The organism is Bradyrhizobium sp. USDA 10063 (assembly GCF_054063735.1).
Map to the genome: position 1 here is coordinate 6,423,194 of NZ_JBSSGP010000002.1, position 230,686 is coordinate 6,653,879.

Annotated in this window: 197 protein-coding genes, 1 tRNA gene and 7 pseudogenes (1 of these 205 only partly in view); 102 read left to right on the forward strand and 103 right to left on the reverse strand. The window is 63.4% G+C overall.

Going from position 1 to position 230,686, the window contains the following annotated elements; all coding sequences use genetic code 11:
- Positions 1-35 precede the first annotated feature (35 nt).
- The 11 genes from dapE to rpmH all read right to left on the reverse strand — a co-directional run bounded on the left by dapE (position 36) and on the right by rpmH (position 10,175).
- Complete coding sequence (dapE, locus tag ACVJGD_RS32370; RefSeq protein WP_456638013.1) at positions 36-1,202, reverse strand: succinyl-diaminopimelate desuccinylase; 1,167 nt, start codon at positions 1,200-1,202, stop codon at positions 36-38.
- 126 nt (positions 1,203-1,328) lie between these two features.
- The gene (locus ACVJGD_RS32375; RefSeq protein WP_456638014.1) at positions 1,329-2,543 is read right to left on the reverse strand and encodes an MFS transporter; all 1,215 of its coding nucleotides are present in this window, start codon (positions 2,541-2,543) and stop codon (positions 1,329-1,331) included.
- A gap of 51 nt (positions 2,544-2,594) precedes the next feature.
- Positions 2,595-3,440 (reverse strand): 2,3,4,5-tetrahydropyridine-2,6-dicarboxylate N-succinyltransferase, encoded by an 846-nt coding sequence (gene dapD / locus ACVJGD_RS32380; protein ID WP_028167328.1) that lies wholly within the window; start codon positions 3,438-3,440, stop codon positions 2,595-2,597.
- A gap of 216 nt (positions 3,441-3,656) precedes the next feature.
- Positions 3,657-4,340, reverse strand: a complete 684-nt coding sequence (locus ACVJGD_RS32385; protein WP_456638015.1) for a pyrimidine 5'-nucleotidase — start codon at positions 4,338-4,340, stop codon at positions 3,657-3,659.
- Between the two features lie 178 nt (positions 4,341-4,518).
- Positions 4,519-5,505, reverse strand: a complete 987-nt coding sequence (locus ACVJGD_RS32390) for a DUF1036 domain-containing protein (protein WP_456640447.1) — start codon at positions 5,503-5,505, stop codon at positions 4,519-4,521.
- Between the two features lie 158 nt (positions 5,506-5,663).
- On the reverse strand, positions 5,664-6,557 hold the full coding sequence (gene argB / locus ACVJGD_RS32395; protein ID WP_456638016.1) for an acetylglutamate kinase: 894 nt from the start codon (positions 6,555-6,557) through the stop codon (positions 5,664-5,666).
- 79 nt (positions 6,558-6,636) lie between these two features.
- Positions 6,637-7,014 carry a DUF423 domain-containing protein gene (locus ACVJGD_RS32400; protein WP_456638017.1) on the reverse strand — a complete coding sequence of 126 codons (378 nt, stop codon included), beginning with the start codon at positions 7,012-7,014 and terminating at the stop codon, positions 6,637-6,639.
- Entirely contained in the window at positions 7,011-7,664 is a 654-nt protein-coding gene (gene yihA, locus ACVJGD_RS32405; protein ID WP_456638018.1) for a ribosome biogenesis GTP-binding protein YihA/YsxC, read from the reverse strand. Before yihA ends, ACVJGD_RS32400 begins: the two co-directional genes overlap by 4 nt.
- A 111-nt stretch (positions 7,665-7,775) precedes the next feature.
- Positions 7,776-9,614 carry a membrane protein insertase YidC gene (gene yidC, locus ACVJGD_RS32410; RefSeq protein WP_456638019.1) on the reverse strand — a complete coding sequence of 613 codons (1,839 nt, stop codon included), beginning with the start codon at positions 9,612-9,614 and terminating at the stop codon, positions 7,776-7,778.
- 19 nt (positions 9,615-9,633) lie between these two features.
- Positions 9,634-10,014, reverse strand: a complete 381-nt coding sequence (rnpA, locus tag ACVJGD_RS32415; RefSeq protein WP_456638020.1) for a ribonuclease P protein component — start codon at positions 10,012-10,014, stop codon at positions 9,634-9,636.
- Between the two features lie 26 nt (positions 10,015-10,040).
- Complete coding sequence (rpmH, locus tag ACVJGD_RS32420; protein ID WP_008542748.1) at positions 10,041-10,175, reverse strand: 50S ribosomal protein L34; 135 nt, start codon at positions 10,173-10,175, stop codon at positions 10,041-10,043.
- 407 nt (positions 10,176-10,582) lie between these two features.
- Here rpmH and ACVJGD_RS32425 point away from each other — a divergent pair, with 407 nt between their 5' ends.
- Both ACVJGD_RS32425 and ACVJGD_RS32430 read left to right on the forward strand, forming a co-directional pair.
- Positions 10,583-12,028: a sensor histidine kinase gene (locus tag ACVJGD_RS32425; protein WP_456640448.1), complete on the forward strand. Its 1,446-nt coding sequence runs from the start codon at positions 10,583-10,585 to the stop codon at positions 12,026-12,028.
- A 194-nt stretch (positions 12,029-12,222) separates the two neighbouring features.
- Positions 12,223-12,299 (forward strand) — tRNA-Arg (locus tag ACVJGD_RS32430).
- Between the two features lie 48 nt (positions 12,300-12,347).
- On the opposite strand, the gene ACVJGD_RS32435 is transcribed toward ACVJGD_RS32430, so the two are convergent.
- From ACVJGD_RS32435 to ACVJGD_RS32470, 8 genes are all read right to left on the reverse strand, one after another.
- The gene (locus tag ACVJGD_RS32435) at positions 12,348-12,629 is read right to left on the reverse strand and encodes a helix-turn-helix domain-containing protein (RefSeq protein ID WP_456638021.1); all 282 of its coding nucleotides are present in this window, start codon (positions 12,627-12,629) and stop codon (positions 12,348-12,350) included.
- A 51-nt stretch (positions 12,630-12,680) separates the two neighbouring features.
- Positions 12,681-12,992 carry a type II toxin-antitoxin system RelE/ParE family toxin gene (locus ACVJGD_RS32440; RefSeq protein WP_456638022.1) on the reverse strand — a complete coding sequence of 104 codons (312 nt, stop codon included), beginning with the start codon at positions 12,990-12,992 and terminating at the stop codon, positions 12,681-12,683.
- 313 nt (positions 12,993-13,305) lie between these two features.
- Positions 13,306-14,124, reverse strand: a complete 819-nt coding sequence (locus ACVJGD_RS32445; protein WP_456638023.1) for a pentapeptide repeat-containing protein — start codon at positions 14,122-14,124, stop codon at positions 13,306-13,308.
- A gap of 284 nt (positions 14,125-14,408) precedes the next feature.
- On the reverse strand, positions 14,409-14,681 hold the full coding sequence (locus ACVJGD_RS32450) for an OsmC family protein (protein WP_456638024.1): 273 nt from the start codon (positions 14,679-14,681) through the stop codon (positions 14,409-14,411).
- Complete coding sequence (locus ACVJGD_RS32455) at positions 14,678-15,457, reverse strand: alpha/beta fold hydrolase (protein ID WP_456638025.1); 780 nt, start codon at positions 15,455-15,457, stop codon at positions 14,678-14,680. The genes ACVJGD_RS32450 and ACVJGD_RS32455 overlap by 4 nt, the downstream gene beginning before the upstream one ends.
- A gap of 57 nt (positions 15,458-15,514) precedes the next feature.
- Positions 15,515-15,766, reverse strand: coding sequence for a malonyl-CoA decarboxylase domain-containing protein (locus tag ACVJGD_RS32460; protein WP_456640449.1), 252 nt, complete (start codon positions 15,764-15,766; stop codon positions 15,515-15,517).
- A 152-nt stretch (positions 15,767-15,918) separates the two neighbouring features.
- Positions 15,919-16,983, reverse strand: a complete 1,065-nt coding sequence (locus ACVJGD_RS32465) for a ketopantoate reductase family protein (RefSeq protein WP_456638026.1) — start codon at positions 16,981-16,983, stop codon at positions 15,919-15,921.
- A 156-nt stretch (positions 16,984-17,139) separates the two neighbouring features.
- Positions 17,140-17,442, reverse strand: coding sequence for a BA14K family protein (locus ACVJGD_RS32470; RefSeq protein ID WP_456638027.1), 303 nt, complete (start codon positions 17,440-17,442; stop codon positions 17,140-17,142).
- A gap of 522 nt (positions 17,443-17,964) precedes the next feature.
- Here ACVJGD_RS32470 and ACVJGD_RS32475 point away from each other — a divergent pair.
- Entirely contained in the window at positions 17,965-18,108 is a 144-nt protein-coding gene (locus ACVJGD_RS32475) for a hypothetical protein (RefSeq protein ID WP_456638028.1), read from the forward strand.
- A 421-nt stretch (positions 18,109-18,529) separates the two neighbouring features.
- On the opposite strand, the gene ACVJGD_RS32480 is transcribed toward ACVJGD_RS32475, so the two are convergent.
- From ACVJGD_RS32480 to ACVJGD_RS32490, 3 genes are all read right to left on the reverse strand, one after another.
- Positions 18,530-18,691 carry a hypothetical protein gene (locus ACVJGD_RS32480; RefSeq protein ID WP_456638029.1) on the reverse strand — a complete coding sequence of 54 codons (162 nt, stop codon included), beginning with the start codon at positions 18,689-18,691 and terminating at the stop codon, positions 18,530-18,532.
- A gap of 315 nt (positions 18,692-19,006) precedes the next feature.
- Positions 19,007-22,117, reverse strand: coding sequence for an efflux RND transporter permease subunit (locus ACVJGD_RS32485; RefSeq protein ID WP_456638030.1), 3,111 nt, complete (start codon positions 22,115-22,117; stop codon positions 19,007-19,009).
- The gene (locus tag ACVJGD_RS32490) at positions 22,114-23,298 is read right to left on the reverse strand and encodes an efflux RND transporter periplasmic adaptor subunit (RefSeq protein WP_456638031.1); all 1,185 of its coding nucleotides are present in this window, start codon (positions 23,296-23,298) and stop codon (positions 22,114-22,116) included. Before ACVJGD_RS32490 ends, ACVJGD_RS32485 begins: the two co-directional genes overlap by 4 nt.
- Positions 23,299-23,422: 124 nt before the next feature.
- Between ACVJGD_RS32490 and ACVJGD_RS32495 the strand changes: the two genes are divergently transcribed.
- Positions 23,423-24,169 carry a hypothetical protein gene (locus ACVJGD_RS32495; protein ID WP_456638032.1) on the forward strand — a complete coding sequence of 249 codons (747 nt, stop codon included), beginning with the start codon at positions 23,423-23,425 and terminating at the stop codon, positions 24,167-24,169.
- Positions 24,170-24,507: 338 nt separating this feature from the next.
- Here the strand turns inward: ACVJGD_RS32495 and ACVJGD_RS32500 are convergent, their stop codons facing one another.
- Both ACVJGD_RS32500 and ACVJGD_RS32505 read right to left on the reverse strand, forming a co-directional pair.
- On the reverse strand, positions 24,508-24,762 hold the full coding sequence (locus ACVJGD_RS32500; protein ID WP_456638033.1) for a hypothetical protein: 255 nt from the start codon (positions 24,760-24,762) through the stop codon (positions 24,508-24,510).
- Positions 24,763-24,959: 197 nt separating this feature from the next.
- Complete coding sequence (locus ACVJGD_RS32505; protein WP_456638034.1) at positions 24,960-26,042, reverse strand: HD domain-containing phosphohydrolase; 1,083 nt, start codon at positions 26,040-26,042, stop codon at positions 24,960-24,962.
- A 297-nt stretch (positions 26,043-26,339) separates the two neighbouring features.
- On the opposite strand from ACVJGD_RS32505, the gene ACVJGD_RS32510 reads away from it, so the two are divergent.
- From ACVJGD_RS32510 to ACVJGD_RS32555, 10 genes are all read left to right on the forward strand, one after another.
- Entirely contained in the window at positions 26,340-26,657 is a 318-nt protein-coding gene (locus ACVJGD_RS32510) for an STAS domain-containing protein (RefSeq protein WP_456638035.1), read from the forward strand.
- Positions 26,657-27,022 carry a response regulator gene (locus ACVJGD_RS32515; protein WP_225115730.1) on the forward strand — a complete coding sequence of 122 codons (366 nt, stop codon included), beginning with the start codon at positions 26,657-26,659 and terminating at the stop codon, positions 27,020-27,022. The genes ACVJGD_RS32510 and ACVJGD_RS32515 overlap by 1 nt, the downstream gene beginning before the upstream one ends.
- Complete coding sequence (locus ACVJGD_RS32520) at positions 27,019-29,061, forward strand: chemotaxis protein CheA (RefSeq protein ID WP_456638036.1); 2,043 nt, start codon at positions 27,019-27,021, stop codon at positions 29,059-29,061. The genes ACVJGD_RS32515 and ACVJGD_RS32520 overlap by 4 nt, the downstream gene beginning before the upstream one ends.
- Positions 29,062-29,532, forward strand: a complete 471-nt coding sequence (locus tag ACVJGD_RS32525) for a chemotaxis protein CheW (protein WP_456638037.1) — start codon at positions 29,062-29,064, stop codon at positions 29,530-29,532.
- A 38-nt stretch (positions 29,533-29,570) separates the two neighbouring features.
- Entirely contained in the window at positions 29,571-31,268 is a 1,698-nt protein-coding gene (locus ACVJGD_RS32530; RefSeq protein ID WP_456638038.1) for a methyl-accepting chemotaxis protein, read from the forward strand.
- Positions 31,269-31,351: 83 nt separating this feature from the next.
- On the forward strand, positions 31,352-33,160 hold the full coding sequence (locus ACVJGD_RS32535; protein WP_456638039.1) for a methyl-accepting chemotaxis protein: 1,809 nt from the start codon (positions 31,352-31,354) through the stop codon (positions 33,158-33,160).
- A 59-nt stretch (positions 33,161-33,219) separates the two neighbouring features.
- On the forward strand, positions 33,220-33,705 hold the full coding sequence (locus tag ACVJGD_RS32540; protein WP_027580053.1) for a chemotaxis protein CheW: 486 nt from the start codon (positions 33,220-33,222) through the stop codon (positions 33,703-33,705).
- A 16-nt stretch (positions 33,706-33,721) separates the two neighbouring features.
- Positions 33,722-34,564 (forward strand): CheR family methyltransferase, encoded by an 843-nt coding sequence (locus ACVJGD_RS32545; RefSeq protein WP_456638040.1) that lies wholly within the window; start codon positions 33,722-33,724, stop codon positions 34,562-34,564.
- A gap of 19 nt (positions 34,565-34,583) precedes the next feature.
- On the forward strand, positions 34,584-35,675 hold the full coding sequence (locus ACVJGD_RS32550) for a protein-glutamate methylesterase/protein-glutamine glutaminase (RefSeq protein WP_456638041.1): 1,092 nt from the start codon (positions 34,584-34,586) through the stop codon (positions 35,673-35,675).
- A 4-nt stretch (positions 35,676-35,679) separates the two neighbouring features.
- Positions 35,680-37,413 carry a chemotaxis protein gene (locus tag ACVJGD_RS32555; RefSeq protein ID WP_456638042.1) on the forward strand — a complete coding sequence of 578 codons (1,734 nt, stop codon included), beginning with the start codon at positions 35,680-35,682 and terminating at the stop codon, positions 37,411-37,413.
- A 14-nt stretch (positions 37,414-37,427) separates the two neighbouring features.
- Here the strand turns inward: ACVJGD_RS32555 and ACVJGD_RS32560 are convergent, their stop codons facing one another.
- From ACVJGD_RS32560 to ACVJGD_RS32570, 3 genes are read right to left on the reverse strand one after another with little or no spacing between them, the layout of a single operon-like run.
- Entirely contained in the window at positions 37,428-38,891 is a 1,464-nt protein-coding gene (locus tag ACVJGD_RS32560) for a hypothetical protein (protein ID WP_456638043.1), read from the reverse strand.
- Positions 38,892-38,946: 55 nt separating this feature from the next.
- Entirely contained in the window at positions 38,947-39,588 is a 642-nt protein-coding gene (locus ACVJGD_RS32565; RefSeq protein ID WP_456638044.1) for a NeuD/PglB/VioB family sugar acetyltransferase, read from the reverse strand.
- Positions 39,578-40,795 carry a DegT/DnrJ/EryC1/StrS family aminotransferase gene (locus ACVJGD_RS32570; RefSeq protein ID WP_456638045.1) on the reverse strand — a complete coding sequence of 406 codons (1,218 nt, stop codon included), beginning with the start codon at positions 40,793-40,795 and terminating at the stop codon, positions 39,578-39,580. Before ACVJGD_RS32570 ends, ACVJGD_RS32565 begins: the two co-directional genes overlap by 11 nt.
- A 158-nt stretch (positions 40,796-40,953) precedes the next feature.
- Here ACVJGD_RS32570 and gmd point away from each other — a divergent pair, with 158 nt between their 5' ends.
- The 5 genes from gmd to ACVJGD_RS32595 all read left to right on the forward strand — a co-directional run bounded on the left by gmd (position 40,954) and on the right by ACVJGD_RS32595 (position 48,028).
- Positions 40,954-42,042 (forward strand): GDP-mannose 4,6-dehydratase, encoded by a 1,089-nt coding sequence (gene gmd / locus ACVJGD_RS32575; protein WP_456638046.1) that lies wholly within the window; start codon positions 40,954-40,956, stop codon positions 42,040-42,042.
- A gap of 558 nt (positions 42,043-42,600) precedes the next feature.
- Complete coding sequence (locus ACVJGD_RS32580) at positions 42,601-43,338, forward strand: ABC transporter permease (RefSeq protein WP_456640450.1); 738 nt, start codon at positions 42,601-42,603, stop codon at positions 43,336-43,338.
- A complete protein-coding gene (locus ACVJGD_RS32585; protein WP_456638047.1) occupies positions 43,335-44,084 on the forward strand; it encodes an ABC transporter ATP-binding protein in 750 nt (249 codons plus the stop codon). Before ACVJGD_RS32580 ends, ACVJGD_RS32585 begins: the two co-directional genes overlap by 4 nt.
- Positions 44,085-44,177: 93 nt before the next feature.
- Positions 44,178-46,388, forward strand: coding sequence for a glycosytransferase (locus tag ACVJGD_RS32590; RefSeq protein ID WP_456638048.1), 2,211 nt, complete (start codon positions 44,178-44,180; stop codon positions 46,386-46,388).
- The gene (locus tag ACVJGD_RS32595) at positions 46,385-48,028 is read left to right on the forward strand and encodes a glycosyltransferase (protein WP_456638049.1); all 1,644 of its coding nucleotides are present in this window, start codon (positions 46,385-46,387) and stop codon (positions 48,026-48,028) included. Before ACVJGD_RS32590 ends, ACVJGD_RS32595 begins: the two co-directional genes overlap by 4 nt.
- Before the next feature lie 48 nt (positions 48,029-48,076).
- Here ACVJGD_RS32595 and ACVJGD_RS32600 read toward each other — a convergent pair whose 3' ends face one another.
- From ACVJGD_RS32600 to ACVJGD_RS32640, 9 genes are all read right to left on the reverse strand, one after another.
- Complete coding sequence (locus ACVJGD_RS32600) at positions 48,077-49,210, reverse strand: glycosyltransferase family 4 protein (protein ID WP_456638050.1); 1,134 nt, start codon at positions 49,208-49,210, stop codon at positions 48,077-48,079.
- A 283-nt stretch (positions 49,211-49,493) separates the two neighbouring features.
- Positions 49,494-51,266 carry a hypothetical protein gene (locus ACVJGD_RS32605; RefSeq protein ID WP_456638051.1) on the reverse strand — a complete coding sequence of 591 codons (1,773 nt, stop codon included), beginning with the start codon at positions 51,264-51,266 and terminating at the stop codon, positions 49,494-49,496.
- A 79-nt stretch (positions 51,267-51,345) separates the two neighbouring features.
- Positions 51,346-51,678 carry a hypothetical protein gene (locus tag ACVJGD_RS32610; protein WP_456638052.1) on the reverse strand — a complete coding sequence of 111 codons (333 nt, stop codon included), beginning with the start codon at positions 51,676-51,678 and terminating at the stop codon, positions 51,346-51,348.
- Complete coding sequence (locus ACVJGD_RS32615; protein WP_456638053.1) at positions 51,675-52,379, reverse strand: class I SAM-dependent methyltransferase; 705 nt, start codon at positions 52,377-52,379, stop codon at positions 51,675-51,677. The genes ACVJGD_RS32610 and ACVJGD_RS32615 overlap by 4 nt, the downstream gene beginning before the upstream one ends.
- Before the next feature lie 42 nt (positions 52,380-52,421).
- Complete coding sequence (rfbF, locus tag ACVJGD_RS32620) at positions 52,422-53,192, reverse strand: glucose-1-phosphate cytidylyltransferase (protein WP_456638054.1); 771 nt, start codon at positions 53,190-53,192, stop codon at positions 52,422-52,424.
- Positions 53,189-54,241: a glycosyltransferase family 2 protein gene (locus ACVJGD_RS32625; RefSeq protein ID WP_456638055.1), complete on the reverse strand. Its 1,053-nt coding sequence runs from the start codon at positions 54,239-54,241 to the stop codon at positions 53,189-53,191. The genes rfbF and ACVJGD_RS32625 overlap by 4 nt, the downstream gene beginning before the upstream one ends.
- A gap of 16 nt (positions 54,242-54,257) precedes the next feature.
- Positions 54,258-55,280 carry an NAD-dependent epimerase/dehydratase family protein gene (locus ACVJGD_RS32630; protein ID WP_456638056.1) on the reverse strand — a complete coding sequence of 341 codons (1,023 nt, stop codon included), beginning with the start codon at positions 55,278-55,280 and terminating at the stop codon, positions 54,258-54,260.
- A gap of 95 nt (positions 55,281-55,375) precedes the next feature.
- On the reverse strand, positions 55,376-56,467 hold the full coding sequence (gene rfbG / locus ACVJGD_RS32635) for a CDP-glucose 4,6-dehydratase (protein WP_456638057.1): 1,092 nt from the start codon (positions 56,465-56,467) through the stop codon (positions 55,376-55,378).
- Positions 56,468-56,667: 200 nt separating this feature from the next.
- The gene (locus tag ACVJGD_RS32640; RefSeq protein ID WP_456638058.1) at positions 56,668-57,105 is read right to left on the reverse strand and encodes a winged helix-turn-helix transcriptional regulator; all 438 of its coding nucleotides are present in this window, start codon (positions 57,103-57,105) and stop codon (positions 56,668-56,670) included.
- A 77-nt stretch (positions 57,106-57,182) separates the two neighbouring features.
- Here ACVJGD_RS32640 and ACVJGD_RS32645 point away from each other — a divergent pair, with 77 nt between their 5' ends.
- The 4 genes from ACVJGD_RS32645 to ACVJGD_RS32660 all read left to right on the forward strand — a co-directional run bounded on the left by ACVJGD_RS32645 (position 57,183) and on the right by ACVJGD_RS32660 (position 61,240).
- Complete coding sequence (locus ACVJGD_RS32645; RefSeq protein WP_456638059.1) at positions 57,183-58,055, forward strand: NAD(P)H-binding protein; 873 nt, start codon at positions 57,183-57,185, stop codon at positions 58,053-58,055.
- Positions 58,056-58,264: 209 nt separating this feature from the next.
- Positions 58,265-59,386 carry an MlaE family ABC transporter permease gene (locus ACVJGD_RS32650; protein WP_456638060.1) on the forward strand — a complete coding sequence of 374 codons (1,122 nt, stop codon included), beginning with the start codon at positions 58,265-58,267 and terminating at the stop codon, positions 59,384-59,386.
- A gap of 2 nt (positions 59,387-59,388) precedes the next feature.
- Positions 59,389-60,120, forward strand: a complete 732-nt coding sequence (locus ACVJGD_RS32655; protein ID WP_456638061.1) for an ABC transporter ATP-binding protein — start codon at positions 59,389-59,391, stop codon at positions 60,118-60,120.
- A 13-nt stretch (positions 60,121-60,133) separates the two neighbouring features.
- Positions 60,134-61,240, forward strand: a complete 1,107-nt coding sequence (locus tag ACVJGD_RS32660; protein WP_456638062.1) for an ABC-type transport auxiliary lipoprotein family protein — start codon at positions 60,134-60,136, stop codon at positions 61,238-61,240.
- A 17-nt stretch (positions 61,241-61,257) separates the two neighbouring features.
- Here the strand turns inward: ACVJGD_RS32660 and ACVJGD_RS32665 are convergent, their stop codons facing one another.
- Together ACVJGD_RS32665 and ACVJGD_RS32670 are read right to left on the reverse strand one after the other, a co-directional pair.
- On the reverse strand, positions 61,258-64,464 hold the full coding sequence (locus tag ACVJGD_RS32665) for an autotransporter outer membrane beta-barrel domain-containing protein (protein WP_456638063.1): 3,207 nt from the start codon (positions 64,462-64,464) through the stop codon (positions 61,258-61,260).
- 434 nt (positions 64,465-64,898) lie between these two features.
- A complete protein-coding gene (locus ACVJGD_RS32670) occupies positions 64,899-66,209 on the reverse strand; it encodes an adenylate/guanylate cyclase domain-containing protein (protein WP_456638064.1) in 1,311 nt (436 codons plus the stop codon).
- Between the two features lie 213 nt (positions 66,210-66,422).
- Between ACVJGD_RS32670 and ACVJGD_RS32675 the strand changes: the two genes are divergently transcribed.
- From ACVJGD_RS32675 to ACVJGD_RS32690, 4 genes and pseudogenes are all read left to right on the forward strand, one after another.
- Positions 66,423-69,257 carry a cation-translocating P-type ATPase gene (locus tag ACVJGD_RS32675; RefSeq protein WP_456638065.1) on the forward strand — a complete coding sequence of 945 codons (2,835 nt, stop codon included), beginning with the start codon at positions 66,423-66,425 and terminating at the stop codon, positions 69,255-69,257.
- Positions 69,258-69,333: 76 nt separating this feature from the next.
- Positions 69,334-70,009 (forward strand): annotated as a pseudogene (locus tag ACVJGD_RS32680) (response regulator transcription factor).
- Positions 70,006-71,391 carry a sensor histidine kinase gene (locus ACVJGD_RS32685; protein WP_456638066.1) on the forward strand — a complete coding sequence of 462 codons (1,386 nt, stop codon included), beginning with the start codon at positions 70,006-70,008 and terminating at the stop codon, positions 71,389-71,391. The pseudogene ACVJGD_RS32680 and the gene ACVJGD_RS32685 overlap by 4 nt, the downstream one beginning before the upstream one ends.
- Before the next feature lie 409 nt (positions 71,392-71,800).
- Complete coding sequence (locus tag ACVJGD_RS32690; protein ID WP_456638067.1) at positions 71,801-72,478, forward strand: class I SAM-dependent methyltransferase; 678 nt, start codon at positions 71,801-71,803, stop codon at positions 72,476-72,478.
- 380 nt (positions 72,479-72,858) lie between these two features.
- Here the strand turns inward: ACVJGD_RS32690 and ACVJGD_RS32695 are convergent, their stop codons facing one another.
- From ACVJGD_RS32695 to ACVJGD_RS32705, 3 genes are all read right to left on the reverse strand, one after another.
- Positions 72,859-74,538 (reverse strand): methyl-accepting chemotaxis protein, encoded by a 1,680-nt coding sequence (locus ACVJGD_RS32695; protein ID WP_456638068.1) that lies wholly within the window; start codon positions 74,536-74,538, stop codon positions 72,859-72,861.
- A gap of 156 nt (positions 74,539-74,694) precedes the next feature.
- Positions 74,695-75,870 carry an NnrS family protein gene (locus tag ACVJGD_RS32700; RefSeq protein WP_456638069.1) on the reverse strand — a complete coding sequence of 392 codons (1,176 nt, stop codon included), beginning with the start codon at positions 75,868-75,870 and terminating at the stop codon, positions 74,695-74,697.
- A gap of 322 nt (positions 75,871-76,192) precedes the next feature.
- Complete coding sequence (locus ACVJGD_RS32705) at positions 76,193-76,375, reverse strand: hypothetical protein (protein WP_456638070.1); 183 nt, start codon at positions 76,373-76,375, stop codon at positions 76,193-76,195.
- 359 nt (positions 76,376-76,734) lie between these two features.
- Here ACVJGD_RS32705 and ACVJGD_RS32710 point away from each other — a divergent pair, with 359 nt between their 5' ends.
- Positions 76,735-76,875, forward strand: coding sequence for a hypothetical protein (locus tag ACVJGD_RS32710; protein ID WP_456638071.1), 141 nt, complete (start codon positions 76,735-76,737; stop codon positions 76,873-76,875).
- Between the two features lie 16 nt (positions 76,876-76,891).
- Here the strand turns inward: ACVJGD_RS32710 and ACVJGD_RS32715 are convergent, their stop codons facing one another.
- Positions 76,892-77,842, reverse strand: a complete 951-nt coding sequence (locus ACVJGD_RS32715) for a hypothetical protein (RefSeq protein WP_456638072.1) — start codon at positions 77,840-77,842, stop codon at positions 76,892-76,894.
- A gap of 841 nt (positions 77,843-78,683) precedes the next feature.
- Between ACVJGD_RS32715 and pcaB the strand changes: the two genes are divergently transcribed.
- Together pcaB and ACVJGD_RS32725 are read left to right on the forward strand one after the other, a co-directional pair.
- A complete protein-coding gene (pcaB, locus tag ACVJGD_RS32720) occupies positions 78,684-80,045 on the forward strand; it encodes a 3-carboxy-cis,cis-muconate cycloisomerase (RefSeq protein ID WP_456638073.1) in 1,362 nt (453 codons plus the stop codon).
- A 55-nt stretch (positions 80,046-80,100) separates the two neighbouring features.
- Complete coding sequence (locus ACVJGD_RS32725; protein ID WP_456638074.1) at positions 80,101-81,357, forward strand: aminopeptidase; 1,257 nt, start codon at positions 80,101-80,103, stop codon at positions 81,355-81,357.
- A gap of 63 nt (positions 81,358-81,420) precedes the next feature.
- On the opposite strand, the gene ACVJGD_RS32730 is transcribed toward ACVJGD_RS32725, so the two are convergent.
- From ACVJGD_RS32730 to ACVJGD_RS32740, 3 genes are all read right to left on the reverse strand, one after another.
- Positions 81,421-82,233, reverse strand: coding sequence for an MBL fold metallo-hydrolase (locus ACVJGD_RS32730; protein ID WP_456638075.1), 813 nt, complete (start codon positions 82,231-82,233; stop codon positions 81,421-81,423).
- A 248-nt stretch (positions 82,234-82,481) separates the two neighbouring features.
- A complete protein-coding gene (locus ACVJGD_RS32735; protein WP_456638076.1) occupies positions 82,482-84,005 on the reverse strand; it encodes a permease in 1,524 nt (507 codons plus the stop codon).
- A complete protein-coding gene (locus tag ACVJGD_RS32740; RefSeq protein ID WP_456638077.1) occupies positions 84,002-84,754 on the reverse strand; it encodes an ABC transporter ATP-binding protein in 753 nt (250 codons plus the stop codon). Before ACVJGD_RS32740 ends, ACVJGD_RS32735 begins: the two co-directional genes overlap by 4 nt.
- Positions 84,755-85,050: 296 nt before the next feature.
- Here ACVJGD_RS32740 and ACVJGD_RS32745 point away from each other — a divergent pair, with 296 nt between their 5' ends.
- From ACVJGD_RS32745 to ACVJGD_RS32770, 6 genes and pseudogenes are all read left to right on the forward strand, one after another.
- Positions 85,051-85,926 (forward strand): branched-chain amino acid ABC transporter permease, encoded by an 876-nt coding sequence (locus ACVJGD_RS32745; RefSeq protein WP_454621590.1) that lies wholly within the window; start codon positions 85,051-85,053, stop codon positions 85,924-85,926.
- Between the two features lie 5 nt (positions 85,927-85,931).
- Positions 85,932-87,083: a branched-chain amino acid ABC transporter permease gene (locus tag ACVJGD_RS32750; protein WP_456638078.1), complete on the forward strand. Its 1,152-nt coding sequence runs from the start codon at positions 85,932-85,934 to the stop codon at positions 87,081-87,083.
- On the forward strand, positions 87,080-87,838 hold the full coding sequence (locus ACVJGD_RS32755; protein ID WP_456638079.1) for an ABC transporter ATP-binding protein: 759 nt from the start codon (positions 87,080-87,082) through the stop codon (positions 87,836-87,838). The genes ACVJGD_RS32750 and ACVJGD_RS32755 overlap by 4 nt, the downstream gene beginning before the upstream one ends.
- A gap of 4 nt (positions 87,839-87,842) precedes the next feature.
- Positions 87,843-88,631, forward strand: a complete 789-nt coding sequence (locus tag ACVJGD_RS32760) for an ABC transporter ATP-binding protein (RefSeq protein WP_456638080.1) — start codon at positions 87,843-87,845, stop codon at positions 88,629-88,631.
- A gap of 90 nt (positions 88,632-88,721) precedes the next feature.
- Positions 88,722-90,560, forward strand: coding sequence for an AMP-dependent synthetase/ligase (locus tag ACVJGD_RS32765; protein WP_456638081.1), 1,839 nt, complete (start codon positions 88,722-88,724; stop codon positions 90,558-90,560).
- 76 nt (positions 90,561-90,636) lie between these two features.
- A pseudogene (locus ACVJGD_RS32770) lies at positions 90,637-91,836 on the forward strand (ABC transporter substrate-binding protein).
- Between the two features lie 105 nt (positions 91,837-91,941).
- Here ACVJGD_RS32770 and ACVJGD_RS32775 read toward each other — a convergent pair.
- The gene (locus tag ACVJGD_RS32775; protein WP_456638082.1) at positions 91,942-92,676 is read right to left on the reverse strand and encodes a transglutaminase-like cysteine peptidase; all 735 of its coding nucleotides are present in this window, start codon (positions 92,674-92,676) and stop codon (positions 91,942-91,944) included.
- Between the two features lie 701 nt (positions 92,677-93,377).
- Between ACVJGD_RS32775 and ACVJGD_RS32780 the strand changes: the two genes are divergently transcribed.
- Together ACVJGD_RS32780 and ACVJGD_RS32785 are read left to right on the forward strand one after the other, a co-directional pair.
- Positions 93,378-98,438 carry a cadherin-like domain-containing protein gene (locus tag ACVJGD_RS32780; protein WP_456638083.1) on the forward strand — a complete coding sequence of 1,687 codons (5,061 nt, stop codon included), beginning with the start codon at positions 93,378-93,380 and terminating at the stop codon, positions 98,436-98,438.
- A gap of 83 nt (positions 98,439-98,521) precedes the next feature.
- Positions 98,522-100,750: a CHASE2 domain-containing protein gene (locus tag ACVJGD_RS32785; protein WP_456638084.1), complete on the forward strand. Its 2,229-nt coding sequence runs from the start codon at positions 98,522-98,524 to the stop codon at positions 100,748-100,750.
- Positions 100,751-101,175: 425 nt separating this feature from the next.
- On the opposite strand, the gene ACVJGD_RS32790 is transcribed toward ACVJGD_RS32785, so the two are convergent.
- Together ACVJGD_RS32790 and ACVJGD_RS32795 are read right to left on the reverse strand one after the other, a co-directional pair.
- The gene (locus tag ACVJGD_RS32790) at positions 101,176-102,351 is read right to left on the reverse strand and encodes an IS110 family RNA-guided transposase (protein ID WP_456632918.1); all 1,176 of its coding nucleotides are present in this window, start codon (positions 102,349-102,351) and stop codon (positions 101,176-101,178) included.
- Between the two features lie 86 nt (positions 102,352-102,437).
- The gene (locus ACVJGD_RS32795) at positions 102,438-104,045 is read right to left on the reverse strand and encodes an ABC transporter substrate-binding protein (RefSeq protein WP_456638085.1); all 1,608 of its coding nucleotides are present in this window, start codon (positions 104,043-104,045) and stop codon (positions 102,438-102,440) included.
- Positions 104,046-104,256: 211 nt separating this feature from the next.
- Here ACVJGD_RS32795 and ACVJGD_RS32800 point away from each other — a divergent pair, with 211 nt between their 5' ends.
- From ACVJGD_RS32800 to ACVJGD_RS32840, 9 genes and pseudogenes are all read left to right on the forward strand, one after another.
- The gene (locus tag ACVJGD_RS32800) at positions 104,257-105,912 is read left to right on the forward strand and encodes an ABC transporter substrate-binding protein (protein ID WP_456638086.1); all 1,656 of its coding nucleotides are present in this window, start codon (positions 104,257-104,259) and stop codon (positions 105,910-105,912) included.
- Positions 105,913-106,101: 189 nt separating this feature from the next.
- Entirely contained in the window at positions 106,102-107,055 is a 954-nt protein-coding gene (locus tag ACVJGD_RS32805; RefSeq protein ID WP_456638087.1) for an ABC transporter permease, read from the forward strand.
- Between the two features lie 167 nt (positions 107,056-107,222).
- Positions 107,223-108,110: an ABC transporter permease gene (locus ACVJGD_RS32810; protein WP_456638088.1), complete on the forward strand. Its 888-nt coding sequence runs from the start codon at positions 107,223-107,225 to the stop codon at positions 108,108-108,110.
- A 12-nt stretch (positions 108,111-108,122) separates the two neighbouring features.
- Positions 108,123-109,181 (forward strand): ABC transporter ATP-binding protein, encoded by a 1,059-nt coding sequence (locus tag ACVJGD_RS32815; protein WP_456638089.1) that lies wholly within the window; start codon positions 108,123-108,125, stop codon positions 109,179-109,181.
- A complete protein-coding gene (locus ACVJGD_RS32820; protein ID WP_454621577.1) occupies positions 109,178-109,375 on the forward strand; it encodes a hypothetical protein in 198 nt (65 codons plus the stop codon). The genes ACVJGD_RS32815 and ACVJGD_RS32820 overlap by 4 nt, the downstream gene beginning before the upstream one ends.
- A pseudogene (locus ACVJGD_RS32825) lies at positions 109,372-110,785 on the forward strand (amidase). The gene ACVJGD_RS32820 and the pseudogene ACVJGD_RS32825 overlap by 4 nt, the downstream one beginning before the upstream one ends.
- Entirely contained in the window at positions 110,782-111,759 is a 978-nt protein-coding gene (locus tag ACVJGD_RS32830; protein WP_456638090.1) for an ABC transporter ATP-binding protein, read from the forward strand. The pseudogene ACVJGD_RS32825 and the gene ACVJGD_RS32830 overlap by 4 nt, the downstream one beginning before the upstream one ends.
- Positions 111,760-111,925: 166 nt before the next feature.
- Positions 111,926-113,671 (forward strand): type I secretion system permease/ATPase, encoded by a 1,746-nt coding sequence (locus tag ACVJGD_RS32835; protein WP_456638091.1) that lies wholly within the window; start codon positions 111,926-111,928, stop codon positions 113,669-113,671.
- Complete coding sequence (locus ACVJGD_RS32840; RefSeq protein ID WP_456638092.1) at positions 113,668-114,975, forward strand: HlyD family type I secretion periplasmic adaptor subunit; 1,308 nt, start codon at positions 113,668-113,670, stop codon at positions 114,973-114,975. Before ACVJGD_RS32835 ends, ACVJGD_RS32840 begins: the two co-directional genes overlap by 4 nt.
- 168 nt (positions 114,976-115,143) lie before the next feature.
- Here the strand turns inward: ACVJGD_RS32840 and ACVJGD_RS32845 are convergent, their stop codons facing one another.
- On the reverse strand, positions 115,144-115,626 hold the full coding sequence (locus tag ACVJGD_RS32845; protein WP_456638093.1) for a CinA family protein: 483 nt from the start codon (positions 115,624-115,626) through the stop codon (positions 115,144-115,146).
- A gap of 159 nt (positions 115,627-115,785) precedes the next feature.
- On the opposite strand from ACVJGD_RS32845, the gene ACVJGD_RS32850 reads away from it, so the two are divergent.
- The 3 genes from ACVJGD_RS32850 to ACVJGD_RS32860 are packed head-to-tail and all read left to right on the forward strand — an operon-like array spanning position 115,786 to position 118,387.
- Entirely contained in the window at positions 115,786-116,868 is a 1,083-nt protein-coding gene (locus tag ACVJGD_RS32850) for an amidohydrolase family protein (RefSeq protein ID WP_456638094.1), read from the forward strand.
- Positions 116,865-117,974 carry an amidohydrolase family protein gene (locus tag ACVJGD_RS32855; RefSeq protein ID WP_456638095.1) on the forward strand — a complete coding sequence of 370 codons (1,110 nt, stop codon included), beginning with the start codon at positions 116,865-116,867 and terminating at the stop codon, positions 117,972-117,974. The genes ACVJGD_RS32850 and ACVJGD_RS32855 overlap by 4 nt, the downstream gene beginning before the upstream one ends.
- Positions 117,974-118,387: a Rieske (2Fe-2S) protein gene (locus ACVJGD_RS32860; protein WP_456638096.1), complete on the forward strand. Its 414-nt coding sequence runs from the start codon at positions 117,974-117,976 to the stop codon at positions 118,385-118,387. The genes ACVJGD_RS32855 and ACVJGD_RS32860 overlap by 1 nt, the downstream gene beginning before the upstream one ends.
- A gap of 114 nt (positions 118,388-118,501) precedes the next feature.
- Here the strand turns inward: ACVJGD_RS32860 and tcuC are convergent.
- Positions 118,502-119,813 (reverse strand): annotated as a pseudogene (gene tcuC, locus ACVJGD_RS32865) (tricarballylate/proton symporter TcuC).
- Between the two features lie 134 nt (positions 119,814-119,947).
- A complete protein-coding gene (locus ACVJGD_RS32870; protein ID WP_456638097.1) occupies positions 119,948-120,847 on the reverse strand; it encodes a transcriptional regulator GcvA in 900 nt (299 codons plus the stop codon).
- A gap of 119 nt (positions 120,848-120,966) precedes the next feature.
- Here ACVJGD_RS32870 and ACVJGD_RS32875 point away from each other — a divergent pair, with 119 nt between their 5' ends.
- Both ACVJGD_RS32875 and ACVJGD_RS32880 read left to right on the forward strand, forming a co-directional pair.
- Positions 120,967-121,182 (forward strand): DUF1127 domain-containing protein, encoded by a 216-nt coding sequence (locus tag ACVJGD_RS32875; RefSeq protein ID WP_456638098.1) that lies wholly within the window; start codon positions 120,967-120,969, stop codon positions 121,180-121,182.
- Positions 121,183-121,248: 66 nt separating this feature from the next.
- The gene (locus ACVJGD_RS32880) at positions 121,249-121,869 is read left to right on the forward strand and encodes an N-acetyltransferase family protein (RefSeq protein WP_456638099.1); all 621 of its coding nucleotides are present in this window, start codon (positions 121,249-121,251) and stop codon (positions 121,867-121,869) included.
- Positions 121,870-122,078: 209 nt separating this feature from the next.
- On the opposite strand, the gene ACVJGD_RS32885 is transcribed toward ACVJGD_RS32880, so the two are convergent.
- Positions 122,079-122,780 carry an SDR family NAD(P)-dependent oxidoreductase gene (locus ACVJGD_RS32885; protein WP_456638100.1) on the reverse strand — a complete coding sequence of 234 codons (702 nt, stop codon included), beginning with the start codon at positions 122,778-122,780 and terminating at the stop codon, positions 122,079-122,081.
- 161 nt (positions 122,781-122,941) lie between these two features.
- On the opposite strand from ACVJGD_RS32885, the gene ACVJGD_RS32890 reads away from it, so the two are divergent.
- Positions 122,942-124,723, forward strand: coding sequence for an acyl-CoA dehydrogenase family protein (locus tag ACVJGD_RS32890; protein ID WP_456638101.1), 1,782 nt, complete (start codon positions 122,942-122,944; stop codon positions 124,721-124,723).
- 195 nt (positions 124,724-124,918) lie between these two features.
- Positions 124,919-126,006, forward strand: a pseudogene (locus ACVJGD_RS32895) (Zn-dependent alcohol dehydrogenase).
- A gap of 193 nt (positions 126,007-126,199) precedes the next feature.
- Here the strand turns inward: ACVJGD_RS32895 and ACVJGD_RS32900 are convergent.
- From ACVJGD_RS32900 to ACVJGD_RS32925, 6 genes are all read right to left on the reverse strand, one after another.
- Positions 126,200-126,553, reverse strand: a complete 354-nt coding sequence (locus tag ACVJGD_RS32900) for a nuclear transport factor 2 family protein (protein WP_456638102.1) — start codon at positions 126,551-126,553, stop codon at positions 126,200-126,202.
- A gap of 131 nt (positions 126,554-126,684) precedes the next feature.
- Positions 126,685-128,157 carry an amidase gene (locus ACVJGD_RS32905; protein ID WP_456638103.1) on the reverse strand — a complete coding sequence of 491 codons (1,473 nt, stop codon included), beginning with the start codon at positions 128,155-128,157 and terminating at the stop codon, positions 126,685-126,687.
- Positions 128,158-128,302: 145 nt separating this feature from the next.
- Positions 128,303-129,274, reverse strand: coding sequence for an iron exporter MbfA (mbfA, locus tag ACVJGD_RS32910; protein WP_456638104.1), 972 nt, complete (start codon positions 129,272-129,274; stop codon positions 128,303-128,305).
- A gap of 78 nt (positions 129,275-129,352) precedes the next feature.
- On the reverse strand, positions 129,353-130,507 hold the full coding sequence (locus ACVJGD_RS32915; protein WP_456638105.1) for an alpha/beta fold hydrolase: 1,155 nt from the start codon (positions 130,505-130,507) through the stop codon (positions 129,353-129,355).
- Positions 130,508-130,674: 167 nt separating this feature from the next.
- The gene (locus tag ACVJGD_RS32920) at positions 130,675-132,216 is read right to left on the reverse strand and encodes an acyl-CoA synthetase (RefSeq protein WP_456638106.1); all 1,542 of its coding nucleotides are present in this window, start codon (positions 132,214-132,216) and stop codon (positions 130,675-130,677) included.
- A gap of 116 nt (positions 132,217-132,332) precedes the next feature.
- Positions 132,333-133,505 carry an acetyl-CoA C-acetyltransferase gene (locus ACVJGD_RS32925; RefSeq protein WP_456638107.1) on the reverse strand — a complete coding sequence of 391 codons (1,173 nt, stop codon included), beginning with the start codon at positions 133,503-133,505 and terminating at the stop codon, positions 132,333-132,335.
- A gap of 155 nt (positions 133,506-133,660) precedes the next feature.
- On the opposite strand from ACVJGD_RS32925, the gene ACVJGD_RS32930 reads away from it, so the two are divergent.
- The 4 genes from ACVJGD_RS32930 (at position 133,661) to ACVJGD_RS32945 (ending at position 138,042) form a co-directional block, all read left to right on the forward strand.
- Positions 133,661-134,320: a TetR family transcriptional regulator gene (locus ACVJGD_RS32930; RefSeq protein ID WP_456638108.1), complete on the forward strand. Its 660-nt coding sequence runs from the start codon at positions 133,661-133,663 to the stop codon at positions 134,318-134,320.
- A gap of 89 nt (positions 134,321-134,409) precedes the next feature.
- Entirely contained in the window at positions 134,410-135,168 is a 759-nt protein-coding gene (locus ACVJGD_RS32935) for an SDR family NAD(P)-dependent oxidoreductase (RefSeq protein WP_456638109.1), read from the forward strand.
- Positions 135,169-135,318: 150 nt separating this feature from the next.
- Complete coding sequence (locus ACVJGD_RS32940; protein ID WP_456638110.1) at positions 135,319-136,125, forward strand: enoyl-CoA hydratase/isomerase family protein; 807 nt, start codon at positions 135,319-135,321, stop codon at positions 136,123-136,125.
- Between the two features lie 42 nt (positions 136,126-136,167).
- A complete protein-coding gene (locus tag ACVJGD_RS32945; protein WP_456638111.1) occupies positions 136,168-138,042 on the forward strand; it encodes an AMP-binding protein in 1,875 nt (624 codons plus the stop codon).
- 21 nt (positions 138,043-138,063) lie between these two features.
- On the opposite strand, the gene ACVJGD_RS32950 is transcribed toward ACVJGD_RS32945, so the two are convergent.
- A complete protein-coding gene (locus ACVJGD_RS32950) occupies positions 138,064-138,204 on the reverse strand; it encodes a hypothetical protein (protein ID WP_456638112.1) in 141 nt (46 codons plus the stop codon).
- Between ACVJGD_RS32950 and ACVJGD_RS32955 the strand changes: the two genes are divergently transcribed.
- The 4 genes from ACVJGD_RS32955 (at position 138,203) to ACVJGD_RS32970 (ending at position 142,666) form a co-directional block, all read left to right on the forward strand.
- Positions 138,203-139,330, forward strand: coding sequence for an acyl-CoA dehydrogenase family protein (locus ACVJGD_RS32955; protein WP_456638113.1), 1,128 nt, complete (start codon positions 138,203-138,205; stop codon positions 139,328-139,330). The genes ACVJGD_RS32950 and ACVJGD_RS32955 overlap by 2 nt on opposite strands.
- A 21-nt stretch (positions 139,331-139,351) precedes the next feature.
- Entirely contained in the window at positions 139,352-140,602 is a 1,251-nt protein-coding gene (locus ACVJGD_RS32960) for an acyl-CoA dehydrogenase (RefSeq protein WP_456638114.1), read from the forward strand.
- Between the two features lie 103 nt (positions 140,603-140,705).
- Complete coding sequence (locus ACVJGD_RS32965) at positions 140,706-141,950, forward strand: acyl-CoA dehydrogenase (RefSeq protein WP_456638115.1); 1,245 nt, start codon at positions 140,706-140,708, stop codon at positions 141,948-141,950.
- Positions 141,951-141,952: 2 nt separating this feature from the next.
- Positions 141,953-142,666, forward strand: a complete 714-nt coding sequence (locus ACVJGD_RS32970; RefSeq protein WP_456638116.1) for a nitroreductase — start codon at positions 141,953-141,955, stop codon at positions 142,664-142,666.
- A gap of 24 nt (positions 142,667-142,690) precedes the next feature.
- Here ACVJGD_RS32970 and ACVJGD_RS32975 read toward each other — a convergent pair whose 3' ends face one another.
- The 3 genes from ACVJGD_RS32975 to ACVJGD_RS32985 all read right to left on the reverse strand — a co-directional run bounded on the left by ACVJGD_RS32975 (position 142,691) and on the right by ACVJGD_RS32985 (position 145,437).
- Complete coding sequence (locus ACVJGD_RS32975; RefSeq protein WP_456638117.1) at positions 142,691-143,095, reverse strand: hypothetical protein; 405 nt, start codon at positions 143,093-143,095, stop codon at positions 142,691-142,693.
- A 121-nt stretch (positions 143,096-143,216) separates the two neighbouring features.
- Positions 143,217-144,617 carry an ankyrin repeat domain-containing protein gene (locus ACVJGD_RS32980; protein WP_456638118.1) on the reverse strand — a complete coding sequence of 467 codons (1,401 nt, stop codon included), beginning with the start codon at positions 144,615-144,617 and terminating at the stop codon, positions 143,217-143,219.
- A 34-nt stretch (positions 144,618-144,651) separates the two neighbouring features.
- Complete coding sequence (locus tag ACVJGD_RS32985; RefSeq protein ID WP_456638119.1) at positions 144,652-145,437, reverse strand: enoyl-CoA hydratase/isomerase family protein; 786 nt, start codon at positions 145,435-145,437, stop codon at positions 144,652-144,654.
- A gap of 11 nt (positions 145,438-145,448) precedes the next feature.
- On the opposite strand from ACVJGD_RS32985, the gene ACVJGD_RS32990 reads away from it, so the two are divergent.
- The 3 genes from ACVJGD_RS32990 (at position 145,449) to ACVJGD_RS33000 (ending at position 147,353) form a co-directional block, all read left to right on the forward strand.
- Positions 145,449-145,658, forward strand: coding sequence for a hypothetical protein (locus ACVJGD_RS32990; RefSeq protein WP_456638120.1), 210 nt, complete (start codon positions 145,449-145,451; stop codon positions 145,656-145,658).
- Between the two features lie 136 nt (positions 145,659-145,794).
- Positions 145,795-146,457 carry a Crp/Fnr family transcriptional regulator gene (locus tag ACVJGD_RS32995; RefSeq protein WP_456638121.1) on the forward strand — a complete coding sequence of 221 codons (663 nt, stop codon included), beginning with the start codon at positions 145,795-145,797 and terminating at the stop codon, positions 146,455-146,457.
- A complete protein-coding gene (locus tag ACVJGD_RS33000) occupies positions 146,454-147,353 on the forward strand; it encodes a DUF6537 domain-containing protein (RefSeq protein WP_456638122.1) in 900 nt (299 codons plus the stop codon). Before ACVJGD_RS32995 ends, ACVJGD_RS33000 begins: the two co-directional genes overlap by 4 nt.
- A gap of 9 nt (positions 147,354-147,362) precedes the next feature.
- Here ACVJGD_RS33000 and ACVJGD_RS33005 read toward each other — a convergent pair whose 3' ends face one another.
- The 3 genes from ACVJGD_RS33005 to ACVJGD_RS33015 all read right to left on the reverse strand — a co-directional run bounded on the left by ACVJGD_RS33005 (position 147,363) and on the right by ACVJGD_RS33015 (position 148,109).
- Positions 147,363-147,602, reverse strand: coding sequence for a hypothetical protein (locus ACVJGD_RS33005; protein ID WP_456638123.1), 240 nt, complete (start codon positions 147,600-147,602; stop codon positions 147,363-147,365).
- Positions 147,603-147,666: 64 nt separating this feature from the next.
- Positions 147,667-147,882, reverse strand: a complete 216-nt coding sequence (locus ACVJGD_RS33010; RefSeq protein ID WP_456638124.1) for a hypothetical protein — start codon at positions 147,880-147,882, stop codon at positions 147,667-147,669.
- Positions 147,879-148,109: a hypothetical protein gene (locus tag ACVJGD_RS33015; protein WP_456638125.1), complete on the reverse strand. Its 231-nt coding sequence runs from the start codon at positions 148,107-148,109 to the stop codon at positions 147,879-147,881. Before ACVJGD_RS33015 ends, ACVJGD_RS33010 begins: the two co-directional genes overlap by 4 nt.
- A gap of 229 nt (positions 148,110-148,338) precedes the next feature.
- Between ACVJGD_RS33015 and ACVJGD_RS33020 the strand changes: the two genes are divergently transcribed.
- Positions 148,339-148,545, forward strand: a complete 207-nt coding sequence (locus ACVJGD_RS33020) for a hypothetical protein (RefSeq protein ID WP_456638126.1) — start codon at positions 148,339-148,341, stop codon at positions 148,543-148,545.
- A gap of 66 nt (positions 148,546-148,611) precedes the next feature.
- Here ACVJGD_RS33020 and ACVJGD_RS33025 read toward each other — a convergent pair whose 3' ends face one another.
- Positions 148,612-148,791, reverse strand: a complete 180-nt coding sequence (locus ACVJGD_RS33025; RefSeq protein ID WP_456638127.1) for a hypothetical protein — start codon at positions 148,789-148,791, stop codon at positions 148,612-148,614.
- Positions 148,792-149,006: 215 nt separating this feature from the next.
- On the opposite strand from ACVJGD_RS33025, the pseudogene ACVJGD_RS33030 reads away from it, so the two are divergent.
- From ACVJGD_RS33030 to ACVJGD_RS33040, 3 genes and pseudogenes are all read left to right on the forward strand, one after another.
- Positions 149,007-149,745 (forward strand): annotated as a pseudogene (locus ACVJGD_RS33030) (Crp/Fnr family transcriptional regulator).
- Positions 149,746-150,375: 630 nt separating this feature from the next.
- Positions 150,376-150,723 (forward strand): DUF3307 domain-containing protein, encoded by a 348-nt coding sequence (locus ACVJGD_RS33035; protein WP_456638128.1) that lies wholly within the window; start codon positions 150,376-150,378, stop codon positions 150,721-150,723.
- 157 nt (positions 150,724-150,880) lie between these two features.
- Positions 150,881-151,279, forward strand: a complete 399-nt coding sequence (locus tag ACVJGD_RS33040) for a hypothetical protein (RefSeq protein WP_456638129.1) — start codon at positions 150,881-150,883, stop codon at positions 151,277-151,279.
- Positions 151,280-151,423: 144 nt separating this feature from the next.
- Here the strand turns inward: ACVJGD_RS33040 and ACVJGD_RS33045 are convergent, their stop codons facing one another.
- Positions 151,424-151,732, reverse strand: a complete 309-nt coding sequence (locus ACVJGD_RS33045; RefSeq protein ID WP_456638130.1) for a YkgJ family cysteine cluster protein — start codon at positions 151,730-151,732, stop codon at positions 151,424-151,426.
- 16 nt (positions 151,733-151,748) lie between these two features.
- On the reverse strand, positions 151,749-152,447 hold the full coding sequence (locus ACVJGD_RS33050) for a helix-turn-helix transcriptional regulator (RefSeq protein ID WP_456638131.1): 699 nt from the start codon (positions 152,445-152,447) through the stop codon (positions 151,749-151,751).
- 144 nt (positions 152,448-152,591) lie between these two features.
- On the opposite strand from ACVJGD_RS33050, the gene ACVJGD_RS33055 reads away from it, so the two are divergent.
- Both ACVJGD_RS33055 and ACVJGD_RS33060 read left to right on the forward strand, forming a co-directional pair.
- Positions 152,592-152,864 carry a hypothetical protein gene (locus ACVJGD_RS33055; RefSeq protein WP_456638132.1) on the forward strand — a complete coding sequence of 91 codons (273 nt, stop codon included), beginning with the start codon at positions 152,592-152,594 and terminating at the stop codon, positions 152,862-152,864.
- Between the two features lie 34 nt (positions 152,865-152,898).
- On the forward strand, positions 152,899-153,627 hold the full coding sequence (locus ACVJGD_RS33060) for a glutathione S-transferase family protein (protein WP_456638133.1): 729 nt from the start codon (positions 152,899-152,901) through the stop codon (positions 153,625-153,627).
- On the opposite strand, the gene ACVJGD_RS33065 is transcribed toward ACVJGD_RS33060, so the two are convergent.
- Positions 153,624-154,250 (reverse strand): pyridoxamine 5'-phosphate oxidase family protein, encoded by a 627-nt coding sequence (locus ACVJGD_RS33065; protein WP_456638134.1) that lies wholly within the window; start codon positions 154,248-154,250, stop codon positions 153,624-153,626. The two genes, ACVJGD_RS33060 and ACVJGD_RS33065, sit on opposite strands and share 4 nt — an antisense overlap.
- Before the next feature lie 119 nt (positions 154,251-154,369).
- On the opposite strand from ACVJGD_RS33065, the gene ACVJGD_RS33070 reads away from it, so the two are divergent.
- Positions 154,370-155,263 carry a LysR family transcriptional regulator gene (locus tag ACVJGD_RS33070; RefSeq protein ID WP_456638135.1) on the forward strand — a complete coding sequence of 298 codons (894 nt, stop codon included), beginning with the start codon at positions 154,370-154,372 and terminating at the stop codon, positions 155,261-155,263.
- 6 nt (positions 155,264-155,269) lie between these two features.
- On the opposite strand, the gene ACVJGD_RS33075 is transcribed toward ACVJGD_RS33070, so the two are convergent.
- A complete protein-coding gene (locus tag ACVJGD_RS33075; RefSeq protein ID WP_456638136.1) occupies positions 155,270-155,704 on the reverse strand; it encodes a PaaI family thioesterase in 435 nt (144 codons plus the stop codon).
- Between the two features lie 220 nt (positions 155,705-155,924).
- Between ACVJGD_RS33075 and ACVJGD_RS33080 the strand changes: the two genes are divergently transcribed.
- Positions 155,925-157,262 (forward strand): IS1182 family transposase, encoded by a 1,338-nt coding sequence (locus ACVJGD_RS33080; RefSeq protein ID WP_456633186.1) that lies wholly within the window; start codon positions 155,925-155,927, stop codon positions 157,260-157,262.
- Between the two features lie 303 nt (positions 157,263-157,565).
- On the opposite strand, the gene pobA is transcribed toward ACVJGD_RS33080, so the two are convergent.
- Entirely contained in the window at positions 157,566-158,735 is a 1,170-nt protein-coding gene (gene pobA / locus ACVJGD_RS33085) for a 4-hydroxybenzoate 3-monooxygenase (RefSeq protein ID WP_456638137.1), read from the reverse strand.
- 138 nt (positions 158,736-158,873) lie between these two features.
- Between pobA and ACVJGD_RS33090 the strand changes: the two genes are divergently transcribed.
- The 3 genes from ACVJGD_RS33090 (at position 158,874) to ACVJGD_RS33100 (ending at position 161,898) form a co-directional block, all read left to right on the forward strand.
- Entirely contained in the window at positions 158,874-159,890 is a 1,017-nt protein-coding gene (locus tag ACVJGD_RS33090; RefSeq protein ID WP_456638138.1) for a TRAP transporter substrate-binding protein, read from the forward strand.
- A 172-nt stretch (positions 159,891-160,062) separates the two neighbouring features.
- Entirely contained in the window at positions 160,063-160,572 is a 510-nt protein-coding gene (locus ACVJGD_RS33095) for a TRAP transporter small permease (RefSeq protein ID WP_456638139.1), read from the forward strand.
- 6 nt (positions 160,573-160,578) lie between these two features.
- A complete protein-coding gene (locus tag ACVJGD_RS33100; protein ID WP_456638140.1) occupies positions 160,579-161,898 on the forward strand; it encodes a TRAP transporter large permease in 1,320 nt (439 codons plus the stop codon).
- Between the two features lie 17 nt (positions 161,899-161,915).
- On the opposite strand, the gene ACVJGD_RS33105 is transcribed toward ACVJGD_RS33100, so the two are convergent.
- From ACVJGD_RS33105 to ACVJGD_RS33140, 8 genes are all read right to left on the reverse strand, one after another.
- Complete coding sequence (locus tag ACVJGD_RS33105) at positions 161,916-162,542, reverse strand: glutathione S-transferase family protein (RefSeq protein WP_456638141.1); 627 nt, start codon at positions 162,540-162,542, stop codon at positions 161,916-161,918.
- Positions 162,543-162,544: 2 nt separating this feature from the next.
- A complete protein-coding gene (glpK, locus tag ACVJGD_RS33110; protein ID WP_456638142.1) occupies positions 162,545-164,047 on the reverse strand; it encodes a glycerol kinase GlpK in 1,503 nt (500 codons plus the stop codon).
- Positions 164,048-164,187: 140 nt separating this feature from the next.
- Entirely contained in the window at positions 164,188-164,961 is a 774-nt protein-coding gene (locus tag ACVJGD_RS33115) for an SDR family NAD(P)-dependent oxidoreductase (RefSeq protein WP_456638143.1), read from the reverse strand.
- A gap of 142 nt (positions 164,962-165,103) precedes the next feature.
- Positions 165,104-166,246: a pimeloyl-CoA dehydrogenase small subunit gene (gene pimD / locus ACVJGD_RS33120; RefSeq protein ID WP_456638144.1), complete on the reverse strand. Its 1,143-nt coding sequence runs from the start codon at positions 166,244-166,246 to the stop codon at positions 165,104-165,106.
- A gap of 167 nt (positions 166,247-166,413) precedes the next feature.
- A complete protein-coding gene (gene pimC, locus ACVJGD_RS33125; RefSeq protein ID WP_454621523.1) occupies positions 166,414-167,604 on the reverse strand; it encodes a pimeloyl-CoA dehydrogenase large subunit in 1,191 nt (396 codons plus the stop codon).
- Positions 167,605-167,737: 133 nt separating this feature from the next.
- A complete protein-coding gene (locus tag ACVJGD_RS33130; protein WP_456638145.1) occupies positions 167,738-168,925 on the reverse strand; it encodes an acetyl-CoA C-acyltransferase in 1,188 nt (395 codons plus the stop codon).
- Positions 168,922-170,616 (reverse strand): dicarboxylate--CoA ligase PimA, encoded by a 1,695-nt coding sequence (gene pimA / locus ACVJGD_RS33135; protein WP_456640451.1) that lies wholly within the window; start codon positions 170,614-170,616, stop codon positions 168,922-168,924. Before pimA ends, ACVJGD_RS33130 begins: the two co-directional genes overlap by 4 nt.
- 136 nt (positions 170,617-170,752) lie before the next feature.
- Complete coding sequence (locus tag ACVJGD_RS33140) at positions 170,753-172,849, reverse strand: 3-hydroxyacyl-CoA dehydrogenase NAD-binding domain-containing protein (RefSeq protein ID WP_456638146.1); 2,097 nt, start codon at positions 172,847-172,849, stop codon at positions 170,753-170,755.
- Between the two features lie 187 nt (positions 172,850-173,036).
- Between ACVJGD_RS33140 and ACVJGD_RS33145 the strand changes: the two genes are divergently transcribed.
- The 11 genes from ACVJGD_RS33145 to ACVJGD_RS33195 all read left to right on the forward strand — a co-directional run bounded on the left by ACVJGD_RS33145 (position 173,037) and on the right by ACVJGD_RS33195 (position 185,575).
- Positions 173,037-173,900: an IclR family transcriptional regulator gene (locus ACVJGD_RS33145; RefSeq protein ID WP_456638147.1), complete on the forward strand. Its 864-nt coding sequence runs from the start codon at positions 173,037-173,039 to the stop codon at positions 173,898-173,900.
- A 72-nt stretch (positions 173,901-173,972) separates the two neighbouring features.
- On the forward strand, positions 173,973-174,770 hold the full coding sequence (locus tag ACVJGD_RS33150; RefSeq protein ID WP_456638148.1) for an ABC transporter ATP-binding protein: 798 nt from the start codon (positions 173,973-173,975) through the stop codon (positions 174,768-174,770).
- Positions 174,767-175,480: an ABC transporter ATP-binding protein gene (locus ACVJGD_RS33155; RefSeq protein ID WP_456638149.1), complete on the forward strand. Its 714-nt coding sequence runs from the start codon at positions 174,767-174,769 to the stop codon at positions 175,478-175,480. Before ACVJGD_RS33150 ends, ACVJGD_RS33155 begins: the two co-directional genes overlap by 4 nt.
- Before the next feature lie 13 nt (positions 175,481-175,493).
- On the forward strand, positions 175,494-176,372 hold the full coding sequence (locus ACVJGD_RS33160) for a branched-chain amino acid ABC transporter permease (protein WP_456638150.1): 879 nt from the start codon (positions 175,494-175,496) through the stop codon (positions 176,370-176,372).
- 2 nt (positions 176,373-176,374) lie between these two features.
- On the forward strand, positions 176,375-177,391 hold the full coding sequence (locus ACVJGD_RS33165; protein ID WP_456638151.1) for a branched-chain amino acid ABC transporter permease: 1,017 nt from the start codon (positions 176,375-176,377) through the stop codon (positions 177,389-177,391).
- A gap of 31 nt (positions 177,392-177,422) precedes the next feature.
- Positions 177,423-178,652 (forward strand): ABC transporter substrate-binding protein, encoded by a 1,230-nt coding sequence (locus ACVJGD_RS33170; RefSeq protein WP_456638152.1) that lies wholly within the window; start codon positions 177,423-177,425, stop codon positions 178,650-178,652.
- Positions 178,653-178,790: 138 nt separating this feature from the next.
- The gene (locus ACVJGD_RS33175; RefSeq protein ID WP_456638153.1) at positions 178,791-180,017 is read left to right on the forward strand and encodes an ABC transporter substrate-binding protein; all 1,227 of its coding nucleotides are present in this window, start codon (positions 178,791-178,793) and stop codon (positions 180,015-180,017) included.
- A gap of 183 nt (positions 180,018-180,200) precedes the next feature.
- Positions 180,201-181,430, forward strand: a complete 1,230-nt coding sequence (locus ACVJGD_RS33180; RefSeq protein ID WP_456638154.1) for an ABC transporter substrate-binding protein — start codon at positions 180,201-180,203, stop codon at positions 181,428-181,430.
- Between the two features lie 166 nt (positions 181,431-181,596).
- Positions 181,597-182,823: an ABC transporter substrate-binding protein gene (locus tag ACVJGD_RS33185; RefSeq protein ID WP_456638155.1), complete on the forward strand. Its 1,227-nt coding sequence runs from the start codon at positions 181,597-181,599 to the stop codon at positions 182,821-182,823.
- A gap of 245 nt (positions 182,824-183,068) precedes the next feature.
- Positions 183,069-184,295: an ABC transporter substrate-binding protein gene (locus ACVJGD_RS33190; RefSeq protein WP_456638156.1), complete on the forward strand. Its 1,227-nt coding sequence runs from the start codon at positions 183,069-183,071 to the stop codon at positions 184,293-184,295.
- Positions 184,295-185,575: a glycerate kinase type-2 family protein gene (locus tag ACVJGD_RS33195; RefSeq protein ID WP_456638157.1), complete on the forward strand. Its 1,281-nt coding sequence runs from the start codon at positions 184,295-184,297 to the stop codon at positions 185,573-185,575. The genes ACVJGD_RS33190 and ACVJGD_RS33195 overlap by 1 nt, the downstream gene beginning before the upstream one ends.
- A gap of 153 nt (positions 185,576-185,728) precedes the next feature.
- Here the strand turns inward: ACVJGD_RS33195 and ACVJGD_RS33200 are convergent, their stop codons facing one another.
- Positions 185,729-186,247 carry a MarR family winged helix-turn-helix transcriptional regulator gene (locus ACVJGD_RS33200; protein ID WP_456638158.1) on the reverse strand — a complete coding sequence of 173 codons (519 nt, stop codon included), beginning with the start codon at positions 186,245-186,247 and terminating at the stop codon, positions 185,729-185,731.
- A gap of 176 nt (positions 186,248-186,423) precedes the next feature.
- Here ACVJGD_RS33200 and ACVJGD_RS33205 point away from each other — a divergent pair, with 176 nt between their 5' ends.
- From ACVJGD_RS33205 to ACVJGD_RS33215, 3 genes are read left to right on the forward strand one after another with little or no spacing between them, the layout of a single operon-like run.
- Positions 186,424-187,464, forward strand: a complete 1,041-nt coding sequence (locus ACVJGD_RS33205) for a branched-chain amino acid ABC transporter permease (RefSeq protein ID WP_456638159.1) — start codon at positions 186,424-186,426, stop codon at positions 187,462-187,464.
- A gap of 5 nt (positions 187,465-187,469) precedes the next feature.
- Positions 187,470-189,239 carry a branched-chain amino acid ABC transporter ATP-binding protein/permease gene (locus tag ACVJGD_RS33210; RefSeq protein WP_456638160.1) on the forward strand — a complete coding sequence of 590 codons (1,770 nt, stop codon included), beginning with the start codon at positions 187,470-187,472 and terminating at the stop codon, positions 189,237-189,239.
- Entirely contained in the window at positions 189,236-189,967 is a 732-nt protein-coding gene (locus ACVJGD_RS33215; RefSeq protein ID WP_456638161.1) for an ABC transporter ATP-binding protein, read from the forward strand. The genes ACVJGD_RS33210 and ACVJGD_RS33215 overlap by 4 nt, the downstream gene beginning before the upstream one ends.
- A 22-nt stretch (positions 189,968-189,989) precedes the next feature.
- Here ACVJGD_RS33215 and ACVJGD_RS33220 read toward each other — a convergent pair whose 3' ends face one another.
- The 7 genes and pseudogenes from ACVJGD_RS33220 to metF form a co-directional block, all read right to left on the reverse strand.
- Positions 189,990-191,141, reverse strand: a complete 1,152-nt coding sequence (locus tag ACVJGD_RS33220) for an ABC transporter substrate-binding protein (protein WP_456638162.1) — start codon at positions 191,139-191,141, stop codon at positions 189,990-189,992.
- A 92-nt stretch (positions 191,142-191,233) separates the two neighbouring features.
- Entirely contained in the window at positions 191,234-191,653 is a 420-nt protein-coding gene (locus tag ACVJGD_RS33225; protein WP_456638163.1) for an acyl-CoA thioesterase, read from the reverse strand.
- A gap of 9 nt (positions 191,654-191,662) precedes the next feature.
- On the reverse strand, positions 191,663-192,424 hold the full coding sequence (locus tag ACVJGD_RS33230; protein ID WP_456638164.1) for an SDR family NAD(P)-dependent oxidoreductase: 762 nt from the start codon (positions 192,422-192,424) through the stop codon (positions 191,663-191,665).
- Between the two features lie 15 nt (positions 192,425-192,439).
- Positions 192,440-194,324, reverse strand: a pseudogene (locus tag ACVJGD_RS33235) (feruloyl-CoA synthase).
- 1 nt (position 194,325) lies between these two features.
- Positions 194,326-195,129, reverse strand: coding sequence for a crotonase/enoyl-CoA hydratase family protein (locus ACVJGD_RS33240; protein ID WP_456638165.1), 804 nt, complete (start codon positions 195,127-195,129; stop codon positions 194,326-194,328).
- A 989-nt stretch (positions 195,130-196,118) separates the two neighbouring features.
- A complete protein-coding gene (gene metH, locus ACVJGD_RS33245) occupies positions 196,119-199,973 on the reverse strand; it encodes a methionine synthase (RefSeq protein ID WP_456638166.1) in 3,855 nt (1,284 codons plus the stop codon).
- A gap of 19 nt (positions 199,974-199,992) precedes the next feature.
- The gene (metF, locus tag ACVJGD_RS33250) at positions 199,993-200,889 is read right to left on the reverse strand and encodes a methylenetetrahydrofolate reductase [NAD(P)H] (protein WP_456638167.1); all 897 of its coding nucleotides are present in this window, start codon (positions 200,887-200,889) and stop codon (positions 199,993-199,995) included.
- A gap of 395 nt (positions 200,890-201,284) precedes the next feature.
- Here metF and ACVJGD_RS33255 point away from each other — a divergent pair, with 395 nt between their 5' ends.
- A complete protein-coding gene (locus tag ACVJGD_RS33255; RefSeq protein ID WP_456638168.1) occupies positions 201,285-202,304 on the forward strand; it encodes an LLM class flavin-dependent oxidoreductase in 1,020 nt (339 codons plus the stop codon).
- A 161-nt stretch (positions 202,305-202,465) separates the two neighbouring features.
- Here ACVJGD_RS33255 and ACVJGD_RS33260 read toward each other — a convergent pair whose 3' ends face one another.
- Positions 202,466-203,326: a prephenate dehydratase gene (locus ACVJGD_RS33260; protein ID WP_456638169.1), complete on the reverse strand. Its 861-nt coding sequence runs from the start codon at positions 203,324-203,326 to the stop codon at positions 202,466-202,468.
- A gap of 21 nt (positions 203,327-203,347) precedes the next feature.
- Entirely contained in the window at positions 203,348-204,088 is a 741-nt protein-coding gene (locus tag ACVJGD_RS33265; RefSeq protein ID WP_456638170.1) for a 3-deoxy-manno-octulosonate cytidylyltransferase, read from the reverse strand.
- Positions 204,089-204,291: 203 nt separating this feature from the next.
- Between ACVJGD_RS33265 and ACVJGD_RS33270 the strand changes: the two genes are divergently transcribed.
- The 6 genes from ACVJGD_RS33270 (at position 204,292) to ACVJGD_RS33295 (ending at position 212,743) form a co-directional block, all read left to right on the forward strand.
- A complete protein-coding gene (locus ACVJGD_RS33270) occupies positions 204,292-204,837 on the forward strand; it encodes a c-type cytochrome (protein WP_456638171.1) in 546 nt (181 codons plus the stop codon).
- A gap of 202 nt (positions 204,838-205,039) precedes the next feature.
- Positions 205,040-206,935, forward strand: a complete 1,896-nt coding sequence (locus ACVJGD_RS33275; RefSeq protein ID WP_456638172.1) for an extracellular solute-binding protein — start codon at positions 205,040-205,042, stop codon at positions 206,933-206,935.
- Positions 206,936-206,949: 14 nt separating this feature from the next.
- Positions 206,950-208,815: an extracellular solute-binding protein gene (locus ACVJGD_RS33280; RefSeq protein WP_456640452.1), complete on the forward strand. Its 1,866-nt coding sequence runs from the start codon at positions 206,950-206,952 to the stop codon at positions 208,813-208,815.
- 3 nt (positions 208,816-208,818) lie between these two features.
- Positions 208,819-209,928 carry a microcin C ABC transporter permease YejB gene (locus ACVJGD_RS33285; protein WP_456638173.1) on the forward strand — a complete coding sequence of 370 codons (1,110 nt, stop codon included), beginning with the start codon at positions 208,819-208,821 and terminating at the stop codon, positions 209,926-209,928.
- Complete coding sequence (locus ACVJGD_RS33290) at positions 209,928-211,106, forward strand: ABC transporter permease (protein WP_456638174.1); 1,179 nt, start codon at positions 209,928-209,930, stop codon at positions 211,104-211,106. The genes ACVJGD_RS33285 and ACVJGD_RS33290 overlap by 1 nt, the downstream gene beginning before the upstream one ends.
- 11 nt (positions 211,107-211,117) lie before the next feature.
- Positions 211,118-212,743: an ABC transporter ATP-binding protein gene (locus tag ACVJGD_RS33295; RefSeq protein ID WP_456638175.1), complete on the forward strand. Its 1,626-nt coding sequence runs from the start codon at positions 211,118-211,120 to the stop codon at positions 212,741-212,743.
- A 148-nt stretch (positions 212,744-212,891) separates the two neighbouring features.
- Here the strand turns inward: ACVJGD_RS33295 and ACVJGD_RS33300 are convergent, their stop codons facing one another.
- Positions 212,892-213,734, reverse strand: coding sequence for a C40 family peptidase (locus tag ACVJGD_RS33300; protein ID WP_456638176.1), 843 nt, complete (start codon positions 213,732-213,734; stop codon positions 212,892-212,894).
- Positions 213,727-215,109 carry a leucyl aminopeptidase family protein gene (locus ACVJGD_RS33305; protein ID WP_456638177.1) on the reverse strand — a complete coding sequence of 461 codons (1,383 nt, stop codon included), beginning with the start codon at positions 215,107-215,109 and terminating at the stop codon, positions 213,727-213,729. The genes ACVJGD_RS33300 and ACVJGD_RS33305 overlap by 8 nt, the downstream gene beginning before the upstream one ends.
- 115 nt (positions 215,110-215,224) lie before the next feature.
- Here ACVJGD_RS33305 and ACVJGD_RS33310 point away from each other — a divergent pair, with 115 nt between their 5' ends.
- The gene (locus tag ACVJGD_RS33310) at positions 215,225-216,034 is read left to right on the forward strand and encodes a tetratricopeptide repeat protein (protein ID WP_456638178.1); all 810 of its coding nucleotides are present in this window, start codon (positions 215,225-215,227) and stop codon (positions 216,032-216,034) included.
- 125 nt (positions 216,035-216,159) lie between these two features.
- On the opposite strand, the gene ACVJGD_RS33315 is transcribed toward ACVJGD_RS33310, so the two are convergent.
- From ACVJGD_RS33315 to ACVJGD_RS33355, 9 genes are all read right to left on the reverse strand, one after another.
- The gene (locus ACVJGD_RS33315; RefSeq protein ID WP_456638179.1) at positions 216,160-217,134 is read right to left on the reverse strand and encodes a type II secretion system F family protein; all 975 of its coding nucleotides are present in this window, start codon (positions 217,132-217,134) and stop codon (positions 216,160-216,162) included.
- 10 nt (positions 217,135-217,144) lie between these two features.
- Positions 217,145-218,122 (reverse strand): type II secretion system F family protein, encoded by a 978-nt coding sequence (locus ACVJGD_RS33320; RefSeq protein ID WP_456640453.1) that lies wholly within the window; start codon positions 218,120-218,122, stop codon positions 217,145-217,147.
- Positions 218,123-218,133: 11 nt separating this feature from the next.
- Complete coding sequence (locus ACVJGD_RS33325; RefSeq protein ID WP_456638180.1) at positions 218,134-219,597, reverse strand: CpaF family protein; 1,464 nt, start codon at positions 219,595-219,597, stop codon at positions 218,134-218,136.
- An 18-nt stretch (positions 219,598-219,615) separates the two neighbouring features.
- On the reverse strand, positions 219,616-220,881 hold the full coding sequence (locus ACVJGD_RS33330; protein WP_456638181.1) for an AAA family ATPase: 1,266 nt from the start codon (positions 220,879-220,881) through the stop codon (positions 219,616-219,618).
- Positions 220,878-221,627 (reverse strand): CpaD family pilus assembly protein, encoded by a 750-nt coding sequence (locus ACVJGD_RS33335; RefSeq protein WP_456638182.1) that lies wholly within the window; start codon positions 221,625-221,627, stop codon positions 220,878-220,880. The genes ACVJGD_RS33330 and ACVJGD_RS33335 overlap by 4 nt, the downstream gene beginning before the upstream one ends.
- Positions 221,628-221,636: 9 nt before the next feature.
- Positions 221,637-223,085 carry a type II and III secretion system protein family protein gene (locus ACVJGD_RS33340; RefSeq protein WP_456638183.1) on the reverse strand — a complete coding sequence of 483 codons (1,449 nt, stop codon included), beginning with the start codon at positions 223,083-223,085 and terminating at the stop codon, positions 221,637-221,639.
- 41 nt (positions 223,086-223,126) lie between these two features.
- A complete protein-coding gene (cpaB, locus tag ACVJGD_RS33345) occupies positions 223,127-223,924 on the reverse strand; it encodes a Flp pilus assembly protein CpaB (RefSeq protein WP_456638184.1) in 798 nt (265 codons plus the stop codon).
- Positions 223,925-224,052: 128 nt separating this feature from the next.
- Positions 224,053-224,577, reverse strand: coding sequence for an A24 family peptidase (locus ACVJGD_RS33350; RefSeq protein ID WP_456638185.1), 525 nt, complete (start codon positions 224,575-224,577; stop codon positions 224,053-224,055).
- A 174-nt stretch (positions 224,578-224,751) separates the two neighbouring features.
- Positions 224,752-224,916, reverse strand: coding sequence for a Flp family type IVb pilin (locus ACVJGD_RS33355; protein ID WP_456638186.1), 165 nt, complete (start codon positions 224,914-224,916; stop codon positions 224,752-224,754).
- Between the two features lie 302 nt (positions 224,917-225,218).
- Here ACVJGD_RS33355 and ACVJGD_RS33360 point away from each other — a divergent pair, with 302 nt between their 5' ends.
- Positions 225,219-226,049 carry a sterol desaturase family protein gene (locus ACVJGD_RS33360; RefSeq protein WP_456638187.1) on the forward strand — a complete coding sequence of 277 codons (831 nt, stop codon included), beginning with the start codon at positions 225,219-225,221 and terminating at the stop codon, positions 226,047-226,049.
- Between the two features lie 209 nt (positions 226,050-226,258).
- On the opposite strand, the gene ACVJGD_RS33365 is transcribed toward ACVJGD_RS33360, so the two are convergent.
- Complete coding sequence (locus tag ACVJGD_RS33365; protein ID WP_456638188.1) at positions 226,259-227,767, reverse strand: hypothetical protein; 1,509 nt, start codon at positions 227,765-227,767, stop codon at positions 226,259-226,261.
- A 303-nt stretch (positions 227,768-228,070) separates the two neighbouring features.
- On the opposite strand from ACVJGD_RS33365, the gene ACVJGD_RS33370 reads away from it, so the two are divergent.
- From ACVJGD_RS33370 to ACVJGD_RS33380, 3 genes are all read left to right on the forward strand, one after another.
- Positions 228,071-228,583, forward strand: a complete 513-nt coding sequence (locus ACVJGD_RS33370) for a pilus assembly protein N-terminal domain-containing protein (RefSeq protein WP_456638189.1) — start codon at positions 228,071-228,073, stop codon at positions 228,581-228,583.
- A gap of 156 nt (positions 228,584-228,739) precedes the next feature.
- Positions 228,740-229,324, forward strand: coding sequence for a TadE/TadG family type IV pilus assembly protein (locus ACVJGD_RS33375; protein WP_456638190.1), 585 nt, complete (start codon positions 228,740-228,742; stop codon positions 229,322-229,324).
- Positions 229,325-229,332: 8 nt separating this feature from the next.
- Positions 229,333-229,974 (forward strand): TadE/TadG family type IV pilus assembly protein, encoded by a 642-nt coding sequence (locus ACVJGD_RS33380; protein ID WP_456638191.1) that lies wholly within the window; start codon positions 229,333-229,335, stop codon positions 229,972-229,974.
- A 124-nt stretch (positions 229,975-230,098) separates the two neighbouring features.
- Here the strand turns inward: ACVJGD_RS33380 and ACVJGD_RS33385 are convergent, their stop codons facing one another.
- Positions 230,099-230,311: a cold-shock protein gene (locus ACVJGD_RS33385; protein ID WP_225702472.1), complete on the reverse strand. Its 213-nt coding sequence runs from the start codon at positions 230,309-230,311 to the stop codon at positions 230,099-230,101.
- Between the two features lie 265 nt (positions 230,312-230,576).
- On the reverse strand, positions 230,577-230,686 hold the 3' end of the coding sequence (gene infA / locus ACVJGD_RS33390) for a translation initiation factor IF-1 (protein ID WP_027579226.1). The gene runs 181 nt beyond the window's last position; the window shows 110 of its 291 coding nt (coding positions 182-291); its start codon lies beyond the right edge, outside the window; it ends in the stop codon at positions 230,577-230,579.

Sequence of the window (230,686 nt, forward strand, 5' to 3'; positions counted from 1 at the left end):
TGGCGACGGCGGAGCAAGCGCCTCAGTCGTAGAGATTACTCAAAATACCTGTCCAGCACGCCGCGATAGACTTGCGTCAGTTTTTCCAGGTCCGCGATCGGCGTGCGTTCGTCGATCTGGTGCATGGTCTGGCCGACCAGGCCGAACTCGATCACCGGGCAATAGCTGGAGATGAAGCGCGCATCCGACGTGCCGCCCGAGGTCGAAAGCTCGGGCTTGCGTCCGGTCACCGATTCGATCGCTGCCACCGCAAGGTCGGTGAACGGGCCGGGCTTGGTCACGAACACGTTGGAGTTCGACGGCTCCCAGGCGATGCGGGCGCGGATGCGGTTGCCGCAGGCCTTGGCGAGCCGCTCCTCCACCAGCTTGCGCAGGCTCTCCTGGGTGTGGTTGTTGTTGTAGCGGATGTTGAATTTCGCCCGCGCCTGGCCGGGGATGACGTTGCTCGCGGCATTGCCGACGTCGACGGATGTGAATTCGAGGTTGGAAGCCTGGAATTGCGCGTTGCCGTGGTCGAGCGGCTCGTCGCTGAGCGCCACGATCAATCGCGAAATGTCCGGCACCGGATTGGAAGCGCGGTGCGGATAGGCGACATGGCCCTGCACGCCATCGACATAGAGCGTGCCGGATTGCGAGCCGCGGCGGCCGACCTTGATGGTGTCGCCGAGCACCTCGACATTGGAGGGCTCGCCGAGCACGCAATGATCGAACTTTTCGCCGCGCTCCGCCGCCCACTTCAGGAGTTTGACGGTGCCATTGATGGAAACGTCTTCCTCGTCGCCCGTGACCAGGAACGAGATCGAACCTTTACCGTCCTCTTGCGGCCTGCCGCCATGGTCCTTCAGATATTCCAGCACCGCGGCGACGCTGCAGGCGATGCCGCCCTTCATATCGACGGCGCCGCGGCCGTAGAGAAAGCCGTCCTTCACCTCGCCGGAGAACGGGCCATGGGTCCAGGCGGACTCGTCGCCCGGCGGCACCACGTCGGTATGGCCGGCAAAGGTGATGTGCGGCGCCTGATCGCCGATGCGCGCATAGAGGTTGTCGACATCAGCGGTGCCGGGCTCGCTGAACGTGACGCGATGCACCTCGAAGCCGGCGGCTTTCAGGATGTTCTCGAGCACGCCGAGCGCGCCGGCGTCGGCGGGGGTGACGGAAGGGCAGCGGACAAGGTCGCGCGTGATGGAGATCGCATCAGTCATGCTACGGACTTAACACGCCACCGCAGCGGCGGGCCAGCCTTCTACGGCACGATTTCGTGTTGCTGGTCCAAGATCGGTTTCCACTTTTTCCGGATCATGCTCTAGCCGGCGTTGCCGCGGCGCCTATCAGCTTGTCTTCGATGTGGCGCGGCCCCGGACGGTGAGCAAGCCGGCCAGCGCGACCAGCGCAAAGCCGGCACCCGCGAAGAACGTGACTTGCGGTCCGGCATTGTCCCACAATGCGCCCGCGATCACGCTGGCCGCAAGCATCGCGATCCCACAGAGCAGGTTGAAAAAGCCGTAAGCCGTACCCCGCAGCTCGGCCGGCGAGGTATCCGCGACAAGCGCCGCCAACAGCCCTTGCGTGAAGCCCATATGCAGTCCCCACAGCGCAATGCCCAGTGCCACGCCGGTAATGCTGGGCAGGAGCGCGAGCAAAAGATCGGCGAGGATCAAAAGCACGATGCCGAATGCCAGCACGGTTGTGCGGTCCATGCGATCGGACACCACGCCAGCCGGATATGCCGCGCCGGCGTAAACGACATTCATCAGGACCAGCACGGCCGGTGTGAGCGTTACTGGCAGTCCGACATTTTGCGCGCGCAGGATCAGAAACGCCTCGCTGAAGCGGGCCAGCGTGAACACGCTTGCTATCGCCACCACCCACCAATAGGCCGCGCCAAGATTTCTGATTTCGCTGAGGCTGATTGGATTGCGCACCTCGCGCAATCCAATCGCCCGGGCAGGTTCACGCACCGCAAACGCGATAAGTGCGAACGACAGAAAGCCGGGAATGACTGCAAACCAGAACACGGCCGTGAAATGATCGGCGGTCAGCCACATCAGGCCGATGGCGATCAATGGCCCGACGAAGGCGCCAACCGTATCCAGCGACTGCCGCAGGCCAATGCTGGCGCCACGCAGATGGGCCGGAGCAATGTCCGCTACCAGCGCGTCGCGAGGAGCGCCGCGAATGCCTTTTCCGATCCGGTCGATGAAGCGCGCGGCCATCAGCCAGCCGACCGTCGGCGCCAGCGGAAAGATCGGTTTGGTAAGCGCTGCAAGGCCATAGCCGAACGCCGCGAGCCATTTTCGCTTGCCAAGCCAATCGGAAAGCGCGCCGGAAAATATCTTGGTGATCGATGCCGTCGCTTCGGCGATGCCTTCGATGACGCCGACGGTTACCATCGAGGTGCCGAGTACCGTCACCAGATAGATCGGCAGCAGTGCATGGATCATCTCCGAAGAGATATCCATCAGCATCGAGACAAAACCGAGCGCCCAGATACCCGCTGGAATCTCGCGAAGGGAGCGGGCTGGTCGGGTGCTCGCCTCAGCCATAGAGCTGACCTTTCAAGCGATCATGCCCCATGAGCGGCCTTGGCTGCGTCCTTAGTCGCGCAGCAATTCGTTGATGCTGGTCTTGGCTCGGGTGCGCTCGTCGACGCGCTTGACGATGACGGCGCAGGCGGTGGCCGGACCCGGCTGGCCGTTCTTCATCGGCTTGGGCGGCAGCGTGCCGGGCACGACCACCGCATATTCCGGCACTTCGCCGACAAAAGTCTCGCCGGTCTCGCGGTCGACGATCTTTGTCGACGCGCCCAGGAACACGCCCATCGACAGCACGGCGCCCTTGCGCACGATCACGCCCTCGGCGACCTCGCTGCGGGCGCCGATGAAGCAATCGTCCTCGATGATCACGGGCTCGGCCTGCAGCGGCTCCAGCACGCCGCCGATGCCGACGCCGCCGGAGATATGCACGCGCTTGCCGATCTGCGCGCAGGAGCCGACGGTCGACCAGGTGTCGACCATGGTCGCTTCATCGACATAGGCGCCGAGATTGACGAAGGAGGGCATCAGCACGACGTTGCGGGCGATGAAGGCCGAGCGGCGCACGATGGCGCCGGGCACCGCGCGAAAACCAGCGTCGCGAAAGCGGTTCTCGCCCCAGCCGTCGAACTTCGACGGCACCTTGTCCCACCATGACGCCTTGCCGGGACCGCCGGGAATCTGGCCCATGTCGTTGAGGCGGAACGACAGCAGCACCGCCTTCTTCAGCCATTGGTTGACCTTCCATTTGCCGCTCGTCTCGCGCTCGGCAACGCGCGCCTCGCCCTTGTCGAGCAGTTCAAGCGCGTAATCGACGGCCTCGCGCACCTCGCCTGTGGTCGAGGTCGAAATGCCGTCGCGGGCTTCGAACGCGGCGTTGACGATGGACTCGAGGGCGGACAGCGACATCGGGCGATTCCTTAAGGCGAGCGGCGGGAAGGTATCTAGGGCTTTTTCGGGATTTGGGGCAGGAGAGTCAAGGCTAACTCGCCGTCGTCCCGGCCTTGAGCCGGGACCCATAACCACAAGTGTCGATGTGGCGCGAAGCCGGGGCCGCCGCCCTACGTAACAATCGGGTCCTGTGGTTATGGGTCCCCGCTTTCGCGGGGGACGACGCGGAAAATGCTACGCGAGCCTCTGCAAGAACCCCGTCAGGTCGTCGGTGACATGGTCGACATGGGCGGCGTCGCGGCCCTCGAGCTCCCAGTCCTCGCGCACCACTTCCTGCGTTCCGTCGGGCACCACCAGCACCGTGGTCATGCCGAGCTGGTGCGGTACGATCAGGTTGCGCGCGAGGTCTTCGAACATCGCGGCCTTGCCTGGATCGACGCCGTGGAGCGCCAGGAAGCGCCGATAGGTCTGCGGTGCCGGCTTCGGCTCCAGCTCGGCGGCGATGATGTCGAACACCGCCTCGAAATGCTCACCGATGCCGAGACGCGCGAGCACCGCGTCGACATGGTCGGTCGAGCCGTTGGTCAGGATCAGCTTGCGGCCGGGCAGCCTTGCGATCGCAGCCCCCATCGCCGGGTTCGGCTCCAGCGGCGAGTGATCGATCTGGTGGACATAGGCGAGGTAATCGTCGGCGCGGACGCCGTGCTCGGTCATCATGCCGCGCATGGTGGTGCCGTAGCGGAGATAATAGTCCTTCTGGATGCGGCGGGCTTCTTCCGCCGTGACGCCCAGCCAGTTGCTCACGAACTCGCCGATCCGCGCATCGACCTGCTGCCACAGGTTGACGTGATGCGGATACAGCGTGTTGTCGAGGTCGAACACCCAGGTGTCGATATGGTCGAAGGGGCGGGGAGCCATGATGCCTACTCTCCGTCATGCCCGCCACCGGGTCGGCGCGCAGCGCCGCCCGATGACAGGCTCCGGCGGGCATCCAGTATACGGCGGCGGACGAGGGATGCGACAGGCGCCGCGGAATACTGGATCACCCGCTTTCGCGGGTGATGACGCCTGAGTGTGCCGGGCCATCGAGCCTTCATCACGGCATCGCAAAGCGCAGCGTCTTGCCGCCGCTGGTCATATCGACCGGCGCAAAGCCGATCGCGGCAAGGCCCCGGGTGGCGCAATCGCCCTGCTCGGCGATCTCGAACTTGCTTTCGCGGGTGCAGAGCTGTGTCGCGCCGCCCCAGTTCAATGGCTTGTCCTTCAGGCGGATGGTGCGGTTGTCGGCATCGACGGCTTCGGCGAAGGAGAAGATCTGCTTCGGCTGGCCGGTGACGTCGGGATGCAGGCATTTGCCGGGATCGATGCGATACCAGCCGCGGCTGGTGACGACCTTGCCGTCGCCGGTCGCCACCGCCGCCATGATCTTGTGCGGCGTGTCGTTGCACCAGGTCAGTCCGGTCGCGGATGGCTTCTGCACGGCGTCGATCATCGTGGTGAAGAAATTCGGCGATTGCACGACGTCGCTGGAGAGGCCGCGGCTTTTGAGGAACGCCGACAGCGCTCCTTGCGTCTTCGGCCCGTCGACGCCGTCGATCGGTGCGGCGTCGTAGCCGGCGATCACGAGCAAACGCTGAATGCCGGCAAGCCGTGCCTGCTCCTCGTCGTATTCGGAGCCCTCGGCGAGATAGGCGACGAGGTTGCCGTCCTCGGTCTGGGTCGGTGTTATCTGCGTGAATTGCGCCGGCGTCTGGCCGCTGCGGCACTGGCGGGCGGCGGCGATGACGAAATTGTCCTGCGCGACGCAGAGCGTGTCAGTGCCGTTTTGCGGGATCGGCGAGGAGCCGTAGACGCCGAGCGCGCGGGCGTTCAGAAGCACGCGATCGGCCGAGAGCGCGCCTTGCACCACCACGCGGCAGGCGGCGGGATCGATGCGGAACCAGCCCCGCGTCGCGGTCGCCGATTTCTCGTCGATCCCGATCGCGGCCTCGACCACGTAACTCATGCGGTTGCAGAGTTTCAGGTCCGCCAGCGCCGGCGCGGAGGAAAACAGGAGCGAGAGCGTCGCGGCAGGCAGCGCCATCAGAAGACGCGTCAGCCCGGAACGACGCTTCGTCCTAAGCTCGTCATGGCCGGGCCTGACCCGGGCATCCATGCCTTTCTTACTGTCGGCAAACCGGACGTGGATGGCCGGGTCAAGCCCGGCCATGACGGCTCCGGTGTGCGTGACCGCTTTCGGCATCACTTATGGATCAGCGTGCCGGTGCCCTGATTGGTGAACAGCTCCAGCAGGACCGCATGCTGCGTCTTGCCGTCGATGATGACGACGCCCTGCACGCCCTGCTCCAGGGCATAGATGCAGGTCTCGACCTTCGGGATCATGCCGCCCGAAATGGTGCCGTCGGCGATCAGTTTGCGCGCGTCCTTCACCGACAGCTCCGGGATCAGCTTCTTCGACTTGTCGAGCACGCCCGGCACATCGGTGAGCAGCAGCAGGCGCTTGGCCTTCAACGCGCCCGCGACCGCACCGGCAAAGGTGTCGGCATTGATGTTCAGCGTCTGGCCGTTCGCAGACGTTGCCAGCGGCGCCAGCACCGGGATCAGTTCATAGCCGATGAGCTGGTTGAGCAACGTGAGATCGACCTTCTCAGGCTCGCCGACGAAGCCGAGATCGATCGCCTTCTCGATGTTGGAATCCGGATCGATCATGGTGCGCGTCGTCTTCGACGCCTTCACCATGTTGCCGTCCTTGCCGGAGAGGCCCACCGCCTTGCCGCCGGCCTCGTTGATATAACCGACAAGCTGCTTGTTGACGGAGCCGGCCAGCACCATCTCGACGATCTCGATCGTCGCCGCATCGGTGATGCGCAGGCCCGCCGCGAACTCCGACTGGATGCCGAGGCGCTTGAGCATGGTCGCGATCTGCGGCCCGCCACCATGCACGACCACCGGATTGATCGCGGTCTGCTCCAGGAGCACGATGTCGCGCGCAAACGCCTTGGCGGTGTCCTCCGCGCCCATGGCATGGCCGCCATATTTGATGACGATGGTTTCATCGTCATATTCCTGCATATGCGGCAGCGCCTCGGACAGGATGCGGGCCTGGTCGAGCGGGCTGATCTGTGTATCGGTCATGGAGCGGGTCTCGCTATTCCCAAGAAGGCGGCGTCGGGCGCGGTTCTATCTGATTGGCCGGCGAGGCGCAAAGCGCGTCTCACGCCTTGTCCTGCCGCGGCCATGCTGCCGCAAGCGCCAGCACCAGCCAGCTCACGATCGATAGCGTTCCGCCCGTCGGCGCCGCCATCGGAAACAGGCCGTAACCGGCCTGTTGGCGCAGGCTGAGATCGCCGGCGAACAATGAAGGTCCGATGACAAGCCCGATCGCCGCAACGGTCCCGATTATGCGGTTCAGCGGGCCGCGGTCGCTGAGTGCGACCGTTCCGAGCACGGCACCGGCATGAAACAGCAGCATCGATGACGCGGCCGCGAGCCGCGTCGCGTCCGGGAGATGGGCGGAGGCCGCCGCCAGCGTCACACCACAGGCGCCCATGATGCCGGCCAGGACCAGCAGGATGCGATGCAGGCGGATCATCCACGGCGCTCCTCGAGCAGGCGCACCATCGCACCGCGCAGCTCCGGCATGCCGGCACCGGTGCGCGAGGAGGTCGCCAACACCTCCGGAAAGGCGGCCGGGTGTTTTGCCAGCGCGGCCGCTGTCTCCTCGATGCGGGTCGTGAGTTCGGAGGCTTTCACCTGGTCCGCCTTGGTCAGCACCACCTGGTAGCTGACGGCTGATTTGTCGAGCGTCTTCAGGACGTCGAGATCGACATCCTTGATGCCATGGCGGGCATCTATCAGGACATAGACCCGCGCCAAGGTGGCGCGGCCCTGCAGGAATTTATGGATCAGCGCGGTCCAGGACGCCACCTTCGACTTGGGCGCGGAGGCGTAGCCATAGCCGGGCATGTCGACCAAACGGAAGCCCGCTTTCTCCGGGCCTTCGAAGAAGATCAGCTCCTGGGTGCGGCCGGGCGTGTGCGAGGTCCGCGCCAGCGCGCTGCGGCCGGTGAGCGCGTTGATCAGGCTCGACTTGCCGACATTGGAGCGGCCGGCAAAGGCAACCTCGAGCCCCGCCATCGGCGGCAGCGTCTCGATCGACGGCGCGGCCCAGATGAAGTGCCAGTCGCCGGCGAACAGTTTTCGCCCCGCTTCGATCAGCTCCGCATCGGTTTCGGCGGTCATGTGGGGAAGGGCCTCACTCGTCCTCGTCATTGCGAGGAGCGAAGCGACGAAGCAATCCATGTCTCCGCAAGCGGTGAAATGGATTGCTTCGCTTCGCTCGCAATGACGTGGCTACGTCGCCTTCTTCGGCGTGAAGGTGGCCTTGAGGTTGTCGAACAATTCCACCTTCACCCCGTTGCGGTGCATGATGTAGCTCTGCTGCGCCACCGAAAGCAGGTTGTTCCAGGCCCAGTAGATCACCAGGCCTGCCGGGAAGCCGGCCAGCATGAAGGTGAAGATCAACGGCATCCAGTCGAAGATCATCTTCTGCGTCGGATCCGGCGGCGTCGGATTGAGCTTCATTTGGACCCACATCGTGATGCCCATGATGATCGGCCAGATGCCGAGCCAGAGATAATGGCCGAACACCGGGATCGTGGTGGGGTCGAACGGGATCAGGCCGAACAGGTTGAACAGGTTGGTCGGATCCGGCGCCGACAGGTCCTTGATCCAGCCGAAGAACGGCGCATGCCGCATCTCGATGGTGACGAACAGGACCTTGTAGAGCGAGAAGAACACCGGGATCTGCAGCGCGATGGGAAGGCAGCCCGCGATCGGGTTGATCTTCTCCTTCTTGTAGATCTCCATCATCTCCTGCTGCTGCTTCACCCGGTCGTCCGGATAGCGCTCCTTCAGCGCCGCCAGCTGCGGCTGGATCGACTTCATCTTCGCCATCGAGGCGTAGGACTTGTTGGCGAGCGGGAAGAACAGCAGCTTCACGATCACCGTCACCAGCAGGATCGAGACGCCGAAATTGCCGAACAGGCGATAGAACCAGTCGAGCGCCAGGAACATCGGCTTGGTGATGAAGTAGAACCAGCCCCAGTCGATCAGGAGATCGAAGTGGTTGAGGCCGAGCTCCCTGTTGTAGCCGCCGGGTCCGAGGGGGAAATTGATGCCGACGACGCCGGCTTCCTTGGCGCCGGCGAACAGCCGCGCGTTGGCGGTGATGGTGCCGCCGGTCGCGAGCGTCATCGGCTCCTGCAGATAGTCGGTCTGGTAGGTCCTGGTCGTGCCGACGAGATTGGACGAAAAGCGCGCCTGCAGCTTTGCAGTGGTCTCCGGCAGCAGCGCGGAAGCCCAGTATTTGTCGGTTATGCCGAGCCAGCCATCGGTGACGTTGAAATTCACCGTCTTGGCGTCATCGATCTTCTTGTAGCTGTATTCCTGCAGACCCTGGTCGCCGAGATAGCCGATCAGGCCTTCGTGCAGGATGTAGTAGCCGGAGACCTGGGGCGCGCCGTGTCGCGAGATCAGCGCGAAGGGGTAGAGGCTGACGGGCGCGCTGCCCGTATTGGTGACTTCATCCTTGATGGTGAAGAGATAGCGGTCGTCGATCGCAATGGTGCGGCGGAACGTCAGGCCTTCGCCATTGTCATATTTCAGCGTGACCGGATTCGCCTGCGTCAACGCTCCGGAACCCTCCTGCTGCCACATCGTGGTCGCGTCGGGCATGCGCAACGTGGCGCCGGTCGCCGGTACCCAGCCGAACTCGGCGTAATAGGGCGCGGCCGTCTGCGACGGCGAGAACAGCACGATCGGCGGTGATTTCGGGTCGACCGTCTCGCGGTATTTCTCCAGCGAGAGGTCATCGATACGCGCGCCCTTCAGCGAGATGCTGCCGGACAATGTGGGCGTGTCGATCTTGACGCGCGGGGTGCCCTCGATGGCGGCTTCGCGGCTGATGACCGCCGCGGCGGAGGCCGGTTGCGTGACCGAAGGCGAAGGCGCCGATCCGGGCTGCGGCGCGGTGCCGGGGGTCGCTTGCGGCGCCGGCTTCTGTTGTTCCGTCTGCGCCTGCTGCTGTGCGCGCTGCTTCTCCATCTGCGGCACGTTGTAGAAATATTGCCAGGCGATCAGCACAAGGCCGGACAGAATGACGGCGAGGATGGTGTTGCGGTTGTCGGTCATCTCTTCAAGGTCTCGTCATTCAATTCCGGTTGCCGCCGCTCTTTATATTATTCTGGCTGCCGCCGCTTTTGGCCGATTGCCGGTCGAGGCGGCGGAGCGCCGCGCGGAGGTCGTCGAGCATGGCCGCGAAGTCGCGGGTCAGTGCATCCCGGCGGCCCACTAGCACATAATCATGGTGTGGTCGCATCGGTATGACGTCGAGCCGCTGCACCAGCGCGCGAAGCCTGCGCCGGATGCGGTTGCGCTCGGTGGCGGTGCCGTTCTTCTTGGTGACGGTGAAACCGACGCGGATCGGGCCATCATCGTCGCGGGCGCGGCCCTGCAGCACAAAGGCCGGGCTGGCCGCCCGCGCACCATTGGCAACGGCGACGAAGTCCGCCCGCTGCCTTAGCCGATCCATTTAGAATCTCCGGAAGACGCCCGGGCTCAGGCGCTCAGACGCTTGCGGCCACGCGCGCGGCGCGCAGCGAGGACCTTGCGGCCACCGGCCGTGGCGAGACGGGCGCGGAAGCCGTGGCGGCGCTTGCGCACCAGTTTGCTGGGTTGATAAGTCCGCTTCACGGGTAGTTCTCCGCTGAACAGGCAATCTGCCGATGAATTGAGATAGGGTATCCGGTGATGCTGGCTGGCCCAAAATGGGCCATTCGCGGCCCCAAATGAGCCGCCCCCGGCAAACCGGGCCATCGCGGACAATTGGCGCGGCTTATACGGGAGCGCCTCCTTTTCGTCAATGTCGCCCGGCGCGGTAAAAGCGGTTCCTCGAAAGGTCGCAATTCGCGGAAATAGTCCTGATTCTGCGGGGTTGTTGCATGTGTGGGCCGGCGTTAGTCGGCTCGGTCCGGGGTTCATGGAACCGGCTTACATTAGCGATCCGTAATTTGACCGGCGATGGTGCACGGCAGCATGCTGAACATGCGCCATAGAAGGCCTATATCGTGTCAGTGACCGACGATCAGCCGACGACGGAGATGTCTCGGGCGCAGCCGGTGTACCGGCTTGGGCTGTCCGGCAAGCTCCTTCTGCTCACGATTCCCCTGGTGATGATCGCCGGGATGCTGATCTATGTGCCCGCGATCGCCAACTTCCGGATGAACCGGCTGAACGACCGATTGGCCGCGGCCAACACTGCGGCGCTGGTGCTCGATGCCGCGCCGTCCGGCTACGTCCCGGAGTCGCTGGCGCGCCAGATCCTGACCAGCATCGGCGCCCGCGCGGTGGCGATCAAGATGGGCCAGCAGCGACGGCTGCTCGCCAGCGCCGACCTGCCGGCTGCGATCGACCATGATGTCGACATGCGAGACATGTCGGTGTGGTCGGCCATCGTCGATGCGTTCGAGATCATGCTGGAGCATGGCGACCAGACCATCCGCGTGGTCGGGCCGGCGCCGGGCCAGGCGCAGTTCATCGAGGTCGTGATCGACGAGAAGCCGCTGCGCCAGGCGATGTACCGTTTCTCACGCAACGTCTTGATCGTCGCGCTCCTGATCGCTGGCCTGACCGCGGGCCTGGTCTATCTCGCCCTGCATTACCTTTTCGTACGCCCGATGCGGCGGCTGACCGCGAGCCTGATCGGTTTCCATGAAAACCCCGAAAGTTCGGCGCGAATCATCGTGCCGAGCCAACGCGGCGACGAGATCGGCGTCGCCGAACGCGAGCTCTCCGACATGCAGCGCGACCTGGTCTCGATGCTGCATCAGAAGAGCCGGCTCGCGGCGCTGGGGCTCGCCGTCTCCAAGATCAACCATGATCTGCGCAACCTGCTTGCCTCCTCGCAGCTATTGTCCGATCAGCTCGCAAGCGTCCCCGATCCCAGGGTGCAGCGTTTCGCGCCGAAATTGCTGCGCTCGCTCGAACGCGCCATCGCCTTCTGCCAGTCGACGTTGTCGTACGGCCGTGCCCAGGAAGCGGCGCCCGACCGCCGCATGATCCTGGTCGAGCCGGTCGTCGTCGAGGTGCGCGAATCGGCGGGGCTTGCGTCCGACGCCTCGATCACGTGGATCAGCGCGATCGAGCGGGGGCTCGCGATCGACGCCGATCCGGACCAGCTATTCCGCGTGCTGCTAAACCTCGTGCGCAACGCGGCGCAGGCGCTGGAGACCCGTCCGGCGAGCGATGGCGGCGCCCAGCAGATCCGGATCACCGGCCGCCGCGAGGGGACGGTTGCGATCATCGAGGTTGCCGACACCGGCCCCGGCGTGCCCCAGAAGACTCGCGATCACCTGTTCGAGGCGTTCCAGAGCTCCGGCCGCCCCGGTGGCAGCGGGCTAGGCCTTGCAATCGCCGCCGAGCTGATCCGCGCCCATGACGGCGAAATCAACCTTGTCGAGGGCACCATCGGCGCCACCTTCCGCATCGCCATTCCCGACCGGCCGGTGGAACTCCAGATCATCCGCACCGAGCGCGCGCGGGCGTGATGGCCCGCCCGGAATAACCGGAAACCCCGGACTTTCACCGCCCCGGGGGACGCTTCCGGCTCAAATCAACCCTGGAACCCCTTATTCCAGACCTTGCCAACCGGACCCGGAGCCTGTAGCTAGAGCGCTCTTTCGCTGGTGCTTCCGAGCCTTCTCGGATAGTCCCCGGGCCCTCAAGCCCCTCACGCGAAAACGCGCCCGTAGCTCAGCTGGATAGAGCATCAGACTACGAATCTGAGGGTCGGACGTTCGAATCGTTCCGGGCGCGCCATTTTGCGATTTTCCCCGATATCGCGGCCTGTAGCGCGCAATCGCCGCATCAAGCGGCCGATAGCCGCACGTGGAACTTGTTGCCGGTCGCCTCGGCATAGCGCAAGAGCGTCTTCGTGCTCGGCAGCGTTTGGCCGCTTTCAAGTCGAGCGATCGCGGACTGGCTGGTGCGCATGCGTGCCGCCAATTCGGCTTGGGAGAGGCCTGCTCGCAAGCGAGCCCTGAGCAACTCTGCGGCTATCTCAAACTCCGGAGCAAGTGCCTCGTACTCGGCCTTGACTTTGGGGTTGGCCAAAAGACGAGCTTTGAGTTTTTCGAACGGGATTGTCATTTGATTACCTTTCCAAATGCGCACGATCGCGCGGTTCTTCGAACGGGATTGTCAGGTGATCTCAGTCGCTCTCCGTAAGGCGAGTTCGATCTCGGTGCGCGGCGTCTTTTGCGTCTTCTTCACGAACGCACGGACCACGACGACTCTCCGGCCGATTGCCGTGACATAGAGAGCGCGTGCAATTCCATCTCGACCTGTGAGTCGCAACTCCCAGAGCTTACCTTCCAGGTGCTTGACATGCGGCTCACCCAGGCTCTCCAGTCCGGCCGAGGTAATGCGCTCGCCCAGCCGCAGAAACCGCGCCTGCATATCGGCCGGCAAGGCGGCGATCTCTGCAGCGACGGTTTCGTCGAGGATTTCCACCCGCCAAGGCATGGTGGCTCATATCTCAATTTTGAGATACTCGCAAGGACAGAGCTGCACAATGGCGTAGTAGCTCCGGCGGCAGGCGGCGCACTAGGGCGAACGCCCCGAGGGAAGATCGCGCTTCTTCATAGCGCCACGGCGAAGCGATAGTGCCCATCTTCATCGGCCGTGGCGCGCCATGTCGGTCTCGGCCAGCCAGTTCAAACCCTTGTTTCTTGATCTGAAGGCTGTTGGCACCGCCACATTGGCGCCGGTACGCAAATCGCTTCAGTTGCTGGCTGAACTGCCAGGTTTCGGACCACTGCGATCACTAAGGTAGGCGCCGCGCCAGGTTCAAGTTCCTGGCCTTGTCCAGATTGCGGGCCTTTTCCAGCGCGGCTGCGCTCGGCAAGAGGGCCGACGAGAGGTCGGTCTCGGTGAAATCGGCGCCCGCGAGATTGGTGTTGGACAAGTCGGCTCCCGAAAGGTCGGCACGGCTAAGATTGCAATTCGCCAGATTGGCGTTCTGCAGTTGCGCGAATTCGAGATCCGCGCGCGCGAGATTGGCGCCGTTCAGATCGGCATTCCTGAGATCGGCGGATTTGAGCACGCCACGCATCAAGCCCATCGATTGGTTGCGCATATCAGCGCTCAAATCGGCGCCAGCAAGCTTCGCCCCGATCAAGCTGGCACCAGAAAGATCCGCGGTTATGCGAGCGCTGTTCAAATCGGCGCCGCCAAGCTTGGCGCGCTGCATCTGCGTGCCGAGGAGTGATGCCTTTACGAGAGACGCCCCGGTCAAATCCGCGTCGATTAGCCAAGCCTGGTTGAGGATGGCACGATCGAAGCGTGCGCCTTTCAGGCTGGTCCGGTTGAGCTTGACGAGGCGGAGATTGCTGCCGGAGAAGTCGAGCCCCGAGAGATCGAGGTGCGACAGCCGCTTTCCTTGCAAATCCGCAGAGCTCTGGCCCGCGGCGTCTTGAGGCGCCGCCTTGAGGAGCGTCTCGACCTCGGCCCGCGTCATCTCGGATGTCGACATTTCGGGGCTGTTGAGGTCGACGCTGCGCAGCATGTCCTGCGCCACGGCGTCGATGGGATCAACCAACAGCGCCGTCATCGACACAAGAGCAAACGCGAGACGAAACAGCATCGCTGTCTCTCCGCCTTCCAGTAACCCGGCATTGTCGCTAGCATTTTTTGGGTTGGTCGCACCGTCACGTTAGCCGGTCGAGGTGCGCCTCCGGGCTACGCGAGAGTATGAAACCGGATTACGGTCCTCGCAATGCCCGTGATCGCCCCGTCCGAGGAAAAGCTGCCCGCGAAGGCGAAGTGCCAGACCGCAGTCTATAGCAGTCCCGGCGATTTGAGCGCGCAACCCCGGTCACGTGGGCCAAATACGGCGTTCATCCGCGTTGCGCCCCTTTTCAGGCAGCCTCACGAAACGAGGGTGGCGCCAAACTGAATCTCGACCTTCATCAGCTTGGAGACGGGGCAGCCGGCTTTTGCGCTTGCGGCGACCGACTGGAATGTGTCGTGGTCGATGCCTGGTATCTTCGCTGTGGTGGTGAGATGCGCCGAGGTGATCGAAAAGCCGTCCCCGTCCTTCTCGATCGTGATTTCTGATTTGCTGTCCACCTGCTCCGGCACGAAATTCGCCATACCGAGCTGCCTGACGAATGACGGCCATCCCAGGTGTGTTCGCCTCATGGGCGTTGGCCGGCAGCCTCCAGGATCAGTTGCGTGATTTCATCAGGGTGAGAGATGAGCGACAGGTGGCTCGCCTTGACCTCTATGGTTTTGGCCCCCATGCGCTTCGCCATGAATCGCTCGAGGTCCGGATTGATCGTGCGGTCCTCGGTCGAGACGGCGTAGTAGCTCGGCTTTGAGCGCCAGGCCGCGTTTGCGGTCTTGCCGGTGAGCAGTGCCTTGTGGAACGGCTGCTGGACCGCATAGAGCACCTTGGCCTTCGCCGTCGGCAAGTCGCCCGCGAAATCGCGCAGGAAAGCCTCCTCGGAAAGCCGTCCTTCATCGCCGTCGAACACGATACCGGCGGTCGCCGGCGGAGTCGGATAGGTCTTCGCGAGCGCCGTGTAGTCCTCACCGGCATCCGGCGCGCGGGCCGCCACATAGACGAGCGCCGACACGTTCGGATGCACGCCGGCCTCGGTGACGATCATGCCGGAGAAGGAATGGCCGACCAGAACGGTCGGGCCATCCTGCCGTGCCAGCACGCGCTCGGCTGACGCGACCGCTTCAGGCAGCGTGGTCAGCGGATTTTGCACGGAGGTCGCGTTGAGGCCGGCCGTCTGCAATCGCGCGATCACCTCGGACCAGCACGAGCCGTCGGCGAACAGTCCATGCACGAGCACGACGTTGCGCGCCTTCGGCGGGGTTGCGTTTGCAGCCATGCCGCGAGTGGAGACCAGCGAAGCCGCCGCGCCGGCAAGCAGAGCAGTCGAAAAAGTTCGCCTGTTCATCATCATGATGTCTCTTCCTTTGATCGCGAGGGGATCGTCTTGAGGGCGCGTGGCCGCGCGGTTTCAAGCAAATCCTTGCATCAGCGCATCGGCATCGGGCGAACGCACCATGGTGCCGCCGCGCACGAAGGCCTCGTGGCTGTTCTCGATGCTGTAGTGGTCGTAAAGATAGTTGACCACGATGCCGAAGGATTTCTGGATCGCACGAAGCTCGGCGTTGCCGAGCCAGTTGATCAGCTCGAGCCGCATGCCGTTGCCGAGGTAAAAACGCGCTACCGCGTCTATGCGATTTCCACGTGATGCCGGTCGCGTCAGGTACGTCGCAAAAAGGCGCGCATCAAGGCTGCGTGCAGCGGTTCGCTTTGTTCAGGATCGTGCCAACTGCCGTCGCGTGGGAGATTCGGCAGCAGCGCGACACATACCGAACTACGTTAGGCAATCGAGCGCTTGGTGGAATCAGCAGCACGTTACTGCGCGCTGGATCCGCCCTCCACGATCTTCTCGTTGAGTTTCTGATCCACGATCTGGACCGTTCGGTCGATCTCGGCATTGGGCGCGTCAAGCTGATGCGAAATCAACTTCACCAGGAGGTCGACGCGCTCAATGAAGGGCGCGCCGCTCGCCACCGCGCGGGCCGCCGATGAGGGCTTGAGAAGGCCTTCGGCCGCTTTGGCGTATTTCTCGAAGGGCACCTGATCCTTCGGGTCGGCTCCCAGACGCCGGGCGATCGCGTCGACATGCTCATAGATCGACTGCGAGCGCTTCAGATCGGCGTGCACGGCGTCGCGGATCGACTGCGGCTCCTGCGGCGTGATGCAGCGGTAATTGCCGGTCAATAGCATCGACCATTTGGCCAGGGGGACGAACAGCGAATCGAACACCTTGAGCTTCACCGGAACGTCCTGGCCATCCAGCTTCACCGCATCGATATCCGCTTCCAGCTCGCGAAGCAGCCTGTTGTGTGTCTCATCCGCAAATGCCGCGGCCTTGAAGTTCGTCGGCAGCCCGACATGGAGCACATTCGCCGCTTCTTCCGGTGGGCGGAAGGCCTGCGGATCAGGCGAGCAGAGCGATACCAGCCCCGGCTTGAACCGCTCCCATACCTGGGCATTGGTATAGGCCTCTTCGAGGTCCATGTCCGCCAGCGCCGGAATCCGTTTGAGATAGGGCAGGGGCGGCATGTTCATGATCGAAAGGCAAGGCAGCTTCGCCTCGGCGATCTTGATCATCAGCACCCGGATCGTATGGTTGGTGTATTGCGGCTCCTGCATGGCAAGACCGACCAGATCGTAGCGGGAGAGATCGACGTCCGCGGGCGGTGTCGCGTCCAAGGTCCCTGGCAGATCGCGCGAAAAGATCGACCGGTGCGTCGGCTTGTCACGCAGCTTGATGCGAACTTCGGTGCCGTCGCGATTGATGAGCTCTGCCGTCTTCTTCCGACAAACCAGGGTCACGTTGTGACCGGCCATCAGCAGCTTCGTCGCAAGCAATGAACCGTATGAGGCTCCAAGGATCAGAATGTTGCGCGCCATGCTCTCTCTTCTACGGATGTGTGCTAGCGTACTTATCTATCGCTAATTGATAGCCATTACAATCATACAGCGGTTCTCGCTTTCATCCGCATCCGGCCCGGCAAGGCGTCAAAACGCCTCACCAGGCCGCAGAATGAGTCCGTCCCTGAACCCGCATCATTCGCACCGATAGCGACGACGGTCACGGCCAAGGAACGTGCCGGTCGCGGGATTGTACGAGCGGTGGCGCTGCGCGCAGGTGCCGATGCCGCTGGCCGCTTCGTTATAGTTTTGCAGAACATAAGGTGGCTCTGATGCCAGCCTGGCGGCGGGCGTGGGCGCGCCGCCGTTCAGGATGTCCGCATTGGGATGATAGAACGCATACAGTCCGGGCTCCTGGATGGCGGCCTGGGCGAATACTGGTGTTGCGGCTGTCGCCGATAGCAGCGCGGCGGCCGCGAGGATCTTGAGTGAGGTCATTGAGATTCTCCATCGATCGATACGAAAGCTCGATCGGCGCGCGCAGGTTCGCGTGACGCACCGCCAGGCGGTGCGCGCCGTCAAACGCGAGCTTCTCGTGTTGGGGCTATCCGAACGCTCGGATCTTTCGATTCAGCATCTAAGTGGCCTGCGAGCGCATCCCATTAAATTCGCCTTTACGATTCCTCAACTCGAGTTGACGGCGCGAGCGAGCGCCAACGGGATCCGTGGCGCGACTGTCCATCACGAAGCAGCGAAATGCGAACGAGCAAAGCGCTTTCACGCAATGTCACCGGCCAGCGATTCTCTGGGCTCGTTGTGCAGCGGCCTTAAACGCGAATTTAGTGGGACCGCCGAGAAAGAACCCCACCTTGTCCTTTGTCTGACGTTCCTTGTGTCACCACCCGAAAGGACAAAGCCATGAAAGTCGCAATGATCGCAGTGGTCGCTGCGTCCATGCTCTCAAGCACGTATGCATTCGCCAATACGGTGCGTCATGAACCGTTGGTCAGGAGCTACCCCATGTACAGGGACGCTGCTCCGCCGGTGGTCCTGCATCCGAACTACGGCAATCCGAACGGAGATCCGGACGGTCCGACCACGTTGAGCGGTACCGGCGATTCTCAATTCGGCGGCTCGTCGCCCGGCACCAGCGGTTACAACTAAGTGAAAGCCGCGTTTCTTGGGCCTTTGATTGAAAGTCATCATGCTCCCGCGATGTAACGACGCGCGAAGCTCGCGCGTCGTTGAAGCGGCGCGAGACTGCGTTACATTGATCGGTTGATTGATCTCCCCTTCCGCGCTTTCGCGGAGACTTCAAACTTTTTTTGTCCAGGAGAGAAGTTGAATGATCAGGCGGCACGTGTTGCTGCCGCGCTGTCGTCGCTATTTCCAATTTCCTTGCCGATCTACCGTTCGACACGATCGCAAGTGACCCAACAATTCACATGCGACTGCGTGTCGCTAGGCCCCCACGGCTGTAAAATTCGACGTCCCACACACTCTGAACGGAGCAGCGAACAAGCCGTTGGCATTCGCAGGCGAGTTTGATCGCGCCTCAAGCTCGGCCGCAATCGGCCGCCCGAACCTAATGCTTGGCCGAATCGGCATCGACGTGTGCTGCCATCTCAGCCCGCCGCTCATAGCTCTCGGCAAGAACCTTGAGACGATCGGCGATTGCCGGATCGCTCGTGCTTTGCGCGACCCGGCGCAAGGTCTGGGCTGTGCTCGAATATTCCTTGCTCAGCATCGTCTCACTCCGCAACTAATAGTTTCAAACAACCATGTAGGTACGCAGTACACGATGACGAGTTCACAAAGTCGGGAGTGAGTCATCTGTGTTGGAACGATGCGTTGCGCGCTTGCTCGGTCGTTCGTTTTGGCAATCGTCGTGCCGACGGGAAATACACGTGCAATGTCCCCCACCTAGGCTCACACCGTTCGCGCTCTAGTACCCTAGTCTCCCCGCACTAACGGGTACGACCTGGCGGTGGACCATGCACGGTCCGCCGCCTTTTGTTTGATCGCCTTGCACTGGACGTGCGTAGCGGCGGCCGGCGTCGTCTCATTCCGCCGGCGTTGCCTGGGGATGGGCGGAGGCTGCTGCGTCCTTCTCCCCGAACAGCCAGATTTGCAGCCGGTCGAGATAGAGATAGACCACTGGCGTGGTGTACAGCGTGAGGATCTGCGACAGCGCGAGACCGCCGACAATGGCATAGCCGAGCGGCTGCCTGATCTCCGAGCCGGCGCCCGTGCCCACCATCATCGGTACCGCGCCGAGCATTGCCGCCATCGTGGTCATCAGGATCGGCCTGAACCGCTTGATGCAGGCCTGGTAGATCGCTTCTTCCGTGCTGAGCCCTTCATTGTGCTCGGCATGTATCGCGAAATCGACCAGCATGATGCCGTTCTTCTTGACGATGCCGATCAGCAGGATGAGACCGACAATCGCGATCACGGTCAGATCGAGATGGGCCGCCATCAGCAGGAGCAGCGCGCCGACGCCGGCCGATGGCAGGGTCGAGATGATGGTGATCGGATGGATCGTGCTTTCATAGAGGATGCCGAGGATCAGGTAGATCACGAACAGCGAAGCGAGGATCAGGATCGGCGTGCTCGACAGCGAGGCGCCGAAGGCCTGGGCGTTGCCCTGGAAGCTGGTCTGCAGCGAGAGCGGCGGATGCAGCTCCTTCTCGACCGCCTGGATGGCGCTCACGGCCTGGCCGATCGCAGCACCCGGCGCGAGGTTGAACGAGATCGTCACCGACGGGAACTGGCCCTGGTGATTGACGACGAGCGGCGAGACCTTCACGACCGAATCGACCAGCGTCGATAACGGCACCTGCTGCCCGCTCGAAGATTTCACATAGATGCCGTTGAGCGCGTCGGGCGAGTACTGGAACTTCGGGTTGACCTCCATGACAACATGGTACTGCTGCAGCGTGGTGTAGATCGTCGAGACGATGCGCTGACCGAACGCATCGTCCAGCGTGTTGTCGATGGTGTAGGGCAGGATGCCGTAGCTCGAGGCGACCTCGCGCTTGATGGTGATGTCGAGCAGCGGCCCGGCATTGAGCTGGTCGGTCGTGACATCGGTAATCGACGGGATGGTCCTGATCTTGTCGAGGAACAGGGACGCCCAACGGGTCAGCTCGCCCGGATCGGCATCGTTCATCGTGTACTGGAACTGAGTCTTGTTGAGCCGGGCTCCGACCGTGATGTCCTGTGCAGGTTGCATGTAGAGCGTCACGCCCTGGATCTTCGCGAGGTTGGTCCGCAGCCGCGCGATCACCTTGTCGATCGGATCACGCCGGTCGGCAGGCTTGAGCTGGATGTAAACCCGCCCGTCATTGACGGTGTAGACACCACCGCCGGCGCCCACCGCGGCCCCGACCGAGGCGACAGCCGGGTCCCGCATGATGACATCGAGCAGGGCTTGCTGGCGCTGGGCCATCGCCCTGAATGAGATATCCTGCGAGGCTTCCGACTGGCCGAGGATTAGCCCGGTGTCCTGCTCGGGAAAGAAGCCCTTGGGAATGACGACGTAGAGATAGCCGGTCAGCGCGATGGTGCCGAGCATCACCATCAGCGTGATGAAGCGGTGACGCAGCACGATCCTGAGGCCCGCCTCATAGAGGTTCAGCAGCGCGTCGAATCCGCGCTCGGACAATCGATAGAGCCGGCCGTGCGATTCGCTCTCGGGCTTGAGCAGGTATGCGCACATCATCGGCGTTAGCGTGCGCGAGATCACCAGCGAGAGAACGAGCGCCACGCTCACCGTGATCGCGAACTCGCGGAACAATAGTCCGACGTAGCCGCTCATCAGGAACAGAGGGATGAAGACGGCGATGAGCGAAAACGTGATCGCCATGACGGTGAAGCCGATCTCGCCGGATCCCTTCATCGCCGCGTCATAGGGCGAGAGGCCTTCCTCGATGTGCCGCGTGATGTTCTCGATCTCGACGACGGCGTCGTCCACCACGAAGCCGACCGCGATCGACAGGGCCATCAGCGACAAATTGTCGAGGCTGTAGCCCATTTCGTAAAGGATCGCGAAAGTGCCGATCAGGGACAGCGGTACGGTGACGGCCGGAATGATGGTCGCCCAGAAGCTGCGCAGGAAGATGAAGATCACCATGACGACGAGCGCGACCGTCAACAGCAGCGTGAACTGCACGTCGGCGATCGATGCGCGGATGGTGTCGGTGCGGTCTGAAATGACGTTGATCTTGATGCCGGCGGGAATCGAGGCCTGCAGCACCGGCATCATCGCCTTGATGCGCGCGACCGTATCGACGACATTGGCGCCGGGCTGGCGCTGGATCGCCAGGATGATCGCCCGCTGGTTGTTGTACCAGCCGGCGATCAGATCGTTTTCCGGCGCACTGATCGCGCGTCCGATATCGCGGATGCGGACCGGAGATCCATTGCGATAGGCGACGACGAGGTCGGCGTACTGGTCGGGCTTGAATAGCTGGTCATTGGTGTTGAGCGTGTAGGTCTGGCGCGGGCTGTTGAGCGTGCCTTTTGCCAGATCGACATTGGCCTGGCCCAGCACCGTCCGCAGATCCTCGAGATTGATGCCGCGGGCGGCCAATGCCTCGGGGTCGACCTGTATGCGGACGGAGGCTTTCTGCTGGCCGCCGACGCCGACCAGGCCGACGCCGGAAATCTGCGAGATCTTCTGCAGCAGGATGTTCTCGGCATAGGCGTCCACCGTGGTGAGCGGCAGGCTGTCCGAGGTGATGCCGAGCACAAGGATCGGCGTGTCGGCGGGATTGACCTTGCGGATCGTCGGCGGATACGGCAGGCCCGTCGGCAAATACGGAGAAGCGGCGTTGATGGCCGACAGCGTGTCGCTCACCGCGCCGTCGATCTGGCGGTTGAGGTCGAACTGAAGCGTGATCTGGGTGTAGCCCAGCGCACTTGCCGAGGTCATCTGGGTGAGGCCCGGGATTTCGCCGAACTGCAATTCGAGCGGCGATGCCACCGAAGACGCCATGGTCTGGGGATCGGCGCCGGGCAACTGTGCGGTCACCGTCAGCGTGGGATAGTTGACGTTCGGCAGCGCCGCCACCGGCATCAGTGGATAGGCGACGAGGCCTGCTGCCAACAACCCCACCATGAGCAGGGCGGTCGCGATCGGCCGTCGGATGAACGGTGCGGAAATATTCATGGGATTGGCGTCTGCATTGCGTCCTGCGCGGCGGCTTCCTCGGCTGCCTTGCCGTGGAGAGCGATGACATGTGTACCCGGCTGCAGCTTGTATTGGCCGTCGACGACCACCCGCTCATTTGCCGAGAGCCCGGAATCGATCAGCGCCTGTCCGTCGCTGATTTCCGCCACCTTGACCTGACGGATCGCAACGGTGTTGTCGGGGTTGACGACCCACGCATAGGCGCCGTTCGGACCTTGCTGGATGACCGCCGCGGGCACGGTGAGGCCGTTGTGCCGGGTGTCGAGCAGCAGCCGCGCGTTGACGAGTTCGCCCGGCCAGAGCTTGTTCTGCTTGTTGGAGAAATTGGCCTTGAGCTGGATCGACCCCGTGGTCTGCAGGATCTCGTTGTTGACGAGGCCGAGCTGGCCCTGACCGAGCTGGATCGTGTCGTCCTGGTTATAGGCGAGGACCGTCAGCGGCGCCTTGGTGATCTGCTGCTGCTTCTGGATTTGCGGCAGAACCGTCTCCGGTAGCGTGAAGATCAGGGAAATCGGATCGAGCTGGGTCACGACGCAAAGACCGTTCGTGCTCGACGGGCTGATGATGTTGCCGACGTCGATCTGGCGGATCCCGACCACACCGTCGATCGGTGAAGTCAGGCGCGTGAAGCTGAGCTGCACCTTTGCGGCCTCGATCAACGCCTTGTCGGTTGTGATCGCGCCCTGCAGCTGCCCGACTTGCGCTTTCTGGGTTTCGATCAGTTGCGGCGTCGCCCAGCCCTTGGCTCCCAACTGGCTGTAACGGACGAGGTTGGCATTGGCGTTGGCGAGTTGCGCCTGATCGCGTTCGAGCGCTCCGGTGTACTGATCGATCAGCGCCTGATAGGGGCGCGGATCGATCTGTGCCAGCAGGTCACCGGCATGCACATGCTGGCCTTCGGTGAAGTTGATGGTGAAGATCTGGCCCTGGATCTGGGCGCGCACCACGTCGGTGTTGTAGGCGATCACGGTGCCGACGCCGGTCAGATAGATCGGCACGTCATGCTGGGTGACCGTTCCGGCGACGATCGGTACCGGGGACGGCCGAGCCGGCGCGGCGGCGGCCGTCTCGAACGGGAAGTCATGCATGGCGTGGAGCAGGCCGACCGTCGCCACTGCGGCGGTCAGCATGACGGCACCAACAACGATCTTCTTCTTCATGGCCTGGCTTCGCTGAGTGGTTTGTTAGCAACCCGGAATAGCTGCCGCTGACGTAACGGTGCCCGCCGTGAGGATTGAGCAGGCACTCCCCGCCATCGTGGAGGTGGAGGCGGTTGGAGCAGGAGTGAGAACCGTCGGCACGGTCGGGAGGGCCGCAACCGGTCCAACGACGCCTGGGAGAGGCGATACGCCGGGTGTCGGCACCGGCGCCGCCGAGCTGACGCCGAGATTGCTGATCTCGGACGAGTCGAGGGGAATGCCGGTTCGATTGACGCCGCCTATTGTCGTGGGCGAGGTCGATGACGGCGTCGATGATGCAGTGACGCTGGTCGACCCCGAGCCGCACATCCCCGACGTGCCCGACGTGTCGATGATGCCGGACGCGGTCGCCATTCCCGAGCTCTCCAGCGTGCCTGACGTCGTCGACACACCCGATGTCGTTGAGATCGCAGGTGACATGCCCGGCGTTGCGGCCGTATTGCCCGCCATCGCCGCGGTCGCAGGCGCGTTCGATCCGATTGCCATCCCGGCGCCGTCGAAGGTGGCGGTCGATCCGAACATTTGGGCAGGCGCTGTTCCAACCGTCGAGCAGACCGTGCCGCTGCTTGGAATGGCGATGGTGCCGGTCGCAGGAGCGGCGAGCGGACTGACTCCCGGAGATGAGAGCTCGGTCGCACCCAACGGAATTCCCGTTGGCGAGATCGGCGAGCCCGCGCTGCCCAGCGGCGAGGTTGCGTCGAGCGTCGGAGTCGGGGTCGCCATGCCCGTCACTTGCGCGACAGCGGCATTCCCCGCGAACAATGCAGGAAGAAGGGCCGTCACCAAGACCGCCGTCAATCGTCTCGTCATGACACTTGCTCTCCGCGAATGAAGCGCCCGGCTTCGACGGCGCCGGCCAGTCAGCCGACCGAGTTCTCCGACGGGCTGAACGTAGGCGCGTTCGGCCACGCATCCACTAAATTCGTCTTTAGGAATGCAGCGAGATATCGCTTGGAATTTTTGTGTGCGGCCAACGCGCGGCGCGGAGCGATAACGCGGCGCTAATCGACGGACCTTCGGGCTTGAATCTACGATACTATGAATAAAGAAAGCGGCCGGGACCGCATCAGCGGTCCGGCCTCTTCAATTTCGACTGTCAGCTTGACTGACAGGACACTCGATTTCCAGCCAGTGACGGCCAGCGTTCGACCGTGGCACAAAGCGACCGGATCAATAATAGCCGTAGCCGTAGTAGCCGTAGCCGGTGCCAGGTTCACAGGGAACGTTGCCGTCGGTCCAGGGCTGCGACGCAAACGCGCCGACGCGCGGGGCAGGAACGCAGCCCGGTCCGCCGACATAGACTTGCTCCGGCGCCGCAACGGCGGCGGCACGCGCCACGTGCCGCGTGTGTTCGCGAGCCATAGCAGGAGTCGCAAGCGTCGCCGCAGCGACCAGCGCGATCGACAAGAACTTGATTGCAGACATAGGTGTTCTCCATCAGGAAGCGGAGCCAATGGAGCGTGGCTCCCCTTCGCAAGTGCGGATTGCGGCGCGCTGTTTAAAGAGAGAATCTCCTCACGTTCTCTCAATGGCGCGTGAGCGCATTCGTGAGCACGTTGCGAAGAGGAGGCGCCTGCTCGCAACGATGTTACACAGCCGAGCAGCTTTGATTTCAGTTGAAACTAGACGGCCGTCGAAAGCGTACGCATTTCGGCCTGCCATGGCGCCATTGCATGTTGCGCGGTGGCGATCGTCACGACTTCGTTCCAGCGCGACAGGAAGGCCTCGACGCAGGCGGGATCGAATTGGCGCGCCTTGTTGTCCTCAAGGTAACGACGGGCGTCCGCAAGCGGCATCGGGTCCTTGTAAGGGCGCTTCATCGTCAGCGCATCGAAGACGTCGGCGACCGCGACGACGCGGGCCGCGATCGGAATGTCAGCTCCCTTGAGCCCGCTCGGATAGCCGCTGCCATCCCAGCGCTCGTGATGAGCGGCAGCGATCTCGGCTCCGAGCTGGATCAGCTCGCAATGGCTGTCGGCAAGGATGCGCCCGCCAATCGCAGCGTGGGTGCGTATGATCGCGATCTCCTCCGCATTCAGCCGGCCCGGCTTGAGCAGGATGCTGTCCGGTATCGCGACCTTGCCGACGTCGTGCAGGGGGGCCGCAAGGTAGATGTCGCGGATGAGTCGGGACGGCAGGCCCAGCTCTTCGGCGATCATGCGGCTGTATTTTGCCACGCGAAGCGTATGCTCCCCGGTGTCGTTGTCGCGATATTCGACGGCGAGCGCGAGACGCAGAATGATCTCCTCCTCGCGCTCCTGCAGCTTCTGCGTGGCGCTGGCGACTTCCCGGGCGAGGTCGGCAGCGCGGTCATTCAGTTGCCGAACGGCAATGCCGAGCCGAATGAGATTTCTCAGCCGAACCCGGGTTTCCAGGGTTTGCGGATGCTTCGGCAGGAAATCGGTGGCGCCGGCCTCGAGCGCCTTCATCCGCACGTCATCCGTCTGTATCGAGGTGATCATCACGATCGGAATGTTGGCGAAGTTCTGGAGCGCGCGAAGTTCGCGGATGAATGTGACGCCGTCCATTCTCGGCATCTCATAGTCCACGAGGACGATGTCGTACTGGCGTTGCATCGCCGACGTCATCGCCTGCAGCGGATCGGTGTACGCCGTGACCTGCACGGTGCCGTCGGCTTCCAGGAGCCGCTTGAGGAAGTCGAGGACAGAACGGCTGTCGTCAACGAGAAGCGCTTGTGTAAGCATCGGTGTCCGGGTACGCAACGGTCGGTTGTACGAGATCAAGAGCTACAGTGGGGGCTCTTAACGCCGACCTAAGCGCGACAATCGTCAATTGCGTAGCCTTCTCGATGCGCGCGAATGCATGCGCGAATCGTACCAGGCTACCCATCGAGTCCTCGGCACCGTATTCGTACGGGCGTCTCGCCTGGAATCGAGATCGCAGTTGATTAACATCTTAATCACCATCTCTGCCGATACTTCAGCCGAAAGAGATTCGCATTCGCACTCAAAGCGAATCACTGGGAATGCGGGGGACGGCGAATGGCTGAAGTGACAGAGCCCAAACGGTGGCTACAATTGCCACCGGATTGCAGCATCGCGTCGATCCGTCAGGTCTATGAAACGATCCGCGAGGCCTTCAGCCGCAATGATCGGCTCGAGATCGACTGCTCCGCTGTCGACAAGGCCGACGTCACGTCGATCCAGCTTTTGCTTTCCACCGCGGAAACCGGCAAGGCGCAGGGCCGTCCGGTCGTCCTGACTGCGTTCTCGCAAAGCCTTCGCAACACCCTTCGCCGCGCGGGCTTCTCCAGCGAGGCGATGATCGACCAGCATTTTCACAAGAAGGATGGCGCGTGATGGCTACAGTCCTGACGGTCGATGACTCCCCCAGCATCCGCCAGATGATCAAGGTCGTTCTCGAGCCGGCCGGTCACAATGTGATCGAGGCGGGCGACGGCGCGCAGGGCCTGGCGAAGGCGCAGGCGGGCAAGCTCGATCTCGTGATCACCGACCTGAACATGCCGGTCATGAACGGCCTCGAATTGATACGGGCGCTGCGCAAGCTGCCGTCGCAGGTCGGCCTGCCGATCGTCTTCCTCACCACGGAGTCCAACGACGCGCTGAAGCAGGAAGCCAAGAGCGCCGGCGCCACCGGGTGGATCACCAAGCCTTTCAAGCCTGAGCAACTGCTCGCGGTGGTCAACAAGCTGGTGCGGTCATGAGCAGCATGGACCCGACGGAGATATTCCGTCAGGAGGCGAGCGAGCTCTTCGAAACCCTCGAAGCGGCCTTGCTGGATCTTGGCCTGCGTCCCGATGACCGCGAACTGGTGGACTCGGCGTTTCGCGCCCTGCACACCATCAAGGGCTCCGGCGCGATGTTCGGCTTCGACAAGGTCGCCGCGTTCACCCACGAATTTGAGACAGCCTTCGAGCTGGTCCGCAAAGGCGAGATCAAGCCGACCCAGGAACTGATCGCGGTCGCGCTGGCCGCAAAGGACTACATCCGCGCCCTGATCGAAGCGCCTGATAGCGCCGATTCGATCATCGGCGACGCCATCCTGGATGATCTGAAGCGCTTCGTCTCGCCCGTCGAGCAGGTGCTGCCGGTCGAGTCCGAGGCCGACACGCCGGTGGTAAGCGAGAGCCGGCCGGCGGGCTGGCAACTCCGCCTGGAGTTCGAGTCGCATATTCTCCGCAACGGCTCCAATCCGCTCGACCTCCTGGATGATCTCTGCAAGCTTGGCCCCTGCTTCGTCGTACCGCTCACCGACGGCGTGCCGCTGTTGGACGATCTGGAGCCCGAAGACTGCTACCTGAAATGGGACGTCACGCTGCATAGCGGTTGCGACAAGGCCGCCATCGACGACGTCTTCATGTTCGTGCAGGACGAGATGAAGCTGACGCTGGTGCCGCTGGCGCAGGTCGAGCGCGCCGCGCCGCCGCTCGCAATGCCGGCGGCGGAAGCCCAGCCGGTGGCTCCTCCGGCCCCAGTGCCGGCTGCTGCCCCGGTCTCCGCTGCGGCGGAGCCGGCCATGCCGCAGGAGCGGAAGCGCGAGGAGCCGAAGCGCGCGGAAGATCGTGGCATCGCCACGGTCCGGGTGCAGGCTGAACGTCTTGACGAGTTGATGGACCGGGTTGGCGAGCTCGTCATTGCCCAGGCGCGGCTCAGCCAGTTGGCCGCGGCCGGCTCTGATCTTTCGATCAAGATGATCGCGGAGGAGATCGAGCGGCTGGCGGCGAGCCTGCGCGACACCACCATGGGCGCGCGGATGGTTCCGATCGGCTCCCTGTTCGGGCGCTTCCGACGACTGGTCCACGATCTGTCCCGCGACCTCGGCAAGCCGGTCGAATTCGTCACCTCGGGCGAGGACACCGAGCTCGACAAGACCATGATCGAATGTCTCGCCGATCCGCTCGTGCACCTGATCCGCAATGCGATCGATCACGGCATCGAGGATTCCGAGACTCGCGCGACGGCCGGCAAGACCGAGCAGGGACGGATCGAGCTCTATGCGATCCATTCCGGCGCGCAGGTCCTCGTCACCGTCAAGGACAATGGCGGCGGCCTCAACACGGCGCGCATCCGCGCCAAGGCGGAAGAGCAGGGGCTGATTGCGCCCGGCGCGGCGATGTCGGATCACGAGATTCATCAATTCCTGTTCCATCCGGGGTTCTCGACCGCCCAGACCATCTCGGCGCTGTCCGGGCGCGGCGTCGGCATGGACGTGGTCAAGCGCACCATCGAAAACATGCGCGGCTCGATCGATCTGTCGACGAAAGCCGGCGAGGGGACGTGCGTCACGCTGCGCCTGCCGCTGACGCTCGCGATCATCGAGGGGCTTTTGATCCGGGTCGGCGAGGGACGCTACATCATTCCGCTCTCGGCAGTCGAAGAGTGCGTCGAGCTCACGGCGGAGGACGAGCGTTCGCGCGGGCGCAATTTCCTCAACGTGCGCGGTAATCTCGTGCCCTTCCTGCGGCTCCGCGACATTCTCGACGTGCCTGGCTCGCCCGGACAGCATCAGAAGACGATCATCATCTCGACCGGGGAGACCCGCGTCGGGCTGGTTGCCGATCAGATCATCGGCAATCACCAGACCGTCATCAAGTCGCTTTCGAAGCTGCATTCCGACGTCACGATCTTTTCCGGCGCGACCATCCTGGGTGACGGCACCGCGGCGCTTATTCTCGACGTGGCGCAGCTCGTTGCGCTGGCGCAGTCGCGAGCGGAAAAGCAGCAGATGAGCGAGGCGGCATAGATGGCGACAGATTCGCAGCAAGACGCCGGGGCCGTCCAGGACGGTTCGATGCAGGTGGTCATGATCGGGCTCGGCGACGAGAAATTCGCGCTCGATGCCGGCTTGGTGCGGGAGATCATCGATCCGATTCCGGCAACGAAGGTCGCCGGTGCGAAGTCGTTCGTGGCCAGCGTCATCAACGTACGCGGCAACGTCATTCCGCTCGCCGACCTGCGCATCCGCTTCGGAATGCCTCGGACAGAGGACTCCGCGGAGACGCGGATCGTGGTGATCGAAGTCGAGATCGACAACGAGCCGGTCCTGCTCGGTGTCACCGCCGACAAGGTCTACGAGGTCACCGAGATCTCGCGGACTGACGTGCAGCAGACGCCGCGCGTGGGCATGCATTGGAAGCCGGAGTTCATCCGCTTCATCACCAAGTGGCGTGAAGAGTTCGTCATCGTACCGAACATGGAACGTATCCTGAATTGAGGAAGTCTCGGGGGCGAGACTGGGGTTAGGGGCTGCACATGAGATTTACGGTCAAGGCCAAGCTGGCCACAGCGTTCGGCCTAATCATCACCCTGTCCGCGGTCGCGGGCGGCGTAGCGTACATGAAGCTCGGCGATATGATGGCGACCGCCGACAGCATGGTGCTGCGCGCCACGCGGATGGAGAAAGCGACCCAGATCGAGAAGGACATCCTGCTCCAGCTTCGAGCGGAGAAGAATGCGATTCTGGGGACGGAAGCTGACGCCGAACAGTTTGCCGCGGAGGCAGCGAAGACTCGCGAAGCGGCGATGAAGACCAGGGACGAGGTCTATGCGCTGGCGAGCGAGACCGGCAGGAAGCTGCTCGACACGTTCGCGGCAGCCTACGCCAAGATGAACGCCTTCCAGGAAGATACCTTCAAGCTGGCGAAGACCGACAAGGCCAAGGCCACGGAGCGTTCGATGCACGAGGGACGCAAGGTCGTCGCCGATACACTCGACGCGATGGGCGCCTATGTCACGAACACAAAGAAGCAACTGGCTCAGCAGGCGGCCCAATCGAAGGAGGAGGGCCATCAGGCGCAGCTATTGCTGATGACCCTGATCGGCGTCTCGCTTGCGGTTGCGATCGCGGCGGCGCTCTGGATTTCGATCAGCATCAGCCGCTCGCTGGGACGCGCGGTCGGTCTTGCAGGCGCAGTCGCCGACGGCGATCTCAGCCAGACTATTCCCAATGCCAGCAATGACGAGATCGGCGATCTCGTCAAATCGCTGAACGTGATGGTAGAAAAACTCCGGCAGATCGTGTCGGAAGCCCTGACCGCGGCGCAGAATGTCTCGGCCGGAAGCCAGGAGCTTTCCGCCAGCGCCGAGCAGCTCTCGCAGGGCGCGACCGAGCAGGCGTCTTCGGCTGAAGAAGCCTCCTCCTCCATGGAGGAGATGGCCGCCAATGTGAAGCAGAATGCCGACAACGCCAACCAGACCGAGAAGATCGCGGCGCAATCGGCCAAGGACGCCGAAGCCAGCGGCGGCGCCGTCGGCCGGGCTGTCGAAGCGATGCAAACCATCGCGGAAAAGATCACCATCGTGCAGGAGATCGCGCGGCAGACCGATCTCCTGGCCCTGAATGCGGCGGTCGAGGCCGCGCGTGCTGGCGAGCATGGCAAAGGCTTTGCGGTGGTCGCCTCCGAAGTGCGCAAGCTCGCCGAACGCAGCCAGGCAGCGGCCGCCGAGATTGGCACGCTGTCGACGGAAAGCGTGAAGGTCGCGCAAGAGGCGGGCAGCATGCTTGCGAAGCTCGTGCCCGATATCAAGAAGACCGCGGACCTGGTGCAGGAGATCACCGCGGCCTGCCGCGAGCAGGATGTCGGCTCGGCGCAGATCAATCAGGCGATCCAGCAGCTCGACAAGGTCGGCCAGCAGAATGCCAGCGCATCCGAGCAGGTTTCCTCGACCTCGGAAGAACTCGCCTCGCAGGCCGAACAGTTGCAGTCGACGATCGCCTTCTTCCGCATCGACCATGGCCGGAAGGCCGCCACCGCGCCGATCGACAAGGCGGTCAGCCAATTGCGCGCAAAGGCCGCGACAATGGCCGCCGCGGATCGCGGCGCCAGGAAGCCGCCCGTCACCGAGACCAAGCCGCAGGGCCGCCGCGCGCTCAAGGTTGCCAATGGCGGTGGTTTCGCTTTCGCGCTGGATGAACACGGGGACGATCGCGACGCTGACTTTCAGCGCTGAGGGGCGACGCGTCAGTTGGTGATTAGCAGGTCGGATTGCTCGCAATCCGGCCAACGACTCGGGCATTTCTCTTGGGGGTTGAAATGAGACTTACCGTCAAAGCAAAGCTGGCCGGCGCCTTTGGCCTTGTCATCCTGTTATCCATGGTCGCGGGCGCGGTGGGCTATCTCAAGCTCGGCGACATGGTCAACACGGCCGAGATCCTCGTTTCGCGGGCCGGACGCATGGACAAGGCCGCCGAGCTTGAAAAGGGCATCCTGCTTCAGGTGCGGGCGGAGAAGAACGCCATCATCGCTTCGGAAAAGGACTATGATCAGTTCGTCGCTGAGTTGGCGAAGATTCGCGAGCCGCTGCTCAAGACCAGAGACGATATCTATGCCGGAGCGACCGACAGAGGCAAAAAGCTGATCGATGGCTTTTCGGCCGCCTACGTCAAGATGAATGCCTATCAGGACGAGACGATTCGCCTCGCGAGGGTCGACAAGCTGGCGGCGACCGACCGTTCGATGAACGATGGCCGCAAGGTCGTGGCTGACGCACTGGCGGCCGCAAATGCCTACATCTCTCTCGTGAAGCAGGCCATGGCCGACCAGACCGAACAGGCAAGGCAGGACGGGGCGCGTGCGGAGATGCTGTTGATCATCCTGGTGATCGCCTCCTTCTTGATCGCGGTGGCGGCGGCGACCTGGATTGCGCTCAACATCAGCCGCGGGCTCAGCCGTGCCGTAAACCTCGCCGATGCGGTTGCGATCGGTGATCTCAGCCAGAAGATAGACGTCGTCAGCAACGACGAGATCGGCGACCTCGTCAAGTCGCTGAATGCGATGACCGTGAACCTCAACGGAACGGCGGCCATGGCCAACGAGATCGCGCAGGGCAATCTCATCGTCGATGCCAAGCGCCTGTCGGACAAGGATACGCTCGGCATGGCGCTGGAGCGCATGGTCGAGAAGCTCCGCATGATCGTCGCGGAAGCGCTGACGGCGGCACAGAACGTCTCGGCCGGCAGCCAGGAGCTTTCCGCCAGCGCCGAACAGCTCTCGCAAGGCGCGACGGAGCAGGCGTCCTCGGCCGAAGAAGCATCCTCCTCGATGGAGGAAATGGCGGCCAATGTGAAGCAGAATGCCGAGAACGCCAATCAGACCGAGAAGATCGCGGCGCAGTCGGCGAAGGATGCCGAAGCGAGCGGCGCGGCGGTCGGCCGCGCCGTCGAGGCGATGCAGACGATCGCCGAGAAGATCACCATCGTGCAGGAGATCGCGCGCCAGACCGACCTCCTGGCCCTGAACGCCGCGGTCGAGGCGGCCCGTGCCGGCGAACACGGCAAGGGCTTTGCGGTGGTCGCTTCCGAAGTCCGCAAGCTCGCCGAACGCAGCCAGGCGGCCGCGGCCGAGATCGGCACGCTGTCGGGAGAGAGCGTAAAGGTGGCACAGGAGGCCGGCGGCATGCTGGCCAAGCTGGTGCCGGATATCAAGAAGACGGCGGAGCTGGTGGAGGAGATCACCGCGGCCTGCCGCGAGCAGGATGTCGGCTCGGCGCAGATCAACCAGGCGATCCAGCAACTCGACAAGGTCGGCCAGCAGAACGCCAGCGCATCCGAGCAGGTCTCCTCGACCTCGGAAGAACTTGCGTCCCAGGCCGAACAGTTGCAGTCGACGATTGCCTACTTCCGCATCGACCAGGCAAAGGACAAGCCGGCGGCAGCGATGCCGGTCGACCGGGCTGTCGGCCAGCTCCGCGCGAAAGCCGCAAGCATGGCAGCCGCTGATCGCAACACCAAGAAACCTGCCGCCAAGCCGGCGCGTGCGCTCAAGGCGGCCGCCGGCGGTGGCGGCTTCGCCTTCGCGATGGAAGACGGCGAGGACGATCGCGACGCCGATTTTCAGCGCTAGCCACACGCGGGGCCGGTCTTCAAGGCCGGCCCCGCGATCTCTGATCGGAAGGACGCAACATGGCCGGAACCGCTCAATATCTGACGCTTGGTCTCGCCGGGGAGACCTTCGGCATCAGCATCTGCAACGTTCGCGAAATCCTCGACATGCGCCCGATTTCGCGTCTGCCGCACGCGCCGCATTTCATGCTCGGCATGATCGACGTGCGAGGGAGCGGCTATCCGATTGTCGACCTCAGGCTGAAGCTCGATCTGCCGAGCGTGCCGGCGACGGAGGCGACGCGCATCATCATCCTGGACGTGCCGATGAACGACCGCCTGGTCGGCGTCGGCTTCGTGGCGGACTGCGTGTTCGAGGTCACCGACATCGACGAGGGCTCGATCGGTCCCGTGCCTTCGGTCGGCGGACGCTGGCAATCGGACTATATCGCCGGCATCGGGCGCAAGGGAGAGAAGTTCGTCATCATCTTCGATCTCGCACGATTGATGGCTGATGCGGAAGTGCCCGCCGACGAAGCCCGGGTCGACGCATCAGCCGCAGCCTAGATTTGCGAAATCGGCGATGCTGGGGGCCGGGATACATCTATCCGATCGTCAATTCCGCACGATCGCAGAATTGATCGAGGGGCAGGTGGGCATCAAGCTGCCTGCCGGCAAGCGGCTGATGCTGGAAGGGCGGCTGCACAAGCGCGTCCGTGCGCTCAACTATTCCGGGCTCAACGAGTATGTCGAGCATCTGTTCGATAAAGCCTTGCCCGACAACGAGCTCACCCATCTGATCGATGTGGTCACGACCAACAAGACGGATTTCTTCCGCGAGCCGGCGCATTTCACCTTCTTGAAGGAGGTCGCGGTGCCGGCGCTGCTGAAGTCCCGCGGCCGCGGATCGCACGGCCTGAAGATCTGGAGCGCGGCCTGCTCGACCGGCATGGAAGCCTATACGGCGGCGATGGTTCTCGACGACATGGCGAGATCCGGCACCAGGTTCCAGTTTCGCATCCTTGGAACGGATATTTCGACCGCGGTCCTGCGGCTTGCCAAGACCGCGATCTATACGCGGGACGTCGTCGCGCCGGTCCCGTCCGAATTCGTCAAGCGCTACTTCCTGTCGTCGAAGGACCGGTCAAGCAACGAGGTCCGCGTGGTGCCGGAGTTGCGGCGACTGACGAATTTCATGCGGATGAATTTGATGGACTCCAGCTATCCCGTGGACCGCGACGTCGACATCATCTTTTGCCGGAACGTCCTGATCTATTTCGACAGGCAGACGCAGCGCAAGGTCGTCGATCAGCTTTGCTCCCATCTGCGGCCGGGAGGCTATCTGATGGTGGGGCATTCCGAATCGATGATCCACAACACGGTGCCGACATTGAAGCAGGTACAGCCCACTATTTTTAGAGTCTAGCAACGTGGAGCGCACGGCAATGCCCAGGCAGAAACTTCGCGTGCTGATCGTGGACGATTCGGCGTCGGTGCGCCAAATTCTCACGACCATCCTGAGCGAGGATCCGGATATCGAGGTGATGGCGACCGCGTCCGATCCGTTCGCTGCGGCACGCCGGCTGCAGAACGAACTTCCCGACGTCATCATCCTCGACATCGAGATGCCACGCATGGATGGAATCACCTTCCTGCGCAAGATCATGGCGCAGCGTCCGATCCCGGTGATCATCTGCTCCTCGCTCACCGAGGAGGGATCCGATCAGATGTTCGAAGCGTTCGAAGCCGGCGCGGTGGATATCGTTCCCAAGCCGCGGATCGATACGCGGCAGGCACTGCTGGAATGCTCGAGCCGGCTGCGCGAAGCCGTGAAGTCGGCCGCGCGTGCGCGCGTGCGGCCGCGCCTGCAGCGGCGCATCGTCGAGAAGAAGCTGACCGCGGATGCCATCATGCCGCCGCCGATCCAGGGACGTTCGCGGCCGACCACCGAGCGCATCGTCTGCATCGGCGTCTCGACTGGCGGCACCGAGGCGCTGCTCGACGTGCTGGAGATGTTGCCGCCGAATTGTCCGGGGATCCTGATCGTCCAGCATATGCCGCAGGGCTTCACCGCGGCATTCGCGAGGCGTCTCAACGCCGCCTGCCAGATCACGGTGAAGGAGGCGGAGGACGGCGAGCCGGTGCAGCCGGGCTGCGCCTATATCGCGCCCGGCGCCCGCCACATGCTGCTGCAGCGGACCGGCCTGCGTTACAGCATCGCCATCAAGGATGGTCCGCCGGTGTCGCGGCATCGGCCCTCGGCCGACGTGCTGTTCCGTTCTGCGGCCCAATATGCCGGCCGCAATGCGCTCGGGATCATCATGACGGGAATGGGCGATGACGGCGCGAGGGGCCTTTTGGAGATGCGCAAGCTTGGCGCTGCGACGCGCGCGCAGGACGAAGAGAGCTGCGTGGTGTTCGGCATGCCGAAAGAGGCGATCGCGCACGGCGCCGTGGAGAAGGTGGTCTCGCTCGGCCAGATTTCGCGAGAGATCATGCTCTGGCACCAGGCCGGACAACCTGCGCTGACGGAATGATGCGATGATCTCTCCCAACAACCAGACAGATACGGTTGCTGCGGCGGTTGCGTCCGTCGAGGACGTGTCGTCCCGCATCGAGGATAGTTTTGCAAAGGTCGGCAATCATCTCGGTCGCGGTCACGCCCTGTTCAAGGAGCTGGAGGGCGCGCTCACCGGGCTCTCGCGCGAAATGTCGGGAGCGGAAATCGAAGGCACCTCGACGGCGCTTCAGGATATTGCCGGCCGGCTGAACGCGCTTGCCGAGGCCCTGCCCGCGGAAAGCGCGCTTCTCGGCCGGATCGGCGAGGATGCCGAGGCGGCATCCGCGCAGATCGCGCCGCTCTTCAAGCACATCCAGATGATTTCCATCATCGCGCGCAGCGCGCGCATCGAGGCGGCGTCGCTGGATGGCGAACGCGACAGTTTCCTTGATTTCACGAAAGAGGCGTTTGAGCTCGGGCAATCAGTCCAGCATTCGATCGAAGGCTGCGCGCGCGACCAGAAGCTGTTGTCGGTAGCGGTCGAGACCGCGCTCAATCGGCAGAAGGAATTCGAGAAGCTCTATCGGGAGCAACTCCTCTCGGCGAGCGCCGGGCTGATCTCGGCCTACGCGGGCATGCGCGAGCAGCAGGACAAGAGCGTCCATCTCGTCGAGTTGGCGGGCAGGAGCACCAGGAAGATCGCCGATGCCGTCGGCAGCGCGATCATCTCGCTGCAGTCGGGCGACAGCACGCGACAACGTCTGGAGCATGTCTGCGGCGGCTTGCGGCGTGCCACCGGGGCGGCGAGCATCGTTCCAGGGTTGGACGCGGGTGCCAACGGGCAAAGTGCCCAAATCGTCTGTCAGCTCCAGGCCGCGCAACTAAAGGATGCGGAGCGCGAATTCGGCGATGACATCGGAGCGATCGTCCGCTCGCTGAATGCCATTGTTGCCGATGCCACCGGCGTCGTCGCGCAAGGTCGCTCGGTGTATGGCGGACGGGACGGCGAGGCGCCGTCGTTCCTTGCCGTCATCAAGCAAACGCTGGCGCAGGCCTCGGAACTGATCGCGACCTGCGAGAGCTCGGGCCGATCGGTCGATGCTGCCGTCTCCGTCGTGGAGGACACGCTTGGAAAGTTTCGTCTCGCCATCGCGGGCCTTGGCGAGGCCGTCGTTGACATTATTCTTATTGGCATGAACGCCAGCCTCAAGGCCGGCCATCTGGGCGTGAAGGGCAATGCGTTCGTCGTGATCGCCAACGAGCTCAAGATGACCGCGGATCAGGTCTCCGCCGGCGCTTCCAGGCTGAAGCCGATCCTCGACCGCATCGAACGCGCTGCCGGCGATCTCAAGGAGCTGCGCGATCACGGAAATCCCGCGCAATTGACCAGGCTCGAGCCTTCCATCCTGCAAATGCTGGCGGAGATCGAGGCCGGCAACGAGCGGCTCGGTCGGCTGATGGACCGGCTTGTCCGCGAAGGTGCCGAGTTCGAGGCCTTGATGGGTGGTGCGCAGGATCTAATGACGGCACTCGGCGAGGCGTCGGCGTCCCTTCCGGCCGCTGCCGCGCGCCTCGAGGCGTCGAGCGCAATCGCCGGAAATCTATCGCTGACGTCGAGCGATGAGGAGGTGCTGGACGATCTGTTCGCTCAGTACACGATGGAACGGGAGCGGCAGGTTCATCGGGATGTTCTGCAGCGCTTCGGCTTGATGTCAAAATGCGCGCCGCACCGGCCCGAAGCCGAGGTGATCGATGATGGCGTGCTGCTGTTCTGAGATGGTGCAAGAAGTCATTGGCGAAGAAACTTGAAGAAATCTACCCAGCTCTCGAACACGACGACCCGGCCGTCGACGATAGCGTCTATGACGCCGTCGCGGCGGCAGTGAACAGGCACCCCCTCCACGATACAATCGGCACGAAAATCCGCCGCTGAGCGGTTGGGCTGTTCCGAGTAATAGCGCTTCTCGTCTTGCTCACCAGGGCAGAGGTACCAAAGAAGGAACAGCAGAAATAGTCCATTGCTGAGCAGAGTTGTGCTCAGGGGAACATTGAGCAGCGCCATCAGGGTAAGTGGGGATGATGTTGCGATCATCAAAGGCGAGAGATGCCGCGAGCAGCTATTGCCGATGGAGAGCACCAATCCGCACATGAACATGACCAAAGGCAGCCAGATCAAGCCCGTCGAAGCGATGCCTTCGGTCGCGAACAACGACGCATTCAGGTTTCCGACGCCGTACTGACCGGCGAAAATGACGCCGAGCTGCCCGGAATATGCGCAGCCGGAGATCATTCTGACGATGTTGATCTGGCAGAAATAGGTCTTTGGATGAACAGCGAAGAAATCAGCATAGTAGTCCATCGCGATCGAAGGGATCGCAAACATTCGTTCGTTCGCATAGCCGAACACGAAATGGGCAATTGGGTTTTCCGCGGGCAGGATCGAATGGATGAATAGTCCGAGTGCGAGCGGGGCGCCCAGGGAGATGACAGACGCCTGCTTCGGCTCGAAGGAGCGAAAGATCAGAAAGACGAAGGGAAGCCATACTGCGGCGAACAGAACCGTCTTGTTCAGCAACGCCGGATAGAAGCATGGTATCAGCAGCAGACTGGCCGCGGCCAAAAGGCGTGATCCGCGCTGCGCGTAGAACGCAAATGCAAACGGCAGCACGGCGTAGATGACGTTGTTCGTCGCGTAGCTCAGCAGAGTTGGTTGCGCGATATTGGCACGCAACTGCTCTGCTGCGCGCAATCCCACAAGAGCGAAACCGTAGCGGAAATTCAGCACAAGAAGCAGGACCGCGATGACAAGCAAAACCTTGACGCAGACATCCATCGTCTTCGGCTTGATTCTGAACAGTCGCGGCGCGGGCCAGTTCTGAAGCAGAATCGGCACCAGGAACACCAACAAAGAGGCAAGCGCTGACCAGCGCACGATCGCGGGATCATATCGCGACGAGGTGAAGTAGCTAAGCCAGACAAAGCCAACAACCATCCCGGTGAACGCCACGCCCACCAAGTATCCGAAGCTGAAGCTGGTGAAGGCGAACAGCGGCAGCAGGCACAGCGAGATTGCCGTACCAAGCACGGCGCTCCAGGTGGGGTGAAGGGTTATCCCCGCGGCAAGCTCCACCGCGGTCAACGACACCACGGCCAGCGCCAAATAGAATGCGAGCAGCGCCTGAGCGGCCAGTTCGCTGGATCCGGTCAGCTCAAGATGCCATCGATGTGGAAAGGACCGGTCCGCGTACTGCATGTGATGCCCAAGGCTGGGATAGAGCCTGCTCGTATCTGTGTCCTCAAGTCAAAGTTCAGTGAACTGCGCGGCCGGCTCTCGGGAGAGGTCTTGCCGGGCAGCCCACATACGTTCCCGGTGTGTCCAAGGATTCGACCACGGCCGCGCCGGCACCGATCGTGATGTTGTCGCCGACACGGACGCCATCGATCACCGTCGCGCCCGTCCCGAGGAAAACAAAGCGCCCGACGCGGCTTCGCCCTGCCACCACTGAATTTACCGAGATATGCGAAAAATCGCCTACTGCAGATTCGTGCTCGACGATTGCGCCGGTGTTGATGATGCAGCCTAGTCCCACGCGCGCCGAGGGACCAATGTGGGCGTGATGTCCCACAAAGCACCCGGGCGATATGGAGGCGTTCACATCCACCGTTGCATGGCTCGAGATGACATTTGCCAAATCCCAACTCGCTGATTGGGCGAACTCAACTTGCTGCTTTCGCCTGACGTTGTCGCCAACCCCGGGGATGCACGACCATCCCGGCGGAATGCTCTCAGGGAGTTCACGCCGCACCGGAAAGCCGAGGAAGGACTCGTCATCCCTCGCATTCTCGTCCACGAACAGGAGTGACCGCACACCATTTGCGACCGCGACCGCGGCGACGCTTCGGGCGTGTCCGCCGAACCCCAGGATCAGGAGCCCGCTGTCACCTTTCATTGGCTCCCGACCGGAAGAAGGAGCGAATCACCGTGCAGATGGTCGTGACGCCTTCCAGCGAGAGTTCAGGAAAGCTCGGAAGGTTCAAGCCTCTTGCGCTCAAGGACTGAGCAACGGGGTGCGTCTCGTCGGCTTTGCAGTGCGGAAGCGTGTGACACGGGTGGAACAGGGGGCGCGTTTCGATATTCGCCGCCTTCAACCAATCTCTGAGCGGCTGTCGAACGTCCGGATCGTCGACAACGATCGAACACATCCAATATGAGTTCGTCGTGTCGGGGAACTCTCCCAGCAATCTCAATGGAAGTCCATCGAGGCCCTGCTGGTACCACGCGGCAATCTGGCGCTTCTTTTCGAGAATCGGGCTCGCATTTTCCAACTGAGCCAAGCCGATCGCCGCGCAGATGTTGGTCATCCGATAATTGTATCCAACCGCGTCATGCCAGTATTCGCGGTGCCGCGAAACAGCTTGAGTCTTGAGGTGATACGCCCGATCCAGGAGATCCTTGTTCTTTGCGACCACCATGCCGCCTTCGCCCGTCGTGATGGTCTTGTTTCCGAAAAAGCTGAAGGTGGCGAAATCCCCGAAGGTTCCGACATGTCGGCCCTTGTAGTAAGTGCCGAATGCTTCTGCGCAGTCCTCGATCAGCCACAGATCGAATTCTTCACATATGTTAACCAACGCGTCCATGTCGCACGCCTGCCCGTACAAATGGACGGCCATGAGAGCCTTTGTTCGCGGGGTAATCTTGCGGCGCACGTCCTGGGGATCGATCTGCCAGGTATCCTCACGTGAATCCACGAAGACCGGCGTCGCACCCGCCTGGATGATGGTGTTCACGGAGGCAACATAGGTTAACGTCGGCACGATGATTTCATCGCCCGCTGCGAATCCAAGAGTCTCGAGCGCTAAATGAAGCGCAACAGTTCCATTGCAAACGCTGGTGACGTGAGCAGTTCCGGTCAGCGCGGCGAACTTCGCCTCGAAGCGCTCAACGAACGCTCCGCGCGAAGATATCCAGGAGGAATCCAGGCACTGATTGACGTACTCTTTCTCTTTTCCGCAAAGATAAGGCCGGTATAGCGGGATAAATTCGCTAGGCGCGCCTCTCGGGGAACCGATCGGATTCACATACGTTACTTGCGACCGCTTTTGCAGGCTTGCCGCACTGGCAGCGCTCACACTTTCGTCTTGCAGGGTGTCCCTCATGACGATTGGTCCCCATCATTGCTCGCGCCATGTTGACTATTGCTACAACAATCAATTGAAAATACAAGGGAGCACCACCGAGAGGGAACTCGACGTGTCATCGCAGCATCGGCTGCAGGTGCACTGGGTGGCAACCAGCCAAAACTAAAGATCTTCTCATGCATGTTGAAAACTCCAAGCGACGTGTGGCGCTGATCACGGGCGTCACCGGTCAGGACGGCGCCTACCTCGCCGAATATCTGCTCGGCCGTGGCTACACCGTGCACGGCATCAAGCGTCGCTCGTCGTCGTTCAATACGGCGCGCGTCGATCATCTCTATCAGGATCGCCATGTCGGCAACGTGCCGTTCCTGCTGCATTATGGCGACATGACGGATTCGACCAACCTGATCCGGCTGGTGCAGCAGATCAGGCCGACCGAGATCTATAACCTCGCCGCGCAAAGCCATGTCGGGGTGAGTTTCGAGAGCCCGGAATACACCGCCAATGCCGATGCGGTCGGCGTGCTGCGCCTGTTGGAGGCGATCCGCATCCTCGGCATGGAACAGGAGGCGCGATTCTATCAGGCCTCGACCTCGGAGCTTTACGGCCTGGTCCAGGAGGTGCCGCAGCGGGAAACCACGCCGTTCTACCCGCGTTCGCCCTATGGCGTCGCCAAGCTTTACGGCTACTGGATCACGGTGAACTACCGCGAGGCCTACGGCATGTATGCCTCCAACGGCATCCTGTTCAACCATGAGAGCCCGATCCGCGGCGAGACCTTCGTCACCCGCAAGATCACCCGCGGCGTCGCCCGCATCGAGGTCGGACTCGAGGAGACGCTCTATCTCGGCAATCTCGAGGCCAAGCGCGACTGGGGCCATGCGCGGGACTATATCGAGGGTATGCACAAGATCCTGCAGGCGGATGCTCCCGGTGATTTCGTGCTGGCGACCGGCGAAACACGCTCGGTGCGCGAATTCGTGGAACTTGCGTTTGCCGAAGTCGGCCGCGGAATCGCCTGGCGCGGGAAGGGCATCGACGAGACCGGTGTCGACATAAAATCCGGCAAGACTGTGGTCCGCATCGATCCGACTTATTTCCGCCCGACCGAGGTCGATCTTCTGATCGGCGACGCCAGCAAGGCGCGCGAGACGCTCGGCTGGAAGCCGAAGACCAGCTTTGCCCAACTCGTGAAGGAAATGGTTGCGAGCGACCTGGCGGAGGCAAGAGCGGAGGCCGCAAGGGCAACAGACCTTTCAAGATGAAATGAAACCAAGGCCGAGCCGCGAACCGACACGCGGCTCAGCTCTTTCGTTGCTGCGTCATTTCGTTCCCTGTGAGGTCTCACATCATCGATCGATATCGCCGCGATCAATCCGCCTCCGCTCGAAATGGCGGAACGTCGCCCGGAACTCTCGACGACGAACAAAAGTCTTATTCAGTTCATAGGCACTTCCATGAAGCCGCAGAAGGTCGCGGTTCCACTGGAACTCGCGGGCTAATATGATGAATAATCAGCCGTTCTGCGGATCGCGAAAGGTTGTGAGTCGGCATCGCCAGGGGCAAGATCCGGCCTATAATGCAAGATGCTTCGGGACTTGCGGGGCAAGTCCACGATCTCTCGCAGGCACGCCGCCCGCGTTCGACCCGAAAGTCCTTCCTGTATCCGCTCTGAACGAGCTCGATTGGGGTTCAAGATGGCCATAGCGTCGTACAGCTCTGGAGATCGGTTCCACGAGCCCGCCAAGATCAAACCGTCACCTGGATCTGACTCGTCGGGGTGGAACTACATTCGCGGCATTTGGGCAGCGCGCTATTTCTGGATGCACCTGTCGCTGTCGGATCTTCGCTCCAAATGGCGACGGTCCTTCTTCGGCATCCTGTGGACCGTTATCCAGCCTCTTGGTCTGACGATCCTCCTGTCGATCGTATTCGGCAAAATATTCCACAGCGACATCACCGACTATGCGCCTTTCATATTGTCGGGAATGATCCTGTGGGACTTTGTGGTTACCTCCGCGGTGGGCGGCTCGCTCACCTTCGTGCAGGCCGACGCCTACATCAAGCAATGCAGACATCCTCTGGCCATCTACAGCTTGAGGACCGTCTTGACCAACCTGATCGTGTTTCTGTGCGCGAGCACAAGCCTGCTCGTCTGGGTGCTGATCTGGCGCCCCCAGAACTTCGGTTGGGCGTGGCTCGCGGTGCCCACCGTCATTCCGCTCCTGGTGCTTATCGCATGGCCGCTCGCGACCTTGCTCGGTTACGTCGGCGCGCGGTTCAGGGATTTGCCGCACGCGCTCGGCCTTGTGCTGCAGGCGCTGTGGTTCATTTCACCGATCTACCTCGAACCAAAGGTGTTTCGAGGCGGGGGGCTGCACTTTTTGGTGGACGCAAATCCAATCTATCATTTGCTTCAGATCGTTCGCGCTCCCCTGCTGCAGGGCGAGTGGCCGACCTGGCAGAACTATGGATTCAGCTTCGGCCTGCTCGCGGGGCTGACATTGCTGGCCGTTCTGGTCGGCCGCTCCGCGGAAAAGAAGGTCATCTACTATCTATGAACCGGATATCCCTGAACAACGTCGATCTTCATTATCATTCCGCGGCCTTCAAGGAGCGCTCACTGAAGAGCCTCCTGGCGGGCGCGGTTGCGGGAAAGAAGATCCGGCAGGGACAGATACACCACATTCATGCGCTGAAGGGCATCAGCGTCGAGATCAAGGCCGGTGAGAGGGTCGGATTGCTCGGACACAACGGCGCCGGCAAGTCGACGTTCCTCAAGATGGTCGCCGGCTTGTATCCGATCTCGGGCGGAGAGCGGATCGTCGAGGGCAGGATCAGATCTCTCTTCGATCTCAGTCTTGGATTCGAGCCCGATGCATCCGGTCGCGAGAATATCCTCTATCGCGGCCTGCTGCTTGGCATGTCGCCGAAGCGGATGCGCCAGATCGAAGACGAGATCGTGCGGTTCGCCGATATCGGAGAGTTCATCGACTATCCGATCAAGACCTATTCGGCCGGCATGCAGGTGAGACTGGCTTTCGCGGTATCGACGGCGGTGGAAGGCGATGTACTGTTGCTCGATGAAGTCATCGGAGCGGGCGATGCGGCCTTCATCTCGAAAGCGCAAAATCGCATCCGCGCGCTGATCGAAAAATCCGAGATTCTCGTCCTGGCGTCTCACGACTTTGTTTCGCTCAGATCGATGTGCGATCGGGGGCTGGTGTTTCACCACGGTGAAATCGTTTTCGATGGAAATATTGAAACGTCGATAGATCAGTACAAACGTGTCAACGGCTTGGCTTAGCGACCGAAAGTCCGGAGTGTGCGAGTGAAGAACCGTCCTCTACGCGCGATGTGGTTGCTCAATCACACCACCGCGCGGAATTTCGAGGTCCCCATGCTGAAGCGTATCGGGGTCCAGGAGATATTCCTGCCCAAGAAAGTGTCGGCTGGCCCCACGTTCAGGTCGGCTTCGGTGGACTGGTCGGAAGATGAGAGGCTGACGATCCCGAAGGAAGACCTGGCGATCTTGAACGCTGCCGACTGGTATGATGAACCGGGTGTCGACGCCTGGCGGATCGCAAACGAGCATTTCCAACTGATCTTTTTTATCGTTCTGAACGCGCACTTCTTCCGGTCCGTGATGCGTAATTTTTACGGAGCCAAGATTTGGCGGACCTACGGACTCTCGGACCCGCCGCAAAGCTATGCGCGATTGTTGTCTCTGTTCGGTTGGCGCAGAGGATCGACCTGGTCGGCTCATGCGGCAGGATCTCTTTGGTTTGGCCAGGCATACGACCATCTCGCCGACGTCGAGCCGCGTTGGCTTGCCGAACGAGCGGTCAACCTGCCGGTCGGGTTACAGGATACGGACATTCGCGACGATTGGACCGGCAGCGACCGGCGGATATTCTTTGTCTGTCCCGATCTCGCATTCAACGAATACTATCAGGACATCTATCGAGACTTTAAGCGGACATTCGCAGGCCTGCCTTACGTGGTAGCCGGCGCTCAACCGCTTCGGGTCCAGGACGACGATCACGTCCTCGGCTATGTCTCTGGCGAGCAGCATCGCCGGAACATGCGATCATTCGCGGTCATGTACTACCACAGTTCCGAGCGATACCATGTGCACTATCATCCCTTCGAAGCGGTGCGCGCTGGAATGCCGCTGGTCTTCATGGGCGGTGGCTTGCTCGACCGGCTGGGCGGTCTCAGACTGCCGGGGCGATGCAAGACCGCCGAGGAGGCAAAGAGCAAGATCGAGCGGATACTGGCAGGCGACAAGCGGCTGATTGGTCAGATCAGGGAGTCGCAAACGGTCCTGCTCGACTCAATGAAGGTCGAACACTGTGAACCGAGCTGGCGCACGGGAATTGAACTGATCCTCAAGAGGACTGAGGACGAGCGCTCCACAGCTCCGATCATCCGGAAGAAACGCGTCGCCGTCCTTCTGCCTGTCGCCTACCGCGGAGGCAGTCTCCGAGGCGCGAAGCTGCTCGCAAACGCTGTCGCGCTCGGCAGTCAGCAGTTCGGCTCGCCGGTGGACGTTGTCTTCGGGCATCTGGACGATCCGGAGTCTTATCCGGATAGGGAATTTGAGGATCTGCACGGCGACATTGAGCGGCGGGCCTTTCATTGGCGAACGCTGCCTCCGGGCGAGGCGCTTCGCGCCTGTGCCTATGCAGGCATGGATCAGCCGCTGTCAGGCACGTACGCCGTACCCGATGACGGGATCAATCAGTTCTTCGATTGCGATCTGTGGATCTTTGTGTCCGACCGGTTGCGCTTTCCCGTCCTTCCCGTTCGCCCTTATGTGCTCATGGTCTACGACTATCTGCAGCGGTATGTTCCCATCATGGATGAGAAGGCCAGTCAGCGCGTCATTGATAGGGCCCATGCTGCGGAGGCGGTCCTGGTCACGACCGACTTCACGGCGAATGACGCGCGTCAGTTTGCTGGGCTGCCAGCCAGGAAGGTGAAGAAAGTTCCGCTTCTCGTCCCCACATTCAGCGCGGCAGGCGGTTCGGCTCGAGGTGGGCCTCCGGCGTCGGAGTACTTTGTCTGGACGACCAACCTCGCTCTTCACAAGAACCATCGAAATGCTCTGGAGGCGCTCCGAATCTACTACGAGGAATATGACGGTCGATTCGAATGCCATGTGACCGGGGTGGACACGGACAAGCTGTTCACGGGCAAGCTTCGACACCTCGTGGCGGCGCGAGAGATTCACAGCGCCAGCAGGGCGCTCAAGGCAAGTTTGAAGACGGAGGGCGATCTGCCCGACTCCATCTATCGCCGAAAGCTGCGTGATGCTGCCTTTCTCTGGCATCCCGGACTGATCGACAATGGCACTTTTTCCGTTGTCGAGGCTGCGTCGGTCGGCGTTCCCGCGCTTTCAAGCGACTATCCAGCGATGAGGGAGATCGATCGCCAATTCGAGCTTGGTCTGACCTGGTCTGATCCGAACGACCCGACGGACATGGCCGGCAAGCTGAAGCAGATGGAAACAGCGCAGCGCAACACGCCACGGCCGGAGGTCTTAGCGCGGCATTCTCTGGACCGGTCGGCCGGCGCGTACTGGCAAGTGATCGAAGAGTTTCTATGAAGACCTTCGGCATCTATCTTTGTTATCCCCCCAAGGTCGATCTGCGAGCTCAGGGGCTGGGACGCTATCTCGCGGAATTCCTGAAGGAAGCGAAGGTCCGCGCAGACGTGAAATTTGTGATTGCGTGTCCAAGCTGGATGCGGGAATCGCTCAAGGAATGGAGCCGGTCTGTCGGCCTGCAGCCCGACGCCTTCGAAGTGATTGGACCCGAAAAGGTCCCGACATTGTTGCGCTACTACGAAGCGTATCAGAAATACAGGGCGTACAGGCTCCGAAAGCGGAAGAAGGTCCGCGACTATCTGTCGAGCGTAAGAGCCGTCTACGGAGCGCTCGTAGCTTACGTGGCGCGCACCGCCGCGACCACGCGCAGCACGGCCGCGCTGGTATTGATAGGGCTGATCGCTTCTCCCGTGCTTCTGGCTTACTATGCCATTCGCTTGATCAATCGGCCTGTCCGGAGAGTTTATCGGGCTCTTCTTCGACGTTACCGCTTCCGGGGTGTGGCGCCAAATGTAGGCGCGTTGGTCGCGCGTCCGCAGGATAACGGCCTCGCCCTGCGACTGTATCGCTACATGGAGACGGCGGAAGCCAGGCTGCTCTCCGTCGAGATCGAAAAGCGCAAGGAGATTTCAGCCTGGTTCGCTCCGACGGCCTTCTGGCCCCATTTCAACGACATCAAGGCGCCTCGGTTGATCTGCGTGCCGGACGTTGTGCTTTCGGACTTTCCGGTGGCGTTTTCGTCGGTCAACGATGAACGATTCCTCGAGACATTCAGGTTGGTCGAGAAGACGATCCAGGGCGGGGATCAGTTCGTGACCTACAGCCTTGATGTCAAGCAGCGGACCCTGGTCGAGCGCTACGGCGTGCCGCCGGAGGCGGTCAGTGTGATCCCGCATGGCGTCAACAGGCTGGATGAGCTGGTCAGAATTGAAGGGCCCTCCAACGAGGAGGATGCGATTGACGCGTTCTGCGCCAAGTTCTTCGGTACCGCTCTGGGAAAGGCAACGACAACATCAAGCCCGCTTCGATTTGCGAACGAAGGCACCAAGTTTATTTTCTACGCCAGCCAGTTTCGCCCGAACAAGAACGTTCTCACTCTTCTTCGTGCCTATGATCACCTGCTCAAGCGGCGTTATCTGCCTCACAAATTGATCATGACCGGAAACCCCTACGGTCTGCCTGAGATCGCCAAGTTCATCGAGGAGCACAATCTCGAGGACGACGTGCTCTGCCTGCAGGGCTTGTCGGACCGCGAACTCGCGGCCTGCTATCGGCTGGCTGCTCTTTCGGTGAATCCGAGCCTGAGCGAAGGCGGCTGCCCGTTCACGCTCACGGAATCCCTGTCAGTCGACACGCCTGTCGTGATGGCCCGCATTGCCGTCACTGAAGAGGTCGTTACCGATCCCGCGCTGCGCGATCTCATGCTTTTCGATCCCTATAGCTGGAAGGACATGGCCGACAAGATCGAGTGGGCGCTTTGCAACAGAGCGCATCTGTTGCAGAAGCAGCGGGAGCTCTACGATCAGTTGACGAAACGATCCTGGACCAACGTCGTTGATGAATACATCACGCTGCTGGATCACATTTCGTCGGATCACGTCGATCGCATTTCTGAGCCAGTGTCAAAGCCGGCCGCGTAAGGCGCGGAGACCTCCGTCATCCCGCGTCACTGCGAGCAGATCAGTCGGTCAAGCCTGTTCGGAGCGCTTTGACAGGATCTCCCTGTAGAGCTCCAGATGACGATCCACCATCTGACTGGCCGTGAAATAGCTCTCATATCTCTGCCTGGCTCGCTCGCCCATCTGCGCGGCCAATTCGTTGTTCTCGAACAGAGCCCGCATCGCTTCTCTGAGGGCGATCGGATCGCCGGGGGGAACGACAAGGCCGGTTTCGCCGTCGATATTGACATAGCTGGTGCCGGTGCCGACTTCGCTTGAGATCAGCGGCTTGCCATACATCGCGGCTTCCAGGAGCGAGATGCCAAATGCTTCCGAGCGAAGGTGAGAAGGAAAAATCGCTGCGTGGCAGAGATTCAACAATGCGACCTTCTCCCGATCGGTCGGTGCTCCCACGAAATGCACGTTCGTCAGGTTCAGATCGAGGGCATGTTGGCGCAGTTCCCCTTCGATCGGCCCCGCTCCCGCAATAGCGACCGGATAGTCGGTGCCGCGCAGGGCGTCGAGAAGGATGTGAAGTCCCTTGTAGTAGCGGAGAACCCCCACGAACAGAAAAAAGCGCTTGCCCGCCAGGCTCGGCCATTTTGCGCCAAGCGATGGGTCGTACTCGGGATAGGTTGAGCGATCCAGGCCGATTGGGATCACTTCGGTCTTCTTGCGGAAATCGGCCAGCGTTGCGCTGGTCTCCAGATAGTTTGGAGATGTCGCAACGATCCGGTCGACGCTGCCGAGAAACCGGTGCATCAAAGGCGCATAGACCTTCAGCAGCAGGCGCTGCCGAATGATATCAGAGTGATACGTCAGCACGACAGGCGTCGACACTTTGGTCGCGAAGTAGACCACGTCCGCAAATGGCCAGGGGAAATGCAGATGGATGATGTCGGCCTGCCGTGCGAGCTCCGAGAATTTTGCGAATGCCCTGAACGAGAAGCTCGTCGAGCTGATCTCGAAATCCCGCCTGATGCGGTGGCTGGTGTGATTGTCGAACCGCGCGGTTTCGTCAACGACATCCGGGCTCAGCGAAAGCACTTCGACGTCGACGCCGCGCTGGCTGCTGCCGTGAGCAAGTTGAAAGATGAACTGTTCAACGCCTCCATAGGAGTCCGGGACATAGGTTTTGAAGAAGTGCAGGACCTTCAAGTTCACTCCCAGATCACGATCAAGCCGGAGGCACGATCTCGCATTTGTTTCACGTCTTGAGAGCGGCTGCCCCAAGACTGTTGGATAGATGGCCTTGCCTGGAACGCCGCGCCATGGAGGGCAGGGTGGGTCGGAACTCCCGCAAGCCGGTCGTATTTAGCATCCCGGGCCATGAAGAGGCAGTCTTTTTGGGTTCCCGCCTGGTCGCTGCTGCAGTGCCCTCAGTCTTTTTCAACCCGCAATCGCGATCCAACTTCCTGTGGGCGGGTGAACCAAGACAACACGTCTGTCACCGCACCGGCCAGATCTGCAGATGCTGAAGCGCGATCGATAGACCGGATTTATCATCCAGCGGAACACTGAGTCCGAGCACGTTTGTGCGATCTCTCACCAACTCATATGGAATATTTGCTTCGATGCGACGCGGGTCGGTCCAGACCAGTTGCAGCGGCGAGCCGTTGAACGTCAATTGAAGCTGATCGAGCGCCGGGGTGAGGGCGTATTTCCCCAGTTGCAGGATCATCTTGTAGGACATGTTCGGCTCAAGAGTATCGATGATGAGCCCGGCATCCTTATTGTTCACCCATGAAATGGAGGCCGTCGCAGGGCCCGTCCACTCGCCCTCGTAAATGCCGAATGTGCGACAGGGAACGGCATAACCCCACATCGATTCAAATTTGCATTCATAGGCAAGCCCGGAATTGCGGATTCTGTTGAACCAGGAATCCGATGGCTCCCAGTTTCCATCCGTGAGCATCGGGGGGACTACCGTCCTCAGCGCCTGAACCGGAGGGTTGGCTTTGTTGTCATGAAGCGTAACGGTCCCGTCGCCCTCGATCACGGCAAAACGCGAGTAGCTCGTCTGTTTGCCGTCTGCAGCGACAATCGTCAGATTGTCCTGCTCGATGGTGCAGCTAGTTTTTGCCGGGGGGCGCACAAGCGGTAGCATTTGCCCAGTCCGTCCGTCGCACAGGATTGGCGGGCCGCTGGTCGGCAGCAAATAGACAGTGACCAGGGTGACGGCGACGCCCAAATCCCAGGTACCGTTGAGGCCGCCATACATGTTCACGATTGGGATCGGTTCCCCGGGACGAAATGCGGCCGTGGCTGTCGCTAGCGCCTTGACGATGGGGCGCTCAAACTGCGCATAGATCCGGTTGTACTGATCATGCTGATAGATCTGGGCAAGCAAAGCCGCGCTGACGATCGGCGCAGCGATCGCTGTTGCAACAATTCGAGCCGAAAGAAGATATCCGAAAGCCGTGATAACAGCGGCAACCACCATGGCGCCGCCGAATGCCGCCTCCAGATAGGTTCGCTGGGTGATCGCGACGTGGGGTAGCGAAACGAGAAAGGGAGAGTAGCCGGCTACGAAGAGAACAATCCCGGCAAGGAGAAGGCGGATAGGCGACGCCATTCGCGTCCATGGCCCGTCGTTCGCCTTTTCCTCCCTGGTCGCCAACAGGAAAAAACAAAGCGCGATGTTGGCAGCAATAAGCAGAAAGACCGCGCGAAAGCTGAGCTGCGTCCAGGCCAGAGAGTAGATCTGTTCCCACGCCTGCCAAAAACCGCGATAGAAGGCAGTAAAGACGATCGTGCGTGCCCAGGAGTCGAGCTTGGAGAACCAGCCGCCTGTCTGGCCGACAGCGAGTGACCCCTGATAGGAATCGCCTTGCTGTCCGACGATGACGACAAAGATGACGCATGAGACCAAAGCGCCGCCCCACATCAGCAGGACGGCGCGCTGCTTCATGCATCTCGCGATGGCCGATACCAGGCCGTACCGAACATACATCGCCAGAAAAGGCACCAGACCGAGCGGCAAGACCGCCTCATAGATGAGGCTTGCGGTAACAAACAGCGCTGCTGCTACAAGGCCAAGACCAAGACGTGTCACCGTGCTCGCGACATCCAGCGCCTTCACTGCGAGTGCCGCGGCCAGAAGCGCCAGCGCGATGGCGCAATCGATATGTAGGGTTCGAAGGTTGATCTGCATCGTGTCGGCCGGATAGAGCAGAGCAAGAGCGCCAATCAAGAGCCCGCCCGTCAGGCTGCGCGTCATGAACCGGCCAATGTAGCCGCTCGAAACAAACTTTATGAAGAGCGAAAGCGCGAGCAGCAGATGCCAGTAGAAGAAGCTCTCATGATCCAGGAAGTAGGCGAGAGCTTGCGGAGCAAAGGTGAGCGGACGGCCGCGAAACGTTGCCAGCGGCCCCGGCTTCGTCGACCAAAAAAATAGGTCCGTGTATCGCGAAAAGCCCCAGCTCCGTCCATTCCTCGATCAGTCCACCAAGCGCGAAGCCGAATGGCAGCCAGATGGCTGCCACGAGCGCCAGCCCGGCGATGATCCAGATGGACCATTCGGGCACGATTGCCTTGTTTGTCATTCCATGTACTGGTGGCGCCTGATGCGACCAAAGGCGGGCATCGGAAACTTTGGCGATAGCGCTCGCGGCGTCGCCTGCCGCCTTCATGCGGTCGCCTTCACGAAATACTGCGCGCCAAACGGCAGCCGTCCGAGAAGGAGATCAACCGAGCGCAGCAACTTTCCCGAAGGTGGTATCGAAATGATAAATCGTTCGAACAGGTCCTTGAAGCCGGCGTCCCGGATCAAGGCGCGGGTCACCTCTGAGCGAAGCAGGACTGCATTCTTGTCGAAAACGCAGTTTGAGACGATCCGCTGCGTCAGCGGATTGCGCGGGTTGTGCTCGAAGACTGCGACCATGCCTCCCGGCTTCAAGACGCGCTTCATCTCCGCCGCGAAGAGTGGCCATTGCGCCGGCGGAACGTGATGCATCACGCAAACAGTGAAGACGGCATCGAAACTGGCGTCGTCGAAGGGCAGTCGCTCTCCGCCATAAGACTCATAGCGAACTCCCGGATTTTGCTCGCGGGCGCGTTCGATACTGGCCTTTGACACATCCACGCCGGTGATAGGCCCGACCCGATCGGACAGCAGCTTGTGGAAGTTGCCGACGCCGCAGCCGACATCAAGCACCGAGACTTGGCGGGCATCCTTGAAGTGGCCCGTGATCAGGTCCATCAAATAATCGGCTTTGACGCGGGTAAAATAATCGACTTTCAACCCCGAGAACGCGATCGCCTCGTTCACCGCCGCATCATATGCGTGGGAATAGGCATCAAACTCGGCCTCGGCTTGATCTTGGTGAGTCATCGGCAGATGGATCCTCGTGAGAGCATGCTGATTGGCGCAGGATTACCAGGTCTTCCAAGGCGCTTGACCGCTCGCCCACATCTCTTCCAGTTCGCGCTTGTCGCGGAGCGTGTCCATCGGCTTCCAGAAGCCTGAATGCCGGAATGCGACAAGCTCATTGTCCGCAGCCAGGCGCTCCAACGGGCGGCGTTCGAATATCGTCGCGTCATCTTCTATGTATCCCAGGACGCGCGGTTCGAGCACGAAAAATCCGCCGTTGATATAACCCATTTCATTGTCGGGCTTTTCGTGGAACCGTTCGACGCTTCCGCTCGAGCCAATGTCCAGGATGCCGAAGCGGCCAGGCGAAGGAACCGCCGTTATCGTCGCGATCTTTCCGTGCGATTTGTGAAATTGCAGGGTTTCAGCGACCTTCAGGTCCGAAACACCGTCGCCATAGGTGAGGCAGAACGTCTCGTCGTTGATATGCGCAGCCACGCGACGCACCCGACCGCCTGTCATGGTCTCGATGCCGGTATCCACCAGCGTCACGCGCCATTTCTCGTCCGAGCGTCGATGATATTCGACCTTCTGCTGTCCGAGATCGACCGTTATGTCGGACGTCTTGATGAAGTAGTCCGAAAAGAACTGCTTGATCATCGCGCCCTTGTAGCCGCAGCAGATGACGAAGTCGTTCAGGCCGGCCTGCTCGTAGATTTTCATGATGTGCCAGAGGATCGGCAGTCCGCCGATTTCGACAAGCGGCTTGGGGCGCGTGTCGGTTTCTTCGGACAGCCGGGTGCCGAGACCGCCGGCGAGAATGACGACCTTCACCTTTGAGCCCCTTCGTTGTTGGCTGGAACGGGATTCTCGGCGCATGTGGGCGGCACGTATGACGGCGCGCCGCACTCCGTGGAAGCGGACGGCGAATGTTCAATGGCGCGTTCGACGATGCTCATCGGATGTCCGCGCACATTGTCGAACACGCGTCCCAGATATTCCCCGATCAGGCCGGCGACCGCTGCGTTGACACCCAAGGTGAGGAGCTGAAGGATAACAAGCGTCGTGAAGCCGGGACTGCGCTCGCCGAAGCCAAACAACCAAAGCACAGCGTAGGCGAGCCCGATGAACAAGGAAAGCCCGCACAGGGTGAAGCCCGCCAGCGCAACGAACTGCAGCGGCTTGGTCGATTGACTGGTCACGCCATCCATTCCCAGCGTGAGCAGTTTGATGAAATTGAATTTGCTCTGTCCCTGGGTACGCACCGTTCGCGCGTAGGGAATTCCGACCGAGGGATATCCGAAGGATGCGATGAGCCCTCGCAAATAGGGGTTGCGATCGGTCACATGTCGCAGATGCTCGATGATGATGCGATCGATCAGGCGGAAGTCGCCCGCGTCAACCGGAACATGAAACTCGGTGATGCGGTCGATGAATCGATAGAACGCCCTGCGCGCCAGGCGCAACACGAGGCTCTCGATACGCTGGATCCTCACGCCGTAGACGACCTTGAATCCCTTTTCCCAATACTCGAGAAACTTGAGAATCATCTCGGGCGGATCTTGCAGGTCGGCATCGATCTGGATCGCGGCCGCGCCGCGGGCATTGAGAAAGTTTGTCAGGATCGAGCGCTGGAAGCCGAAATTGCGCGAGAGTTTCAGCACGCGCACGCGCGGATCACGAACAACCTCTGCCTCCAGCAGAGCGAGAGTCCCGTCCTGGCTGTTGTTGTCGGTGAAGAGAAATTCGAAATCGTAGCGGTCGGCGACGCTGTCGGCGACCGCTCGCAGCCGCGCCATGAGGTTCGCGATATTGCCTTCCTCATTGAAGACGGGAATCGAAATCGTAATGAGCGTACGTGCCGATCTATCGACATCGTTCATGGTCGCTCCCTCGTCGTCAATCTTCCGTCGACGCCATCATGTGATGAACCACGCTCGGTAGGCCGACTTCCATGGGCAGCCGTGGCCGCCAGTCCGTGAAAGCATTGCGCGCGGCTGTCGATCCGACAAGGAACGAGACCTCGTCTGGATGCGCTGGCCGCTCCCCGAAGCCCAACAAGTGATCGCAATGGCCGATGATCCCGGCCACGGCGCGCGAGAACTGCGCGACACTGATGGGGGAACCGGAACAAAGGTTAAGTGCTGTCCCAACATTGTGGTCTCTAGCAGCAACCGCAAATGCGCACAACCCTTCGACGACATCGTCGAGATGCAGATAATCTTTGATGTGAGATCCAGCCGAGAGTGGAACCTGCTGGCGGCGTGCCAGATGATGAACGAGGCTTGGCAGCAGCCGTTGCTTCTTCTCGCCAGGTCCATAGACGTTGAAGATGCGGGCGACGATCAGCGGCGGGCCGCCTTCGCGCGCCAGGGTCAGGAGGGCCCGACCGGCCGTTGCCTTGCTCGCGCCATAGACGACGTTGTCGTTGTCCTCCCGCGATTCAAGTGGATCGGTCTCCAGTCGGAGTGTCCGGCCCTCCTGCGGAGCATACTCGGAACACGTTCCCGCCTGCAGGAAAATTCCGCAGCCGGTCTCGCGCGCATGGAGAAAAAGAGACTTGGCGGCATCGACATTGACGCGGCGGGCGAGGATGCGTTCGCGACAAAGCCCGTCCACCGATCGGTCGGCAGGGCGCGTCACGCCATAGGCGGCCAAATTGAACACGATGTTGAATTGCCGACCCTTCAATGCTGCCGCGATTTGCGCATCGGCATTGTCGGCGCTGAAATCTGCGATCAATACGTCTCGGGAGCGATCGATTGGATCTCCTTGCCGCTGGAGCAGCGTCACCTGCGCATTATGAGCCAGAAGGCGGGATGCGAGCCGCTGCCCGATGAATCCGTTCCCACCCGTGACCAGGACCGACTGGCCGGAAAGGCGGTCAATGTAGGGAGAGATGAAGTCCCTGCTGGTGATCAATCATCTGCCTCCATTCAACGACGCTTTGACGTCAGCCTCGTTCGCTGGCTGGCAATGCACCGATCGGTCTTGAAGCCCTGCGCGAACTTCGTCAGCTAGGCTCCGGCTTCCTGCAGCGCCATGGCGCGGTGGCGTTCGAACAGCCAATCAATTTGCTGCAGGCCGACCGTGCGCCGGGCGGTGCCGCGCGCAGCCGCGCGATACCAATCGATCGTCAAGCTGATGGCGTCCTCAAAGTTCACGGAAGGCTGCCAGCCGAGCTGATCGCGCGCCTTGGCACAATCGAGCTGGAGATGTCCGGCTTCGTGAGGTTGCTCGCCGCCGTCGACGGCCCACGATACGGGCTCTCCCCAGTGATGCGCCAACCGCTCGACCACCTGCCGAACCGGAACATGGCTGTCGGGAGCCGGACCGAAGTTCCAACCCGACGCATAAGTCTGGCCGTGCTGAACCAGATGTTCGGCGAGCCGCAGGTAACCGACGATCGGATCGAAGACATGCTGCCAGGGCCTGACAGCGGCGGGGAATCGAATGCGCAGCGTCTCGCCGGAAGAGAAAGCCCTGATGGCATCCGGGATCAATCGGTCACGCGCCCAATCTCCACCGCCGATCACATTGCCGGCGCGGACGGAAGCGATGGCCGCGTCGTCGGCCCGGTAGAAGAAGCTCCGGCGATAAGCACTGGTGACCAGTTCGGCGCATCCCTTGCTGTTGCTGTAGGGGTCATGTCCGCCGACGGGATCAGTCTCGCGGTAACCTTGAACGCGGCCGTCATTCTCATAGGATTTGTCGCTGGTGACGATGACGGCGGCGCGAACGCTGGGACAGCGGCGGATAGCCTCGAGCACATGCACGGTTCCCATGACGTTGGTCGCATAGGTCTCGACCGGCTCGGCGTAAGAAAGCCGCACAAGCGGTTGCGCCGCCATGTGGATCACGATCTCGGGGCGGGCCTCCTGCATCGCATTGGATACGCAGTTGAAGTCGCGGATATCGCCGATGCGGTGATCGATGTCCTTTTCGACGTCGCTCGCGACGAACACGCCGTCGCGATGCTCCGGCGGCAGCGCAAGGCCGAAAACACGGGCTCCCATCGCGTTCAGGAGCATGGATGCCCAGCCTCCCTTGAAGCCGGTATGTCCCGTCAGGAAGATGCGGCGGCCGCGCCAGAATTCCGCCTCGATCACCAAGCTCTCCATGTGGCTGCGCCGCTACTCGCCGAGCTTCGGGGAACTTGCGGTCGCGCAGCGTATCCGTCGGGTGCCAGAATCGCTGGCGGAAAATTGAAACCAACATTGTTGGGCAATTTTGCGAACAATGTGTTCGCGGCGCGGCAGCAGCGCGCGTGGTCCAGCCCCGCGAAAGCCTGCTCGTTTCGCGATCGCCCTTAGCTCCGCGACACTTGAGCCGCATCGAACGCCGATCTCGCCGTCGCAATGTCTGACTGGCTCTGCTCCGCCCACGTGACGAGATGGGCCAGCGGCTCGAGCAGGGATGCGCCGAGCTCCGTCAGTCCGTACTCCACGCTTGGCGGCTTGGTCGGGAACACGCGGCGCGTGATCAGCCCGTCCCGCTCGAGGTCCCGAAGCGTCTGCGTCAGCATGCGCTTGGAGATGTCGGGGATCGACCGCCGGATCTCGCTGAAGCGGTGCGGCCGTTGCGCCAGCACGATCACGATCAGCGTGGTCCATTTGTCGCCGAGACGATCGAGGATGCCGCGTACCGGGCAAAGCGCGAGGTCGAACTCGCCGCTGCTCCAGCTCTGGAAGCGCTGGGCCAGACACTCATGGGCTGACCGAAGGTTATTTGCGCGTAACCCTGTCACCAAAAACTGCCTCCTTCCGCGATCTCCGGCGGCCTCGTATCTAGGCTTGGTCTACATTCTAGACCAGGAGAAGGAACGTGACAATTTCTGAACGTATCGCCATCACCGGGGCAACGGGCCAGTTGGGCCGCCTCGTCATCACCGAGCTCTTGCGGATCGCCCCTGGCGCCCATCTGATCGGCATCGTCCGCAATGCCTCCGCCGCCAAGGACCTCGCGGAGCGTGGCGTCGAGCTTCGCACCGCCAATTACGAAGACCCCGCCGCCGTCAGGGCCGCGCTCGCCGGCGCCGACAAGGTGCTGCTGATCTCGTCGAGCGAGATCGGGCAGCGTGTTCGGCAGCACGGCCATGTCATCGATGCGGCGAAGGCGGCGGGCGTGAAGCTGCTCGCTTACACCAGCATCCTCCATGCCGATACGAGCCCGCTGGCATTGGCGGAAGAGCACCGCAAGACGGAAGCGCTCATCCGCGCATCCGGCGTGCCCTTCGTATTTCTCCGCAACGGCTGGTACACCGAGAACTACACCGGCAACGTCGCCGCCGCCGTCCAGCACGGCGCTGTGCTGGGCTCTGCAGCGGATGGCCGCATCTGCCTCGCCGCACGCGCCGACTACGCCGTGGCTGCGGCGGTCGTGCTCGCAAGCCGCGAGAATCAGGCGGGCAGGATCTACGAGCTTGCCGGCGACAGCGGCTATACGCTCGCCGACTATGCCGCCGAGATCGCAAGGCAGTCCAGCAGGCCCGTCGTGTACAAGGATCTGCCGGAGGCCGATTACAAGGCCGCGCTGGTGTCGATCGGCCTGCCGGAAGCCTTCGCGGCGCTTCTGGCGGACAGCGACGCCAAGGCAGCGAAAGGCGCGCTCCATGACGACTCCAGGCAATTGAGCGCTCTCATCGGTCGCCCGACGATGCCGATGGCCCAATCGGTGGCGGCAGCGCTCGCGCGATAAAAGCCCGGGTGGAGCGTCAGCATAACCCGGGTTACCTCGCAAACGTTGTTGCAGATGTTCCCGGGGTTACGCGTTCCGCTTCACCCGGCCTGCGAAGCTGTTTCGACCTGAGTTTCGAGACCATACCTGCCGGGCGTTTTATTGCGCTGTGTCAAACGATTGCCGGCCGGCCTGGCTAGGGTCGCCTCCGGACTTCCGGAGGTATCATCTTGAACAGTGCCCCTGACCTGACCGTGGATGACGGGGAGGCCCGCTCGCTGCATCCGCGTGGCGCGTGGACGGTTGCCAATGTCGAGATCCTGGAGCGGCTGTGCGCGGGCATCCAGCCGCGGCTTGCGCATGGCATCCGCAAGATCGACCTGAGCGGGATCACCGCGCTCGACACGGTGGGCGCTTGGCTGATCGAGAAGCTGGCGCGCGGCGAGCCTGCGCAGGCGACCGAGGCCGAGATGACCGGCCTCTCCCCTGATTATTCCGGATTGATCGGCGAAGTGCGGAAACTGAACCGCAGGCCGCCGGCTCCCGCGCGGCGTACGAACGCGCTCGCCGATCTGCTCGAGCGGGTCGGACGCGGCATCATTGCCGAGAGCGCGGTCTTCCTCGACATGCTCGGCAGTGTCGGCATCGCGCTGTTCCGGACGCTGCGCCATCCGCGATCGTTTCGTTTCACCTCCACCGTGTATCAGCTCGGCCAGGTCGGCTGGCGCGCGATCCCGATCATGGCGCTGATCACGTTCCTGATCGGCGCCATCATTGCCCAGCAGGGCATTTTCCATTTTCGCAAGTTCGGCGCCGATTCCTATGTCGTCGACATGGTCGGCATCCTGGTGCTGCGCGAGCTCGGCGTCCTGATCGTCGCGATCATGGTGGCCGGACGTTCGGGCAGCGCCTACACCGCCGAGATCGGCTCGATGAAGATGCGCGAGGAGATCGACGCACTCACCACCATGGGCCTCGATCCTGTCGAGGTCCTGATCCTGCCGCGCGTGCTGGCGCTGGTGATCGCGCTGCCGATCCTCACCTTCCTAGGGTCGATGGCCGCGCTGTACGGCGGCGGGCTCGTCACCTGGCTCTATGGCGGCATGAGCCCGGCGATCTTCATCGCGCGGCTGCATGAGGCGGTCTCGATCAACAGTTTCGAGGTCGGCATGATCAAGGCGCCGTTCATGGCGCTGGTGATCGGCCTGATCGCCGCGAGCGAAGGGCTGCGCGTCAAGGGCAGCGCGGAATCGCTCGGGCAGCAGACGACGTCCTCCGTCGTCAAGTCGATCTTCCTGGTCATCGTGCTCGACGGCCTGTTCGCCGTGTTCTTCGCCTCGATCGGAATGTAGCCGTGACCGAAGAACGTATCGCCATCCACGTGCAGGACCTCGTCGTCGGCTTCGGCCGCAAGATCGTGCTCGACCATCTCAGTCTCGATGTTCGCCAGGGCGAGATCCTCGGCCTGGTCGGCGCCTCCGGCGGCGGCAAGTCCGTGCTGATGCGCACGATCATCGGATTGCTGCCCAAGCGCGGCGGCATCATCGAGTTTGCCGAAAACGGCGCGAGAAGCGGCGTCCTGTTCCAGCAGGGCGCGCTGTTCTCGGCGCTGAGCGCGCGGCAGAACGTGCAATTCCCGCTGCGCGAGGCCGCGCATCTGTCGCCATCCTTGCTGGACGAGATCGCCAATGCGAAACTCGAGATGGTCGGCCTCACCGTCGACGACGGCGACAAGTTTCCCTCCGAATTGTCCGGCGGCATGGTCAAGCGCGTGGCGCTGGCCCGCGCGCTCGCGCTCGATCCCGCGCTGCTGTTCCTGGACGAGCCGACGTCCGGATTGGACCCGATCGCCGCCGGCGAATTCGATTCCCTGATCAAGACGCTGCAGCGGACGCTCGGCTTCACCGTCTTCATGGTCACCCACGACCTCAACACGCTCTACGCGGTCTGCGACCGCGTCGCAGCGCTGGCCGACGGCAAGATCGCCGCGCTCGGCCCGCTGAAATCGGTGCTGGAATCCGACCATCCCTGGGTGAGGGCCTATTTCCACGGCGCGCGAGCGCAAATGCTTCATCTCAACGCTTAACGGAACGACATCAATGGAAACGCGCGCACCTTTTATCGTTGTCGGCGCCTTCGTCCTGGCGGCGATCGTCGCCGTGTTCGGCTTCGTCTATTGGCTCAACAACACCGGCGGCATCGGCAAGCGCGAGACCTACCAGGTCGTCTTCAATGGTCCCGTTCCCGGCCTGCTGGTGGGCGCCGCAGTGCTGTTCAACGGCATCCGCGTCGGTGAAGTCACCTCGCTCGAATTCGTGCCCGACCGGCCGCGCGACGTCCATGCCACCATCGCCGTGCTCGAGCACACGCCGGTTCGCGCCGATACCAAGGTCGGCCTCGATTTTCAGGGCCTGACCGGCGTACCCGTGGTGGCGCTGGAAGGCGGCGAGCGGATCGACGCGCCGCGCGTGCAGGGGCCGCTGATCGCGGAGAAAGGGGCGGGGCAGAGCATGACGCAGGCCGCGCGCGATGCGCTGCGCAAGGTCGATGCGGTGCTCAGCGAAAATTCCGGACCGCTGCATGACGCGATCGGCAATCTCGGCACCTTCGCCGATGGGCTCGCGCGCAACACCCCGCGCCTGGACAACATCATCGCCGGTCTCGATCGAACGATGGGCGGCGGCGCCGCTCCCGCGCGCAAGGCGGTCTACGACCTCAGCCCCGCCAGCCGGTTCGATGCGCCCATCCGTCCCTTCAAGGCAACGCTTTCCATCGCCGAGCCGACGGCGATCACTGCCCTGCAGACCCAGCGCTTCCTGTTCGCGGGCGAGGACAATCAGGATTTTGCCGACGCGCAATGGAGCGACGCCCTGCCGCAGCTCGTGCAGGCGAAGCTGCTGCAGAGTTTTGAGAACTACGACATCGTCCACCCGCCGTTCCGGCCCGACGTCGCGCCGGAAGGCTCGTCCCGCCTGCTGCTCGACCTGCGCCAATTCGAGATCGTCACCGCGCCGCAGCCGCACGCCGCGATCGCGCTGTCCGCCAAGCTCCTCGATGCATCGGGACATCTGCGCGCCGCGCGCGTCTTCCAGCAGGAGGCGCCGATCGAGGCGTTGGCGCCGGCGGCGGCCGCAAAGGCCTTCAACGCAGCGTTTGACGCGCTGGCGCGGGAGCTCATCTTATGGACCGCGGCCCATTCTTCCTGAGGCTTCAGCGCGCCGCATCACCAGAGGTAGCGCACCGTGCCCTTGCCGGCGAAGCTGCGGGTGACGTCGGAGAACTCGCCCTCGAAGGTCGCGGCAGCGGACCATCCGTTGCGCCATCTCACCTCGGCCGATGCCGTGGTTAGCGCTGCATCATGCGCCTGCGCCGCGCCGTTGACCACGAAGCTTGCGCCGGGCAGCGCCTGGAACGTCGCGGATATATTGCGATCGGGGTTGAAGTCGTGCGCCCAGGCCGCGCGGCCGCGCAGCGTGAGCATCGCGTCGTTGAGTACGAATGACTTGTCGGCGCGCAGGCCGAGCTCACTGCGTGCGGCGGTGACGCTTTTCGAGGCGTAGCTCAGCGCGAAGGCATTCGTGCCGAAGATCACGCTTTCCGTGTAGGCCGGCAGGTCGAAAGTGGTGAATTGGCCCGCCGCATAAGGCGTAAGGCCGACGCTGCCGGTCCACGGCGCGACGAAGCGATAGCCGCCTTCGATGCGTCCCGAATACGCATTGGCATTGAAGCGCGCCTGCAGACGGTCGGCGCCGGCAATGGTGACGGTGCGGTCGGTGCTGATGTCTTGCCAGCCATAGGCCAGCGCGCCGGTGACATAGGCCGGGCCGACATTGTGCCGTACAAAGGCGCCCGCCTGGAACAGATCGGAGCGGCCGGTCCCGCCATTGGCAACGCTGAAGCTGGTGCCGCCACCCGCGAGCGCGAAGCCCGCAACCGTATACGGCGAGAACCAGTAGTCGGCGCCGGCCGTTCCGCCGGCGATGCGGCTGGTGGTGGTGTTGGCGCCGAGCGCGGTGTTGCCTTCGGTGGTCTGGGTGCCGCCAAAGCCCGTGGCCCACACGCTCCAGCGCGGTTCATAGACCTGCGCCAGCGGCGCCTTCCGATGCATCGCGGCGTAAGCCTCGCGCTCGGCACCCGAGCGCTTGCGGCCGGTCGCGGCATAGGCACGCGCATCGCTGTCTTCAGCCGCATAACCCGCCGAGCCGCCGGACGGAAAACCGGCACCGTCGCGCCCGGCCACGAATGGATCGGTGAGCACGCCGAGGAACAGGTTCATGGCATTGAACGTGGTCTGCTGCGATCCGGTCGCGGTCTCGCCCGAGGCCTGGGTCAGCGCGTTGAGCAGGGGATCGCCGGACAGCGCGAACAGCGCGTTAAAGCTGGCCGGCAGGGATGCGACACCGACCAGCGCGTTGTCGATTCCCGCCGCGACGTTCTTCTGATTGATGGAGGCGGTGCCGGACAGGCCCGGCGACAGCAGCCCGGGATCGAGCGTCAGCAGCACGTCGTTGCCCACATAGGTCAGCCGCGCGTTGCGGGCAAAGTTGGCGGCGGTGAGGAATTCCGCACCGGAGAAGGTGCCGCTCACGGCGCCCGCGGTCAGGACGGTATAGGTCGTGGTCGCCGACAGCCGCGTCTGCGGATCCACCACCATCTTGCCGGCGAGATTGGCCGTGCCGGTGACGATGGTCTTGTCAGCGCTGGTGCCGGACACCTGCACCAGGTAGGTCGACGCCGCGGTCAACGTCAGGCTGCTCGCCGTCAGCGTGCCGATCGAATTGCCCGGCGCCAGCGTGCCGCCATTGATGAGCGTGGTGCCGACGATGCCATTGCCGCCGAGGGTACCGCCCGCGTTCACGGTGAGACTTGCCGCCGAGGAGAGGTCGCCGTTGACACTGAGCGTGCCGCCATTGAGGTTGACGGGACCGGCAAATGTGCTGGTGCCGGTGAGCGTCCACATTGAGCTGTCGATCTTGTTGAAGGTGCCGAAGCCCTGATACTGCGCGGCGGCGCTGAGCTGCGAGACGTCGAACGTCGCCGTCCCCGTGCCGCCAAGCTGGAACGTATCACTGCCAGCGGCGAGCACATTGCCTGTGATGGCCGAGCCGGGCAGCAGCGTCAGCGTGTTGCCGCTGCCCGCGAAACCGATCGCCGCCGTGCCGCCGCTGATGGCGCCAGCGTTGACAACCGACGAGCCGCCTGCACCGCTGAAAATCCCGTACTCTACGCCGGTGATGCTGGCGCCGGCGTTGTTGGTCACCGCCACGCCGTTTTGACCGGAAATGGCGTAGCCGCTGCCGCCAACGCCACCGGAGATGGTGCCGGAGTTGGTGACAGCGATAAAACCGCTGTTCGCAACAATTCCGAATTTCCCGCCGCTGATCACGCCGCTTGCGTTGTTGACCAGCGTCGCGCCATGGTCGGCGATGATCGCGGCACTGACGGCGGACGCCGACCGAACGGTGATGCTGCCGGAGTTCGTGATGTTGGCGGTGGCCGTGGCTTGAATTCCGTAGTGTCCGCCGATGATGCTGCCGCCGGCGTTGTTGATCACCGTCGCATCGGTGCCGGCGTAGATGCCGGAGTTGACCGTGCTGGCGATGCTGCCGGAATTGGTCACGTTGGCCGACCCGACGGCAACAATTCCGTACTGGCCGCCGGTGATGCTGCCGCCGGCGTTGTTGATTACCGTCGCGTTGGTGTCAGCGTAGATGCCGTAGACCGCCGTGCCGGTGATGCTGCCGGAATTGGTGACGCTCGCAAAGCCGCCGCTGGCGAAAACTCCGGAACCACCGCCGGTGATGCTCGCACCAGCGTTGTTGGTCACCGTCGCATCGGTGGCGGCGTAAATGCCGTAGGTTCCAGTACCGGTAATGCTGCCGGAATTGGTGACGTTGGCGCTTCTGCCGGCCTGAATTCCGTACAGGCCGCCGGTGATATTGGCGCCGAGATTGTTGGTGGCTGTCACATTATCGAGCTGAGCGCGAACGCCGTACTCAACGCCGCTCACGCTGCCGGAATTGGTGAGATCGACTGATCCAGTCGCGAAAATCGCGTAGGTCCCGCCGGCGATGCTGCCGCTGGCCGTATTCACCACCGTGGCGTTGCCGAATGCGCCGACCGTCTGACCAGCGCCCGGGCTTATTGTGGTGACGCTAAGGCTGCCCGAATTGGTGAGGACGGCATTGCCGCCGGTCCGGATTGCGATGACAGTTGCAATGACGCTGGCGCCCGCGTCGATGACGAATGTGCCGTCACCCACGTTGATGCCCGAGGCGCCGCTGGACGCCACCGTCGCGCCCGTCTCGACCGTGACGTGAACCCCGGTTTCAGTCCCCGAGCCGTAGGGCCCGGACACGCCGGTGCAGGTCGCGATCACATTGTCGGCCGCCGTGGGCGTGCATGCGGCATTGGCCGTGGGAGCGAACATGACCAGCCCCAAAACGCCAGCCGGCGCCGACCAGATCGCACGCCGAGACAACCCCCGCCCGAGATGAAAACGCACGCGCGCCCCCGCCTGCTCTGCGGCGCCCGGCCTAGTTTGCAATTCGCCGGTCTCGCGCCGTCGTCAATTACCTGCGCGTCACGGCCCCCCGCAACGCCAAATCCGGGTGAGTCAATAGCACCGATTTCAGTGCTCGTTGTGCACAAGAACGATGTTGCTGCCGCATAAGAAGGCAGTCCTCACCGTGAATCAATATTTTTTGGCTGAGTGTTGCTGGGAGTCCACGGTCGATATCGGTGAGGGCTGGATATGCAGCCGAAACGTCTCGCCAGGATTTTGTCGAAGCGGCGCCCACCCGGTTCGTAGTCCTTGTCCGCAGCGCTGCGCCCAAAAGAAAGGGACCTCGTCCACTTGCGCCGCTAACGCGCGACTGCAAACAATCGGACTCTTTCGCTAAGGCCCTTAAGGGGGTGGTAGCCTTCGTCGTTAAACCGAATGTTTGATCCTGCCACGAGGTCACGGACGGTATTCGAGACCAGGACCTGCCCGGGCTTGGCCATCGTCGCGACACGCGATGCAATGTGGACGGCGATCCCACTCAGATCATCATCGGCCATCTCGACCTCGCCTGTATGAAGGCCGGCTCTCACCTGCAGCCCAAGAGCTTCAATGCCTTCATTTATTGCTAGCGCGCACCGGATCGAGCGGGCAGGCCCGTCAAACGTTGCTAAAAAGCCGTCTCCCAAGGTCCTCACCTCGTGACCCCGATGTCGCAGAATTTCACGTCGCACGACGGCGTTGTGGCGATCAAGCAGATCATGCCATGCGCGATCTCCGATCGACTCGGCGCGGTTCGTTGAGTTCACAATGTCAGTGAACATGACTGTGGCGAGTACGCGATCAGCTTCAAGTGCTGACCGCGATCCCGTCAGGAACTCTTCAACCTCGTCCAAGACCCGCTCTGTGTTGCCAGTCCACAATGCATGATCAATGCCGGGCAGTTCGACGTATTTCGCGTTTGGAATATTCTTGGCCATGAAACGCCCGGCTTCAACATTGACCCGAACGTCCCCTTCTCGATGTACAATGAGTGTCGGTACCCGTATCGACGGCAGGATTGGACGAATATCAATTTCGCTGTTCATTCGCATCAGCGCGACCACGGCGGAGGGACTTGCACCGAGACGCTCGAAACGCGCCCAGGACTGTTTGAACGTCTCATCCGATATCATACTCGGAGCGAAGAGTACGAGACTCTCACCAGTCCCCCACGCCTTTTCCATGCGATCCAGCGCAGCTTCCATCTTGTCTGGAGGCAGGACCCATGAGCGGAAATGCCCATAAGCTCCATATAAAACCAAGGCGCGCGTGCGTTCTGGATATGTGGCAGCGAACAAGACCGACATCGCGCCACCTTCCGAGATGCCGAACAGCGCGGCCCGTTGTGAGCCGACCGCATCCATGACGGCACGAACGTCGTCCATGCGCTGCTCTAGCGTCGGCACGCCAACCGTCCTGTCCGATAGCCCAGTGCCCCGCTTGTCGAACATGATCAGCCGGGAAAAGCGAGCCAGGCGAGTCCAAACCCGCGAACGGTAAGGCTCGTCCCACGCGACGTCCAGGTTCGAAATGAACCCCGGAACGAACACAAGATCGAAGGGCCCTTCACCGACAACCTGATAGGCGATGCGAACGTCACCGCTCTTGGCATATTGGGTTTTCGGAACCATTGCGTCACTCCACACAAAGTGGCGTGATCGAGTTAACTCGATGTTCGCGGTGAGCAGGGTTCACGGGAATCCTAACACCTTGCCCTGGTATGTGGAAGCAAAAAGCTCGTTCGGCGCATGCGGTTTTCGCGACGCGCCGTCGCTTGACATGGATCATGCCGATCAATGCGGTGCCAGGTATCAGGAAACGTCAACGAGACGTATCTTCCCGGCATGCACAGAAAATCCTCCGACCCGACGATGCGCGAGGCACACCGGCAGACGGCGGCGGAGACGGTGGCCGCGCTGCATACGGATGCCGGGCGCGGCCTCAGCGGCGCGGAGGCAGCGCGGCGCCTGGCGCGCGATGGCAGAAATGAGCTGGATGCGGCGCCACCGCGTCCCGAATGGCTGAAGTTCCTCGATCAGTTCACCGACGTGCTGGTGCTTCTATTGATCGCGGCGGCGATCATCTCGATCGCGATCTGGCTGAATGAGCGCGAAACTGCGCTGCCGTACGAGGCCATTGCGATCCTTGCCATCGTGCTGCTCAACGCGCTGATGGGTTATATCCAGGAGGCCCGCGCGGAGCGCGCCGCGGCCGCCTTGCGTGAAATGTCCGCCGCGCGCTCCAACGTGGTCCGCGATGGCGAGCGGCGGAACATTCCGGCGGCCGAACTGGTGCCCGGCGACGTCATCGTCATCGCGGAAGGCGACACCGTTCCGGCCGATGCCCGGCTGATCGAATCGACCGCGCTGCAGACGGCGGAAGCCGCGCTCACCGGTGAGAGCCTGCCGGTGAGCAAGCACGTCGCCCCGGTGGCGGAGAAGGCCGAGCTGGGCGACTGGCACAACATGATCTTCAGCGGGACCACGGCGGTCTATGGGCATGGCCGCGCGGTGGTCACTGCCACCGGGATGCAGACCCAGATGGGCCGGATCGCCGGCATGTTGCAGGAGGCGCCACCGGAGAGCACGCCGCTGCAGCGGGAGCTCGCGCGGGTCGGCAAGGTGCTTGCGGTTACAGTCGTGCTCATTGCAGTGGCGATGATCGGCACGATCTTTCTCGTCAGCGACATCAACGGCTTCTCCGAGATTTTCGCCGTGCTGCTGCTCGGCGTGGCGCTGGCCGTCGCCGCGGTTCCGGAAGGATTGCCGGCGGTGGTCACCGCCGTGCTGTCGATCGGCATGCAGCGGATGGCGAAGAAGAATGCCATCATCCGTCGTCTCGCCGCCGTGGAAGCGCTCGGCTCGGCGACTGTCATCGCATCCGACAAGACCGGTACATTGACCAGGAACGAGATGACCGTGCGCCGCGTCGTGACGGCGAGCGGCTGCACCAATCTCTCCGGTACCGGCTATGCGCCGGAGGGAGACGTGCATCTTGTCGGCGATTCCTCGGACAAGGGCGCGTTGCAGTTTGAGCTTGAGCGCACGTTGACGGCGGCCGAGCGCGCCAACAATGCGTTACTGCAGGAACGCGACGGCATCTGGACCGTGCAGGGCGATCCGACCGAGGGCGCATTGATCGTGGCGGCCTGCAAGGCGGGCCTGCTCCCTGCCGCGCTTGACCAGCGCTTTGCCCGGATCGGCGAGATTCCGTTCTCGTCCGAGCGCAAATTGATGAGCACCGTGCACACGGATGCGGAGCGGCGCGACCGCTTGATTGCCGTGACCAAGGGCGCGCCAGATATCCTGCTCGCGCGCTGCACCCATGAACTCGTCGGACAAGACGCGGTCGCGCTCACCGAAGCGCGCAGGGCCGAGCTCATGGCGAGCAATGAAGCGCTGGCCGTGGAGGCGTTGCGGACGCTTGGCGTTGCGTTCCGCTCGCTGCCCGCGGAAACGTCGCAGCGTGATGCATTCGACGAGAATGTGGAGCAAAACCTCGTCTTTCTCGGCCTGATCGGCATGATCGATCCGCCGCGCGACGAAGCGCGCGATGCGGTCGCACGTAGCCGGGCAGCGGGAATCCGCCCCATCATGATCACGGGCGATCATCCCAAGACGGCTGCGATCATCGCCGCCGAACTCGGCATCATCGCGTCCGGCCAGCGCGCGGTTTCCGGCGCCGAACTGGAAGCCATGACGGAGCAAGAGCTCGACCGCACAGTGCGCGAGGTCTCCGTCTATGCCCGCGTCAATCCCAGTCACAAGCTCCGGATCGTGAAAGCGCTGCAGCGGGCCGGGGAGACCGTGGCGATGACCGGGGACGGCGTCAACGATGCCCCGGCGCTGAAGGCGGCCGACATCGGCGTTGCGATGGGAATCACCGGCACCGACGTCTCCAAGGAGGCCGCCGACATGGTGCTGGCCGACGACAACTTTGCCACCATCGTCGCGGCGGTCGAGGAGGGGCGCGCGATCTTCGCCAATATCCGCAAATTCCTGCGCTATTTGCTGTCGTCGAACATCGGCGAGGTCTTGACGATGTTCTTCGGCGTTGTGCTGGCGGACGGCATTGGACTTTCCGCCGTCGGCGGTGTCGTCGTGCTTCCGCTGCTGGCGACGCAGATCCTCTGGATCAACCTGGTGACCGACGGCGCGCCCGCCCTTGCCGTCGCGGTCGACCCGGCGGACCCGGCCATCATGCGGCGCCCGCCGCGCCCGCGCGACGAGGGCGTCATGACGCCACAGATGTGGGGCGGGATTTTCCTGGTCGGAATCATCATGGCATCAGGCACATTGCTGGTGCTGGACGCCTCGCTTCCCGGCGGCCTGATCGAAGGTTCAGGCACGATCGCCTATGGGCGAACCATGGCCTTCACGACGCTGGTGCTGTTCCAACTCTTCAACGTCTTCAACGCACGTTCGGACGAGCTCAGCGCATTCCATGGGCTGTTCACCAATGCCTGGCTCTGGGCGGCGGTGGCGCTTTCGCTGCTGCTGCACGCATTCGTGATCTATACGCCGTTCCTCCAGGAAGCGTTCTCGACCGTCAGCCTGAGCGTCGGCGACTGGCTGTTCTGTGCGGCGATCGCAAGCTCGGTGTTGTGGTTGCGCGAACTGAGCAAGGTCGTGATGCGGGGGATCGGCGGCCTTTCGAGCCCCCGATTGGCGCCCCGATAACCGGCAAACACGCAATGTAGCCGCAATCCAGCGGCTCTATGGAACCCGGTCAACTTGAATTGCCTGGGTCAGGGTGGTGCGAATACTTCTGGTTGAGGACGAAGACGAGATGGCGTCGGCCTTGTCTGCGGTCCTGAAAAGCTACGACATGCTCGCCGACCCGCGCGACCTCGCTGCTGGAGGCCGCGGAAATCATGCTCGCGGGCGCCTATGACGCGATCCTGCTCGACCGCAACCTGCCCGACGGCGACGGCATCAGCCTGATCCCGAAACTCCGGGCCAAGGCCATCCCGACCCCGGTCATCGTGCTGACGGCGCGGGGCGAATTGTCGGACCGCGTCACCGGCCTCGACACCGGCGCCGACGACTATCTGGCCAAGCCGTTCGCGGTCGAGGAATTGCTGGCGCGGCTGCGCGCGGTGTGGCGGCGGCCCGCCGACCTGCAGCCCGATATCGTCCGGCTGGGGCGGCTGAGCTTCAATCTGAACCACTGCGAGGCCGAGGTCGACGGCCGTCTGCTGGAATTGCCGCGCCGCGAATTGCTCGTCCTGCAAACCCTGATGCGGCGGATGGGGCGCACGGTCGTGCGTTCGTCACTCGAGGCCGCCGTCTATTCGCTCGACGAAGAAGTGCAGTCGAACGCGCTGGACACGCACGTCTCGCGCCTGCGCCGCAAGCTCACCGACGCCGGCGCCGGCGTCGAGATCCACGGCATCCGCGGCGTCGGCTATCTGCTGCGAGCGGCATCATGACGGCGATGAACACGGCCTCCTTGCGGTCGCGCCTGGTCCGCCGCCTGATCTCGCTGCAGGCGGTGCTGCTCGTCGCTCTTGTTGTGTTGGTCATCGCAAGTCTGTGGGCGTCCGGCTGCGTATATCGGCGCGACGAGGGGCGTGGCATCAACGTGCTGCGCGATGCGGTGGCGCGCAACGCCGACGGAACGCTGTTCCTGCACGAGACTTCTGCGCTCAAGGAATTGCGCGACGATACGCCGGATTTGTGGTTCGTGATCCACGACAAGGCCGGCCATTCGCTCTCCGAGGGAGATGTGCCGCCGGCGTTTACCCGTCTCGGCGGAACGCTCGGCGATATCGGCCAGGCCAAGTTCGGCTGGGACCGTGCCAAGGACGATTCGCGTCACCTCAGCGGGCAGATGAAACTGGTCGACACCGCGGCAGGAGAGGTGCAGATCATCGCCACCAGCGAGACCCGGATATCGGATGCGAAGTCGCTGCTGCAGATTGCGGTGGCGTTCTTCGGACTGACGCTGCCCGGCCTTGCCCTGATGGCGCTGGCGACGCTGGTCGCGACCCCGCTCGTGATACGCAATGCGCTCGCGGGCCTCGACGAAGCCGCGCATCAGGCCGGCGAGATCGACATCGACAAGCGCGGCGCCAGGCTACCGGTTGGCGCCGTCCCCACCGAGATCGCGCCGCTGGTGAGCGCCGTCAACGACGCGCTCGGACGGCTCGATGAAGGCTATGAGCGGCACCGGCGTTTTCTCGCCGACGCCGCGCACGAATTGCGGACGCCGATCGCAATCCTCACCACGCGCCTCGAAGGCCTGCCGCAGAGCATGGAGAAGGCACGCCTGATCGAGGACGTCTCGCGGCTGTCGACGCTGACCGAGCAGTTGCTCGATCTGCAGCGGCTCGAGCAGCGGCTGGCGCAATCGTCCGCCATCGATCTTGCGGGTCTCTGCGCGCAGGTGATCGCCGATCTCGCGCCGCTCGCGATCGCGGCCGGCTATGAGATCTCGCTGCAGCACGACGATGAGCGCATCGAGGTGTGGGGCGATCGCGGCGCGCTCGAACGCGCCGTCGTCAATCTGGTGCAGAATGCGATCCAGCATGGAGGCCATCGCGGCGCGATCGTGGTTGCCGTGAGCGCACCGGCGACGATCGAAGTCCGCGACCAGGGGCCCGGCATTCCCGCTTCCGAGCGCGAGCGCATCTTCGAGCCGTTCCACCGCCTGCAGCCGCAGACCCGCGGCGCGGGCCTAGGCCTCAACCTCGTGCGCGAGATCATCAATCTGCATCGCGGCGAAGTGACCGTCACCGAACGAAGCGGCCACGGCGCCTGCTTCCGCATCTCGCTCCCGCCGATCGCGCTCCCCGCCTTCGCCGTGGGCTGAGGAACCGCATCCACGATGTCGCTGCGCCCCCTCTCCCGCTTGCGGGAGAGGGCTGGGGTGAGGGTGCCTCCGCGTCGGGACTCCCCCAGCGGAGAGAGCCCTCACCCGGCGCTGCGCCATAGCCGAAGCTTCGCTTCGGCGTCTCTTAAGAACGGCCGCCAAAGGCGGCCTATGCCTCTCCCGCTTGCGGGAGAGGTGAAGCAGCGAGCTCAGACCTATCCCCTCACCCTGAGGAGCCTGCGAAGCAGGCGTCTCGAAGGGCGAGGCCACGAACCCATCCATCCCCTCACATCACGCAATGCTCTTGCAATGCCAAGCGCGGATGGTGAGCGCGTCTTTGATCCGAGTCGCATCTGGGGCGCGACTCGGTGCCGGGACAGCATGCTCATCATTGCAAGGTCATGGACTCATGTCTCACGATGCCACGTCGTTTTTTCTCTCCTGGCTGTTCAACCCGCGCCGGGTCGGCGCGGTCGCCCCGTCCGGCAACGCGCTCGCCGAGCTGATCACCCGCGAGATCACGCCGTCATCCGGTCCCGTCATCGAGCTTGGCGCCGGCACCGGCGTCTTCACCTACAAGCTGCTGCAGAAGGGAATCCGGCAGCAGGATCTCACAATCGTCGAATACGGCTCCGAATTCGTCCAGATCCTGCAGTTGCGCTTTCCCGGGGCGCGCGTGCTGTGGATGGACGCGGCGCGGCTCGGCACGGTGAAGCTCGCCGACGATTGCTCGGTCGGCGCTATCGTGAGCGGGTTGCCGCTCCTCACGATGTCGCCGCGCAAGGTGCTGTCGATCTTGAGCGGCGCGTTTCGCTACGTGCGTCCGCACGGTGCGTTCTATCAGTTCACCTATGGACCGAGGCCGCCGATCCCGCGGCCGATCCTCGATCGGCTCGGGCTGAAAGCCACGCTGGTTGGGCGCACCATGAGCAACCTGCCGCCGGCCTCCGTCTATCGGCTGGTGCGGCGCGCGCCGTCCCGTTTCTCGGCGCTGCGTTCTGGCGCGATCGAGGATCAGACGCAGGCTGATGACTTCGAGCTGCGGCCGCGATTGACGGTCGTGCCTTCAGTGCTGGAGCCGAGCTAGAGCATGATCCGATCGAGCTGAATCTTCACCTCTCCCGCTTGCGGGAGAGGTCGGCGTACCCGGATCGGCGCTTCGCGCCGTCCGAGTACAGGCTCCGCGCCGGGTGAGGGCTCTCTCCGCTCGGGGAGTCCCAATGCGAAGGCACCCCCACCCCAACCCTCCCGGAGCGAGCTAAGCTCGTCTCCCCCGCAAGCGCAGGGCTATCGCATATAAAGCAGAACTTGGTGGGCAATCCCTTCGGGGCCCATCCTTCGAGACGCCGCTGCGCGGCTCCTCAGGATGAGGTCTAATTTCGCGGCAGGATCTTAGATCCTCATGGTGAGGAGCGCCGCTTGCGGCGCGTCTCGAACCATGAGGCCCGCCTCGTTCGCGCTAAATCCTCACGCCGCGCGGATATTGGCGAGGAATCCGTCGACCTTGCTTCGTAGCATCGCCGCCTGCTGGTTGAGTTCTTCCGCCGACGTCAGCACCTTGCCCGCGGCCGTGCCGGTCTCGCCCGCGGCGCGGGTGACGCCGCCGATATTGCCGGAGACCGCGGTGGTGCCGTGCGCGGCTTCCTGCACGTTGCGGGCGATCTCCCTGGTGGCCGAGCCCTGCTGCTCGACCGCCGCTGCGATCACGGTGGTGATCTCGTTGATTCCGCCGATCGTGCCGCCGATGCCTTCGATCGCCTGCACGGCATCCGTCGTCGCGCCCTGCATCGCCGCAACCTGCGCGGAAATCTCCTCGGTTGCCTTCGCGGTCTGGCTCGCCAGCGACTTGACTTCGCTGGCCACTACCGCAAAGCCGCGCCCGGCCTCGCCGGCGCGCGCCGCCTCGATCGTGGCGTTCAGCGCCAGGAGGTTGGTCTGGCTCGCGATATCGCTGATGAGCTTGATCACGTCGCCGATCTTCTGCGCCGCCGCCGAGAGGCCCTGCACCGTCACATTGGTGCGGTTGGCTTCTTCCACCGCCTGCTGGGCGACGCGGGTCGACTCCGCGACCTGGCGTCCGATCTCGGAGACCGAGGACGACAATTCTTCCGTCGCCGCGGCAACAGTCTGCACATTGGCGGAGGCCTGTTCGGCGACGGCGGCCACCGTCGTCGCCTGGCGGCTCGCTGCCGAGGCCGCGTCCGACATGCTGTTCGAGGTGGTGCGCAGATCGACCGCCGCGCCCGCCAGAGCATCGAGCGAACTGCGGACGCTGTTCTCGAATTCGTCGGCCATCTTGCCGAGCAGGCTGATCCGCTCGGCTTCGGCCTGCTTCTTCAATTCGTCCTGTTCGCCGCGCAGCCGCGCCGCATCGATCATGTTGTTCTTGAACACCTGGACCGACTGCGCCATCGCGCCGACTTCGTCGCGGCGCTCCTGCGCGGGGATGACGGTGTCGGTCGCGCCGTCGGCGATCTTGCGCATGGCTGCGGTCATGCCGGTGATTGGGCCGACGATGCTGCGCCCGATCAGGAAGCACAGGCCGGCGACAAGCAGCAGCGCGACGGCGAGGATCGAGCCGATCCAGCGCGCCTCCGACCAGAAGATCGCATCGATGTCGTCGAGATAGATGCCGCCGGCGACGGCCCAGCCATAGGGTTTGAATTCGGTCGCATAGGAGATTTTCGGCACCGCCTCGCCGCCGGCCGCGCGGGAAAAGCGGTACAGGACGAAACCGCCGCCCTGCGACGCCAGCTCGACCTGCCGGCGGGTGAAGAACACGCCGTCCGCGTCAGCCGTATCCATCAGGTTCTTGCCCTCGAGCTTCGAATTCGGATGTGACTCGACGATGCCTTGCTTGCCCAGGGCATAGAAATAGTCGTCCTTGCCGAAGCGCAGCGTGCGCAGCAGCGCCTTGCTGCGTTCGAGGACTTGCGCGTCGGAAAGACCGGCCTTCTTGGCGGCCTGGTAGTCCTGCTCCACTGTCTGCTTCGCGAGCAGCACAAGGTCCTGCAGCTTGGCCTTGCGATCCTCGAGCAGATTGTCCTTCAGCGCCTGCAGGCCGACAGAGGCGACGGCGACGATGCCGAGCACCGAAACTCCGACCATGATCATCAGCTTGGAGGAAATTCTGAGATTGCCGAGCATCGCACACCTATTCTGGAGCTTTTGGCGGCTTCGGCCGCCGATGGTTCCGAAAGGATTAATGCGAATTGGTGAAATTGCCCCTAACGGGATACGGCTGCATCACCTTTCGCACGCAGTCGATCAGTTCCCCGGGTGCCGCAAATCCGCGTCGAAACGTCACGCCTTTCGCGGCGAGCACAGCGCGGGGCCATAGAGCGCAACGAAGCCGATGAAGGCGATCGCCCAGGCTGCGCCCGCCACGGTCAGCAGCGGGACCATATGCCCCGGTTCGATCGAGGCGCAGATGCGTGCGAGCGCGGCGGTGACGATTGCGGCGTAGATTGCCTGCGTGCCCGCGGAAGCCTGCAGCGCGCGGCCGGTATGGCCAAGGGTGGCGCGCGTCATCACCGCGAGCGTCATCGCGCCGATGGCGCCGCCGGTCCAGGCGTGGATGCCGGCGCCCACCGGAAGGAGGTCGATGGCGGCGAGCCCGGTCAGGATGAAGCCCACCGGTATGAACGCGTAGGCCAGGTGCAGGATCAGCACCAGGCGGTCGGACAGCGTCCGGTATCCGGCCCAGCGGCCAAGCCGGATCAGGTGGAAAAGGCCGGCGGCCAATAGCAGCGCCGCGGTGAGCCAGCCCGACGGCATCGCGACCCAGGCCAGCAGCGCGATGCCGCCGAGTGCGACCGTGACGCCGTCGAAGCGGCCGAATGGCGTCGGCATAGGGCCGGCGGATTGGCGCGCCAGCCAGTTGCGCGTGAAACTCGGAACGATGCGGCCGCCGATCAGCGAGACCAGCATGATCACCAGCGCGATCGCAAATCGCGTCGAATAATCGGCGAGCCCGTTGAAATGTGCCTCGATGTGGAACGCCGCATTGGCGAGCGAGAACAGCGAAACGATCGCTACCACCGGGATGTTGCTCCACTTGCGTCCCGCCACGATTTCCCGCGCCGCCGCCATCGCGAGCAGCGTGAGGAACGCGACGTCGATCACAGCGCTGGCCGCCCATCCGATCGATGCCGAGAGGAAGATCGCGATCCGGCCGGCGATCCAGGCCGAGACCAGCGCTGCGAGCGAATTGCCTTGCAGCGGCAATCGTCCGGTCCAGTTCGGCACCGCGGTCAGAAGGAAACCGCCGATCACGGCGCTGACATAGCCGAACAGCATCTCGTGTACATGCCAGTCGCGCGGCGAGAATGCCGTGGTCAGCGCCAGATGACCTTCATACACCGGCAGCCAGATCAGGATCATCGCGCCCGCATAGGCCGAGCCGAGCAGGAAGAACGGACGGAAGCCGTAGGAAAGCACGGCAGGCCCCTGATAGTCGCGCAACCTTGGGATCGACATGGCTGGCATCCGCTGATGTACTTGTTGCTGTCTTCCCGCCTCGGCGTGGGCGTATTGAGCCTTAGCGCTCCGAGGCCGTGCGCGATTTGCGTCAGGACAACGTTCCGGAGGATTCACAAATTGTTCGCGCTGGCCGAGGGCCGCATTCCCTCCGCAAGATCTGACGGCCGACGGAGGCCGGCTGCAGGGCGCGCCACATTTGGATGACCGATTTCATCCGCAAAATAAAACCGGCGGTTGTGCCGCCGGCATATCACTCGCAAATTTCGGGTTCCGTTGCGTCCGGGCAGGTTGATCGGCCTGCCCAGCGCGAGATGGTCCGCTACTCGGCGGGCTTGTTGAGGTCCGGCGCAGCCAATGTCGGATCCAATCCGAGCAGCCGGGCGCGCTCCTTCCGCTCTTCGACCAGAAGGTCCAGTTCGCGCTCGAGCGAACGCGCTACCTCTTCCTGTGCCGATTTGCGACGTTTGCCGTTTTCGTGAAGCTTTGGTGGTTGGGCAGTCACACAAGGTCCCCGTGTCATCAATCCGTCATGGAGGAGATGCCATGGACGATTGCACCGTCCAAAATCAAATACTTTTTAGTGGCTAAGTTGCGGCGCCGTCCTAATACCGACAAACTATTCGTGCAGCGAAGTCGCTCGCAAACGGTCGAAGATGCAGTCGGTATTTTAGAGCAGGTCGGGATGTCACCGGTTCTCAGCGCATGTCGTACTTCCGTGACGCCGTTTCATCCGCCCACAGCCGACGAAATAATGGCGCCGGCGACAACACCATTTTCATGTAGCGCCGAAGATTCTCCGAAACCGTCGCCCGCTACCGTCGTTGTCGTCCAACAACCGCGGCCACGCGCCGGATAAGACGAATGAAAAACAGAAGACCGAACGCTGCCCCCTACATCCTGACCGCGCTGGCGCTGGCCGCCGCGATCTGGACCGCCCTGGGTTCGCCGCATAGCGAACGGCCGGTCATAAAGCAATTGGCCCGCAGCAGCGTGATGCCGTGAGAGTAAGCGGCGCGTTCTAATTCCTCACCGCGTAAAGCGGCGTCCGTAGTGTCAGCACATAGGCCGGCTTCGGCACCCAGACGATCTGCGCGGTGACGCCGAACAGGCGGTTGTCGTTGTCGTCCATCCGGTCGAGATCGAGACGGAGGACGGGTTGGGTAAACTGTTCGATCGGCTTCAAATTGAGGAGCTGGGCGCCGCCGAAGGATTGCAGGCCGATGCGGCCTGTTACCTTCCAGTTGTTCTCCCACTGATAGTAACCGCCGACATAGCCGACAGTGCTTGAATTGATCCGCGCGAGCGGGGAATCGACGTCGACCCCCGTGTACTGCACGCCGGCGAGCAGGCCCTTCGTTTCGTCTTCGTCGAAGGCGTAGTTGAATTCGAGGACGTTGCTGAACGTGGTGGTGGCGAGCGGCCCGTCCGGCACCGCGCGCGTCACGGTCGTGAGCAGCGTGACCGTCGGAAACGATCCGCCATTCTGCTCATGAAGGTCGGCCTGGAAGCCGAGATTCCAGCTATTGACCGCAAACGACGACCAGTCGGTGAGATCGGTCTTGGTCGAACTCGCGGCCACGCCGCCGAACAGCGAGACCTGATCGGTGACGTCGACGGTCAGGGGAAACTCGACGCCGATCGCCTCGCTCGCCGGCGAGGACACGCCGGACGGAATGGTCCGGAGCAGGTTGCGCTCGCTGAGCGCCTGGATGGTCTGCAGCGTCGATACCAGCACGGTATTGCCGAAGCCGATGGCGAGCGCACCGGCGGGAATCTTGGCGTAGTTCGTCCGCAGGTCGAGGTAGATGTTAGGGATCGTCGGCGTCGGCTTGGCGGACGTGTCGTCGTCATCCTTGTCCTTGGCAAGCGCCGGTGCGGCAAGACCGAGCAAGATCAGCGCGGCCATCGCCCAGGCGCAATGCCCGAAAGCGGCTTCCAACTCACGGATACGCATCGCCGAACGCGCCATCGCCCACGCCCCAAACTGCCCGACGGGCAAATCAGCAAAAGTCTGTCCAGCCCGTTTCGCAAAAATATTCCACTTTCGCCGTCGGGCAAATCAGTGGTTTAACTCCGCGCGTCTCACGGCGGATGAGGGGCGGCTCGCGATCGTCACGAACGTTGCGGTGGGATGCGGTGGACGCGATGCGTGCGACTGACGAGCGTGGCATTCGCGGACGGCGAAGTCGTGTGGTTCTGGCGCCCCGACGCTGGCGCTAAGTTTTTTGCGTGAGCAAGTTCACGCGAGAGATGACGGTGGCAAAAGAGCCCGGTCACCGGGGAGAGCACGAAGTAAGCCGTAAACCATCGCGCAGGGAAAGCCGGTGTTGCTCCGGTTGACCTGTGGTCCTACCCCCGTGCTTTTTGTTGCACGGGGCCCACGGGTGCAACCGGCACCCGGCTTTCCCTGCGCCCTCTGCTATCGAGGAGGGCGGAAAGTGAAGCAAACCTCGGGCGCGATGCGCCGCGAGAACGCGTACGCACATCCTCTCCGCTGTTTGAAATTTGAATCGTGATCTCTCCCCACGTCGTCCCGGGCTTGACCCGGGACCCATAGCCACAGGCCGTTGTCGTGTGCTCCGCTGCAACCGCTCGCTCGCGCCACAACAGCTCCCTGTGGTGCGAAATGCGACAGCGGTAGGGTGGGCAAAGCGAAGCGTGCCCACCATCGCGAGCGCGGCGCTGGATGGTGGGCACGCTACGCTTTGCCCACCCTACGAAATCCGGCCTTGCGCCTGCGTCCTAACTACGCACACCGATATTGCGCTACGCTGCCTCCGCCAACCACAACACAAAGCGAAACGCCCGCCATGCCCGTCCTTCCTGCTGCGACCACCGTCCTCGATTCCGTCCTGTTCCGCGACGCCTTCGGCACGTCGGCGATGCGCGAGGTATTTTCCGACCTGCGTCTGATCGCGCGCTATGCCGAGGTCGAGGTCGCGCTGGCAAAAGCCGAGGCGCGCTGCGGCGTCATTCCGGTACAAGCTGCGGAAGAGATCGCAAAACGCACTAACATCTCGGCGCTCGATTTCGACCTGTTGCGGCAGGAGACCGACATCGTCGGCTACCCGATCCTGCCGCTGGTGCATCAGCTCGCCAAGCAATGCGGCGAAGCCGGCCGTTACGTGCATTGGGGCGCGACCACGCAGGACATCATGGACACCGCCGTGGTCCTGCAATTGCGCGACGGCTTTGATATCATCGAAGACGACATCGCCGCCTTGCGCGCCATCCTGGCCGATCTCTCCCGCCGCTATCGCGATACGCCGATGGCGGGCCGCACCCATCTGCAGCAGGCGCTTCCCGTCACCTTCGGCTATAAGGCCGCGATCTGGCTTGCGGCCTTCGACCGCCACGCCGAACGGCTGGCGCAGCTCAAGCCGCGGCTGCTGGTCGGCCAGTTCGCCGGTGCCGCCGGCACGCTTGCCTCCCTCGGCGACAAGGGATTTGAGGTGCAGCAGGCGCTGTGCGAGGAACTCGGCCTCGGCGTTCCCGTTGCCACCTGGCATGTCGCGCGCGATGGATTCGCGGAAGCGGTGAACTTCCTGGCGCTCGTCACCGGTTCCCTCGGCAAGATCGCACTCGACATCATGATCATGGCTTCGACCGAATTCGCCGAAGTCTACGAGCCTTTCGTCAAGGGCCGCGGCGCCTCTTCGACCATGCCGCAGAAGCGCAATCCGATCTCCTCGGAATTGATGCTGGCGGCAGCGAAGGCAGTGCGCCAGCATGCAGGGCTGATGCTGGACGCGATGGTGCAGGATTTCGAGCGCGCCACCGGCCCCTGGCATGCCGAATGGATCGCGCTCCCCGAGAGTTTCGTGCTGACCGCAGGCAGCCTGCACCAGGCCAAGTTCGCGCTCGGCGGGCTGATTGTCGATGCGAAGAAGATGGCCGACAATCTCGACCTCAGCCGCGGGCTCATCGTCGCGGAAGCCGTGATGATGGGGCTTGCGCCCGAGATCGGCCGCCAGGAAGCGCATGACGTCGTCTATGATGCCTGCCGCGTCGCCAACGACAAAAACATGACGCTGGCGGATGCGCTCTCGGCCGATCCGCGGGTCTCAAGCCGCATCGATCGGGGGACGATCGAGCGGCTGACATCACCGAAAAATTATCTCGGGCTTGCACCCGAAATGGTGGACCGGGTGCTGTCCGCAGTGAAACGTTGAAGGGGCCGCGCCGTTCGCCTATCTCTGCCAAAGCCACTGATTTCAAGGATCCCGAATGACCGCATCCCAACGCAACCTTTCCGCCGCAATCGATCCCGAAAAGCTCGACCGTCTCGCCGAGGTCGCCATCAAGGTCGGGCTTGGATTGCAGCCGGGACAGGACCTGCTCCTGACCGCGCCGTCGTCGGCGCTGCCGCTGGTGCGGCGGCTCGCGGTGCATGCCTACAAGGCCGGCGCCGGCCTGGTCACGCCGATCCTGTCGGACGAGGAGGTCACGCTGGCGCGCTATCGGCATGGCCATAGCGAAAGCTTCGATCGCGCGGCGAACTGGCTCTATGAGGGCATGGCAAAGGCGTTCGCTGCCAACACCGCGCGGCTTGCGGTGGTCGGCGACAACCCGATGCTGCTGTCGGGGGAGGATCCGACCAAGGTCGCGCGCGCCAGCAAGGCCAATTCGGTCGCCTACCAGCCGGCGCTGGAGAAGATCGTCAATTTTGACGTCAACTGGAACATCATCGCCTATCCCAGCGCCTCCTGGGCCAAGCAGGTTTTCCCCGACGATCCGCTGGAGACCGCGGTGGCAAAGCTCGCGGATGCGATCTTTGCGGCTTCCCGCGTCGATCAGGACGGCGCAGTCGCCGCCTGGGAGAAGCATAACGCGGTGTTGCGCGAGCGGACGGAGTGGCTGAACGGCCAGCGCTTCCACGCGCTGCACTATACCGGTCCCGGCACCGACCTCACGATCGGGCTCGCCGACGGCCATGAATGGGAAGGTGGCGCCTCGGTTGCCAAGAACGGCATCACCTGCAACGCCAACATCCCGACGGAAGAGGTTTTCACCACCCCGCATTGCCGCCGCGTCAGCGGTCACGTCGTGAGCTCGAAGCCGCTATCCTACCAGGGCACCTTGATCGACAATATCCAGGTCAAGTTCGAGGACGGGCGGATCGTCGAAGCCAGGGCCTCGTGCGGCGAGGAGGTGCTGAGGAAAGTGCTCGATACCGACGAGGGCGCGCGCCGCCTCGGCGAGGTGGCGCTGGTGCCGCACTCCTCTCCGATCTCCAAGAGCGGTTTGCTCTTTTTCAACACGCTGTTCGACGAGAACGCCGCCTCCCACATCGCGCTCGGCCAGTGCTATTCGAAATGCTTCGTCGACGGCGACAGGCTGACCCCGCAGCAGATCGCGGCCCAGGGCGGCAACCAGAGCCTGATCCATATCGACTGGATGATCGGCTCCGACCAGACCGACATCGATGGCGTCAGGACCGACGGCAGCCGCGTGCCGGTCTTCCGCAAGGGCGAGTGGGCGTAGCAAGTTCTCCCTCTCCCGCTTGCGGGAGAGGTGAAAGTGAACTCGCCGCCGGGTTCGCGCGTTCTACACGCCGTCGAGGATGATCACGGTCGGCGTCGATGGCAGCGTATCGCGCGAAATCCGCAAGCTCCGCTCGCTGCGCTGGTCGATCTCGAACTGCTGGCCGATCAGGCGCATGAACTCGTCGAGCGGGGTGGCGAAGCGGTGCATCGGCATGATCACGGCGGCGCGCAGGCGCTTGGTGATTTCGGAAACGCCGGCAAGCGACATGGTGTAGGTGCCGTCGATCGGCACCATCACGATGTCGAGCCGGCCGATCGCCGCGAAATGGCTCTCGTCGAGCTTGTGGTGCAAATGGCCGAGATGGCCGATGCAGAGGCCGGCAACCTCGAAGATGAAGATCGAGTTGCCGTCCTTGATCATCTCGCTCCCGGAATCGTCGCCATAGTAGCGGCGGATGTCGGTGGTGACATTGCGGATGAAGACGTCGCCGATCCGCATCGAATAGTGGGCGGGTTGTCCGTTCTCGCCCCAGCCATGCAGCACATGCGGGATCTTCGGATCGGGAAACAGCGTGTAATGCGTGCTGTGCGCCCGGTTCATGGTGACGACGTCGGGCAGGCGTCCGGTGCGGTAGGCGCCATTGTAATCGGTCGCGATCCGGATGCCGCCGGGCGTATCGATGTAATAGGTGGAGTGCCCGGCATAGGTGATCGCGACCTCGTCGGCCTTGGCGACGCGGCGCAGGCCGACCGGCGTGGCGCGCGGCGGCGCATTGGCCATCGCCAGGCATTCGCTGCGCTGGGCATCCTGCCCATGGGCCGCGATGCTGAGGAAGCCGAGCAGGGCAAAGGCGACGAGGATCGATCGCAACATGGGCAAGGTCCGTCGGCGGTGACGTCGGCGGCACTCTACCGTCGAATTCCGGGGACGTCATGGTCTTGCTGGCGCGGCTATGGGCGTCATTGCTTCATCGACGTCGCGCCTTTCACCGCTGTCGTCCCGTCGAAAGACGGGACCCATAACCACAGGGAGGTGTTGTGGCGCAAGCAACCGGTTGCAGCGAAGGACACCACAAAACCCTGTGGTTATGGGTCCCGGGTCAAGCCCGGGACGACGGTGCATCACTCCCGCCGCGGACTGATCTTCCAGGTCAAGGCGAGCACCGCCAGCGTCATGGCGCCGGTGATGACGGCCGCAACCGGCATGACCAGCGCCAGCGCAGACGTCGCCGCCCAGCCGATCGAGCAGAAGGCTTCGGCGAAGGTGGCGACGCGCGAGGAGGTCTGGCGGCGGCGGAACTGGCTGCGTTTGGCCTGCACGCGGAACCAGAGCTGGATCGTGGCAGCCGAGATCGTCGCGATGGTCGCGCCGAGCGCGGTGACGGCCGCCTGCAGCGCCGAGGCGAAGGCCAGTGCGATGACGAAAGGCGCGAGCACGAGCGCGATCGAAAGCAGTACCACCTCGATCTTGGCGCGGATCACCTGGGACGGCGCAAGCGGCGCGGTCGCGATCAGGTCGGCGGCGTCCTCGCCGGATATCGTCAGCCAGGCGAGGCCGCCGGCGAGCTGGCCCGCCGCCATCACGATGACAGGCGTGATCAGCATCAGGCCGGCGGAGCCGTCGGAAAAGCTCCGCCACAGCATCAGCGCCGGCGGCACGAGGTAGAGCAGTTGCATCAGGCTTTGCGACAGCAGCCAGGGATCACGCCGCAGCAGCACGAACTCTTTCCAGCGCAGCGCCTGCTGGCGCGAGCCGCGCTGGAATGTCCGTACCTTGGTCTTTCGGCTGGCCATCGTCGGGTTCGCCGAAATGCTGACGATGGTATCGGCAAAGCGCGGCGAGAAGACCGCGATCACGACGCCGAGCAGCACGAGGCTGAAGGCGAGCAGGAGCAGCAGCGCCTCGCTGTCGCCGACCATCGCCCGTGCCGACCACCACAGCATGCTGGTGGTATCGGGCGCAAAACCAGCCACGGTATCGGAGGTCAGCACGGTGAAACGGGACAGGGTGCCGTAAGAGAGGATCGCGGCGATCTGCAGCGCGATGACGAAGCCGGCGCCGATGATCGCGGCCAGCACTTGTGCCACCAGCCGGGTCCGGCGCGGGCCGATCAGGCGGAACAGCGCCACCGTGATGGCGACCGCGACTGCCGCCGCCGAAAAGCCGATCGCGATGACGACGCCGAAGGCGGCAAGCCAGCGCGGTCCGCCGCCGATCACCAATACGTCGACAAACGGCGTCGAGAACAGCAGCGCCATGCCGGTGACTTGCAAGGCGATCGCGGCGATGCGGACCGAGAAGATATTTGTCAGCCGGACCGGCGACGACATGATCAGATCGAGGTCGGCGCGGGCATAGAACACCCGCGTCACCGATTCGACCGCCTGCGAAAGCATCAGCGCCCAGGCGAGGAAGATTGTCGACGACATCACGATCAGCGCCGGTTTGTCGAGCGGCAGTGTCAGCTCGGCAAAACGGCCGACCAGCGCATAGGCCGGCAGATGCAGGATGGCGGCGAAAATGAGCAGGCCGATCACCGCGCGCCTGCGCCGGCGCCGGCCGCCCGTCATCATCGCCAGCCATTCGCGCCAGGCGAGCCGGATCTCGTGCCGGGCGAACCAGGTGAGGTCGGTGGCCGAACTCATGCCGCGGCCGCCTCGGTCTCGACGAGGGCGATGAAGACGTCTTCGAGGCTGGTATCGCCCCGGCCATTCTGCTGGCGCAGCTCCGCGAGAGTGCCTTCGGCCACGAGCCTGCCATTGGCGATGACGCCGATGCGGTCGGCCATCCGCTCGGCGACCTCAAGGATATGCGTGGTCATGATCACGGTGGAGCCGGCGCGCACGCGCTCCTCCAACAGGCCCTTGACGTGGCGGGCGGAGAGCGCGTCGAGGCCGGTCAGGGGCTCGTCGAGGATGATCAGGCGCGGGTCGTGGACCAGCGCGCCGGCGAGCGCCACCTTCTGGCGCATGCCTTTCGAAAACCCCTCGCAACGCTCGTGCAGATGCGGCTCGAGTCCGAGCGAGACGAGGAGGTCGTGGGCTGACCGTTCGGAAAGGCTGACATCGATGCCCCAGAGGCCGGCGACGAATTCCAGATATTCGAGGGGGGTGAGCTTGTCGTAGACCATCGGCTCATCCGACACCCAGGCCATGATCTGCTTGGCGGCGATCGGATCGGACAGCGCATCGATGCCGAAGATCGAGACCGAGCCGGCATCGGGCTTGAGCAGGCCGGCGACCATCCGCAGCGTTGTGGTCTTGCCGGCGCCGTTCGGCCCGAGCAGCGCGTAGAACTCGCCGGCCCGCACGGTGAGATCGAGCGCGTCGACCGCCGGCCGGTCAAAACGCTTGGTTAACCCTCGCACTCCGAGTGCTGGCGGATCTGATGGCATGATGTGGGGACGGTCCGGGTTGAGTCCTGGTGGCGGACCATGGGCCGAAAAGCGTTTCGGCGCGGTGAATCGAAGGCCGCAAATCGCGGGCAATGCCGGAGAACTACGGGCTGCGGCATTTCTGCGCCGTTATGCCAAGGGGCAGGCATCAGCGCTTTGTTGACAGGAGTCTGCGCTTTGGGGCTGAATGACGGCCGAGCGGGCTACGGCGCAGACACACGCTGGATAGCGCGTAGACACAAGAGGCGGAAAAGGCGATCGATAGAATCGCCCTGCCTCGGGGGAGGGAGATGGCCATGCTGGACTTCGTTCAGCAGCTCGTCAGCGGCATTGCGCTTGGCTGCGTCTACGGCCTGATCGCGCTCGGCTTCGTGCTCGTTTACAAGGCAACCGAGGTCGTCAATTTCGCCCAGGGCGATCTGATGATGCTCGGCGGCTTTTTCGCCTTCACCTTCATCGGCATGCTCGGCCTCAACTACTGGCTCGGCTTTGCCGGCGCGGTGGCGGCGATGGCGTTGTTCGGCATGCTGGCGGAGCGGCTGGTGGTGCGGCCGATCCTCGGCTATCCGCAGTTCTCCATCATCATGGCGACCATCGGGCTCGGCTATTTCCTGCGCTCGGTTGCCGGCATCATCTGGGGTACCGACGACTTCAAGATCGAGACACCGTTCAGCCAGGGCGTGCTGCGGATCGGCAGCCTCGTGCTGGCCTACGACAAGCTGTCGGTGATCGCAGCGACGATCATCCTGTGTGCGCTGCTCTATCTGTTCTTCAATCGCACCACGCTCGGCACCGCGATGCGGGCGAGCTCGGAGAACATGCTGGCCGCCTATTACATGGGCATCCCGGTCAAGCGCGTGGTCTCCATCGTGTGGGCGATCTCGGCGGCGGTCGCCACCTGCGCCGGGGTGCTGCTGGCGCCGATCACCTTCATCCACTCCAATGTCGGCCTGGTGCTGGGATTGAAGGCATTTCCGGCCGCTGTTCTCGGCGGCTTTGGATCGATCCCCGGCGCTGTGGTCGGCGGCGTGCTGATCGGGGTGATCGAGAGCATGGCGGGCTTCTACCTGCCGCAAGGATGGAAGGACGTCGCGCCCTACATCGTGCTGCTCGCGGTGCTGCTGCTGAAGCCCGAAGGCCTGTTCGGCCTTCACGTGCGCAAGAAGGTTTGAGCGGCATGCGGTTCCTGTTCAAGACCGACTACGAAGACGACATCAAGCTGTTCCCGCATTCGGGTTACGTCTTCTCCTATGGACTTCTGCTCGCGTTGCTCCTGATCGCGCCCTACGTGCTCTCGAGCTATCTGATGAGCCAGCTCGTCTTCGTCTGCATCTACGCGATCGTTGGCGTGGGACTGCTGATCCTCACCGGCTTCACTGGCCAAGCCTCGCTGGGGCACGCGGCTTTTCTCGCGATCGGCGCCTACACCGCCGCCTATCTGCAGCAGTTCAACGTGCCCTTTCCCGTCTATTTCCTGGCGGCGGGGCTGCTCACCGGCGTGGTCGGTGCGCTCGTCGGATTCCCGGCGCTCCGGCTGCAGGGGATCTATCTCGTCATCGCCACCATCTCCTTTGCCTTCATCGTCGAGGAAATCCTGGCGCGCTGGGAGAGCGTGACCCACGGCAATGAGGGCATGCGGGTCAAGACGCTCTATTTCCTGGGCGTCGCTGTACCGCGCGACGGGCCGACCTTCTACTATCTCTGCCTGGCTGTGCTGGTGCTGACCATCGTCGGCTCGCTGAACCTGCTGCGCTCGCCGACCGGCCGCGCCTTCGTCGCGATCCGCGACAGCGAAACGGCGGCACGCAGCATGGGCATCAACGTCTCGCTCTACAAGGTGAAGTCCTTTGCGATCAGCGCTGCCATCACGGGCCTTGCCGGCGTGCTGTTCGCGCACAAGCTCTCCTTCATCAGCCCGGAGATGTTCACCCTGCAGCTCTCGATCGAGTTCATCATCGTGATCCTGATCGGCGGCACCTTCAGCTTGCACGGTGCGGTGCTGGGCGCGATCTTCCTGGTAATGATCGATCCGTTCCTGACCTACCTGAAGGACGACATGCCCGGCGTGATCGCAAGCCTCGCTGCGACCCTCGGCGCCGGCACGGAGCGCGCCGCGCACATCCAGGATGCGATCGCGGCCTTTGCCTCGGCCAACGGCCTGAGGGGCGCGATCTACGGCATCATCATCGTGCTGTTCGTGCTGTTCGAGCCGCTCGGCCTTTACGGCCGCTGGCTGAAGATCAAGCTCTTCTTCCAGCTATTCCCGCTCTACAAGCGCGCCACCTTCAAGCGGCAGAAGATCTATGTGAAATCGGAGCGGAACCGATGAGCTATTTCCGCGCCGAGAACCTCTCGCTTCACTTCGGCGGCCTCAAGGCGGTCGATGCCGTGAGCTTCGCGGTTGAGAAGGGCGAGATCCTCTCGATCATCGGGCCGAACGGCGCCGGAAAAAGCTCGATCTTCAACCTGATCTCGCGCATCTATCCGCCGACCTCGGGAAAGATCTTCTTCGAGGATCAGGACATTACCGAGCAGCCGGCCTACGACATCGCCAGGCTCGGCATTGCCCGCACGTTCCAGAACATCGAACTGTTCGAGAACGCGACTGTGCTGAGCAATCTGCTGGTCGGTCGTCACCGCCATTCCACCACGCGGCTCTGGCAGGAATTGCTGTTCCTGCCGAGCGTGCGCGCGACCGAGAAAGTGCATCGCCGCCGCGTCGAGCAGGTGATCGAGTTCCTCGATCTCGAACCCTACCGCGACAAGCTGATCTCCGGACTTCCTTACGGCGTGCGCAAGGTGATCGAACTTGCCCGCGCGCTGTGCTCGGAGCCGAAGCTGATTCTGCTGGACGAGCCATCGTCGGGGCTGAACGTGGAAGAGACCGACGACATGTCGTTCTGGATCCGCGACATGAAATCCGAGCTCGGCATCACCGTCCTGATGGTCGAGCACGACATGACGCTGGTGAACCGCGTCTCCGATCGCGTGATCGCGCTGAACTATGGTCGTGTGCTGGCGATGGGCTCGCCGTCCGAGGTGCAGCAGCATCCCGACGTCGTCGCCGCCTATCTCGGAGCGTGAGGCCATGATTGCCACCATCACGCCCGAGACCATCCTGAAGCTTAGCAACATCGAGAGCTATTACGGGCCGATCATGGCCATCCGCGGCATCAGCCTGGAAGTGCCGCGCGGCAGGATCGTCACGCTGCTCGGCGCCAACGGCGCCGGCAAGACCACGGTGCTGAAGACGATTTCCGGCATCCTCGATCCGCAGAAGGGCTCGATCGAGTTCTTAGGGAGGCCGATCCAGCGCATGGAGGCCGACAAGATCGTGCGGCTGGGTTTGAGCCATGTGCCGGAAGGGCGCGAGGTGTTTCCGTTCCTGTCGGTGCGCGAGAACCTGATGATGGGCGCCTATCCACGCAGCGACCGCGAGGGCGTCGCCGAGGATCTGGAGCGCGTCTACGGCTATTTTCCGCGGCTGAAGGAGCGGATCGACCAGCCGGCCGGCCAGCTCTCCGGCGGCGAGCAGCAGATGCTTGCGATCGGGCGGGCGCTGATGAACCGTCCGACGCTGCTTCTGCTGGACGAGCCATCGCTCGGGCTGTCGCCGATCCTGGTGAAGGAGATCTTCGCCATCATCCGCCGGGTCAACGAAGAGCAGGGCATGTCGATCCTCCTGGTCGAACAGAACGCCAAGGTCGCGCTGGAGACAGCGCATTATGGCTATGTACTGGAGATCGGCCGTATCGTGATGAACGACACCTGCGAGCGGTTGATGCATTCACAGGATATCCAGGAGTTCTATCTCGGCGCCAAGGAAGCGGGTGCCCGCGGGGAGCGACGCTGGAAAAAGAAGAAAACATGGCGTTGAGAGGGACTTGGCGGTAGATTGAAGGCCTGTCGCGGAAAGATCGGCGAAAAAGTCGGCGGTCGCGACAGGCGAGGAGAGGAGGGAACGGGCATGGCCGGACCGGCAGTGCTGACGGTCGCCGACACGATCGCGAGGAGTTTTCTGCTGGCGGTGGAGACGCGTGGCGACAGGCCCGCGATCCGCGAGAAGAAATTCGGCATCTGGCAGCCGACGAGCTGGCGCGAGTGGCTGCAGATATCCAAGGACATCGCCTACGGCTTGCATGCCATCGGCTTTCGCCCCGGTGATGTCGCCTCCATCATCGCCAACACCGTGCCGGAATGGGTCTATGCCGACATGGGCATCCTCTGCGCCGGCGGCGTCTCGTCCGGCATCTATCCGACGGACTCGCCGGTCCAGGTCGAATACCTCATCAATGATTCCCGCACCCGCGTGGTCTTCGCCGAAGACGAGGAGCAGCTCGACAAGCTGCTCACCTGCCGCTCGCGCTGCCCGACACTGGAGCGGATCGTCGTCTTCGACATGGAGGGCCTGAGCGGCTTCTCCGATCCCATGGTGATGTCGCTCGCCGAATTCACCGCGCTCGGCCGCAATCATGCGCAGGGCAGAGAGGCGCTGTGGGACGAGATGATCGGAAGCCGGGCTAGCTCCGATCTTGCGATCCTCGTCTATACCTCGGGCACCACGGGTCCGCCGAAGGGCGCGATGCACGCCAACCGCAGCGTGACGCATCAGATGCGCCACGCCAACGACCTCTTCCCGTCGACCGACCACGAAGAGCGGCTGGTGTTCCTGCCGCTCTGCCATGCCGCCGAGCGCGTCGGCGGCTATTACGTCTCGGTCGCGCTGGGATCGGTGATGAATTTCGCCGAAAGTCCCGAGACCGTGCCCGACAATCTGCGCGAAGTGCAGCCGACCGCGTTTCTGGCCGTGCCCAGGGTCTGGGAGAAATTCTACTCGGGCATCACCATCGCGCTGAAGGATGCGACCCCGTTCCAGAACTGGGTCTACCGCCGCGCGATGGCGATCGGCTATCGCATGACCGACTGCCGCCTGGAAGGCGAGCAACCGCCGCTGCCGCTGCGCTTTGCCAATCAACTGGCCTATTGGCTGGTGTTCCGCAACATCCGCCGCATGCTCGGTCTCGACCGCTGCCGGATCGCGTTCACGGGCGCCGCGCCGATCGCGCCCGACCTGATCCGCTGGTATCTCGCGCTCGGCATCGACATGCGCGAGGTCTATGGCCAGACCGAGAATTGCGGCGTCGCCACCATCATGCCGACCGAGCGCATCAAGCTCGGCTCGGTTGGCAAGGCCGCCCCCTGGGGCGAGGTGATGATCTGCCCTAAGGGCGAGATCCTGATCCGCGGCGACTTCCTGTTCATGGGCTATCTCAACCAGCCCGAGAAGACCGCCGAAACCATCGACGCCAGGGGCTGGTTGCACACCGGCGATGTCGGCACGATCGACAACGAGGGCTACGTCAAGATCACCGACCGGATGAAGGACATCATCGTCACCTCCGGCGGCAAGAACATCACGCCGTCGGAAATCGAGAACCAGCTCAAATTCTCGCCCTATGTTTCGGACGCGGTGGTGGTCGGCGACAAGCGTCCTTACCTCACCTGCCTCGTGATGATCGACCAGGAGAATGTCGAGAAATACGCCCAGGATCACGACATCCCCTTCACCAACTACGCCAGCCTGTGCCGAGCGCCGGAGATCCAGGACCTGATCCACCGCGAGATCGAGGCCGTGAATGCCAATTTCGCGCGCGTCGAGACCATCAAGAAGTTCTATCTGATCGAGCGGCAGCTCACGCCCGAGGACGAGGAATTGACACCGACCATGAAGCTGAAGCGCAGCTTCGTGAACAAGCGTTACGCCGCCGAGATCGAGGCGATGTACGGCGAGCGCGCCGTGGCATAGGCGAAATTGAGAAAAGCGAAGGAGCCAAACAGGCCCGGTCCTTCGCTCGATATGGGCCATGGAGAGGAGGATCATTATGTCGAAAGCGTTCAAGGCATTGGGCCTTGCGGTGGGTGCGCTGGCGCTGACCCACCTGCCGGCGTCGGCGCAAACCAAGGTCACCAATGAAGGTATCTCGGCGAACGAGATCGTCATCGGTACCCATCAGGACCTGTCCGGTCCGATCAAGGTGTGAGGCGTGCCGGTCTCCAACGGCATGAAGATGGCGGTGGAGGAGATCAACGCTGCCGGCGGCATCAACGGCCGCAAGATCAAGATGATCCTGGAGGACAGCGGCTACGATCCGAAGAAGGCGGTGCTGGCCTCGCAGAAGATGGTCGAACGCGACAAGATCTTTGCGATGATCGGTCCGATGGGCTCACCGACCGTCCTGGCCGCGCAGGACGTACTGTTCGACGCTGGCGTGCTCCAGCTCTTCCCGCTGACGGCGGCCGAATTCACCTTCAAGTTCGATCCGAGCAAGCCGCAGGAGCGGCTGAAGTTCAACAATCTTCTGCCCTATGTCGAGAGCACGCGCGCCGCGCTCAAATACATGGTGGAGCTGAAGAACCCGAAGAAGCCCTGCATCATGCATCAGGATGACGAGTACGGCAAAAACGTGCTCGACGGCTTCACCCAGCAGGTCGCGGCGATGAAGCTGCAGCCGGCTTCGATCACGAGCTACAAGCGCGGCGCCTCGGACTTCAGCGCGCAGGTCGCCAAGATGAAGTCCGATGGCTGCGACCTCGTCGTGCTCGGCACCGTGATCCGCGAGACCATCGGCGCGATGAGTGAAGCCAGGAAGCTCGGCTGGGACGTGACCTTCCTCGGCGCGACGCCGACCAACGTGCTCGAAGTGCCGGCGCTCGGCAAGGAAGCGGTGGAGGGTCTCTATGCGGCGTCCGGCTTCGAGATTCCCTATGAGGACACCGCCAAGGGCAAGGTGAAGGATTGGCTCGTCAACTACAAGAAGATGTTCGGCACCGACGCCAACACGCAGGCGATCATCGGCTACAACGCGGTGACGACGTTCGCGTTCTATGCGCAGAAGGCGGGCAAGGATCTGACTGGCCAGAAGATGCTGGATTCGCTGGAGTCGGGCGAAAAGTTCCTCGACATCTTCAATTCGCCGCCGACCAAGTTCTCCAAGACCGACCACCTCGCCAACACCATCACCCAGGTGCAGCAGATCAAGAACGGCCGCTGGGTGCTGATGAAGGACAGCCTGTCGTTCTGAGGACACCGTCATTGCGAGGAGCGTAGCGACGAAGCAATCCATTTTTCCGCGCGTTGCGGCATGGATTGCTTCGCTTCGCTCGCAATGACGATTGGTTTGTGTTGACTAGTAAGACGCCACCTCGGCCACCAGCGGCATGTCGGCGTAGCGCCGCACACCAGCCTCATCGATCACGAAAGTCGGCCGATAGTTCCTGACGTCAGTGTCGGCGACCATCATCATGCGACGGTTGTCCAGCGTCAGCCACTGGCCGTCGAGCTGCGCTGCGGCCACCGCATGATCCTCGCCGCGGAGTGTGTCGTGCATGATCACGATCCGCAGGTCCTCCGGCGCCATGCCGGCCAGGCGCAGCGCGACGAATTTGGCGATCGCATAGTCCTCGCAGTCGCCGGCGCCGTTCGCAAAGGTCATCAGCGGCGAAGCCCAGACGTCGATCGCGCCGTATTGCACGAGATCGTCCGCGGGCCTGATGGCGAGATTGACGGCGCGGTTGACCTCGCCGAGCCGGGCGCGGCCGTCTCTAGCCTTCGCGTCATCGACGACGGCAAGGAATTTCAGCGCGGCTGGCGAAACGCAGCCCTCGCGATCGCCTTCGCACAGCGCAAGCTGCACCAGATCATCGGCGAGCCGGCGCTGCAGGCCGAGCCATTTGTCGCGCAATCCGCCTTCCGACAGGATCGCTGTCGCGCGCCCGAACGGCTCGAATGATTTCTTGATCAGGACCGCGCCCCCCGGCGACAGCAGCGTCCCCGCGCTGACCTGTGCCGCCGGTGCAAGCCAAAGCAGGCCAAAGGCCAGCGTGAGCGCACGCAGCGCGCTCGGATAACCGAACATTCCCATCTGACACCCCCTGTCCGGGCATCGGCGGCGTTCGCCAGCGCGTGACCGGATCGTTTCGTGGGGAGAGGATCGCGTGCGAGCGCTTGCGATCTGTTTAAGGAGAGAGGAACGGACAAGAGAAATCCGGAAGACGCTGAAGCCGGTCTCGCCAAACCGTCGAAAATTTTATCAATCTTGCTAACCCGGCGATCGAACCTTCTCAGGGGTAGCGATGTCTTATCCTTGATGTCTGCTTAACAGGCGCGCGCCTGTGCGCGCGATCGGCGCCATGGCATTCGAGGTCAGCGGACGCATCAGGTGGCCGGCCTTTCTGCGCATATGACTAACGGGGGCAGTGTTTCGTTTGAACTGTAATCTACATCACATTGGGCGCCCGACGGGCAATGTACGTTAGAGCGGTTGGCCGGACGGCCAGCAGCCGGAAGCATCCTCCCATCGAAATAAATAATTGAATTTATTTCACTTTTTGGCAAGTTAAATGAAGGCTCGATAAATTAAAAAGGGGGCTCGATTGCACTCGTCCGGCACTGGCGCACGTCGGATCAAAATCTGCTTTGTGCCCGGTTGGACGAAGGCTTCCTGATCACGGTGCTAATGGGCCTCGCACTCGGTGTGCGTGCTTTCGTGTGGTTTCTCGTGATGATATGTGTAGGTTTGCGTAAGGAAATTTGCATTTTTATTAACTGTTTCTGGTGGGGGCATTGAAGTACGCCGGCAAGTTTGGGTCGAGTGGGCTGGATTCTCTTTCCAATTCGCAGGTCGATCTCGATTCGTTTTCGTTCCGCGATGGCCACGCGGACAGTTTTACTGTTCCTGACGCGCATCTTCTATTCTCCGGCGATTTTCACAAATCCGGCAACGATCTCGTTATTTCCGACGAGCTGCATCGCGTGGTGGTGCCCAACTACTTCCACGGCGACAAGCACCCGATGCTGGTTTCGCCCGAGGGCGCGTCGCTGGATCCAAAAGTCGTCGAGGCGCTGACCGGGCACACGGCCTATGCGCAAGCCGGTGCGCCGGCGGCGAATTTAGTCGGCCATATCGCCAAGATGACCGGCAGTGCCAGCGTGGTGCGCAGCGGCGTCACCGTCGAATTGCACAATGGCGATGCGGTCTACCAGAACGATGTGGTGCAGACCGGCAGCGGTTCGACGCTTGGCCTCGTCCTGAGCGACGGCACGACGTTCAATCTCAACGCCAATGCGCGGTTGATGCTGAACGAGCTTACCTATGACGCCTCCAGCAATTCGAACTCGTCGCTGATCACGCTGGTGCAGGGTGCCGCGAGCTTCGTCGCCGGCCAGGTCGCCAAGACCGGCGACATGAAGGTGGCAACGCCGATCGCGACCATGGGCATCCGCGGCACCGCGGTTATTCTCGACATCTCGTCGGCCGATGGCACGGTGTCGATCTCGGTGATCGACCAGCAGGATAACCAGGTCCATGCAGTGCAGGTGTTCAACACGCGCGGCGTCTTGATCGGGACGGTGACCAGCAATGGCAGCATCCTGACTCTGACGCCGACCGCGGCCTTCGAGCTGATCGCGCGGGAGAGCGCCAAGACGCTGGCGCAGATCGCGCAGGAATTCGCAACCTTCCAGGCGGTGCTCAATACCTACGACATCCAGAAGGCGATCGACCCGAACCTGCCGCAGCACACCGAGAACAACGCCAATCCGCAGACGAAATTTGCGAACATTGGCAGCTCGACCTCGCCCAATTCACCGGGAACCGAATTCCGCTCGGCGCTCAACACCAACGTCACCAACACCGGCAACACCGGCACCAGCCAGACCTTTTCCGTCCTGATGGGCACGGACAACGGAACAGGCATCGGCGGCACGTCAAATCAGGCGTTGTTCGATCAGGGCATCCCCGGGCAGCAGAACGACCAGAACAACCAGCCTACCGGGCCGCAGCCGTCGATCCCGTTTGTCGTCAATCCGCCAACGGTTACCAGGATCTCCACCATCAGCGATGGCGATCATTTCGGGCCGGTGATGAGCGCCGACGGTCAGTTCGTCACCTACGACCCTGACGGCGTCATCTATCTGTTCGACCGTGCGACCGGCGTCACCACCGTGATCTCACCTCCCGGAGGCATCTATGGCTCGCCGACCATCAGCTCGGATGGTCACTCCGTCGTCTATCAAAGCTCCAACGGCGTCATCTTTCTCTACGACAACGATCCGTCGTCGCCGCAGTACCACACGACGATACAGATCGGCGTGGGCACCTCGCCTGCGGTTAGCGGCGACGGCAGCAGGATCGCGGTCGAGAACGGCGGCAACATCACTGTCTACGATCGGCAGGGACACATCCTCACCACGATCACACCCGCCGATGCCGGCACCGGCGGATCATTGCTGAAGCCGGCGATCAGCGCTGATGGCCATGTGGTTGCGTTCTGGGGGGCCGACCCCGGAGGCAGCTCGGGCCATCTCTACGTCTATGATCAGTCGACCGGGGTCATCAGCGCGATCGCGGACACCTCGCAGGGGGTCGGGGCGAGCGCCGCCTCGCTCAGTGCCGATGGACGCTATGTCGTCTATCAAAGCGCCGATGCGAACGGGCATTCGGAAATCTACCTCTACGACCTGCAGACCCACCAGATCGTCTTCCAGACTTCGAACCCGGGCGGCGGTAGCTATAACCCCGTCATCAGCCCTGACGGTCATTTCATCATCTTCGCGAGTGACGCCGCGCTGACCTCGAACGACCACAATGCGGTCGCCGATACCTATGTGGTCAATCTCACCGATCCTGCCCATCCGACGATCACGCTGGTCTCGACCGCGGCCGATGGAGCGTCGGGTAACGCCGCGTCCAACCTCGGCGCAACCATCAGCGCCGGTGGTCTGTTCATCGCGTTCGGCAGTAACGCATCGAATCTTTCCACCGCGGACGGGCCCGGCGGCGATATTTTCGTGGTCGATCCGAGTTCCGGCCGCAATGCGATCGTCGAGCAGACCGCCAGTTCGGGTTCGGTTCTGACGACCAGCGGAAAAGTCGGCATCACCGGGGGAATCAACGACGTCTCGCTCTCCGTCACCGACGCGGCGGGCAATCCGACCGGTTACCTGCAGGCGAGCTTCAGCGCCGACGGCAATTTCGTGAACTGGACGTTCGCCGAGAACAAATCGGATTTTGCCTCGCTGGTCTATGGCGATACGGCGACCCAGCAGTTTCTGATCAAGCTCACCTATAGCGGCGGCACGACGACGATCCCGATTACGATCGGCGTCCACAATGCTGTTTCGCCGACCATTCCGGCGGCGGACGCCCCTCCGGTCGTCCATAGCGCCACGCTCGCAGTGTCCGAGGGCGGCGTGGTGCTGTTGACGCCGGCGAACATCAACGTCACCGACCTCGACGATTCCAGCTTCACCTTCACCGTCACCAATGTCACGCACGGCAAATTCCAGGTGTTGGGTGGCGAAGGCTGGATTGATACCGCCAGTTTCACCTCGGCCGACCTCGCCGGCGGCCACGTCCGCTTTGTCCATGACGGCGGCGAGGCCGCGCCGACCTTCTCGATCCAGGCCAATGATGGTGAAACGTCCTCAAATGTGAAGGTGGGCGGCGTCACCTTCACCAATGTCAACGATGCGCCGGTCGCGTCGCCGGTGACGTTGGCGAACGGCACCGAGGACGCGCCCTACGTCATCCATGCTGCCGATTTGCTGGCGGGCGTGAGCGACGTTGACAGCCAGTCGCTGTCGATCACCGGCGTCGGCATTGCCTGCGGCGGCGGCAGCCTCGTCGACAATCACAACGGCACGTGGACCTACACGCCGGCTCCCGGCTATGCCGGCCTCGTCAGCTTCACCTACACTGCTTCCGACGGCACGTTGAGCGCGAGTTCGACGGCAAACCTGACGCTCGACTGCGAGACAGCGGTTGCTCCGATGCTGACGGTTGGCGCGAACGTCACGTTCGAGCCGACCGATGGCGCAGCGTTGCGAACCTCGCTCGAGCTGCATGCCGGAGACACCGTCACGTTCGAATGGAATTTCACTACCGACGATTACCTGCCCTACAAGGATTTCGCCTTCGCGACCGTCAACGGCGCGGCGTTCCTGCTTTCGAATATCGCCTCGACTGGCAGTTACGGCTCGACCGGCTGGCACACGTTCAGCTACACGGCGACCGCCGACGGCACTTACACCATCGGCGCCGGCGTGATGAACGACCAGGACACGCTGGTCATGTCCTATCTCGCCGTCGATGACATCGAGGTCAACGGCACCGTCGTCGAGAGCTTTGAGAACGGGCTTTCGGACAGCACTACTGTCGGCAACGTGAATGTCGTGACCAGCGCCCACAGTCAGCACGGCCCGACGCCGATCCTGCCGACCGACGGCAGCTACGAGGCGTTGCTCACGTCGCACGGGATTCCGGAGAGCCAGGTCGAGGATTTCCTCGGTCTCAACCCCGGCCGGCTCGCCGATGTCGGCCAGGCCGAAGGGCCGGAGCACACCCCGATCATCGTTCCGATCACCGTTTCCATCGCCGGAGACACCCATCCCGACGAGACCTATGTCACGATAAAAGGCGCCCCGGTCGGGTCGATCTTCAACCACGGTGTCTACGACGCCGTCGATGGTAGCTGGCGGATCGAGGCCGCCGATCTCGGCGGCAACCTGACCCTCACGACGCCACTGGGCTATTCCGGCACCTTTGAGCTGATCGTGACCGCCACCAGCGTCTTTCACAGCAGCCACGCCTCCGCAACCACGCCGGAGGAAACCCAGGTCGTGGTCGTCGACGACGTCAACTCCGACCAGGCGATCACGCCGGTTTCGGTCACCGTGCACTCGCCCGACGGTTACGACTTCAGCGCGTTCTATGATGACCTGGCGGCGAGCCAGTTCGCCACGGCCGACGAGAACGGCAATCACGCCTTTGTCGTCAATACCGCCAAGGGCATCACGTTCGAGATGATCGGAAGCGGCTACAGCGTCGATCCACAGACGGGTGTCATCTCCAACATCATCAACGAGATCGATATTTTCGGCACGACCGACCCGAGCCAGGCGACGCCAGCGCATCGGTTGGTCAGCACCCTTGGCTGGAACATCCACGTCCAGGCCGCCGTCAATCCCACCGGTCAGGATGTTCCATCCGATCCAGTAGTCCAGTCCACAGGACTCGGCACCTTCGACTTCAGCGCCGTTGCTTTCAACTATATCGGCAGCAGCGGCCCCGACGTGTTCCTCGCCGGCGATCATCCAGACGTCTTCAACGGCCTTGGCGGCGGCCCGGTCGGTGACACAGTGGATTACTCGCACGCGAGCGGTCCCATCAGCGTCAACCTGCTCACCGGTGCCACCGCGGGCACTGCGGCCGAAGGCGATCTCTTCTCCTCGATCGAGAACCTGCGCGGCACCGCTTTCGACGACGTGTTGACCGGCGACGGCCACGACAACACCCTCTTTGGCGGTGCCGGCAACGACATGCTCTTCGGTGGTGCCGGCAACGACACGTTCCTCTTCAAGCAGAATGCCGGCGGCGTCAGCCACGACACGATCGGCGACTTCACGCCGGGCGAGGACAAGATCGAGCTGGACTACGCTGCGTTCGATCCGAACTCTCAGGAGAGCTTCAACGCCTGGTTCCAGGATCACGTCGCGGCCGCGTCGAACGGCCATGACGTGCAGATCGTCCTCGACGGCAACGATCACAACACGATCCTGCTGAAGAACGTCACGCTGGCCCAATTGCATGCCAACGACTTTATCCTTCCGCCGGGCAGCGTCTGACCGACGGCTCGCACGCCTGGTTGCACCGCACCCTAAAAAACTCCCGGCGTGATCAAACGGCGCGGGCGTGATATCGAAGCGGCATGAGGCGGCTGAAGGCATTGCAAAGGTGGTTCAAGCGGCGCTTCGGTTATGCGCGGCTCGCCTGTCTTGCGCTGTTGGTCGGCTTTGCCGCGCTCAGGGTCTTCGATCCGCCGGCGGTCGAGGAGCTTCGGGTCAGGACGTTTGACGGTTTCCAGCTCATCGAGCCCCGGGTCAAGACGATCAGGCCGGTCACCATCGTCGATATCGACGAAAAGAGCCTGTCCGAGCTTGGCCAGTTTCCCTGGCCGCGCACGCGGATCGCCGATCTCGTCGCCGGCCTGACCCAGCTCGGCGCTGTCGTGATCGCCTTCGACATCGTGTTCTCCGAGCCCGACCGGCTCAACCCGGATGCCGCCGCCGAGACCATTCGCAACCTCGATGGGGAGACCAAGGCGAAGCTGCGGGCGCTGCCGAGCAACGATCAGATCCTGGCGGATGCAATGGCCAAGTCGCGCGTCGTGCTGGGCGCCTCCGGCCTGCCGTTCGTGACCGCCGAATTCGACAAGTCGCTGCCGCTGACGCCGCTTGCGATGAAGGGCGAGGAGCCGCAGCCCTTCATGTTCGATTTTCCGGGCCTGCTCCGCAACGTCCATGTGCTGGAGGCGGCGGCCGCGGGACGCGGCCTGTTCACGATCAAGCCGGAGCGTGACGGCATCGTCCGCCGCGTGCCGATGATCATGCTGGCGCAAGGCGCGACCATGCCGTCGCTGAGTTTCGAGGTGCTGCGGGTCGCGACCGGTTCCGGCACCGTGCTGATCGATACCGACAAGGCCGGCATCAAGAGCCTCTCGCTCCGCGGCCTGCGGATTCCGACCGATCACAACGGCCAGCTCTGGGTGCACTTCGCCCCTGCCGATCCCTCGATCTACGTCTCGGCGGTCGACCTGCTGCACGGGCGCGTGCCGGCGGAGAAGGTCCAGGGCAAGCTGGTCCTGATCGGCACCTCGTCGGTCGGGCTGAACGACATCAAGACCACGCCGGTCACGCCCGCGATGCCAGGCGTTGAGATCCATGCCCAGGTGCTGGAGAGCGCGCTGAGCGGAGCAAGCGTTTCGCAGCCGAACTACGGCATCGCATTCGAGTTCGGGACCGCGCTGGTGTTCGGCCTGCTCGTGATCGCGTTCGCCCCGTTGTTCGGGCCGATCACGCTGGTCGGGCTCGGCGCGGTGTTCGCGACCGCGCTGATCGGCACCTCCTGGTACTTCTACACGCAGCACCGGCTGCTGATCGATTTCACCTATCCCTTGATGTCGACCACGGCGATCTATCTCACGCTGATCTTCTCGAGCTTCGTCCGCGAGCAGCAGCAGCGGAAGCAGATACGCGGCGCCTTCGCCCAGTACATGTCGCCCGCGCTGGTCGAACAGCTTGCACAGTCGCCGGAGAAACTCGTGCTCGGCGGCGAGGAGCGCGAGATGACCATCATGTTCTCCGACGTCCGCGGCTTCACCACGATCTCGGAATCCTACAAGCAAGATCCGCAAGGACTGACCGCCCTGATGAACCGCTTCCTGACGCCGCTCACCAACGCGATCCTCGCCCGCAAGGGAACGATCGACAAATATATGGGCGACGCGATCATGGCGTTCTGGAACGCGCCGCTGGACGACAAGGAGCACGAGATCAACGCCTGCGATGCGGCGATCGACATGCTCGAGCGCATCGACGAGCTCAACAGACTGCGCAAGGAGGAGGCCGACGCCGGCGGCCACGTCTATATCCCGCTCAATGTCGGCATCGGCCTCAACACCGGCGTCTGCGTGGTCGGCAATATGGGCTCCGACCTGCGTTTCGACTATTCGGTGCTCGGCGACAGCGTCAACCTCGCCTCGCGCCTCGAAGGGCAGTCCAAGGAGTACGGTTTCCCGATCATCGTGGGGTCGAAGACCGCGCTCGCCGCGAAGGAGAAGTTCGCGATCCTCGAGCTCGACTTCATCATGGTCAAGGGCAAGAAGGAGCCGGAGGTGATCTACGCGATCGCCGGCCGCGAGGACATCGCGCAGTCCGGCCGCTTCCAGCGCCTGCGCAATCTCACGATCGAGATGCTGGCCTGCTACCGCGGCCGCGACTGGCAAGGCGCGCTCGCCGCTATCGAACGCGGCCGCAAGACCGACGAGGGCCATGCGCTGGAACGGTTGTACAATCTCTATGAAGCGCGCATCCGCCATTTCCTCGAGAGCCCGCCTCCAGAAGACTGGAACGGCGCGTTTGCATTGCTGACGAAGTGACGCGCTGATGTTGTAGGGTGGGCAGAGCCCAGCGTGCCCACCATTAAGAGCAACGCAAGAAAAGGTGGGCACGCTGCGCTTTGCCCACCCTCATATGGGGCTTTGTGAGTCAAGGCTCTTGAACCGGTGCGGGTTGGGTTTTTGCAGTGAGAGGGCGGCGCGCGGAGCCATGCGTAGCGCAGCGCGACGACCGGGCCCCGGGCGAGGATTGGCTTCCGAAGATTTCTGCAGCTCACTGCATCACCTCATATCCGGTCGGATCGGCTGATCCGTACCCACATTCCGCATGCTTGCGGCGAGGAAGCCAAGAGGATGAGACCCATCTACAAAGCGGCCTGGTTGGGCCCCTGGGTGGCACGGTCATCATCCATCCTGTACGGGGCGCGCGGCGCGGAGCCGCCTCGCCCTGGTGGCGTGGTCCGGTGCTAGGCCTTCATCACGGCCTGCTCCGGAACAAGGCCGGTGGTGAGATAGCGCCACAGCGCCACGATCAGCTTGCGCGCCAGCGCGACGATGGCGATGCGCTTGGCGCGCTTGCCGGCGTTTTCGGTGCGGGTGCGGAACCAGCGGCTGAGCGCGCTGTCCGGCTGATGGCGCAGCCAGAGCCAGGCCAGTTCGATCGTCTTGTGGCGGGCGCGCCGGTTGCCGGCCTTGCTGATCCCCTGCTCGCGATCGATGCTGCCGCTTTGCCAGGGACTGGGCGCCAATCCGCAATAGCTGGCGACCTCGCGCCGGTTGCGGAAGTCCTTGTAGAACACCTCGTTCACCAGCGTCGCGGCAAACGCCGGGCCGAGCGCCTTGAGCTGCTGCAACTGATCCCGTCGCTTCGCCATCGGCGCCGGCGCCGCGGCGGCTTCCGCCGCGACTTCTGCCGCGACTTCTGTAGCGACTTGGGCCTGCTCCAGCGCCTTGAGCTGGTCGCGCACCAGCATCAGCCGGGCATGCTCGCGCTTCACTTCGGCCAGAAGCTGCGGCGGCAGCGGCTGCCCTTGCCAGTCCCGCTGCTGCTCCAGCCAGGCGAGCCAGGTCCGTCGTCGCAAGGTGCCGGCCGCCATGCCCAACAGGCGCAGCAGCGCCTTGATCCGGTTGGTGTGCCCCGTCTGCTCCTTCACCAGTCGTTCGCGTTCGCGGCTGGCGCGCCGGGCGTCCTCCTCGGCCACGCTCGGCACCCGGACGATCCGCACCACCCGCGGCTCGCCTCGCAAATGAGCCATCAAGGTGCGCAGCAGAAGCTCGCCATCGATCCGGTCTGTCTTCGCCCGCCGCGCCCGTTGCTCCACCGCGATGCTCGCCGGGTCGAAGATGAAGTTGGTGATCCCAGCCGCCGCGAGCAGCCGGTGCAGCCAGAAGCCGTCATAGCCAGCCTCGTAGCAGCTCACCACCCGCGGCGCCGCTCCAAGCTTCGCAGTCGCCCGGGCCTTGACCTGCTCGATCAGCGCCAGCAGCCCGGCGTGATCGCCGCCTTCCAGCTTGTGGCGCGATATCCGGTCCCGATCCGGACTGTGCAGCGTCACCAGCCACGTCTTCTGACTCAGTTCGATCGCAACGAAAATCGTGCCACAATGCCCGGCGGTGGGCGTGTTCTTGGTCAATGCTTGCATCAGACTCTCCGATGGTTCGAGTGTGGAAACCCAAACCTACCGGAAAGGGCGCGCTCACCGCCCCATGGAATCTACAATTCGTGTCCCTACTGCAGCCCGATTTGCGTCAGGTCCTGGAACCAGTGCTGCGCCTGCACGAACGTCTTGACCTTGGGCGACAGCGCATGCGGGTTGGTGTCGTGCACCACCCACACCAGCGCCGCGTCGTCGACGATCAGCGCATGCGCCTGCGCCAGCAGTTCGTCCTGCTTGGTGGTGTCGAAGGTCTGCTTGGCCTCGTCGATCAGCGCATCGACCTTCGGATTCTTGTAGCCGCCCCAGTTGACGCCGACAGGCGCGATCTGGCCGGAATGGAAGAAGCGCACGATCGCGTAGAGCGGGTCGGAGGTCACATAGGCGATGTTGTTGGCGGTGATGCCGGCGTTCATCTCGTCGGCCGCGCCCTTGCGCCAATGCGTATACAGAGTCTCGAGCTCGACCACCTTGAACTCGACGTCGATGCCGATCTCCTTGAAGCTTTGCTGCAAGAACTCGTTCATCGGCAGCGACAGCATCTGTCCGGTGCCGCCCTGGGCGATGATGAAGGTCGTCTTCAGCGGCTTCTCCTTGGAGTAACCGGCCTCCTGCACCAGCTTTCTGGCCGCGGCGAGATCATATTTGATGTCGAAGGTCGGCTTGCCGAACCATGGGCTCGACGGGTCGACCTGTCCCTTGGCAGGTTTTGCCAACCCGTTCATCAGCCCGACCACGGCATCGCGATCGATCGCGAGGTTGAGCGCCTTTCGCAGGCGGATGTCGGTCCAGGGCGAACCCGGCAGCACGCTCAAGTGATAGTTCCAGACATGCGGGGTGACGTTGTCGACGATCTTCATGCCGGCGGCTTTGAGCTGCGGTACGGCGTCCGGCGCCGGCGTCTCGATCAGGTCGACCTGGCCCGCGAGCAGCGCGTTGGTGCGCGTCAATGCCTCCGGCATCGGGATCAGCACCATCTTGTCGACCTTGGGGAGCCGCTTCTTGTTCCAGTAGTCTTCGTTCTTGGTGAGCTCGGCAAGTTCACGCGGCACCAGCTTGGTCAATTTGAACGGGCCGGTGCCGGAGGGCTGGCTTGCGAACTTGTCCCAGTCCTTGCCGAGCTTTTCATATTGCGCGGGGCTCGAGACCAGGAGCCAGAGCATCTGGTAAGGGAAGAAGGAGTCGACCGTCTTGGTCGTGATCTCCACGGTGAAGTCGTCGATCTTGGCGTAGCTCGCGACCGAGGGCAGGCGGGTCTTCACCTGCGCGCTCTGCCGCTTGTCGAATTGCGGCGCCTTGTCGTTCAGCACCTTGTCGAGATTCCAGATCACCGCGTCGGCGTTGAAGTCGCTGCCATCATGGAACTTGACGTCCTTGCGCAGCGTGAAGCGCCACTTCGTCTTGTCCTTGTCGTCGACCTTCCACTCTGTGGCGAGGCCGGGCACCAGTTTGCCCGGCCGGTCGGCCACATCCATCTCCCAGGCGACCAGGGGATCGTAGATCGTATAGGCGGTGAATTGATAGGCACCGGCGCCGCGATCGGGCTGGCCGGTCGTGAGCGGGATGTCCGCCATCGAGATTCCGTAGCGCACCACGGATTCGGCCTGCGCCGGCTTGGCGCTCCAGCCTGCACCGATGGCAAGCGCCAAAGCAGCTACGAGAATCGAATGTCGGGTGCGCATGTTACTGAAGCTCCGTTGACGTATTCCGAATACCTGATGCCAACGTGCAAGCTTGATGCCAGAATAGGCACATCTTTCCGTAGTGGGGTACAGACTGGGAGGAATCGACGCATCCAGGGGCGATTTTCCGCAGAACTATTCCCCTTGGCACAGGCATTGCATACGATTGCCCAACAATTAATCACCCGAAGTTGAAGAAGGGACCTTTGCGATGCGTACTGAGAAAACCAAAACGATAGCGCTGGCCGCGGCGCTGGCGATTGCGCTGGCGGGCCTGCCGCGCGCTGCCGGCGCCGAAACTGTGCTGCGCATCGGCATGACCGCTGCCGATATCCCGCGCACGCTCGGACAGCCCGACCAGGGCTTCGAAGGCAACCGCTTCACTGGTTTGACGATGTACGACGCGCTGACGATGTGGGACCTGTCGTCGGCCGACAAAGCGAGCGTCGTGATTCCCGGCCTTGCGACCGAGTGGAAGGTCGACGATGCCGACAAGAAGAAATGGATCTTCAAGCTGCGTCCCGGCGTCACCTTCCATGACGGCTCGCCGTTCAGTGCCGATGCCGTTGTCTGGAATGTCGACAAGGTGCTCAAGCAGGATGCACCGCAGTTCGATCCGAGCCAGGTCGGCGTCACCGCCTCACGCATGCCGACGCTGGCCTCGGCCCGCAAGATCGACGACCTGACGGTCGAACTCACCACCAAGGAGCCGGACAGCTTCCTGCCGATCAACCTGACCAATCTGTTCATGGCGAGCCCGGCAAAGTGGCAGAAATTCTACGACACTGCCGAGGGCGCCGACGCCAAGGCGAAATCGCAGGCTGCCTGGGCTGCGTTCGCCAGGGATGCCTCCGGCACCGGTCCGTGGAAGATGACAAAATTCACGCCGCGCGAGCGGCTCGAGCTCGCCAAGAATGCGGCCTATTGGGACAAGGCGCGCGTTCCGAAGGTCGACAAGATGGTGCTGCTGCCGATGCCGGAAGCCAATGCGCGCACCGCGGCGCTGCTCTCCGGCCAGGTCGATTGGGTCGAGGCGCCGGCGCCGGACGCGCTGCCCGAGATCAAGCAGCGCGGCTTCGTGCTCTACAGCAATGAAGAGCCGCATGTCTGGCCCTGGCAGTTCTCCCGCATCGAGGGTTCGCCCTGGAACGACATCCGCGTCCGCAAGGCCGCCAATCTCTGCGTCGACCGCGAAGGTCTGCGCGATGGCCTGCTTGCCGGGTTGATGGTGCCGGCGACCGGCACCTTCGAGCCGGGCCATCCCTGGCGCGGCAAGCCGACCTTCCAGATCAAATATGACAAGCCTGCCGCGCAGAAGCTGATGCAGGAAGCGGGCTATGGTCCGAACAAGAAGCTGACGGTGAAGATCCAGACGTCGGCCTCAGGTTCCGGCCAGATGCTGCCTTTGCCGATGAACGAATATCTGCAGCAGGCGCTCGCCGAATGCTATTTCGACGTGCAGCTCGACGTGATCGAATGGAACACGCTGTTCACCAATTGGCGGCGCGGGGCCAAGGACCCGACCGCCAATGGCGCCAACGCCACCAACGTCACCTATGCGGCGATGGACCCGTTCTTCGCGCTGGTGCGCTTCCTGCAGTCGTCGATGGCGCCGCCGGTGTCGAACAATTGGGGCTATATCAACAACCCCAAGTTCGATGAACTGGTGACCAAGGCCCGCCAGAGCTTCGATCCTGCCGCGCGTGATGCGGCGCTCGCCGAACTGCATGCGGCCTCCGTCGACGATGCGGCGTTCCTCTACGTCGCCCACGACGTCGCGCCGCGCGCCATGAGTGCGAAGGTCAAGGGCTTCGTGCAGCCGAAGAGCTGGTTCGTCGACTTCTCGCCGATCTCGATGACGCAGTGAGGTTGACGCTACTCTATCCTTCGTCATGCCCGGGCTTGACCCGGGCATCCACGTCTATCCGCTTGCCCCAGTCATTCCGGGGCGCCCACAGGGCGAACTCGGAATGACGAAGCAAAGAAGGACGTGGATGGCCGGGACAAGCCCGGCCATGACGGATGAGAGACACACGCACTAATCAGAGTAACGCCCGTGTTTGCCTATATCGCCAGACGCATCGTCTACGTGATCCCGATCGTCATCAGCGTCGCGCTGGTGTGTTTCCTGCTCGTGCATATCACGCCCGGAGATCCGCTGGTCGCGGTGCTGCCGGCCGACGCCTCGCAGGAGCTGGCGCAGCAATTGCGCACCGCCTATGGCTTCGACCGTCCGCTGCCGGTGCAGTTCGGGCTGTGGCTGTGGCGCGCGGTACATGGCGATCTCGGTCATTCCATCGCGACCGGACGGCCGGTGCTGTCGGAGGTGATGCGCGCCGTCGGCAACACCGTGACGCTCGCGATTTTTGCCGCGCTGATCGGCTTCACACTTGGGCTGTTGTTCGGGCTGATCGCCGGCTATTTCCGCGATAGCTGGATCGACAAGCTCTCGACGTCCTTTGCGATCGCCGGCGTCTCGGTGCCGCATTACTGGCTCGGCATGGTGCTGGTCATCATCTTCTCGGTGCAGCTCAACTGGCTGCCCGCGGTCGGCGCCGGTCCTGGAGGTTCCGGCGCGTGGGCCTGGGATTGGGACCATCTTCGCTATCTGATCCTGCCCGCGGTCACGAGCTCGGTGATCCCGATGGGCATCGTCACCCGCACCGTGCGCGCGCTGACCGGCGATATCCTCTCGCAGGATTTCGTCGAGGCTCTGCGCGCCAAGGGCCTGCGCGAGACCAACGTGTTCCGCCACGTCGTCAAGAACGCAGCGCCCACCGCGCTCGCGGTGATGGGATTGCAGCTCGGCTACATGCTCGGCGGCTCGATCCTGATCGAGACCGTGTTCTCCTGGCCGGGCTCGGGACTGCTGTTGAACTCCGCGATCTTCCAGCGCGACCTGCCGCTGTTGCAGGGCACGATCCTGGTGCTGGCGCTGTTCTTCGTGCTGCTCAACCTCCTGGTCGACATCGCGCAGGCCGCGATCGACCCGCGGATCAAGCGAGGCTAGCGCGATGATGAGAATGGATCGACTGCCAACCAGGACGGAACTGCGCCCCCTCTCCCACTTGCGGAAGAGGGTTGGGGCGAGGGTATCTCCGCGATGGGGTTATCCGTGTGGAGAGAGCCCTCACCCGGCGCTGTTCGCCGACCTCTCCCGCAAGCGGGAGAGGTGAAATGAGCACGATCACCGATCTCGCACTGCAAGCAGCCCCCGCGACGAAGGCGCGCGGCTATTGGGCAACCGTCGGTCGCCGCATCATGCGCGACAAGGTCAGCATGGCCTGCGCGCTCATTCTGATCCTGATCTTTGCCTCCGCATTGTTCGCGCCATGGCTCGGGCTTGCCGATCCCTACCAGGGCTCGATGATTCGCCGCCTGCGCCACATCGGCACGCCGGGCTACCTGCTCGGGACCGACGAACTCGGCCGCGATATGCTGTCGCGTCTCGTCTATGGCGGACGGCTGTCACTGATCATCGGCATTCTGCCGGTGATCTTGGCCTTCGTAATCGGCACCGGGCTCGGGCTGATTGCGGGCTATGTTGGCGGCAAGCTCAACACCGCAATCATGCGCACGATCGATGTGTTCTACGCCTTCCCCTCGGTGCTGCTCGCGATCGCGATCTCCGGCGCGCTCGGCGCCGGCATCGTCAACTCTATCGTGTCGCTCACCGTCGTGTTCGTGCCGCAAATCACCCGCGTTGCCGAAAGCGTCACGACCGGCGTGCGCAACATGGATTTCGTCGAGGCCGCGCGCGCCTCCGGCGCTGGCCCGCTCACCATCATGCGCGTGCACATGCTCGGCAACGTGCTGGGCCCGATCTTCGTCTACGCGACCGGCCTGATCTCGGTGTCGATGATCCTCGCCGCGGGTCTTTCGTTCCTCGGTCTCGGCACAAAGCCGCCGGAACCGGAATGGGGCCTGATGCTGAACACGCTGCGCACCGCAATCTACGTCAATCCCTGGGTCGCGGCGCTGCCCGGCGTGATGATCTTCGCGGTCTCGATCTGCTTCAACCTGTTGAGCGACGGCATGCGCAGCGCAATGGACATCCGGAACTGAGGCATGAGCCAGATGACTGAACCCGTTGACATGCTTGCGCCCGTTGAGGACGTCGGCGGCGCCGCGCAGCCCTTGCTCGAAGTCAAGGGCCTGACCAAGCATTTCCCGGTGCGCGGCGAGCTGTTCGGCAAGCGCAAGACCGTACGCGCGGTCGACAATGTCTCCTTCGCAATCGGCAAGGGCGAGACCGTCGGCATTGTCGGCGAATCCGGTTGCGGCAAGTCGACCACCGCGCGACTCCTGATGCACCTGATGAAGCGCGACTCCGGCGAGATCATCTATGACGGCATGCAGGTTGGTCGCGCGCTGTCGCTGCGCGAGTTGCGCCGCGGCATGCAGATGGTGTTCCAGGACAGCTACGCTTCGCTCAATCCGCGCCTCACCATCGAGGAATCCATCGCCTTCGGCCCGAAGGTGCATGGCATGGCAGATGCTGCCGCCCGCACACTCGCACGCGAGCTGCTCGGCAAGGTGGGCTTGCGGCCCGAAAACTTCGCCAACCGCTATCCCCACGAAATCTCCGGTGGCCAGCGCCAGCGCGTCAACATCGCGCGCGCATTGGCGCTGTCGCCGCGGCTGGTAATCCTGGATGAAGCCGTCTCCGCGCTCGACAAATCGGTCGAGGCGCAGGTGCTCAACCTGCTCGCAGATCTGAAGCGCGAGTTCGGACTGACCTATCTCTTCATCAGCCACGACCTCAACGTGGTCCGCTACATCTCCGACCGCGTGCTGGTGATGTATCTCGGCGAAGTCGTCGAGCTCGGCCCGGTCGACAAGGTCTGGGATCAGCCTGCGCATCCCTATACGCGCGCGCTGCTGGCGGCGATGCCGTCCTCCGATCCGGACAAGCGGACCGAGGTGCCGCCGATCTCGGGCGATCCGCCGAACCCGATCGATCCGCCGCCGGGCTGCCGGTTTCACACCCGCTGCCCGTTTGCGGAGCCGCTCTGCGCAAAAGCCACTCCACAACTGACCATGCTCGATAGTACGGGTCATCAGGCGGCGTGCTACATGGCCATTCCGGGCTCGGGGCACAGCCGCGCACCGGCAAGGGAGGAAGAGGCGGCATGACGAAACCCAGTCCGAAAGAAGCGATGGCGATGGCCGACGTCGCGGGCGTGCCCGTCGACGGCGAAGTGGCGGCGCGGATTTCCAATTCGATCAGCCCGGCCTTTGCCGGCTTCGCGCCGATCGCCGGCACGTTGCCGTTCGATCTCGAGCCCGCGAGCTTCCTGCTGGCGCAGACCGCGAAGGTGTCGAAATGAGCGCCGAACTCGCTTTGATGTCGCTGACGGCGGTCGCGAAGGCGATTGCCGAGAAGAAAGTCTCCTCGCGCGAGGTGACACGAGCCTTGCTGCACCGCATCGCGGAGTGGCAGCCCAAGCTCAACGCCTTCATGGCGATCGAGTCCGAACAGGCGCTTGCCGCCGCCGATGAAGCCGATGCGGAACTCGCAAAGGGCAGGAGCCGCGGCGTCCTCCACGGCGTGCCGCTCGCGCACAAGGACATGTATTACGAGGCCGGCAAGGTCGTGACCTGCGGCTCGCTGATCCGGCGCGACTTTGTCGCCAAGACCACGGCGACCTCGCTGCAGCGGCTGAAGGATGCCGGCTCGCTCCGGCTCGGCTCGCTGCAGATGGTCGAGTTCGCCTACGGTCCGACCGGCCACAACGTGCACTACGGCCCGGTCCATAATCCCTGGAATGTCGATCATATCACCGGCGGCTCGTCCTCCGGCTCCGGCTCGGCGGTCGCAGCAAGGCTGACCTTCGCGGCGCTGGGGTCCGACACCGGCGGTTCGATCCGGATGCCCGCGCATTTCTGCGGCGTCACCGGGTTGAAGACAACCGTCGGCCGCGTCAGCCGCGCCGGCGCAATGCCGCTATCGCAATCGCTCGACACCGTCGGGCCGTTGGCGCAGACGGCTGAGGATTGCGCGCTGCTGCTCGGCCTGATGGCGGGTAGCGACCCCGAGGATCCGACCGCCTCGACCGCGCCGGTGCCGGACTATCTGGAAGCGACCAAGGGGAGGCTGAACGGCCTCAAGATCGGCGTGCCGACCGCGTTCTATGTCGACGATCTCGATGCCGAGGTGGCGCGCATCCTCGACGAGACCATCGCGGTCCTCAAGCGTGAGGGCGCCGAGATCGTCAAGGTCGAGTTGCCCGACCAGCGCCAGCTCAGTTCGGCGTCCCAGATCGTGCTCGCCGCCGAGGCGGCGGCTTTCCACAAGCGCTGGATGATCGAGCGTCCGCAGGATTACGGCCCGCAGGTGTTGATGCGGCTGCAGAACGGACTCGCCGTTCCCCGCCGTCAGCTATCTCGAGGCGATGCGCTGGCGCGGCCCGGCGCTCGCCGCCTACAATGCCGCGGTCAGCAGCGTGGACGCCGTGATCGCGCCCGCAGCGCCGGTGCCGGCCCCAACGATTGCCGAGAGCGACGTAGGCAATGGCCCTGGCGCCGAGGCGGTGATCCAGCGGCTGACGCGCTTCACCCGCCCGGTCAACTATCTCGGTCTGCCGTCGCTGGCGGTTCCCGCGGGCTTCACCCGCGCAGGGCTGCCGGTCGGCATGCAACTGATCGGCCGCTCCTTCGAGGAAGCGACGCTGCTCCGCATCGGCGCGGCGTTCCAGCGGGCAACCGATTTCCACGCGAAGGTTCCGAAGCTCGTATGACCAATCTTGTCGAAATCCGGGATCTCAACATCCGCTTCACCGGCGAACGCACGGTGCACGCCGTCAACGATCTGAGCCTCTCGCTCGGTGAAGGCGAGGTGCTCGGCCTGCTTGGCGAATCCGGCTCCGGCAAAAGTGTCACGCTACGCGCGCTGATGCGGCTGTTGCCGAAGAAGCGGACGCAGATCTCGGGTAGCGTCAAAGTGCTGGGACAGGACGTGCTGTCGATGGACGACGAGGCGCTGTCGAATTTTCGCGGCCAGACCGTCTCGATGATCTTCCAGGAGCCGGCGCTCGCGCTCGATCCGGTCTACACCATCGGCCGCCAGATCGCGGAAACCGTGATGCGGCACGAGGGCAAGAGCGAGCGCGAGGCGATGGCGCGCGCGCTCGAAATGCTGGAGGTGGTGCGCATTCCCTCCGCCAAGCGCCGGCTTGAATCCTATCCGCACGAGATGTCAGGCGGCATGCGCCAGCGCGCGATGATCGCGCTCGCGCTCGCCTGCAAGCCGAAGATCCTGCTCGCCGACGAGCCGACCACCGCGCTCGATGCCACCGTCCAGATCCAGATCCTGCTCCTGCTGCGCGAATTGCAGCGCGAGTTCGGCATGTCCGTGATTTTCGTGACCCACGACATCGGGGTTGCGATCGAGATCTGCGACCGCGTCGCCGTCATGTATGCCGGCCAGATCGTCGAGCAGGGCAGTCTCCGTGGCATCGTGCGGTCCCCGGTCCACCCCTACGCCAAGGGCCTGTTGGCCTCGACCATCCATGGCGCCAGGCGCGGGGAGAGACTCGAGACAATCCCGGGCACGCCGCCCTCGCTCGATCGTGCGCCGACCAGTTGTTCCTTCGCCCCACGCTGCAGCCTGGCGCAGCCACGCTGCTCCGAGCATTTGCCGCCCGCCGTGCGGGTCGCGCCGGACCGCATCGCGCGCTGCGTCCTGGCCGAGCCGGCTGTTGCCACGGCGTAACACCAGCGGCCGTCATTAACCTTCCCGGACCTACCAGTTGCGTGGTGCGGAACTGCGCTAAAATTAACGCAACCTGAATGTGCCTGACGCGACATAAATAGACGCTGGCCGCAAACATCGGTAAAACTAAACCATTACTTGACCCTTTTTACAGAGATCAGAATTCATGGCAGCCGCTCCGGGCGTCCGGCGTTCCGAACTCGGCGATGCGCTGCGCGCCTGCCGGGCCGCTTTCATCGGCGTCGGCCTGATGAGCTGCGTGATCAACGTTCTGTATCTGACCGGCTCGATCTTCATGCTGGAGGTCTACGACCGCGTGCTGCCGAGCCGCAGCGTGCCGACCCTGGTCGGCCTGGTCGTGCTCGCCGGCGGTCTCTACATCGCGCAGGGCGTGCTTGATCTCCTGCGCGGGCGGATCCTCGGACGGATCGGCACCTCGCTGGACGAGGCGATCAACGCGCGGGTGTTCGAGACCATCGTGCGCCTGCCGCTGCTCATGGGCAACCGCACCGAAGGCCTGCAGCCGCTGCGCGATCTCGACAATGTCAGGTCTTTCCTCGGCAGCCAGGGACCGGGCGCGTTCTTCGACCTGCCGTGGCTGCCGCTCTATATGGCGATCTGCTTCGCCTTCCACTGGCTGCTCGGCGTCACCGCGCTGGTCGGCGCGATCATCCTGATCACGTTGACGCTGATCACCGAGTTCATGTCGCGCAGCCCCGCCAAGGAGGCGATGACGCTTGCCGCCCGTCGCAATGATCTTGCGGCGGCGAGCCGCCGCAATGCCGAAGTGCTGGTCGCGATGGGCATGTCCGGTCGGCTGCGGCGGCGCTGGAGCGAGGCCAACGAGAATTATCTCGCGGGCAACCAGCGCGCGAGCGACGTCGCCGGCGGGCTCGGCGCGGTCGCCAAGGTGCTGCGCATGATGCTGCAGTCCGCGGTGCTCGCGGTCGGCGCCTATCTCGTGATCCACCAGGAGGCGACCGGCGGCATTATCATCGCGGGTTCGATCCTGAGTGCCCGCGCGTTGGCGCCGGTTGATCTCGCGATCGCGCATTGGAAAGGGTTTGTCGCCGCGCGGCAGAGCTGGCAACGTCTCAACCGGCTATTGCAGCAGATGCCGCAGGCCGGCACCCAGACCCTGCTGCAGGCGCCGACCAAGCGGCTGTCGGTCGAGGCCGTCTCGCTTGCCCCGCCGGGCGACCAGCGGGTGATCGTGGCCGACGTGACCTTCGCGCTGGAGGCCGGCAGCGGCGTCGGCATCATCGGTCCGAGCGGCTCCGGCAAGTCGTCGCTGGTGCGCGCGCTGGTCGGCGTCTGGATGCCGTTCCGCGGCAAGGTGCGGCTCGACGGTGCCGCGCTTGATCAATGGTCGCCGGACGTGCTCGGCCGCCACGTTGGCTATCTGCCGCAGGATGTCGAACTGTTCGCAGGGACAGTGGCGCAGAATATCTCTCGCTTCGATCCCGAGGCGAAGTCGGACGATATCATCGCCGCCGCCAAGGAGGCCGGCGTGCACGAGATGATCATCAAGATGCGCGAGGGCTACGACACCCAGGTGGGCGAGCAGGGCGCGGCGCTGTCGGCCGGCCAGGCGCAGCGGATCGCGCTGGCGCGCGCGCTTTACGGCAATCCGTTCCTGATCGTGCTGGACGAGCCGAACTCCAATCTCGACAGCGAGGGTGACGAGGCGTTGACGCGGGCGGTGCGCTCGTCGCGTGAGCGCGGCGCGATCGTCGTCGTGGTGGCGCACCGGCCGATCGGGATCGAGGGCGTCGACCAGATCCTGGTGCTGAAGGAAGGCCGCATGCAGGCCTTCGGCCCGAAGGAAACCGTGCTGGCGCAGGTGCTGCAGCCGCGCGTCGCCCCGGCGCCGCCGATCAAGATCGTCTCCGATGCGGGAGCCAAATCATGAGCGAAGAATTGCGCGGGGCGCAGCGCTCGATCCGGCTGCATCTGGTCATCGGCCTCGTCGTCGTGCTGGTGGTGGCCGGCGGCTTCGGCGGCTGGGCCTCCACTGTGCCGATCTCGGGCGCCCTGATCGCGCCGGGCTCGGTGGTGGTCGATTCCAACGTCAAGAAGGTGCAGCACCCGACCGGTGGCGTGGTCGGCGAAGTGCGCGTGCGCGACGGCGACCTCGTCAAGACGGGCGACATCGTGGTGCGATTGGACGAGACGGTGGTGAAGGCGAGCCTTGCGATCGTGGTCAAGACGCTCAATGGGCTCTATGCGCGCGCCGCCCGTCTGGAAGCCGAGCAGCAGGGCCGTGACAAGATCGTCTTTCCGAAGGCCTTGACCGACCGCGCCGACGATCCCGACGTCCGCGACGTCATGGCCAGCGAAACCAAGCTGTTCGAGGTCCGCGTCAACGGCCGCACCGGCCAGAAGGCGCAATTGCGCGAACGCGTCACCCAGCTCAACGAGGAAATCGAGGGCCTGAGGGCGCAGGAGGTCGCGAAGGACAGAGAGATCGAGCTGGTGCAGAAGGAGCTGATCGGCGTCCGTCAGCTCTTTGACCAGCATCTGGTACAGCTCACGCGCCTCACCACGCTCGAGCGCGACGCCGCGAGGCTCGCCGGCGAGCGCGCGCAATATATCGCCGCCCGCGCGCAGTCCAAGGGCAAGATCACCGAGACCGAGCTGCAGATCATCCAGGTCGACAAGGACATGCTGGCCGAGGTCTCCAAGGATCTGCGTGAGACCAACGACAAGATCGGCGAATTCGTCGAGCGCAAGGTGACCGCGGAAGACCAGCTTCGCCGTATCGACATCCGCGCGCCGCAGGACGGCATGGTGCTGCAGTCGACGGTGCACACCGTCGGCGGCGTGATCACGGCCGGCGACGCCATCATGATGATCGTGCCGCAGGCCGACGATCTCTCGGTGGAGGCCAAGGTCAATCCGCAGGACATCGACAAGCTGCAGATCGGCCAGAAGACGCTGTTGCGCCTCTCTGCCTTCAACCAGCGCACCACGCCGGAGATCAACGGCGTCGTCACCCGCATCTCTGCCGACGTCAGCACCGATCAGCGCTCGGGGCAGAGCTTCTACACCATCCGCGTCTCGATGCCGCCGGACGAGGTCAAGCGCCTCGGCGACGTCAAGATCATCCCGGGCATGCCGGTCGAAGCCTTCGTCCAGACCGGCGACCGCACCATGCTGTCTTACTTGATGAAGCCCCTGAGCGACCAGTTCATGCGCTCGTTCCGGGAGAAGTAATTTTTCGCACGGTTCCACAGCGGGGCCTCATCCTTCGAGACGCCGCTCCGCGGCTCCTCAGGATGAGGGGATGGGCCTGAATGACGGGATAAGCCCGACCCTCATGGTGAGGAGCCGCGAAGCGGCGTCTCGAACCATGAGGCCACAGGCGCAGCCACGCACGCCTCCTTACCGCGACAAGTTCTGCAGGAGCAAATTCAGCGCTGCCTTCGCGAACGCCTGCATGTTCGCTTGCCTCTCGCTGCTGCCGGTCTCGAGCGTGATCACGGCTTCCACCGGCCCCGCGACCGCCATGCAGCTATGGCCCGCAGCGTCGCCATAGCGGTTGCCTGCCGGTCCCGTCGCGCCGGTTTCCGAAAGGCCCCAGTCGGTCGCAAGCCGCGTGCGGATCTGGCTCGCGAGCAGCTTTGCGTAAGGTTCCGACGCCGAGCGGATGCCTTTCATCGCCTCATTGGGAATGTCCATCAGCACCCGCCGCGCGTCGCGGGTGTAGATCACGCCGCCGCCGATGAAATAAGCGGAGGCGCCGGGCACGGCGAGCAGCGCGGCCGAGATCAAGCCGCCCGTGGAGGATTCCGCCACTGCAATCGTCTGCTTCCGCTCGATCAGCCTGGCTGCAATCTTTTCCGCAATGGACACCAGCTCGTTCATCGGCTGCCTTTCTTGTTGTTTGCCATGAAAATTCTCTGGGGCGTCCTGCCTTCCTAGCACACCAGTTCGGCTCCTGCCGAGTTGCGGGCCGGGGGCCAGGCTGCTTGAATGCTGATCAATCGACGCGGCGCGGCGCACGCGCCCAACAGAGGAAACGTCATGACGTCGCCGATCGCGAGTGGCGTGGATTGCGACCTGCATCCCGCCGTGCCTCACCTGACCAGCCTGTTGCCGTACATGAATGACTACTGGCGCGACCAGGTGACGACTCGCGGCATGACGGACCTGCTTTCGCAATCCTATCCGGTCAATTCGCCGATCTCGGCGCGGCCGGATTGGCGGCCGGCGCAGGGCAAACCGGGCTCCAATCTTGCCGACATGCAGCGCCAGGTGCTCGACAAGTTCGCTGTCGCCTACGGCATCTGCAATCCGCTCTATGGCGTGCAGATGGTGTTCAGCGAGGATATGGCGGATGCGTTCTGCCGCGCGCTGAACGACTGGCTCGCCAAGGAATGGCTCGGCAAGGACGATCGCCTGCGCGGCTCGATCGTGATCCCCGTGCAAAGCATCGAGAAATCCGTGCAGGAGATCGAGCGCTGCGCCAAGGATGCGCGCTTCGTCCAGGTGCTGATGCTGGTCATGGGCGACATGCCCTTGGGCAAGCGGCACTACTGGCCGATCTATGCCGCGGCGGAGCGCTTGGGCCTGCCGATCGGCGTGCACGCCGGCAGCGCCTATCACAACCCGCCGACCTCGGTCGGCTGGGGCTCGTATCACATCGAGGACTATGTCGCGCAGGCGCAGGCGTTCCAGACGCAACTCACCAGCCTGATCGTCGAAGGCGTGTTCGCCCGCCATCCGAACCTGAAAATGGTGATGCTGGAAAGCGGCTTCACCTGGCTGCCGCCTTTTCTCTGGCGCCTGCACAAGTTCTGGCGCGGCGTCCGCATGGAGACGCCGTGGGTCGATCGCGCGCCGCTGGAGATTGTGCGCAGCAACGTCCGCTTCTCGCTGCAGCCCGTCGATGCGCCGCCGGAAGGCGAGACGCTGAACCGATTGTTCGACCATATGCAGTCGGACGAATTGCTCCTATTCTCGACCGACTATCCGCACTGGCAATTCGACGGCGACGAGGTGCTGCCGAAGGGAATTTCGTCCGACCTCGTCCGCAAGATCATGATCGACAATCCGCTCGTGACCTACACTCGCCTTAAGCAGTCCGTGAAGGAGACGACGCCATGAACATCCAGTTGCGCGACCGTCCGGGGGCGGCGTCGTCCGCCGGCATCAAGACCGCGATCGCCGATTGCGACATCCATCCGGCGCGCGCCACCCAGACCGAGTTGTATCCATTCCTCGCCAAGCGCTGGCACGCACATCTGGAAACCTTCGGCGTCCACGCCTATCAGGGCATGATGGGTGGTCCGCCCTATCCCAAGGCGCAGCCGAATGCGTCGCGCCGCGATGCCTATCCCCCGGAAGGCGGTCCGCAGGGCTCCTCGCTCTCCTTCATGCAGCAACAGCATCTCGATCCGAACAATGTCGCGCTCGGCGTGCTCAACCCGCTCAACACCGGGCAGGGCATCCGCAATCAGGATCTTGCGGCGGCGATCTGTTCCGCGATCAACGACTGGCAGATCGAGAAATGGACCAGCAAGGACCAGCGCCTCAAAGGTTCGGTCGTCGTTGCCAATGAGGACGGGCAGGCCGCGGCTGCGGAGATCCGCAAGCGCGCTGGCGATGCGAACTTCGTGCAGGTGCTGCTGCTCAGCCGCAATGTCGAACCGCTCGGCCAGCGCCGCTATTGGCCGATCTATGAGGCGGCGGAGGAAGCCGGGCTTCCGGTCGGTGTGCATGCCTTCGGCTTCGGCGGCAATCCGATCACCGCATCGGGCTGGCCGAGCTTCTACATCGAGGAGATGGTCGGGCACTCGCAGTGCCAGCAGACCGCGCTGGCAAGCCTCGTGCTTGAAGGCGTGTTCGAACGCTTCCCGAAACTGAAGATGGTGATGGTCGAGGCCGGCTTCGGCTGGGCGCCGTCATTGGCCTGGCGCCTCGACAAGGTGTTCGAGCGCCTGCATGCCGAGGTGCCGCATCTGAGGCGCAAGCCGTCGGACTATATCCGCGACCACATCTGGTGGACCACACAGCCGATGGAAGACCCTGAGCGGCGCGAGCATCTGTTCCAGACCATCGAATGGATCGGCTGGGACAGGCTGTTGTTCGCAACCGACTACCCGCATTGGGACTATGACGAGCCCTCGCGCGTGCTGCCGGCCGGCGTCAGCGACGCCAACAAGCAGGCGTTCTACCTCGACAATGCGCGCAAGCTGTACGGGCTTTCTTGATGGCACGACATGTGGTCGCCCCGGTGACTGAACTGCCGCCGGGCACGAGGAAGTTCCTGGAGATCGACGGCCGGCCCATCGCGGTCTTCAACGTCAAGGGCGAGTTCTTTGGCCTCTTGAACCGCTGCCCGCATCAGGGCGCTTCGCTGTGCGAGGGACCGCTGATCGGGCTCGCGCAATCGTCCGACCCCGGCGAGATCGAGTACATGAAAGTCGGCGAGATCATCCGCTGCCCCTGGCACGGTTGGGAGTTCGACATCCGCACCGGCCAGTCCTACTGCGACCCCAAGCGCTTCCGCGCGCGGGCCTATCCGGTCAATGTTGAGCCCGGCACCAATCTGGTGAAAGGCCCGTACGTCGCGGAGACCATCGCGGTCTCCGTAGAGAGCGATTATGTCGTGGTTGATTTGTAGCGGGGTCGTAAGGTGGGCCAAGCGCAGCGTGCCCACCATTTCATGCTGTGTTCGCGATGGCGGGCATGCTTCGCTTTGCCCACCCTACAACTTCGCGGCGTCCGGCAATTCCCGTCAGGCGGCGACGGCTTCGCGCGCCTCGATGGTCTGGCCGCCACGATAGACGGTGACAGTGGCGATGATGCCAAGCGTTGCCGCGAACATCAGCCAGAAGCCCGGCGAAGCCTTGTCGCCGGTGTGGTCGATCAGCCAGGTTGAGGCAAACGGCGTGAACGTGCCGAACAGCGCCGCCGCCAATGCAAATGCCAGCGAGAAGCAGGTGGTGCGCACGTGCGCTGGCACGATCTCGACCAGGCAGCCGAGCATGGTGCCGCTGTAGACGCCGAAATAGAACGAGAACATCATCTCGACTGCCAGCATCTTGCCGAAGCTCGGCGCCGCAACCAGCCAGTGCAGTGCCGGATAGGCCGTGAGGAAGGAAAGCCCGGCGATCATCAGCAGCACTGGCTTGCGGCCGATGCGGTCGGAAGACCGCGCCGCCGACTGGATTCCAGATGAAATTGGTCACCGCCACGAGCAGCGTGACCAGCAACGCGTCATGCGTCGACAGTTTCAGCACGTTCTTGCCAAAGGTCGGCGTGTAGACGGTGACGAAGTAGAAGGTCGTGGTGGTCAGGATCGCGATCATCATGCCGAGGATCACGATGCGCCAGTTCGCGACCGCGGACGCGAACACTTCGGAAGCGGTCGGGTGCCGTTTCATCGCGAGGAAGGCCGGCGTTTCCTCCAGCGTCCGCCGCAGCACGAAGATGAAGGGGATGATCAGACAGCCGATGAAGAACGGGATGCGCCAGCCCCAGGCGGACACCGTCGCCGGCGAGATCATCTCGCTCAGGACATAGCCGACGATCGCGGCGACGAAGATCGCGACCTGCTGGCTCGCCGACTGGAAAGAGGTGTAGAAGCCGCGGTTGCCGGGGGTAGCGATCTCCGACAGATACACCGAGACGCCGCCAAGCTCGACGCCGGCGGAAAAGCCCTGTAGCAGCCGGCCGATCAGCACGATGACGGGCGCGGCAATCCCGATGGTCGAATAGCTCGGGCAGATCGCGATGACCACCGTGCCAACAGCCATGATCGCCAGCGTGACGATCAACCCCTTGCGGCGTCCGATGCGATCGATATAGGCGCCAAGCACGATCGCACCGACCGGGCGCATCAACGCGCCCAGCCAGAACACGCCGAAGGTGTTGAGCAACGAGGCCGTCTCGCTGTCGGAAGGGAAGAACGCCTTACCGATCGCGCTCGCATAGAAGCCGAACAGGAAGAAATCGAACTGCTCGAGGAAATTGCCGCTGGTCGCGCGCAGGATGGCGCCGATGCGCGATCCGATGTGCGGTACCTGTGCCGTGCTCGTTGGCGCCATTCGCGTTCTCTCCCCGTTGCTCATGCTGCGGCGCCTCGCCGCAGGGTCTCTGCGGCAATTTGGCACAGCCGAACGCCGCGACCAACCCGCAAAACGCGTCGGCCGCCTGGAAATCTTCAGGTTTTGTCGGGTCTTCAGGCCTTGCCCTGAGCCGAGGAGACCATCCACTGCCGGAACGCCGCCAGCTTCGGCGAATCGGCCCTGGCCTGCGGCGAGACCAGGTAGAAGCCGGCATCGGCGGGGAGCGCGATCTTGAAGGGGACCACCAGCCGCCCTTTAGCGATGTCGTCCTGGACGTAGGATGTCCGGCCCATGGCGACGCCGATGCCGTCGATCGCGGCCTGGACGGTCATGAAGATCAGGTCGAAGGTGATGCCCGGTTGTTTCGAGAGGTCGGTCGGCAGCCCGGCCGCCGTCAGCCACAGGCGCCAGTCGTCGCTGTTGGTGTTGCTGGTGTGCAAGAGCACGTGCTGGCGGAGGTCCTCAGGGCATTTCAGCGGCTTCTCTCCGTTGAGCAAGGTCGGGCTGCAGACCGGAAACAGCTCGTCCGCCATCAGCCAGTCGGCGCGCAATCCCTGCCATTGGCCGCGGCCGTAGCGGATCGCGGCATCGACATTGTCGCGCTGGAAATCCACCAGGCTGGTCGAGGTGGTGATGCGCACGTCAACGCCGGGATGTGCCTCCTGGAACGTGGAAAGCCGCGGCAGCAACCATTTGGCGGCGAGCGAAGCCAGCGTCGATACCGTCAGCACGTGGTCGTCCTCGCGCCGCAGCAGCCGGTCGGTCGCAAGCTTGAGGTCGTTGAAGGCAGCGCGAACGCCGGGAAGATATTCAGCCGCCTTTGGCGTCAGCGTCAGCGCCCGGTTTTGCCGGACGAACAGCCGGACGCCGAGTTCCTGCTCCAGCCGCTTGATCTGATGGCTGATCGCAGTCTGCGTCACGTTCAGCTCGGCGGCCGCCTGCGTGAAGCTCAGATGCCGTGCCGCGGCCTCGAAGGCCCGCAAACCGTTCAGCGAAGGTAGCCTGGCCGTCATCTCCCGTATCTCTCCTGATTCATGATTTTATCTCATGTGAAGCGGCACAAAGTGTCGTTTGTGCAAGGCGACAATAGCGCAGATATTCCGTATAACAGATTTAGCCATAGGAGCTGAGCATGTCCACCTGCACCCATGAATCGATGATAAATCATCATGGACAGGGCCTGTTCGCACAGGCGCTGACCCAATTGGGCGAGACCCTCCACGTCTGGCGTCAGCGCCATCAGATGCGGCGCGAGCTGGCCCAGTGGTCCGAGCGCGATCTCCACGACATCGGCAAGTCCTGGAGCGACATCGCTTATGAGGCTGAAAAACCCTTCTGGCGGGCATGAGGTGACGCCAACGCTGGCGTCGCCGCCGAAGCGGGATGCCAGCCAATTTCTTTCGGAGAGCGTACCATGACCACCCTGCGTCTCGGCGATCTCAAGCAATATTCGGACGTAGTTCGTTCGCGCAGCGGCGAGAAGATCACCGTGCGCTTCGTCGAGCCGCGCGATAGGGAGGAGTTGCAGAACTATTTCCGTTCGCTCTCGACGCGCTCCCGGTACAACCGCTTCTTGGGCGCCGTCAGCGAATTGCCGAAGAACGTGCTGGAGGATTTCGTCCATGTCGGCGAGCACGAGCAGTTCAGCGTGGTCGCCACCGTGATAGTCGACGGCTTCGAGGTCATCGTCGGCGAAGCGCGTTATGCCTTCCATACGGAGGATGCGGGCATCGAGTTCGGCGTCTCGATCGACGACCGCTGGCAGGGCCAGGGCATCGGCCGCGCGCTCCTGAAGAACCTCGAATGCCGTGCCGCTGCGCTCGGTGCCGCGCGCCTGTTCGGCGACACGCTGCGCTCCAACGACGCCATGATCGCGCTGGCGAAGAAGGCCGGTTACGCCTTCACCAACAGCCCCGGCGACTGGAAGCTGGCGCGCTTTGTAAAACACATCGATGTCGAACCGCAGGATATCCCATGTGCCAGTTGGCGGCTCGCAGCCGCCGGCAAGGCCGCTTTCTCCTCGCTTGCGGTTTGATCACTGGCCCGGTTCTGGCCGCCCCAGAACCGGGCCTTTTTCTTGTTCGTTGCGTCTGCACCGGAACTTGCGCTCCCTCTCCCGCTTGCGGTCGCTTGCGGGAGAGGGTTGGGGTGAGGGTGTCTCCGCGCTGGGACTTTTCGTGGGGAGAGAGCCCTCACCCGGCGCTTCGCGCCGACCTCTCCCGCAAGCGGGAGAGGTGAAGAACGCTAAAACTTCTCCACCCAGGGACGCAGCTCGACTTCCGAGCTCCAGGCGCTGCGCGGCTGCTGCAGCAGGTTCCAGTAACTGAAAGCAATCGCGTCGGGATCGAGCATCGAGTCCGGACGGTCCTCGGGATCAGGACGCGTCTTGCTGCGGATGCCGCCGTCGATGACGAAATGGGCGACATGGATGCCCTGCGGCGACAATTCGCGAGCCATGCTTTGCGCCAAGCCGCGCAGCGCGAACTTGCCCATCGCGAACGACGATGATTGCGCATACCCCTTGACGCTGGCAGACGCGCCCGTGAACAGGATCGCGCCATGCTTGTTCGGCAGCATGCGCTGCACGGCCTGCTGCGCCACCAGGAAGCCCCCGAAGGCCGAGACCGCGATCGCGTTGGCGACATCGGCCGGCACAAGGTCGACCAGCGGGCCGCGCGCCCGCGCGCTGGCGTTATAGACCACGAGGTCGGGCGTTCCGATCTCGCGCTCGACCAGGCCGAACAGACGTTCGACCTCATCCGCATCGGTGGCGTTGCAGGCAAAGGCCCGAGCGCCGGTCTCGGTGCAGAGCGCGCCGAGCTTTTCGATTTGCCGTGCGGCCAGCGCCACGCGAATTCCTTCGCGCGAAAATAGCCGCGCCAGCGAAGCGCTCAGGCCTTCGCCGACACCGACGATCAGGGCGATCTTGTATTTTGGGGTTTCCATTGGGTCTTCCTTGCGCGTTCCTTGAACTGCCGGAGAAGATTTTGCTTTGGCAGGAGCCTGCGGCGAAATTGGCTCTCTCGCCGCAACCGTATGGGGCGACATCCCGGCATTCGATGTGCGATAGTCTCATCCAACAGATGAGGAACGATCCAGGGATTTCAATGCAGCCGCTGAAACACGCTTCTCACGCCGATATCGCCAACCAGCCGGGCCTGCTCGCGCCCGACACCTCGGGGATGAATTTCTACAGGGACGATCAGGCACTTCAGGACCTGCTGCGACTGCATCTGCCCGACCCGCTGTTCCGCCATATCGAGCCGCATCTCGATCGGCTGGGGGCGCTCGCCGGCGGCCCTCTCGACGAATGCGCGCGGCTTGCCGACCGCCATGTGCCGGTGCTGCACCAGCGCGACAAGTTCGGCCGCGATGTGCAGTGGGTCGAATATCATCCCGCCTATCGCGAATTGGAGAAGGCCGCGTTCGGCGAGTTCGGCATCCATGCGATGTCGATCCGCAAGGGCATCCTGGGCTGGCCCGATAAATATCCCGTGGTCGCCAAGCATGCCTTCACCTTCCTGTTCAACCAGACTGAATTCGGCATGGGCTGTCCGATCAACGTCACCGATGGCTGTGCAAAGCTGCTCGCGAATTTCGGCAGCGAGGCATTGAAGGCAAGATATCTCGACGGCCTGACCCAGACCGACATGAGCAAGCTGACGCAAGGCGGCCAGTTCATGACCGAGAAGGAAGGCGGCTCCGACGTCGGGACGCTGACAACATCAGCGGTGCAGGAGGGCGACCACTGGCGGCTTTACGGCGAGAAATGGTTCTGCTCGAATGCGGACGCCAAGGTCGTGATGCTTCTGGCGCGGCCGGAAGGCGCAGGGCCCGGCACGCGCGGCGTCGGCCTGTTCCTGATGCCGCGCTTCCTCGATGACGGCTCGCAGAACCGCTACCGGATCGTGCGGCTGAAGGACAAGCTCGGGACGCGCTCGATGGCCTCGGGCGAGATCAAGCTCGAAGGTGCGGTCGCTTATGCAGTCGGCAAGCTCGACCGCGGCTTCGTGCAGATGGCCGAGATGGTCAACTCGTCGCGGCTGTCCAACGGCGTCAAATCAACAGCGCTGATGCGCCGTGCGTATCATGATGCGATGACGGTGGCGAAAGGCCGCGTCGTGTTCGGCAGCCGCATCATCGATTTGCCGCTGGCGCGGCGGCAACTGATGAAGATCATGCTCGCGACCGAGCAGGCGCTGTCCATGAGTTTCCTGACCGCCGATGCACTCGACCGCGCGGAGGCCGGCAGCCAGGACGCGGCGGCGCTGCTCCGCATCCTGACGCCGACCTTGAAATTCCGTGCTACGCGCGATGCGCGGAAGGTCTGTGGCGATGCGATGGAGATGCGCGGGGGCATCGGCTACATCGAAGAGTTCGTCACCGCGCGGCTGCTGCGCGACGCGCATCTCGGCTCGATCTGGGAAGGCACCGGCAACATCGTCGCGATCGACGCGTTGAAGCGCGCCGTCGGCCGCCATGGCGCGGACGCGGCACTTGCCGCGGACCTGCACGCGCGGCTCGACGACAGCGCCAATGTGCCGCAGGTTTTCCGCAGCCGTCTGCATGAACTTACCGACCGCGCCATCGGCTTTACGCGCGAAGTCGCCGGCCGCATGGACAATGAAGCCGAAGCACGGCGCGCCACCAGCCTGCTCTACCACGTCGCAAGCGCGGTGGCGCTCGCCTGGGAAGGCGGGCGCATCCACGAGATGCGGGGCGACGCGCGGCGGCTGTTGCTGTCGCGCCTGGTGATCGACCATCGCATTGGCGCCCACGATCCGTTCCGGCTGACGGAAAATACTGCGTCGCGCGCCATCACCGATCACCTGCTCGGCGACCGCGACGTCGGGATGGCCGAGGTTGGCGAACTGCTTCTCGCAGCGTAGGCTCGTGCTTCACCTCTCCCGAAGGGAGAGGTCGAATCGCGTAAGCGATTCGGGTGAGGGGTTACGCTCCATCGAGAGACCTGAACCCCTCACCCGGATCGCATCTTCGATGCGCTCCGACCTCTCCCTTCGGGAGAGGTGAAGGAGCGTCTCGATAAGGCACATGTAACGATAAACAACAGAGGGGAAATACCGATGAAGGCTGCCGTCCTGTACGAAGTCAACAAGCCGCTCGTGATCGAGGACGTCAGCCTGCCAAATCCCGGACCGCGCGAAGTGCTGATCCGCACCTCCGTCGCCGGCCTCTGTCATTCCGACCTGCACTTCATGGAAGGGCTTTACCCGCATCCGCTGCCGGCCGTGCTCGGCCATGAATCCGCTGGCGTGGTGGAGAAGGTCGGCGCCGACGTGAACTATGTGAAGCCCGGCGATCACGTCGTGACCTGCCTCTCGGTATTCTGCGGCACCTGCGACAACTGCACGACCGGCCGCACCGTGCTCTGCACCGACACCACCGTGAAGATGCTGCCCGGCGCTTCCAACAGACTGCAATGGAACAGCCGGAGAAATTGAACCAGTTCCTCAATCTCTCGTCCTTTGCCGAACAGATGCTGGTGCATGAGAATGCGATCGTGAAGATCCGCAAGGACATGCCGCTCGAACTCGCCGCGCTGATCGGCTGCGGCGTCATCACCGGCTATGGCGCTGTCGTGAACACCGCCAGGGTGCAGGCCGGCGAGACCGTGGCGGTGATCGGCTGCGGCGGCGTCGGCATGGCGGCGATCAACGGCGCTGAGATTGCGGGCGCGGGCCGCATCATCGCGATCGACACCAACCCTGCGAAACTCCAGCTCGCGACCAAGCTCGGCGCCACCGACATCATCGACCCAAAGAACGGCGACGTGGTGCAGCAGGTGCGTGAGCTCACCGGCGGCGGCGTGCATCACGCGTTCGAAGTGCTGGGCCGCAAGGAGACCGCCGAGCAGGCCTTCGGCATGCTCGCCCCCGGCGGCACCGCGACCATTGTCGGCATGATCCCGTTCGGCCAGAAGATCGAATTGCACGGCTTCGATTTCCTCAGGGAGCGCCGGATCCAGGGCTCGTCGATGGGCTCCAACCATTTCCGCGTCGACATGCCACGGCTGGTCGAATTCTACATGCGCGGCAAATTGCATCTGGAGGACTGGATCTCGGCCAAGCTGAAACTGTCCGAGATCAACGACGGCTTCGCCAACATGAAAGCCGGCAAGACGCTCCGCAGCGTGGTGGTGTTCGATAGCTGATTGATCTGCGTCCACACGGAAACTCCGCTCCCTCTCCCGCTTGCGGGGGAGGGCTGGGGTGGGGGATGTCTCCGCGATTCACACTCTTCGTGTGGAGGGAGCCCCCACCCGGCGCTTGCGCGCCGACCTCCCCCGCAAGCGGGAGAGGTGAACTCCACGTCGCGCTATGCGCCCCGAAATGACGAGTTTTCGCTCACCGCGTCACGTGCGCTGATACCGCGAGCCATTTCCCGTTCTGCTTGGCCCAGCAATCGGTGTAGCGCCCCTGCGCCTGCTGCCCGTCCGGCGTGGTGTAGCTGGTCGCCGCATGGATGATGGCGAAATCGCCCATGATGCGGATCTTTACATCCTGTGCCTGCAGGTTCTTGATCGCCACTGGCTTGGCGGTCTGCTCAAGGAAGGCGGCGCGGTCGACCAGCGATTTGTCGGGATTTGAGCAGTAGAATTCGGGCGCCAGGATTTCATCGAAGCGCCTGACGTCGGAATTCTGCACCGAGGCGACATAGTCGCGATTGAGTGCGGTGAGTTCGTCGATGTCGTTGGTCATTGTTTTTCCTCCCTCTCTGACCCTCATGGTGAGGAGGCGCGTCAGCGCCGTCTCGAACCATGAGGCCCCAATCTCCCCTGCGGCCATCCTTCGAGACACGCGCTGCGCGCGCTCCTCAGGATGAGGGTTCCCTAGCCATCAAACATCTTCGGCGGCACGAACCCGCCGAATTCGCGCTCGATCAATTCCGCCAGTTTCAGCGGCGTGCGATCCTCCAGCCACGGCCCGACGATCTGCACGCCGATCGGCAATCCATCCGGCGCGAAGCCGGTCGGGATCGCGGTTGACGGCAAGCCGGGCAGCGTCGCGATTCCGGGCCAGGCGAGCTGGTCGGGATAGACATGCTCCTTGCCATCGATCGTGATGCGGCGCTTCTCCTGCTCGGGCGAATGGTCGTGCGGATAGGCCGGTGTCGGCATCACCGGGCAGATCACGGCGTCGAAGGTCTTGAACAGTTCACGCCATTGCGCGCGGAGCCGGGTGCGGCCGCCATCGGCCATCACCCAGTCGCGATGGCCAAGCGCGATGCCGCGCAGCCGTTCCGCGGCAAGGCTGGTGTCGCTTTCCGGCAGCGCTGCCGCGGCCTGCTTGGCGCCCTCATAGAAGTCGGGCGCGAAGGAAGCGGCAAGGAACGACATCAGCATCCGCATGTAGAGCCGGGTCGATGCGGCGAAGTCCGGCAACAGCCTGCTTTGGCGCTCGACCTTGACGCCAGCCTTGGCGAGGTTGGCGGCGAGTTTCTCGATCGAGCCGCGCACGACCGTATCAGTCGGCATCACCGGATCGGTATCGATCACCAGCACGCAGAAATCCTGCAAGCGCGTATGGCGCGGTGCCGGCAGCTCGAGCCGGTAGGCCTTGCCGGCCTCGAGCGGATCCGGGTCGGCGATCGTGTCGAGCAAAAGCGCCAGATCGGCCGCGCTGCGCGCCATCGGCCCGATCACCGAGAGATCGCGGTTGAACGGCAGCGGCGGCAAGGGCGGCGGTGTGTGGCCTCGCGGCGGCACCAATGCGTAGGTCGGCTTGTGCGCGTAGATGCCGCAATGAAATGCCGGCACGCGCAGCGAGCCGCCGATATCGGAGCCGAGCGAGAGCGCGCCGTAACCCGCGGCGAGCGCGGCCGACGATCCGCCGGACGAGCCGCCCGGCGTGCGGCCGAGATCGTAAGGATTATTGGTGGTGCCGTAGATGTCGTTGTAGCTCTGCCAGTCGCCGAGGCCGAGCGGCACGTTGGTCTTGCCGAGGATCACCGCGCCGGCATCCTTGACCCGCGCGACGGAGAGTGCGTCCTCGGTCGGCGTGAAATTCTTCTGTTCGGGAATGCCCCAGGTCGTCGGCAGGCCGGCGATGTTGTAGGATTCCTTCACCGTCATGGGGATGCCGAGCAGCGGCTTCCGTTCGCCGCGGGCAAGTGCGGCATCGGCGGCGTGTGCCGCGGCCAGCGCGCGATCGAAATCGCGCACGCAGACAGCATTGATCTTTGCATCGTGACGCTCGATCCGGCCGATCGCATCCTGCGCCAGTTCGACCGCGGATACTTGCTTTGCTGCGAGCGCCGCCGATATCTCGACCGCGGTCTTGAAACTCCATTGCGATTTGGCCAAGGCGAACTCCTGATGTGATGACTGGTTCGATAGGGATGATGCTTGCTTTGCCTGGGGCTCGCAAGCGCGAAGCGTCACGCATCATGATGATGCGCAGCCGATCATCGCTGACCAGGTAATACGATGCTTGACAGGAATTGCTGCGCTACGCCGTGCCGATCAAAATGCCGACGCCGAGAACGATCGCGCCGCCGAGCACGATCTGGAACACGGCCTGCAGGAACGGGGTTTCCATGTATCGCGCGCGGATGAAGGCGATCGCCCACAATTCGAAGAACACCACGATGCACGCGATCGCGGTGGCAATCCAGAACGCGTTCGGCCATGAGTCCGGCACCAGATAGGGCGCGGTGTGGCCGAGGCCGCCAAGCGTTGTCATCAATCCACAGGTGAGGCCGCGCAGCCACGGCGAGCCGCGCCCGGTCAGCGAGCCGTCATCGGACAGCGCTTCGGCAAATCCCATGCTGATGCCGGCGCCGATCGAGGCGGCGAGGCCGACGAGGAAAGTCTGCCAATTCTGGTGGGTGGCAAAGGCGGCGGCGAACAGCGGCGCCAAGGTCGAGACCGAGCCGTCCATCAGTCCGGCGAGTCCGGGCTGCACATACTGCAGCACGAACATGCGACGCCGCGTCCGGTCTTCCTCCGCGCGCACGTCGGGCTTGAGGATATCGTCGGTGAGCCGGACGGCGAGGTTCTCGTGGTGTCGCTCTTCTTCGGCGAGATCGCCGAGCAGGCGACGCACGCCGACATCCTTGGCCTGCTCAGCGGCCTTGGCATAGAAGCGCTCGGCCTCCAGCTCCATGGTCTCGACTTCCTTTCGGATGGTGTCGAGCGGCAGGTTCTTGGTCAGCCAGATCGGGCGGCGGCGCAGAAATCCCTTCACGTCCTCGCGGCGGATCGGCGGCAGATGCGGCCCGAAACGCTGCTCGTAGAGTTCGAGCAGCCGGTGCCGATGGCCGCGTTCCTCCTCGGCCATCTCCTCGAAGATTTTGGCGGTATCAGGATAGCGTTGGGCGAGATCCTCTGCGAAGGTCATGTAGATGCGGCTGTCCTCCTCTTCGGAGGAGATCGCGACCGCCAGCACTTCGCGCTCGGTCAGATCGGCAAAGTTCTTCACGGAGCCGCCTTCTACCTAATTTAGAATTATTCTAAACTAGATAGGAGGCCTTGGCTACCGCGTCAATCAACTTCCCGATCACCTTCCGCCATGCGCGTTGCGCAGGAATGCGAGCAGGAGCCGGCTGACCTCCGCCGGCTGCTCTTGTTGCACCCAATGGCCGGCACCGTCGGCCAGATGGCAGCCGATCATGTTGGTGCAGGCCTTCGTCTGCATCGCCTCGAAAACGCCGGGCCGCTGGTAGGTACCCCAGTCCTGCCGGCCCGAGATGAAGCAGGAGGGCACATCGATGGTGCGGCCAGACCATGTCTGCAATTCCGGGACGAACGCGCCGGACGTGCCGCAGCGATACCACTGCAGCCCGCCCTGGAAGCCGTTGCGTTCGTACTCGGCGCTGTAGAACGCGAGCTCGCGGTCCGGCAGCCATTGATTGCCGGCGATCTCGGCGGCCGACGGCATCTCTTTCGCGACCGTGGCCGCCATGCCCTCGGCAAGATCCATGATGTAGTAGGTCGGCAGCTTCGCCAGTTCGCCCGCAGACCAGGACTTTAGCGGATAGGGTTTGTTGTCTTTCCAGTCCGCGCTCTTGTGGTGGTAATAGGCGCGCAGGAAATCATGCACGCCCTGTGGCGCGCGGTGCATGTCGGCATTGGCCTCGCGCGTCGAATAGTACCATTGGTAATGCTTGCGCGGCCGCGGCAGCGCGGAGAGTTCGCGATGCACTGGGTCCTCCACAGCCGGGTTCGCTGGCGCATCCAGGGTATTGCACGGCAGCGATGGCGGCCCGCCGAATGGCGCGCTCATCATCGTCACTGCGCGGAATACATCCGGCCGGATCAGTGCGCACCAGGCCGCGACGGACGAGCCGAAGTCGTGCCCGATCACCGCATCGACGCTTTTGTAGCCAAACGCCGACACCAGCCCCAGCGCATCGCGCACCAGATTAGGGAGCCGGAACGACGCGAGATCGCCGTCATAATCAGCATCCCAGCCGGTGGTGCGGCCATAGCCGCGCTGGTCCGGCGCGATCACGTGGTAGCCGGCTTCAGCCAGCACCGGCATCACCTTGCGCCAGGAGAACGCCAGTTCGGGAAAGCCGTGCAGCAGCAGGAGACAGGGCCGACCTTTGGTTTCGAACCCGGCCTCGAGCACATGCATGCGCAGGCCGTTGATATCATCGACATAGCGGGAGCGTATGCCTGATGGGAGCGGAACGTCGGGGAGAGGACTCATGGCGTTTCCATCCACGTTGCTATTGTGCACAACTGTAAAGACGTGGATGCCCGGGACAAGCCCGTGGTCAAGATCCGTAGGGTGGGCAAAGCGAAGCGTGCCCACTTTGCTTGCACCGAACATGGATGGTGGGCACGCTACGCTTTGCCCACCCTACAATCATGCTCTTACGCCTTCGCCAGCTTCGGCCAATAGCGGTCGCGCAAATGGCGCTTCACCAGCTTGCCGGTCGGCGTGCGCGGCAGCTCGGCTTCGAAATCGATCGAGCGCGGGCATTTGATCGCTGACAGCCGCGACTTGCAGAAGGCGATCAATTCGGCCTCGAGCTCTTTGCCGGCCTTCGCCATATCGTGCGGCTGCACCACGGCCTTGACCTCCTCGCCCATCTCCTCGTTCGGCACGCCGAACACCGCGACGTCGGAGACGTCGGGATGCGTGATCAGCACATCCTCGGTCTCCTGCGGGTAGATGTTCACGCCACCGGAGATGATCATGTAGCTCTTGCGGTCGGTGAGATAGAGGAAGCCGTCCTTGTCGAGATAGCCGACATCGCCGAGCGTCGACCAGCCCTTGGCGTTATAGGCGCGCTTCGTCTTCTCGGGATCGTTGTGATAGGTGAACGCCGGCGCATCGGCGAAATAGACCGTACCGATCTCGCCAACCGGCAGCTCCTCGTCATTCTCGTCGAGGATCTTCACCTTGCCGACGACAGCGCGGCCGACCGTGCCGCGGTGCTCCAGCCATTGCTGCGAGGTCGACACCGTGACGCCGTTGCCCTCGGAGCCGGCGTAATATTCGATCAGGATCGGCCCCCACCAGTCGATCATCTGGGCCTTGACGTCGACTGGGCAGGGCGCCGCGGCATGGATCGCGCCCTTCAGCGAGGATACGTTGTAGCGTGTGCGCACTTCGTCGGGCAGCTTCAGCATGCGCACGAACATGGTCGGCACGAGCTGCGATTGCGTCACCTTGTGCTTTTCGACCAGCTTCAGGAATTCCTCTGCGTCGAAGGATTCCATGATGATCGAGGTGCCGCCAAGCACGATCGCCATCATGTTGAAGCGCAAGGGAGCGGCATGATAGAGCGGCGCCGGCGACAGATAGACGGTGTCCGCGTTCATGCCGCACATGTCGGCGCACAGCACCCGCAGGAACGGGTTCGGCACGTCGATTGGGTTGCCCTCGAACTGCTTCTTGATCCCCTTCGGCCGTCCGGTGGTGCCGGAGGAATAGAGCATGTCGTAACCCGCGACCTCATCCTTGATCGGCGTGGTCGGCTGCACGATCGCTTCCTTGTCGAAGGAGCGGAATCCGGGCTGCGGCTCGTCCATCATGAACCACAGCGGTTCGCCCGGCTCGCCCTTGACGAGGCCCTTCACCTGCTCGGCGCATTTCGGCGAGGTGATGAAGACCTTGGCGCCGCAGTCCTTGATGATGTAGGCGATCTCGTCCTGCTTCAGGTAGCGGCTGATCGCGGTGTAATAGAGCCCCGCGCGCTGCGCCGCCCAGCAGATCTCCATGAAGGCGAGCCGGTTCTCCATCAGGAAGGCGACGTGGTCGCCGGCCTTCAGTCCGAGCGAACGGAACAGATGCGCGCCCTGGTTCGAGAGCTGGTCGAGCTCGCGATAGGTGATCGCCTTGCTGGTAGCAGCCATCTGGTAGGCGATCTTGTCGGGATGTGTGCGGGCGTGGATCGAGGGGTGGGTCATGGCGTTTCCTCAAGACGCGAATGGCGACTAGCGAATGGCGAATAGGGGGAAGGGCAGATGGCCCCTTCGCCTACTCACTATTCGCTACTCGCCACTCGCTATTCGCTTTTTTTTGCTTACAGCCGCTCCACGATCGTCACATTCGCCATGCCGCCGCCTTCGCACATGGTCTGCAGGCCGTAGCGTTTGTTGCGCTTCTTGAGCGCGTTGATGAGCGTGGTCATCAGCTTGGTGCCGGAGCCGCCGAGCGGATGGCCGAGCGCGATCGCGCCGCCATTGACGTTGAGCCTGGCGGGATCGGCGCCGGTGGTCTTCAGCCACGCTGTCGGCACCGAGGCGAAGGCTTCGTTGACCTCGAACAGGTCGATGTCGTCGATCTTCATGCCAGCCTTCTTCAGCGCGCGTTCGGTGGCGGGCAGCGGCGCCTCCAGCATGATCACGGGATCATGGCCCAGCATGCTCATGTGGTGGATGCGCGCCAGCGGCTTGACGCCAAGCTGCTTCAGTCCCTTCTCATTGACGACGAGCACGCCGGAAGCGCCGTCGCAGATCTGGCTCGAGCTCGCAGCCGTCAGCTTGCCGTTCTCGGCGATCAGCTTGACGCCCTTGATGCCCTCGCGGCTGGCGTCGAAGCGGATGCCTTCGTCGATGTGATGGGTATCGGTGGTGCCGTCGGCGCGGGTGATCTGCACCGGCACGATCTCGTCCTTGAAATGGCCGGCCTGAGTCGCGGCAATCGCGCGCTGGTGGCTGTTATAGGAAAACTCATCCAGATCGTCTTTGGAGAGGCCGTATTTCTCCGCCATCATCTCCGCGCCGGTGAACTGGCTGAACATGATGTTCGGATAGCGCTTCTCGATGTTCGGGCTCTTGTAGTAGCCGAAGCCGTTCTTCTGCGGCAGCGACGAGGCAAGGCCCATAGGCACCCGCGTCATCGACTCCACGCCGGCGGCGATCACGATGTCCATCGAGCCGGACATCACGGCCTGCGCCGCGAAGTGCAGCGCCTGCTGCGAGGAGCCGCACTGCCGGTCGATCGAGGTGCCGGGCACGCTTTCCGGCAGCTTCGAGGCCATCACCGCGTTGCGCGCGATGTTGTTGGATTGCTCGCCGGCCTGCATCACGCAGCCCATGATCACGTCCTCGACCTGAGCCGGATCGGCGCCGGAGCGCTCGACCAGCGCGTCCAGCACGGTCGCGGCCAGGTCGGCCGGATGCCAGCCGGCAAGACGTCCCCCCTTGCGGCCACCGGCGGTGCGGGCGGCGGCGACGATATAGGCCTCGGCCATGTCTTGTTCTCCCTTAAGCGTTCTGGATGGGCGTTTCAAAAGATGGCCGGATTAAAAGGGCCGCAATGGATTTAGTCAATCAATCAATTAACTCTTGAGGTGAAGCGCGGCATCGGGTTATCTGCCCGGCGGACTTTTCCGGCAGGCAGAGGGCAATGCAGTTAAATACCACCGTACCGACGCGACTCCCGGCGGGCAGGAACCCGACGGCGGAGAAGCTGCTGGTTGCCGCGAGCGAGTTGATGATCGAGCGCGCGTCGATCGACGTGTCGTTGTCCGATATCGCCCAGAAGTCCGGCGTCAATGCCGCGCTGGTGAAGTATCATTTCGGCAACAAGGACGGGCTGTTGCTGGCGCTGCTGGCGCGCGACGCCGTAACCGAGATGTCGCAGCTCGAATATCTGCTGGCACAGCCGATCACGCCGACCGCGAAGCTGCGGCTGCACATCGGCGGCATCATCCGCGCCTATCACCAGTTCCCCTATATGAACCGGCTGATCCATTATCTCCTGCACGAGAGCAGCGCGGAGGCGGCTGACGAAGTGTCAAAATTCTTCGTCGCGCCGCTGCTCGACTTCCATCGCCGCCTGCTCGATGAGGGCGTGCGAGCCGGCGAATTCCGCGAGGTCGACCCCGTCCTGTTCTACACCAGCCTGATTGGCGCCTGCGATCACCTGTTCTTCGGCCGTCAGGCGATGTCCCGCGCGACCGGCGTTGGCCCGGTCACGGACGAGGTCTGCCGCGAATACATCAAGCATATGGAAGCGCTGATCTTCGGCGGCATGCTGGCGAAGGAAGAGGCGAATAGTGAGTAGCGAATGGCGAATGGATGAACGCGCACTATTCGCTACTCGCCATTCGCTATTCGCGATCTAAGAAACTAACACCCAAGGAGAGTTCTGCCATGCAGTTGAAAGACGTTGCCGTTCTCATCACCGGCGGTGGCTCCGGCTTAGGGGCCGCCACCGCGCGCGCCATGGCCGCCAAAGGCGCCAAGATCGGTGTGCTCGACCAGAACAAGGAGAACGCCGAGAAGGTTGCGGCGGAGGTGAAGGGCGTCGCGCTTCATGCCGACGTCACCAGCGAGGACCAGGTGAAGGCCGCGATCGCCAAGGCGGAGGCCGCGCATGGCATTGCGCGCGTGCTGATGAACTGCGCCGGCATCGGCGGTTCGCAGCGCATCGTCGGCAGGGACGGCGTCTACCCGCTGGAAAAGTTCACCCGCATCATCAATGTCAACCTGATCGGCACCTTCAACGTGCTGCGCCTGTTCGCGGAACGGCTTGCGACCGCGCAGCCGATCGGCGAGGAGCGCGGCGTCGTCGTCAACACCGCCTCGGTCGCGGCCTATGAAGGCCAGATTGGCCAGATCGCCTATTCCGCTTCGAAGGGCGGCATCGTCGGCCTGACCTTGCCGGCGGCGCGCGACCTCGCCAGCCTGAAGATCCGCGTCAACACGATCGCGCCCGGCATCTTCTTCACGCCCTTGCTGATGGGTTTGAACGAGGAGGCGCGCAAGAGCCTGGGCGCCCAGGTGCCGCATCCGGCCCGTCTCGGCGAGCCTGATGAATACGGTGCCCTCGCCGTGCATATCGTCGAGAACGCGATGCTCAATGGCGAAACCATCCGCCTCGACGGCGCCATCCGCATGGCCCCGCGGTAGGGCAATCTCTGCTGTCGTCCCTGCGAAAGCAGGGACCCATACCGCGTGATCTCGCCGTTGAAGTCGGGCGGTCGAGATCACGCGCAATAACGGAAGCCTGTGGTTATGGGTCCCGGGTCAAGCCCGGGACCACGGTGAGGAGAGTGCTGGGTGACCCAACCGCTTCTGATCGAACATCAGGACGGCGCCGATTGGGTGACGCTCAATCGGCCCGAGAGCCTGAACGCGCTCGATCCTTCGCTGATCGATGCGCTCAATGCCTACTTCCAGGGCCTTCAGCGTAACCGCGACACGCGTGTCGTAGTCCTCGAAGGCGCCGGACAGAACTTCTGTGCCGGCCTCGACCTCAAACACGCGATGCAGCGCCGCGCCGGCCAGCAGGAGCCGCCTGATGTCACCGAGTCGCTCGACTTGCAGCGGCGCATCGCCGACATCGTGATGCTGATGCGCCGCTGCCCGCAGCCAATCATCGCGCTGATCCAGGGCGCGGCCGCCGGCGGCGGCTTCGCGCTGGCGCTCGCGTCCGATATCCGCATCGCCACCAGATCGGCGCGGATGAACTGCGCCTTCATCAAGCTCGGCCTCGGTGGCTGCGATATCGGCACCAGCTACTTCCTGCCGCGCCTGGTCGGCGTCTCCGTTGCGTCCGAACTGATCCTCACCGGCCGCTTCATCGCCGCCGAGCGCGCGCTCGCGGTCGGTCTCGTCTCGGAGGTGGTCGAAGAGGGCGAGCTTGATGCGGCGGCTGAGCCTTATGTCGATGCGATGCTGACGGCGTCACCTGTGGGCCTGCGGCTCTCGAAGGAGTGCCTCAACATGAGCGTCGATGCAGGATCGTTGGAAGCTGTCATCGCGATGGAGGACCGCAACCAGGTACTGTGCAGCCGTTCGGAAGATTTTGCCGAAGGTATCAGGGCCTTTCTCGAAAAACGAAAGCCTGTGTATATCAGGCGATAGCAACAAAGATCCGCAAAGGACAAAAATTCCGGGAGACGCAAAATGGATGGGAGTGCAGCCGCGGTACTGGAAAAGCCGGGCTTTCGCAAGATCGAATGGCTGCCGCGCGACATCGCGGTCGATCGGCGGGACGACGGCGCGATCGTCCTGAAGTCGCGGATTCCGCTCACCCCGTACGAGGCGCATATTCCAGCATCGCTCGCGAAATGGGCGAGAGAGGCGCCGGGGCGGACCTGGCTCGCGCAGCGCACCGGCCCCGATCGGCAATGGCGCAACCTGTCCTACGCCGAGGCCAAGCGCACGGTGGATGCGCTCACGCAAGGCTTGCTCAATCTGAAGCTCGAGCCCGGCCGTCCGGTCACGATCCTCTCGGGCAATTCGATCGAGCACGCGCTGATGACGCAAGCGGCGATGCAGGCGCGCCTGCCGGCGGCGCCGGTGTCGCCTGCCTATTCGCTGATGAGCCAGGATCATCTCAAGCTCAAATATCTGTTCGAGCTGATCCGGCCGGCCGTGGTGATGGTGCAGGATGGCCCAACCTTCGAGAAAGCGCTGCGCGCACTCGATCTCGCCGGCGTCACCGTCGTCCATGTCGCGCGCCCGTGCGACGGCATCAAGAGCGTCAGCTTCGCCGAGCTTGCGGCAGCGCCTGTCACTGACGATGTCGAAGCCTCGATCGAGCAGATCACTCCGCAAACAGTCGGCAAGCTGCTGTTTACCTCGGGCTCGACCGGCATGCCCAAGGCCGTCATCAACACTCAGGAGATGATGTGCGCCAATGCCGCAATGATGATGCAGGTGCGGCCGCGCGATCCGAACGGGCCGCTGGCGACCTATCTCGACTGGATGCCCTGGAATCACACCATGGGCGGCAACGCGCTATTCAACCCGGTGCTGATCGACGGCGGCACGCTCTATATCGACGACGGCCGGCCGATGCCGGGCCAGTTCGACGAGACCATCCGTAACCTGCGCGAGATCTCGCCGACCTACTACGCCAACGTCCCCGCCGGCTATGCCGCGCTGGCGGCCGCGATGGAACAAGATGATGGGCTGTGCCGCAGCTTCTTCAAAAATCTTTCCGTCATGGCCTATGGCGGCGCGCGGCTGCCTGACGATCTCTACGACCGCATGCAGGCACTGGCGGTCCGCACCACTGGCGAGCGCATCGTGTTCTATACCGGCTGGGGCTCGACCGAGACCGGGCCGACTTCGACCGGCACTTATTGGGACACCGAGCGCGTCGGCCTGATTGGCCTGCCGTTCCCCGGTGTCGAACTGAAGATGGTGCCGTGCGGCGCCAAGTATGAATTGCGCCTGCGCGGCGTCAACGTCACGCCCGGCTATTTCGGCCAGCCCGAGCTCACCAGGTCGGTGTTCGACGAAGAGGGGTTCTACTGCATCGGCGATGCCGGCGTGTTTGTCGACCCTGAGGATCCCGTGCAGGGCATCATCTTCGCCGGCCGCGTGGTGGAGGATTTCAAGCTTACGACCGGCACCTTCGTGCACGTCGGCTCCTTGCGAACCGATGCGATCGCGGCGGCAACGCCTGTCGTGCATGACGCGCTGGTAGCCGGGCAGGATCGCCCCTTCATCAGCCTGCTCGCCTGGCCCAATCTTCACGCCTGCCGGCAGATCATGGGCGATTCCAACGCAACCTTCGAAGACGCGGTGAAGCATCCGGAGGTGATCGCCTGTTTCAGGCGTGGACTGGAGGAGCACAACGTTTCCATCGCCGGCGCCAGCAGCCGGCGCATTTCGCGCGCAATGCTGATGGTCGAGCCGCCCTCGATCGACGGCAACGAGCTTACCGACAAGGGCTACATCAACCAGCGCGCCGGCCTCGAGCGCCGCGCCGCGCTGGTCGAGAGGCTCTATGCCGAAAAGCCCGACGAAGACGTGATCGTGCTGCAATGAACACGAAGCTCTCTCCACTCGTCATTCCGGGGCGGCGCGCAGCGCCGAACCCGGAATCCATTTCTCCGCTTGCGCATTCGGCGCAATGGATTCCGGGTTCGCGCTTCGCGCGCCCCGGAATGACGGCAAACACATGACTGCAGGAAAAAGGTAGGCCGCCATGAATTTCGATTTCTCCGACGAACAGAAGCAGATGCGCGACGAGGCGCGGAAATTCCTTAGCGAGCAATGCCCGCCGAAGGCGGTGCGCACTGTACTGGACGGCAAGGCAGTCTATGACAAGAACTTGTGGAAAGGCCTCGCCGAGATGGGTTTCCTGGGCGTCGCGATCCCCGAACAGTTCGGCGGCGCGGGCGCGGGCCATCTCGAGCTCTGCGTGATTGCCGAAGAGATGGGCCGGGCGTTGGCGCCGGTGCCGTTTTCCTCGACCGTTTATCTTGCGGCGGAAGCCTTGATGCTCGCCGGCAGTGATGCGCAGAAGCAGAAATGGCTGCCGAAGATCGCGAGCGGTGAGGCGATCGGCACGCTGGCGCTGTTCGAGGGCAAGGGCAATCCGTCGCCGAAGGCGATCAAGCTCACTGCATCCAGCGGAGCGCTCAACGGCACCAAGAAGCCGGTGCCGGATGGCGCCATCGCCGATTTTGCCGTAGTTGCCGCACGCACCGGTTCGACGGGACGCGATGCAGATATTTCGCTGTTCCTGGTCGACTTGAAAGCCGGCGGTGTCGAGGTGAAGGAACTGACCAACATCGATCCGACCCGCGGCCAGGCGGAGATCACCTTCAGCAACGCCAAGGCCGAGCCGCTCGGAGCCGCCGGCGAAGGCTGGGGTATCATTAGCCAAGTGCTCGACCGCGCCGCGGTGCTCTTGGCGTTCGAGCAGGTCGGCGGCGCTGACCGCGCGCTGGAGATGGGCCGCGATTACGCGCTCGACCGCATCGCTTTCGGCCGTCCCATCGGTTCGTTCCAGGCGGTCAAGCACATCCTTGCCGACATGTATGTCTCGGCGACGCTGGCGCGCTCCAATTGCTATTACGGTGCCTGGGCGCTCTCGACCAATGCGGCGGAATTGCCGGAAGCAGCGGCGGCTGCGCGGATCAGCGCGACGCAGGCGTTCCAGCATTGCGCCAAGAACAACATACAGGTCCATGGCGGCATGGGATTCACCTGGGAGTTCGACTGCCACATGTACTACCGCCGCGCCAACGCCACCGCGCTTGGCCTCGGCAGCCTCTCCTATTGGGAAGACGCGCTGATCGATCGCATGCGCAAGAAGCACGCGGCTTAAGCAGCTCGAGGGACCACGTCCATGAACTTCGACGACACCCCGCAGGAAGCTGCGTTCCGCGCCGAGGCGAAAGCCTGGATCGCGGCGAACGCGCCGAAGCAATATGAGGAAGAGCTGCGCAAATCCTCGCTCGGCCGCACCCAGCTCAAGAATGCCAACATCCTCGAGGTCGCAAAGGCCTGGCAGAAAAAGAAGGCGGATGCCGGCTGGGCCTGCCTGCACTGGCCGAAGGAATATGGCGGCCGCGGCGCCTCGCCGATCGAGCGCGTGATCTGGCAGCAGGAGGAGGGCGCTTTCGGCAAGCTCTCCGCGATGTTCATTATCGGCCACGGCATGTGCGGCCCGACCATGATGGCGTTCGCGCGCGAGGAGCATAAGCGCCACTATCTGCCGCCGCTGGCCTCGGGCGAAAAGATCTGGTGCCAGCTCTTCTCCGAGCCCGCAGGAGGCTCTGATGTCGCTGGACTTCGTACCCGCGCGGAGAAAAAGGGCGACGAGTGGATCATCAACGGTCAGAAGATCTGGACGTCGGGCGCGCATTATTCCGACTACGGCATCCTGCTGACTCGCACCGATCCGACCGTGCCTAAGCACAAGGGCCTCACGATGTTCTTCCTGGACATGAAGAGCCCGGGCGTCGAGGTCAGACCGATCAAGCAGGCGAGCGGACAGTCCGACTTCAACGAGGTCTATTTCACCGACGTCAGGATTCCGGATCATCAGCGGCTCGGTGAGGTCAATGATGGCTGGAACGTTTCGCTCACCACGCTGATGAATGAGCGCATGTCGATCGGCGCCGGTGTCGCGACCGGTTTTCCGGAGCTGTTCGAGTTCTGCAACAACCTGATGCTGGAGGACGGCCCGGCGATCGAAGACCGCAGCGTTCGCTCGCGGCTTGCGAACTATGCAGTCAAGGCGAGTGGGCTGAAATACACCAGCATGCGCGCGATCTCGGCCTTGTCGAAGGGTGAGCGGCCGGGACCAGAGAACTCGATCGGCAAGCTGGTGGCAGGCTCGATGATCCAGGAGGTCGCAATGTACGCGCTCGACCTGCAGGGCGCCGCCGGCGTCGTGAGCGGGCCGGAGGATGCGGAACTCGCCGGCAAGTTCCAGGCGATGCTGCTGCGTGCGCCCGGCACCCGGGTCGAAGGCGGTACCGACGAGATCATGCGCAACATCATTGCCGAACGCGTGCTGGGATTGCCCGGCGACATCAGGGTCGACAAGGACGTGCCGTTCAACCAGATACCGACCAAGGGCCGCGCGACTTGAACCCGTAGGGTGGGCAAAGCGAAGCGTGCCCACCATTGCGAGCGAAGTCTTGATGGTGGGCACGCTTCGCTTTGCCCACCCTACGTAAGAACAGAGGTCCGCCATGAATTTCGACGACACCCCGCAGGAAGCCGCCTTCCGCGCCGAGGCGCGCAAATGGGTCGAGGCCAACGCGCCCAAGGAGTATGAGGCGGAGCTGTCGAAATCCTCGCTCGGCCGCATCCGGCTGGAGAAGGCCGAGATCGTCGATGTCGGCAAGGCCTGGCAGAAGAAGAAGGCGGAGGCCGGCTGGGCCTGCCTGCATTGGCCGAAGGAATATGGCGGCCGCGGCGCCACTCCGATCGAGCGCGTGATCTGGCAGCAGGAAGAGGGCATCTACGGCAAATTGACCCAGCCGTTCCAGATCGGCGAGGGCATGTGCGGCCCGACCGTAATGGCCTATGGCAGCGAGGAGCATAAGCGCCGCTACCTCCCGAAGCTCGCGTCGGGTGAGGAGATCTGGTGCCAGCTCTTTTCTGAGCCGGCCGGCGGCTCCGACGTCGCAGGGCTTCGCACGCGCGCGGAAAAGCAGGGCGACAACTGGGTCATCAACGGCCAGAAGATCTGGACCTCGGGCGCGCATTATTCCGATTACGGGCTTTTGATCACGCGCACCGATCCGAGCGTGCCAAAGCACAAGGGGCTCACCATGTTCTTCCTGGACATGAAGAGCAAAGGCGTCGAAGTCCGCCCGATCAAGCAGGCCAACGGCATGCAGGAGTTCAACGAGGTCTATTTCACCGATGTGGTGATCCCGGACAGCCAGCGGCTCGGCGCCGTCGGCGACGGCTGGAACGTCTCGCTGACCACCTTGATGAACGAGCGCATGTCGATCGGCGCGCGGCTTGCGACCGGCTTCCCGGAGATGTTCGAGTTCTGCGCGAACCTGATGACGGAGGACGGGCTTGCGATCGACGATCCCGCCGTGCGCTCGAAGCTCGCTAGTTGGGCCGTGAAGGCGGGCGGGCTGAAATACACCAGCTACCGCGCGATCTCATCGCTCTCCAAAGGCGAGCGTCCCGGTCCGGAGAACTCGATCGGCAAGCTCGTCGCCGGCACGATGCTGCAGGACATCGCAGCCTATGCGATGGATCTGGAAGGCTCCGCCGGCGCGCTCACTGGCGCTTCGGAGGAAGTAGCGAACGGCCAGTTCCAGCAGATGCTACTGACCTCGCCGTCGATGCGGATCGCCGGCGGCACCGATGAGATCCTGCGCAATATCATCGCCGAACGCGTGCTTGGCCTGCCCGGTGACATCAGGGTCGACAAGGACGTGCCGTTCAACAAGATCCCAACCAAAGGACGCTGACCATGGATGCGAAAACGCCGAGCCCGCGTTACACCACGGAAGATCGCATCGGCGTGCTCGAAGAGCTGCTGCATGAGCGCTACTCGGTGCGCGCCTTCCTGCCGCGTGAAGTGCCGCGGGAGGTCATCGAGCATGTGCTCAACGTGGCGCAGCGCACCGCGTCCTGGTGCAACAGCCAGCCTTGGCAGGTCTTGATCGCGAGCGGCGAGGCCAAGGAACGGTTTCGTAAATTGATCTATGCCGAGGCGGCTTCCGGCGCCAAGGACGACCATGACTTCACGCCGCCACGCGAATATGTCGGGGTCTATTTGCAGCGCCGCCGGGAGAGCGGCTTTCAGCTCTACAACACGCTTGGCATCGCCCGCGGCGACAAGGCGGCGTACGCAAAGCAGGCGCTGGAGAACTACAATTTCTTCGGCGCGCCGCATGTCGCGATCATTCACACCAACGAGCCGCTCGGTATCTATGGTGCGATCGACTGCGGCGCTTACGTCAGCAATTTCCTGTTGGCCGCCCAGGCGCTCGGACTCGGCACCATCCCGCAGGCGGCACTCGCCCGCCATTCCGGCCTGATCCGCCACCACTTCAACCTGGCCGACGACCGCCGCGTGGTCTGCGGCATCTCCTTCGGCTACGCCGACCACGGCCACAAGGTGAACAGCTATCGCACATCAAGGGCGACCGTCGCGGATGCCGTAACGTTTTTGGACGAGTAGGCTCGCATCTCGACGCGGCCCTGATCAGCGGGCGCGCGTGGGCGCTTTCGGAAGTTTGTCAGGGTCGAACCTTGGTGCCGGCCCGGTTGGCTCCGGCGCGGGCGGCTGTGGTTCGCTGAGAATCAGCGTTCCTTCAAGGAGCACGCCCGGCACCTGCTCCGCGGTCGCCGTGTAACGCCCCAACTTGTCGGCGCAAATTCCTTCAAGCCGAAGCGTAAGGTCATCGGCGCCGAAGACGGTTGCATGTCCCTCGGTGTGCCTTTTGACTGACAAGATGGCGGTGAAACGATCGCCGTCGATTTCGCAGGAGCCGCTGTAGGTCGTGATGCTGTCATGACCCCAGATCTTGCCGTCTTCGACATGGGCAATGCCGGTGCCTTGGCCCAGCGGGGTCTTGAACCACGCCGCATAGGTACCGTTTCTGAGCATGGAGGAACCTTCTCCCTCGGTATTCGCAATTGCCCCAACCGGATCATCGACATGGTTATCGCTAACACTTGGTTAATCTCCTTCCCCGGGCGAATCCGGTGAAAGAGTTGCACGCCGGACGTCAGATGTCGTGACCCAGCAGCTCGGCGATCACCTCCTCGGAGAACGCCTTCTTGACCCCCGCGATCAAGACATGTTCGAATTCGCCGGGAATTGACATCGCGCGCGGCAGGCCATGTTCGAGCAGTGCCCGGGCGCAGCCGACCCAGTCGCCGCCCTCGACCGGCTGGTTGCGGGACGCCCATGACAGCGTGCCGCAGACATTATCGCCAAAGCCGTGTTCTTCCGTCCATTTCGCGCCGTGTTCGAGCAGGAAGCGCGTCAATGCGGCGTCGCCGCGGAAGACAGCGAGATTGAGCGCGGATGCATCCCAGTCCCCGCCGCGCACGGAGATTGGCCAGCCGAGCCGGACCATCAGTCTTGCGCCTTCGCTTCCGCCTTCCGCCGTGATGTCTGGCAGCAGGCGCAGTTGCGCCTCGGGCAGCGACGCAGGCAGGTCGGGCCGTCTTGCGCCGATCGCGCGGGCTTCGCGCTCGTCGCCGCGTGCGCACGCCGCCACGAAACGTTCTTCGTCCGAGATCGGCTCTGCGCCGATGCGGCCGCGCAGCAGCTCGGCGATTTCCACAAGCCCAAACTGCAGCGCCAGTCTGTAAGCATCGACGCCGGCCGGGGTCACCTTCGACGGGTCGGCGCCGGCCTCCAGCAGGGCTTCGACGTGCCGGATCGAGCGCCTGCGCCTGATCGCCCACAGTAGCGGCGATCCCCAATCGCTCAGCGGCTTATTTCGCGCCGGCTCGTTCGGATCGCCCCCATGCTGCAGCAACAGCTTGAGCGGCGCCGCATCGTCGAGGTCGAGTGATCTGTAGATCGCGTTCGTCTCTGCGATGCGAGCGCCGTGCTCCAGCAGCAGGCGGGTGCAATCGGGATTCTCCAGCGAGTGGTAGAGCGACTCTCCGTCGTTCGGGTCGGCGCCGGCTTCGAGCAGCAGCTTCGTCAGCGCGGCATCGCGGTTGGTTCCGGCGGCGCCATAGAGCGTTGACAGGGGATAGCGCTCGTCCGGACTGCTGAGTGAACCCGGCGGCCAGCGGCTGTAGATCCGCTGATTGATGTCCGCGCCCGCGGCGATCAGAAATTTCGCGCTTTCGTGCAGCCGCTCGCGAAACTCGGGCACTCCGAGCAGCGCGGAATGGACGACCGCGAACAGCGGCGGCAATCGCAGCGGGCCGCCAGGACGATTGAGCCAGGAGGGATCGGCCTGCGTCGCCAGTCGCAGCGCATTTTGATCGCCAATCGCGCATGAAAGATAGGGATCGCCGGCGAGGAGGTCGGGGCTTTCGGCGAGAATCCGGAGCGCGACGCGCGGATTTGCACGATCCAAGGTGCCACTGACGTCGCCGGAGTAAATCAGTCCAACCCAGTGCAGGACGCGATCGGCGTGCTCGTTCTTCAAATCCGGCTGCACTTCCACATACCTCTTGAGATTGGCCAGCCGGCCGTCAGAACTTCGCCGGCCGTTTCTCCGCGCGCGCCTTGATGCCTTCCTTGATCTCTGCTCCGCGCAGGCTCTCGCGATGACGGATATCGGCAGCTTCCTCGTCGAACTCGCCGTGAGCGAATTCATTGATGGCGCGCTTCATGCCGGCCATCGCGACGGGCGCGTTGGCTGCGAGGATGGTGGCGAGCCGATCCACCTCCTCGTCCAGCGCTTCCTCCGGCACCATCGCGGTGAGATAGCCGATCCGCAGCATCTCCGGCGCGCTGATCCGCTGCCCGGTCAGGAATAGCATCTTGGCATTGTTGACGCCGAGCCGGGACACATAACGCCTGATCCCGTTCGGGTAATAATGCAGACCCAGCTTTGCCGCCGGCATGAACATCTCCGCGGTGTCGACGCCGATGCGGAAATCGCAGGCCAGCGCCAGATCGGTCGAGCCGCCATAGACGCCGCCGTTGAGCCGGCAGATCGTGGGCACGCCGAGATCTTCGAGCCGGTTGGCCACGCCTTCGAACGCGGAACCGGTGCTCGGCTCTTCGCCGGTGGCAGTGGCGCGCGCCGCCACCGAATTGAGATCGTAGCCGGCGGAAAAGGCGCGACCGGTGCCGGTCAGGACCAGCACGCGGACGGCGGGATCGGCCTCGACGTGGTCGAACAATTTCACCAGCTCGACGAGATCCTCCGCCTGCAACCGGTTCATGTGCTTCGGACGGTTGAGGCGGATGGTGGCGCGAGCGCCCGAAATCTCGAGCAGCGGCGGGGTTGCGGTCTCTGCCGCGTCAGGCATGGTTTGCTCCATTGTTGGTTCTCCAGCTCGCGCCATTCGGCCTCGGCATCGATCGTCTCGGCAAGTTCGGGCCTGTTGGCTGCTTCCCGGACGTGGTAATCCACGCCGGTTGCCGGAAGGTGCCTTTCCCGGCCAAGCCCGTCAACGACGGCTGGCAAATGGCTGCATTCCGCCTCGGTCTCACCTGTTCGGGCATGCCAGGCGCTCTGGCCGGCGCCTGATTTGCCTGACAAAGTGGTGAGATTCGCGAACAAAAGAGCGACATTTCCCGTATATCAGGGAGAGGCTGCCGTGCGGGGCAGCCCCGGATTAAGAAATCGCGGCGACATTCACTGCTTAGAAATTGGTTGGTTTCCTATGGATACCTCACATCTTGCTCAGCACGCGGGGACTGCCGGCGCCTTGTTCGCATCGATCTTCGTGATCGCCACCACGACGATGCGGACAATGATCCCCTTGCGCGTTTTCGGCATCCTCGCGAACATTGTCCTGATCATCACGGCAATCCCGATCCATAATTATCTGGTCATTCTGGTGCAGGTGGTCATGCTGCTGGTTAATTCCTATCGCTTGCACCAGATGCTGCAGCTCGTCCGCGACGTGAGGAAATCCGTCAACAGCGATCTCTCGATGGACTGGCTGAAACCGTTCATGACCGAGCGCAAATGCAGCGCCGGCGAAGTCCTGTTCTATAAGGACGAAAAGGCCGACAGCATGTTCTACATCGTCAGCGGCCGCTTCCGCCTGGTCGAGTCCGGCATCGAGCTGCCGGTCGGCGCCATCGTCGGCGAGCTCGGCATGCTGTCGCCGTCGAATGTGCGCACGCAGACGCTGGAATGCGTCGAGGGCGGCGTCATCCTTTCGGTGAGCTACGACCAGGTCGAGCAGCTCTATGTGCAGAACCCGGCCTTCGGCTTCTATTTCCTCAGGCTTGCCAGCGCGCGGCTGTTCCAGAATATCGATACGCTGGAGCAGCGGCTGGCCCAGCAGGTGACGGCGGTAGAGCCGAAGCCGGCATGACGAGCGAGAGTGCAACCGTGGCGGACGACGACGGCATCCTGTCCTCGTTGCGTTATCTGTTCGCCGATTTCCTCGGCGACGAGGACGGCTCGCCGCCAGTGCTCCCCGAGGGATTGCCGGAGAGCGTCGCGGCCGCGGCGAGCGATGCCATCCACCTCCTGATCGATTATCAGAGCGCCAGTTACGCCCAGCTCTATGTCGACCGCTTGCGGCGCTTCGTCGGCAGGCGCGACGTCGACGAGGCGATGCTCGCCGAGATCGCGCGGCTGATGGCACAGCGCATGGCCTATGAGGACCCGATCCGGATCGCGCGATTGAAACTGCTCGAGCTCGACGACAAGGGTGCGCAGGCCCGGTCGGTGGACATCAGGAGATTCCGGTTCGACGAGTTGGTCGGCGCTCTGCCGGCCGCGGTCGCCGAGCCTGTGCTCGATCTGTTGGAGTGGCTGGGCTGGGCGCGAAGGACGGTCAAGGTCCGCTTCTCCACCAGGAACCGCTTCAGCATCCGCCGCCTGAAGCTTGAGGCGGGCCTCAAGCGCTGGCGGCTGTTCTCGGTTCGCTACGCCAAGGAGCGGGTCTGGGTCGAGCGCTGGCTGCACATGATCAACCGTAGTCTCGCCAAGCAGCCCGCCGCTGCCCTTTCGGTCATCCGGACGGCGACGATGATCGAAGGCTATGGCGCGAGCTACCGCCAGGGGCTCGCCGACTGGCACACGATCATCGACGACCTCGCCAAGCCGACCTTCGATGGCGTGCTTGCCTTGCCGGACCTCGCCGGGGCCATCGCGGAGGCCCGGGCGGCGGCCATGCCCGATCCGCGGCAGGCGGCGCTGAAGCGCAAGATCGCGGAAATCCGCGCCCGCCTGCCGGCCGCCACGACCGCGGCGGCCGGCTGATCGTCCGACCTATCGCGGGCCATCCTCGCGCGATCTCAGTTTCGGCGGTTCGTCATAGCCGCGACGGCTCGAGTAGAACAGGAGCGCCATCAGGCCGATGCCGATGACAATGGAGAACACGATGCCGATCGCCATGGCTGCATAGCCCTGGCCGGACATCGCGGCACCCGGCAATGTCAATCCCTGATAGGCAAAGACGCCAACGGCCGCCAGGATCGCGAGCAAGACGATGCCAATCGCCACTCGCATGGTTGCTGCCTTTCCTGTTTGGGTAACAAGAACCGGCAGGCGTGTTGCGTTCCCGCGAAAGCCGCTATTTCGCGGCCGGAGCCAGCTCGTTGAGCGCCCGCTCTCCTGCGGCGATCAGTTCCGCTAGCGTGGTCTTGCCGTTCCCGGCGCTTCTGATGATCTGTCTGGCGATTCTCTTGCGCACCGAGTGCCGCTCGCCATGCTGCGTCTGCTCGCAAATCCGATCCAAAGCGGCGTTCATGATTGCCAAGGTTTTCGAATCAAACTTCCCCTCGATCATTTTGCCCCTCCCTGATCTCTCCTCTCATTGGCTGCATCGACATGGCGGATGGTCAGCATGGCGCTGACATCGAGCACATTCTCGGTCTGCTTGGCCTTCTTCATCAACGCATCGCGCTCGCGGCCGAGCGGCAACCGGCGCGCGGCGGCGCGTGCATCGCGGGCGAATTTCTGCAAACGGACCTCGAATGGCTCGGTCGGCCGCGATCTGTTTCGCTTCTTCTTCATGCCGCCTCCGATCTGGAAGCAAAGCTATTCTGCCGCTTCAACAGCGTCCTTAACCTATGAAAGCTGATCAAACCAAAGATGCAAATCTTCCGCGGTTGGAACGTTTGCCGCGGCCGGACGTAAGCCCGTTGCTTCCGCTATCCGTCCCCGGAAGATGGCGGCGGCACTCCGATGACAGGCCCCGGCGAAAGAGGTCGCCGGGGCCGTCGACGCATCAGGGAAGCAGCCGATGACACGTTCCAGCCAGGGCATCGTCAGGGACAAGAAGGGCGAGGAGCAGCCTGCCGACAAGCGGCGCGCTCAGACCGCGCACAAAACGGATCCGAAGCATTCGGTTTCGAGGGAAGCGACTCGCGACCCCAAGCTCACCAACGACGAGAAGACGCCGGGTTCGGGCATGGGCCCCGACGACAGCGGCGACGCCCCGACGGGATAGGAAAGAGCGCGCGTAGGGGTTGCTTGCGGCGCTCCGCGTCGCGACGGCTTGACGCGAACACGTCCATTATTCGGAGCCACCGTCCAGTTTGGCGACGATGCGCACCCCTTGCCAGACCTCGATCGTGCCGACATTGAAGTGCTGGCGTGCCCTGGCGACCGCTTCTTCGTCCGTCTCGCTTTCCAGCTCCATCCGCTCGCGAATGTGGCCGTCGATTCCCAACAAATAGGCCCGGTATTCCCGCATCACATTTCCCCGACTGCACCGCTGCAGATCGTCACAGACGGGGTTCCGCCCGCGCATTAACATGTGGTGGGTGTGCTTGAAGAAACTTGCCTTTTAGGTGTGACCGATCGCAACCTGATAGAGTATAATATATCATTGGCTACTTCAGAGTGAATAACATACGTTATTGAATTGGACCGGTCCGTACTCGACTTATTCGCGGGGAGACTTTTCCTTTGAGTCCACTCGTTCGTAAGCTTGAGCAGTTTGTGCGGCTGTCGTCGGCCGATCGCGCGTTCCTCACCCGCGCGGCATCGGAACGGCTGCGCAAGTTCGGTCCCCGGGTCGATATCGTGCGCGAAGGCGAGAGACCCAAGGACGTGCAATTGGTCGTTGCCGGCTGGGCATGCCGCTACAAGCAGTTGGAGGATGGCCGGCGGCAGGTGGTCTCTTTCTTCCTGCCGGGCGATATCTGCGATCTCAACGTCTTCATCCTGCGCGAGATGGATCATTCGATCGGCTCGATCACGGATGTTACCATTGCCGACCTCTCGCGCGAATTCTTCGAGGAGATCAGCGCCGGATATCCGCGCATCGTGACGGCGCTGTGGTGGGAAAGCCTGGTCGATGCTGCGATCCAGCGCGAAATGGACGCTGAACCTGGGCCAGCGCACGGCGCTGGAGCGCATGGCGCATCTGCTGTGCGAATTGTTTTTCCGCCTGCGTCTCGCCGGTCTCACCTCCGGTGACAGTTGCGACTTTCCCTTGACGCAGGCTGATCTGGCCGACGCCAGCGGGCTGTCCAAGGTACATGTCAACCGTACCCTGCAGGAATTGCGCTCGGCGAACCTGATCGTATTGAAGGGCAAGACGCTGGTCGTGCCGGATCTTCGGCGCCTGATGGAAGCCGGCCTGTTCAACGCCAACTATCTGCATATGGAGCGCGAAGGCCGTCAGCTCGATGCCATCGAGTGATGCCGCCCCGGTCGGTGATCGCTTGCGCGGGGCGCCGCGGGTCGGAAGGGTGAGCATGTGATGCTTCGCCTGTGGTTGCGCGTGGCATCGCGTACGCCTGGAGACCGTTGTAACTGGAAGTCGTGCGGCGCTCACCACCAGCCAGTCAGTCGCTGCACTGCGACGCGAGGCACGGTTCGGGTAGTCACGCAAAGTCGTCTTGAGGCGATTATTCCGTTCGCGCCTTTTTGAGAGCGTATCTATTTGTTTTTACATGGTTTTTAGGTCGCGACGGTTCTGTCACGTTCAAGAAGTCCTCGATCCTGTCGGGCGAGCAATTCTGCGCAACATGTCCCGAGTACAAATCGCCGTCGGCCATCGTATTAATCTTTATGGCCTGCGCGGCGATGCCGCAGCACTATCGCCGTAGGGCCACACCATATGAATTTCGGAGGACCGAGTGGTGCATTCGGGCGCGGGAGATGCCATAAATGGCCGCAAGTTTTCAATATTGCGGGTTTAAGAAGAAGTTGCGCTGACGCCCAGGTCCGGTTTTTCTCCATCATTTTCCATCAGTCGCAGCGAAGGGCGTTAGCTTTGTCGTTTCCATCCATGTCGTCGTCGGTTCCGGTTGCAGCGCTGGCTGGATGGATGCTGCTGCTGACCGCCAAGCACATCGTGGCGGATTTCCTTTTGCAGAATTCCTGGATGGCGATCGGCAAGGATCAGAGGACCGGCTGGGCGCTGCCTTTGTTTGCGCATTGTCTCGTGCATCTCGCGACCTCGCTGCTCCTGATCCTGATGATCGCGCCAAGATTCTGGTTCGTCGCCTTCATCGATTTCTTCATCCACCTTGCGGTGGATCGCGCCAAGGGAATCACCACCTCGACCTTCGGCGTCACGACCGAGCACCCGTGGTTCTGGTCACTGATCGGCGTCGATCAGGCGCTGCATCACCTGACCGGGTTCGGCCTTTCGATCTTCATGGCCGCGAACTGATCGGACCCTGATTCAATCAGAACCGATGATCTAACGTCGTCGGACGGCGCGTTCCGATTCGCTCAAAGCTGGCAACCCTCCCGGACGACTACTGGCGCCCGTGGTTAACCCTTCGTTAGAGAATTACACGGCATCTTCCGGACCAGGGAGAACTGCAATGTTTTCAAGCCGCAACGCCTTCGAGAACGACGTTTGCCCGGTCCGCGAAGAGCTGCTCGGACAGATGTACCGCGCCAACCCTGCCGGCCTTCAGGCCCTGGTGGAGAGTGTCTCGTCCGATGTTCGGGCCATGCTGGCGCTGTTCTGCTATCGCCGCCATCATCTGCATTCGCTGGCGCTGGCGATCGCTGCAAGCTGCAGCGAACGCGAGCTCGCCTATTTTGGCGGCCACGTCGGCAACACCCTTTACAGATTGTCCCGCCAGCCGGCTCGCTCCACAACGCCCTCGCATGGCGGCCGCAAGCCGATCACGCTGTCGACTAAGCCGCTGGCGACCTTCGCGCCGATGGTGGATGTTCTCGACGAGGATGAGGTTGCGGAGACTGTGACTGCCTGAGCTCGATACCGGGCCACGAACTCTCCCTCATCCCGAGGAGCCGCAAAGCGGCGTCTCGAGGGATGGGCCGCGGGCCTCATGGTTCGAGACGGCGCTTCGCGCCTCCTCACCATGAGGGACTCCTGCCACGTCCGGGCTACGATCCTACGGTTCAACTGCCAACACCGGCAGTCCGTGCCGGCGCCTTGCCATCGCGCATTCGGCATCGCCCGGCATGCAGGTGCGGCAGACTTCGGGCCGTATCGCATAGATTGCGCAACCCGTCGCCTCGCCGATCTTGCCTGACAGCGCCGAGCAGCGGTCGCCCTCGCAGCGCATGCCGGATTGCCTTGCATTAATGTATTGCTGCGGGATCAGGTCGAGCTCCGCGTCATCCTCGGTGGTGAAGCGCGGCCAGTTCTCCGAATAGCAGCAGCATGCGCCGCAGGCCTGGCAGGGATTGTCGGTCGTCATTCTTGTACACGGTCCATCAGACATCCTTCGGCGCTTCCCAGACCAGGCTGCGACGCCAGCGCGCCCGCAACAAGTCGCGTCTCTCCGGATATTTCTCGTCATGATAGATCGCGTTTATCACGCGGTCAGTGCGGAAACTGCGGAAATCCTTCCGCAGCTCGCACCATGCCGCCAGGATCCGCACTGCTTCGTGATAGCCGACCGCGATCGGCCAGATCGTGCGTTCGGTGTCGCGGCCACGTTCATCGCGATAGTTGAGCGTGATCTTCTTGCCGTCATGGATCTGCGCGCGCGTCCGCACCATGTCGATGCGGTCAGGCTCTCGGTTCCACGCCGAACGGGCGCGGCTTGCGGGTTCGAGCACGAACGGCCGCAAGCGCTCTGGTACGGTATCGGCGATCTTCGCCATCAAATCCTGCGCGGCGCGCGCCAGCGCCGGATCGGCATGGCCCGTGACCCAGCTCGCGCCGAGCACGCAGGCCTCGATCTCGTCGGGCGTGAGCATCAAGGGCGGCAGGTCGAATCCCTTTTCCAGGATGTAGCCCATGCCGGCTTCGCCGCGAATCGGCACGCGCTGCTCGATCAGGGTCGCGATGTCGCGATAGATCGTGCGCTTGGATGTCTCCAGTTCGGCGGCGATCGCATCCGCGGTCAGCGGCTTACGGGTGCGCCGAAGCACCTGGATGATCTGAAACAACCGGTCGGCGCGTCTCATGGTCGGTCTCTTTAGCAGGTCTCTTCGGCTCGTCTGTTCCGGGGTCGTCGATTTTCCCGCGGTCGGCCTCGCTGCTGCTGACAGGATGTTGGCAGCAGGGGGTGGCTATAACAGGACAACACCTCAACTGAAGGGAATTTGTCCATGCTGAATCGTCTTGGAAAGAGCGGCTTCGATAGCCGTCTTCAAAGGTTCAGGCGAGCCCAAAGCTTTGCGTTGGAACAGCTCGTCACGATCCATACCGTCTCCTCCGATCTCCAATGGGCGCTCATCGAACTGGCCCTGCGTTCGATCGCGGCCATGTTGACGGCCGGCGGGAAGTACCTGGTTTTCCGCAGCCGCCGTCTCGTGAAACGGGTTCGTTTGGCCACCCATTTTACCCCTGCTGACACCATGGTGGCAGCAGGGGGTCGCTAGGCTTGGCATCGTTTTGGGAATTGGGAGGCTCCAGATGATCATTCTCCATGGCTTCGGTCCGGGGTTCGGCTTGCCGGAGATCAGCCCCTTTGTGACCAAGACCGAGGTCCAATTGAAAATGGCCGGGCTTGCCTATTGCAAGGAAAAGGCGATGCCGCCGAGTTCGCCCAAGGGGCAGTTGCCCTATATCCGGGACGAAGCGGAGACGATCGCCGATTCCACCTTCATCCGCGCGCATATCGAGGGCAAATACGGCTTCGACTTCGATGCGCCCTTGAGCCTGCAGGCGCGCGCGCAGGCCTGGGCGTTCGAACGCATGATCGAGCACCACGTCTACTGGGCTTTGGTCGGCGCGCGCTGGGTCGATGAAACCAATTTTGCCAAGGGGCCGGCGCATTTCTTCGACGGCGCGCCGGAACATTTGCGCGAGAAATTGCGCGAGGACGCACAGTTTCGCGTCGCCGAGAACTATCTGCTGTCTGGCCTCGGCCGGCATGCGCCCGATGAGGACGTCGACCTCGCCGTTCGGTCGCTGTTTGCGCTTTCCGTGCAGCTCGGCGACAAACCGTATTTGATGGGCGATACACCGTGCGGCACCGATGCCACCGCATTCGGGGCGCTTGCGGGAATCCTGACGCCGTTCTTCGATTCGCCGCTACGCGCACGGACCGAGAAATTCAGAAATCTCACCAACTATGTCGACCGGATGATGGGGCAGTATTATCCGGAGTTCGCTTGGTCGCCCGTGCGTGAAGCGGCTTAAGTCGTGGGCTGGGGCTGCGCCTTCAATGCGGCCAGTTCAGCCTCGAGCTCTGCGATACGTGCGTCGCGTCCGGCCAGTGCCGCCGCGACGTCGGCGGCATCGAACTTCTGCGGGATGTGCTGCGGACAGTTGGTGTCCCAGGCGGATATCTTGAACAGGATCACCTGCTCTGGTCGCGCCCTGTAATCCTTGGGCATCAGCGATTGCGTCAGCGCCGGGTCATCCTCGACCACGCGCGCCTCTCCCCAGAGCTTGACGCGCCTGCGATGCGCGTAATCCATCACGAACATGTACGCCTTCGGATTCTCCGACAGGTTGCCCTGGGTAATGTACTGCCGGTTGCCGCTGAAGTCGGCGAACGCGATGGTGCTGGCGTCCAGGACCTTGATGAATCCCTTTGGTCCGCCGCGGTGTTGGATATAGGGCTGGCCATCGGCAGAGGCGGTCGCGAAATAGAAGCTGTTGGTGTTGGCGAGGAAGGCCGCGAGGTTGAGGTCAATCTCGGTGCGCCAGCCGCGCTGTTCGACCTGGGCATAGCCCTCGCGCGAGCCTTTGCGCGCCTGGATCGCCTTCACCGCCGGTGTGAAGGCAACGTCGCTGGCATAGGTGCGAGTGTCGGGCATTTGAGCCTCCTGGGCATGGGGCGCCAAGGCGTCGTTTCGCAACCAAAAATGGGATGGTTCCCGAATTCAAACAATCAAGGCGATTGACACTTCACTGTTGCGGGATATGCAATAATTCGATGGACCGGATTGATGCCATGCAAGCCTTCGTCGCCGTGGCCGACCTGCAGGGCTTTGCCCCCGCGGCGCGAAAGCTCGGACTGTCGCCATCGGCCGTCACCCGCCTGATCGCGGCGCTGGAGGAGCGGGTTGGCGCGCGGCTGTTGCAGCGGACCACGCGATCCGTGACGCTGACCGATGCCGGCTCGCGCTATCTGGAGCGTATCAGGCGCATTCTTGCCGATCTCGAGGAGGCCGAGGAAGCTGTCGAGGGCGAACGAACGCGTCCGGCCGGGCGATTGGTGATCTCGGCGCCGGTCGGCTTCGGCCGCCTGCATGTCAGCCCCATGGTGACGGCCTATCTGAAGCGCTATCCCGATGTCGGCGCTGACCTCAGGCTGTCCGACCGCATGATCAACCTGGTGGAGGAGGGCGTCGACCTCGCCGTCAGGATTGGGCATCTGCCTGATTCGACGCTGGTCGCGCGCCATGTCGGCGAGATGCGGCGCATCGTGGTGGCGTCGAAGGAATATCTGAACGCCCGCGGCGAGCCGAAGCGGCCCTCGGATATATCTGCGCATGACACCATTCAGTTCGGCGGCATGACGGCGGCGCCGGACTGGCGCTTCGTCGAGGGAGGGCAGGAGGTTCGTGTTTCGTCGAGCCCGCGCTTTTCATCCAACAGCGCCGATGCGGCGATTCAATATGCCGAAGCCGGCGGCGGTCTGACGCGGGTGCTGGCCTATCAGGCGGCCGCCGCGCTGAAGGCGGGGCGGCTCCGAATCGTGCTGGCGAAATTCGAACAGCCGCCGCTGCCGATCCACATCGTCTATCCGACCTCGCGCCTGCTCTCGGCCAAGGTGCGTACCTTCATCGATCTCGTCGCCGAGACCGCGGATTGGCGGTTTGGTTGACAGCCGTCATTCCCTCTTCGGCACCACGCGAAACGTCCCATTCGCCCGTGCGATCACGACGTCATCGGCCTTCGCCAGGCTCTGTGCAAAGCAGATCGTGCTGCCGGTCTTGATCACCTCGGTCTCGACGGCGAGCCATTGTCCGATCTTCGCGGTGCCGATGAAATCGACCGCGAGCGAAACCGTCACCAGTGACGATGTCCAACCCATCACCTGGGCGCAGCTATAGCCCATCGCGTTGTCGGAGAGCGCCGCGATCAATCCGCCATGGATCAGTCCGCGCGCGTTGGTATGCGGCGTTGCGAGCCTGAGCCCCATGATCACGGCCCTGTCGGTGCGCTTCGAATAAAGCGGCTCCCAGGGATCGGTGAGCGGGCTCTTGCGGAAGTGAGGCTCAAAGCCTTCCGGAATGTCGGCGATGACGGAAGTATCGGTGTTCATGGTCGGCCCGTATGTTGGCGATCTCGGCACCATTGAACGCGATGTCGGTGACAGTTTCACCGCATACAAAGTTTTAAACGGCATCTGCGCGCATGTTTGAAATGCCCTGCCCCACAAACGACACCTCATCCTGAGAGCGTGAGAATCTTTAGGCAATGAGCATTTGCCACAGCCGCGGTGCTGTGATTCGCTTGCATTGCGCGCGAGGCAGGGGCTGACGATGGCTGACGAGCAATTGTTCGAGGGGTTACCTGAGCAGGAAAGACCGCAGGCCGAAGGGCGTGGTGCGCTGCGGCTGCGGGTGCCGGAACGCAGTCAGATCGGCATGCAGGTGGCGGCATTGGACGATCTGATCTCGGAGGATCATCCGGTCCGCTCGGTCTGGGCGTTCGTCGAGGGGCTGGATCTGTCGGCGTTGCACGAGGTGATCAAGGCGCGCGAGGGCCAGCCCGGACATCCGCCAGCAGCACCGGAACTGATGTTGGCGCTTTGGCTGTGGGCCACGGTCGATGGGGTGGGCAGCGCCCGCCAACTGGATCGGCTGTGCCGCGATCATCTGGTCTATCGCTGGTTATGCGGCGGGGTGTCGATGAACTATCACAGCCTGTCGAACTTCCGGATCGCGCATATGGCAGTTCTGGAGCGGCTGCTGGCGCAGGGGGTCGCATCCATGGTGGAAGCTGGCCTGGTGTCGCTCGACACGTTGGCGCAGGATGGCTTGCGGGTGCGCGCGGGTGCCGGGGCGAGTTCCTTCCGCCGGCGCGCGCGGCTTGATGATCTGCTCACCGCGGCGCAGACGCGGGTGGCGCGCCTGCGCGCTGAAGCCGAGACGGATCCGGCGGCTGGCGATCGTCGCCAGCGGGCGGCGAAGGCGCGTGGCGCCCGCGAGCGCGAGGCGCGGATCGCGGCGGCGCAGCAGCGCATGAAGGAACTGGAGGTCGAGCGGGAGCGGCGCGAGAAGACCAACAAGAACCAGGTGGCCAAGCAGAAGGAGCCGCGCGCTTCGACCACCGATACCGACGCGCGGGTGATGAAGATGGCCGATGGTGGGTGGCGTCCGGCTTATAACATGCAGATCATCTCGGCGCCGGAACACCAGGTGATCGTTGCGGTCGACATCGATACCAGCGGCTCGGATCGCGGCCTGGCGCAACCGGGGATCGAGACGGTGCACGCTGAAGGCTACGACCCCTCCAACTATCTGGTCGACGGCGGCTTCACCAAGAACGACGACATCGAGTGGGCCCACGCCAAAGATATCAAACTGTGGTGCCCGGCGGGGCAAACCAGGCACGGCACCGACCCTTATGCGCCGAAGCAGGGTGACGGTGTTGGCGTCGCGGATTGGCGTGAACGCATGCAGAGCAAGGACGGTAAGGCATTCTACCGACTGCGCGCCGAGCACGAATGCATCAATGCCCATGCCCGCCGCATGGGACTGCGCCAGCTAACCCTGCGCGGCAAGATCAAGGCCCGCCTCCATCTGCTGTGGTTCGCCGTCGCTCACAACATGATGCGCTTCCTCGCCTTGCACGCCAAGGCGCAGGTCGCGGCATGAACAGAGGCGTCCACGCCAGCAGGTGCCCACAAAGCGCCGCAGCAGCCGCAGCACCGGCCCGGAGGTCAGATCGCGGTCATTCGGCGCCGGCTCAACCGAAAAGCTTTACGGTCTGTGCCTTCCAGCCCATCACATGTAAAATTCTCCGGACAAGGCGAATCATTCTCACCCTCTGAGGAGCGGCCGTCAGGCCGCGTCTCGAAGGATGGGCCACGGGCGAGATAGGGGCCTCATGGTTCGAGATGGCGCTTCGCGCCTCCTCACCATGAGGGTTTGCAGCCGGGTGTTGCTCACCCGACAATTCTACAACGGCAATCCGACGTAGTTCTCCGACAGCGACGTCGACGCCGCCTTGGAGCTGACGAGATACTCCAGCTCGGCGAGCTGGATCCTTGCGCCGAACTCGCCTTGGTCGGGGAATTTGTGCAGCATCGAGGTCATCCACCAGGAGAAGCGCACCGCCTTCCAGACCCGCGCCAGCGCCCTGGCGGAATAGTCATCGATGCCGGCTGAGGATTTCTCGTCGTAATACTCGCGCAGGGCCTGCGCGAGGTAATGCACGTCGCTGGCGGCGAGGTTCAGCCCCTTGGCTCCGGTCGGTGGCACGATGTGCGAGGCGTCGCCGGCCAGGAACATCCGGCCGAAGCGCATCGGCTCGGCGACGAAGCTGCGCAGCGGCGCGATGCTCTTTTCGATCGAGGGACCGATGACGAGCTCGTCCGCCGCCTTCTGGTCGAGCCGCCGCTTCAGCTCGTCCCAGAAACGCTCATCGGGCCATTGGTCGATGTGCTCGTCGAGCGGACACTGCACGTAGTAGCGGCTGCGATGCATCGAGCGCATCGTGCACAGCGCGAAGCCGCGCTCATGGTTGTTATAGATCAGTTCGGGCGAGACCGGTGGAGTGTCCGAGAGGATGCCGAGCCAGCCGAACGGATAGACCCGCTCATAGGTCTTGATCGCTTGAGCCGGCACGCTGGCGCGGCTGACGCCGTGGAAACCGTCGCAGCCCGCGATGAAGTCGCAGGCGATCTCGCCTGCTTTGCCGTCCTTCACGTAAGAGACGCGGGGATGGTCGGTGTCGAAATCATGCGGCTGGACGTCGGTGGCCTGGTAGATGGTGGTAAGCCCGGCTTGCTGCCGCGCGTTCATCAAATCGAGCGTCACCTCGGTCTGGCCGTAGATCATGACCGTCTTGCCGGTTGCCGCATGCATGTCGATGCGATGGCGGGCGCCGCCGAAGGCGAGTTCCAGCCCGTGATGGATAAGGCCCTCGCGATGGGCACGCTCGCCCGCGCCGACTTCATCGAGCAGCCCGACCGTGCCTTCTTCCAGCAGGCCGGCGCGGATCCGGCCCAGCACATAGTCGGCGGTCTGCCGTTCGAGAATGACGTTGTCGATCCCGTAGGCGTGAAGTAGTTGCCCAAGCAACAATCCTGCCGGACCTGCGCCTATGATTGCTACCTTTGACCGCAATACTTGCTCCTCCCGATATTGTAGGCTTCAGCTTATACCGCCTGGCGGGCCGCTGTCGTCAGCTTGCAATGGTAATTATATCATATAACAATAATCGCAAAGGGCCACCAAGGGCCTGCAAAGAGGGAGAGAATGCCGATGAGGAAGACGGTTCTGGCGTTGCTACTGGCCGCCGGCGTGACCCCTGCGTTCGGGCAGGAGAAGACTTTCGACCTGAAGATCTCGCACTGGGTGCCGGCGTCCCATCCGCTGCAGAAATCGCTGGAGGACTGGGCCGCGGCGGTGGAAAAGGATTCCGGCGGCACCATCAAGGGCAAGGTGTTCCCGGCGCAGCAACTCGGCAAGGCCTTTGACCATTACGACATGGCGCGCGACGGCATCGCCGATGTCACCTATGTCAATCCGGGCTACCAGCCCGGCCGCTTCCCGATCGTCGGCGCCGGCGAACTGCCGTTCCTGATCTCGGACGCCAAGGGCGGCTCGATGGGATTGGATGCCTGGTACCGCAAATATGCCGAGAAGGAGATGAAGGACGTCAAATATTGTCTCGCCTTCGTCCATTCGCCGTCTTCGTTCCATTCGCGCACCAAGAAGATCGTCGTCCCGGAGGACGTCAAGGGTCTGAAGATCCGCCCCGCCCATGCCACCATGGCCAATTTCGTCACCTCGCTCGGCGGCACCAATGTGCAGTCCTCCGCACCTGAAGTGCGCGATATCATCGAGCGCGGTGTCGCCGACGGCGTCACCTTTCCCTGGGGCTCGCTGGTGCTGTTCGGCATCGACAAGGTGACGAAATACGACATGGAAGCGCCGCTCTATGTCACGACCTTCGTCTTCGTGATCAACAAGGACAAGTACAACGCGATGTCCGACCGCCAGAAGGCGGCGATCGACAAGAACTGCTCGACCGAGATGGCCGGTATCGTCGGCGAGCACTGGGGCAAGTTCGAGGATGCCGGCATCGACAAGGTGAAAGCCGAGTCCGGCCACGAGGTCTACAAGCTGACGCCGGAGCAAACGGCGCTGTGGAAGAAGGCGGCCGAGCCGCTGGTCAACACCTGGGCCGCCGGCGTCAAGAAGGCCGGCGTCGATGCGGATGCCGCGATGGCGGACCTGAAGGCCTCGCTCACGAAGTACAACGCGCTCGCGCAGTAGTTCTCCCTCTCCCGCTTGCGGGAGAGGGCCGGGGTGAGGGTGCCTCCGCGATGGGAGCGCTCGTGTGGAGACAGCCCTCACCCGGCGTTAACGCCGACCTCTCCCGCAAGCGGGAGAGGTGAACCGAGCTCGCCGATAGCCGATCGATATCAAGCCATAGGATGCCCCGTATATGAAACGCGCTTACATGGACCGTTTCATCGACACGATCGAATGGATCGCGGCCGGATTCGTCGGCATCGTCGCCGCCAATATCTTCCTCGCGGTGCTCTTGCGGAACACGCTGAACTACTCGATTCCCGATTCCTTCGACATCGGCCGGATGCTGCTGGGCATCCTGATTTTCTGGGGCATCGCCGCGACCTCCTATCGCGGCACCCACATCACCGTCGATCTGGTCTGGGCCAATGTCGGGCCGAGATACCAGCGCATCATCGACGTGTTCGCGACGTTGGTGCTGCTGTTCGTGGTCACCGTGCAGACCTGGACGCTGTTCGACAAGGTGCGCGGCACCTATAACGACAATGTCCAGACCTTCGACCTGCACATGCCGACCTGGCCGTTCTTCGCGCTCGCCTGGATCGGCGACGTCTCCGCTGTGCTCTTGATTGCGATCCGCACCTATCGGCTGATCTTCCATCCGGAAGAAATGCACGATCCCAAGATCAAGGCGACGGAGTAAGCGCCGATGAGCACCGATGCCGTCGCCATCATCGGCTTTGTCGCGCTGTTCGCGCTGATGCTGCTCCGCGTGCCGGTCGGCATGGCGATGGGCCTCGTCGGCGTCTGCGGCTTCAGCTATCTGGTCGGCGCCACGCCGGCGCTGAAGCTGGTCGGCCAGACCTCGATGCGCACGGTGACCGACTACACCTTCGGCGTGATCCCGATGTTCCTGTTGATGGGGACCTTCGTCAGCAATTCCGGCATGAGCCGCGAATTGTTCCGCGCCGCCAACGGCTTTGTCGGCCATCTCCGCGGTGGCTTAGGGATCGCCACCGTCGCCGCCTGCGGCGGCTTTGCCGCGATCTGCGGCTCCTCGGTCGCGACCGCCGCGACGTTCTCGGCGGTGGCCTATCCGGAGATGCGCCGCTTCGGCTATCCGCAATCCTTTGCCACTGGCGTGATCGCGGCGGGCGGCACGCTCGGCGCGATGCTGCCGCCGTCAACCGTGCTCGCGGTCTACGGCATCATCACCGAGCAGGACATCGGGAAACTCTTCATCGCCGGAATCATCCCCGGCCTGCTCGCGATGACCATGTACATGATCACCATCGCGCTGATCGGCTATGTCAGGCCGGGCTTCCTGCCGACGGGCAAACGGATTCCCTGGCGCGAGCGCTTCGCCGGCCTACGCGACATCTGGGCGCCGGTGCTGCTGTTCATCTTTGTGATCGGCGGCCTCTACGGCCTGCCGTTCCTGCCGCGCTTCACGCCGACGGAAGCGGGCGGCGTCGGCGCCACCGGCGCGTTCCTGATCGGCGTTCTCACCGGACGATTGGACAAGGAGAAGATCCTCAATTCGCTGCTGCAGGCGACGCGCACCGCGGCCGCGGTGTTCACCGTGCTGATCGGCGCGCTGATCTTCGGCTATTTCCTGACGGTGACGCAGACCCCGCAGAAGGTCACGGAATTCCTCACCGGCCTCGGCCTCGGCAGCTACGGCATCCTTGCCGTCATCATGGTGATGTATCTCGTTCTCGGCTGCCTGATGGATGCCATGGCGATGATCATCCTGACCGTTCCGATCATCTTCCCGGTCATCATGCATCTTGGTTTTGATCCGATCTGGTTCGGCGTCATCATCGTGATGACGGTCGAACTCGGCCTGATCCATCCGCCTGTTGGCATGAACGTGTTCGTAATCAAGAGCGTGGTGAAGGACGTCTCCTTCTCCACGATCTTCAAGGGCGTGATCCCCTTCGTCGTCACCGACCTGATCCGGCTCGTGATCCTGATCGCCTTCCCGCTGCTCGCCACCTGGCTGCCGCAACGCATGATGGCGAATTGATCAATCGGCCCTGCCGGCTAGCCGCTCGGCGGCGCCAGCGGCTGCACGATTTCCTGGAACGGCGGCAGGGCCTCGCAGGCGGCCGCATGCGCCTTCAGCGCCGGATAGCGCTCGTCAAACAGGGCAGGGTGTGCCTCGCCGGTGAAGCGCAGCACGCAGGCGACCGCGATATCGGCGTGCGCGATACGCTCGCCGAACCACCAGGGCGTCTTGACCGCTGCGCGCTCCTTTTCCAGCACATCGAGCACGCCGCCGATCTGCGCCTCGCAGCGCTCGACCCAGAGCTTAAGCTGATCCTTACGCAGCACGCGCTCGTAGATCAGGCTCACCGCCTTGTCGCCAAGCCCGGTGGCAAGCGCGCAGATGCGCAAATGCCTGCGCCGCTCCGGTCCCTTTGCCGGCATCATCGCCTTTTCCGGCCCGACCAGTTCGTCGAGATAGTCGAGGATCGCCGAGCTCTCGATCAGCGACTCGCCACTATCGAGCACCAGCGTCGGCACCCGCCGGAGCGGATTATAGGCCGCGATCTTGTCGCCATCGCCAAAGGTCGACCACGGCCGATGCTCGAACGATAGGCCATAGAGCCGCAGCGCGATCGCGGTGCGGCGGACGAACGGGGAGTCGTATTGGCCGATCAGGATCATGCTCACTCCCCCTCATCACTCGCCAGCACGCCCTTCACCGCGCGCGCCCAACCCGCCAGCTTGCGCTCGCGGGTGGCCTGGCTCATCGCCGGCTTGAAGCGGTGCTCCAATCGCCAGTTGTCGGCAAACTTCGTCGACTCCGGATAGACGCCAGCGGCAAGGCCGGCGAGATAGGCGGCGCCCAGCGCCGTGGTTTCCTGGATCATCGGGCGGTCGACCGGGGCGTCGAGCAGATCGGCCAATCGCTGCATGGTCCAGTCGGAGGCGGTCATGCCGCCGTCGACGCGGAGCACGATGTTGGCCGCGGTGGCGTCAGGCCAGTCGGCGCGCATCGCGGCCCAGAGGTCGTAGGTCTGGTAGCAGACGCTTTCCAGCGCCGCATGTGCGAGCTCGGCCGGGCCGGTGTTGCGGGTAAGGCCGAACAGCGCGCCGCGCACGCGCGGATTCCAGTAGGGCGCGCCCATGCCGACAAAAGCCGGCACAAGATAAACGCTCTGCATCGAATCGGATTTGTCGGCGAGCGGGCCGGTCTCGGCGGCCTGCTTGATAATGCCGAGCCCGTCGCGCAGCCACTGCACCGCGCTTCCGGCGACGAAGATCGAGCCTTCCAGCGCATAGGTGCGTTTGCCGGCGAGCTGATAGGCGATCGTGGTCAGCAGCTTGTTCTTCGATTTGACCGGCGTGGTACCGGTGTTGAGCAGCGCGAAGCAGCCGGTGCCATAGGTCGACTTGATCATGCCGGGCTCGAAACAGGCCTGCCCGATGGTCGCGGCCTGCTGATCGCCGGCGATGCCTGCGATGGCGATGGCGCCGCCAAACAGGTCGGGGATGCTGTTGCCGAATTTGGCGGACGAGTCCTTCACCTCGGGAAGCATCGAGCGCGGCACGCCGAGGATCTTCAAGAGGTCGTCATCCCACTCGCCGGTGTGGATGTTGAAGAGCAGGGTGCGGGAGGCGTTGGTGGCGTCGGTCGCGTGGACCTTGCCGCCGGTGAGCCGCCACAAGAGATAGCAATCGACGGTGCCGAACAGCAGTTCGCCGCGCTCGGCGCGCTCCCTTGCGCCGGGCACGCTGTTGAGGATCCAGGCGACCTTTGTCCCCGAGAAATAGGGGTCGATGATCAACCCGGTCTTGGCCGAGATCATGGGCTCATGGCCCTCGGCTTTCAGTGTGGCGCAGAAATCCGCGGTACGACGGTCTTGCCAGACGATGGCGCGATGCACTGCCTGGCCCGTGGCACGGGCCCATACCACGGTGGTCTCGCGCTGGTTGGTGATGCCGATCGCGGCGACGTCCTTGGCCTTCAGGCCCGCCTTCTCCAGCGCATTGCGGCAGGTGGCAATCGTCGAGGTCCAGATGTCCTCCGGCTCATGCTCGACCCAGCCGGAGGCTGGGAAATGCTGCGGAAACTCCTGCTGCGCCACCGCCGCGATGGAGATGTCGCTGCGGAACACGATGGCGCGCGAGGACGTGGTGCCCTGATCGATGGCCAGCACAAAGGACATGGCGCTCCTTCCCGAGGGTGATCGTTTGCGCCAAGGGAGCGGATTGGCGAGGGAAGGTCAATATCTCACTGGCGCCGCCTCAAGCTCCGCCGTCGTCCCGGGCTTGACCCGGGACGACGTGTGGAGGCAGATTGCTAGAACTACACCGCCGCCGTCGTGACGCCGCCGTCGATGACGATGGTCTGGCCGGTCATGAAGGTGGAGGCGTCGGAGGCGAGATAGGCGACCGCGCCGGCGATCTCGTCGGGCTCGCCGATGCGGCGCAGTGGCGTGGTGGCGGTGCGCCGTTTCAGAAGTTCGGCGTCTTCCCAGAGCGCGCGGGCGAAATCGGTCTTGACCAGTCCCGGCGCGACGCAATTGACGCGCACGCCCTTCGGGCCCCATTCGCCGGCGAGGCTGCGGCAGAGCGCGAAGTCGGCGGCCTTGGAGATGCCATAGGCGCCGATCACGGTCGAGCCGCGCAATCCCCCGATCGAGGAGATGATCACGACCGAGCCATTGCCGCGCTCGGCCATCTGGGGGATCGCCAGCGCGCAGAGCCAGATGTTGCTCTTGACGTTAGAGCCCATGATCTTGTCGAACGCCTCATCCTTGATGTCGAGCAGCGGGCCGTAATAGGGGTTCACGGCGGCGTTGCAGACGAGGATGTCGATCTTGCCGTAGTGCTTGGTCGCGCCCGCGATCAGCGCTTCGACCTCCTCGCGACGCGAGATGTTGCAGGGGATGACATGCGCGTCCCCGCCGTTACTGTTGATGCCGTCGGCCACGTCCTTGCAGGCGTCCGCCTTGCGCGAGGAGATCACCACCTTGGCGCCGAGCTTCGCGAGCAACTCGGCGGAGGAACGGCCGATGCCGCGGCTCGAACCGGTAATGACGGCGACCTTTCCGGTGAGATCGAAGGGGGTGTTCTTCATTGTTGTTGGTTCCTCCGCTTGTTCGTTGTCATCGCCCGGCTTGACCGGGCGATCCAGTATTCGGCAGACAAGCATTGCTTGACCGAGAAGCCGCGGTGTACTGGATTCCCCGCCTTCGCGGGGAATGACCAGACGTGCTAGATCAGATCAACCCGCCCGCGTCAGCGACGCGGCGCAGGTGATATTCGGTGTCGCCAAAGGTGTTCTCGATCATGGTCAGGCGCTTGAAGTAGTGGCCGATCTTGGCCTCCATCGTCATGCCGATGCCGCCATGGAGCTGGATCGACTGCTGGCCGACGAACTTCAGCGACTTTCCGATCTGCACCTTGGCCGCCGCGATTGCGCTGGCGCGTTCCTTGGCATCCTCGAAGTCACCAGCCATGGTCGCGAACATCGACATCGAGCGGGCCTGCTCGGCCGCGACGAACATGTCGGAGGCGCGGTGCTGCAGGCTCTGGAACGAGCCGATCGCGACGCCAAATTGCTTGCGCGTTTTGATGTACTCGACGGTTTCCTTCAGCGACTCATCCATCGCGCCGACCGCCTCCGCGCACAGCGCAACGCGGGCCTCATCAACCACGCGCTCGATCAGCGCAAGCGCGTCCTCCGGGTTGCCGATCGCGGCATCGCCGCCGACTTCCACGCCGGTGAAGCTGATGTCGGCGGCGTGCAGGCCGTCCTGGGTCGGATAGCCCTTCCTGCTGATGCCTTTGGCGTTGGCCGGCACCAGGAACACGCCGATGCCATTTCTGTCGCGCCGCTCGCCCTTGGTGCGCGCGGTCACGATCAGCGTGTCGGCGTTCTCGCCGTTGAGGACGATGAACTTCTCGCCGTCGATCACCCAGCCGGCGCCCTTCTTCTTCGCGGTGGTGGTGACGTCGAACAGGTCGTAACGCGAGTTCTTCTCGAGCTGCGCGAATGCGAACGTCTTGCTGCCGTCGATGATGCCGGGAATGTGCGCGGCCTTCTGCTCGGCCGAGCCGCCATGGCGCAGGAAGCCGCCGCCGATCACCACCGTCGCGAGATAGGGCTCGACCACGAGCGCCTTGCCGAGCGCTTCCATCACGATCATGGTCTCGACGCCGCCGGCGCCGAACCCGCCGTCGGCCTCCGTGAAGGGCAGGCCGAGCAGGCCCTGCTCGGCGAGCTTGCTCCAGACGGCTTTGCTCCAGCCGCCTTTCTCCTTCATGTACTTCTTGCGCTGCTCGAAATCGTAGGAATCCGTCAGCAGGCCGTCGATGCTTTCCTTGAGAAGCCGCTGCTCCTCGGACAAATCAAAATCCATTTTCCCGTTTCTCCAAAATCACGCGGGCACCGTTCCTGCCCCGATCTCCCATCGTCATCCCCGCGAAGGCGGGGATCCAGTACCCACCGGCGGTCATCGTGAATCACGATCGCCGCGGCGTACTGGGTCCCCCGCCTGCGCGGGGGACGACAGTTGAGTTTGCGGCCTCAAAGCCCCAGCACCGCCTTGGCGATGATGTTGCGCTGGATCTCGTTGGAGCCGCCGTAGATCGAGACCTTGCGGTTGTTGAAGTAGCTCGGCGCGATCTGGGCGGTCCAATCCATCGCCTCGTTCGAGCCGTCGTCGCCATGCACGTCATAGGGCGCGGCGAATGGGCCGATCACTTCCATCAACAGCTCGGTGGTGGTCTGCTGGATCTCCGAGCCCTTGATCTTGAGCACTGACGAGGCCGGGTTGGGCTTGCCCTTGCCGTGCTTGCCTTCGTCGGCGACGACGCGAAGCTGCGTCAGCTCCAGTGCCTTCAGTTCGATCTCGCAGGCCGAGAGCTTTTCGCGGAAGCTGGGATCCTGGATCACCGGCCGGCCGCCGGACTCGACCTTGGAGGCGAGTTCCTTGATGCGGCGCAGCCGCTCCTTGGAGACGCCGACCCGTGCAATGCCGGTGCGCTCGTTACCGAGCAGGAATTTCGCGTAGTCCCAGCCCTTGTTCTCCTCGCCGATCAGGTTCTCGATCGGGACCTCGACATTGTCGAAGAAGACCTCGTTGACCTCATGGCCGCCGTCGATGGTCTGGATCGGCCGAACCGTGACGCCCTTCGACTTCATGCTGAAGACGATGAAGGAGATGCCCATCTGCTTCTTCGCACTCGGATCGGTGCGGCACAGGCAGAAGATCATGTCGGCATGCTGCGCGAGCGTGGTCCAGGTCTTCTGGCCGTTGATGATCCACTTGTCGCCCTTGCGCTCGGCCTTGGTCCGGAGCGAGGCGAGGTCGGAACCCGAGCCGGGCTCTGAGAAGCCCTGGCACCACCAGTCGTCGACATTGGCGATGCGCGGCAGGTACTGCTTCTTCTGCGCCTCGTTGCCGAAGGTGTAGATGACCGGGCCGACCATGCTGACGCCGAAGGCGAGCGGCTGCGGCGCCGGATAGGCCTGCAGCTCCTCGTTGAAGATGTAATGCTGCACGGATGTCCAGCCGGTGCCGCCATATTCCTTCGGCCAGTGCGACACGCCCCAGCCTTTCTTGTTCAGGATGCGCCACCAGGTGACCATCTCGTCCTTCGAGAGATGGCGCCCCTCCTGCATCTTCCGCCGCGTGTCCGGCGGCACGTTATCCCTGAAGAACGCCCGCACTTCCTCGCGAAACGCCACTTCTTCCTTGGTGAAAGCGAGATCCATCGGATCCTCCCTGATTAAACTCCAGAACTCTTTCTTCCGTCGTCCCGGCGCACGCCGGGACCCATAACCACCGGCTTTCGTTGGTCACTAAGGCGTCTGCCACCGAGTCCCGGGTCAAGCCCGGGACGACAAGCTAGTGCACCACCTCGAACAAACCGGCCGCCCCCATGCCGCCGCCGACGCACATGGTCACAACCGCATACTTCGCCTTGCGGCGCCGTCCTTCGATCAAGGCGTGGCCGGTGAGCCGCGCGCCCGACATGCCGTAGGGATGGCCGACCGCGATCGCGCCGCCATTGACGTTGAGCTTATCAGGGTCGATGCCGAGTTTGTCGCGGCAATAGAGCACCTGCACCGCAAAGGCCTCGTTGAGCTCCCAGAGGTCGATGTCCTCGACCTTCAGGCCGTGGCGCTTGAGGAGGCGCGGCACGGCGAAGACTGGACCGATGCCCATCTCGTCGGGCTCGCAGCCGGCGGAGACGAAGCCGCGGAAGATGCCGAGCGGCTTCAGGCCGCGCCTGGCGGCTTCCTTGTCGCTCATGATCACGGTCGCGCTGGCGCCATCGGAAAGCTGGCTGGCATTGCCGGCGGTGATCGTAAATCCTTCGCCGCGCACGGGCTTCAGGCCCGCGAGGCCTTCGGCCGTGGTGTCGGGCCGCGGACCTTCGTCCTGCGACAGCGTCACCTCCTTGAACGACACTGCGCCGGTCGCTTTGTCGGTCACCGCCATCTGGGTGGTGATCGGCGCCAGCTCGTCCTTGAACTTGCCGCCCTGCTGGGCGGCTGCGGTGCGGCGCTGGCTCTCCAGCGAATATTCGTCCTGCTTCTCGCGCGAGATGTTGTAGCGCTTGGCGACCACTTCGGCGGTGTCGATCATGGGCATGTAGACCTCGCCCTTGATCTTCAGCAGTGCCGGGTCCTGCGCATGGAATGTGTTGATCTTGTCGTTCTGCACCAGGCTGATCGATTCACCGCCGCCGCCGACCGCGATCTCGACGCCGTCAAACAGCACCGAGCGCGCGGCAAGCGCGATTGCCTGCAGGCCGGAAGCGCATTGCCGGTCGATGGTGGTGCCGGCGACCGTCACGGGAAGGCCGGCGCGGAGCAGCGCCTTGCGTGCGATATTGCCGCCGGTTGAGCCCTGCTGCAGGGCCGCGCCCATCACGACGTCCTCGATCTCCCTCGGATCGACCTTGGCGCGAGCGACCGCCTCGCCGATGGCATGGCCGAGCAGCGTCGCGCCTTCGGTGACGTTGAGCGCGCCGCGATAGGCCTTGCCGATCGGCGTGCGGGCGGTGGAGACGATAACGGCGTCGGTCATGAACGACCTCCTGTTGTGGTTTCCGGTTGTTGTTTGGCTGCGCTGTCCGGAGCGGCCCGCTGCTGGCGCAGTTCGTGGCGGGAGAGTTTTCCAACCGGCGTTCGCGGCAATTCCTCGACGAATTCGAGCGCGGCCGGCAGTTCATGCTTGCCGAGCTTGCCGGTGAGGAAGGTGCGCAGATCGTCGATGGTGAACGGCGTGGTGCCATCGCGCAGCTTGATGAAGGCTTTCGCGGCCTCGCCCCGGTAGTCGTCGGGGATGCCGATCACGATCACTTCCTGCACCGCGGGGTGCGTATAGATCGCCTGTTCGATCATCTGCGGATAGACGTTGAAGCCGCCGGAGATGATCATGTCCTTCTTGCGGTCGACCAGGTAGAAATAGCCGTCCGCGTCCATGTAGCCGATGTCGCCGGTGAGGAAGCGGTCGCCGACAAAGGCCTCGGTGGTTTCCTTTGGCCGGTTCCAGTAACCTTTGGTGACGTTCGGCCCACGAATCCGGATCTCGCCGACTTCGCCCACGGGCAGGACCTGCTTCGGATCATCCAGCGAAACCACATCAAGCTCGATGCCCGGCAGCATCAGGCCGATCGAGCCGGGCTTGTCCGGCCCTTCCTTCACGTGACCGGTGCCCGGCGAGCAGGTCTCGGTCATGCCCCAGCCGCTGCGGAGCTTCATGCCGACCCGTCGCTCGAAGATCTTTGCGACTTCCACCGGCAGCGGCGCGCCGCCGGAGCCGCAGCTCACCAGCGAGGACAGGTCGCGCTTGTCGAGATCGGGCAGGGCGGCGATCGCGATCCACATCGTGGGCACGCCCGGGAAGACGGTGGCGCGCTTGACCTCGATGTCGCGCATCACGGCCTGGACGTCGAAGCGCTGGTGCAGCGAGATCAGGTGGCCGTGCCGGATCGAGGACAAGAGCACGACCGTCAGCGCGTAGATGTGGAACAGCGGCAGCACGCAGATCACGCGCTCGATCGCATCGCGCTCCGCGCGGGCGGCCTTGCCCCAGACGTCATAGATCGACACCGCCGCGGTCAAATTGCCGTGGCTCAGCATCGCGCCTTTCGGCAGGCCTGTGGTGCCGCCGGTATATTGCAGCAGCGCGACGTCGTCGGCGCTGACCTCAGGCCATTTGGCGGGCCTGGTCGCGCCGTCGACGAACTGGCGGTAGGTGATGACGGCGGGATTGTCGGGCAGGGCCGTTTGCGGCGTGCCGATCTTGCCCCAATGATCGTCCTCGCAGACGATCAGCCGGTCGAGCAGGCCTTTGTCGAGGAATTTCAGCGCGGTCGGCAACAGCGCCGAGAGGTTGCTGGTGATGAGGATGCGCGCGCCGGAATCGGCGAGCTTGTGCGAGAGTGCGATCTCGCCGTCGAGCGGCGAGAGATGCACGACGCGGGCGCCGGCCTTGAGCGCGCCGAAGAAGTTGATCGGATGGTCGGGCGTGTTGCCGAGGAACAGCGCTACCGAGGTGTCCCTGCCGTAACCGGCGCGCAGGAAGGCGGAAGCCGCGGTTTCGACCAGCGCTTCCAGCTCCGCATAGGTGATCGGCCGGTCGCGGAATTCGATCACCGTCCGCGGGCCGTAGGCTGCGGCCGCGGACGAGAGCAGGTCAGGCAATGAGCCGCGCGCGATCGGGTCGTCCCAATGCACGCCCTTCGGATAAAACTGTTCGCCGGGGTGGGTCATGGTACTCACTGGGCCGTCATTCCGGGGCGCGCGAAGCGCGAACCCGGAATCCATTGGGCACATACACAGGCGGAGAAATGGATTCCGGGCTCACGCTTGCGCGTGCCCCGGAATGACAAGTGGCAACAGTCGTCCATCAAGCCGCCTTCGACGGCGCGGCAAGCGAGGCGAACGTCTTGCCTTCATCGGCGAGGCGCTTGAGCAGCGGCGCCGGCTCGAGCGAGGGATCGTTGGTCTCCTTGGCATAGAAGGAGAGGCGATCGGCGATGTGCTTCAGGCCCACGGTGTCGGCCCAGAACATCGGGCCGCCGCGATAGATCGGCCAGCCATAGCCGTAGAGCCAGACCACATCGATATCGGACGGCCGCGCCGCGATGCCTTCGTCCAGGATCCGCGCGCCCTCGTTGATCATCGGATACATCATGCGCTCGAGGATCTCGTCGTCGCTGACGACGCGCTTCTTGCGGCCGAGACGCGCGAGCGTCTCGTCGATCAGCTTCTCGACTTCCGGATCGGGCAGCGCCGCGCGCGAGCCGGCTTCATATTTATAATAGCCCTTGCCGGTCTTCTGGCCGAAGCGGCCGGCTTCGCACAGCGCGTCCGCGATTTCCGACTTGATGCCGCGGTCCTTGCGCGAGCGCCAGCCGATGTCGAGGCCGGCGAGGTCGCCCATCGCGAACGGGCCCATCGGCATGCCGAATTTTGTCACGACGGCGTCGACCTGCTGCGGCAGCGCGCCTTCGAACAGCAGCTTCTCGGCCTGCTTGCCGCGCTGCGCGAGCATGCGGTTGCCGACGAAGCCGTCGCAGACGCCGACCACGGCCGGCACCTTCGCGATCTTGCGCGCGATCGATACCGCTGTGACCAGCGCGTCGGGCGCGGTCTTATCGGCGCGCACGATCTCGCACAGCTTCATGACGTTGGCGGGCGAGAAGAAGTGCATGCCCAGCACGTCCTGCGGCCGCTTGGTCTCCTTCGCGATCTCGTCGATATTCAGGTACGAGGTATTGGAAGCGAGCACTGCGCCCGGCTTGGCAAATTGATCGAGCTTGCCGAACACTTCCTTTTTCACCGCCATGGTCTCGAACACCGCCTCAATGACGAGGTCGGCGTCCTTGACGTTCTCGAGGCCGACCACGCCATGGATCAGCGCCATCCGCTTGGCGGGCGCGTCGGCTGGGATGCCACCGCGGGCGGCGGTCGCCTCATAGTTCTTCTGCATCACGCCCAGGCCGCGCTTGAGCTGCTCCTCGCCGGTCTCGATCAGCGTCACCGGAATGCCGGCATTGGCAAAGGACATCGCGATGCCACCACCCATGGTGCCGGCGCCGATGATGGCGACGCGCTCGACCGGGCGCGGCTTCGTGCCATCTGGCACACCAGCGATCTTCGCGGCTTCGCGCTCCGCGAAGAAGGCGTAGCGTTGCGCCTTGGACTGGTCGCCGGAGACGAGCTTCAGGAAGGTCTCGCGTTCCTTCTTCAGGCCTTGATCGAAGGGCAGGTCGATCGCGGCGCCGACCGCGTCGGCGGCGGCGAACGGCGCTTCCAGGCCGCGAGCGCGCTTGGTCAATGCGGCGACCGCATTTGTGAAGATCGAGCGGTCAGCCTTGGCCGCGGCGAGTTTGGAGTCGTCGTCGCGCAACTTGCGCAACGGACGCTTCTCCGCCAGCACCTTGCGCGCGAAGGCTTCGCCGCCGGCGGCCGGTCCCTCGACGATCTCCTCGATCAGCCCGCTCTTAAGCGCTTCCGGAGCGCCGATCGGATCGCCGCCGACGATCATCTTGACCGCGAGCTCGGGTCCGACCGCGCGCGGCAGGCGCTGGGTGCCGCCGGCGCCGGGTAGAAGTCCGAGCTTGACTTCGGGCAGGCCGAGCCGGGCGTCCTTGGTCGCCACGCGATAGTGGCATGCCAGAGCGACTTCGAGGCCGCCGCCGAGCGCGGTGCCGTGGATCGCGGCAACGATCGGCTTCGGCGAATTCTCCATCACCTCCAGCACTTCGTTGAGGCCGGGCGGCTTCGGCGGCTTGCCGAATTCGGTGATGTCGGCGCCGGCGATGAAGGTGCGGCCGGCGCAGGTCAACACGATCGCCTTCACTTCGGCATCGGCGATCGCACTCTTGATGGATTCCAGGATGCCGCCGCGCACTGCGGCACTGAGCGCGTTGACCGGAGGATTGTTAACCGTGACGATGCCAATGACGTCATGCCGCTCGAGTTTTACGACTTCGCTCACGAGACTCTCCTTGGATGCTGTGTTCTTTTGCAGTGTGTTCTTTTGCAGTGTGTTCTTTTGCAAGGCGTTCTTGCGGTTCTTGCGTTTAGTGGCTAATTTCGCACTGCGAAATTAAATTCCACATCTTGACAGGGAGGGTTATTTTGAAGCACGTCCCTTGTCAACGAGATCGACAAAGTGGCGGGGAATGAAACGTTCAGGAAAGAAGGCGGCGACCGATCGCAATTTCGTGGTCGCGCTTTCCCGTGGATTGGAAGTCCTGCGCGCATTCCGTCCCAATGACGGGCTTCTCGGCAATCAGGAGATCGCGGCCCGCACCAATCTGCCGAAGCCAACCATTTCGCGGTTGACCTACACGTTGACCAAGCTCGGCTACCTTACACCCGTCCCGCGTTTCGAGAAGTACCAGCTCACACCGTCTGCCATGGCGCTGGGTTATGCCGCGCTCGCCAATCTCGGCGTCCGGCATTTGTCCGAGCCCTATCGCGAGGACGTGATGCGCGCGACCGGCGGTGCGGTTGCGGTCGGCGGGCGCGACCGGCTCAGCATGATTTATTTCGGACAGAGCCGGAACGGACTGACGCTCGGCGTTCAGCTCGATGTCGGTTCGCGGATACCAATGGCGACCACCGCGATGGGGCGTGCCTATATCTGGGCGCTGCCGGACGACGAGCGTACCGCCTTGCTGCGCGAGCTTCGCGATCACTATGGCAGCCGCTGGCCGAAGATGCGCGACGGCATCGAACGCTCGGGCGAATTGGTGGCGAAGCGCGGTTTTGCAATTTCTGCTGGCGAATGGCAGGACGATGTTCACGCCGTCGGCGTCGCATTGCAACTGAATGACGGAACCGGTCCGTATGCCTTCAATTGCGGCGCGCCGGCATTCCGCTTTACGGAAGACCGTTTGCTCAACGATATTGGACCTCGCCTTGTCGCGATGGTAAGGAACATCGAGCAGGCGCTTGGTGGGGTGGCGCCGCAATCCAGAAAAGCTGAAAGCAAAAAGTCTAGATCAGGAGGGAAAGTTGCACGTGTGGCCGAGGGCATCTGATAGCCTTCTTCATCGCCGGCGCGATCGCTCGCGCGGCGCTCTCCGCCCTCTCAAGCGGGCGGGCGAGACGAGATGACGCAGGCACAACTCGCGCAGGGTCATGCGCCCCTGCTCGCGGTTCGCGACGTTAGCGTCGTGTTCGGCGGCATCGTTGCGTTGAACGGCGTCTCCTTCGACATGCACCAGGGCCAGATCCTGGGACTGATCGGACCGAACGGCGCCGGCAAGACGACGCTCTTCAACTGCCTCTCGCGGCTCTACCAGCCGAGCTCCGGCGACATCCTGATGGAAGGCGTCAGCATCCTGACGCGCCCGCCGCACAAGATCGCCGAGATCGGCATCGGCCGCACATTCCAGAACGTGGCGCTGTTTCCCAATCTCTCTGTGCTCGACAACGTCCGCGTCGGCACCCACGCGCGCACCTCCAGCGACATCATCAGCGACTCGCTCAAGCTTGCCTGGATCAGGCGCACCGAGGCTTCGGTCAACAAGAAGGTGCATGAGATCCTGGCCTATCTCGACCTCGAGGACGTCGGGCACAGCATCGTTTCGGGCCTGCCCTTCGGCACCCAGAAGCGCGTCGAATTGGCGCGGGCGCTCGCGGCCGATCCGAAGATCCTGCTGCTGGACGAGCCGGCCGGCGGCCTCAACCATGAAGAGGTCTATGTGCTCGGCGACCTCGTGCGCAAGATCCGCGACGAGCGCAAGATCACCGTGCTGCTGGTCGAGCACCACATGGGCATGGTGATGTCGACCGCCGATCATGTCGTCGCGCTGAATTTCGGCCGCAAGCTCGCGGAAGGAACCCCTAGCCAGGTCCAGGCCGACCCCGACGTCATCAAGGCCTATCTCGGGAGCAAGGACCAATGACGCCAATGCTCAACGTCAAGGACTTGCGCGCCTATTACGGCCAGGTCCAGGCGCTTCACGGCCTCAGCTTCTCGCTGGACGAAGGCTCGCTGACCACGCTGCTCGGCGCCAACGGCGCCGGCAAGACCACCACGCTGCGGGCGATCTGCAACATGGTGCGCTCGACCGGCGCGATCGAGTTCGAGGGCAAGCCGATCGGCAGCCGCACGACCGAGAACGTCGTCCGCCTCGGCATCGCCCATGTGCCGCAGGGCCGCGGCACCTTCACCAACATGACGGTGGAGGAGAATCTTCAGCTCGGTGCCATCACGCGCGGCGACAAGAAGAACATCGTCGCCGACATCGAGCGCATGTACGACCACTTCCCGGTGCTCAAGCAGCGCTACACCCAGCAGGCCGGCACGCTGTCGGGCGGCGAGCAGCAGATGCTCGCAGTTGCGCGCGCGCTGATGCTGCGGCCGCGGCTGATGCTGCTGGACGAACCGTCGTTCGGCCTGGCGCCGCTGGTGGTGCGCGACCTGTTCCGCATTTTCAGCAAGATCAACCGCGAGGACAAGGTCACCATCCTGGTGGTCGAGCAGAACGCGCAGCTCGCGCTCGAGCTCGCCGACCATGCCTATGTGATCGAAACCGGACGCATCGTGATGTCCGGCAACGCCAAGGACGTCGCCAATAACGAAGACGTCCGCAAATCCTATCTGGGTTACTGAGGGAGCGAGGACCATGGAGCTCTTTGCCAACCAAGTCCTGGCCGGCATCGCCACGGGCGCGATCTACGCCTGCATGGCGCTTGCCGTCGTGATGATCTACCAGGCGATCGACCATCTCAATTTCGCGCAAGGCGAAATGGCGATGTTCTCGACCTTCATGTCCTGGCAGATGATGCAATGGGGCGTGCCCTATTGGTGGGCGTTCATCCTCACCGTTATTCTTTCCTTTGTCGGCGGCATCCTGATCGAGCGACTGTTGTTCAAGCCGCTCGCGAAGGCGCCGGTGCTGACGAACGTCGCCGGCTTCATCGCGCTGTTTGCGATCGTCAACTCCGTCGCCGGCCTGATCTGGGATTTCACCATCAAGCAGTATCCGACGCCGTTCGGCTCTTCGCCCTTCCTCGGCAGCCAGCTCATCTCGACCCACCAGGCCGGCATGGTCGGCGTCACCGTGCTGCTGCTCGTCGGGCTCTATTTCTTCTTCCAGTTCACCCGCATTGGCCTTGCGATGCGGGCGGCCGCCTCATTGCCTGAATCGGCGCGGCTGGTCGGCATCAACACGAGCTGGATGATCGCGCTCGGCTGGGGCATGGCGTCCGCGATCGGCGCGATCGCCGGCATGCTGATCGCGCCGGTCGTGTTCCTGGAGCCGAACATGATGGGCGGCGTGCTGATCTACGGCTTTGCCTCCGCGGTGCTCGGCGGGTTGTCTTCGCCGCTCGGCGCCGTGATCGGCGGTTTCCTGGTCGGCGTGTTCGAGAATCTCGCCGGCACCTACATTCCCGGTGTCGGCAACGAGCTCAAGCTTCCGATCGCGCTTGCGCTGATCATCACCGTCTTGGTCGTCAAACCGGCTGGGCTGTTTGGCCGGCCCATCGTGAAGCGAGTCTGATCATGAGCGCGGCTGAAGAAGTTGTAACTGAAGCCCCGGCCGTCGAGGCGGTTCCGAAGCGCGCCATGACGCTCGGCTACGGCGCCTCGCTGGTGGTGCTGGCGGCGCTGATCCTCACCCCCCTGTTCGTCAAGAACTTCGTCATCTTCCAGATGACGATGCTCCTGATCTACGGGCTCGCGGTGCTGGCGCTCAACATCCTGACCGGAGGCTCAGGCCAGTTCTCGCTCGGCCAGAGCGCGTTCTACGCGGTTGGCGCCTATACCACTGCGATCCTGATGGAGCACTTCAACGTCAATTACGCGCTGACGCTGCCTATCGCCGGTGTCATCTGCTTTGGATTCGGCTTCCTGTTCGGCCAGCCGGCGCTGCGGCTGTCGGGCATCTACCTCGCGCTCGCGACCTTTGCGCTGGCGCTCGCCATGCCGCAGCTCCTCAAGCTCGGCTTCCTCGAGCACTGGACCGGCGGCGTGCAGGGTCTGGTCGTGACCAAACCGGACGCGCCATTCGGCCTGCCGCTGTCGCAGGACATGTGGCTCTACTACTTCACGCTGGCGATCTCGATCGGGATCTACATCGCCTCGATCAACCTGCTACGTTCGCGCTCGGGACGCGCCCTGATGTCGATCCGCGACAACGAGATCGCGGCATCCGCCATGGGCGTTAACGTCGCCCTGTACAAGACACTGGCTTTCGGCGTCAGCGCCGGGATCACCGGCATCGCCGGCGGCCTGGGCGCGATCGCGGTTCAGTTCGTCGCGCCCGACGGCTACACCATCACGCTCGCGATCTCCTTGTTCGTCGGCATGGTGGTCGGCGGCGTCGGCTGGCTGCCGGGATCGATCGTCGGTTCGGCCTTCATCATCTTCGTGCCGAACATTGCGGAAGGCATTTCCAAGGGCCTCTCCGGCGCCGTGTTCGGCGTGCTGCTGTTCCTCGTCATCTACCTGGTGCCGCATGGCGCCCGGCAGGTCGCCATCATCGCGCAGCAACTGGCGGCGAAACTCAAGAAGAACTGAAGAACCAAGAAAAGAGACTTTAGGAGAGACAATGCCCTTTAAACTACGGACCGCCGTGCTTTCGGCGGCGGTCATCGCGTTTGCTGCCACGTCCGGCAGCGCCTTTGCCCAGAAGAAATACGATACCGGCGCCTCCGACACCGAGATCAAGATTGGCAACATCATCCCTTACAGCGGACCTGCGTCCGCCTATGGCACGATCGGCAAGACCGAGGCCGCCTATTTCCGGATGATCAACGATCAGGGCGGCATCAATGGCCGCAAGGTCAATTTCATCACCTATGACGACGCCTACTCGCCGCCGAAGGCGGTCGAGCAGGTGCGCAAGCTGGTCGAGAGCGACGAAGTCCTTGTTGTCTTCAACCCGCTCGGCACGCCCTCGAACACCGCGATCCAGAAATACCTCAACTCCAAGAAGATCCCGCAATTGTTCGTCGCCACCGGCGCGACCAAGTGGAACGACCCGAAGAACTTTCCGTGGACCATCGGCTGGCAGCCGAGCTACCAGAGTGAAGCGCAGATCTACGCGAAATGGCTGATGAAGGAGAAGCCGGACGCCAAGGTCGCGATCCTCTATCAGAACGACGATTTCGGCAAAGACTACCTCAAGGGCACCAAGGACGGCCTTGGCGCCAAGGCCGCCTCGATGATCATCCTCGAGGAAAGCTACGAGATCTCCGAGCCGACGATCGATTCCCACATCGTCAAGATCAAGGCCGCCAATCCGGACGTACTGTTGATCTACGCCACGCCGAAATTCGCCGCCCAGACCATCAAGAAGACCGCCGAGCTCGGCTGGAAGCCGCTGCAGATCGTCAGCAACGTCTCGATCTCGGTCGGCAGCGTGATGCAGCCGGCGGGATTTGAGAACGCCCAGGGCGTGCTCTCGGCCGCCTACGCCAAGGACGGCAGCGACCCGCAATGGAACAACGATCCCGGCATGAAGACGTGGAATGAATTCCTCGACAAGTACATGCCGGGCGTCGACAAGACCGAGAGCGCCCTGGTTTACGGCTACGGCGCTGCACAAACCCTGGCGAAAGTATTGCAGATGTGCGGCGACGATCTGACCCGCGCCAACGTCATGAAGCAGGCGGCAAGCCTGAAGGATTTTGCGCCCGACACGCTGCTGCCCGGCGTCAAGATCAACACCTCTGCCACCGACTTCGCCCCGATCAGCCAGCTTCAGATGATGCGGTTCAAGGGACAAAAGTGGGAACTGTTCGGCGAGATCATCAGCGGCGACGTCCCCACCGACTAAGGTTGCAGTGCAAGAGACGCGCTACGAGCCCCGCGGCGCAAGCCGGGGGGCTTTTTGTTGACTGACGGTGCGAGAACCGCATTCAATGCCACCGTGGGAGTTCCAAGAAACGCATCCACTCAAGGGTGAAGGAAACGAATGACTGCCGTGCGTTTGCGATTGACTGCCCTTTCAGCCGTACTTGCCCTGATCGCCGTCACCACGGGCGGTGCGCTTGCCCAGAAGAAGTATGATACCGGCGCCGGCGACACCGAGATCAGAATAGGCAACATCATGCCCTATAGCGGACCGGCTTCCGGCTATGGCGTGATCGGCCAGGCCGAAGCGGCCTATTTCAACAAGATCAACGCCGAGGGCGGCATCAACGGGCGCAAGATCAAGTTCATCAGCTACGACGACGGCTACAGCCCGTCGAAGACCGTGGAGCAGGCGCGCAAGCTCGTGGAGAGCGATGAAGTGCTCCTGATCTTCAACCCGCTCGGCACGGTCACCAACCTCGCGATCCAGAAATACATGAACGGCAAGGGAGTGCCGCAGCTCTTCGTCGCCTCCGGCGCCAGCAAGTGGGACCAGCCAAAGGAGTTTCCGTGGACCATGGGCTGGCAGCCGAACTACCAGAGCGAGGCGCGCATCTATGCCAAATACATCATGAAGGAGAAGCCGGACGCCAAGGTCGGCGTGCTCTATCAGAACGACGATTTCGGCAAGGATTACCTGAGAGGCTTGAGGGACGGATTTGGCGAGAAGGCGGCGATGATTGTCGCCGAGGAGAGCTACGAGACGTCAGAGGCGTCGATGGAGAGCCACATCGTCAAGCTGAAGGCCGCCGGCGTCGACGTCTTCGTCAGCATCGCCATGCCGAAATTTGCAGCCCAGGCGATCAAGAAGATGGCGGAGCTCAACTGGAAGCCGCTGCAGATCGTGTCCAACGTTTCCGCTTCCGTCGGCGGCGTGATGAAGCCGGCCGGTTTCGAGAATGTACAGGGCGTTCTTTCGGCAGCCTATGCCAAGGATGGCGCCGACCGGCAATGGGACAACGATCCCGGCATGAAGCAGTTCTTGGCGTTCCTGGAGAAATATTACCCGGAAGCCGACCGGCGCGATGGCGCGGTGGTCTATGGCTATGGCGCAGCGCAGACCATGGTGAAGGTGCTGCAGATGTGCGGCGACGATCTCACCCGTGCCAACATCATGAAGCAGGCCGCGAGCCTTAAGGACTTTGCACCCGACACGCTGCTGCCCGGCATCGCCATCAACACATCGCCGACCGACTTCGCGCCGATCGAGCAACTACAGATGATGCGCTTCAAAGGAGACAAGTGGGAGTTGTTCGGTGACGTCATGAACAGCGCGCTCGGGCATTGACGGAGTCGCGGCGGCATCCGCCGCTTCCAATCGGGCCGGACGCATCCGAAGCCCCCCGCGATTCCATCGCGGGGGGCTTTTTGTTGCCGGGACCAGGTGAAAGGTATTCAATGCCGGCAGGAGCCGGAAAGTGCTCCCAATCCAAAAACATGACACATCCATCATGATCCCAAGGAGATCACAATGTCTGCCATCCATGTGCGGCTGGGGGCCTTTGCGGCCGCCCTCGCATTGCTGGCCGTGAGCAGCGGCCACGCGCTTGCCCAGAAGCGATACGACTCCGGCGTCACCGACACTGAAATCAAGATCGGCAACATCATGCCCTACAGCGGACCCGCTTCCGCCTATGGCGTGATCGGCAAGACCGAGGCGGCCTATTTCAACAAGGTCAATGCCGAGGGCGGCATCAACGGCCGCAAGATCAACTTCGTCACCTATGACGATGCTTACTCTCCGCCGAAGACGGTGGAGCAGGCCCGCAAGCTGGTTGAAAGCGACGAGGTGCTCCTCATCTTCAATTCGCTCGGCACGCCGCCGAATACAGCGATCCAGAAATACATGAATCAGAAGAAGGTGCCGCAGCTCTTCGTCGCGACCGGCGCCACCAAGTGGAACGATCCGCAGAATTTCCCCTGGACCATGGGCTGGCAGCCAAATTACCAGAGCGAGTCGGTCATCTATGCCAAGTACATCCTGAAGAACCATCCGATGGCCAGGATCGCGGTGCTCTACCAGAACGATGATTACGGCAAGGACTATCTGAAGGGCTTCAAGGACGGCCTCGGCGCCAAGGCGGCCTCGATGATCGTGATCGAGGAGAGCTACGAAGTCTCCGAACCCACCATCGACAGCCACATCGTCAAATTGAAAGCCACGGGGGCCGACGTCTTCTTCAACATCACGACGCCGAAATTCGCGGCACAGGCGATCAAGAAGAACGCCGAAATCGGCTGGAAGCCGCTGCACTTCCTGAACAACGTCTCGTCCTCGGTGGGCAGCGTGCTCAAGCCGGCCGGCTTCGAGAACGCGCAGGACATCATCTCCTCGAATTATCTCAAGGATCCGACCGATTCGCAGTGGAAGAGCGATCCCGGCATGATCGCCTGGAACGAATTCCTGGATAAATACTATCCGGAGGCCAACCGCTCCGACCTCTCGGTCATGTACGGCTACACGGTGGCGCAAGGCATGGTGCATGTGCTGAAGGCCTGCGGCGACAACCTGACTCGCGAGAACATCATGAAGCAGGCTGCCAGCATCCGCGACCTCGAGCTCGGCGGGCTTTTGCCGGGTGTCAAGGTTAATACGTCGCCAACCGATTTCGCGCCTCTCTCGCAACTGCAGCTCATGAGATTCAAGGGCGACACCTGGGAGCGCTTTGGCGAAACCCTGAGCGGCGACGTCGGCGGCTGATCGCCGGTGCTGTCTACTAAAGATGCAGCCCCTGCGGCTTTGCCGCAGGGGCTTTTGGTTGAGGCCCTGTCGGCAAAATGCTAATCGATACGGCCAACAGCAAGAGCTTTCGGATCAAGAAAGCCGTGACACAGCATCCACGTCATCAAAAAGGGAGAGAGACGGAATGTCCGTTATCAAAAAACTTGCGATTCTTTCGGCCGCGTTCGGCTTGCTTGCCGCGTCCGCCAACACTGCATCGGCACAGAAGAAATACGATTCCGGCGCCTCGGATACCGAGATCAAGATCGGCAACATCATGCCCTACAGCGGACCGGCCTCCGCCTATGGCGTGATCGGCCGCACCGAGGCCGCCTACTTCAAGAAGATCAACGACGCGGGCGGCGTCAACGGCCGCAAGATCAATTTCGTCTCTTACGATGACGCCTATTCTCCGCCGAAGACGGTGGAGCAGGCGCGCAAGCTGGTCGAAAGCGATGAGGTGCTGTTCATCTTCAACTCGCTCGGCACGCCGCCGAACACCGCGATCCAGAAATACATGAACTCGAAGAAGGTGCCGCAGCTCTTCGTCGCCACCGGCGCCACCAAGTGGAACGATCCGAAAGATTTCCCGTGGACGATGGGCTGGCAGCCCAGCTACCAGAGCGAAACCCAAATCTACGCCAAGTACATCCTCAAGAGCTACCCGAACGCCAAGATTGCGGTGCTCTACCAGAACGATGATTACGGTAAGGACTATCTGAAAGGCCTGAAGGACGGGCTCGGCTCCAAGGCCTCCAGCATGATCGTCGCCGAGGAAAGCTACGAGACCTCCGAGCCGACCATCGATTCCCATATGGTCAAGCTCAAGGCCACCGGCGCCGACATCTTCATCAATATCACGACGCCGAAGTTTGCCGCGCAGGCGATCAAGAAGAACGCCGAGATCGGCTGGAAGCCGCTGCACTTCCTCAACAACGTTTCGGCTTCCGTAGGCAGCGTGCTCAAGCCGGCCGGCTTCGAGAACGCCCAGGACATCATCTCCGCCGCCTACCTCAAGGACGCCTCCGACAAACAGTGGGACAACGATCCCGGCATGAAGGAATTCTACGCTTTCATGGCCAAGGATTTTCCGGAAGGCGACAAGCTCGACGGCGGTACCGTGGTCGGCTACGGCGTGGCGCAGACGCTGGTTCAGGTGCTGAAGCAGTGTGGTGACAACCTGACGCGCGAGAACATCATGAAGCAGGCGGCGAGCGTGAAGGATTTCCGTACCGAGGTCCTGCTGCCCGGCATCAAGATCAACACCGGACCAAATGACTTTGCTCCGATCAGCTCGCTTCAGCTCATGAAGTTCAAGGGCGACAAGTGGGAGCTGTTCGGCGACGTCATCAGCGCTGACGTCGGCGGCTAGAGCATATTCGGTTCTGATTGAATCAGAACCGAAGCTCTAGATTTTGTCTTGACGCGTTTCTTCACGCGAACCGGTGTCCACTTCGCTTGAAAACGCTCTAAAAGCCTTCTGCGGTTACCCAAGGTTAAGCACGCAAAGCCCCTGCGACAGGATCGCAGGGGCTTTTTGTTGCGAACATAATTTTCCGCGCTATCAATGCGACGCACCAGAAGGGGGAGCTTCTGCTCCGAAGGAGTCCTATGCCAATGTCGACCCGACGCCGCCTCGCTACCGCATTCCTCGGCCTTGCCGTAGCCACCACAACCGCTTCCGCCGCGTTCGCCCAGAAGCAATACGACACCGGTGCCAGCGACACCGAGATCAAGATCGGCAATATCGTACCCTACAGCGGTCCGGCTTCGGCCTATGGATCCGTCGGCAAGGCGATGGATGCGGTGTTCAAGAAGGTCAACGCCGAGGGCGGCATCAACGGCCGCAAGATCAATTTCATCTCCTATGACGATGCCTATAGCCCGCCGAAGACGGTCGAGCAGGCACGCAAGCTCGTCGAAAGCGACGAGGTCCTCCTGCTGGTCGGCACGCTGGGCACCGCGCCCAACACCGCGATCCAGAAATACCTCAACGGCAAGAAGGTGCCGCAGCTCTTCGTCGCCACCGGCGCAACCAAGTGGAACGAGCCGAAGACCTTCCCTTGGACCATGGGCTGGCTGCCGAGCTACCAGAGCGAAGCGCGCATCTACGCGAAATACCTGAGCAAGGAGAAGCCGGGCGCCAAGGTGGCCGTGCTCTACCAGAATGACGATATGGGCAAGGACTATCTGAAGGGCCTGAAGGATGGGTTCGGCGCAGACGCCTCGCGGATCGTCGTGGAGGAGAGCTACGAGGTCTCGGAGCCGACCGTCGATTCGCACGTGGTGAAGATAAAATCGGCCAATCCCGACGTTCTGGTGCTTTACACCACGCCGAAGTTCGGCGCGCAGGCGATCAAGAAGCTCGGCGAGATGAACTGGAAGCCGCTCACGATCATCTCCAACGTCAGCGCCTCGACCGCGGCCGTGATGAAGCCGGCGGGGATTGAGAACTCGCAGGGCGTGATCTCGGCGGCTTATGCCAAGGACGTCAGCGATCCCCAGTGGGCCAATGATCCCGGCATCAAGGCGTTCGACGATCTGCTCGCCAAATATCTTCCCGAGATGAACCGCATCGACTCTTCGGCAATGACCGGTTACAACCTTGCGACTACCATGGTAGAGGTGCTCCGTCGCTGCGGCGACAACCTGACCCGGGAGAATGTCATGAAGCAGGCGCAAAGCCTGAAGCAATTCGCGCAAGGCGGACTGTTACCGGGCGTGACGCTGACCACGAGCGCGACTGATTACATGCCGATCGAGCAGTTGCAATTGATGCAGTTCAAGGGTGAACGCTGGCAATTGTTCGGCGAAGTCATCAGCGGCGAGATCTCCGGCAACTGATGACGGACCGACGCCCTCTCCTGCGTGCGATCTTCGATGCGGCGGTAGCTGCCGCCCATCCGGATGTCGTACTGGCGCCGCATTTGCGTCCGGTGCCGAAGGGGAGGGTGATCGTACTTGCCGCGGGCAAGGGTGCCGTCGCCATGGCGGCGGCGGCCGAGCGGCACTATCTCGACGCGCTCGAACTCGATCCGGCGCTCTTGACCGGGATCGCGACCACCCGTCACGGTCATGGCGTGCCGACCCGCCGGATCAGGGTGGTCGAGGCCGGCCATCCCGTACCTGACGAGGCCGGGCTGAAGGCCGCCGACGACACGCTGCGGCTGGCGGCGACGGCAACCGCGGATGATCTGTTGCTGGTGCTGCTCTCCGGCGGCGGCTCCGCCAACTGGATCGCGCCGGTGGAAGGCGTCAGTTTTGCGCAGAAGCAACAGGTGAACCGGGCGCTGCTCCGCTCCGGTGCGCCGATCGGTGAGGTGAACACCGTCCGCAAACATCTGTCGCGGATCAAGGGCGGCCGCCTGGCGCGGGCCGGAAAGTTGGCCGAGATCGTGACGCTCGCGATTTCCGACGTGCCGCATGACGATCCGTCCGCGATCGCGTCCGGTCCGACGGTCCCCGATCCGACCACGCTTGCGGATGCGCGCGCGCTCGTCGCCAAATACAATCTTGCGGTCGACGATGCCGTTCGCCGCGCGCTCGACGATCCCGGCAATGAAAGCTGCAAGCCGGGCGATTCCGCCTTTGCGCATGCGACGTTCGAACTGATCGCGAAGCCGAGGGCCTCGATCGAGGCCGCGGTCAAGGTCGCGCGCGAGGCGGGCTATGCGACCATCGATCTCGGCGCCGATCTCGAAGGCGAAGCGCGCGACGTCGCCGCCGCGCACGCGCAGCTCGCGCTGGCGGCCCGCAGCGAGGGCAGGCGCGTCGCGATCCTGTCCGGCGGCGAACTCACCGTGACCGTGCGCGGCGACGGCCGCGGCGGTCCCAACCAGGAATACGCATTGGCGCTCGCCGACCTGCTCAAGGGCATGATCGATATCTCGGCGCTGGCCGGTGACACCGACGGCGCCGACGGCGGCGCCGGAAGCGCCAGCGATCCGGCCGGCGCCGTCATCGATCACAGCACGTTCGCCAAGATGAAATCGCAGGGCCTTGATCCCCGCGCCTATCTCGAGAATAACGACGCCAGCGGCTTCTTCGAAAAGACCGGCGATCTCCTGCTCACCGGCCCAACGCTAACGAACGTCAACGACGTCCGCGTCATCCTGGTGGACTGACGCGCCTCGCCGTCGTCATTGCGGGCGCTGCACTCGCAATAACGGTGTCGCAGGGACGACAGCGCCGTAGGGTGGGCAAAGCGAAGCGTGCCCACCATCCCGAGCGGAGTGTTGATGGTGGGCACGCTTCGCTTTGCCCACCCTACGCGACATTCAAAACTCGCGCGCGATTTTAGCCAGCATTTCGAGCAGCGCCGCGTGGTTTTCGGGCCCCAAGAGTTCGATCAGCCGCGCCTCGTGCTTGTTGGCGACGAGTTTCTTGGCGCGCGCGAGCACCGCGCGGCCCTTGTCGGTGAGCACGAGAATGTGCGAGCGGCGGTCGCTTGCGGAGCGCATGCGCGCGCAGAGTTCGCGGCTCTCCAGCCCGTCAAGCATCGCCACGAAATTCGGCCGCAGGATGCCGAGCGTACTCGCGATTTCGGTCTGATTGCGGCCGGGATTCTGGTCGAGCAGCAGCAGCACCGAGAATTGCGCAGGCGTGAGTTGCAGGGGTGCGACGCAGCGCAGAAAGTCCTCGAACACCCTGAGCTGCGCACGCTTCAGCGAATAGCCCAGCAGCCCGGACAGTTCCCCAAGCTGCAGCAGGCCGTCGTCGCTCGAAGCGTCAAGATCCTGCCCGGCGACGGGGCGGGAAACCTTGACGGCATCGGCGGCGGTCTTGGAAACGGTCATCGCTCGAGGCTCGCAATCCCGATAGGAAGGTGTAGCCGACAGTCGGGCTCTTGAGATTATATTCGATAATTGTTATTAGTTATATCAAACGTCGGCAGCTTTCAACAGCCGACACCGGACGATCGAACGCTGCGAGGCGTCGACCGGCCCGCCGCGTGAGGGGGGAGCGCTCGGCCTTGAACACGACGATCATGCTGTTCCTGCTGCAGGACGGCATCACCAACGGCGCCATCTACGCATTGCTGGGGCTGGCTCTGGTCCTGGTGTTCGCGGTCACACGCGTGATCCTGATCCCACAGGGCGAGTTCGTCACCTATGGCGCGCTGAGCTATGCCATGCTGGCGACCGGGCAGGTGCCGGGCACCGCGAAGCTCGCGGTCGCGATGGGCTTGGTGGCGTTCGCTCTCGACCTGTTCCTTGCGCGGAAGTCGCTGCATGCACGCCTGGTCGCGCGCGCCGTCGCGGTCGACATCGTCTTCCCGCTCGCGGTCTGCCTGCTGACCTATGCGCTCGCCGGGCCGAAGACGCCGATCGCCGTCAACATCGCGCTTGCGCTCTTGATCGTGGCGGCGATCGGGTTGTTCCTCTACCGCATCGCGTTCCAGCCGATCGCGCATACGTCCGTGCTGGTGCTGTTGATCGCCTCCGTCGGCTGCCACCTCGCGCTGCAGGGCTTGGGCCTCGTCTTCTTCGGCGCCGAAGGCCTGCGCGGCCCGGCGCTCTCCAATGTCGCGCTGACTGCGGGTTCGCTCCGCTTCACCGGCCAAAGTCTCGCAGTCTATGGCCTCACCATCGCCTTCATCGTCGCGCTCTGGCTGTTCTTCGGCTACTCGCTGACCGGCAAGGCGCTGCGCGCCACCGCCGTCAATCGCCTCGGCGCCCGCCTCGTCGGCATCCGCACCACGTTATCCGGCCAGATCGCGTTCCTGCTGGCATCGCTGATCGGCGCAATCTCAGGCATCCTGATCGTGCCGATCACCACGCTCTATTACGACACCGGCTTCCTGATCGGCCTGAAAGGTTTCATCGCCGCGATCATCGGCGGTCTCGTCAGCTATCCCCTGACGGCCGTCGCTGCCATTGTCGTCGGCATCGTCGAGGCGTTCTCCTCGTTCTATGCCAGCAACTTCAAGGAAGTCATCGTCTTCACGCTGATCCTCCCCGTCCTGGTGCTGCGTTCGCTCGCGGCGCCGGAGGTGGAAGAAGAGAAGGATTGAGCGCGATGACGCAGCGACTTCCTCTCATCATCTTTGCCCTCGTGATGGCGCTGATCCCGCTGGTGCCGGGTGTCCCGCCATTCTGGATCGTGCTGCTCGACAATATCGGCCTCGCCGCGCTGGTGGCGATGGGGCTGGTGCTGCTGACTGGCGTTGGCGGCCTCACCTCGTTCGGGCAGGCGGCGTTCTGCGGTTTTGGCGCCTACACCACGGCGGTGCTGACGACCGCTTATGGCGTCTCGCCATGGCTGACCTTGCCGCTCTCGCTCCTGGTCAGCGGCATCGCCGCGGTGCTGCTCGGCATCGTCACGGTGCGGCTGTCCGGCCACTATCTGCCGCTCGGCACCATCGCCTGGGGCATCGGCCTGTTCTACCTCTTCAGCAAGCTCGAATTCCTCGGCCGCAATGACGGCATCTCCGGCATCCCGCCGCTTGCGATCGGCTCCTACAAGATGCTCAGCCCCGGCGCGATCTACTATGCAATCTGGATCGCGGTTTTGATTGCCGCGGTGCTGACGATGAACCTCTTGGACTCCCGCACCGGCCGCGCCATCCGCGCGCTGCGCCGCGGCCATATCGCGGCCGAAGCTTTCGGCGTGCAGACGCCGCGCGCCAAGCTCCTGGTGTTCATCTATGCCGCGGTGCTGGCGGGCCTCTCCGGCTGGCTTTATGCGCATTTCCAGCGTGCGGCCAACCCGACTCCGTTCGGCGCGCAGGCCGGCATCGAATATCTCTTCATCGCCGTCGTCGGCGGCGCCGGCTATGTCTGGGGCGCGGTGCTCGGTGCCGGCATTGTCGTGATCCTGAAGGAAGTGCTGCAGAGCTATCTGCCCTACATCTTTGGCGGCCAGAGCCAGCTCGAGACCATCGTGTTCGGCATCCTCCTGGTGATGTTGCTGCAGCTCGCGCCATCCGGCGTCTGGCCGTGGCTGATGGCGCGGCTGCCATCCAAGGCGGCCCGCAAGACGCCGGACACCTCGTTGACGCTGCCGGCCCGCGAGCGCGCGCCGACGACGTCTGCGGTGCTCCTGCAGCTCGACAAGGCGCGCAAGCAATTCGGCGGCGTCACCGCGGTCAACGATGTCAGCTTCGATGTCAAGGCCCGCGAGATCGTGGCGCTGATCGGTCCCAACGGCGCCGGCAAGAGTACCACCTTCAACCTGATCACGGGCGTCTTGAGCGCGACCAGCGGCGCCATCTCCGTGCTCGGCAGGAAGGTCGAGAACGCGCCGCCGCAGGAGGTGGTGAAGCTCGGCGTCGCCCGCACCTTCCAGCACGTCAAGCTGGTGCCCGACATGACCGTGCTGGAGAATGTCGCGATCGGCGCCCACCTGCGGGGGCATTCCGGCGCAGTCGCCAGCATGTTCCAGCTCGACCGCGGAGATGAGGCCAGGCTGCTCGCGGAAGCAGCCCGGCAGATCGAGCGCGTCGGGCTCACCGACCAGATCGGCCAACTCGCAGGCTCGCTCTCGCTCGGCCAGCAGCGCATCGTCGAGATCGCGCGGGCGCTCTGCGTCGACCCGATGCTGCTGCTGCTCGACGAGCCCGCCGCCGGGCTGCGGCATATGGAGAAGCAGCGGCTTGCGGCGCTGCTGCGGCAACTCCGCGACGGCGGCATGTCGGTGCTCCTGGTCGAGCACGACATGGGCTTTGTGATGGATCTCGCCGACCGCATCGTCGTGCTCGATTTCGGTACCAAGATTGCGGAAGGAACTCCCGACGCGATCAAGAAGAATCCTGAGGTCATCAAGGCCTATCTCGGAGCCGCGGCATGAGCGCATTGCTATCGGTGTCCGACGTGCATATCGCCTATGGCAAGGTCGAGGCCATCAGAGGCGTCTCGCTCGAGGTCGGCGCGAACGAGATCGTCACCATCATCGGCGCCAACGGCGCCGGCAAGACCACGCTGCTCAACGCCGTCATGGGCATCCTGCCGCTGAAGGGCCGCACCGCTTTCGCCAGCGAGGACATGGCCACGCTCGACATCGAGGACCGCGTCGCGGCGGGCCTCAGCCTCGTGCCGGAGCACCGCGAATTGTTCGCGACTATGAATGTCGAGGACAATCTGCAGCTCGGCGCGTTCCGGATTCCGAAGGCGACCGCGGCAAATTCGTTCGAGCGCGTCTACAGCCTGTTTCCGCGCCTGAAGGAGCGGCGCAAGCAGCTCGCCGGCACGCTGTCCGGCGGCGAGCAGCAGATGCTGGCGATGGGGCGCGCGCTGATGGGCGCGCCGAAACTCCTGATGCTGGACGAGCCCAGCCTCGGGCTTGCGCCGATCATCGTCGCCGACATCTTCCGCACCGTCGGCGAGCTTCGCGCTGCCGGCGTGTCGGTGCTGCTGGTCGAGCAGAACGCGCAGGCTGCGCTGCAGATCGCCGACCGCGCCTATGTGATGGAACTCGGCGAGTTCGTGCTCAGCGGGGCGGCCCGCGACATCGCCAGCAACCAGCGCGTGGCAGCAAGCTATCTCGGCTTCCAGCACGAAGGCGAGAGCGCGGTCTGATCCACGCTCCCGCCATGCGTCGTCACATCGCCGGGACGTATTTCCCGTCCTTCACCGTGAGCAGGATCCGCGAACGGTCGTCGAGACCGTAGCGGTCCTTTTCGGTCCAGTTGTACACGCCTTGCGTAGCGACGATTTCCTTCTCGCTCATCAGCGCCTGGCGGATGCCTTCGCGAAACTCCGGCGTGCCGGGCTTGCCGGCCTTCAGCGCGATCGGGATCACGCGCTTCAACACTTCGAAAGCGTCGTAGGAGTGGCCGGCGAACTGGCTGCGGCTGTTGGCGCCATATTTGGCTTCATAGGCGGTGTTGAGCGCGAGCCCCGGCTTCTTGGTCAGCGCGCTGTCCGGCTGGCTCTCCGGCGACATCACCGGGCCTGACGCCATGATGACGCCTTCTGCCGCCGCTCCCGCGATGCGGATGAAGTCCATGCTGGCGGCGCCGTGGGTCTGGTAGATCAGGCCCTTGTAGCCGCGCTCGCGCAGCGCAGTCTGCGGCAGCGCCGCCGCGGTACCGGAGGCGCCGACCAGGATCGCGTCGGGATTGGCGGCGACGAGTTTCAGCACCTGGCCCGCGACCGAGGTGTCGGGGCGCGCAAACCGCTCCTCATCGATCATCTGCAAGCCCATCGGCACGGCCTGGGCCTTGAAGTCGTTGACCCAGAGGTCGCCGTAGGAATCGGAATAGCCGATATAGCCGACGGTCTTGATGCCGTGCGCCTTCATGTGCTCGTACAAGACCTTGCCCATGATCGGGATCGACTGCGGCATGTCGACCGACCATTTCGCGCGCGCCTCGTTGATCGGAAACGGCGCCAGCCCGAAATGCGGGATGCCCGCCTCGTTGGCGACGGTGGAGACCGCGATCGACGGCGGAGTGGTGGAGGAGCCCATGATGATGTCGGCCTTCGATTCCGTGACGAAGCGCCGCGCATTGGTGGTCGCTGCGGTCGGATCGCCGCCGTCATCGAGCACGATCACCTTGAGTGGTACGCCACCGATTTCCTTCGGCACGAAATCCAGCGAATTGCGTTCGGGGATACCGAGCGCCGCTGCGGGCCCGGTGGTCGAGATCGAGATGCCGATAACGATCTCGTTGCTCTGAGCCAGAGCCGGCGAGCCCGGCAGCGCCAGCGCCGCAGCCAGCGCGGCCGCGGCGAGATAAGCTTTCTTCATTCAGTCCTCCCTTGGAATTATTCTTGTCGGTGTAAGCAACTAACGGGGCCAATCCAGCCCCTTCTTTAGGTCAATGGGACAGCGCACTCAAATCAGCCTTTCATGAAGCGGTCGATGATCTCCTGCGGAAACGGCGCCGACTTCAATTTTGAGGGATCGTTCGGATCGCGGCCGACGAGGACACGGGTCTCGAAAGCTTCGATCGCCAGCGCCTCGCCCTTGAACACCTTGTGTGTCACTTCGAAACTCGAGCGCTTGATGCTTTCCACCCGCGTTTCAATTGTAATCCAGTCGCCATGGGTCGACGGGATATAGAATTTCGCCCGCGTGTCGACCATGGGAATGCCGACCAGGCCGTAGTTGCTGATAATGTCCTGTTTCGAGAAACCGGCCGCTTCGAACATGATCGAGGTCGAATCGTCGAACATCGCGAAATAGCGCGGGTAATAGACGATGTTGGCGGGGTCGCAATCGCCCCACTGGATCTGGACGTCGCGCCGGTGCACGAACATGTGCTGACCTCAGCGCGGCGCCATGCGAAGCGCGGCGTCGAGCCGCACCACCTCGCCGTTGAGGTAGGGGTTGTCGATCATGTGCAGCGCCAGCGAAGCGAATTCGTTGGCATCGCCGAGCCGGTGCGGGAACGGGATCGAGGCGGCGAGCGAATCCTGCGCCTCCTGCGGCAGGCCCACGAGCAGCGGCGTCAGGAACAGGCCGGGCGCGATCGCCAGCACGCGGATGCCGAACTGCGCGAGCTCGCGCGCGATCGGCAGCGTCATGCCGATGATACCGCCCTTGGAAGCCGAATAGGCGGCCTGGCCGATCTGGCCGTCATAGGCGGCAATCGACGCGGTCGAGATCACGACGCCGCGTTCGCCGGTTGGTAGCGGCTCAAGCTTTACCATCGCCGCGGTCGCAAGCCGCAGCATGTTGAAGGAGCCGAGCAGGTTGACCTTGATCACCTTGTCGAAATCGCCAAGCGGCATCGGGCCGTCGCGCCCGATCACGCGCTTTGCCACGCCGATGCCGGCGCAGTTGATCAGGATGCGCGCGGGGCCATGCGCTTTCGCAGCCTGCGCAACCGCGGCTTCGGCGGACGCCGCATCCGACACGTCGCAGATCACGGCAACGCCGCCGATCTCGGCCGCGACGCTTTCGGCGAGCTTTGCATTGAGGTCGCATACTGCAACCTTGGCGCCTTGCGCGGCGAGCCGGCGCGCGGTCGCGGCGCCCAGTCCCGATGCGCCACCGGTGACGATGGCGGCTTGATCCTTCAACTGCATGGCCTTCTCCTTAATTCAGCTCAATGTGACGACGTGTGCGGGCGGCGTTTCGGCATATAGCGCCTCGATCAGCGCGCTGCGATGCTCCAGCACCGCGCGCTGGTTGATCGAGCCCTTGTCGGTGACCTCGCCGCGATCGATCGAGAGCGGCGCATCGAGCAGGATCGCCCGGGTGATCCGGGTCGACGATCCGGTGGCGCTGGCGAGGAAGCGGGCAAAGCGCTCGCGGAAGGCGGCGCGGACCAGGGAATCGGACGCGGCCGCCGCGATATCATTGGCCGACAGCGCCGGGTTGATGACGCGGCAACCATCGAGATCCAGGATCACGATGGCGGAAATCTCGTCACGGTTGATGCCGGCGATGACGACGTCGCGCACCAGCGGCGCACAGGCAGCGATGAAGCGTGCGCGGAGCGGGCCGACGCTGACCCAGGTGCCGCTGGCGAGCTTGAAATCCTCGGCGATCCGGCCGTCGAAATCGAAGCCCGCGTCGAGATCATCAGGATTGGCCGGCTTCAGCGCATCGCCGAACTTGTAGAAGCCCTCTTCGTCGAAGGCCGCGGCGGTCAGTTCCGGCTGGCGCCAATAGCCAGGCGTGACGTTCGGTCCCTTGGCGCGCACTTCGAGCTTGCCGTTGTTCGGCAGCAGCTTGGCTTCGTTGCCTGATACGGGAAGACCGACATGGCCGGAGCGGCTGGTGTCGGGCCGCACCGACATGAAGAACGGGGCGGTCTCGGTGGCGCCGAGTCCGGTCAGCATCGGCACGCGAAAACCGGTCTCGCGCACCGCGAGCTCGTCGAGGCTATTCCAGACATAGGGCGACAGCGCCGCGCCGGAGAAGAACATCGCGTGCAGGCGGCCGAAGAATTTCGCGCGCAGGCCGGCATCGTCGCGCAGATAGGGCAGCAGCGATTCATAGCCCTTGGGCACGTTGAAATAGACCGTCGGCGAAATCTCGCGGAGGTTCTGCACGGTGGCCTCGATGCCGCCTGGCATCGGCTTGCCCTCGTCGAGATACATCGAGCCGCCGTTGAACAGCGTCAGGCCGATATTGTGGTTGCCGCCAAAAGTGTGATTCCAGGGCAGCCAGTCGACAATCACCGGCGGCTCGTCCTTCAGGAACGCCAGCGTCTCGCGCAGCATCACCTGATTGGCACAGAGCATGCGCTGGGTGTTGATGACCGCCTTGGGACTGCCGGTCGAGCCTGATGTCAGCAGGAATTTTGCGATCGTGTCCGGCGCGACGGCTTCGTGCCTGGCGTCGAGCAGCGGATGCTCGGGCGTCGCCAGCAGTTCGGAAAGTCTAGTCACGACGCGGCCGGGAAGCTCGCCGCGCGAAGCCACGATCTCGGTGCCATCAGGAACATTCGCCGACAGCGTTTCGGCGAACTTGCCGGCGTCGTCGGCGAAGACCAGGCCGGGCGTCAGCAGCTTCATCACGAAGCCGAGCTTGCCGAAATCCCGCGACACCAGCGAATAGGCCGGCGACAACCGGGCAGAACGGCACCCCGGCATAGAGGGCACCGAACGCGAGCAGCGCGTGGTCGATCGAATTGCCGGAGAGGATGACAACAGGTCTTTCCGCCGACAGGCCGCGCGCGATCAGTGCGGAGGCGATGTGCCTGGAAGCATCGAGCAGCTCAGCGTAAGTGACTTCGCGCCAGGCGCCGCCTGTTGCCCGCTCGGCCATGAACACGCGCTGGGGCTCGACCTCGGCCCAATGATGCAGCCGATCGGTGATGCGCTGCGGATAATCGAGGAGCTTCTTTCGTGGGCGAAGATAGATCGCGCCATCGCCGCGCCGCTCGATGGTGACCTCCGGATTGCCGAACGATATCGCGCGCAGCGGATGCGCGGTGGCATCTTTGACTGACGCGGACATGTCGGGCCTGGCGCTCATCTCAGGTCGGCTTCACTTTCGCGGTCTTGTGCTCGAGGAATTCGCGGATCCGGCGTTTTGCCTCCTTGTCGCTCTGCGCCACGGTCGCCATCAGCGATTCCATCAGAAGTCCGGTCTGCGGGTTGGCTTCGGCGATCATCGGCAGCGCCTGCAGCACGGCAAAATTGGTCAGGGGCGCATTCTTGGCGATGCGCTCGGCGAGTTCGATCGCCTTCGGCAATGCGCCGCCTGCATCCGTCAGATATTGTGCGAAGCCATAGGCCGCGCCTTCGGTCGCGGAATAGACTCGTCCCGTCAGCATCATGTCGATCATGCGGGGCACGCCGATCAGGCGCGGCAGGCGCACCGAGCCGCCGCCGCCGACAAAGATGCCGCGCTGGCCTTCCGGCAGGGCGAAATAGGCGGAAGGCTCGGCAACGCGGATATGCGCGGCGCAGGCAAGCTCCAGGCCGCCGCCGATCACCGCGCCCTTCAGTGCGGCAATCACGGGCACGCGGCTATATTGGATGCGGTCGAACACCCGGTGCCACATCTGCGAATGCTGAAGGCCTTCGGTGGCGTCGCGCTCGGAGAGCTCGGACAGATCGAGGCCGGAAGAGAAATGGTCGCCGACGCCGTGGACGACGATGGCGCCGACGCCATCGGGGATGTCGGAAAAGCAATCCTGGATCGCCAGCATGATGCCGTCGTTCAGCGCGTTGCGCTTGGCCGGCCGGTTGAGGCCCACGGTCAGGACCGCGCCGTTGTTTTCGATCTTCAACAGCGCCGCGCGATCCTCGGTCGCGGCGGAGGCGGCGTTTCCCATGGCCTTATTGTTTCCTTCCCAGAATAGTTATACTGTATAACGATCACTGGCGGAGTCAATACGATGCCGCCGCGAGACCCTCATCCTGAGGAGCGGCCGTTTGGCCGCGTCTCGAAGGATGAGGCCCGCCGGTGGCCTCGCCCTTCGAGACGACCGCTACGGCGGTCTCCTCAGGGTGAGGGGATGGATTGGAGTGTGCCGCTCCCTCAACGTCATTGCGAGCCAACGGGTCGGCGCGTAGCGCCGCCCGATGACAGGCTCCGCGAAGCAATCCATGTCTCCGCAAGTGGCGCGATGGATTGCTTCGCTGCGCTCGCAATGACGGGGGTTAGGCCTGATTCAATTATCAAACAGCGGAGGGATGTGAGTTCGCATTCTCGCGGCGCCTTGCGCCCGAGCTTTGCGGCTCGATTCACCCTCTTCGATATCAGAGGGCGCAGGGAAAGCCGGGTGCCGGTTGCACCCGTGGGCCCCGTGCAACAAAAAGCACGGGGGTAGGACCACAGGTCAACCGGAGCAACACCGGCTTTCCCTGCGCGATGGTTTACGGCTTACTTCGTGCTCTTCCCGGTGACCGGGCTTTCTTGCCACCGTCATCTCTCGCGCGAAACTTGTTTCGCGCAAAAAACTTAGCGCCAGCGTCGGGGCGCCAGAACCACACGACTTCGCCGTCCGTGATGTGTGTGCTCGTCAGTCACACCCATCGCGTCCACCGCATCTCACCGCAACGTTCGTGACGATCGCGACCCGCCCCTCATCCGCCGTGAGACGCGCGGAGTTAAATCACTGATTTGCCCGACGGGTTAAGCGATTTATTTTTGCGCGAAGGTCTGGACAGACTTTTGGTGATTTGCCCGACGGGTTGATTTGTCGCACCCACTGCATCCACATCGTCATTGCGAGCGGAGCGAAGCAATCCATAGCGCCGCAAGCTGAGGCATGGATTGCTTCGCTCCGCTCGCAATGACGGCGGTGTGCGAGGCGAAGTCCTAACCCGCGCCGACGGCTTTCTTGCGCCAGGCCAGATGCACGGCGCAGGTGCAGCCGGGTGGGTGCGAGGTGACGTCGTTGGCGGGGGTGGCGACCGGCGTGGGCGCCTGTGCCGGCTGCTTCGCGTCCTGCGAAGGGATGTAGTTCAGCACGGGCGCGAGCCAGCGCTCGACCTCGGTGACCGTCATGTCCTTGCGCTTGGCGTAATCCTCGACCTGGTCGCGCTCGATCTTGCCGACGCCGAAATAGAAGCTCTCGGGATGGCTGAAATAGAGGCCGGAGACAGAAGAGCCCGGCCACATCGCAAAGCTTTCCGTCAGCTTCACGCCGGCGGTGTTCTCGGCGTCGAGCAGCGCGAACAGCGTCGCCTTCTCGGTGTGGTCGGGCTGCGCGGGATAGCCGGGCGCCGGGCGGATGCCCTGATATCTCTCCAGGATCAGCTCATCCGACGACAGCGCCTCCTCAGGCGCATAGCCCCAGAATTCCTTGCGCACGCGCTGATGCAAGCGCTCGGCAAAGGCTTCGGCCAGGCGATCCGCAAGCGCCTTGCACAGGATCGAGGAGTAATCGTCGTTGGCGTTCTTGAAGCGGTCGGCGACGGCGTCCTCGCCGATGCCTGCGGTGACGACGAAGCCGCCGATGTAGTCAGGCACGCCCGAACCGACAGGCGCGATAAAGTCCGACAGCGCGGCGTTGAAGCGGCCTTCGCGCTTCTCGAGCTGCTGGCGCAGCGTATGGAAGGTCGCGATCTTCTTCTTGCGCGTCTCGTCGGCATAGACGGCGATGTCGTCGCCCTCCCCATTGGCCGGCCAGAAGCCGATGGTCGCGCGGGCCTTGAACCACTTCTCCTGAATGATGCGACCGAGCATCTTCTGCGCATCATCGTAGAGCGAGCGCGCGACCTCGCCGACCTTGGGATCGTCGAGGATGGCCGGGAAGCGCCCGGTCAATTCCCAGGTCTGGAAGAACGGCGTCCAGTCGATGTAATCAGCCAGTTCCGCCAGATCGTAGGCGTCAAAGCTCTTGATGCCGAAGAAGGCCGGCTTCTTCGGCGGCACCTTGGCGAAGTCGACCTTCACGCCGTTGGCGCGGGCCTCCGCGAGCTTCAGCCGTTTCTTGTCCTGCTGCGCGCGGAAATGTGCCGCGGAGATTTTTGCGTATTCGGCCCGGATGTCGGCGGCATAGGCCTTGCGCTTCTCGGGCGAGAGCAGCGAGGAGGCGACGCCGACGGCGCGGCTGGCGTCGTTGACATGCACCACCGGTCCGCCCGGATAGTTCGGGTCGATCTTCACGGCGGTATGGACGCGGCTGGTGGTGGCGCCGCCGATCAGGAGCGGCAGGTTCAGGCCCTCGCGCTCCAGCTCGCCGGCGAGGAAGCTCATCTCGTCGAGCGAAGGCGTGATCAGGCCGGAGAGGCCGATGATGTCTGCGCCTTCGGTCTTCGCCGTCTCGATGATCTTTGCCGCCGGCACCATCACGCCGAGGTCGATGACCTCGAAATTGTTACATTGCAGCACGATGCCGACGATGTTCTTGCCGATGTCGTGGACGTCGCCCTTCACCGTCGCGAGCACGATCTTGCCGGCGGCGTTGCGGCCGTCGCCGGTCACGCCATTGGCGAGATTGCGGGCCTTTTCCTCTTCCATGAACGGCATCAGATAGGCGACCGCCTGCTTCATGACGCGCGCCGACTTCACCACCTGCGGCAGGAACATCTTGCCGTCGCCGAAGAGATCGCCGACCACGTTCATGCCGGCCATCAGCGGGCCCTCGATGACGTCGAGCGGACGCTGCGCCGCCTGCCGCGCCTGCTCGGTATCGTCCTCGATGAATTCGGTGATGCCGTGCACCAGCGCGTGGGACAGGCGCTTCTCGACCGGCCATTCGCGCCAGGCGAGGTCGGCTTCCTTGCTCTGCTTCTCCTTGCCGCGGAATTTTTCGGCCAGCGCCAGCAATCGTTCGGAGGCGCCGGGGTCGCGGTTGAGGATGACGTCCTCGCACACCTGCCGCAGCTCGGGATCGATGTCGTCATAGACGATCATCTGGCCGGCATTGACGATGCCCATGTCCATGCCGGCATGAATCGCGTGGTAGAGGAACACGGAATGCATCGCCTCGCGCACCGGCTCGTTGCCGCGGAACGAGAAGGAGAGATTGGAGACGCCGCCGGAAATATGCGCGCCGGGAAGGTTCTGGCGGATCCAGCGCGCGGCCTCGATGAAATCGACGCCGTAGTTGTTGTGCTCCTCGATGCCGGTCGCGATCGCGAAGATGTTGGGATCGAAGATGATGTCTTCGGCCGGGAAGCCGAGCCGGTTGACCAGGATGTCGTACGCGCGCTTACAGATTTCGGTCTTGCGCGCAAAGGTGTCAGCCTGGCCGGTCTCGTCGAACGCCATCACCACGACAGCGGCGCCATGGCGCTTGGCGATCGTGGCCTCGTGGATGAACTTCTCCTCGCCTTCCTTCATCGAGATCGAGTTCACCACCGGCTTGCCCTGGATGCACTTCAGCCCGGCCTCGATCACGGCGAATTTCGAGGAATCGACCATGATGGGCACGCGGGCGATGTCGGGCTCGGCGGCGACGAGATTGAGGAACGTCACCATCGCCTTCTCCGAATCGAGCAGGCCCTCGTCCATGTTGACGTCGATGATCTGCGCGCCGTTCTCGACCTGGTCGCGCGCGACCTGAAGGGCGGCGGTGTAGTCGCCAGCCGTGATCAATTTGCGGAAGCGTGCCGAACCGGTGACGTTGGTGCGTTCGCCGATGTTCACGAAAGGAATGGCGTCGGTCAGCGCGAAGGGCTCGAGGCCCGAGAGCCGCAGGCGCGGCTCGATCGTGGGCACCACGCGCGGCTTGTGCGGCTTAACCGCCGCGGCGATCGCCGCGATATGGTCCGGCGTGGTGCCGCAGCAGCCGCCGACGATATTGACGAGGCCGTCGCGCGCGAATTCGCCGATCAGCCGCGCCATATATTCCGGCGTCTCGTCGTACTGGCCGAATTCATTGGGCAGGCCGGCATTCGGATAGGCGCAAACCAGCGTATCGGCGACGCGGCCGATATCGGCGATGTGGCTGCGCAGGTCTTCCGCGCCGAGCGCGCAGTTGAAGCCGATGGTGATCGGCTTGGCATGCCGCACCGAATTCCAGAACGCCTCCGGCAACTGGCCCGAGAGCAGGCGGCCGGATTTGTCGGTGATGGTGCCGGAGATCATCACGGGCACATCGATGCCGCGTTCTTCCGTGATCTCCGAGATCGCATAGAGCGCGGCCTTGGCGTTCAGCGTGTCGAAGATGGTTTCGACCAGCAGCAGGTCGGCGCCGCCGTCGAGCAGGCCCTTGATCTGCTCGCCATAGGCCTTGCGCAGATCGTCGAACGTCACGGCGCGATAGCCGGGATTGGAGACGTCGGGCGAGATCGAGGCGGTGCGGTTGGTGGGCCCCAAAGCGCCTGCCACGAAGCGCGGCTTGCCGTCCTCGGCACTCACCTTCTCGGCGGCGGCGCGCGCAAGCTTGGCGCCCTCGCGGTTGAGCTCATAGGCGAGATCCGACATCTCGTAGTCGGCCTGCGCGATCGAGGTCGAGGAGAAGGTGTTGGTCGCGACGATGTCGGCTCCGGCGCGCAAATAGGCGGCGTGGATGTCCTCGATCGCCTGTGGCTGGGTGAGGATCAGGACGTCGTTGTTGCCCCTGATGTCGCGATGGAAATCCTTGAAGCGTTCGCCGCGGAACGCCGCTTCATCGAATTGCAGACCCTGGATCATCGTGCCCATGGCGCCGTCGAGCACGAGGATGCGCTCGCGCGCGGCGGCGATGAGGGCGGTACGCTTGGGAGAGACAGGTACGGTCATTTTACTCAGGCAGCTTTCTTCAAGCAGCTTTTTTGGCGCCGTTCGGGCGGATGCCGAGCAGATGGCTGATCGCGAACACGAGATCGGCGCGGTTCATGGTGTAGAAATGGAAGGTGTCGACGCCGTGCTTTGCCAGCTTCTGCACCTGGCCGGCGGCGACGGTGGCCGCGACCAGTTTGCGGGTCTCGGCGTCGTCATCGAGGCCTTCGAATTTCGCGGCGAACCAGTCCGGCACCGTGGTGCCGGCGCGGGTGACGAAATTGCGGGCCTGCTTGAAATTGTGCATCGGCATGATGCCTGGCACGATCGGGATCTCGATGCCGCGCGAGCGCACCCGGTCGAGGTAGCGGAAGTAGAGATCGTTGTCGAAGAACACCTGGGTGATGGCGCGCGTGGCGCCGGCATCGACCTTGGCCTTCAGCGTGTCGATATCGGCGTCGAAGGTCGGGCTCTCCGGATGTTTCTCCGGATAGGCCGAAACCGAGATCTCGATATCGGGATGACGCTTCTTGATGCCGGCGACCAGTTCGGGCGAGCTCTGGTAGCCGTCCGGATGCGTGAAATAGGGCGTACCGATGCCGCCCGGCGGATCGCCGCGCAGCGCCACGATGTGACGGACACCGACCTCATGATAGCGGTCGACGATCTCGTCGATCTCGCTGCGTGAGGCGCTGACGCAAGTCAGATGCGCCGCCGGCAACAGCCTGGTTTCGTTCAGGATGCGGGCGATGGTCGAATGGGTGCGCTCGCGGGTCGATCCCCCTGCGCCATAGGTCACGGAGACGAAGGTGGGCGACAGCGGCGCCAGCCGGTTGATCGTGTCCCACAGGCTGCGCTCCATCTCCTCGGTCTTCGGCGGGAAGAACTCAAAGGAAATGGCGGGAGTCCTGAACGGCGGGGCGGCAACCTCGGTCATGGCTCTCACAAGCTCCACGGGGCAATCGGCGACGGCTTTGGCGGTCGAGGCTGTAAGATAGGGCAAAGCAGGCTGGTCAAACAGCCCATCAGTAATGGGAATTTGCCCACTTTTTGTAAATCTGTTCGCTTGAGACGGCGATTTCAATATCTGGTGGGCAGGAGCATGAGTCCTGCGACTTACCTCAGAAGGCTAGAAATAAAAGCCGTTTGTTGCAAATATCGGGTCAGTTCGGTTCCCGCCCCAGGTGTGGGCGAAGGAGCATTGTAACGGAATAACGACATTTTGTCCCACTCCTGTTCTTGGCCGCTCAGCCTTGGAGGCGGAAGTGTCGCGGAACTGATCTGCACGTGGAGGGGCTTTGTGGTTTCAATGCGCCGCCCTAGCTTAGCGCGATGATCCCGCTTTCCGTTCTGGACCTTTCGGTCGTCACCACAGCCACAAAGCCCGCCGCAGCGCTGCGCAACAGCATCGATCTGGCGCGCCATGTCGATGGGCTCGGCTATGTCAGATATTGGCTCGCCGAGCACCACAACCTCGCTTCCGTCGCGAGCCCCGCGCCGGATCTGATGATCGGGCAGATCGCTGCCGTCACCAGGAACATCCGCGTCGGCTCCGGCGGCGTGATGCTGCCGAATCACGCGCCGCTGGTGGTCGCCGAGCGCTTCAAGATGCTGGAGGCGCTGTTCCCCGGCCGCATCGATCTCGGCCTCGGACGTGCGCCCGGCACCGACGGCGCCACCGCCTATGCGCTGCGGAGCCGGCTCGACCGCCGCGAGGGCGACGATTTCCTGGAGCGGCTGCACGAATTGACGCTGTGGGAGACGCGCGATTTCCCGCCCGGCCACCCCTTCAACAAGGTGGTGGCGATGCCCGACGATTCGCCGCTGCCGCCGATCTGGCTGCTCGGCTCCAGCGGCTATTCGTCCGAGCTGGCGGCCCAGGTCGGCATGGGTTTCTCCTTCGCGCATCATTTCGCGACCCATGACGCGGTCGATGCGATGACCAGCTATCGCGCCCATTTCAAGCCGTCCGCCTGGCGCCAGACCCCGCAGGCGATCCTCGCGGTGGCGGCGGTGGCGGCCGAGACCGATGAAGAAGCCGAAAAGCTGGCGCTGTCGATGGATCTCAACCGGCTGCGGCGGGATCGCGGGCAGTATCTGCCGCTGCCGAGCGTGGAGGAGGCGCTCGCCTATCCCTACACCGACGCTGAACGCGCTTCCATCGCCCGCAACCGGTCGCGCTTTTTCGTCGGCAGCCCGGCGACGGTGATGGCGAAACTGCAGCCGCTGATCGCGGCGACCGAGGCGGATGAATTGATGATCATCACCGCAGTGTATGACCACGAGGCGCGGAAAAAGTCGTATAGTTTGCTGGCGGACGCGTTCGGGCTTCAGAGCAAAGCAGCCGCATAAGCTGTCGTCCCGGCCTTGAGCCGGGACCCATAACCACGAATGTGTGTTGTGAACCTCGCAAGCAGCCCCAGCATCTTCTAACCACTCACGCTTGTGGTTATGGGTCCCGGGTCAAGCCCGGGACGACGTGGGGAGACGGGCGTGCGCCCCTCACGTGCGCCTCAATCCGCCTTTTCGCTGAAGGTCGCGCGGAACGGGTGGGCGGGGTAGACGCCCACGATGCGGAATTCGCGGGAGAAGAATTTCAGTTCTTCCAGGGCGAAAGCCAGCCCGCGATCATAGGGATGGCCGTCGACGTCGGCATAAAATTGCGTCGCGAAGAAATTGCCGTCGACCATGTAGCTTTCGAGCTTGGTCATGTTGACGCCATTGGTGGCGAAGCCGCCGAGCGCCTTGTAGAGCGCGGCGGGCAGGTTGCGCACCCGGAAAACAAACGTGGTGACCAGCGGGCCAGAACCCTGCTCAGCCCATTTCGCCTCGCGCGCCAGCACCACGAAGCGGGTGGTGTTGTGGGCCTCGTCCTCGATGTCCTCGGCCAGGATGTCGAGGCCGTAGATGTCGGCGGCGAGGCGCGAGGCGATGGCGGCGACGCTGCTGTCGCCGCGCTCGGCAATGTCGCGCGCGCTGCCGGCGGTATCGGCGGCGACGATCGGCTTGACGCCGAGCTTGCGGATGATGCGCCGGCACTGGCCGAGCGCGTGCACATGGCTCTCCACGCTCTTGATGTCGGCGAGCTTGGTCCCCTTCACGGCCATCAATTGATGCCGGACCGGCAGGAACCATTCGCCGACGATGAACAGGCCGGAGGCCGGCAACAGATGGTGGATGTCGGCGACGCGGCCGGCGACCGAGTTCTCGATCGGGATCATGCCAAGATCGGCCTCGCCGGAGGAGATCGCCGACAGCGCGTCCTCGAAGGTCGCACAGGGCATCGGCTCGGCGTCGGGATAGGCCTCGACGATCGCGATGTGGGAATTGGCTCCGGGCTCGCCCTGGAAGGCGATTTTCAGCTTCTTGGTCATATCGGGCGTTTTAGCAGCGGATCAGGCTTTGGAAAGTATTTTGCGGGCGGTTTCGAGGTCGGCCGGGGTGTCGACGCCGCGCGGCACGGTATCGACGATGGTGACATCGATCCGCATCCCCGCCTCCAGCGCGCGGAGCTGCTCGAGCTTCTCCTGCTGTTCCAGGGGCGAGGGCGGCAGCCGCACGAAGCGCTCCAGCGCGGCGCGGCGATAGGCGTAGAGGCCGATATGATGGTAGCGCGGCCCGTCGCCGAACGGCGCGGTGGCGCGGGTGAAATAGAGCGCGCGCAGTCGCTGCGCCGTGATCGGCGAGCCGACCGCCTTCACCACGTTCGGGTTGAGGCTCTCCTCCTCGGTGTGGATCTCGGAAGCGAGCGTTGCGATATCGACCGCGCCATCGTCGAGCGGCGGCAGCACGGCGCGGATCGTGCCCGGCGTGATCGTCGGGAAATCGCCCTGCAGATTGACCACGATCTCGGCCTTGCGCTGCGGGTCGAGCGTGGTTGCGGCCTCGAAGATGCGGTCGGAGCCCGAGGGGTGATCGGCGCGGGTCATCACCACCTCGCCGCCGGCCGCTCTTACGGCCGCTTCGATCTCCGCCGCGTCGGTTGCGACCGCGACACGGCCGATATCGGCCTCGATCGCCCGCCGCAACACGTGGACGACCATCGGCTGCCCGGCAATGTCGAGGAGCGGCTTGCCCGGCAGCCTCGTGGCCGCCATGCGGGCGGGAATCAGCACCAGAATCCGCGGATCAGCCATCGAAATCGAAACCCTGCCGGCGGCAGGAATCAGGGTCGGGAGAGGGTAAAAGTCGGCGCGTTTATACGGGTTGCCAGAGCGCAGGCAAACCGATATCTCAACTCTGCTCGGGGGAGGCGCGATGAGGGCTGATTCCGAGGCTCACCCCCGCGGCCGTTCGGCCCGCCTGAAGTCGACATTTTAGGCCTGGAGCCTGATCCGAAATGGACTCCTTCGAACTCAACAAGATTCTCGGTGCGATCCTTGGCACCTGCCTCATTGTCCTGGTGACGAGCTTTGCCGCCCAAGCCGTGTTCACGCCGAAGCCGCTGGACAAGCCCGGTTTCGAGATCGCGGTGAAAGAGGAGAGCAAGGGTGGACCCGCGGAAGCCGCCGCACCGTCCGAGCCGATCGAGAAACTGCTGCAGACCGCCTCTGTGGAAAAGGGCTCCGCCGCGGCCAAGAAGTGCGCGGCCTGCCACACCTTCGAGAAGGGCGGCCCGAACCGGGTTGGTCCGAATCTCTTCGGCATCGTGGGCGAGCCGCGCGGCGAAGGACGCGGGTTCAACTTCTCGGCGGCGATGAAGGCCAAGGGCGGCACCTGGACGTTCGACGACCTCAACAAGTTCCTGGCCAACCCGAAGGGTTTCATCCCGGGCACCGCGATGGGCTTCGCCGGCATCCCGAAGGACAGCGAGCGCGCAGACGTGATCGCCTACCTGAATTCGCTGTCGGATCATCCGCAGCCGCTGCCGACCGCGCAGAAATAGCATTTCCTTCATGGATTCAATTGGAACGGCCAGGCATCGCCTGGCCGTTTCCGTATGGATCGCACCTTTGTCATCGGGACGTTTCGCCGCACGTGTGAAGTCCCCCGGGCTTCCAAGATGAGGAAAAAGCAACATAATCGGCCGAAACCTTGCCCTATATTACGCACTTAGTGCGTAACCCGTTCACGACAGGAAGCTCCCTTTGGCCATTACCCGACGACACCTTCTGCAGACCGGCGCGGTGGCCGCGCTGACCCCGGTGCTTGGGCTTATCCCGGGCGCAGCATCGATCTCTCCCGCGCTTGCCAATACCGAGCCCGACGGATTGACGTGGCGCCACGCGCTGTCGCTGTTCGGCGACATCAAATACCCGGCCGGCTTCCAGCGTTTCGACTATGTCAATCCGGATGCGCCGAAGCGCGGCGTCGCGCGGACGATCTCGCTCGGCACCTTCGACAACTTCAATGTCGCGGTGATGGGCGTGAAGGGCTCGATCGCGCAGGCCGCGATGGCGATCTACGAGACATTGATGTCGCCCTCGCAGGATGAGGTCTCGACCGAATATGGCCTGCTCGCCGAGAGCGCGGCCCATCCCGACGATTTCAGTTGGGTGATCTACCGGCTGCGCAAGGAGGCGCGCTGGCACGACGGCAAGCCCGTGACGCCGGAGGACGTGATCTTCTCGATCGAGACGCTCAAGAAGCAAAGCCCGTTCTACGGAGCGTACTACCGGCACGTGGCCAAGGCCGAGAAAAGCGGCGAGCGCGACGTCAAATTCAGTTTCGATGTGCCCGGCAATCGTGAATTGCCGCACATCGTCGGCCAATTGCTGGTGCTGCCGAAGCATTATTGGCAGGGCACTGACGACCAGGGCCGCAAGCGCGATATCTCCGCAACCACGCTGGAAAAGCCGCTCGGCTCGGGCCCGTACCGGATCGCCGACTTCGTCGCCGGTCGTTCAGTCCGGCTCGAACGGGTGAAGGATTATTGGGGCGCCAACCTTCCAGTGCGGATCGGCCAGAACAATTTCGACGAGCTGCGTTCCGAATACTTCCGCGACAACAACGTCGCGCTCGAAGCCTTCAAGGCCGACCAGGCCGACTGGATCGTCGAGAACTCGGCGAAACAGTGGGCGACCGCTTATGATTTTCCGGCCGTGACCGAGAAGCGCGTAATCAAAGAGGAGTTTCCGATCAACGATCTCGGCCGCATGCAGGGTTTCGTGCTCAACCTGCGCCGCGAGCAGTTCAAGGACGCCCGTCTCCGCCGCGCCTTCAACTTCGCTTTCGATTTCGAGGAGATGAACAAGCAGCTCTTCTACAATCAGTACAAGCGCATCGACAGCTATTTCTACGGCACGGAATTGGCGTCCTCGGGCCTGCCGGAGGGGCAGGAGCTCGAGATCCTCCAGACCGTGCGCGACAAGGTGCCTCCGGAGGTTTTCACGACGCCCTATACCAATCCGGTCGGCGGCAATCCCGAGGCAGTGCGCGCCAACCTGCGCGAGGCCATGAAGCTGCTGAAGGAGGCCGGTTTCGAGGTGCGCGAACGCAAGCTGGTGGATCCCTCAGGCAAGCCGGTCAGCGCGGAGATCCTGGTGCAGGATCCTTCCTCCGAGCGGATCGCGCTGTTCTTCAAGCCGTCGCTGGAGCGCATCGGCGTCACGACGTCGATCCGCGTCGTCGACGACGTGCAGTACGAGAACCGGATTCGCAGTTTCGATTTCGACATCATCACCGACGTCTGGGGCCAGTCGCTCTCGCCCGGCAATGAGCAGCGCGAATTCTGGGGTTCGCAGGCCGCGGACCAGCCGGGATCGAAGAACACGATCGGCATCAAGAACCCGGCGGTGGATGCGCTGATCGACAAGGTCATCTTCGCCAAGGACCGCGCCGGCCTCGTTGCCGCGACCAAGGCGCTGGACCGGGTGCTGCTGTGGAATTTCTACGTGGTGCCGCAGTTCACCTATCCGTTTGCACGCTATGCGCGCTGGGATCGCTTCGGCCATGCCGAGCTGCCGAAATACGCGCGTTCGGGCCTGCCGACGCTGTGGTGGTACGACGCTGAGAAGGCGAACCGGATCGCGAAACGGTCTTGAAGGACATCTCCCGCATGGCGCTATTCACCCGTCGGCACGCGCTCGGCCTCGGTATCGGTGCGCTCTGCGCGACGCGGCTTGGTCCGGCAGCCGCCGATAACGGCGTCGAGATGCACGGCATGTCGGCGTTCGGCGATCTGAAATATCCCGCCGACTTCCACCATTTCGACTATGTCAACGTGAATGCGCCGAAGGGCGGGATGTTCTCGCTGATCCCCAGCGTCCGCGCCTATAACCAGTCCTATTTCACGTTCAATTCGCTCAATGCCTACATCCTCAAGGGTGAGGGCGCACAGGGCATGGACATGACGTTCACGGCGCTGATGGTGCGCGCCGGTGACGAGCCCGATGCGATGTATGGGCTGGCCGCGAAGTCGGTGCGGATTTCGCCCGACAAGCTCACCTACACCTTCACGATCCGCCCCGAGGCGCGGTTTCATGACGGCTCGAAGCTGACCGCGCAGGACGTCGCCTTCTCGCTGAACACGCTGAAGGAAAAGGGGCACCCGCTGATCCTGGTGCAGCTCCGCGATTTCATCAAGGCCGAGGCGCTCGACGATGCGACCGTCGTCGCCAGCTTCGCGCCGAAGCGCGCGCGCGACGTGCCGCTTTATGTCGCGAGCCTGCCGATCTTCTCGAAGGCCTATTACGCCAACCGTCCGTTCGATGAATCGACGCTCGATACGCCTTTGGGCTCCGGGCCGTACAAAGTCGGCCGCTTCGAGGTCAACCGCTTCATCGAATATGATCGCGTCAAGGACTGGTGGGCGGCCGATCTTCCGGTCTGCCGCGGCAGCTATAATTTCGACACCGTCCGCTACGAATTCTATCGCGACCGCGACGTCGCCTTCGAGGGCTTCACCGGCAGGAATTATCTCTACCGCGAGGAGCTCACCGCACGCATCTGGGCCACGCGCTACGATTTCCCCGCGATCAAGGAAGGCAAGGTCAAGCGCGAGCTGTTGCCGGACGAGACGCCGTCGGGCGCGCAGGGCTGGTTCATCAACTTGCGTCGCGACAAGTTCAGGGATCCGCGCGTGCGTGAGGCGTTGATCTACGCCTTCGATTTCGAGTGGACCAACAAGACCATCATGTACGGCGCCTATGCGCGCACCCATTCGCCGTTCCAGAATTCGGACATGATGGTATCAGGCCCGCCCTCGCCGGAGGAAGTCGCATTGCTCGAACCGTTCCGCGGCCAGGTGCCGGACGAGGTGTTCGGCAAGCCCTTCGTGCCGCCGGTGTCCGACGGCTCCGGGCAGGACCGGGCGCTGCTGCGCAAGGCGGCGCAACTGCTGAGCGACGCCGGCTGCGCCGTCAAGGACGGCAAGCGGCTGTTGCCGAACGGCGAGCCCTTCACCATCGAATTCCTCAACGACGAAGCTTCGATCCAGCCGCATCACGGACCCTACATCAAGAATCTCGCCACCCTCGGCATCGAGGCGACGTTCCGGCTGATCGACGCCGTGCAATACCGCGCGCGGCTGGAGGATTTCGATTTCGACATGACCATCGAGCGCTTCTCGATGTCGGCGACGCCGGGCGACAGCATGCGCGCTTTCTTTTCGTCGCAGGCTGCCAGCACCAAGGGCTCCTATAATCTCGCCGGCATTTCCAGCCCGGTGATCGATGCGCTGATCGAGAAGATCATCGCCGCCGAGACCAGGGCGGAACTGACCACCGCCTGCCGCGCCTTCGACCGTGTCTTCCGTGCCGGACGCTATTGGGTGCCGCAGTGGTACGCCAACACGCATCGCGTCGCCTATTGGGACGTGTTCGCCCATCCGCCGAAGCCAGCACGCTACGCGCAAGGCGTGGGCGCGCCGGATAACTGGTGGGCCGACCCGGCCAAGGCTGCCAACGCCGAACAGGCGAAGTGAGACATGACCGCCTATATCGCTCGCCGCATTCTCTTGATGGTGCCGACACTGCTCGGCATCCTCTTCGTGTCCTTCGTGGTCGTGCAGTTCGCGCCGGGCGGCCCGGTCGAGCGCGTGCTCGCGCAACTCTCCGGCGCCGATACCGGCGGCGCCTCGCGGGTTTCCGGCTCTTCGGGCGGCGATTTTGCGGCCCGTACGCCGGGCGGCGCCTCGGCTGATGCGGTCAACTCGAAATATCGCGGCGCGCAGGGCCTCGATCCCGCCTTCATCAAGAATCTCGAAAAGCAGTTCGGCTTCGACAAGCCGGCGCCCGAGCGCTTCCTGCTGATGGTGTGGAACTTCGCCCGCTTCGATTTCGGCAAGAGCTATTTCCGCGACGTCAGCGTGATCCAACTGATCAAGGAGAAGCTGCCGGTGTCGATGTCGCTCGGCATCTGGATGACGCTGCTGACCTACCTGATCTCGATCCCGCTCGGTATCCGCAAAGCCGTGCAGGACGGCTCGCGGTTCGATACCTGGACGTCGGCCGTGATCATCATCGGCTTTGCGATTCCCGGCTTCCTGTTCGCGATCCTCTTGATCATCCTGTTCGCCGGCGGCTCGTTCTTCAACTTGTTCCCGTTGCGCGGGCTGACCTCGGACGGCTGGTCGCAATTCCCCTGGTACTGGAAGATCATCGACTATTTCTGGCACATCACGCTGCCCTTGATCTCGATGGCGCTCGGGGCGTTTGCCACCATGACGCTGCTGACCAAGAACTCGTTCCTGGACGAGATCCGCAAGCAATATGTCATGACTGCGCGCGCCAAGGGCTGCAGCGAGACGCAGGTGCTGTACGGCCATATCTTCCGTAACGCGATGCTGATCGTGATCGCCGGCTTTCCGAGCGCGTTCATCCACGCCTTCTTCTCCGGCTCGCTTTTGATCGAGACCATCTTCTCGCTCGACGGGCTCGGCCTGCTCGGCTTCGAAAGCGTGCTGAATCGCGACTATCCGGTGGTGTTCGGCACGCTCTTCATTTTTTCGCTGGTCGGCCTGGTCGTAAACCTGATCTCCGATCTCGCTTACATGTGGATCGATCCGAGGATCGATTTCGAGGCGAGGGAAGTCTGATGACGATGCTCGCGCCCCAGCCGGTCGAGACCACGACGCAGTCGCCGCTCGGCGAAGCCGTACCGCCGAGCCGCCATCCGTTCGAGCCGTCGCCGCTCAACAAGCGCCGCTGGCAGAACTTCAAGGCCAACCGCCGGGGCTACTGGTCGTTCTGGATCTTCCTGGTGCTGTTCGTGGTCTCGCTGTTCGCGAACTTCATTGCGAATGATCGTCCGCTGATGATCAGATATGACGGCCGGCTCTATTGGCCGGTGCTCTTCAATTATGCCGAGACGACCTTCGGTGGCGATTTCGAAACCACGGCGGATTACCGCGATCCGTACTTGCAGAAGCAGATCGCGGCCAAGGACGGCACCATCATCTGGCCGCCGATCCGCTATTCCTACGACACCCACAATCTCGACCTGCCGACACCGGCACCGTCGAAGCCGACCTGGCTTTTGACCGAGGCACAGTGCAAGGAGGTGGTGGAGAAGAAGCATCTCAGCGGCTGCCGCGATCTCGAATACAACTGGCTCGGCACCGACGACCAGGGCCGCGACGTGCTCGCGCGCTTGATCTACGGCTTCCGGATTTCGGTGCTGTTCGGCCTCACGCTGACCATCCTGTCCTCGATCATCGGCGTCGCCGCCGGCGGCGTGCAGGGTTATTTCGGCGGCTGGATCGATCTGACGTTCCAGCGCCTGATCGAGGTCTGGACCGCGATCCCCTCGCTCTATCTGCTTCTGATCATCTCCGCGGTGCTGCCGCCGGGCTTCTTCATCCTGCTCGGCATCCTCCTCTTGTTCTCCTGGGTGTCGCTGGTCGGCCTGGTGCGCGCAGAGTTCCTGCGCGGGCGCAATTTCGAGTACATCCAGGCGGCGCGCGCGCTCGGCGTCTCCAATGCGGTGATCATGTTCCGCCATCTCTTGCCGAACGCGATGGTGGCGACCATGACCTTCCTGCCGTTCATCGTCTCATCCTCGGTGATGACGCTGACCGCGCTGGACTTCCTAGGGTTCGGCCTGCCGCCGGGCTCGCCTTCGCTCGGCGAGTTGCTGGCGCAGGGCAAGGCCAACGTGCAGGCGCCGTGGCTCGGCTTCACCGGTTTCTTCTCCGTCGCGATCATGCTCTCGCTCCTGATCTTCATCGGCGAGGCCGCGCGCGACGCCTTCGACCCACGCAAGACGTTCAGGTAGAGGGCAGCATCATGGACGCGATCAACCAGCCTCTGCTCGATGTCCGCGACCTCTCGGTCGCCTTCGGCCCGTCGGTCGCGGTCGACCATGTCTCGTTCTCTATCAAGCGCGGCGAATGCGTTGCATTGGTCGGCGAGTCCGGTTCGGGCAAATCCGTCAGCGCGCTGTCGGTCCTGAAACTGCTGCCCTATCCGGCGGCGTCGCATCCTTCCGGCAGCGTCCGTTTCAAGGGCCGCGATCTCCTTACCGCCTCGGAGCGCGAGATGCGCGAGGTGCGCGGCAACGACATCTCGATCATCTTCCAGGAGCCGATGACCTCGCTCAATCCGCTCCACACCATCGAGGCGCAGATCGGCGAGATCCTGTCGCTGCACAGCGGCGTGCGCGGCGCGGCGGCGCGGGCGCGCACCATCGAGCTGCTGACGCAGGTCGGCATTCCCGAGCCCGAGACGCGGCTGCAGAGCTACCCGCATCAGCTCTCCGGTGGCCAGCGCCAGCGCGTGATGATCGCGATGGCGCTCGCCAACGAGCCGGACCTGTTGATCGCGGACGAGCCGACGACGGCGCTCGACGTCACCGTGCAGGCGCAGATCCTGGCGCTGCTGGCCGAGATCCGCACCCGGCTCGGCATGAGCATGCTGTTCATCACCCATGATCTCGGCATCGTCCGCCGCATCGCCGATACCGTCTGCGTCATGAACGGCGGCAAGATCGTCGAGCACGGCCCGGTCGAGCAGGTCTTCACCGCGCCCAAGCATCCGTATACCCGCGATCTCCTCGCCGCGGAGCCCAAGCCCGATCCGGCCCCGCCGCGCCCGGAGGAGCCGGTGGTGATCTCGGCGGACAATCTGAAGGTCTGGTTCCCGATCAAGCGCGGATTGCTGCGCTCCACCGTCGGTCATATCAAGGCGGTCGACGGCGTCAGCATCGCCGTGCGCAAGGGCGAGACGCTCGGCGTGGTCGGCGAATCCGGCTCCGGCAAGACCACGCTCGGGCTGGCGCTGCTGCGGTTGATCTCCTCCGACGGGCCGATCGTGTTCTTAGGGAGCAACATCCAGGGCCTGCGCTTCAAGCAGATGCGCCCGTTCCGCCGCGACATGCAGATCGTGTTCCAGGATCCGTTCGGCGCGCTCAGCCCGCGCATGTCGGTCGGCGACATCGTCGCGGAGGGCTTGAGCGTTCATCAGGGACATCTGTCGGCCGAGGAGCGCGAGGCGCGGGTGATCAAGGCGCTGAAGGATGTCGGTCTCAAGCCGGAATGGCGCTTCCGCTATCCGCATGAATTTTCCGGCGGCCAGCGCCAGCGCATCTCGATCGCGCGCGCGGTGGTGCTGGAGCCGAATTTCGTGGTGCTCGACGAGCCGACCAGCGCGCTCGACATGCTGTTCCAGGCGCAGATGGTCGATCTCTTGCGCGAATTGCAGCGCAAGCGCGACCTCACCTACATGTTCATCTCGCACGATTTGCGCGTGGTGGCTTCGCTCGCCAGCCATCTGATCGTGATGAAATCCGGCAAGGTCGAGGAGGAGGGACCGGCCTCCGAACTGTTCAAGAACCCGAAGAGCGACTACACCCGCGCCCTCTTCGCCGCCGCCTTCCGCCTGGAGACGGCAGGCGATAGAGCGGTGGCGACCTGAGCGGCAGTCGGGCCTCATCCTTCGAGGCGCCGCTTCGCGGCTCCTCAGGATGAGGGGAAACGCCGTACTTCCGGTGATGACGTGTCGTTAGCTGCCTGATCCTCATGGTGAGGAGCCGCGAAGCGGCGTCTCGAACCATGAGGCCCCGCTAGAGCCGCTTGATCGCGAGGACCTCGCTGCCGGCCGCCTTGATGCGGGCGATGGCCTCAGCGGTGTGCTCGATCACGGTTGCCATGTGATGCGCATTGGCGTGCACGATCGTCGTCGCATCGCGCACGATGGCGACATGGCCCTTCCAGAAGATCAGGTCGCCGCGCTGCAGCTTCTTTGCTTCCGCCGCGCTCAGCTCGCGCCCGAGACCCTCCTGCTGCATGTCGCTGTCGCGCGGACAGCCGGTGCCGGCAGCGGTCAGCGCGACCTGCACCAGGCCGGAGCAATCGATGCCAAGGCTGCTCTTGCCGCCCCACAGATAGGGGGTGCCGACGAAACGTTCAGCAACAGTGACGAAATCATCCTCAAGCGCGTCGATACCGCCGACATGGCGGCGCGGCAAATGCCAGCCTTCGTGCGTCACCGCGAACACGCCGTCCTCGCGCGCGACGTTCAGCCTGGCGCCGAGCGGCAGCGTCTCGACCGGCGGCAGCTTGATCGAGGGGCCGGGAAAGGCGAAGGTCCGCAGCGCCGTGACCTTGTGGGTCGGCGTGGCGGAAGGTTTTGTCAGCGCGGCGTCCGGCAGCCAGCCGACATAGCCGTCGCTGCCAAGCTGGCCCCAGGCGAACCCCTCGCCATTGCGGTCGTAGATGGTGACGCGCTCGCCCTTCAGGGCCTGCGTCAGCAGCGCGGCGTCGGAGCGCGGCGCGTCGCAGAGCGGCGCGAGTGCGTACGCGATCTCGAACTCCTCGCCGGTGACGAAGCGCTCTGCGCTCACCTTGCCTTCGAGATATTTCGCGGCGATATCGCCCCGCGCAGGCGTCAGCCGCGGGTCATCCATAGCGCTGGCTCAACAGTCTGTAGATCGCGCGTGCCGCCTGGCATTCGCCGCCTTCGGGCCGCGCCGGTTTCGCGCTGGGAGTCCAGCCGTAGATATCGACATGCAGCCAGCGTTTGGCGTGCTCGACAAAGCGTTGCAGGAACAGCGCGCAGGTGATCGAACCGGCGAACGTGCCCGACGGCGCGTTGGTAATGTCGGCGGTCTTCGAATCCAGCCAGGCATCGTAGGCCGGCCATAGCGGCATGCGCCACAACGGATCGTGCTCCGCTTTGGCGTGAGCCGCGACTTCAGCGGCCAGCGTGTCATCCTGAGTGTAAAAAGGCGGCAGGTCCGGCCCGAGCGCCACGCGCGCGGCGCCGGTCAGCGTGCCCAGGTCGATCAAAAGATCCGGCTTTTCCTCGTCGGCGAGCGCCAACGCGTCGGCGAGGACCAGCCGTCCCTCGGCATCGGTGTTGCCGATTTCGACCGTCACCCCCTTGCGCGAGGTGAAGATGTCGAGCGGGCGAAAGGCGTTGCCCGCGACCGCGTTCTCGACCGCGGGGATCAGCACGCGCAGCCGGAGCTTGAGCTTCGCGTCCATCACCATCTGCGCCAGCGCAAGCACATTGGCGGCACCGCCCATGTCCTTCTTCATGATGAGCATGCCGCTCGATGGTTTCAGGTCGAGCCCGCCGGTGTCGAAGCAGACGCCCTTGCCGACCAGCGTCACCTTGGGGTGATCGGGGTTACCCCAGGTGAGATCGATCAGCCGCGGCGCGCGGCTCGAGGCCATGCCGACGGCGTGGATCAGCGGAAAGTTCCGCCGCACGAGTTCGTCGCCCGTGATGCAGTTGAAGGCGGCGCCGAACCGCGCCGCGATCTGTTCTGCCGCTTGCGCCAGCTCCTGCGGCCCCATGTCGTTCGAGGGCGTGTTGATGAGGTCGCGCGCCAGGCATGCGGCTTCCGCCATGCGCGAGATATCGGCTGCATCGATGCCATCCGGCGGCACCAGCCGCACGTCGGGAGAGTCCGCCTTGCGATAGCGGCTGAAGCGGTAGCTGCCGAGCGCAAAGGCGAGTACGGCGAGCCGCGTGTCGTGTGGCGCATTGGCGAAGCGGTAGACGCCTGACGGCAGCAAGCCGGGCAGGCTGCCTGGCCGGAACGGATCGCGCGACCGGCTTGCCTCATCCTCAAGTCCGAACAGCACCTGTGCGAGCGAACCGTCGGGCGCGGGCAGCGCCAGATATTTGCCGGGCTTGGCCACAAAGCCATTGGCCTGTGCGAACTGCCGCGCATGAGCGGGAAGCGTCTCGCGGATCTGCTCCCAATTCGTTTTGGTGACGAAGATGATGGGAATGGCGTTCGACGCGGACGCGGATTCGAAGATCGATGGCATGCTGCTCTCATCAAATGGCAGGGGCGCTGCCTAATTAACCAGACGTTAGGGTTAACAGTCTATTGCTGATGCATTCGGTTCGATCATTTCGCCGGACATTGTGAGTTAAAGCGCCATGCGTCGACAGTCCAGTCTTGCCCGCGCTCTCGCGTCGGTTGCCCTTTCGGCGCTGTTGGCGGCAGGCCTTGGCGGCTGCCAGACGCTCTCCGATGTCGCAGGCTCGCTGACCACACGGACGAAGACCGCCGCCGCCGCGCCGGATGACCCGCGCCGCGCCGTCGAATTCTATGGCGAGCGCTATCGCGCCAATCCGAAGGACGTCGAGGCCGCGATCGGTTACGGGCAGGCGCTGCGCACGACCGGACAGCGGGCGCAGGCGGTCGCGATGCTGGAACAGGCCACGATCACCAATCCCGGCAACCGGCCGCTGCTCGCGGCCTATGGCCGGGCGCTTGCCGACAACGGCAATGCGCAGGCGGCGTTCGACGTCCTGAGCCGCGCGCACTCACCCGACAATCCCGATTGGCGCATCCTGTCGGTGCAGGGAACCACGCTCGACAGACTTGGCCGGCATGACGAGGCGCGCCGCTATTATGCGAGCGCGCTGCGTCTTGCTCCGGACGAGCCGTCGGTGCTGTCCAATCTCGGCCTGTCCTACATGCTGAGCCGCGACCTGCCCAAGGCTGAAGAGAATCTGCGCCGCGCCTATGCCAGCAGCCGTGCCGACAGCCGGGTGCGGCAGAACCTTGCCCTGGTGGTCGGCCTGCAGGGCCGGTTCGCGGAAGCCGAGAACATCGTCAAGTCGGACCTGCCGGCCGACGAAGCCGCCGCCAACGTCGCCTACCTCCGCGACATGCTGAAGGGGCGGGACAATCCGCGGACCGCGGCGGCGAAGCCCGTGCCGGTCGTCGCGCGCGACGACTGATCCCCGTCGGCTCAATTTCCCTCATCTCCCGCTTGGCGGGAGGTCGGCGCGCTAAACGCCGGGTGGGGCTCTCTCCCACACACGCGGACGGCGCGAACCGCGGAGGCTATCTCGCGTATTCCGGCTCACTGGATCGCCATGACCTTGATGTAGCTCGGGCCGAGAATGACGATGAAGAGGCAGGGCAGGAAGAATACGATCATCGGCACCGTCAGTTTCGGCGGCAGCGCGGCCGCCTTCTTCTCCGCCTCGGTCATGCGCATGTCGCGGTTTTCCTGCGCCATCACGCGCAGGCTCTGGCCGAGCGGCGTGCCGTAGCGCTCGGACTGCTGCAACGCCAGGCAAACCGACTTCACGCCTTCGAGCCCGGTACGGTTGGCGAGGTTCTCATAGGCCACCTTGCGGTCCTGCAGGTAGGACAGTTCGGCCGTGGTGAGCGCGAATTCCTCCGACAGCGGCACCGATTGGCCGACGATCTCGGTCGCGACTTTCCTGAAGGCGACTTCGACCGACATGCCGGATTCGATGCAAATCAGGAGCAGGTCGAGCGCGTCGGGGAAGGCGCGCTTGATCGAGAGCTGGCGCTTGGAGATGGCGTTTTTCAGGAACAGCATGGGTGCCTGCAGGCCGAGATAGGCGGCGCCGATGCAGATGCCGAGCTTCACCATCAGGCCTTGCCCGACCTCGGCGATCAGGAAGACGTAGAGCGCCGCCAGCACCAGAAACACCATCGGCGTCACGGCGCGGAAGAACAGAAAGGTGATGTAGGGCGCATTGCCGCGATAGCCGGCCATGATCAGCTTGTCGCGCGCCGCTTCCTGAGCCACCCATTTGCTCAGATTGAAATCCTCGACCACCTTGGAGACGATCTGCTTCGGCGTCTGCCGCAGCGACACCTTCTCCGATCTGGCCAGCCGCTCGCGCTCGCGCTGGCGGATACGCTCGCGTTCGCTCGCCACCGCCTTCATCCGCTTCTGCAGGTTCTCGCCGGCAAACAGCGGCATGATCAGCGAATAGCAGGTCGCGCTCACGGCGATCGCCGCGAGCAGCATGGTCATGAACCTGACGTCGTGGAGCTTGTCGGCAATAAGTTCGAACATCCCGCACCTGTCAGAAGTCGAAGTTGATCATCTTCTTCATCACCAGCACGCCGATGGTCATCCAGACTGCGCAGGCGACCAGCATCACCTGTCCGGTCGGATGGGTCCACAGCAGCGAGATGTATTCGGGCGTCGTGATGTAGACGGACAGCATGACGAGCGGCGGCAGCGCGCCGATGATCGCCGCGGACGCCTTGGCTTCCATCGACATCGCCTGGATCTTCTCCCTCATCTTCTTGCGGTCGCGCAGCACCCTCGAGAGATTGCCAAGCGCTTCCGAGAGATTGCCGCCGGATTTCTGTTGGATCGAGACCACGATGCCGAAGAAGTTCGCCTCCGGCACCGGCATGCTCTCATAGAGCCGGGCGCAGGCCTCGCCGAGCGGCATGCCGATCGTCTGGGTTTCGATGATTGCCTTGAACTCGCTCTTGAGCGGTTCGGGCGAGTCGTTGGCGACCACCTTGAGCGATTCAAACAACGGCAGGCCGGCCTTGATGCCGCGCACGATCACGTCGACGGCGTCGGGGAGCGCCTTCAGGAACGCCGCCTCGCGGCGCTTTTTCAGGAAGCCGAGCAGCCAGCGCGGCAGGCCGAGGCCGGCGGCGAAGGCAATGCCTACTGTGCCCAGCAGTCCGCCGCCGATCATGTAGGAGAGCGCGAAGCCGATCGCCGCAAGGACGCCGGAGATGATCCAGAACTTCTGAGGCGTCCAGTCGAGACCGGCCTGGGCCAGGCGTCTGCCCAGCGAGGGTTTCGCCTCCTTCTGCCGGCGCGCTTCCAGCTCCCGCAGGGTTCCTTCGACCTGCTCGCGGCGCGACCGCTGGGTCCGTTCGGCCTGCCGCATGGTTGCGGGTTCGGAGCGCGCAACGGAGGCGCGTCGCGCTTCCGCCTGCTTCTCTCCCGACAACAAGGGATAGAGGAAGACCCAGCCGAGTCCGCCGATGGTGGTTGCGGCGAGGAAGGCGAGGGCGAGCGATTGCAGGTTCATCATCGGCTCCCTTATGCCGGCGGCGTGGTTTCGGCGGCATCGAGCGCGGCGGCGAGGCGATTCTCCTCGTTATAGTAGCGGGCGCGCTCCCAGAATTTCGGCCGGCCGATGCCGGTCGAGCGATGCCGGCCGATGATCTTGCCGTTGGCGTCCTCGCCGACGATGTCGTACAGGAAGATGTCCTGCGTGATGATGGTGTCGCCTTCCATGCCCATCACTTCGGTGATGTGGGTGATGCGGCGCGAGCCGTCGCGCAGGCGCGCCGCCTGGATGATGACGTCGATCGAGGCGCAGATCATCTCGCGGATGGTGCGCGAGGGCAGCGAGAAGCCACCCATCGTGATCATGGATTCGCAGCGCGACAGCGCCTCGCGCGGGTTGTTGGCGTGCAGCGTGCCCATCGAGCCGTCATGGCCGGTGTTCATCGCCTGCAACAGGTCGAACGCCTCCGGTCCGCGGACTTCGCCGACGATGATGCGCTCAGGGCGCATACGCAGGCAGTTGCGGACCAGTTCGCGCATGGTGACCTGGCCTTCGCCCTCGATGTTGGGTGGCCGGGTTTCCAGCCGCACCACATGCGGCTGCTGCAGTTGCAGCTCGGCGGCGTCCTCGCAGGTGATGATGCGCTCGTCGTGCTCGATATAGTTGGTGAGGCAGTTGAGCAGCGTGGTCTTGCCGGAGCCCGTGCCGCCGGAGATCAGCACGTTGCAGCGGACGCGGCCGATGATCTGCAGGATGGTCGCGCCTTCCGGCGTGATCGCACCGAACTTGACGAGCTGCTCCAGCGTCAGCTTGTCCTTCTTGAATTTGCGGATGGTGAGCGCGGGCCCGTCGATCGCGAGCGGCGGCACGATGGCGTTGACGCGCGAGCCATCGGCGAGGCGCGCGTCGCAGATCGGCGAAGATTCGTCGACACGGCGGCCGACCTGGCTGACGATGCGCTGGCAGATGTTGAGGAGCTGCTGGTTGTCGCGGAAGCGGATGCCGGTGCGCTGGATCTTGCCGGCGACCTCGATGTAGACCGTCCCGGCGCCGTTGACCATGATGTCGGCGATGTCGTCGCGCGACAACAGCGGCTCCAGCGGGCCGTAGCCGAGCACGTCGTTGCAGATGTCGTCGAGCAGGTCCTCCTGCTCGGCGATCGACATCACGATGTTCTTGATCGCGATGATCTCGTTGACGATGTCGCGGATTTCCTCGCGCGCCGAATCGCCGTCGAGCTTGGCGAGCTGGGCGAGGTCGATCGCCTCGATCAGCGCACCGAAGATGGTGGCCTTGACCTGGTAGTAAGTGTCGGACCGGCGCGTGTCGACGGTCGGTGCCGGCGGCGGCTTGGGCGGGGCGATCGGGGGTGAAGGCATGATCGGAGGCGCTATCTCGCGCGCCGGCACGGCCGCGGCCGAAGGCTCCGGCGCGTGAACGGCAGGCCTCAGCCCCCGCATGTCACCGTCATTTGCGCTACGCTTACCAAACACGACTCTACTCCAGACCCGCTATTTCGCCCGCAGCTTCTCCAAGAGGGGCGACAGGAATGACCCCTTGGGCTTTTTGGTCTCGCCGCGGCCGGTCAGCCGCTGCGCGATCTGCAGGAACATCTCGATGGTGCGATGATTGGCGGAGATCTCCGCGATCATCTGGCCGTTGTTGGCGGCCGAGCCGAAGATCTGCGGATCGAACGGGATCGCCGCGATCGGCTCGGCCTCGATCGCCTTGGCGAATTCGGCGGTGTTGATCTCAGGACGCTTCGGCACGCCGACCTGGTTGAGGCAGTAGAGCGGCGCGCGGTCGTTCGGCCGCGAGGCCTTCAAGAGGTCGACCAGGTTCTTGGTGTTGCGCAGGTTGGCAAGGTCGGGGACCGCCACCACCAGGATGTCGTCGGCGGCGATCAGGGCTCGTTTGGTCCAGCCCGACCATTGGTGGGGAACGTCGAGCACGGTGCAGGGCATGGTCGTGCGAAGCGTGTCGAAGATCGCATCAAAGGCCTCGGTGCCGAAATCGTAGACGCGGTCGAGCGTGGCCGGCGCCGCGAGCAGGCTGAGATGATCGGTGCATTTCGACAGCAGCCGGTCGATGAAGGCGGTGTCGATGCGGTCGGGCGAGAACACGGCCTCGGCGATCCCTTGCGGCGGATCCTGGTTGTAGTCGAGGCCGGCGGTGCCGAAGGCGAGATCGAGATCGGCGACGACGGAATCCAGCGCCAGGTCGCGTGCGATCGCCCAGGCGACATTATGCGCCACCGTGGACGCGCCGACACCGCCCTTGGCGCCGACCACGGCGACGATGCGTCCGACCGCCTTGGCCTCGGGCGCCGAGAACAGGTTGCAGACCGACCGCACGACATCGATGGTGACGATGGGCGCAATCAGGTAGTCGCTGACGCCGCGCCGCACCAGCTCGCGGTATAGCGCGACGTCGTTGAGGCGGCCGATCACGATCACCCTGGTGCCGGCGTCGCAGACTGCGGCGAGCTGGTCCAGGCCGCCGAGAATGTCGCCATTGGCGTCGGTCTCCAGGATGATGACGTTGGGCGTCGGCGCCGACCGGTAGGCCTCGATGGCGGCGGCCATGCCGCCCATCTGGATCTTCAGATGCGCTTTGGCGAGCCTGCGGTCCTCGCCGGCCGACTGCACCGCGGCGGCGGTCTCCACGGTATCGCAGAACGCCTGCACCGACACCCGCGGCGCCGGCGCGATGTGCTCTTCCACCGGCGGCGGGACGTCAGGCTGGGCGTCGGAGTTCTGGCGCGCGTAGCTGATCATTTGCCGACATCGCTCAGCTTGGCCTTGTCGGCCTCGGGATAGGTGGTCGTCGTCGAGGTGCCCTTCCGGTATTTCTCAAAAGCCGCGTCACGCCGCTCGGTGTAAGGCGGCGTCTCCGCCCGCGGCTGCACGAGGTCGCTCGGGTTGTCGACCATGGCAGCGAGGTTGCGCTGGTTGGCGCAGCCGAAATTGTAATAGGGTTTGTTGTCGAAATAGGTCTTGTTGTTGATCGATGGTCCGAGATCTTCAGGCCAGATGCCGCAGGGGCCGGCGACCGCCGAGATCCGCGCATAGTTGATCCGGATGGCCGCGAAATGGCGCGGATCCTCCGGACGGTACTGGCGCACGGCGACCGCGCGCGGCGGCACGCCCGCGGCTGCGAACGTTGCCTGGATCTCGCGCAGGGAATCGGCGGCGGCGCGCGCATTCGGAGTATCGACAGGCGTGTCGATGCTGATCGCGCCGGTGCCCTCGCGCAGCCAGGTCTGCGCCAGCCCCATCACGTCGGCGCGCTGCGCGGCGGTCAGGCCGCCGCGGCCGCGACCGACGAACACCACGATCGAGCGGTCGGCTTCCTGGACCGCGATCGGATGGCGCAGGCGATAGTCGTCGGGAAAGCTCGCCAACGGGGAGTCATCAGTGTGCCGACAAGCGCCGAGCGCCACCGCGATGCCGATCAGCGCCCCGAGGCGAGCAAGGGCGCGGTTGCGATCGGCGGATCGTTTGGATGTCAGCTTGGGTATCATCGTCCCGCCTCAGTCGGTAATGAAGCCGTAAGTGCCACGGTAGTTTCGTGCCGGCTCCGCGCGGCCCGGCACGCCATAGATGCGGTTGACGGTCCCTAAGAAGTCGGCCTGCGGATCGGAGGCGTTGGCAAAACCGTCATCCGGCCGCGACAGGTCCTTCTGCGCCACCGCGCGCACCACATAGGGCGTCACCAGCACCATCAGCTCGGTCTGGTTGTTGACGAAGTCGCGGCTGCGGAACAGCGTGCCGAGGATCGGCAGTTGGGCGAGGCCCGGAAAACCGTTGATCGCCTGCTTGGTCTGCTCCTGGATCAGGCCGGCCATCGCCATTGCACCGCCGGAGGGGATTTCCAGGGTCGTTTCCGCGCGGCGGGTCTTGATCGAGGGAATGGTCAGCGAGTTCACCTGTCCGTCGGTGACCGCCTGCGCGATCGTGATCGAATTGTCATTCGACAGTTCGGAGACTTCGGTCATCACCCGCAGGCTGATGCGGCCTTCGGTCAGCACGACAGGCGTGAAGTTGAGCGAGATGCCGAACTTCTTGAACTGGATCTGCGTCGTACAGATATGGGTGACAGGGTCGCACGAATAGCCTGCAGGGATCGGGAATTCGCCGCCCGCGATGAAGGTTGCGGATTCGCCGGAAATGGCGGTCAGGTTCGGCTCGGCCAGCGTACGCACCACGCCCGCGCTTTCCATCGCGCGGAGCGTTGCCGACACCGAGGGGGTGGCGCCGAACGAGGCGGTCGCTCCGTTAGTGGAGACCAGTGGGCGGCCGTAGGCGGTGAACGGATTGGCGTTGCTGAACTTCACCACCGCCGTGCCGTAGTTCAGGTTGGCGGTCAGATCGATGCCGAGCTGCTTGATGATATTGCGCGCGACCTCGGCGACGGTGACCTTGAGCATCACCTGGTCGCGGCCGCGGACCACGATCGAATTGACCACCTTCTCAGCTCCGCCGACGAGCCGCGCAGCGACGTCGCCGGCTTGCTGCGCCTCGATCGGGCTCGAGGCGGTGCCGGTCAGCACCACGCCGTCGCCGACGCCGTCGATCTGGATGTCGGCATTCGGCAGCGACTGGCGAAGCGCGGCGCGCACGCCGTTGAGGTCGCGCTTCACCGCGATGTCATAGGCGGCGATCTGCGCGCCGGCGGAATCGAAGAACACGATGTTGGTCTGGCCGACCGCGGCGCCGATGATATAGGCGCGTTGCGAGGAGCGGATCACGGCATTGGCGATCTTGGGATCGGCCACCAGCACATCCTTGATATCGCGGGGCAGGTCGACCACGACCGATTTGCCGACCCCGAGCGACAGGAAGCGCGCATTGGCCTGGCCGTCCGCCGGCGGTGCCGCGACGCGGTAATCGCTCGCCACCACCGGCGTCAGGGCCGGGTTGAGCGTGAACGCAACGGCAGCCGAAAACGACAGGGCGCGAACGACGAAGGCCCGCATCATCGATCGATTCCCCCAGCCCTTCATTCCGTGCGCCCTTTTGCTCACTTCTGTACCGTTTGCGGGCTCGCAATGCCGTAACGGATGACGTTGACGCTCTGGCCGCGCCTGCGCATTTGATTGTCGGCGTTGGCCTCGACGATATTGACGTCGGCGATGCTGCGCAGCGCCAGCGTTAGCGTGCCGCTCTGGCGCGCACGCGCCAGCGTCTCCGCCTGCTCGGGCTTGAGCTCGAGCGTGACGGTCTTGCCGATCAGCGCGCTGGTGCCGTCCTTCTCCTTTGGCGCCTGGTCGATCGCGAGCACACGGACATTGCTCAGGATGATCTCCGAATTGACGACGTCGGCGCCCTGGCCGTCCGGATTTTTCTCGCGACGGGAGAGGATGACGTCGACCCGGTCGTTCGGCAGGATGAAGCCGCCGGCGGCGGTCTCCGGCGAGATTTCGGTCGAGATCGCACGCATGCCGGAGGGCAGGATCGCGGCCATGAAGCCGCTGCCGTCGGCCTTCACCAGTTTCTGCTCGCGGATCGGCTCGCCCGCAATGAAGGGGGCCCGCGCAATCGAGCCGATCACGTCCTTCATGACTTCGGGCTTGCTGTCGCGTCGCATGAAGTTGCTGCTCGCGGTCGCCGCCGGCCAGGTCTGCCATTGAAGATCGTCCGGCTTGACCGCCTGGCCCAGCCCGATGTCGGACTTCGCGACGAGGATATCGACGGTCGGCAATTGCGCCACCGGCTGCTCCGTGGGAGCGGGCTTGTCGCCGCTTCCGCTCGCCAGGTACAGCGCCGCGAGGCCAGCAGCGCCGGCGATAGCCAGGACCACAATGCGTGCGGTATTCATTACGCTTCACTTTCCACAGGACGACGCGACGCTTCCGCCGCCGTGATCGGCAGTTGACCAGCTATTCGTCAAAGCATGGTTAATGAGGCGTATCTAAATCGCCTTAACGGGCAGTTACTCCTGCCCGCTCAATGCATGGCGAAATGCGCAAGATCAATCGCCCGGATCCACTCGGTCTCCGGATAGATCATCAACGCTCCGAGCGCGAGCGCGATGCCATAGGGAATGCCGCTGTCCATGGCGTGCAGCCGCAGCAGCCAATCCTGGCCGGATAGGGGATAGGGCAGCGGCCATTGCCGGAACTGGAGCAATAGTAGCGTGAGCGCGCCACCGAACAGGGAGGCATAGACCAGATAGGGCAGCAGATGGTCGAAGCCGATCCAGAGCGCGGCGCCGGCCGCGACCTTGGCGTCGCCGCCCCCGATCCAGCCCAGCGCAAAGCAGGTAAATCCGGCCACGAGCACGGTGGCGCCTGCGCCGGCATGCGAAAGCACGTCATGGAGCCCCATGCCGCTCAGCAGCGCGAGCACGAAGAAGCCGATCACCAGTCCCAACGAGACCCGGTTGGAGATGGTCATCGTGAGGAGATCGCTCGCCGCCGAGAATGCCATCAAGGCCGGAAACAGCACGAGACGCGCAATGTCTAGCATCATGACGTTCTAAGATCCGTTGCGATTGAACTCTCGGATTCCGGCTGGCCGACCCGTCTCGATTGGTGAACCGTCGCGGGCCGGGAGCGCCTTTTTTCAGCGACGGCAGTTGATTGTCCGAAGCAACAAAGGCCCCGGAACGCCGGGGCCTTTACCGAACTCTACGGACGGCCTCGATTACTTCAGCGAGGTCGAGACGGTGTTGAAGGTGCCGGTCAGCGCGGTGCCGACGCCGCGAACCGCGACGATGATGGCGATCGCAATGCCGGCAGCGATAAGGCCGTATTCGATGGCGGTAGCGCCGGACTCGTCCTTTACGAAACGCGCGATAAGGTTCTTCATCAGGGTTAGCTCCATGTACACGTGGCTGGTCGAATTAACATCAGGTCTCATCGGCGTTCTCAGCACCGCGACCATGAAGGCACGCTAGAGGGGGACGATTGCAGTGCAGTTAATTCGATTGCAGAAAGACGGCCCCAATTCGCACTTCTTGCGCAAGGTAAATTTCGTTTTAAGGCTTCCAAAGAAATCCGATGATTGCAGATCTCAATCGACGCCTCGCAGCGAGCGGTTTGTTCTGAAATTCACGGCTCCTTAAGCCTGGACCTGTACCGGTCGAGGCCTCTCGAGAACAAGAGGTCGCGATGTCTGCGCTTCCATTGGAAGTCATCACGCTGGTTGGGCAAACCATGCTAAAGGTGCTGCCGATCACCATCGCGCTAGCCGTGGTCTTCACGGTGCTTGCTCATTTCGGGGCATGCAATCCCGGCAAACCCTGGTGGCAGAAGCGCGAACTTCTGACCGACATCTGCTATTGGTTCTTCGTCCCTGCATTCGCGCGCGTGCTCCGGATCGGCCTGTTGGTGCTGGGCGCGGGCGTATTCTTCAACATCTACGGTGCCGACGACCTGGTTGCATTTTACGACAACGGTCACGGGCCGCTGGCGCAGCTTCCATTGTGGGTGCAGGCCCTGTTGTTCCTCGTTGCGTCGGATTTCATGCTCTATTGGCTGCACCGCATGTTCCACAATGGCGGCTTCTGGAAATATCACGCCATTCACCATTCCTCCGAGGATCTCGAATGGATTTCGGCGGCCCGTTTTCACCCGGTCAATCTTGTGATCGGCACCATCTCGGTTGACGTAATCCTGCTGCTCGCCGGCATCTCGCCCAATATCATGCTGTGGGTCGGTCCGTTCACGACCTTCCACTCGGCCTTCGTCCATGCCAATCTCAACTGGACGCTGGGGCCGTTCAAGTATGTGATCGCGACGCCAGTATTCCACCGCTGGCACCACACCTCCCCGGCGGAGGGCGGCGACACCAATTTTGCCGGCACTTTCCCGATATGGGATATGTTGTTCGGCACATTCCGGATGCCGGAGGGTAAGCTTCCTGAAGCGTACGGCGTCGACGCCGAACAAGGCGTGCCGACCGAGATCGCCGGACAGCTCGCGTATCCGTTCCGTCACTAGACGACGGTCCCAGTCGGTCGAAGAAGCGGCTGCGAATTGGCTTCACCTTCCCTCTGCTTGTGGGGGAGGAGTAGGCCGCCTCCTGGCGGTCGTTCATTCTAAGGAACGTCGAAGCGAAGCTCCAGCTATGGCGTGAGCGCCGGACGAGGGCTCTCTCCACTCAAAGGGTGCCAATCGGGGAGGCACCCCCACTATAGATCATCGGATGATCAGTTGGACGTTTTCGTCGCGGGAGAGGTGCCGTCCGCCTGAGCCTCGTCGGTTCGAACATGGATGACGGTTTCGCCATCCTTATACAAACGCTTCCAGCCCTTGACGTTGTCCAAGGCATGTCCGGCGGGGGAGTCCGCATCGAGCAGCGTAGCATCGATCCGGTACGTATCGAGCAGGCGCAGGAGCTCGCTCAAGTTCCGGGCCTCGGTTGCGCGGAAATAGTCCAGCACGAATTGCTCGCCATACAACTCGGCACGGCCGTCGATAAAGACCTCCATATTGCGGGAGATCATATAGCCGCCGAATCCGGCTGTATTGAATATCCGCTTTGCCTGCCTTTTTTCGAGCAGATCGATCGCTGCGACCGGGGTTTGGTGCTTCAAGAACGAGAAGGGATGGTGCGAGACAAAAGTTGCTGTCGTAGCCCATGCCGTCGCGACGATCGCGACCGCTGCAAAGATCGTGATGAAAGGGGGCAGTCGAATCTCCGCGCTGGCGAGCGGGGCAGCTTCGGCGGTTCTCCATTGCTCGGCGATCGGCTTTGCCAGAACGAGCGGAACGAGAAATGCAAACACTTCGATGTTCCTGACATGTGTCAGGGCCATCCAGATAAAGCCCAGCAGGAGAATGATCCGCGGTACGGAAAGCTCGAGCTTGCGATAAAAGGCGACGCCGATCAGGCCGAGCAGCGCACCTTCGAACAGCGTGAACGAGCTGAAATCGACAGGCATCCACTCCCAGATCAGCGACAGCAGCTTACCCAAACTGAGGATTTTCGTCGCGGCCAGCAGCGTGCCCCAGCCATAAGGCGTGCAACAAGCCGCTACGAGGGCCGCGAGTCCAAACAGCGCCCATCGCGCAGCAAGCTGAACACGGTGCTTGCGATCGACGCACCAGACCGCTTCCAGTCCGATCGGTCCGATCAGCGCCAGTCCGAGAACGAAGCCGCCGTGCAGGTTGGCCCACAGAGCCATCAGCGGCAGCAACAGCCACGACGGCTGGCTACGGCGATCGGCCGCGGCAAGCAGCCCGCCGACAAAGCTCACCATCACCGGCAGCGCCAGCATATGAGGCCGCGCCAGAAAGTGAGGCGTCGACAGCAGCAGCGCCAGCGCGGCGATGAGCGTAGCGCGCGCGAGGTCGAAGTACGGGCTGAGCAGGTGGATGAAGATCGCCGTCGTCACTCCGATCGCGATCGAAGTCAGAATGACGGGTCCGGCCCAATCCGATTCCACGTAAACGGTGGCATACAGCACCTGAGAGAGCCAGGAGCTCGAGGTCCAGGGCTCGCCCAATCGGGTAAACGAATAGATGTCCGTATAGGGCATTGCGCCGTGGTCGATGATCCACTGCCCGACCTTGATCTGCCAGTAGGTGTCCGAATCCCGCAGCATGATCTCGCCCATCGAGAGCAGAAGCAGATAGACTCCTGCGCCGACGCAGAGCGGAACCAGCCCTCGTGCCGCGCTGCGGATATTTACGTTGTTGGTGATCGCAATGGACATCGATTTCTAATGCTGCCTGGTTGGTATCGAGAGGCGAAACGAACGCCAGCGCAGCTCTTACTGGATCATGGTCCGGTAGAGCCGGGTTAAATTATGCGCGTGAGCGGCACATCCGATGATAGTGATGAACAAGCGGTTAAGGCTTGCCGGCGAATCTCCGGCTGCCGTTGCGAAGGTGAATGTCGGTGAAATTGCCGACGCGCTTTTTGCACTTCGTTCATGAATCTTCGTCAGTTTAGCCTGGTCGGGCGCCGGTTCCGCTGCGTATCGCGATGCCGGCTTGTCAACGTCCCGGGGTGGAGCATGTCGTTCAAGTCAGAGCGTATCCGTACGTTTGCGGGTTTCGCCTTCAGCCTTCTCGCAGCCGCCGTCGTGGCCTGGCCTTCCTCGGGCTTTGCCGCGGCCGATCCTGATCGGATCGAGGTCAATGTCGATCAGGCCAAGCTCGTCAAGCTCCCGACCGGCATCGCCACCATCGTCGTTGGCAATCCCATGATCGCCGATGTGACGCTGCAGACCGGCGGCGTGGTGGTCGTCACCGGCAAGGGTTATGGCGCCACCAATTTCATCGCGATGGATCGCAACGGCCAGGTGCTGGTCGACCGCCAGATCCAGGTCCAGGGCCCGAGCGACCAACTCGTCACCGTCTATCGCGGCATCGAGCGGGAATCCTATAGCTGCATGCCGATCTGCCAGCGCCGCGTGACGCTCGGCGACGGCGAAAACTACTTCAAGTCCACGATCGATCAGGCCGGCACGCTCAGCACCCAGGCAAGCGGGCAGGGTGGGGCTGCCGCCCCCAAGTCGTCCAACTAACGATCAGGATTGGGGCCGTTGGGGCGGCGGCGTTGCGCTGTCCGCCCATACTTAACGCCGGCCTAACGGAACGGGTCGTCCTGTCTTCATCCGACGAAACATTTCGACAATCAGTTTCAGTTAGTCCTTGCGGGGTCATCCCGCGAGACTCTCCCGATGCCGCAGCCCCTTGGCTCTTTCCGGAACCTGTTGCGCCGGTTTCGCCGCGATCGTCGCGGTGTAACTGCCGTTGAATTCGCCCTTATCGCGCCGGTGTTCTTCGCGTTGTTGTTCGCGATCATCGAGACGGCGATGGTCTTCTTCGCCGGCCAGGTGCTCGAGACGATCACCCAGGATACCGCGCGCATGGTCCAGACCGGCCAGGCGCAAAACAGTTCACTCAGTCAGGCGCAATTCAAGGATCTGGTCTGCGGCCACAAGCTCAGTTTCCTGTTCGACTGCAGAAACGGCATCTATGTCGACGTTCGCAGCTACGCGCAGGCCAACGTGGTCAAGATTCCCAACCAGATCGATGCGGGCAACACCTTCATCAATGACATGAAATATTGTCCTGGCCAGGACAGCAATATCGTTGTGGTCAGGCTGTTCTATCAGTGGCCGGTCTACATCATCAAAATCTTCAACCTCGGATACAACCTCGAATACGACCTTTCCAATCTGAGCGGCAGCAAACGCCTGTTGTCGGGAACGGCGGTCTTCAAGAACGAGCCCTTTCCGACTGGCGGGATGACGTGCTCATGAGTGAAGCAATGCAAACGAATTTGCGCTCATCGATGTGGCGCATGCGCCGCAAGATCGGCAATTTCGTACGCGACCGCCGCGGCGTAGCGGCGACCGAATTCGCGATGATCGTTCCCATCATGCTGGTGCTGTTCTTCGGAACGGTCGAGCTCAGCTCCGCTATCGCCGTCAAGCGCAAGCTGACACTGGTGGCATACGCGGCGTCCGACCTGACGTCGCAATCGCTGGACAGCGTCAAGACTGCGGACATGCAGAATGTCTTCGCCGCGAGCGGGGCAATCCTGTTGCCCTATTCCCTCACGCCATTGACTGCGACCGTCTCGGAAGTGTTCATCGACAAAGACAGCATCGCGAAGATCCAGTGGAGCCAGTCGGCCACCGTCGCAATGGTCAGCGGCTCGCCACAGGCGACGCTCAAGGCTTCGCCGCACAAGCCGAACGATACGGTGACGGTTCCAGCGGGGTTGTTGATACCGAACACCTGGCTGATCTGGAGCGAGGTCAGTTACAAGTACACCCCGCCGGTCGGCTATCTGCTCAAGACCGGCGTTCCGATGGATGACGAAGCCTATACCCGGCCGAGGCAGTCGACCTGCGTCGACTATCCGCCGGCCGCGAGCGAGGGCAGCAAGTGCACGCCGGTGTCCTGACGCGTGATCTGCGCGCATAACCCAAAACAGAAAGCCGCGCAGTGAGCGCGGCTTCCTTACTCGGTGCTCCAAGTTCGGAGCTTTGCTTCAGTCGCGAACGCTGCAGGCGCGGGCCCGCAGTCGGTCAGCCCGCCGAGCGTAGATTGTCGGCGGCGGATTTGCCCGAACGGCGGTCGGCCACGATCTCGTAGGAGATCTTCTGGCCTTCGCGCAGCGTGCCAAGGCCGGCACGTTCGACAGCGCTGATGTGCACGAACACGTCGTTGCCGCCGTCGTCGGGCTGGATGAAGCCGTAGCCCTTGGTTGCGTTAAACCACTTCACGGTTCCCATGCTCACGGGATAGTCCCTTCTCAGATAGACAAGTCGAAACCCACTCTCGTGGGCTGGTGGATCGAATTTTGGAAGGGTCGTCAGCACCTGAACCGGGATACCGGTGGATGGCTAATGTCGTCCGGCCGAAAATCGATTAACGCGATATTATGCGAAAAACGGCCCCAAAACAATCCTGACGTGCGCGGATTTCGTTCGGACGCGTAAACCGCCGGGGATCACGCAAGACACCAAGGGTGTCGCGCGTGATTCCGGACGCCTTTGGAACACGTCAGCGGCGGCGGAACTGGCCACCCCGCGGCGGCTGGCCGCGCGGCGGACCGCCGGGCGAGCTCGGACGCTCGTCCTTGTGACGGAAAATCAGCCGCCCCTTCTCGAGGT

Coding starts and splice junctions, on each gene's coding strand:
- dapE (WP_456638013.1), bottom strand. CDS start 1,202: ATGACTGATGCGATCTCCATCACGCGCGACCTTGTCCGCTGCCCTTCC.
- ACVJGD_RS32375 (WP_456638014.1), bottom strand. CDS start 2,543: ATGGCTGAGGCGAGCACCCGACCAGCCCGCTCCCTTCGCGAGATTCCA.
- dapD (WP_028167328.1), bottom strand. CDS start 3,440: ATGTCGCTGTCCGCCCTCGAGTCCATCGTCAACGCCGCGTTCGAAGCC.
- ACVJGD_RS32385 (WP_456638015.1), bottom strand. CDS start 4,340: ATGGCTCCCCGCCCCTTCGACCATATCGACACCTGGGTGTTCGACCTC.
- ACVJGD_RS32390 (WP_456640447.1), bottom strand. CDS start 5,505: ATGGCGCTGCCTGCCGCGACGCTCTCGCTCCTGTTTTCCTCCGCGCCG.
- argB (WP_456638016.1), bottom strand. CDS start 6,557: ATGACCGATACACAGATCAGCCCGCTCGACCAGGCCCGCATCCTGTCC.
- ACVJGD_RS32400 (WP_456638017.1), bottom strand. CDS start 7,014: ATGATCCGCCTGCATCGCATCCTGCTGGTCCTGGCCGGCATCATGGGC.
- yihA (WP_456638018.1), bottom strand. CDS start 7,664: ATGACCGCCGAAACCGATGCGGAGCTGATCGAAGCGGGGCGAAAACTG.
- yidC (WP_456638019.1), bottom strand. CDS start 9,614: ATGACCGACAACCGCAACACCATCCTCGCCGTCATTCTGTCCGGCCTT.
- rnpA (WP_456638020.1), bottom strand. CDS start 10,014: ATGGATCGGCTAAGGCAGCGGGCGGACTTCGTCGCCGTTGCCAATGGT.
- ACVJGD_RS32425 (WP_456640448.1), top strand. CDS start 10,583: ATGTCTCGGGCGCAGCCGGTGTACCGGCTTGGGCTGTCCGGCAAGCTC.
- ACVJGD_RS32435 (WP_456638021.1), bottom strand. CDS start 12,629: ATGACAATCCCGTTCGAAAAACTCAAAGCTCGTCTTTTGGCCAACCCC.
- ACVJGD_RS32445 (WP_456638023.1), bottom strand. CDS start 14,124: ATGCTGTTTCGTCTCGCGTTTGCTCTTGTGTCGATGACGGCGCTGTTG.
- ACVJGD_RS32450 (WP_456638024.1), bottom strand. CDS start 14,681: ATGAGGCGAACACACCTGGGATGGCCGTCATTCGTCAGGCAGCTCGGT.
- ACVJGD_RS32455 (WP_456638025.1), bottom strand. CDS start 15,457: ATGATGATGAACAGGCGAACTTTTTCGACTGCTCTGCTTGCCGGCGCG.
- ACVJGD_RS32465 (WP_456638026.1), bottom strand. CDS start 16,983: ATGGCGCGCAACATTCTGATCCTTGGAGCCTCATACGGTTCATTGCTT.
- ACVJGD_RS32470 (WP_456638027.1), bottom strand. CDS start 17,442: ATGACCTCACTCAAGATCCTCGCGGCCGCCGCGCTGCTATCGGCGACA.
- ACVJGD_RS32475 (WP_456638028.1), top strand. CDS start 17,965: ATGTACAGGGACGCTGCTCCGCCGGTGGTCCTGCATCCGAACTACGGC.
- ACVJGD_RS32480 (WP_456638029.1), bottom strand. CDS start 18,691: ATGCTGAGCAAGGAATATTCGAGCACAGCCCAGACCTTGCGCCGGGTC.
- ACVJGD_RS32485 (WP_456638030.1), bottom strand. CDS start 22,117: ATGAATATTTCCGCACCGTTCATCCGACGGCCGATCGCGACCGCCCTG.
- ACVJGD_RS32490 (WP_456638031.1), bottom strand. CDS start 23,298: ATGAAGAAGAAGATCGTTGTTGGTGCCGTCATGCTGACCGCCGCAGTG.
- ACVJGD_RS32500 (WP_456638033.1), bottom strand. CDS start 24,762: ATGTCTGCAATCAAGTTCTTGTCGATCGCGCTGGTCGCTGCGGCGACG.
- ACVJGD_RS32505 (WP_456638034.1), bottom strand. CDS start 26,042: ATGCTTACACAAGCGCTTCTCGTTGACGACAGCCGTTCTGTCCTCGAC.
- ACVJGD_RS32510 (WP_456638035.1), top strand. CDS start 26,340: ATGGCTGAAGTGACAGAGCCCAAACGGTGGCTACAATTGCCACCGGAT.
- ACVJGD_RS32515 (WP_225115730.1), top strand. CDS start 26,657: ATGGCTACAGTCCTGACGGTCGATGACTCCCCCAGCATCCGCCAGATG.
- ACVJGD_RS32520 (WP_456638036.1), top strand. CDS start 27,019: ATGAGCAGCATGGACCCGACGGAGATATTCCGTCAGGAGGCGAGCGAG.
- ACVJGD_RS32525 (WP_456638037.1), top strand. CDS start 29,062: ATGGCGACAGATTCGCAGCAAGACGCCGGGGCCGTCCAGGACGGTTCG.
- ACVJGD_RS32530 (WP_456638038.1), top strand. CDS start 29,571: ATGAGATTTACGGTCAAGGCCAAGCTGGCCACAGCGTTCGGCCTAATC.
- ACVJGD_RS32535 (WP_456638039.1), top strand. CDS start 31,352: ATGAGACTTACCGTCAAAGCAAAGCTGGCCGGCGCCTTTGGCCTTGTC.
- ACVJGD_RS32540 (WP_027580053.1), top strand. CDS start 33,220: ATGGCCGGAACCGCTCAATATCTGACGCTTGGTCTCGCCGGGGAGACC.
- ACVJGD_RS32545 (WP_456638040.1), top strand. CDS start 33,722: ATGCTGGGGGCCGGGATACATCTATCCGATCGTCAATTCCGCACGATC.
- ACVJGD_RS32550 (WP_456638041.1), top strand. CDS start 34,584: ATGCCCAGGCAGAAACTTCGCGTGCTGATCGTGGACGATTCGGCGTCG.
- ACVJGD_RS32555 (WP_456638042.1), top strand. CDS start 35,680: ATGATCTCTCCCAACAACCAGACAGATACGGTTGCTGCGGCGGTTGCG.
- ACVJGD_RS32560 (WP_456638043.1), bottom strand. CDS start 38,891: ATGCAGTACGCGGACCGGTCCTTTCCACATCGATGGCATCTTGAGCTG.
- ACVJGD_RS32565 (WP_456638044.1), bottom strand. CDS start 39,588: ATGAAAGGTGACAGCGGGCTCCTGATCCTGGGGTTCGGCGGACACGCC.
- ACVJGD_RS32570 (WP_456638045.1), bottom strand. CDS start 40,795: ATGAGGGACACCCTGCAAGACGAAAGTGTGAGCGCTGCCAGTGCGGCA.
- gmd (WP_456638046.1), top strand. CDS start 40,954: ATGCATGTTGAAAACTCCAAGCGACGTGTGGCGCTGATCACGGGCGTC.
- ACVJGD_RS32580 (WP_456640450.1), top strand. CDS start 42,601: ATGCACCTGTCGCTGTCGGATCTTCGCTCCAAATGGCGACGGTCCTTC.
- ACVJGD_RS32585 (WP_456638047.1), top strand. CDS start 43,335: ATGAACCGGATATCCCTGAACAACGTCGATCTTCATTATCATTCCGCG.
- ACVJGD_RS32590 (WP_456638048.1), top strand. CDS start 44,178: ATGCTGAAGCGTATCGGGGTCCAGGAGATATTCCTGCCCAAGAAAGTG.
- ACVJGD_RS32595 (WP_456638049.1), top strand. CDS start 46,385: ATGAAGACCTTCGGCATCTATCTTTGTTATCCCCCCAAGGTCGATCTG.
- ACVJGD_RS32605 (WP_456638051.1), bottom strand. CDS start 51,266: ATGACGCGCAGCCTGACGGGCGGGCTCTTGATTGGCGCTCTTGCTCTG.
- ACVJGD_RS32610 (WP_456638052.1), bottom strand. CDS start 51,678: ATGAAGGCGGCAGGCGACGCCGCGAGCGCTATCGCCAAAGTTTCCGAT.
- ACVJGD_RS32615 (WP_456638053.1), bottom strand. CDS start 52,379: ATGACTCACCAAGATCAAGCCGAGGCCGAGTTTGATGCCTATTCCCAC.
- ACVJGD_RS32625 (WP_456638055.1), bottom strand. CDS start 54,241: ATGAACGATGTCGATAGATCGGCACGTACGCTCATTACGATTTCGATT.
- ACVJGD_RS32660 (WP_456638062.1), top strand. CDS start 60,134: ATGGAAACGCGCGCACCTTTTATCGTTGTCGGCGCCTTCGTCCTGGCG.
- ACVJGD_RS32665 (WP_456638063.1), bottom strand. CDS start 64,464: ATGTTCGCTCCCACGGCCAATGCCGCATGCACGCCCACGGCGGCCGAC.
- ACVJGD_RS32670 (WP_456638064.1), bottom strand. CDS start 66,209: ATGGTTCCGAAAACCCAATATGCCAAGAGCGGTGACGTTCGCATCGCC.
- ACVJGD_RS32675 (WP_456638065.1), top strand. CDS start 66,423: ATGCACAGAAAATCCTCCGACCCGACGATGCGCGAGGCACACCGGCAG.
- ACVJGD_RS32685 (WP_456638066.1), top strand. CDS start 70,006: ATGACGGCGATGAACACGGCCTCCTTGCGGTCGCGCCTGGTCCGCCGC.
- ACVJGD_RS32690 (WP_456638067.1), top strand. CDS start 71,801: ATGTCTCACGATGCCACGTCGTTTTTTCTCTCCTGGCTGTTCAACCCG.
- ACVJGD_RS32695 (WP_456638068.1), bottom strand. CDS start 74,538: ATGCTCGGCAATCTCAGAATTTCCTCCAAGCTGATGATCATGGTCGGA.
- ACVJGD_RS32700 (WP_456638069.1), bottom strand. CDS start 75,870: ATGTCGATCCCAAGGTTGCGCGACTATCAGGGGCCTGCCGTGCTTTCC.
- ACVJGD_RS32710 (WP_456638071.1), top strand. CDS start 76,735: ATGAAAAACAGAAGACCGAACGCTGCCCCCTACATCCTGACCGCGCTG.
- ACVJGD_RS32715 (WP_456638072.1), bottom strand. CDS start 77,842: ATGGCGCGTTCGGCGATGCGTATCCGTGAGTTGGAAGCCGCTTTCGGG.
- pcaB (WP_456638073.1), top strand. CDS start 78,684: ATGCCCGTCCTTCCTGCTGCGACCACCGTCCTCGATTCCGTCCTGTTC.
- ACVJGD_RS32725 (WP_456638074.1), top strand. CDS start 80,101: ATGACCGCATCCCAACGCAACCTTTCCGCCGCAATCGATCCCGAAAAG.
- ACVJGD_RS32730 (WP_456638075.1), bottom strand. CDS start 82,233: ATGTTGCGATCGATCCTCGTCGCCTTTGCCCTGCTCGGCTTCCTCAGC.
- ACVJGD_RS32735 (WP_456638076.1), bottom strand. CDS start 84,005: ATGAGTTCGGCCACCGACCTCACCTGGTTCGCCCGGCACGAGATCCGG.
- ACVJGD_RS32740 (WP_456638077.1), bottom strand. CDS start 84,754: ATGCCATCAGATCCGCCAGCACTCGGAGTGCGAGGGTTAACCAAGCGT.
- ACVJGD_RS32745 (WP_454621590.1), top strand. CDS start 85,051: ATGCTGGACTTCGTTCAGCAGCTCGTCAGCGGCATTGCGCTTGGCTGC.
- ACVJGD_RS32750 (WP_456638078.1), top strand. CDS start 85,932: ATGCGGTTCCTGTTCAAGACCGACTACGAAGACGACATCAAGCTGTTC.
- ACVJGD_RS32755 (WP_456638079.1), top strand. CDS start 87,080: ATGAGCTATTTCCGCGCCGAGAACCTCTCGCTTCACTTCGGCGGCCTC.
- ACVJGD_RS32760 (WP_456638080.1), top strand. CDS start 87,843: ATGATTGCCACCATCACGCCCGAGACCATCCTGAAGCTTAGCAACATC.
- ACVJGD_RS32765 (WP_456638081.1), top strand. CDS start 88,722: ATGGCCGGACCGGCAGTGCTGACGGTCGCCGACACGATCGCGAGGAGT.
- ACVJGD_RS32775 (WP_456638082.1), bottom strand. CDS start 92,676: ATGGGAATGTTCGGTTATCCGAGCGCGCTGCGTGCGCTCACGCTGGCC.
- ACVJGD_RS32785 (WP_456638084.1), top strand. CDS start 98,522: ATGAGGCGGCTGAAGGCATTGCAAAGGTGGTTCAAGCGGCGCTTCGGT.
- ACVJGD_RS32790 (WP_456632918.1), bottom strand. CDS start 102,351: ATGCAAGCATTGACCAAGAACACGCCCACCGCCGGGCATTGTGGCACG.
- ACVJGD_RS32795 (WP_456638085.1), bottom strand. CDS start 104,045: ATGCGCACCCGACATTCGATTCTCGTAGCTGCTTTGGCGCTTGCCATC.
- ACVJGD_RS32800 (WP_456638086.1), top strand. CDS start 104,257: ATGCGTACTGAGAAAACCAAAACGATAGCGCTGGCCGCGGCGCTGGCG.
- ACVJGD_RS32810 (WP_456638088.1), top strand. CDS start 107,223: ATGAGCACGATCACCGATCTCGCACTGCAAGCAGCCCCCGCGACGAAG.
- ACVJGD_RS32815 (WP_456638089.1), top strand. CDS start 108,123: ATGACTGAACCCGTTGACATGCTTGCGCCCGTTGAGGACGTCGGCGGC.
- ACVJGD_RS32820 (WP_454621577.1), top strand. CDS start 109,178: ATGACGAAACCCAGTCCGAAAGAAGCGATGGCGATGGCCGACGTCGCG.
- ACVJGD_RS32830 (WP_456638090.1), top strand. CDS start 110,782: ATGACCAATCTTGTCGAAATCCGGGATCTCAACATCCGCTTCACCGGC.
- ACVJGD_RS32835 (WP_456638091.1), top strand. CDS start 111,926: ATGGCAGCCGCTCCGGGCGTCCGGCGTTCCGAACTCGGCGATGCGCTG.
- ACVJGD_RS32840 (WP_456638092.1), top strand. CDS start 113,668: ATGAGCGAAGAATTGCGCGGGGCGCAGCGCTCGATCCGGCTGCATCTG.
- ACVJGD_RS32845 (WP_456638093.1), bottom strand. CDS start 115,626: ATGAACGAGCTGGTGTCCATTGCGGAAAAGATTGCAGCCAGGCTGATC.
- ACVJGD_RS32850 (WP_456638094.1), top strand. CDS start 115,786: ATGACGTCGCCGATCGCGAGTGGCGTGGATTGCGACCTGCATCCCGCC.
- ACVJGD_RS32855 (WP_456638095.1), top strand. CDS start 116,865: ATGAACATCCAGTTGCGCGACCGTCCGGGGGCGGCGTCGTCCGCCGGC.
- ACVJGD_RS32860 (WP_456638096.1), top strand. CDS start 117,974: ATGGCACGACATGTGGTCGCCCCGGTGACTGAACTGCCGCCGGGCACG.
- ACVJGD_RS32870 (WP_456638097.1), bottom strand. CDS start 120,847: ATGACGGCCAGGCTACCTTCGCTGAACGGTTTGCGGGCCTTCGAGGCC.
- ACVJGD_RS32875 (WP_456638098.1), top strand. CDS start 120,967: ATGTCCACCTGCACCCATGAATCGATGATAAATCATCATGGACAGGGC.
- ACVJGD_RS32880 (WP_456638099.1), top strand. CDS start 121,249: ATGACCACCCTGCGTCTCGGCGATCTCAAGCAATATTCGGACGTAGTT.
- ACVJGD_RS32885 (WP_456638100.1), bottom strand. CDS start 122,780: ATGGAAACCCCAAAATACAAGATCGCCCTGATCGTCGGTGTCGGCGAA.
- ACVJGD_RS32890 (WP_456638101.1), top strand. CDS start 122,942: ATGCAGCCGCTGAAACACGCTTCTCACGCCGATATCGCCAACCAGCCG.
- ACVJGD_RS32900 (WP_456638102.1), bottom strand. CDS start 126,553: ATGACCAACGACATCGACGAACTCACCGCACTCAATCGCGACTATGTC.
- ACVJGD_RS32915 (WP_456638105.1), bottom strand. CDS start 130,507: ATGAGTCCTCTCCCCGACGTTCCGCTCCCATCAGGCATACGCTCCCGC.
- ACVJGD_RS32920 (WP_456638106.1), bottom strand. CDS start 132,216: ATGACCCACCCCTCGATCCACGCCCGCACACATCCCGACAAGATCGCC.
- ACVJGD_RS32925 (WP_456638107.1), bottom strand. CDS start 133,505: ATGGCCGAGGCCTATATCGTCGCCGCCGCCCGCACCGCCGGTGGCCGC.
- ACVJGD_RS32930 (WP_456638108.1), top strand. CDS start 133,661: ATGCAGTTAAATACCACCGTACCGACGCGACTCCCGGCGGGCAGGAAC.
- ACVJGD_RS32935 (WP_456638109.1), top strand. CDS start 134,410: ATGCAGTTGAAAGACGTTGCCGTTCTCATCACCGGCGGTGGCTCCGGC.
- ACVJGD_RS32945 (WP_456638111.1), top strand. CDS start 136,168: ATGGATGGGAGTGCAGCCGCGGTACTGGAAAAGCCGGGCTTTCGCAAG.
- ACVJGD_RS32955 (WP_456638113.1), top strand. CDS start 138,203: ATGAATTTCGATTTCTCCGACGAACAGAAGCAGATGCGCGACGAGGCG.
- ACVJGD_RS32950 (WP_456638112.1), bottom strand. CDS start 138,204: ATGGCGGCCTACCTTTTTCCTGCAGTCATGTGTTTGCCGTCATTCCGG.
- ACVJGD_RS32960 (WP_456638114.1), top strand. CDS start 139,352: ATGAACTTCGACGACACCCCGCAGGAAGCTGCGTTCCGCGCCGAGGCG.
- ACVJGD_RS32965 (WP_456638115.1), top strand. CDS start 140,706: ATGAATTTCGACGACACCCCGCAGGAAGCCGCCTTCCGCGCCGAGGCG.
- ACVJGD_RS32970 (WP_456638116.1), top strand. CDS start 141,953: ATGGATGCGAAAACGCCGAGCCCGCGTTACACCACGGAAGATCGCATC.
- ACVJGD_RS32975 (WP_456638117.1), bottom strand. CDS start 143,095: ATGCTCAGAAACGGTACCTATGCGGCGTGGTTCAAGACCCCGCTGGGC.
- ACVJGD_RS32985 (WP_456638119.1), bottom strand. CDS start 145,437: ATGCCTGACGCGGCAGAGACCGCAACCCCGCCGCTGCTCGAGATTTCG.
- ACVJGD_RS32995 (WP_456638121.1), top strand. CDS start 145,795: ATGGATACCTCACATCTTGCTCAGCACGCGGGGACTGCCGGCGCCTTG.
- ACVJGD_RS33000 (WP_456638122.1), top strand. CDS start 146,454: ATGACGAGCGAGAGTGCAACCGTGGCGGACGACGACGGCATCCTGTCC.
- ACVJGD_RS33005 (WP_456638123.1), bottom strand. CDS start 147,602: ATGCGAGTGGCGATTGGCATCGTCTTGCTCGCGATCCTGGCGGCCGTT.
- ACVJGD_RS33010 (WP_456638124.1), bottom strand. CDS start 147,882: ATGATCGAGGGGAAGTTTGATTCGAAAACCTTGGCAATCATGAACGCC.
- ACVJGD_RS33015 (WP_456638125.1), bottom strand. CDS start 148,109: ATGAAGAAGAAGCGAAACAGATCGCGGCCGACCGAGCCATTCGAGGTC.
- ACVJGD_RS33020 (WP_456638126.1), top strand. CDS start 148,339: ATGACACGTTCCAGCCAGGGCATCGTCAGGGACAAGAAGGGCGAGGAG.
- ACVJGD_RS33025 (WP_456638127.1), bottom strand. CDS start 148,791: ATGCGGGAATACCGGGCCTATTTGTTGGGAATCGACGGCCACATTCGC.
- ACVJGD_RS33035 (WP_456638128.1), top strand. CDS start 150,376: ATGCTGCTGCTGACCGCCAAGCACATCGTGGCGGATTTCCTTTTGCAG.
- ACVJGD_RS33040 (WP_456638129.1), top strand. CDS start 150,881: ATGTTTTCAAGCCGCAACGCCTTCGAGAACGACGTTTGCCCGGTCCGC.
- ACVJGD_RS33045 (WP_456638130.1), bottom strand. CDS start 151,732: ATGACGACCGACAATCCCTGCCAGGCCTGCGGCGCATGCTGCTGCTAT.
- ACVJGD_RS33050 (WP_456638131.1), bottom strand. CDS start 152,447: ATGAGACGCGCCGACCGGTTGTTTCAGATCATCCAGGTGCTTCGGCGC.
- ACVJGD_RS33055 (WP_456638132.1), top strand. CDS start 152,592: ATGCTGAATCGTCTTGGAAAGAGCGGCTTCGATAGCCGTCTTCAAAGG.
- ACVJGD_RS33060 (WP_456638133.1), top strand. CDS start 152,899: ATGATCATTCTCCATGGCTTCGGTCCGGGGTTCGGCTTGCCGGAGATC.
- ACVJGD_RS33065 (WP_456638134.1), bottom strand. CDS start 154,250: ATGCCCGACACTCGCACCTATGCCAGCGACGTTGCCTTCACACCGGCG.
- ACVJGD_RS33070 (WP_456638135.1), top strand. CDS start 154,370: ATGGACCGGATTGATGCCATGCAAGCCTTCGTCGCCGTGGCCGACCTG.
- ACVJGD_RS33075 (WP_456638136.1), bottom strand. CDS start 155,704: ATGAACACCGATACTTCCGTCATCGCCGACATTCCGGAAGGCTTTGAG.
- ACVJGD_RS33080 (WP_456633186.1), top strand. CDS start 155,925: ATGGCTGACGAGCAATTGTTCGAGGGGTTACCTGAGCAGGAAAGACCG.
- ACVJGD_RS33090 (WP_456638138.1), top strand. CDS start 158,874: ATGAGGAAGACGGTTCTGGCGTTGCTACTGGCCGCCGGCGTGACCCCT.
- ACVJGD_RS33095 (WP_456638139.1), top strand. CDS start 160,063: ATGAAACGCGCTTACATGGACCGTTTCATCGACACGATCGAATGGATC.
- ACVJGD_RS33100 (WP_456638140.1), top strand. CDS start 160,579: ATGAGCACCGATGCCGTCGCCATCATCGGCTTTGTCGCGCTGTTCGCG.
- ACVJGD_RS33105 (WP_456638141.1), bottom strand. CDS start 162,542: ATGATCCTGATCGGCCAATACGACTCCCCGTTCGTCCGCCGCACCGCG.
- glpK (WP_456638142.1), bottom strand. CDS start 164,047: ATGTCCTTTGTGCTGGCCATCGATCAGGGCACCACGTCCTCGCGCGCC.
- ACVJGD_RS33115 (WP_456638143.1), bottom strand. CDS start 164,961: ATGAAGAACACCCCCTTCGATCTCACCGGAAAGGTCGCCGTCATTACC.
- pimD (WP_456638144.1), bottom strand. CDS start 166,246: ATGGATTTTGATTTGTCCGAGGAGCAGCGGCTTCTCAAGGAAAGCATC.
- pimC (WP_454621523.1), bottom strand. CDS start 167,604: ATGGATCTCGCTTTCACCAAGGAAGAAGTGGCGTTTCGCGAGGAAGTG.
- ACVJGD_RS33130 (WP_456638145.1), bottom strand. CDS start 168,925: ATGACCGACGCCGTTATCGTCTCCACCGCCCGCACGCCGATCGGCAAG.
- pimA (WP_456640451.1), bottom strand. CDS start 170,616: ATGACCCACCCCGGCGAACAGTTTTATCCGAAGGGCGTGCATTGGGAC.
- ACVJGD_RS33145 (WP_456638147.1), top strand. CDS start 173,037: ATGAAACGTTCAGGAAAGAAGGCGGCGACCGATCGCAATTTCGTGGTC.
- ACVJGD_RS33150 (WP_456638148.1), top strand. CDS start 173,973: ATGACGCAGGCACAACTCGCGCAGGGTCATGCGCCCCTGCTCGCGGTT.
- ACVJGD_RS33155 (WP_456638149.1), top strand. CDS start 174,767: ATGACGCCAATGCTCAACGTCAAGGACTTGCGCGCCTATTACGGCCAG.
- ACVJGD_RS33160 (WP_456638150.1), top strand. CDS start 175,494: ATGGAGCTCTTTGCCAACCAAGTCCTGGCCGGCATCGCCACGGGCGCG.
- ACVJGD_RS33165 (WP_456638151.1), top strand. CDS start 176,375: ATGAGCGCGGCTGAAGAAGTTGTAACTGAAGCCCCGGCCGTCGAGGCG.
- ACVJGD_RS33170 (WP_456638152.1), top strand. CDS start 177,423: ATGCCCTTTAAACTACGGACCGCCGTGCTTTCGGCGGCGGTCATCGCG.
- ACVJGD_RS33175 (WP_456638153.1), top strand. CDS start 178,791: ATGACTGCCGTGCGTTTGCGATTGACTGCCCTTTCAGCCGTACTTGCC.
- ACVJGD_RS33180 (WP_456638154.1), top strand. CDS start 180,201: ATGTCTGCCATCCATGTGCGGCTGGGGGCCTTTGCGGCCGCCCTCGCA.
- ACVJGD_RS33185 (WP_456638155.1), top strand. CDS start 181,597: ATGTCCGTTATCAAAAAACTTGCGATTCTTTCGGCCGCGTTCGGCTTG.
- ACVJGD_RS33190 (WP_456638156.1), top strand. CDS start 183,069: ATGTCGACCCGACGCCGCCTCGCTACCGCATTCCTCGGCCTTGCCGTA.
- ACVJGD_RS33195 (WP_456638157.1), top strand. CDS start 184,295: ATGACGGACCGACGCCCTCTCCTGCGTGCGATCTTCGATGCGGCGGTA.
- ACVJGD_RS33200 (WP_456638158.1), bottom strand. CDS start 186,247: ATGACCGTTTCCAAGACCGCCGCCGATGCCGTCAAGGTTTCCCGCCCC.
- ACVJGD_RS33210 (WP_456638160.1), top strand. CDS start 187,470: ATGACGCAGCGACTTCCTCTCATCATCTTTGCCCTCGTGATGGCGCTG.
- ACVJGD_RS33215 (WP_456638161.1), top strand. CDS start 189,236: ATGAGCGCATTGCTATCGGTGTCCGACGTGCATATCGCCTATGGCAAG.
- ACVJGD_RS33220 (WP_456638162.1), bottom strand. CDS start 191,141: ATGAAGAAAGCTTATCTCGCCGCGGCCGCGCTGGCTGCGGCGCTGGCG.
- ACVJGD_RS33225 (WP_456638163.1), bottom strand. CDS start 191,653: ATGTTCGTGCACCGGCGCGACGTCCAGATCCAGTGGGGCGATTGCGAC.
- ACVJGD_RS33230 (WP_456638164.1), bottom strand. CDS start 192,424: ATGCAGTTGAAGGATCAAGCCGCCATCGTCACCGGTGGCGCATCGGGA.
- ACVJGD_RS33240 (WP_456638165.1), bottom strand. CDS start 195,129: ATGGGAAACGCCGCCTCCGCCGCGACCGAGGATCGCGCGGCGCTGTTG.
- metH (WP_456638166.1), bottom strand. CDS start 199,973: ATGACCGTACCTGTCTCTCCCAAGCGTACCGCCCTCATCGCCGCCGCG.
- metF (WP_456638167.1), bottom strand. CDS start 200,889: ATGACCGAGGTTGCCGCCCCGCCGTTCAGGACTCCCGCCATTTCCTTT.
- ACVJGD_RS33255 (WP_456638168.1), top strand. CDS start 201,285: ATGATCCCGCTTTCCGTTCTGGACCTTTCGGTCGTCACCACAGCCACA.
- ACVJGD_RS33260 (WP_456638169.1), bottom strand. CDS start 203,326: ATGACCAAGAAGCTGAAAATCGCCTTCCAGGGCGAGCCCGGAGCCAAT.
- ACVJGD_RS33265 (WP_456638170.1), bottom strand. CDS start 204,088: ATGGCTGATCCGCGGATTCTGGTGCTGATTCCCGCCCGCATGGCGGCC.
- ACVJGD_RS33270 (WP_456638171.1), top strand. CDS start 204,292: ATGGACTCCTTCGAACTCAACAAGATTCTCGGTGCGATCCTTGGCACC.
- ACVJGD_RS33280 (WP_456640452.1), top strand. CDS start 206,950: ATGGCGCTATTCACCCGTCGGCACGCGCTCGGCCTCGGTATCGGTGCG.
- ACVJGD_RS33285 (WP_456638173.1), top strand. CDS start 208,819: ATGACCGCCTATATCGCTCGCCGCATTCTCTTGATGGTGCCGACACTG.
- ACVJGD_RS33290 (WP_456638174.1), top strand. CDS start 209,928: ATGACGATGCTCGCGCCCCAGCCGGTCGAGACCACGACGCAGTCGCCG.
- ACVJGD_RS33295 (WP_456638175.1), top strand. CDS start 211,118: ATGGACGCGATCAACCAGCCTCTGCTCGATGTCCGCGACCTCTCGGTC.
- ACVJGD_RS33300 (WP_456638176.1), bottom strand. CDS start 213,734: ATGGATGACCCGCGGCTGACGCCTGCGCGGGGCGATATCGCCGCGAAA.
- ACVJGD_RS33305 (WP_456638177.1), bottom strand. CDS start 215,109: ATGCCATCGATCTTCGAATCCGCGTCCGCGTCGAACGCCATTCCCATC.
- ACVJGD_RS33310 (WP_456638178.1), top strand. CDS start 215,225: ATGCGTCGACAGTCCAGTCTTGCCCGCGCTCTCGCGTCGGTTGCCCTT.
- ACVJGD_RS33315 (WP_456638179.1), bottom strand. CDS start 217,134: ATGTTCGAACTTATTGCCGACAAGCTCCACGACGTCAGGTTCATGACC.
- ACVJGD_RS33320 (WP_456640453.1), bottom strand. CDS start 218,122: ATGAACCTGCAATCGCTCGCCCTCGCCTTCCTCGCCGCAACCACCATC.
- ACVJGD_RS33330 (WP_456638181.1), bottom strand. CDS start 220,881: ATGATCAGCTACGCGCGCCAGAACTCCGACGCCCAGCCTGACGTCCCG.
- ACVJGD_RS33335 (WP_456638182.1), bottom strand. CDS start 221,627: ATGATACCCAAGCTGACATCCAAACGATCCGCCGATCGCAACCGCGCC.
- ACVJGD_RS33340 (WP_456638183.1), bottom strand. CDS start 223,085: ATGATGCGGGCCTTCGTCGTTCGCGCCCTGTCGTTTTCGGCTGCCGTT.
- cpaB (WP_456638184.1), bottom strand. CDS start 223,924: ATGAATACCGCACGCATTGTGGTCCTGGCTATCGCCGGCGCTGCTGGC.
- ACVJGD_RS33350 (WP_456638185.1), bottom strand. CDS start 224,577: ATGATGCTAGACATTGCGCGTCTCGTGCTGTTTCCGGCCTTGATGGCA.
- ACVJGD_RS33355 (WP_456638186.1), bottom strand. CDS start 224,916: ATGAAGAACCTTATCGCGCGTTTCGTAAAGGACGAGTCCGGCGCTACC.
- ACVJGD_RS33360 (WP_456638187.1), top strand. CDS start 225,219: ATGTCTGCGCTTCCATTGGAAGTCATCACGCTGGTTGGGCAAACCATG.
- ACVJGD_RS33365 (WP_456638188.1), bottom strand. CDS start 227,767: ATGTCCATTGCGATCACCAACAACGTAAATATCCGCAGCGCGGCACGA.
- ACVJGD_RS33370 (WP_456638189.1), top strand. CDS start 228,071: ATGTCGTTCAAGTCAGAGCGTATCCGTACGTTTGCGGGTTTCGCCTTC.
- ACVJGD_RS33375 (WP_456638190.1), top strand. CDS start 228,740: ATGCCGCAGCCCCTTGGCTCTTTCCGGAACCTGTTGCGCCGGTTTCGC.
- ACVJGD_RS33380 (WP_456638191.1), top strand. CDS start 229,333: ATGCAAACGAATTTGCGCTCATCGATGTGGCGCATGCGCCGCAAGATC.